At 68.6% G+C, this 225,232-nt stretch carries 164 protein-coding genes (1 of these 164 cut by a window edge); 88 read left to right on the top strand and 76 right to left on the bottom strand.

Going from position 1 to position 225,232, the window contains the following annotated elements; all coding sequences use genetic code 11:
• Positions 1 to 257: 257 nt before the first annotated feature.
• On the bottom strand, positions 258 to 1,304 hold the full coding sequence (locus DAT35_RS04410; RefSeq protein ID WP_108065579.1) for a hypothetical protein: 1,047 nt from the start codon (positions 1,302 to 1,304) through the stop codon (positions 258 to 260).
• A 60-nt stretch (positions 1,305 to 1,364) separates the two neighbouring features.
• Here DAT35_RS04410 and DAT35_RS04405 point away from each other — a divergent pair, with 60 nt between their 5' ends.
• On the top strand, positions 1,365 to 1,919 hold the full coding sequence (locus tag DAT35_RS04405; RefSeq protein ID WP_108065578.1) for a PhzF family phenazine biosynthesis isomerase: 555 nt from the start codon (positions 1,365 to 1,367) through the stop codon (positions 1,917 to 1,919).
• On the opposite strand, the gene DAT35_RS04400 is transcribed toward DAT35_RS04405, so the two are convergent.
• Genes DAT35_RS04400 through DAT35_RS04390 form a run of 3 tightly spaced genes read right to left on the bottom strand, consistent with a single transcriptional unit; the run spans position 1,894 to position 3,345 of the window.
• A complete protein-coding gene (locus tag DAT35_RS04400) occupies positions 1,894 to 2,343 on the bottom strand; it encodes a glycoside hydrolase domain-containing protein (RefSeq protein WP_108065577.1) in 450 nt (149 codons plus the stop codon). The genes DAT35_RS04405 and DAT35_RS04400 overlap by 26 nt on opposite strands.
• The gene (locus tag DAT35_RS04395) at positions 2,343 to 2,930 is read right to left on the bottom strand and encodes a YdeI family protein (protein ID WP_108065576.1); all 588 of its coding nucleotides are present in this window, start codon (positions 2,928 to 2,930) and stop codon (positions 2,343 to 2,345) included. Before DAT35_RS04395 ends, DAT35_RS04400 begins: the two co-directional genes overlap by 1 nt.
• The gene (locus tag DAT35_RS04390) at positions 2,917 to 3,345 is read right to left on the bottom strand and encodes a VOC family protein (RefSeq protein ID WP_108065575.1); all 429 of its coding nucleotides are present in this window, start codon (positions 3,343 to 3,345) and stop codon (positions 2,917 to 2,919) included. The genes DAT35_RS04395 and DAT35_RS04390 overlap by 14 nt, the downstream gene beginning before the upstream one ends.
• Before the next feature lie 79 nt (positions 3,346 to 3,424).
• Here DAT35_RS04390 and DAT35_RS04385 point away from each other — a divergent pair, with 79 nt between their 5' ends.
• Positions 3,425 to 4,141 (top strand): YafY family protein, encoded by a 717-nt coding sequence (locus DAT35_RS04385; protein WP_233261288.1) that lies wholly within the window; start codon positions 3,425 to 3,427, stop codon positions 4,139 to 4,141.
• Between the two features lie 25 nt (positions 4,142 to 4,166).
• Here DAT35_RS04385 and DAT35_RS04380 read toward each other — a convergent pair whose 3' ends face one another.
• Both DAT35_RS04380 and DAT35_RS04375 read right to left on the bottom strand, forming a co-directional pair.
• A complete protein-coding gene (locus tag DAT35_RS04380; protein WP_233261287.1) occupies positions 4,167 to 6,029 on the bottom strand; it encodes a PEP/pyruvate-binding domain-containing protein in 1,863 nt (620 codons plus the stop codon).
• A gap of 349 nt (positions 6,030 to 6,378) precedes the next feature.
• Positions 6,379 to 7,659 (bottom strand): amidohydrolase family protein, encoded by a 1,281-nt coding sequence (locus DAT35_RS04375; protein ID WP_233261286.1) that lies wholly within the window; start codon positions 7,657 to 7,659, stop codon positions 6,379 to 6,381.
• Positions 7,660 to 7,956: 297 nt separating this feature from the next.
• Here DAT35_RS04375 and DAT35_RS04370 point away from each other — a divergent pair, with 297 nt between their 5' ends.
• Together DAT35_RS04370 and DAT35_RS62055 are read left to right on the top strand one after the other, a co-directional pair.
• A complete protein-coding gene (locus tag DAT35_RS04370; protein WP_158501545.1) occupies positions 7,957 to 11,019 on the top strand; it encodes a HEAT repeat domain-containing protein in 3,063 nt (1,020 codons plus the stop codon).
• A complete protein-coding gene (locus DAT35_RS62055; protein WP_108065571.1) occupies positions 11,001 to 14,582 on the top strand; it encodes a HEAT repeat domain-containing protein in 3,582 nt (1,193 codons plus the stop codon). Before DAT35_RS04370 ends, DAT35_RS62055 begins: the two co-directional genes overlap by 19 nt.
• Before the next feature lie 34 nt (positions 14,583 to 14,616).
• Here DAT35_RS62055 and DAT35_RS04360 read toward each other — a convergent pair whose 3' ends face one another.
• A complete protein-coding gene (locus DAT35_RS04360; RefSeq protein ID WP_108065570.1) occupies positions 14,617 to 15,597 on the bottom strand; it encodes an AraC family transcriptional regulator in 981 nt (326 codons plus the stop codon).
• Positions 15,598 to 15,655: 58 nt separating this feature from the next.
• Here DAT35_RS04360 and DAT35_RS04355 point away from each other — a divergent pair, with 58 nt between their 5' ends.
• Positions 15,656 to 16,744 (top strand): alkene reductase, encoded by a 1,089-nt coding sequence (locus DAT35_RS04355; RefSeq protein ID WP_108065569.1) that lies wholly within the window; start codon positions 15,656 to 15,658, stop codon positions 16,742 to 16,744.
• Between the two features lie 6 nt (positions 16,745 to 16,750).
• Here DAT35_RS04355 and DAT35_RS04350 read toward each other — a convergent pair whose 3' ends face one another.
• Both DAT35_RS04350 and DAT35_RS04345 read right to left on the bottom strand, forming a co-directional pair.
• Complete coding sequence (locus tag DAT35_RS04350; RefSeq protein ID WP_108065568.1) at positions 16,751 to 17,872, bottom strand: CFI-box-CTERM domain-containing protein; 1,122 nt, start codon at positions 17,870 to 17,872, stop codon at positions 16,751 to 16,753.
• Between the two features lie 84 nt (positions 17,873 to 17,956).
• Positions 17,957 to 19,210, bottom strand: a complete 1,254-nt coding sequence (locus tag DAT35_RS04345) for an amidohydrolase family protein (RefSeq protein WP_158501544.1) — start codon at positions 19,208 to 19,210, stop codon at positions 17,957 to 17,959.
• Between the two features lie 358 nt (positions 19,211 to 19,568).
• Between DAT35_RS04345 and DAT35_RS04340 the strand changes: the two genes are divergently transcribed.
• From DAT35_RS04340 to DAT35_RS04330, 3 genes are all read left to right on the top strand, one after another.
• Positions 19,569 to 25,259 (top strand): discoidin domain-containing protein, encoded by a 5,691-nt coding sequence (locus tag DAT35_RS04340; protein ID WP_108065566.1) that lies wholly within the window; start codon positions 19,569 to 19,571, stop codon positions 25,257 to 25,259.
• Between the two features lie 142 nt (positions 25,260 to 25,401).
• The gene (locus DAT35_RS04335; protein WP_108065565.1) at positions 25,402 to 25,827 is read left to right on the top strand and encodes a hypothetical protein; all 426 of its coding nucleotides are present in this window, start codon (positions 25,402 to 25,404) and stop codon (positions 25,825 to 25,827) included.
• A gap of 158 nt (positions 25,828 to 25,985) precedes the next feature.
• Entirely contained in the window at positions 25,986 to 26,234 is a 249-nt protein-coding gene (locus DAT35_RS04330; RefSeq protein WP_146209562.1) for a hypothetical protein, read from the top strand.
• A gap of 236 nt (positions 26,235 to 26,470) precedes the next feature.
• Here the strand turns inward: DAT35_RS04330 and DAT35_RS04325 are convergent, their stop codons facing one another.
• Complete coding sequence (locus tag DAT35_RS04325) at positions 26,471 to 28,465, bottom strand: VCBS repeat-containing protein (RefSeq protein WP_158501543.1); 1,995 nt, start codon at positions 28,463 to 28,465, stop codon at positions 26,471 to 26,473.
• A 471-nt stretch (positions 28,466 to 28,936) separates the two neighbouring features.
• Between DAT35_RS04325 and DAT35_RS04320 the strand changes: the two genes are divergently transcribed.
• Genes DAT35_RS04320 through DAT35_RS04310 form a run of 3 tightly spaced genes read left to right on the top strand, consistent with a single transcriptional unit; the run spans position 28,937 to position 31,522 of the window.
• A complete protein-coding gene (locus DAT35_RS04320) occupies positions 28,937 to 29,635 on the top strand; it encodes a hypothetical protein (RefSeq protein WP_146209561.1) in 699 nt (232 codons plus the stop codon).
• 47 nt (positions 29,636 to 29,682) lie between these two features.
• Positions 29,683 to 30,699, top strand: a complete 1,017-nt coding sequence (locus DAT35_RS04315) for an Rpn family recombination-promoting nuclease/putative transposase (RefSeq protein ID WP_108065561.1) — start codon at positions 29,683 to 29,685, stop codon at positions 30,697 to 30,699.
• Positions 30,700 to 30,754: 55 nt separating this feature from the next.
• Positions 30,755 to 31,522, top strand: coding sequence for a hypothetical protein (locus DAT35_RS04310; protein ID WP_146209560.1), 768 nt, complete (start codon positions 30,755 to 30,757; stop codon positions 31,520 to 31,522).
• Between the two features lie 38 nt (positions 31,523 to 31,560).
• Here the strand turns inward: DAT35_RS04310 and DAT35_RS04305 are convergent, their stop codons facing one another.
• The 6 genes from DAT35_RS04305 to DAT35_RS04275 all read right to left on the bottom strand — a co-directional run bounded on the left by DAT35_RS04305 (position 31,561) and on the right by DAT35_RS04275 (position 38,443).
• Positions 31,561 to 33,837 (bottom strand): xanthine dehydrogenase family protein molybdopterin-binding subunit, encoded by a 2,277-nt coding sequence (locus DAT35_RS04305; protein WP_108065559.1) that lies wholly within the window; start codon positions 33,835 to 33,837, stop codon positions 31,561 to 31,563.
• On the bottom strand, positions 33,830 to 34,291 hold the full coding sequence (locus tag DAT35_RS04300) for a (2Fe-2S)-binding protein (protein ID WP_108065558.1): 462 nt from the start codon (positions 34,289 to 34,291) through the stop codon (positions 33,830 to 33,832). The genes DAT35_RS04305 and DAT35_RS04300 overlap by 8 nt, the downstream gene beginning before the upstream one ends.
• Positions 34,288 to 34,905, bottom strand: coding sequence for an Isoquinoline 1-oxidoreductase subunit (locus tag DAT35_RS04295; protein WP_108065654.1), 618 nt, complete (start codon positions 34,903 to 34,905; stop codon positions 34,288 to 34,290). The genes DAT35_RS04300 and DAT35_RS04295 overlap by 4 nt, the downstream gene beginning before the upstream one ends.
• A 235-nt stretch (positions 34,906 to 35,140) precedes the next feature.
• Entirely contained in the window at positions 35,141 to 36,850 is a 1,710-nt protein-coding gene (locus DAT35_RS04290; protein WP_108065557.1) for an RICIN domain-containing protein, read from the bottom strand.
• Positions 36,851 to 37,150: 300 nt separating this feature from the next.
• Positions 37,151 to 37,885, bottom strand: coding sequence for a copper homeostasis protein CutC (locus DAT35_RS60470; protein ID WP_108065556.1), 735 nt, complete (start codon positions 37,883 to 37,885; stop codon positions 37,151 to 37,153).
• A 48-nt stretch (positions 37,886 to 37,933) separates the two neighbouring features.
• The gene (locus DAT35_RS04275) at positions 37,934 to 38,443 is read right to left on the bottom strand and encodes a hypothetical protein (RefSeq protein WP_108065555.1); all 510 of its coding nucleotides are present in this window, start codon (positions 38,441 to 38,443) and stop codon (positions 37,934 to 37,936) included.
• Between the two features lie 198 nt (positions 38,444 to 38,641).
• Between DAT35_RS04275 and DAT35_RS04270 the strand changes: the two genes are divergently transcribed.
• The 4 genes from DAT35_RS04270 (at position 38,642) to DAT35_RS04255 (ending at position 42,783) form a co-directional block, all read left to right on the top strand.
• A complete protein-coding gene (locus DAT35_RS04270) occupies positions 38,642 to 39,427 on the top strand; it encodes a hypothetical protein (protein ID WP_108065554.1) in 786 nt (261 codons plus the stop codon).
• A gap of 10 nt (positions 39,428 to 39,437) precedes the next feature.
• Positions 39,438 to 39,896: a nucleoside 2-deoxyribosyltransferase domain-containing protein gene (locus DAT35_RS04265; RefSeq protein WP_108065553.1), complete on the top strand. Its 459-nt coding sequence runs from the start codon at positions 39,438 to 39,440 to the stop codon at positions 39,894 to 39,896.
• 66 nt (positions 39,897 to 39,962) lie between these two features.
• A complete protein-coding gene (locus tag DAT35_RS04260; RefSeq protein ID WP_108065552.1) occupies positions 39,963 to 41,996 on the top strand; it encodes a hypothetical protein in 2,034 nt (677 codons plus the stop codon).
• 202 nt (positions 41,997 to 42,198) lie between these two features.
• A complete protein-coding gene (locus DAT35_RS04255) occupies positions 42,199 to 42,783 on the top strand; it encodes a hypothetical protein (RefSeq protein ID WP_108065551.1) in 585 nt (194 codons plus the stop codon).
• 33 nt (positions 42,784 to 42,816) lie between these two features.
• Here the strand turns inward: DAT35_RS04255 and DAT35_RS04250 are convergent, their stop codons facing one another.
• The gene (locus DAT35_RS04250) at positions 42,817 to 44,796 is read right to left on the bottom strand and encodes a TIM44-like domain-containing protein (RefSeq protein ID WP_108065550.1); all 1,980 of its coding nucleotides are present in this window, start codon (positions 44,794 to 44,796) and stop codon (positions 42,817 to 42,819) included.
• Positions 44,797 to 44,898: 102 nt separating this feature from the next.
• Between DAT35_RS04250 and DAT35_RS04245 the strand changes: the two genes are divergently transcribed.
• Positions 44,899 to 45,675: an enoyl-CoA hydratase-related protein gene (locus tag DAT35_RS04245; protein ID WP_108065549.1), complete on the top strand. Its 777-nt coding sequence runs from the start codon at positions 44,899 to 44,901 to the stop codon at positions 45,673 to 45,675.
• A 97-nt stretch (positions 45,676 to 45,772) separates the two neighbouring features.
• Positions 45,773 to 46,318 (top strand): GNAT family N-acetyltransferase, encoded by a 546-nt coding sequence (locus tag DAT35_RS04240; protein WP_108065548.1) that lies wholly within the window; start codon positions 45,773 to 45,775, stop codon positions 46,316 to 46,318.
• On the opposite strand, the gene DAT35_RS04235 is transcribed toward DAT35_RS04240, so the two are convergent.
• Entirely contained in the window at positions 46,315 to 47,364 is a 1,050-nt protein-coding gene (locus DAT35_RS04235) for a leucine-rich repeat domain-containing protein (protein ID WP_233261285.1), read from the bottom strand. The genes DAT35_RS04240 and DAT35_RS04235 overlap by 4 nt on opposite strands.
• 139 nt (positions 47,365 to 47,503) lie before the next feature.
• Here DAT35_RS04235 and trxA point away from each other — a divergent pair, with 139 nt between their 5' ends.
• Both trxA and DAT35_RS04225 read left to right on the top strand, forming a co-directional pair.
• Positions 47,504 to 49,813, top strand: coding sequence for a thioredoxin (trxA, locus tag DAT35_RS04230; RefSeq protein WP_108065547.1), 2,310 nt, complete (start codon positions 47,504 to 47,506; stop codon positions 49,811 to 49,813).
• A gap of 2 nt (positions 49,814 to 49,815) precedes the next feature.
• Positions 49,816 to 51,108, top strand: a complete 1,293-nt coding sequence (locus DAT35_RS04225; RefSeq protein WP_108065546.1) for an FHA domain-containing protein — start codon at positions 49,816 to 49,818, stop codon at positions 51,106 to 51,108.
• 52 nt (positions 51,109 to 51,160) lie between these two features.
• Here DAT35_RS04225 and DAT35_RS04220 read toward each other — a convergent pair whose 3' ends face one another.
• Positions 51,161 to 53,611: a ribonuclease H-like domain-containing protein gene (locus DAT35_RS04220; RefSeq protein WP_108065545.1), complete on the bottom strand. Its 2,451-nt coding sequence runs from the start codon at positions 53,609 to 53,611 to the stop codon at positions 51,161 to 51,163.
• 138 nt (positions 53,612 to 53,749) lie between these two features.
• On the opposite strand from DAT35_RS04220, the gene DAT35_RS04215 reads away from it, so the two are divergent.
• From DAT35_RS04215 to DAT35_RS04180, 9 genes are all read left to right on the top strand, one after another.
• Positions 53,750 to 54,418 (top strand): YafY family protein, encoded by a 669-nt coding sequence (locus tag DAT35_RS04215; protein ID WP_108065544.1) that lies wholly within the window; start codon positions 53,750 to 53,752, stop codon positions 54,416 to 54,418.
• Positions 54,415 to 55,167 carry an ABC transporter ATP-binding protein gene (locus tag DAT35_RS04210; protein WP_108065543.1) on the top strand — a complete coding sequence of 251 codons (753 nt, stop codon included), beginning with the start codon at positions 54,415 to 54,417 and terminating at the stop codon, positions 55,165 to 55,167. The genes DAT35_RS04215 and DAT35_RS04210 overlap by 4 nt, the downstream gene beginning before the upstream one ends.
• A gap of 5 nt (positions 55,168 to 55,172) precedes the next feature.
• Positions 55,173 to 55,976 (top strand): ABC transporter permease, encoded by an 804-nt coding sequence (locus DAT35_RS04205; protein ID WP_108065542.1) that lies wholly within the window; start codon positions 55,173 to 55,175, stop codon positions 55,974 to 55,976.
• Positions 55,977 to 56,187: 211 nt separating this feature from the next.
• Positions 56,188 to 56,967 (top strand): DNA/RNA non-specific endonuclease, encoded by a 780-nt coding sequence (locus DAT35_RS04200; protein WP_108065541.1) that lies wholly within the window; start codon positions 56,188 to 56,190, stop codon positions 56,965 to 56,967.
• Between the two features lie 91 nt (positions 56,968 to 57,058).
• Positions 57,059 to 58,075 (top strand): protocatechuate 3,4-dioxygenase, encoded by a 1,017-nt coding sequence (locus DAT35_RS04195; protein WP_108065652.1) that lies wholly within the window; start codon positions 57,059 to 57,061, stop codon positions 58,073 to 58,075.
• Positions 58,076 to 58,261: 186 nt separating this feature from the next.
• A complete protein-coding gene (locus DAT35_RS04190) occupies positions 58,262 to 58,858 on the top strand; it encodes a TetR/AcrR family transcriptional regulator (RefSeq protein ID WP_158501542.1) in 597 nt (198 codons plus the stop codon).
• 37 nt (positions 58,859 to 58,895) lie between these two features.
• Positions 58,896 to 60,101 carry a cytochrome P450 gene (locus DAT35_RS04185; RefSeq protein ID WP_108065539.1) on the top strand — a complete coding sequence of 402 codons (1,206 nt, stop codon included), beginning with the start codon at positions 58,896 to 58,898 and terminating at the stop codon, positions 60,099 to 60,101.
• 3 nt (positions 60,102 to 60,104) lie between these two features.
• On the top strand, positions 60,105 to 60,533 hold the full coding sequence (locus tag DAT35_RS58765; RefSeq protein WP_158501541.1) for a hypothetical protein: 429 nt from the start codon (positions 60,105 to 60,107) through the stop codon (positions 60,531 to 60,533).
• Positions 60,530 to 62,020, top strand: a complete 1,491-nt coding sequence (locus tag DAT35_RS04180) for a DUF3943 domain-containing protein (RefSeq protein WP_158501540.1) — start codon at positions 60,530 to 60,532, stop codon at positions 62,018 to 62,020. Before DAT35_RS58765 ends, DAT35_RS04180 begins: the two co-directional genes overlap by 4 nt.
• Positions 62,021 to 62,049: 29 nt before the next feature.
• Here the strand turns inward: DAT35_RS04180 and DAT35_RS04175 are convergent, their stop codons facing one another.
• The 6 genes from DAT35_RS04175 to DAT35_RS04150 form a co-directional block, all read right to left on the bottom strand.
• Positions 62,050 to 64,404, bottom strand: coding sequence for a hypothetical protein (locus DAT35_RS04175; RefSeq protein ID WP_108065537.1), 2,355 nt, complete (start codon positions 64,402 to 64,404; stop codon positions 62,050 to 62,052).
• Positions 64,405 to 64,417: 13 nt separating this feature from the next.
• The gene (locus DAT35_RS04170) at positions 64,418 to 65,080 is read right to left on the bottom strand and encodes a trypsin-like peptidase domain-containing protein (RefSeq protein WP_108065536.1); all 663 of its coding nucleotides are present in this window, start codon (positions 65,078 to 65,080) and stop codon (positions 64,418 to 64,420) included.
• A complete protein-coding gene (locus DAT35_RS04165) occupies positions 65,077 to 65,847 on the bottom strand; it encodes a hypothetical protein (protein WP_108065535.1) in 771 nt (256 codons plus the stop codon). The genes DAT35_RS04170 and DAT35_RS04165 overlap by 4 nt, the downstream gene beginning before the upstream one ends.
• Positions 65,848 to 65,927: 80 nt before the next feature.
• Positions 65,928 to 66,410, bottom strand: coding sequence for an SRPBCC family protein (locus DAT35_RS04160; RefSeq protein ID WP_199242794.1), 483 nt, complete (start codon positions 66,408 to 66,410; stop codon positions 65,928 to 65,930).
• Positions 66,407 to 66,724, bottom strand: a complete 318-nt coding sequence (locus tag DAT35_RS04155) for a helix-turn-helix transcriptional regulator (protein ID WP_108065534.1) — start codon at positions 66,722 to 66,724, stop codon at positions 66,407 to 66,409. Before DAT35_RS04155 ends, DAT35_RS04160 begins: the two co-directional genes overlap by 4 nt.
• A 133-nt stretch (positions 66,725 to 66,857) precedes the next feature.
• A complete protein-coding gene (locus DAT35_RS04150; RefSeq protein ID WP_108065533.1) occupies positions 66,858 to 67,094 on the bottom strand; it encodes a mersacidin/lichenicidin family type 2 lantibiotic in 237 nt (78 codons plus the stop codon).
• 113 nt (positions 67,095 to 67,207) lie between these two features.
• Between DAT35_RS04150 and DAT35_RS04145 the strand changes: the two genes are divergently transcribed.
• Positions 67,208 to 68,014 carry a hypothetical protein gene (locus DAT35_RS04145; RefSeq protein ID WP_108065532.1) on the top strand — a complete coding sequence of 269 codons (807 nt, stop codon included), beginning with the start codon at positions 67,208 to 67,210 and terminating at the stop codon, positions 68,012 to 68,014.
• A gap of 15 nt (positions 68,015 to 68,029) precedes the next feature.
• Here the strand turns inward: DAT35_RS04145 and DAT35_RS04140 are convergent, their stop codons facing one another.
• Positions 68,030 to 68,641, bottom strand: coding sequence for a hypothetical protein (locus DAT35_RS04140; RefSeq protein WP_108065531.1), 612 nt, complete (start codon positions 68,639 to 68,641; stop codon positions 68,030 to 68,032).
• Between the two features lie 118 nt (positions 68,642 to 68,759).
• Between DAT35_RS04140 and DAT35_RS04135 the strand changes: the two genes are divergently transcribed.
• Positions 68,760 to 69,893 carry a dipeptidase gene (locus tag DAT35_RS04135; RefSeq protein ID WP_158501539.1) on the top strand — a complete coding sequence of 378 codons (1,134 nt, stop codon included), beginning with the start codon at positions 68,760 to 68,762 and terminating at the stop codon, positions 69,891 to 69,893.
• Positions 69,894 to 70,006: 113 nt separating this feature from the next.
• The gene (locus DAT35_RS04130) at positions 70,007 to 71,275 is read left to right on the top strand and encodes a TonB C-terminal domain-containing protein (protein ID WP_108065529.1); all 1,269 of its coding nucleotides are present in this window, start codon (positions 70,007 to 70,009) and stop codon (positions 71,273 to 71,275) included.
• Positions 71,276 to 71,373: 98 nt separating this feature from the next.
• Here DAT35_RS04130 and DAT35_RS04125 read toward each other — a convergent pair whose 3' ends face one another.
• Positions 71,374 to 71,721 carry a YtxH domain-containing protein gene (locus DAT35_RS04125; protein ID WP_108065528.1) on the bottom strand — a complete coding sequence of 116 codons (348 nt, stop codon included), beginning with the start codon at positions 71,719 to 71,721 and terminating at the stop codon, positions 71,374 to 71,376.
• Between the two features lie 249 nt (positions 71,722 to 71,970).
• Between DAT35_RS04125 and DAT35_RS04120 the strand changes: the two genes are divergently transcribed.
• From DAT35_RS04120 to DAT35_RS04070, 11 genes are all read left to right on the top strand, one after another.
• The gene (locus DAT35_RS04120) at positions 71,971 to 73,500 is read left to right on the top strand and encodes an acyl-CoA carboxylase subunit beta (protein WP_108065650.1); all 1,530 of its coding nucleotides are present in this window, start codon (positions 71,971 to 71,973) and stop codon (positions 73,498 to 73,500) included.
• 35 nt (positions 73,501 to 73,535) lie between these two features.
• The gene (locus DAT35_RS04115; protein ID WP_108065527.1) at positions 73,536 to 74,681 is read left to right on the top strand and encodes an acyl-CoA dehydrogenase family protein; all 1,146 of its coding nucleotides are present in this window, start codon (positions 73,536 to 73,538) and stop codon (positions 74,679 to 74,681) included.
• Positions 74,681 to 75,553: a hypothetical protein gene (locus DAT35_RS04110; RefSeq protein WP_199242793.1), complete on the top strand. Its 873-nt coding sequence runs from the start codon at positions 74,681 to 74,683 to the stop codon at positions 75,551 to 75,553. The genes DAT35_RS04115 and DAT35_RS04110 overlap by 1 nt, the downstream gene beginning before the upstream one ends.
• Positions 75,554 to 75,558: 5 nt before the next feature.
• Positions 75,559 to 76,353, top strand: a complete 795-nt coding sequence (rnc, locus tag DAT35_RS04105; protein ID WP_108065525.1) for a ribonuclease III — start codon at positions 75,559 to 75,561, stop codon at positions 76,351 to 76,353.
• A gap of 178 nt (positions 76,354 to 76,531) precedes the next feature.
• On the top strand, positions 76,532 to 77,473 hold the full coding sequence (gene era, locus DAT35_RS04100; protein ID WP_108065524.1) for a GTPase Era: 942 nt from the start codon (positions 76,532 to 76,534) through the stop codon (positions 77,471 to 77,473).
• A 10-nt stretch (positions 77,474 to 77,483) separates the two neighbouring features.
• Positions 77,484 to 78,932, top strand: a complete 1,449-nt coding sequence (der, locus tag DAT35_RS04095) for a ribosome biogenesis GTPase Der (RefSeq protein WP_108065523.1) — start codon at positions 77,484 to 77,486, stop codon at positions 78,930 to 78,932.
• Positions 78,933 to 79,011: 79 nt separating this feature from the next.
• Positions 79,012 to 79,821 (top strand): tol-pal system YbgF family protein, encoded by an 810-nt coding sequence (locus DAT35_RS04090; protein WP_369945051.1) that lies wholly within the window; start codon positions 79,012 to 79,014, stop codon positions 79,819 to 79,821.
• Between the two features lie 10 nt (positions 79,822 to 79,831).
• Complete coding sequence (locus DAT35_RS04085) at positions 79,832 to 80,992, top strand: PQQ-binding-like beta-propeller repeat protein (protein WP_108065522.1); 1,161 nt, start codon at positions 79,832 to 79,834, stop codon at positions 80,990 to 80,992.
• A complete protein-coding gene (locus DAT35_RS04080; RefSeq protein WP_108065521.1) occupies positions 80,989 to 81,420 on the top strand; it encodes a (deoxy)nucleoside triphosphate pyrophosphohydrolase in 432 nt (143 codons plus the stop codon). The genes DAT35_RS04085 and DAT35_RS04080 overlap by 4 nt, the downstream gene beginning before the upstream one ends.
• Positions 81,420 to 82,304 (top strand): ribonuclease H-like domain-containing protein, encoded by an 885-nt coding sequence (locus tag DAT35_RS04075; protein WP_108065520.1) that lies wholly within the window; start codon positions 81,420 to 81,422, stop codon positions 82,302 to 82,304. The genes DAT35_RS04080 and DAT35_RS04075 overlap by 1 nt, the downstream gene beginning before the upstream one ends.
• A gap of 141 nt (positions 82,305 to 82,445) precedes the next feature.
• Positions 82,446 to 83,564: a serine/threonine-protein kinase gene (locus DAT35_RS04070; RefSeq protein ID WP_108065519.1), complete on the top strand. Its 1,119-nt coding sequence runs from the start codon at positions 82,446 to 82,448 to the stop codon at positions 83,562 to 83,564.
• A 10-nt stretch (positions 83,565 to 83,574) separates the two neighbouring features.
• Here the strand turns inward: DAT35_RS04070 and DAT35_RS04065 are convergent, their stop codons facing one another.
• Positions 83,575 to 84,135, bottom strand: coding sequence for a hypothetical protein (locus DAT35_RS04065; RefSeq protein WP_108065518.1), 561 nt, complete (start codon positions 84,133 to 84,135; stop codon positions 83,575 to 83,577).
• A 469-nt stretch (positions 84,136 to 84,604) separates the two neighbouring features.
• Here DAT35_RS04065 and DAT35_RS04060 point away from each other — a divergent pair, with 469 nt between their 5' ends.
• Positions 84,605 to 86,686 (top strand): S46 family peptidase, encoded by a 2,082-nt coding sequence (locus tag DAT35_RS04060; RefSeq protein ID WP_108065517.1) that lies wholly within the window; start codon positions 84,605 to 84,607, stop codon positions 86,684 to 86,686.
• A gap of 134 nt (positions 86,687 to 86,820) precedes the next feature.
• Here DAT35_RS04060 and guaA read toward each other — a convergent pair whose 3' ends face one another.
• Positions 86,821 to 88,386: a glutamine-hydrolyzing GMP synthase gene (gene guaA / locus DAT35_RS04055; protein ID WP_233261284.1), complete on the bottom strand. Its 1,566-nt coding sequence runs from the start codon at positions 88,384 to 88,386 to the stop codon at positions 86,821 to 86,823.
• 84 nt (positions 88,387 to 88,470) lie between these two features.
• Between guaA and DAT35_RS04050 the strand changes: the two genes are divergently transcribed.
• Positions 88,471 to 89,088, top strand: a complete 618-nt coding sequence (locus DAT35_RS04050; protein WP_108065515.1) for a hypothetical protein — start codon at positions 88,471 to 88,473, stop codon at positions 89,086 to 89,088.
• Between the two features lie 25 nt (positions 89,089 to 89,113).
• On the opposite strand, the gene guaB is transcribed toward DAT35_RS04050, so the two are convergent.
• Positions 89,114 to 90,571, bottom strand: a complete 1,458-nt coding sequence (gene guaB, locus DAT35_RS04045) for an IMP dehydrogenase (RefSeq protein WP_108065514.1) — start codon at positions 90,569 to 90,571, stop codon at positions 89,114 to 89,116.
• 172 nt (positions 90,572 to 90,743) lie between these two features.
• Here guaB and DAT35_RS60465 point away from each other — a divergent pair, with 172 nt between their 5' ends.
• Positions 90,744 to 93,497 (top strand): TIGR02266 family protein, encoded by a 2,754-nt coding sequence (locus DAT35_RS60465; protein WP_233261283.1) that lies wholly within the window; start codon positions 90,744 to 90,746, stop codon positions 93,495 to 93,497.
• A gap of 68 nt (positions 93,498 to 93,565) precedes the next feature.
• On the opposite strand, the gene DAT35_RS04030 is transcribed toward DAT35_RS60465, so the two are convergent.
• From DAT35_RS04030 to DAT35_RS04000, 6 genes are all read right to left on the bottom strand, one after another.
• A complete protein-coding gene (locus DAT35_RS04030) occupies positions 93,566 to 94,312 on the bottom strand; it encodes a DedA family protein (RefSeq protein WP_108065513.1) in 747 nt (248 codons plus the stop codon).
• 405 nt (positions 94,313 to 94,717) lie between these two features.
• A complete protein-coding gene (locus DAT35_RS04020) occupies positions 94,718 to 95,173 on the bottom strand; it encodes a Crp/Fnr family transcriptional regulator (RefSeq protein WP_108065511.1) in 456 nt (151 codons plus the stop codon).
• A 37-nt stretch (positions 95,174 to 95,210) separates the two neighbouring features.
• Positions 95,211 to 95,726 carry a gamma carbonic anhydrase family protein gene (locus DAT35_RS04015; RefSeq protein WP_108065510.1) on the bottom strand — a complete coding sequence of 172 codons (516 nt, stop codon included), beginning with the start codon at positions 95,724 to 95,726 and terminating at the stop codon, positions 95,211 to 95,213.
• 30 nt (positions 95,727 to 95,756) lie between these two features.
• Positions 95,757 to 97,139: a tRNA (N6-isopentenyl adenosine(37)-C2)-methylthiotransferase MiaB gene (gene miaB / locus DAT35_RS04010; protein ID WP_108065509.1), complete on the bottom strand. Its 1,383-nt coding sequence runs from the start codon at positions 97,137 to 97,139 to the stop codon at positions 95,757 to 95,759.
• Between the two features lie 92 nt (positions 97,140 to 97,231).
• A complete protein-coding gene (locus tag DAT35_RS04005; RefSeq protein ID WP_146209559.1) occupies positions 97,232 to 97,735 on the bottom strand; it encodes a hypothetical protein in 504 nt (167 codons plus the stop codon).
• A gap of 15 nt (positions 97,736 to 97,750) precedes the next feature.
• The gene (locus DAT35_RS04000; RefSeq protein ID WP_108065507.1) at positions 97,751 to 99,148 is read right to left on the bottom strand and encodes a VWA domain-containing protein; all 1,398 of its coding nucleotides are present in this window, start codon (positions 99,146 to 99,148) and stop codon (positions 97,751 to 97,753) included.
• 216 nt (positions 99,149 to 99,364) lie between these two features.
• Between DAT35_RS04000 and DAT35_RS03995 the strand changes: the two genes are divergently transcribed.
• From DAT35_RS03995 to DAT35_RS03985, 3 genes are read left to right on the top strand one after another with little or no spacing between them, the layout of a single operon-like run.
• Positions 99,365 to 100,090: an SDR family NAD(P)-dependent oxidoreductase gene (locus DAT35_RS03995; protein WP_108065506.1), complete on the top strand. Its 726-nt coding sequence runs from the start codon at positions 99,365 to 99,367 to the stop codon at positions 100,088 to 100,090.
• Positions 100,087 to 100,917, top strand: a complete 831-nt coding sequence (locus DAT35_RS03990; RefSeq protein ID WP_108065505.1) for a dihydroneopterin aldolase — start codon at positions 100,087 to 100,089, stop codon at positions 100,915 to 100,917. The genes DAT35_RS03995 and DAT35_RS03990 overlap by 4 nt, the downstream gene beginning before the upstream one ends.
• Positions 100,911 to 101,699: an SDR family NAD(P)-dependent oxidoreductase gene (locus DAT35_RS03985; RefSeq protein WP_108065504.1), complete on the top strand. Its 789-nt coding sequence runs from the start codon at positions 100,911 to 100,913 to the stop codon at positions 101,697 to 101,699. Before DAT35_RS03990 ends, DAT35_RS03985 begins: the two co-directional genes overlap by 7 nt.
• Before the next feature lie 3 nt (positions 101,700 to 101,702).
• Here the strand turns inward: DAT35_RS03985 and queD are convergent, their stop codons facing one another.
• The 6 genes from queD to DAT35_RS03955 all read right to left on the bottom strand — a co-directional run bounded on the left by queD (position 101,703) and on the right by DAT35_RS03955 (position 108,135).
• Positions 101,703 to 102,065, bottom strand: coding sequence for a 6-carboxytetrahydropterin synthase QueD (gene queD, locus DAT35_RS03980; RefSeq protein ID WP_108065503.1), 363 nt, complete (start codon positions 102,063 to 102,065; stop codon positions 101,703 to 101,705).
• A 33-nt stretch (positions 102,066 to 102,098) separates the two neighbouring features.
• A complete protein-coding gene (locus DAT35_RS03975; RefSeq protein ID WP_108065502.1) occupies positions 102,099 to 103,388 on the bottom strand; it encodes a class I SAM-dependent RNA methyltransferase in 1,290 nt (429 codons plus the stop codon).
• Positions 103,389 to 103,517: 129 nt separating this feature from the next.
• The gene (locus DAT35_RS03970; RefSeq protein ID WP_108065501.1) at positions 103,518 to 104,174 is read right to left on the bottom strand and encodes a CoA transferase subunit B; all 657 of its coding nucleotides are present in this window, start codon (positions 104,172 to 104,174) and stop codon (positions 103,518 to 103,520) included.
• 9 nt (positions 104,175 to 104,183) lie between these two features.
• Positions 104,184 to 104,882, bottom strand: coding sequence for a CoA transferase subunit A (locus DAT35_RS03965; protein WP_108065500.1), 699 nt, complete (start codon positions 104,880 to 104,882; stop codon positions 104,184 to 104,186).
• Positions 104,883 to 104,973: 91 nt separating this feature from the next.
• Entirely contained in the window at positions 104,974 to 106,152 is a 1,179-nt protein-coding gene (locus DAT35_RS03960) for an acetyl-CoA C-acetyltransferase (RefSeq protein WP_108065499.1), read from the bottom strand.
• Between the two features lie 273 nt (positions 106,153 to 106,425).
• Positions 106,426 to 108,135: a 30S ribosomal protein S1 gene (locus DAT35_RS03955; protein ID WP_108065498.1), complete on the bottom strand. Its 1,710-nt coding sequence runs from the start codon at positions 108,133 to 108,135 to the stop codon at positions 106,426 to 106,428.
• A 585-nt stretch (positions 108,136 to 108,720) separates the two neighbouring features.
• Here DAT35_RS03955 and DAT35_RS03950 point away from each other — a divergent pair.
• Positions 108,721 to 110,079 (top strand): hypothetical protein, encoded by a 1,359-nt coding sequence (locus DAT35_RS03950; RefSeq protein WP_108065497.1) that lies wholly within the window; start codon positions 108,721 to 108,723, stop codon positions 110,077 to 110,079.
• A 3-nt stretch (positions 110,080 to 110,082) separates the two neighbouring features.
• Here the strand turns inward: DAT35_RS03950 and DAT35_RS03945 are convergent, their stop codons facing one another.
• The 13 genes from DAT35_RS03945 to sppA all read right to left on the bottom strand — a co-directional run bounded on the left by DAT35_RS03945 (position 110,083) and on the right by sppA (position 125,804).
• Positions 110,083 to 111,741, bottom strand: coding sequence for a glycoside hydrolase family 88 protein (locus DAT35_RS03945; protein ID WP_108065496.1), 1,659 nt, complete (start codon positions 111,739 to 111,741; stop codon positions 110,083 to 110,085).
• Positions 111,738 to 115,946, bottom strand: coding sequence for a TIR domain-containing protein (locus DAT35_RS03940; protein ID WP_108065495.1), 4,209 nt, complete (start codon positions 115,944 to 115,946; stop codon positions 111,738 to 111,740). Before DAT35_RS03940 ends, DAT35_RS03945 begins: the two co-directional genes overlap by 4 nt.
• A 186-nt stretch (positions 115,947 to 116,132) precedes the next feature.
• Positions 116,133 to 117,278: an acyl-CoA dehydrogenase family protein gene (locus DAT35_RS03935; RefSeq protein ID WP_108065494.1), complete on the bottom strand. Its 1,146-nt coding sequence runs from the start codon at positions 117,276 to 117,278 to the stop codon at positions 116,133 to 116,135.
• Between the two features lie 10 nt (positions 117,279 to 117,288).
• Positions 117,289 to 117,774, bottom strand: coding sequence for an AgmX/PglI C-terminal domain-containing protein (locus tag DAT35_RS03930; RefSeq protein ID WP_108065493.1), 486 nt, complete (start codon positions 117,772 to 117,774; stop codon positions 117,289 to 117,291).
• Between the two features lie 15 nt (positions 117,775 to 117,789).
• A complete protein-coding gene (locus DAT35_RS03925; RefSeq protein ID WP_108065492.1) occupies positions 117,790 to 118,932 on the bottom strand; it encodes an acyl-CoA dehydrogenase in 1,143 nt (380 codons plus the stop codon).
• Between the two features lie 139 nt (positions 118,933 to 119,071).
• Positions 119,072 to 119,848 carry an enoyl-CoA hydratase/isomerase family protein gene (locus tag DAT35_RS03920; RefSeq protein WP_108065491.1) on the bottom strand — a complete coding sequence of 259 codons (777 nt, stop codon included), beginning with the start codon at positions 119,846 to 119,848 and terminating at the stop codon, positions 119,072 to 119,074.
• A 27-nt stretch (positions 119,849 to 119,875) separates the two neighbouring features.
• Positions 119,876 to 120,724, bottom strand: coding sequence for a 3-hydroxyacyl-CoA dehydrogenase family protein (locus tag DAT35_RS03915; RefSeq protein ID WP_108065490.1), 849 nt, complete (start codon positions 120,722 to 120,724; stop codon positions 119,876 to 119,878).
• A gap of 75 nt (positions 120,725 to 120,799) precedes the next feature.
• Complete coding sequence (locus tag DAT35_RS03910; protein WP_108065489.1) at positions 120,800 to 121,204, bottom strand: hypothetical protein; 405 nt, start codon at positions 121,202 to 121,204, stop codon at positions 120,800 to 120,802.
• Positions 121,205 to 121,208: 4 nt separating this feature from the next.
• Entirely contained in the window at positions 121,209 to 121,688 is a 480-nt protein-coding gene (locus DAT35_RS03905; protein WP_199242791.1) for a hypothetical protein, read from the bottom strand.
• A gap of 28 nt (positions 121,689 to 121,716) precedes the next feature.
• Entirely contained in the window at positions 121,717 to 122,805 is a 1,089-nt protein-coding gene (locus DAT35_RS03900) for an Mrp/NBP35 family ATP-binding protein (protein ID WP_108065488.1), read from the bottom strand.
• Between the two features lie 131 nt (positions 122,806 to 122,936).
• Positions 122,937 to 123,563, bottom strand: a complete 627-nt coding sequence (locus tag DAT35_RS03895) for a hypothetical protein (protein ID WP_108065487.1) — start codon at positions 123,561 to 123,563, stop codon at positions 122,937 to 122,939.
• 14 nt (positions 123,564 to 123,577) lie between these two features.
• On the bottom strand, positions 123,578 to 124,117 hold the full coding sequence (locus DAT35_RS03890) for a zf-TFIIB domain-containing protein (protein WP_158501538.1): 540 nt from the start codon (positions 124,115 to 124,117) through the stop codon (positions 123,578 to 123,580).
• Between the two features lie 13 nt (positions 124,118 to 124,130).
• Positions 124,131 to 125,804 (bottom strand): signal peptide peptidase SppA, encoded by a 1,674-nt coding sequence (gene sppA / locus DAT35_RS03885; protein WP_108065647.1) that lies wholly within the window; start codon positions 125,802 to 125,804, stop codon positions 124,131 to 124,133.
• A gap of 123 nt (positions 125,805 to 125,927) precedes the next feature.
• On the opposite strand from sppA, the gene DAT35_RS03880 reads away from it, so the two are divergent.
• Together DAT35_RS03880 and DAT35_RS03875 are read left to right on the top strand one after the other, a co-directional pair.
• A complete protein-coding gene (locus tag DAT35_RS03880; RefSeq protein ID WP_199242790.1) occupies positions 125,928 to 126,284 on the top strand; it encodes a hypothetical protein in 357 nt (118 codons plus the stop codon).
• A 134-nt stretch (positions 126,285 to 126,418) separates the two neighbouring features.
• Positions 126,419 to 126,718: a hypothetical protein gene (locus DAT35_RS03875; RefSeq protein WP_108065485.1), complete on the top strand. Its 300-nt coding sequence runs from the start codon at positions 126,419 to 126,421 to the stop codon at positions 126,716 to 126,718.
• A 22-nt stretch (positions 126,719 to 126,740) separates the two neighbouring features.
• Here the strand turns inward: DAT35_RS03875 and DAT35_RS03870 are convergent, their stop codons facing one another.
• Together DAT35_RS03870 and DAT35_RS03865 are read right to left on the bottom strand one after the other, a co-directional pair.
• Positions 126,741 to 128,474 carry a putative ABC exporter domain-containing protein gene (locus DAT35_RS03870; protein WP_108065484.1) on the bottom strand — a complete coding sequence of 578 codons (1,734 nt, stop codon included), beginning with the start codon at positions 128,472 to 128,474 and terminating at the stop codon, positions 126,741 to 126,743.
• Positions 128,471 to 129,241 carry an ABC transporter ATP-binding protein gene (locus tag DAT35_RS03865; protein WP_233261282.1) on the bottom strand — a complete coding sequence of 257 codons (771 nt, stop codon included), beginning with the start codon at positions 129,239 to 129,241 and terminating at the stop codon, positions 128,471 to 128,473. Before DAT35_RS03865 ends, DAT35_RS03870 begins: the two co-directional genes overlap by 4 nt.
• Before the next feature lie 128 nt (positions 129,242 to 129,369).
• On the opposite strand from DAT35_RS03865, the gene DAT35_RS03860 reads away from it, so the two are divergent.
• The 13 genes from DAT35_RS03860 (at position 129,370) to nth (ending at position 142,999) form a co-directional block, all read left to right on the top strand.
• On the top strand, positions 129,370 to 130,806 hold the full coding sequence (locus DAT35_RS03860) for a GuaB1 family IMP dehydrogenase-related protein (protein ID WP_108065482.1): 1,437 nt from the start codon (positions 129,370 to 129,372) through the stop codon (positions 130,804 to 130,806).
• Positions 130,807 to 130,948: 142 nt separating this feature from the next.
• A complete protein-coding gene (locus DAT35_RS03855) occupies positions 130,949 to 131,734 on the top strand; it encodes a TadE/TadG family type IV pilus assembly protein (protein ID WP_108065481.1) in 786 nt (261 codons plus the stop codon).
• Positions 131,716 to 133,263, top strand: coding sequence for a TadE/TadG family type IV pilus assembly protein (locus tag DAT35_RS03850; RefSeq protein WP_108065480.1), 1,548 nt, complete (start codon positions 131,716 to 131,718; stop codon positions 133,261 to 133,263). Before DAT35_RS03855 ends, DAT35_RS03850 begins: the two co-directional genes overlap by 19 nt.
• Positions 133,260 to 134,396 (top strand): hypothetical protein, encoded by a 1,137-nt coding sequence (locus tag DAT35_RS03845; protein ID WP_108065479.1) that lies wholly within the window; start codon positions 133,260 to 133,262, stop codon positions 134,394 to 134,396. Before DAT35_RS03850 ends, DAT35_RS03845 begins: the two co-directional genes overlap by 4 nt.
• Before the next feature lie 141 nt (positions 134,397 to 134,537).
• On the top strand, positions 134,538 to 135,266 hold the full coding sequence (locus tag DAT35_RS03840) for a hypothetical protein (RefSeq protein ID WP_233261281.1): 729 nt from the start codon (positions 134,538 to 134,540) through the stop codon (positions 135,264 to 135,266).
• Positions 135,263 to 135,505 (top strand): hypothetical protein, encoded by a 243-nt coding sequence (locus DAT35_RS03835; RefSeq protein ID WP_108065478.1) that lies wholly within the window; start codon positions 135,263 to 135,265, stop codon positions 135,503 to 135,505. Before DAT35_RS03840 ends, DAT35_RS03835 begins: the two co-directional genes overlap by 4 nt.
• A complete protein-coding gene (locus tag DAT35_RS03830; RefSeq protein ID WP_233261280.1) occupies positions 135,486 to 135,674 on the top strand; it encodes a hypothetical protein in 189 nt (62 codons plus the stop codon). Before DAT35_RS03835 ends, DAT35_RS03830 begins: the two co-directional genes overlap by 20 nt.
• Before the next feature lie 7 nt (positions 135,675 to 135,681).
• The gene (locus DAT35_RS03825; protein ID WP_108065476.1) at positions 135,682 to 136,599 is read left to right on the top strand and encodes a hypothetical protein; all 918 of its coding nucleotides are present in this window, start codon (positions 135,682 to 135,684) and stop codon (positions 136,597 to 136,599) included.
• Positions 136,600 to 136,703: 104 nt separating this feature from the next.
• Positions 136,704 to 137,327 carry a hypothetical protein gene (locus DAT35_RS03820; RefSeq protein WP_108065475.1) on the top strand — a complete coding sequence of 208 codons (624 nt, stop codon included), beginning with the start codon at positions 136,704 to 136,706 and terminating at the stop codon, positions 137,325 to 137,327.
• Positions 137,324 to 138,148: a nucleotidyl transferase AbiEii/AbiGii toxin family protein gene (locus tag DAT35_RS03815; protein ID WP_158501537.1), complete on the top strand. Its 825-nt coding sequence runs from the start codon at positions 137,324 to 137,326 to the stop codon at positions 138,146 to 138,148. The genes DAT35_RS03820 and DAT35_RS03815 overlap by 4 nt, the downstream gene beginning before the upstream one ends.
• 52 nt (positions 138,149 to 138,200) lie before the next feature.
• A complete protein-coding gene (locus DAT35_RS03810) occupies positions 138,201 to 139,250 on the top strand; it encodes an isopenicillin N synthase family oxygenase (protein ID WP_108065473.1) in 1,050 nt (349 codons plus the stop codon).
• Between the two features lie 184 nt (positions 139,251 to 139,434).
• Positions 139,435 to 142,290 carry a PAS domain-containing protein gene (locus DAT35_RS03805; protein WP_108065472.1) on the top strand — a complete coding sequence of 952 codons (2,856 nt, stop codon included), beginning with the start codon at positions 139,435 to 139,437 and terminating at the stop codon, positions 142,288 to 142,290.
• Between the two features lie 73 nt (positions 142,291 to 142,363).
• Entirely contained in the window at positions 142,364 to 142,999 is a 636-nt protein-coding gene (gene nth, locus DAT35_RS03800) for an endonuclease III (protein ID WP_108065644.1), read from the top strand.
• A 37-nt stretch (positions 143,000 to 143,036) separates the two neighbouring features.
• Here the strand turns inward: nth and DAT35_RS03795 are convergent, their stop codons facing one another.
• The 3 genes from DAT35_RS03795 to DAT35_RS03790 all read right to left on the bottom strand — a co-directional run bounded on the left by DAT35_RS03795 (position 143,037) and on the right by DAT35_RS03790 (position 145,666).
• Complete coding sequence (locus DAT35_RS03795) at positions 143,037 to 143,744, bottom strand: gamma-glutamyl-gamma-aminobutyrate hydrolase family protein (protein ID WP_108065471.1); 708 nt, start codon at positions 143,742 to 143,744, stop codon at positions 143,037 to 143,039.
• A 90-nt stretch (positions 143,745 to 143,834) separates the two neighbouring features.
• Positions 143,835 to 143,981, bottom strand: a complete 147-nt coding sequence (locus DAT35_RS59795; protein WP_199242789.1) for a hypothetical protein — start codon at positions 143,979 to 143,981, stop codon at positions 143,835 to 143,837.
• 98 nt (positions 143,982 to 144,079) lie between these two features.
• Positions 144,080 to 145,666, bottom strand: a complete 1,587-nt coding sequence (locus DAT35_RS03790) for a PLP-dependent aminotransferase family protein (protein ID WP_369945040.1) — start codon at positions 145,664 to 145,666, stop codon at positions 144,080 to 144,082.
• Between DAT35_RS03790 and DAT35_RS03785 the strand changes: the two genes are divergently transcribed.
• From DAT35_RS03785 to DAT35_RS03775, 3 genes are all read left to right on the top strand, one after another.
• Positions 145,665 to 146,345: a pyridoxamine 5'-phosphate oxidase family protein gene (locus DAT35_RS03785; protein WP_108065470.1), complete on the top strand. Its 681-nt coding sequence runs from the start codon at positions 145,665 to 145,667 to the stop codon at positions 146,343 to 146,345. The genes DAT35_RS03790 and DAT35_RS03785 overlap by 2 nt on opposite strands.
• A gap of 105 nt (positions 146,346 to 146,450) precedes the next feature.
• Positions 146,451 to 147,755 carry a hypothetical protein gene (locus DAT35_RS03780; protein WP_108065469.1) on the top strand — a complete coding sequence of 435 codons (1,305 nt, stop codon included), beginning with the start codon at positions 146,451 to 146,453 and terminating at the stop codon, positions 147,753 to 147,755.
• A gap of 3 nt (positions 147,756 to 147,758) precedes the next feature.
• Positions 147,759 to 148,943 (top strand): hypothetical protein, encoded by a 1,185-nt coding sequence (locus tag DAT35_RS03775; RefSeq protein WP_108065468.1) that lies wholly within the window; start codon positions 147,759 to 147,761, stop codon positions 148,941 to 148,943.
• Between the two features lie 124 nt (positions 148,944 to 149,067).
• Here DAT35_RS03775 and DAT35_RS03770 read toward each other — a convergent pair whose 3' ends face one another.
• Positions 149,068 to 155,313, bottom strand: coding sequence for a non-ribosomal peptide synthetase (locus DAT35_RS03770; RefSeq protein ID WP_108065467.1), 6,246 nt, complete (start codon positions 155,311 to 155,313; stop codon positions 149,068 to 149,070).
• Between the two features lie 180 nt (positions 155,314 to 155,493).
• Between DAT35_RS03770 and DAT35_RS03765 the strand changes: the two genes are divergently transcribed.
• The 7 genes from DAT35_RS03765 to DAT35_RS03730 all read left to right on the top strand — a co-directional run bounded on the left by DAT35_RS03765 (position 155,494) and on the right by DAT35_RS03730 (position 176,066).
• On the top strand, positions 155,494 to 156,804 hold the full coding sequence (locus tag DAT35_RS03765; protein WP_108065642.1) for a hypothetical protein: 1,311 nt from the start codon (positions 155,494 to 155,496) through the stop codon (positions 156,802 to 156,804).
• A gap of 5 nt (positions 156,805 to 156,809) precedes the next feature.
• Positions 156,810 to 157,820, top strand: coding sequence for a GNAT family N-acetyltransferase (locus DAT35_RS03760; protein WP_108065466.1), 1,011 nt, complete (start codon positions 156,810 to 156,812; stop codon positions 157,818 to 157,820).
• Between the two features lie 29 nt (positions 157,821 to 157,849).
• A complete protein-coding gene (locus DAT35_RS03755) occupies positions 157,850 to 161,149 on the top strand; it encodes a non-ribosomal peptide synthetase (protein WP_108065465.1) in 3,300 nt (1,099 codons plus the stop codon).
• Positions 161,146 to 167,256 (top strand): non-ribosomal peptide synthetase, encoded by a 6,111-nt coding sequence (locus DAT35_RS03750; RefSeq protein WP_108065464.1) that lies wholly within the window; start codon positions 161,146 to 161,148, stop codon positions 167,254 to 167,256. The genes DAT35_RS03755 and DAT35_RS03750 overlap by 4 nt, the downstream gene beginning before the upstream one ends.
• Before the next feature lie 170 nt (positions 167,257 to 167,426).
• On the top strand, positions 167,427 to 169,106 hold the full coding sequence (locus DAT35_RS03745; RefSeq protein WP_108065463.1) for a PhpK family radical SAM P-methyltransferase: 1,680 nt from the start codon (positions 167,427 to 167,429) through the stop codon (positions 169,104 to 169,106).
• A 67-nt stretch (positions 169,107 to 169,173) separates the two neighbouring features.
• On the top strand, positions 169,174 to 173,718 hold the full coding sequence (locus DAT35_RS03740; protein WP_158501536.1) for a non-ribosomal peptide synthetase: 4,545 nt from the start codon (positions 169,174 to 169,176) through the stop codon (positions 173,716 to 173,718).
• Between the two features lie 11 nt (positions 173,719 to 173,729).
• On the top strand, positions 173,730 to 176,066 hold the full coding sequence (locus DAT35_RS03730; protein WP_158501535.1) for a M28 family metallopeptidase: 2,337 nt from the start codon (positions 173,730 to 173,732) through the stop codon (positions 176,064 to 176,066).
• A gap of 29 nt (positions 176,067 to 176,095) precedes the next feature.
• On the opposite strand, the gene DAT35_RS03725 is transcribed toward DAT35_RS03730, so the two are convergent.
• The gene (locus DAT35_RS03725; RefSeq protein WP_108065459.1) at positions 176,096 to 178,126 is read right to left on the bottom strand and encodes a RiPP maturation radical SAM C-methyltransferase; all 2,031 of its coding nucleotides are present in this window, start codon (positions 178,124 to 178,126) and stop codon (positions 176,096 to 176,098) included.
• A gap of 198 nt (positions 178,127 to 178,324) precedes the next feature.
• Here DAT35_RS03725 and DAT35_RS03720 point away from each other — a divergent pair, with 198 nt between their 5' ends.
• The 5 genes from DAT35_RS03720 to DAT35_RS03700 all read left to right on the top strand — a co-directional run bounded on the left by DAT35_RS03720 (position 178,325) and on the right by DAT35_RS03700 (position 193,336).
• Complete coding sequence (locus tag DAT35_RS03720; RefSeq protein WP_108065458.1) at positions 178,325 to 188,206, top strand: non-ribosomal peptide synthetase; 9,882 nt, start codon at positions 178,325 to 178,327, stop codon at positions 188,204 to 188,206.
• A 97-nt stretch (positions 188,207 to 188,303) separates the two neighbouring features.
• A complete protein-coding gene (locus tag DAT35_RS03715) occupies positions 188,304 to 189,281 on the top strand; it encodes a hypothetical protein (protein WP_108065457.1) in 978 nt (325 codons plus the stop codon).
• A gap of 22 nt (positions 189,282 to 189,303) precedes the next feature.
• A complete protein-coding gene (locus DAT35_RS03710; protein WP_108065456.1) occupies positions 189,304 to 191,088 on the top strand; it encodes a radical SAM protein in 1,785 nt (594 codons plus the stop codon).
• Between the two features lie 22 nt (positions 191,089 to 191,110).
• Complete coding sequence (locus DAT35_RS03705) at positions 191,111 to 192,004, top strand: cupin-like domain-containing protein (RefSeq protein ID WP_108065455.1); 894 nt, start codon at positions 191,111 to 191,113, stop codon at positions 192,002 to 192,004.
• A 12-nt stretch (positions 192,005 to 192,016) separates the two neighbouring features.
• The gene (locus DAT35_RS03700; protein ID WP_108065454.1) at positions 192,017 to 193,336 is read left to right on the top strand and encodes an MFS transporter; all 1,320 of its coding nucleotides are present in this window, start codon (positions 192,017 to 192,019) and stop codon (positions 193,334 to 193,336) included.
• A gap of 15 nt (positions 193,337 to 193,351) precedes the next feature.
• Here the strand turns inward: DAT35_RS03700 and DAT35_RS03695 are convergent, their stop codons facing one another.
• From DAT35_RS03695 to DAT35_RS03675, 5 genes are all read right to left on the bottom strand, one after another.
• Positions 193,352 to 194,623 carry an imm11 family protein gene (locus DAT35_RS03695; protein ID WP_108065453.1) on the bottom strand — a complete coding sequence of 424 codons (1,272 nt, stop codon included), beginning with the start codon at positions 194,621 to 194,623 and terminating at the stop codon, positions 193,352 to 193,354.
• A gap of 15 nt (positions 194,624 to 194,638) precedes the next feature.
• Positions 194,639 to 195,985, bottom strand: coding sequence for an AHH domain-containing protein (locus tag DAT35_RS03690; protein ID WP_108065452.1), 1,347 nt, complete (start codon positions 195,983 to 195,985; stop codon positions 194,639 to 194,641).
• 177 nt (positions 195,986 to 196,162) lie between these two features.
• Positions 196,163 to 196,936, bottom strand: a complete 774-nt coding sequence (locus tag DAT35_RS03685) for a hypothetical protein (RefSeq protein ID WP_108065451.1) — start codon at positions 196,934 to 196,936, stop codon at positions 196,163 to 196,165.
• Positions 196,937 to 197,042: 106 nt separating this feature from the next.
• Positions 197,043 to 198,671 (bottom strand): ATP-binding protein, encoded by a 1,629-nt coding sequence (locus DAT35_RS03680; protein ID WP_108065450.1) that lies wholly within the window; start codon positions 198,669 to 198,671, stop codon positions 197,043 to 197,045.
• Positions 198,640 to 199,341: a response regulator transcription factor gene (locus tag DAT35_RS03675; protein ID WP_108065449.1), complete on the bottom strand. Its 702-nt coding sequence runs from the start codon at positions 199,339 to 199,341 to the stop codon at positions 198,640 to 198,642. The genes DAT35_RS03680 and DAT35_RS03675 overlap by 32 nt, the downstream gene beginning before the upstream one ends.
• Before the next feature lie 139 nt (positions 199,342 to 199,480).
• Here DAT35_RS03675 and DAT35_RS03670 point away from each other — a divergent pair, with 139 nt between their 5' ends.
• Positions 199,481 to 200,890 carry an SPFH domain-containing protein gene (locus tag DAT35_RS03670; protein ID WP_233261278.1) on the top strand — a complete coding sequence of 470 codons (1,410 nt, stop codon included), beginning with the start codon at positions 199,481 to 199,483 and terminating at the stop codon, positions 200,888 to 200,890.
• A gap of 40 nt (positions 200,891 to 200,930) precedes the next feature.
• On the opposite strand, the gene DAT35_RS03665 is transcribed toward DAT35_RS03670, so the two are convergent.
• The 4 genes from DAT35_RS03665 to DAT35_RS03650 form a co-directional block, all read right to left on the bottom strand.
• On the bottom strand, positions 200,931 to 201,803 hold the full coding sequence (locus tag DAT35_RS03665; RefSeq protein ID WP_108065447.1) for a serine hydrolase: 873 nt from the start codon (positions 201,801 to 201,803) through the stop codon (positions 200,931 to 200,933).
• Between the two features lie 69 nt (positions 201,804 to 201,872).
• A complete protein-coding gene (locus tag DAT35_RS03660; RefSeq protein ID WP_233261277.1) occupies positions 201,873 to 204,173 on the bottom strand; it encodes an AAA family ATPase in 2,301 nt (766 codons plus the stop codon).
• The gene (locus DAT35_RS03655; protein WP_108065446.1) at positions 204,166 to 207,645 is read right to left on the bottom strand and encodes an AAA family ATPase; all 3,480 of its coding nucleotides are present in this window, start codon (positions 207,643 to 207,645) and stop codon (positions 204,166 to 204,168) included. The genes DAT35_RS03660 and DAT35_RS03655 overlap by 8 nt, the downstream gene beginning before the upstream one ends.
• Positions 207,642 to 210,995: an AAA family ATPase gene (locus tag DAT35_RS03650; protein WP_108065445.1), complete on the bottom strand. Its 3,354-nt coding sequence runs from the start codon at positions 210,993 to 210,995 to the stop codon at positions 207,642 to 207,644. The genes DAT35_RS03655 and DAT35_RS03650 overlap by 4 nt, the downstream gene beginning before the upstream one ends.
• 98 nt (positions 210,996 to 211,093) lie before the next feature.
• Here DAT35_RS03650 and DAT35_RS03645 point away from each other — a divergent pair, with 98 nt between their 5' ends.
• From DAT35_RS03645 to DAT35_RS03625, 5 genes are all read left to right on the top strand, one after another.
• Positions 211,094 to 212,194: a M48 family metallopeptidase gene (locus DAT35_RS03645; protein ID WP_158501534.1), complete on the top strand. Its 1,101-nt coding sequence runs from the start codon at positions 211,094 to 211,096 to the stop codon at positions 212,192 to 212,194.
• A gap of 660 nt (positions 212,195 to 212,854) precedes the next feature.
• The gene (locus DAT35_RS03640; RefSeq protein WP_108065443.1) at positions 212,855 to 213,850 is read left to right on the top strand and encodes an SDR family NAD(P)-dependent oxidoreductase; all 996 of its coding nucleotides are present in this window, start codon (positions 212,855 to 212,857) and stop codon (positions 213,848 to 213,850) included.
• 270 nt (positions 213,851 to 214,120) lie between these two features.
• Positions 214,121 to 215,587: a hypothetical protein gene (locus DAT35_RS03635; protein ID WP_199242810.1), complete on the top strand. Its 1,467-nt coding sequence runs from the start codon at positions 214,121 to 214,123 to the stop codon at positions 215,585 to 215,587.
• Positions 215,588 to 215,662: 75 nt separating this feature from the next.
• Entirely contained in the window at positions 215,663 to 216,067 is a 405-nt protein-coding gene (locus DAT35_RS03630; protein WP_108065442.1) for a hypothetical protein, read from the top strand.
• Between the two features lie 293 nt (positions 216,068 to 216,360).
• Complete coding sequence (locus DAT35_RS03625; protein ID WP_108065640.1) at positions 216,361 to 216,555, top strand: hypothetical protein; 195 nt, start codon at positions 216,361 to 216,363, stop codon at positions 216,553 to 216,555.
• 18 nt (positions 216,556 to 216,573) lie between these two features.
• Here DAT35_RS03625 and DAT35_RS03620 read toward each other — a convergent pair whose 3' ends face one another.
• Positions 216,574 to 217,569: a hypothetical protein gene (locus DAT35_RS03620; RefSeq protein WP_108065441.1), complete on the bottom strand. Its 996-nt coding sequence runs from the start codon at positions 217,567 to 217,569 to the stop codon at positions 216,574 to 216,576.
• A 289-nt stretch (positions 217,570 to 217,858) separates the two neighbouring features.
• Between DAT35_RS03620 and DAT35_RS57980 the strand changes: the two genes are divergently transcribed.
• Together DAT35_RS57980 and DAT35_RS03610 are read left to right on the top strand one after the other, a co-directional pair.
• A complete protein-coding gene (locus DAT35_RS57980) occupies positions 217,859 to 219,433 on the top strand; it encodes a hypothetical protein (RefSeq protein ID WP_146209557.1) in 1,575 nt (524 codons plus the stop codon).
• A gap of 89 nt (positions 219,434 to 219,522) precedes the next feature.
• Positions 219,523 to 219,888, top strand: coding sequence for a cupin domain-containing protein (locus DAT35_RS03610; protein ID WP_108065439.1), 366 nt, complete (start codon positions 219,523 to 219,525; stop codon positions 219,886 to 219,888).
• On the opposite strand, the gene rtcA is transcribed toward DAT35_RS03610, so the two are convergent.
• Positions 219,889 to 220,962 (bottom strand): RNA 3'-terminal phosphate cyclase, encoded by a 1,074-nt coding sequence (rtcA, locus tag DAT35_RS03605; RefSeq protein WP_108065438.1) that lies wholly within the window; start codon positions 220,960 to 220,962, stop codon positions 219,889 to 219,891. It abuts the gene before it with no gap.
• Positions 220,963 to 221,030: 68 nt separating this feature from the next.
• On the opposite strand from rtcA, the gene DAT35_RS03600 reads away from it, so the two are divergent.
• Positions 221,031 to 222,278, top strand: coding sequence for an SLC13 family permease (locus tag DAT35_RS03600; RefSeq protein ID WP_108065437.1), 1,248 nt, complete (start codon positions 221,031 to 221,033; stop codon positions 222,276 to 222,278).
• Positions 222,279 to 222,281: 3 nt separating this feature from the next.
• Here DAT35_RS03600 and DAT35_RS03595 read toward each other — a convergent pair whose 3' ends face one another.
• From DAT35_RS03595 to DAT35_RS03585, 3 genes are all read right to left on the bottom strand, one after another.
• Positions 222,282 to 223,112: a hypothetical protein gene (locus DAT35_RS03595; protein WP_199242788.1), complete on the bottom strand. Its 831-nt coding sequence runs from the start codon at positions 223,110 to 223,112 to the stop codon at positions 222,282 to 222,284.
• Between the two features lie 82 nt (positions 223,113 to 223,194).
• Positions 223,195 to 225,093 carry a cyclic nucleotide-binding domain-containing protein gene (locus tag DAT35_RS03590; protein WP_108065436.1) on the bottom strand — a complete coding sequence of 633 codons (1,899 nt, stop codon included), beginning with the start codon at positions 225,091 to 225,093 and terminating at the stop codon, positions 223,195 to 223,197.
• A gap of 1 nt (position 225,094) precedes the next feature.
• Positions 225,095 to 225,232, bottom strand: the end of a protein-coding gene (locus DAT35_RS03585; protein ID WP_108065435.1) for a HEAT repeat domain-containing protein. 1,986 nt of this gene lie beyond the right edge of the window; the window shows 138 of its 2,124 coding nt (coding positions 1,987-2,124); its start codon lies beyond the right edge, outside the window — the gene reads right to left on this strand; it ends in the stop codon at positions 225,095 to 225,097.

Below are 225,232 nucleotides of genomic sequence, written 5' to 3'. Positions count from 1 at the left end.
AGGCGCTGTGGAAGCGCCAGCACGCGGTCCTGTTCGCCGGTTTCTCGCGCGGCACCCACCAGTACTACGCCACGGGCCACAACATCCATCGCGAGAATCCGAAGGCGGTAGCCGACGCGATCCGGTTCGTCGCAGCGTCGCAACCCGCAAAGTAAGCAGCGAATCCATAGGGCGCTTAAAGCGCCTAACAAAAGTAAGGGCTGAGCCCTCTCTCTAGAGAGGGCGCGCCCCTCAAACAGGGCTTTTGTTAGGCGCTTTTACTCCGCGCTGACCGTGCCCGAAAGCGGGTAGACGCGGTAAATGCGGTTGTTGGCGTTGGAGCGGACCCGGATCTCGTCACCGGCCACGCCATCAAGATTGACGTAGTCGACGAGCGTCCACGAACTGCCGAAGGTGCCGGCGCCGTTGATGGTCTGCAGGTAGCCGGCGCGTGGACGCAGGATCAGCAGATTGCCGTTGCCGCCCTGGGCCATCGCGATTTCGTTGCCGGCGACGCCGTCGAAGTCGCGCACGCCGTCGCGCAGCGTCGCATACTGGCTGCCGATCCAATAGCTGTTGATCGTCCCCGATTGCAGCGACACGATCCGCACTTCGCTCGGCAGCGCGATCAGCAGTTCGGCGCCGGTCACGCCGTTCATGTCGCTGGCGCAGTTCGCGATTTCGGTGCAGACCTTCCAGTTGGTGCCGCCGATGTAGAAGCTACGCAGTCCGGCACTCCGGCCGTAGATCATCAGGTTGCTGCCCGCCTCCAACGGGATTTCCTTGCCTGCGTTGCTGTCCATGTCCGAGACCGCGCCGGTGGCCACCCGGAAAGCCGTGCCTACGTAATGATCAGTGATGGTTCCGGTCCGCGCGTACACGATGCGGAGCTGGGTCGGAGTGGTGACGGCGATCTCGTTGCCAGCGATGCCGTCCACGTCGGCGAATGCGCCGATCTCCCACGTGGCGCCGATGTTGAAGTAGGACGTGGTTCGCGAGTAATGCTTGATGATTGTGAGCTGGTTGCCCTGCTTCAGCACGACTTCCGCACCTGGCGATCCGTCCACATCGATGACGGAGGCCAGCGTCCAGTAGGTGTTGCTCAGCGGGTAGCGGGTCGCGGTCGTGCCGCTGACCACGTTGATCTCGCTGTAGGCGTTGCAGACGGCTTCGTTGGTGCCGTTGCCGTCGAGGTCCGCGACCTGCAGCAGCTCGCCGTAATAGGCGGTCGAAGTGGAGCACGATTGGGCGAAGGCCTTGGAAGGCATGGCCGCGGCAGCGGCCATGAGCAATGTGAAGCCTATCTTTCCGATCAGACGGTGCATGGGAAACTCCTTGTAGGTGAGGTGCGACGGGACGGACTATATAATCCGAGGAATCCACTTATGCCCACGACCGACTACGTCACTGTCGATGTCTTGCGCCTCGGGAACGAAGTGGAGGTCGATCTTGTCGCCCGCTGCGCCTCGCTCGATCCCGCTGTTATCCGGACTGCCACGCACCTCCCGGTCTTTGCCTCGGTGGGCCTGCCCTTCGCGCTAGCCGAAGTCGAGGGTCTTGACGCGCTCGCCGCCGCCCGTCCGAACCTCGCGGTCTTCCACGAGGCCGCCGCGCGCCACCACCAGGAGATGGATTTCTCCCTCTTTCTTTATGTGCGCGAACGCCAGAACCCTTGGCGGCTCCGCGCCCGGATGTTCGCGCCGCTCGACAACGTCATGGAGGATCCCGCGACCGGCAGCGCCTCTGGCGCGCTGGCAGCCTATCTGGCGAGCCTCGCAAGCGAGGCGGACAGCCAGGTCCATGTGACGATCGAACAGGGCGTAGAGATGCGCCGCAGGAGCATCATCGAGGTCGATGTCGTGAAGGTCGGCGGCGCCGTCCGCGACGTCCGCATCACCGGCCGCTGCGTGCCCGTCATGCGGGGCAGCATCGACTGCTGAAGTTTGCAATAAAGTCATCCGCTCGGGGTAGTTCAGTTTCGCGGCGCGGATGTAGCGCTTGTCGGAGCCATTGCCCGGCACGTTGATGCTTATTTTCTTGCCGTTCTCTAGGTGCACAGTGGCCGGGCAGCACCTTGCCGTTGTACGGGCTCCAGTGTACCGGCTGGCCGGCGGCATCCACTTCATCCATTTTGTTCGGGAACTGCACCATGCGGTACAGGCTGGAATAGACGGTGCGCACCTGGTCGATACTGCCGCCCTCCACTTCCACCTTCGACAGTACGTGGTTCCAGGCTGCTTTGGCGCGGGCGCGCGTGGTGTCGAAGTCGTCGTTCGCCAGCTCGCGCTGCAGGTTCAATTCGGCCTGCTCGGGGCTGATGAAGGAGGAGGCTACCCCCGGGACAGGGGCCTTCCCCGGATGCATCAAGACCTCCCTGACTCGAGCGAGGCGACGAGGCGGCGCAGTTGGCTCGCGCGCCCCTTCCCGGTGCGCGCCGTCACGACCTTGAGGACGAGTGCATACCGCCGCGTCCTGCCGAGCCCCTCGAAGGCCAGCGCGGCCCGTGGGCTCGCCGACAGCGCGGACGCGACATCGCTCGGGACCGTGGCGTTTCGCTGCGACTCGTAGGCGGAGGCCCAGCGCCCATCGGCCTTGGCAGCCTCGACCTCGGCGAGACCGGCGGGCCGCATCCTGCCCGCGGCGAGCAACGCCTCGACCTTCCTCACGTTCACACGAGACCAGCGACTGCGCGGCCGGCGCGGGACGTACTTCTGGAGATAGAAGCGCTCGTCGAGTGACCTCCGCTGACCGGATATCCATCCGAAGCACAGCCCCACGTCGACCGCCTCGTCGTCCGTCAGCGAGGGAACGTCCGAGCCCTTCCTGGCGAGCTTCAGCCAGACCCCGGCGCGGGCATCGACGTGCGCCTGGAGCCACGCCTCGAACTCCGCCGCGTCGCGGAACAACCTCACCGGGGCTTCGTCGACGCCGCGCCGCTCAGCGCGAGCCATGGCGGGCCCCCAGGACGTCGAGGTAGTGACGATTGAACATGATGCCCAGCACGTTGCCGAAGGGGTCGATGACCGACGCCGTGACGAAGCCGGGGCCACGCTCGGTGACGCCCTCGAGGGGCTCGGCCCCCAGCGCGAGCAGCCGCGCGAGCGCTCCAGCCACGTCGTCGACGTGCCAGTAAAGGATGGCTCCACCTCGGTTCGTGGCGAGCCCCGGAGGCGCGAACCGCCGGTCGATGATGCCCAACTCCTGCTGGGAGTCGCCGAGACGGAACTCGACGTAGCCGGGACCACGCCCGGCGGCCTCGCTGCTGAAGTAGGGCTCGACACCCAGCAACTCCGCGTACCAACGGGTCGCGGCCCGCAGGTCGTCCGCCCAGAGGTTGATGGTGCTCATTCCGCGCAAAAGGGTCATGGGTCTCTCGTGCTCTGGCCGCGTTCGTTCGCGACCCGGTGAATCTGTACCCAAAAGGTGACAGAATGAGTCACGTTTGATGCGCGAACCCGTCACCGACCGCCTGGACCGCGTCCTCGGCCTCCTCGCCTCCCGGCCTTCCTGGACGGCTCCCGAGCTGGCGGCCGAGTTGGGCGTCTGCGTGCGGACCGTCCGCAGAGACCTGTCCCGGCTCGCGGCGCGTGGCGTCTCCATCGAGTCGGACGCGGGTCGCGGCGGCGGCGTGCGCGTGCCGGCGCGAACGGGGCTGGGGCGCGTTCAACTCGACGCACGGGAAACGCTCGACCTCCTGCTCGCGCTGGCACTCGCGGAGCGGCTGGGCTCCCCCCTCCTGCTCTCGACGGTCAAAGGCTTGCGGCAAAAGCTCTCCGCCACGTTTCCGCCGGAGGAGCGCGCACGGGTGAGCGGGCTGCGCCGGAGGATTCTCGTCGGTCCCACCTCGAGGAACATCGCCGGGTCGTGGAAGGCGCCCAGTGCCGCCGTGCTCCGTCCCATCCAGGAGTCGTTCTTCGAGCAGCGCGCGCTCGAGCTGACGTACCGCGCGAACGAGGTGCGCACGGTGCGCGTCGTGGAGCCGCACTACCTCCTGCTCAGCTGGCCCGCCTGGTACCTGCTCGTCTGGGACCACCTGCGCGGGGCGGTGCGCGTGCTCCGCGTCGACCGCATCGAGTCGGCGCGCCTCACCGGGTCGACGTTCCGCGTGCGGAGCTCGGAGTCAATGCTCGCCACGCTCGGTGACGTCTTCGCCACGCTCTGAGCCGTGGCCTGAGACGGTGCTGGGTTCAGACCCCGCCGTCGATGAACGGGCGAGCTTGGACGATCCAGACCTTCTCGCCTTCCAGCACCCACTCGATGTCGAGGGGACCACCGTCGGGGAAGACCTTCAGCAGTTTCGCCGCCGCCAGTGAGAGGTCCCTCGCGCGCACCTCCGAGAGCACGGGCGCTGCGCTGGCGATGGAGAGCTCCTTGATGCCGCCCTGCTCATCGAACACGAGCATCGTCGCGTCGGCCGAGCGCGAGAGCACCCGGGCGCCCGGGTAGCGGATGTCATAGAGGACCTGCTCGGGGACGGTGGTTCCGGACACCACGCTGAGCCCCAGCCCGTGCTTGGCGTTGATGGTGAAGGTGTGATCGTCGCTCGGGTCGTAGAGGTTCTTCGTCACCAGCACTCCGGCCGCGGTCGCGTTGACGCCCACCTGCACCAGCACCGCTGAAAACACGGAGCGCGGCTCGATGCCGAAGCGCTTGCGCTCCTCCACCGCGTGGAAGTTCCACAGTGAGGCCCAGACCTGCTTGATGGCCTCGCCCAGCGCCTCGCGCCCCACCACGTTCGGCACCGTGTCGTACAGGCCGGCGCCGTTGAACCCCTTCAAGTCCTCGGCGTTCGTGGACGAGCGCACGAAGACGCCCTTGCCGCCCAGTTGCTCGCGCACCTGGGCCTCCGCCTGCGTGAGCAGCACCTCATCGATAGGGGCTGCGAGGATACGAGCACGGAAGGACGCCAGGTGCTCCTTGCGCCACGCGGCGTCCTGCTGGAAGCGCGGCTCGGCCAGCATCACCTCCAACTCGGTGTCGAGGCCATGGCGCTTCAGGTGCTCGACGTAGAAGACGAACGGGATGCCGAACCCGTCGGGGACCTGGACGCCCTTGGGGCGGGCTTGGAGGATCTCCCCAAGATTCGACGCCTTCGTGCCGAAGATACGGGCATCCAGGGCGCTCATCCTCTTCAGCGGGCGGAGCTCACGGACCTCCAGCTCGGCGTCAGGGATGATCACCGTCCGCGCGGACTCGCGGGCCTGCCTCCAGGCAGCGATTTCGCGCACGGTGGCCGGGCGCAGCACGTGGGACTGGCCCCGGACCTCCAGCCGGACGAGCTGACCGTCCAGTGCGGCATAGCGCGTGGCGGCGTCCTTGAGCGTGGCGTTGGGGATGCCCCAGGCCCGGGCACGCAGGTTCACGTGGGACAGCGGTGTGGAGAACTGCGTCGAGAGCACACCGGCCACGGGTGGCAGGTCCGGGTAGGACTCCTGCAGGACGACGATGTCCTCGGGCTCGAAGAGGAGCGACGCGTAGGCGGTGCCCGGCGGGACAATGCGCAGGCGGCCCATGGCCTTGCCCAGGTTGAAGGGCCGGTAGTCGGCCTGCTTGTAGAGCGCATCGCTGGTGACGGTGGGGATGTCGGTCAGCTCGGCGAGCAGTGCCTCCTGCATCGTCGACTCGGGGCGATAGGCGAGGTCCTTGACGAAGAACGTCTGGAGCAATCGCTCGCGGGTGCGGCGCACGTCGGCCGCGCGGATCCGATCACTCTCCCAGAAGCTGAAGGTCCACCGCTTCGCGCTCTGGTGATACGTGATGTAGCCGAGGATGTAGTTCGGCTTCTCCTCCCGATAGTTCAGGAAGTACGCCGCCCGCTCCTCCGGGGTCATCGGGTGCTGGAGGATGAACTTGGAGACGAAGTCGTAGTGCAGCCGGTAGAGATTGACGTCGAAGTAGTAGATGCGGTCCGATTTCAGATCGATGAGGAACTTGCCGACCTTGTCGGTCTCGATCGGGTGGGCGTAGGCGGAGAAGGTGGCCGCATCGCGAATCTCGGGAACGCACGGAGGACGCTGCTGCAAGGCGCCGCTCGCCGGCATCTGGGCCATGGCCCCAGCTCCAATGGCCAGGATTCCCAGGATGATGACCGCTTGGATGGAACGTCGCGTGTACATGGATGGTTGTTGAGCAGGATGCATGCCGAATGCTTCTGCTCCACGGGAGTGACCAGGGCGTGGGCCTGCAACCACATCCAGCGGCCCGATGACGACAGTTCGCAACGGTCGGCGTGTCATCCCGTGTCTCCTGGGAGACGGGGCGACTCCTTACTCGCATGAGTGTGAGTCACTTGAGTCAGCTTCTCGCGACAACTACGTTGACACTCACCGGGCCGGGCCCGTGGAGTTGGAGGTGGCGCCCCTGCCGTGCCGGGCTACCGCTCGCTATCACCAGCGCCGCTCAGCGTGTCGATTCATCCACTCGCTCTTTCTGACTCCGGGCGTCCAGGACCACCTGTCCGTCTTTCATCACGAACCGCACTTGCTTCAGCGCCCCGATGTCCTTCAGCGGGTCGCCCTCCACCGCGAGCAGGTCCGCGAGCTTGTTCGGCTCGAGCGAGCCAATCTGGTCCTGCATGCGGAGTAGCTCCGCCGCGTTCACTGTCGCCGCGCGCAGGACGTCCACGGGCTTGAGGCCGGCCTCGGCATAGGCGCTGAACGACTTCACGCTGGCCTGTCCTCGCGTCAGCCCTGGCATCACGACGTACATGTCCGAGCCCGCGGCAAGCCGAACGCCCGCCGTCACCGCGCGACGGAGGTGATCATGGGCCTTGGCGATGAGCTTCCTGCAGCGCTCCACGTTGCCCGTCTTGGCGTCAAACGAGTCGCACGCGTCCATCGGGCCCTCGGTAGGCACCATGAAGATGCGCTTGCGGGCCATGGGCGCCAGCACGTCATCGGGGAGGGAGTACGCGTGCTCGACGGAGTCGACGCCCGCCTGGACCGCGATGCGAATGCTCTCGTCGGTAGTGGTGTGCGCCGCCACCGGGCGCTTCTTGCGGTGGGCCTCCTCGACGATGACCTTCAGCTCCTCCAGCGAGAGGAGGTTGTGCCCGTTGTCGACGATGACCTTGATGCAGTCCGCGCCGTCGGAGATGGCCTGCCGTACGGCGCGCCGGGCCGCTTCCACGCCGGAGATGGTGACGTACTCCTGCTCGATGAGGGCCTGAGCTGGCGGTTGGAGCGTGGGGAACTGCCCGCCATGTGGAGCGAGCGCGCGGGTGCAGGCGGAGATGCGCGGGCCCTGCACCCAGCCACGCTGGATGGCGTCGCGCAGCGCCACGTCCCCGTTGAGCCCGGAGTTGCCCAGGTCGCGCACCGTGGTGACGCCAGCCTCGAGCATTTCGCGGCCCAGCTTCGCTCCCAGGAGCGCGCGCTCGGCGGTACTTCTCTGGGCGACGGTGGCGATCAAGCTGTCGCCGCCGCTCTCCGTGTCGACCTCCAGCAGCAGGTGCGAGTGCGCGTCGATCAGCCCAGGCAGCAGGGTGACGTCGCCCAGGTCGATGACCCGTGCCCCCGAGGGGATGGAGAGGCCGGTGCCCACGGCCTGGATGCGCGAGCCTTCGATGAGCATGACCGCATCCGCCAGGACCCTGTCACTCTTCCCATCGAAGAGCCGCGCGGCGCGCAGGGCGATGCGCGTGGGCTCCGGGGAGGCGGGAGCCTGGGCCCATGACGGCATGGGAAGGCTCCACAGCAGGACGGTGCCAATGACAGTCGTGAAGAGTCGCCGGGAAGGGGAGGGCAAGGAGTGGCTCCTGGGCACGAGGTGCTGAGCCACCGCACGGTTGCCGTCCTGTCTCAGGAAGGCAAGCGCCAGAGGAGGCTGCTCCCCCAAGCGTGCCTGGAGTGTGCTCGTTCGCCGGGCGTGGAGACGTACCCGCCGTGAATCACATCGGGCGCGCGCTGACTCCAACTCGAAGGCCCCATGCGTGTGTCCAGGGGGGGAGGGGGCGGCAACCACTCGACGGGAGTCCCCATGCACAGAAGAAACGTGGGAGTGCTGGTGCTCTTGATCTCCCTGTTGTTCTTTGGGCGGGCGCAGGTAGAGAAGGATCGCATCTCCCTCGAATCGGAACTCGACAGCGACATGTGGGCGGAGCTGACCCGGGAGGACGATTCCTATGCCTGGGGACTCTTCGCGGCCCTGGAGGACGCCGACGACGAGGTGGTGGCCCAGGCCCTGCTGTCGCTGACCGAGGTCGTGGACGTCGTGCCACGGGTGCGCGAGCGGCTCAAGCCCTTCGCCCGGGGGCCCCGCGTGCAGCGGGCCCTGCGCGCCGGAGAGGGACCTCTCTGGCAGGCCTCCCTCATCACCCTGGGCACCCTGGGAATGGCCTCCCCGGACATGACTCCGCACCTCCTCGGAATGCTCCAGGGGCAGGACATGCGGCTCAAGAAGGCCACGGCGGCGGCGCGGCTGGAGGGTCCGGGCGTCCTCGGAATGCTCCAGGTGGAGGACACGCGGCTCAAGGAGGCCGCAGCGGTGGCGCTGCTGGAGGATCCGGACCCGGAGGTCAGGCAGCGCGCGGCGCGGTTCCTGGGGAGCATGGGCGTGGCCGCCCGGACGAAGGCCGGCCGCCTCCGCGCGTTGCTGGATGACCCCCATGAGGCCGTCCGCACCACGGCGAAGGAGGCCTTGGAGTCGGTGGAAGGGGAGGGCCGGTGGAAGCCGGACTGGTGGCAGGAGCCGATCTGGTGGGGCCTGGAGGCATTCGGGTGGGGCCTGGAGATGCCCTTCAAGTGGATACGGGCCATCAGGCAGGGGCCCGGTTTGCTGGACCCGGACCCGCAGGTCCGGGAGAGGACGCTCTTCGAGCTCGCCAGCGCGGGCAAGGCGGCCTGGATGTACGCTCCCCAGATCACCGAGCTGCTGGAGGACTCGGATCCCGGCGTCCGTAACATGGCGGTGATTGCACTGATGCAGGTGGGCTCCCGGAAGGAGCGCTCCCGTATCGCCGAGTTGGTGGATGACCCGGACAGGATGGTTCGCTACCAGGCGATGGATGCGCTGAGCCAGTGGGGCGCCCGGGAGTACGCCTCCCGCCTCATCCTCCGCCTGAACGAGGACGGGATGTCCTTGGCGAAGGCGTCCAACGAGTCGAAGCCCTGGCGGGCCCTCGTCGACATGACCCCGCTGGCGTTGGAGGACGTGGCGCAGCTGCTCGCGCTGGAGGCGGAGGATCCCGAAGGGCACAGCACGTGGCTGGCGCGGGCGCATGGCCTGGGCGGAGACAATCCCCAGGTGGAGCGGGTGCTGCGGTGGTTGGGGTGGCGGCCGGACTCGCAGCTCCCCCGGGAGCTCCCCATCCGGGAGGCGCGAGAGACGCTGCGGGACTTCGCCGCGCTCTGGCCGCACACCGGGAAGTACCCCGCGCTTCGAGAAGACCTCGCGCAGCAGATCTCCCGGGTGGTCCTGCTCGGCCGTGGCGGGTGGGCACAGGAGGATATCCCCCTGCTCCGGGTCCATCAGGAGAACCTGGGGAGCAGCAGCAAGCCGTCCCGGGCGGAGAGCGTGGCGGTGGTCATCGACTCCATTCCCCCGCGCGAGTCCTCCCTCCTGCAGTGGGCGGCCTGGGGCTGGGCGGCGCACGCGGGCTTCTGGCTCCTGTTCCTCTTCGTCTACCCGCGCTCGGCGAAGGTGCAGGCGGTGTTCTTCTGGAATCCGTGGGTGCGCAGGCTCCTGGGCCTCGGGTACGTGGGCCTGTTGCTGACATGGGTGCCCTTCCTGCGGCGCCGGTTGCTGAAGCCCTTCCGCCCCATGCTGCTGGCAGAGGCCGGTCTGGAGCACTTCTCCCCCCAGGGCTACTTCGGCCGCACCGAGGTGCGTGACGTCTCCACGGGGAATCGGGAGCCGCTGCTGGAAGCCATTCCACGCCTGAGAGGCCAGGTGGTGTTGGAGGGAGCCTCGGGCATGGGCAAGTCGATGTTCATCCAGTACCTGCTGTGCCACTCGAAGGCGCTGGCGGTGTACCTGCCGGCCAAGGACTGCAAGCAGGGGGTCCTCGAGGCCATCCAGGCCAAGCTGGAGGGCCTCGCGAGGGACACCGGCTTCCTGCAGAGCCTCATCTACAGCGGGGCGCTGGACATCTACATCGACGGGCTCAACGAGGTGGCGGCGGACACGAGGGCGCGGGTGGTGCGGTTCGTGGAGCCGAAGTTCCACGGAAACATCCTGCTGGCGACGCAGGGGATGGATTGGACGCCGCCAGTCGCGGCACGGCGGTACGAGTTGCAGCCGCTCACAGAGGGGCAGGTGACGGAATTCCTGCGCGGCCGCGAGCCGCTGCTGGGGAAGGAGGCAAAGCGGAGAGGGGCGGCATACCGGGAGGCGTGTGACCATTTCCTGGCGCAGGCGCTGTGGCCCGGGCGGACGGAGGAGGTGCGGCGGGGAATGCTGGAGGTGCTCTCCAACCCGATGGACCTCACGGTGGTGGCGCAGATGCTGGCGGCGGGGCACACGCCGGACCTCTTCCACCTGCAGGAGCAGCAGTACGAGCTGATGGCACGGGAGTACCGGGCGGTGAGCCTGGGGGAGTTCCCCCTGGAGAAGTTCTCGGAGGAGGCCTACCAGATGAGGCTGGAGGACCGGGGCGCCATTCCGGAGGAGCGGTTCCGCAAGGAATTGCTGATTCTGGAGGACTTCAAGATGGTGGTGCGCCGGGAGTGGTGGGGTGCCGAGGGGCTGGAGGGGCGCGAGTGGCACTTCCGCCACGACAAGTTGCAGGACTTCTTCATCGTCCAGACGTTCCTGGGAGAGTCCAACCCCCGCGTCGCGGAGCACCTGGATGCGCCCCGCTTCCGGGGGGTGTACCTCCAACTGGCGAGGCTACTGGCGCCGCGGCAGGCCCAGGCGTTGCGGGACCAACTGGTGGAGCATGCGGCCGAGACGCATGACCATTCGGTGAGCGACGACGTCATCACCCTGCTCGAGGCGAGGTGGCAGACGGAGCAGCCGCGAGCCCAGCCCCCAGACAGCGGCCGGGGAGACGGAGCTGAGCCCGGCTCCCGGTGGGAGGGCCCATGTCCGGACGGGGCGTGAGGGTGCTGGTGCTCGTGGCCGCGGTGGCGCTCGGTGGACTGGCGCGGGCGTCCCCGGCTCCCTTGCGGAGCACGGACGCGCTGGCCGCTCGCGAGAACGAGGCCTATGCCCGGGGGCTGCTCGCGGCGCTGGAGGACGCCGACGACGAGGTGGTGGCCCATGCCCTGCTGTCGCTGGCTGGAGCGGTGGACGTCGTGCCAGGGGTGCGCGAGCGGCTCCAGGCCTTCGTCCGGGAGCCCCGCGTGCAGCAGGCCCTGAGCGCTGGAAAGGAACGTCTCTGGCAGGCCTCCCTCGTCACCCTGGGCACCCTGGGAACGGCCACCCCGGACATGGCTCCGCACCTGATGGACCTGCTGGAGGAGTCGGATCCGGACCGCACGGGGATTGCGTTGACGAACCTGCAGGGCAGGCGCGAGGCGCTCCGTGAGCGGGAGCTTGCGCGGGATGCGGCGATGGTGGCCCTGGGGAACATGGGCGAGGCGGCTCGGGAGCAGCTCCCCCGGCTCGTCGACCTGGCGCTGAAGGGGGATTGGGCGGGTGAGGCCGCGCTGAGCGTCCTGGAACACATGGGCGAGGCGGCCCGGGCGCAGTGCCCCCGCCTGGGGCAGTTGTTGAAGGAGAAGGATCCGAAAGTCCGCGAGCGTGCGGCGGAGATCCTGGGAACGTTGGGCGCGGCTGCCCGGGAGCAGGCGCCCCTCCTCATCGAGGTGTTGCTGACGGACCCGAACGAGAAGGTGCGTGAGAAGGCGGCGTGGGCCCTGGGAGCGCAGGGCGAGGCCGCGAAGGAGCACGTGCCCCGCCTGGCCGCCCTGCTGAAGGACCCGCACTGGCATGTCCGTGAAAGGGCGGCGCGGGCCCTGGGAGAGTTGGGCGAGGTCGCGAAGGAGCACGTCCCCCGGCTCGCCAGCAGGTTGAAGGATCCGGACGCGCGTGTTCGTGCGCAGGCGGCGCGGGCCCTGGGAGAGATGGGCGAGGCCGCGAAGGAGTACGTGCCCCGCCTGGCCGGGCTGCTGAAGGACCCGGACCTGCGCGTCCGGAAGGCGGCGATGATCAGCCTGGGGCTCCTGGGGGAGGCCGACAGGAAGGATGTCTCCCGCCTCATCGGACAGATGCTGGGGTCCCCGGTTCCGGTGGTCCGACTGCTGGCGGTGGATGCCCTCGGGCAGATGGGCAGGGCCGCCGAGAGCTACGTTCCTCGTCTCGCCGACATGCTGTTGAGGGAGCAGGACCTGGTCATCAGCATGACGCTGGAGCAGGCCCTGGGGAACATCGATGCGGCCAACCCGGAGCAACTCCCCCGGATCGTGCGCCTGCTGGAGGCGCACGATCCCATCACCCGCGCGGCGGCGGCGCTCAGCCTGGGTTCCATGGGAGAGGCGGCCCGGGAGCAGGCCCCGCGCCTCGCCGGCTTGCTGAAGGACTCGGACCCGGAGGTCCGCAAGGCGGCGGCGAAGGCGCTGGGGCAGGTGGGAGCCCGCGAGTGGGCCCCGCAGCTCGCCGGGATGCTGGAGGACCCGGATCTGAAGGTCCGCCTGGAGGTGCTCAAGGCGCTGGGCCAGTTGGGCGCCCGGGAGCAGGCCTCCCGCGCCATCCTCACCATCGAGGATGCGAACAGGAGTTCCAAGAGCTGGGAGGAGTTTCAGCTCGGTGCGGAGTGGCAGGCCCTCGCCGGCATGACCCCGCTGGCGTTGGAGGACGTGGCGCTGCTGCTCGCGCTGAAGGTGGATGAGCCCGAAGAGCACGGCAAGTGGCTGGCGCGGGCACATGGCCTGGGCGGAGGCGAGCCCCAGGTGGAGCGGGTGCTGCGGTGGTTGGGGTGGCGGCCGGACTCGCAGCTCCCCCGGGAGCTCCCCATCCAGGAGGCGCGAGAGACGCTGCGGGACTTCGCCGCGCTCTGGCCTCACACCGGGAAGTACCCCGCGCTTCGAGAAGACCTGGCACAGCGGATCTCCCAGGTGGTCCTGCTCGGCCGTAGCGGGTGGACGCAGGAGGATGTCCCCCTGCTCCGGGTCCATCAGGAGAACCTGGGGAGCGAACATGCGCTCCAGGCGGCGAATGTGCTCGCGGTCATCGACTCCCTCGGTATCGCCCGGGAACCCGCCCGGAAGCGTAAGTCCGTCGTCCCGGAGCTGGTGGCCTGGAGCGTCGCGGGGCACGTGGGCTTCTGGCTCTTGCTCCTCTTCTTCTACCCGCGCTCGGCGAAGGTGCAGGCGGTGTTCTTCTGGAATCCATGGGTGCGCAAGCTCCTGGGCTTCGGCTACGTGGGCCTGCTGCTCACGTGGGTGCCCTTCCTGCGGCGTCGGCTGCTGGCGCCCTTCCGCTCCCTGCTGCTGGCGGAGGCGGGCCTGAAGCATTTCTCCCCCCAGGGCTACTTCGGCCGCACCGAGGTGCGTGACGTCTCCACGGGGAAGCGGGACCCGCTGCTGGAAGCCATCCCACGCCTGAAGGGGCAGGTGGTGTTGGAGGGGGCCTCGGGGCTGGGCAAGTCGATATTCATCCAGTACCTGCTGTGCCGCTCGAAGGCGCTGGCGGTGTACCTGCCGGCCAAGGACTGCAAGCAGGGGGTCCTCGAGGCCATCCAGGCCAAGCTGGAGGGACTGGCGAGGGACACCGGCTTCCTGCAGAGCCTCATCTACAGCGGAGCGCTGGACATCTACATCGACGGGCTCAACGAGGTGGCGGCGGACACGAGGGCGCGGGTGGTGCAGTTCGTGGAGCCGAAGTTCCACGGAAACATCCTGCTGGCGACGCAGAGGATGGAGTGGACGCCGCCAGCCACGGCACGGCGGTACGAGTTGCAGCCACTCACGGAGCAGCAGGTGGCGGAGTTCCTGCGCGGCCGCGAGCCGCAGCCGGGGGAGGAGGCGAAGAGGAGAGGGGAGGCGTACCGGGAGACGTGCGAGCGGTTCCTGGAGCAGGCGCTGGGGCCGCCCGGGCAGACGAAGGAGGAGCGGCGGGCCATGCTGGAGGTGCTCTCCAACCCGATGGACCTCACGGTGGTGGCGCAGATGCTGGCGGCGGGACACACGCCGGATCTCTTCCGGCTGCTGCAGCAGCAGTACGAGCTGATGGCAGGGGCCTACCGGGGGGAATTCCGGGAGGCGTTCCCGCTGGAGAAGCTCTCGGAGGAGGCCTACCAGATGAGGCTGGAGGACCGGCGCGCCATTCCGGAGGAGGAGTTCCGCAAGGAATTGCCGATGATGGAGAAGGAGGACTTCAAGATGGTGGTGCGCCAGGAGTGGCAGGGCGCCGGGGGAAGCGGATGGCGCGAGTGGCACTTCCGCCACGAGAAGCTGCAGGACTTCTTCATCGTCCAGACGTTCCTGGGAGAGACCAACCCCCGCGTCGCGGAGCACCTGGATGATCCCCGCTTCCGGGGGGTGTACGCACAGCTCGCGAAGGTGCTGGAGCCGTGGCGGGCTCAGGAGCTGCGGGAGCATCTGGTGGCGCACGCGGCCAGGACCCACGACCATACGGTGAGCGACGAGTTCGTCACCCTGCTCAAGGAGAGGCGGCTCCGGGAAGAGCCGCCTTCACACGGGGACCACCCGGGAGGTCCGTAACCCCCCGAGCATCCAAAAGCAGACAGGGTGCCGTTCACCCCCGACGATGGTCGCGCCGGTATGCGCCTGGAGTCACCCCTCCCCAGCGCTTGAAAGCCCGGTTGAACGACGCCTCGCTCTGGTAACCGATGCTCTCCGCGACTTCGCTCAGCGCAAGCTCGCTCTCACGAAGGAACTGGGCGGCCTTCGTCATCCGCCACCGCGCGAGGTACTCCAAGGGGGGCTCTCCGACGATCGTGCTGAAGCGCGCGGCGAAACTGGACCTCGAGAGGGCAACGGCCGTCGCGAGACTCTCCACGGTCCAGGGCTCGGAGGGTCTCTCGTGGATGAGGGAGAGGGCCTTGCGGAGCTGCGGATCCGCGAGCGCGCACAGCCCGTGCTCGTGGCACTGGCTCGCCGCGATGTGCGTCCGGAGTGCCTGCACGAACAGGATGTCCGCGAGCCGGCTCATGATGACGGTCGCGCCCGGGCTGGACGAGGCACTCTCCGTGATGAGGAGTTGCACGATGGGCGCCAGCGAGGGGGACGTCGCGGCATCGTCCGCGGTGACGTGGATGACGCGCGGAAGCCCCTCGAACAGCGGCGTGCGAGGCGCGGCCCCGAGCCGGAAGGACCCCGAGACCAGGGTGGTGCGGACCCCCTCACCGCCGAGCCGGATCGGCCCCACCCCGCGGGCCCTCTGGCATTCGCCATGCCCGAGGGTGTGGAGCGGGCTGCCTTCCGCATCGCGCAGCGTGTGCCCACCACCGTGCGGAAACAGCGCCAGATCGCCGGCGGAGAGGACGATCGCTCCCTCGACTCCCTCGACCTCCAGGCGGGCGCTCCCACGCGCGACGATGACGATGTGCGCGCCGGGGCACTCCGGGAACCGGATTCCCCAGGGAGCACCCAGCTCGAAGCGGCCGTGCATGAGGGTGGCCAGGCGCATCGCGTCCAGCACATCCGCGAGAACGTCGGTTACCGGCTCGTCCGGCAGGCCTGGACGATCGGTCAATTTATTTGGACGGGATGCCATGGCGCGTCCATAGCGGCCCGGGCATTTTCTGTCCACCAGACCTCCTCAAGGAAGATCCATGGCAAACCCCTCGAAGCTCCTGTCCCCGTTCCGCCTGGGCCGCCTCGAACTGAAGAACCGGTTGGTGATGGCGCCGATGACGCGCAGTCGGGCGCTGGTGGATGGCAATGTGCCCAACCCCCTGGCGGCGACCTACTACCAGCAGCGCGCCTCGGCCGGGCTCCTCATCACCGAGGCCACCCAGGTCAGCCCCCAGGGCGTGGGGTACATCCGCACGCCCGGCATGCACTCGCCCCAGCAGGTGGCGGGCTGGAGGAAGGTGACGGACTCCGTCCATGCGGTGGGTGGAGTCATCTTCGCCCAGCTCTGGCATGTCGGGCGCGTCTCGCACCCGGACTTCCATGACGGCCAGCTGCCCGTGGCGCCCTCGGCGCTCTCCTACGAAGGAGAGGTCTTCACGTTCAAGGGCAAGACGCGCATCGTGACGCCGCGAGCGCTCGAGACCGGGGAGATTCCCGGCATTGTCGAGCAATTCCGGCGCGCGGCGGAGAACGCCCGGGAGGCGGGCTTCGATGGCGTCGAGCTGCACGGCAGCAACGGCTACCTGCTGGACCAGTTCCTACGGGATGGCTCCAACCAGCGCACGGACGCCTACGGCGGCAGCATCGAGAACCGGGCGCGCTTCCCGCTGGAGGTGGCCCGGGCGGTCGTGGGCATCTGGGGCGCGGAGCGAGTGGGCTACCGGCTCTCGCCCCAATCGTTCCCCTACGCGGGCATGACGGACTCCACCCCGGCCGAGACGTTCACCTACATGGCCCGGGAGCTGAGCCGGTTGGGGCTGGGCTACCTACATGTGACCGAGGCCGTGTCGGGCAACGCGGTGCCAAGCACGGAGCAGCGCATCACCCCGCTGCTGCGCAAGGCCTTCCAGGGCACCTTGATCGTCAACGGCGGCTACGATGCACGAGCCGGAGAGGAGGCACTGGCCCGGGGCGAAGCCGATCTCGTCGCCTACGGCGTGCCATTCCTCGCCAATCCGGACCTGCCGGAGCGTTTCCGGCGCGAGGCCCCGCTCAACCCGCCGGATGCCGCCACCTTCTTCACGGGCGAGGAGAAGGGCTACACGGACTACCCGGCGCTGCGCTGACCGCTTCTATGGAAGTTCGAAGAGGACGCGTGACTTCAGCGAGGTGACCATCTCCTGGTAGGCGGTCACCGCTCCGAGGTAGTCCTCGCGGACGATGAGGCTCACGCAGTATCGGACCTGCCGGAGCAACTCGCTCAACAAGGCTGGCGCCTCCGGGTGTGCGTAGAGGGCATCCACGAGGGCAGGCGCGATCCGGTAGTACTCCGCGATTAGTGCCTTCCCGTCTGGGTGGACGCACGAGAGATAGCCATCGCGAAAGCGCCGGAGGATGACCAACTCATCACAGGTGTCCGCGAGCCCCGCGGCGGCCGTGCAGGCGGTCGTGATGAAACACTTCTTCCCGACGAGTGGATGATCGGAACGCAAGGGATGTGCGTCCGTCCAGTCCGGGTATCTGCCGCTGGGAGTCGCCTCCTGGTAGTTCTCGTCGTAGTAGTAGCGGAGATGGTGCCTCAAGCTCTCCCTCTTCAGGGACTGGAGCTTCTCGTAGAGCTCATCCGCCTTCTTCGCATCGGCGCGAAAGTCTTTCAGGATCCGCTCGCGCACGACTCCATCCGAGAGCGGATTGACTCCGATGATGATCTTGGGAGACGTGTCTTTGTAGAACCAGTCATTCCACGCAACGCAGAATGGATTGGTGGGCCAGGCATCCACGACCACGGCGGTCTTGCACCTGGTGGTGTCCGTGGGTGTCCATTGCTTGTCCGCCAGCACGGCCACGGAGTGACCGGTGACGCTGACCCGGAAGACCGTGCCCACGCTGGGGCTGGCATGCTCGAGGAGATAGAAGAAGGAGACGGCCGCGAAGTGATCGCAGTTGCCTGCTCCCAGTTTGCGAGCCACGATCGCCTGGGAGGCGAGACGATTCAACGTCTGGCTCTTGCTCGTGGTGATTGACTTGTTCAGCTCGTCGCCCAGCTCATAGGCTTGTATCGTATAGAGCGTACTGTATTTCTTCGACTTCTTCACCTGCTCCGTGATGTTGCCGGCACCATGGCGCAGCTTCTGGCGGGTGAACTGAATCGCGGCCTGTCCGACAGTCAGCCGGTCCGTGAGGATCGTCCGGTGGATGAAGGCTTCTCCTTGCTTGAAAAGCCATTCCTTGTAGCTATCGAAATCAATAGGCATCAGGACGGAGAGGATACACCCGGAGGGGCGCGAGGCTGAAGGGGAGGGCGGCTACGGTTTCGCGGCACGCACGTCCGGGTCCGGTCACCGCTCCTGGCGGAAGACGACCTTCCCCTGCCTCAGCACCAGGCGCACGTTGGCGAGCGCCTCGATGTCCCGGGACGGGTCACCCTCAACGACCACAACGTCCGCGTCCAGGCCCGGGGCGAGCCGGCCGGCCCGCGACTCCTGGCCGAACTGCGCCGCGGGGCTCGTCGTCAGGCTCGCCAGGATGTCTCGCACAGAGAGCCCCGCCCGCTGCATCAGGACGTACTCGCGCCGCGGATCGTCGTCGGGCATGTAGCCCACGTCCGTGCCGAAGAGGACCCGGCCCCCGAGCCGGGCGTGGCGGCGGACCTGATCGGCGCACACCTGAGTGAAGTGTTCGAGCTCCTCGGGCCCCGCGTTGGAGCGCTTCACCTCCCACTCGAAGAGGGAGAGCGTTGGAACCAGCGCCACCTTCCGGCGCACCATGGCTTCGTGGAACGCGTCCGGCAACGAGCCGGCCATCGGAGCCGTATGCACCACCACGTCGACGCCGCCCTCCACGGCCGCGGTCAGTCCCTCGGCATTCGTCGGGTGGGCGAAGACGGGCTTCCCCTGGGCATGAGCCTCGTCGGTCACCGCCTGGACGATGGCGAGCGGCATCACCGGAAAGGGATTCCTGGCCGTGAGGGAAGCGGTAAACAGCTTGATGCCGTCCGAGCCGCCCGCGAGCTGCTCCTTCACCATGGCCCGGGCCTGCTCCGGCGTCTGGAGCTCCGGCAGCTTCATCGGGACGTACCGGGGCGTGCCATCCACCGGCACCAGCGGGGTACCCGCGGTGAGGATGCCAGGGCCAGCCAACTCGCCCGCCTCGATGCGCCGCCGCAGGGCCAGCGTGTCCTCCGGGGCCGAGCCGGTGTCGACGACGTGGACGAAGCCGTGGCGCAGCAGCATGTCCCGCAGGTGTTGCTCGAGCACGGCCGCGGGTTGGTGGGCCGCGTCCTGCACCCAGGGCTCGGTGAAATGGACATGGCTGTTCCAGAACCCAGCCAGCAACGTCTGGCCCGAGGTGTCGATGACAGTCGCTCCCTCCGGAATCTCCACTTGCGACCGTGGCCCCACGGCGGAGATCCGCCCCGCGGAGATCAACACGACACCCTCCGGGATGGGGGCCGCCTCCGGAGACGCATGGATGGTGCCCCCGACGAGCGCGAGGGTGGAACCTCCCCGCTCCACGGTTGCTCCAGAACGAGCCGGCGTCCGGCATCCCGCGAGTCCCACCACTCCCGCGACGAACAAAACCTTCCAGTTCATGCGCTCCTCCCACCAAGGTGAACAAGCTTCCACCCTACGGGCTCGGGTGTGCGCCATTTCCCTGGGGACGTGGGTTGGTCCGAAGCGGAGGTGCAATCATGACGCATACAGTCATCAATCAGCCGGATATGACGCATTGAGCCGTGACCGTATAGAGGAGGATTTCAGACTCAAAGCGTTTCATTGAGGCTGAAAATCCCCCTCTGAAGAACGCTCCGCTCCTCTGACATAGGCAGCCGTCAATTTTTGGTAGCGCTTTCATTTGAAAGCGCTACCATGCAATTCGGGCCTAAGCCCGATGTCCCGCTTTCACGCGATAACAGGTACCGCCACGCGGTCCCTCGCAGGAGTGTGCCCCATGGAAAAGATGATGTGGATCGTGGCGGCAGCACGCCGCATGGTGCTGGCATTAGAGAAGGGCGCCCTGGCTTGGCCCGGCGCCAGGCCATCACGCCTCCTCCTAGCGGCGGGGCTCCTGCCGCTCCTCTTCTTCGCGTGCAGCGGACCCGAGGACAGCTCGGAGGCGACGGCCGTGTCGGCCCAGGCGCTCGCGCCGCCGACGTCGGAGCGGGTCACCATCGATCTATCGGCCGGAATGCCCGGCCAGAGCCACTGGCGCTACCTGAAGGGCCAGGACTCCACGACGTTCGCGGCGACGTCCTTCGATGACTCGGCCTGGAGCCAGGTCGGCATCCCGCACGGCGCGAACTACCTGACCACCTTCCTCAACACCGTGTCGGGCGGAGGCGACGGGTACCTGGACGGCGGCACCCAGTGGTATCGCCTGCGCTTCACCCTCGGCACGCAGTACGCCGCCAGCAAGGTCCTGGTGGAGTTCGAGGGCGCGCATACCGGTGTGCAGGTCTACATCAACGGCACGCTCCTCCCGGGGATCAGCGCGGTCGCCGGCAACGCCCAGGCCTCGCACGTGATTGGCTTCCTCCCCTTCATCGTCGACCTGACCCCGTACCTCACGGCGGACGGCGCGACGCAGAACGTGCTCGCGGTCCGGGTCTCGCGCAACGCCGCCTGGTTCAAGAATCCCGGCTTCTCTGGCGCCTTCCGCTTCGGCCAGGCCGAGGCGGGCCTCTTCCGCCCGGCCAAGATGTTCATCACCAACAAGGTGCACATCCCGCGCAACGTCTATTCCAACCTGAAGACCTGGGGCACCCACGCCACCACGGTCTCGATCGTTCCGTCCACGACCACCACCGCGAAGGCTGAATCGGCGGTCGTCGCGGTGCAGACCAACGTTCTCAACGAGACCACGTCGACACAGCAGGTGACGCTGACCACGCAGATCGTGGACGCCAATGGCAACGTCGTGGTCGCCGCGCCGCCCGTCACCCAGGCCGTCCCAGCGATGACGCCGAGCACGTTCCCCTCGTCGGCGACCCCGATGTTCGATCAGCGCATCACCGTCCCCAACCCGACGCTGTGGTACCCGAACAACAGCACTTTCGGGAAGCCCTACCTCTACAAGGTCTTCCACGTCGTCAGCGTCAACGGCGTGGTGGTCGACTCGACCCAGACCACCCTCGGCATCCGGACCATCACCTGGGACAAGAACCTGCCCTACTTCAACGGGCACGCGATGTACCTGTGGGGCGGCTCGGGCCGCTACGACTATCCCGCCCTGGGCTCGTCGGTCCCCGATGAGCAGCAGTGGCGCGAGCTCGAGCTCTTCGCCGCCGGCGGCGGGAACCTCTGGCGCCCGGGCCACTCGTCCAGCAGCGAGGAGTTCGTCGATGCGGCCGACGCCTACGGCGTCATGATCGTCCAGCCGAGCGGAGACGGAGAGAACGGGTTCAACACCCCGACCGCTGACGACGTCACGCTCAAGAAGGAGCTGCATCGCGACATGATCATCCGCGACCGCAGCCACCCCTCCATCCTTGCCTGGGAGTCGGACAACGGCGTGACCAACCAGTCCGTCGGCACCGCGCTCATCGCCATCAACCAGACGTGGGATCCCATCAATACGCGGGCCGCGGCGGACCGCACGCCGGATCCGGTGAACGGGTTGCTCCTCGGCTGCACGCTCCAGGGCTGCGAGGTGGGCGTCAAGAACCAGTTCCCCAACAACCCGGCCTGGGGCTCGGAGTACTGGGGCAACGGCCATGCTCGCGGGCTCGCCTGGGACCACGAGATTGCCTTCCTGGCGCCGTTCCTCAACGACTGGCGCAAGTCGAAGCAGGCGAACGCCTTCGGCATGGTGCAGTGGTACTTCGCGGACACGCCCGGCGAGAACGGCCTCTTCGCCGAGTACCAGCAGTACCGGGGCACCCCGCAGCAGTCGACCTACGAGAACAGCGTCCGCTCCATCGGCTCGTCGTCCGTCGACGCGAACCGGTTCCCGAAGCTGCTCTACTACGCCTACCAGGCCGCCTGGACGCCCTTCTCGCTGAAGCCCGTCGTCCGGCTGGGGCACCACTGGAACCGCTCCGGTCAGGTGACCGTCAACGCCTTCAGCAACTGCCCCTCCGTCCGCCTGCGCATCAACGGCGCCGACCAGGGCACGAAGACCCCGAACCCGTGGAACTCTGACTCGAACTCGAACCTCACGCAGACGACCACGCTGCTGCCGTTCCAGGCGTCCTGGAACGTGACCTTCGCGGCCGGCACGCTCCTGGCCGAGTGTCTCGACCAATTCGGAAGCGTGGTCGCGACCGACAGCAAGGTGACCGCTGGTGCGGCGGCCAAGGTCGTCCTCAAGGTCGTGTCCAACGTGGTGAGGCCGGACGGGACGGCCTTCGCGGTGACCGCCAACGGCTCCGACGCGGCGTTCGTGGTGGCCGAGGTGCAGGACGCGAACGGCAACGTCGTCCCGACTGCCGCGAACCTGCTGACCTTCTCCGTCAGCGGTCCCGCCACGTACCTGGGCGGCACCCAGCAGTACGTCTCCACCGGCTCGAATGCCTACTCCACCTCCGGCGGCCGCAGCTCGGTCAACTACCACGCGCCGGGCGATCCCGAACTGCAGGCCGAGGGCGGCCTCGCCAAGATCGCCATCCTGAGCCAGTTCACCACGGGCACCGTGACGGTGACCGCGACCTCGCCTGGCCTCGCCACGGGGACCGCGACCTACACCATCCAGCAGGTTCCCTCCTACCAACCCCCGGCGTCGGCGCCGACGATCATCCTCCAGCCGGCGAGCATCGCGGTCACCTCCGGCCAGCCGGCCACGTTCACCGTCACGGCGACCGGCACGGCGCCAATGACCTTCCAGTGGTTCCGCAACGGCGCGTCGATCGCCGGCGCCACCGCGGCGAGCTACACCACGCCGGCCACCACCTCCGCCGACAACAACGCCCAGTTCACCGTGAAGATCACCAACAGCCTGGGCTCGGCTACCTCGAGCGCCGCCACGCTCACGGTGGTTGCCCCCGCCGCGGTCGCGATCACCACACAGCCCGCCAACCAGACGGCCTACGTGGGCCAGACCGCGACGCTCTCGGTCACGGCAACCGGGTCGCCGACGCTCACGTACCAGTGGCGCAAGAACGGGACGGCCATCGCCGGCGCCACCGCCGCCACCTACACCACCCCGGTGCTCGCCGCGGGCGACAACGGGGCGAGCTACACGGTGGTGGTGACGAACCCCGTCAACTCGGTGACCTCGGCCGCGGCCGTCCTCACGGTCAATCCCGCGGTCGCGCCGACCATCGCGCAGCAGCCGGCCAGCGTCTCCGTCCGGGGCAATGATCCGGTGAGCTTCTCCGTCACGGTCTCCGGGACGTCGCCGTTCACCTACCAGTGGCAGTTCAACGGCGTGAACATCATGGGCGCGAACGGCTCCACGTACACCATCGCGCAGGCCCAGAACGGCGACGCGGGCAAGTACACGGTCATCGTGAGCAACGCCGCGGGGAGCGTGACGAGCGCGGCGGCGACGCTCACCATCGCCCCGCCCGGCACCAACCTGGCGCTGCACCAGCCGGCCACGGGCAGCACCACCCAGGGCGGGGGACTCGAGGCGACCCTTGCGACCGACGGTGACCTCACCACGCGGTGGGCCTCCGCTGGCGCGACCGATCCCTCCTGGCTCCAGGTCGACCTCGGCGCCGTGAAGGCCTTCAACACCGTCGTGCTCTACTGGGAAGCGGCCTACGCCACGCAGTACCAGATCCAGTACTCCACCGACGGGCAGGCCTGGAACGTCGCCGCCAGCAACACGAGCGGGCAGGGCGGCGTCGAGACGGTGAGCTTCGCCACCGTCCAGGGGCGGTACGTGCGCATGTACGGCCAGGCGCGCGCCACGGCGTACGGCTACTCGCTGTTCGAGCTGCAGGCCTACAACGTGCCCCAGTGCGGCGGCGCGGGCGAGCGCTTCACGGTCCTCTCGAGCACGCTCGTGAAGGACAACCAGAGCGGCCTCACGTGGCAGCGTGCCATGACGACCTACGCGGATCAGGGCGCGCAGTACACGCAGGCCATCGCCCAGTCGTACTGCGCCTCGCAGAGCATGCGCCTGCCCACCCAGGCCGAGGCGCTCGGCATCGGCGGCACGAGCTCGGCCGCGTGTGCGTTCCCACTCCCGTGGAGCACCTGGACCTCCACCGCCGACCCGTCCGACGCGACGCGCGCAGCCTTTGTCAGCTACACCGGCTCGTCGACCTGGCAGGTCGCGAACAACTACCCCGGCGGCGTGGTGTGCACCTCCGGCTCGACGGTCGGCGCGCCCACGATCACCACCCAGCCGGCCTCGCAGACGGTGGCGGTGGGCCAGACCGCCACGTTCAGCGTGGTGGCGAGCGGTTCCGGGACGCTGAGCTACCAGTGGCGCAAGAACGGCACCGCCATCTCTGGGGCGACCGCGGCCACCTACACCACGCCGGCGGCCACGGCGGCCGACACCGGCGCCCAGTTCACCGTCGCCGTCACCAACGCGGGCGGGACGGTGGTCAGCAACACCGCCACCCTCACCGTGAGCGGCGCATCCTGCACCACGGTCCCCTCGGTGCCGGGAACGCTCTCCGCGACGGCCAGCTCCTCCACCCAGCTCTCGCTGACGTGGGGCGAGAGCACGGCCGGCTCGGGCTGCGCCGTCACCTACGACGTCTTCCGGGCGACGACCTCCGGCTTCACGCCTGGCACCGCCAACCGGATCGCCACCGGGCTGACCGGCACGACGTACCAGGACGGCACGGTCGCCGCCTCGACCACGTACTACTACGTCGTCAAGGCGGTGGACGCGGCAGGGTCCTCGGCCGCCTCGAACCAGGCGAGCGCGACCACGCCGGGCGGCTCCACGGGGACGCTCCTCTCGCTGGGGAAGCCGACGACGGCGTCGTCAGCCGAGGCGGGCCTCGAGGCGGCCTACGCGGTGGACGGCAACGCCGGCACGCGCTGGGGGAGCAGCTTCACCAACACCGAGTGGATCTACGTCGATCTCGGCGCGAGCGCGACCATCACCCGCGTGGTCCTGAACTGGGAGGCGGCCTACGCGACTGGCTACCAGATCCAGACCGCGACCAGCCCGTCCGGCCCGTGGACGAACATCTACTCCACCACCACCGGCGACGGTGGCACCGACGACCTCAGCGTGTCCGGCACCGGCCGCTACGTGCGCATGAACGGCACACAACGCGCGCTCGCCGGCTACGGCTACTCGCTGTGGGAGTTCCAGGTCTACGGCACGTCGTCGAGCGCCGCCATCCTGCTCTCGCAGGGGAAGACGGCGACGGCGTCGTCGGCCGAGGGGGGCCTTGGTGCGGCCTACGTGGTGGACGGCAACGCCGGCACGCGGTGGGGGAGTGGCTTCACCAACAGCGAGTGGATCTACGTTGATCTCGGCGCGAGCGCGACTATCAGCCGCGTGGTCCTGAACTGGGAGGCGGCCTATGCGACCGGCTACCAGATCCAGACCGCGACCGACCCGTCCGGCCCGTGGACGAACATCTACTCCACCACCACCGGCGACGGTGGCACCGACGACCTCAGCGTGTCCGGCACCGGCCGCTACGTGCGCATGAACGGCACGCAGCGCGCGATGACCGACTACGGCTACTCGCTGTGGGAGTTCCAGGTCTACGGCTCTCAGCCGTGATGACGGGTCCGCTCCCCGCGCCATCGCGCGCGGGGAGCGTGTGGGCCTGACCCTCCGCGGAGTATCGGAAGGATGGAATACAGACGTTGCAATCGGGAGCACCCCCGCACGTTAATGCCGTGTTCCTCCTCCGAAACCCGCCATGCAAAAGCACCTCTTGTCCGCGACGCTGGGGTTTGACGCGCTGATCGCCATCACCTTCGGCGTGCTGTCGGGGCTCCGGCCCGTCGAGATCTACGGAAGCATCGTGAACCTCGAGCCGCTCGCGCTCCACGAGGGCACCGTCGCCACGCTCACCAGCCTCTCGCTCTTCTATGCGTTGATCGGCGGCATCTGCCTCACCACCATCTGGGTGCAGGGGCCGCAGCGCCTCGCGCTCGCGGGGCTGATGCTCCTTCGCCATCTGCTGAGCGGCCTCAAGGGCGCCTTCGAAGCCGGTGCCTCGTGGCAGGTCGGCAGCCCGGTGCCCGACCTGGTCATCCACTCGCTCTTCGTCGTCCTCTACACCGTGCTCCTCGCGGCCGGTTGGCGCGCCATGCGCCTCGAGCTCAGTCGCAGTACTCCGTGAAGTGCTCGATGTTCGGCTTGAACGGTTTGAGTCCGCTACCCCGGGGCGTGAGCTCGGGAGGGTGGAGCCGGGAGAGGAAGGAAACTTCGCTTGCCCTACCGCCGTTGGCGAGGATACCCTGGAAAGGCAGAAAACGCTGTAAAAACCAGGAGATACACATGCGAGCGACAATCATTGCAGGACTGATGGCAGCGGGACTGCTGGCAGGCTGTGGAGGCACGTCCGACGGACAGGAGGACATCTCGTGCGCCAGCGGCGCCACGTGTGAGGAGGCGGCTGAGCCGGGCAGCCGCACCGAGCTCAACTTTCCCACGTTCATTTGTTGCGATGGCACCGAATGCACCAACACGGCTGGCTTCTGTGCCCGCTACTGCAGCCAAAACGAGCGCGGCGGCATCTGCTCCTGATCGCGCGACCGCACCTGCGCGGTGAGCGAGCCCTCGCCCCGTGCCACTGTCATGCTGGCCGACATCAACAACGACGGCAGCGCGGATGTCTGCGGGCGTGGAGTCTATGGCGTGATGTGCACACGCGCCGTGAGCCCCGACTGATGGGGGAGGGCCGCTGACGGGTGCCGCCTGAGCGCACGGGAGGGCCGATGAATACACGAATCATCAGTCCTCCCGTTGGATTGAAGACTCCGCTAGTACTTCTTCATCAGCAGCTCGCTGGCGCCATCACCATCGAAGTCGCCCATCGCCTGGACACCATTGGGGGAGATGATCCAGCTCGACACGAGCCCGTTGTAGGGCACCGTCAGCTCGGACCACAGGCCATAGCCGCTGTAGTACTGGAGCGCGCCGATGCCCCAGGGGCTGCTGAGCACCAGCTCCGCGCGGCCATTGCCCGTGAGGTCTCGCGCGCCGAGCACGGTGTTGTCGTTGCTGATGTGCCAGTAGCCGGCCCAGCTTCCGTGCTGCAGCATGGCCAGGTCGTACAGGCTGCCCGTCGAGGAGCGAGAGATGATGCCCCAACCCCACGGGCTGCGGAGCACCATGTCCGTGCGGCCATCTCCGTTGAAGTCCGCGAAGGCGGGCGCGGTGTTGTCGCTGCCGAAGTTCCAGTTGCCCAGCCACGTGCCGAACGGGAATTGGTGCATCGGATAGAGAGCGCCGGTGCTGTCGCGGGTGAGGAGGCCCAGGCCCGAGGTGCTGCGCAGCACGAGCTCCGCGCGGCCATTGCCGTCGAAGTCACCCACGCCCCACACCGCGTCCGTGGAGGCCAGCACCCAGCCACCCAGTGACGTGCCGTACGCCGACATGTTCACCGTCTCCAACTGCCCGGTGCTGTTGTTGCGCCGCAGGATGGCCATGCCCCAGGCGCTGCGCAGCAGCAGATCCTCCCGCCCATCTCCGTCGAAGTCACCCTTGACCTTGAGCTCATCCCCACTGCCCAGCAGCCAGCCACCCGTCAGTCGCGTGCCGTAGTTGACGACGTGCATCGTCGTCACGCTGCCGCTGGTGTTGAGGTACAGCACCCCCAGCCCGTTGGCATTGCGCAGCACCAGCTCATCGCGGCCGTCACCATTGAGGTCCACCACGGCCTCGATGCGATCCGCCGAGCCGAGCTGCCAGCTCCCCAGCCACGTGCCGTACGAGTACCCGGCGAGCATGCTCATGCCGGAGCCATCGTGCGCCACCAGGCCCAGGCCCCAGGGGCTGCGGATGACGAAGTCGTCGCGGTTATCGCCGTTGAAGTCGCCCACCCAGCCCGTCTGGTTGTCATTGGCGTAGAGCCAACCCACCGGGATGCGCTCGCCCTCCACCATCTTCGCGTCCACATGGCCCTCGCCGCGGATGTCCACCATGCCGAGCGCGGTCGGGCGCGGATCGTACTGGCAGGAGCAGGTGGTGGAGTCGAAGCCGTCGACGATGCGCAGCGCGTTGGCGCCGCAGGAGTCCACGTTGCCGCAGCGCTGGCCAGAGCGATCGATGACCTCTCCCAGGCAGTCTCCGATGATGTACGGCATGGTGTTGTACTGGAAGTGCCACTGACTGTCGGAGAGCGTGCCGTAGCCGCACGCCACCTTCGCATTCGCCTGATCATTGGCACCATGGGTGTAGCCATGCGTGTGCATCACTTCGTGCCAACTGATGCCAGCGGCCTGGGAGTAAGGCCACGGCGCGGCGGCGAAGCGGCAGTTGGGACCGTTGGTGCCGTTACACACCGGCCACCCGAGCGAGTTGTAGACGCTGGTCAGCCAGCCGCCCCACCAGAACTCCTCGTTGTCCGTGTGGCCGTACGAGCCGATGCCCGTGGACGCGTTGCCGCCGCCGCCCGTGCAGTTCATCTTCACCGCGTTGGCGCTGCGGGCTACCCAGAGCACCTGCGCCTTCTGCGTGTCGAGCGTGTCGGAGTAGAACGGGTCGCCGTTGCACTTCTTGTAGCGCTCGGTCAGGCGCTGATCCACGCACTGCTCGAATGCGGTGGAGGCCGCCGCCACGCGGCCATAGCGCATCACGTCTCCCAGGAAGGACTGCATGCCGGTGGAGCAGTCGGTTCCGTAGACGATGTTGCCCATCAGGTCCTGCTGCGACTGACCCAGGTCAGTGGGCGTGGTCACCGGCGTCTCGGGAGCGGGCGTGGGCTCCACGCCACACCCCATCACCCCCACCAGGGCGGACGCCAGGCCCGCCATCCAATGTTTCCGGCTCGGAAGGAAATCGACATCGTGCATAGGTTGCTGTCCTCATACGCGGGACCCCTGGAATGGGGCCGAGGCGGGCGCACGCGGAGCAGCAGTCGTGCCAGATGGGCCGTGACGGGGACGCGCGAGGGAATCGGCACGTTCTTGTGAACCCACAGGCTACTCGGGAGGGTCCGTCGTGGGGCGCGAGGCTACAAGGGGAGGGCGGCTCCGGGGCCTTGCGTCCGTTTTTCACCAACTGCTCCGCGTAGCCCTGGGTGTCGAAGACCTCGAAGACGGGGCAGACTCAAGGGGCCGCCAAGGCCGCTAGGGCTTGTCGCGGAAGGGCCGCAATGACCTAGGCTGGGCGACATGCCCATCCGAGCTCGACGCAGTCATCCCCTCCGCACAACCCCGATCGCCTGGCTGATGGTGGCGGGCTCTCTGGTCAGCAGTTTCAAGCCTTCGGAGGCGCCAGCCGCCGTGGAAGCAGAGGCACTTCCTGACGGGGGGGCGCCTCCCTCGGTGCTTGCCGACGCGGGGGCGCGTCCGGAGGCAGTCGCTCCCAGTGCGAAACCCTGGTGGGCCTCGAGCGGCTTCGCCTCCGAGGAAGAGGCCCGGGCCCAGTGGGTAGACGTCGTGAAGGCACAAGAGCGTTACCTCTCCGCGCTTCCCGCCGACGTGAAGGCCTCGCTCCGCAAGGCCGCCCCCGACTTCACCCCGCTCGGTATCCTGGATCCATCCGCGACAGGACCGGAGGTAATCAAGGGCGACTTCAATTGCGACGGCACCGTGGACTATGCGCTACCGGGCCTGCGCTCCCAGTCGGAGCTCGCCCGGGGGTTGACCTCCGAACCCAATCCTTCCGGCCCTCGATTGGAGACGCTGTCGCGCGAGCTCCGTCGGTTCAGGTACGACGATGCGGCCGAGGTCCGAGTGGGGCTGAGCAGTCGGTCCGGTCTGAAGTGGCAATCATTTCCGGGCAGCCAGCCGAGCAACCGCGGACCGTTGCCCGCGGACCGCACGCTGGGCTGCACCCAGGTGACGCCCCAGGATGTCGATGTGAAATGGGCGCAGAAGCACCGCTGTGATGTCCTCTACATCGGGTGCTGCGAGAAGGACGGGAGCTTTCTGCTCTGGGATCAGCGGTCTCGTCAGTTGGACAGCGTTGGCGGTTGCTGAGGTCATTCTGGCCCCCTTGGCCCGCCGCATGCTTGAGGCGGCTCGCCATGCCAGGACCTCATGACCTCTTCGCCCGCTACACCTTCGGCCACCCCGAGCGGGCCGCCGCCGAGCTGCGAGCCGTCCTGCCCGCACATGTCGTTTCCGAGGTGGACTGGGCGTCCCTGCGGCGGGAGCCCGGCAGCGTGGTGGATCCTGAGCTGCGGGAGACCGAGAGCGATCTGCTCTTCACGGCTCGGTTGCGCACAGGCCACCCGCTGCTGCTGTACGTGCTGCTCGAGCATCAGTCCACGGTGGACAGGTGGATGGCGCTGCGCATGCTGCGCTACGTGGTGCGCCAGGTGGAGCGCTGGCGCCAGGAGCACCCGGAGAGTGAGCTGCTGCCCATCATCATCCCGCTCGTCATGTACCACGGGCCCGAGGGGGCCTGGACGGCGCCGCACCGGGTGGAGGCTCTCTTCGATCTACCGGGACGAGAGGAGGAGAAGGCGCGCTGGCGAGCACTGGTGCCGCGCTTCGAGTACTTGCTGGATGACCTGACGGCCGAGCGGGAAGAAGCGCTGAGAGGACGCCCCGGTCCGCCGCTGGCGCGGTTGGCATGGCTGGTCCTGTGCTACGGACGTACCGAGGCGCTGGCCCGGAAGTTGCCGGACTGGACGGCACTCTTCGCGCAGGTGCAGGCAGATGCCGAGGGGGCCGAGCATCTGGTGGTGGTCATCCGTTATCTACTGTGGATAGGCGACGAGGCCGTCCATGCAGCTGCCCGACGGGTGTTACATTCGGTGCTGGGTGGACAACGAACGGAGGAGCTGATGCGCAGCTATGGCGAGCAACTCATCGAGCGAGGACTCCAGCAAGGCCTGGCCAAGGGCCGGGAGGAGGGGCTGACCCGAGGGCGTGCCGAGGACGTCCTGCGGATTCTCACCGCGCGCGGCGTGCAGGTCGACGAGGCGGCCCGCCAGCGCATCCTTTCCTGCACCGACCTGGCGACCCTCGACCGCTGGTTCGATCGGGCCCTGAACGCCACCCGCCTCTCCGATGTGCTGGACGACATCGCACAGTAGAACGGGCCGTCCAGCTCCGGTGCACCTCATGCCGGGCCGGTGACGAAAGGGAGCCATGCTCAAGAGGGGTCGTCCGTCGTTGTTGGTGACGAGAGTTGCCGCACTGCTGACGGTGTGCACGGGCCTCTTGCACACCACCGCCGCCGCCCAATCCGCTTCCGACAGCCCGGTGTCGGGCAGCCACTTCGAGCACCCGGCCGACTGCTCACAAAGCTCGGCGTGGGAATCCGCGATACGCAAGGCCACCGAAGCGCTGATAGGCAGAGAGGGTTTGACCGTCACCTGCCTGCCCACGGCGGGTGAATCCCTCCGTTATGACTCTCCCGATGAGCGCCGGGCCCTGGTCGTCAAAGCGGGACCCCATTCCTACCGGTATGAGGTCCGCTATCAAGGCATGGAGAAACAGCGAGAGTCATTCACCATCGGAGCGAAAGTCTTTCGCGTGGCGGCGGGCGACGATCCGTTCGGAGGTTGGCTCGAGGAAGGACACGAAGCGTTCGAGCTCAAGTGGGGCAATGAACGTTATCTCGTCCTGGCCAATGGGCTGGGCGCGGTCTCTGGCTCCGCCTCGAGACTTCGCTTCTTCTATGTCTTCCCGCTCGATGCGAAAGGCAGGATCAGTCGCGGTCCGCTCAAGACCTGGGCAACAGACTTCACCCATTCGCTCTTCGGCGTCCTGGGCGAGCGTGGCGGCGTTGGTTTCCTGGCGCTGAGGCGCGATTCCGGCCCGGACAATTACCACTTCAAAGCGGAGGTCTTCAAACTCACGCCGCAAGGTCTTCAGACGACGGGGACGAAGAAGGAATTCGATCTCCCGCCCTGAGGATTCCAGCCGTGCCCCCGGCCGCCGTCGCGTCCAACTCAGACGCGGACCGAGCGCACGAATGGCAACTCGCGCACGCGGGTGCCGGTGAGCGCGAAGATGGCGTTGGCGAGCGCGGGGGCCACGGGCGGCACCCCGGGCTCTCCGACTCCGCACGGCGGGCCCTCGCTGGGAATTACGTCGACATGGATGCGCCGGGGGGCCTCCGCGATGCGCACGAGGCGGTAGTCGCGGAAGTTGCTCTGCTCGGTGGCTCCGTCCTTCATGGTGATCGCGCCATAGAGCCCCAGGCTCATGCCGAAGACGACCGCGCCCTCGAACTGCGCGCGTACCCGCTCCATGTTGATGACGGTGCCCGCGTCCGCGACGATCCACGCCTCGTCCACGCGGATGCGGCCGTCCGGATCCTTCACCACGGACATCACCACCGCCACGTACGACAAGAAGCTGCGGTGCGCCGCGAGCCCCAATGCGCGCCCCTCCTGCTTCCGGGTGTCCCAGCGCGACAGCTCCGTCACGCGCTCGATGACGCGGCGCAGGCGCCCGGTGTCGATCGGGTGCTCCTCCAGGGACTGACCATAGTTGCGCACGTTCTCCACGCCCAGCTCCATGGGCGTCACGATGCGCGGAGGGCCGATGACCTCGAGCAGCGTGTCGCGAGGATCCGTCCCACGCGCGTGGGCGAGCTCGTCGATGAAGCTCTGCACGGAGAACGCGTGGTAGATGTTGGCGACCGAGCGCAGCCAGCCGATGCGGGTGTGCGCGCGGGCCTCGCAGTTCTCCGCGCGCACGTGGGGAATGGAGAGCGGCAGATCCAGGATGCCCTGGTTCAGCTCGTTCACGCCCGCGAACGTGGCGCCCGAGAAGGTGGAGCCGATGGACGGAAACGCGATGCGGTGGTGCCAGGCCACGATCTTGCCCGAGTCGTCGAGCGCTGCCGTCAGCCGCTGCGCACTCGTCGAGTGGTAGTAGTCATGGCGCACGTCATCCTCGCGCGTCCACTGCACCCGTACGGGGGCTCCCACGGCGCGCGACACCAGGGCGGCCTCCACCACGTAGTCCGGCTTCGACTTGCGGCCGAAGCCACCGCCGAGCAGCGTCACGTGGAGGGTGACCTGGCTCTCGTCGATGCCGAGCGCTCGAGCCACCTCGGTGCGGGCGGTCTGCGGATCCTGGGTGGAGGCCCAGACCTCGCACCGGCCTCCTTCCACCCTCGCCACCGCCACGGGCGGCTCCATGGGCGCATGGGACAGGTGTGGCGTGTGGTAGTCGGCCTCGATCCTCCGCTTCGCGCTCGCGAGCGCCGCGTCGGCATCGCCCACGTTGCGCACGACCTTGCCCGCCGAGCCGATGACCTTCGTGAGCTCCTGCCGGTACCCGGCCGAGTCGTAGCCCGCGTTGTCCCCGTGCTCCCACGTGACATCGAGCACCGAGCGTCCGCGCATCGCCGCCCACGTGTTCTCCGCCACGACGGCGATCCCTCCGAGCGGCTGGAAGACGAAGGGCAGCTTGGGCGCGGGCAGCTCCACCACGTGTTTGACGCCTGGCACGGCGAGCGTGCGCGTCGCGTCATGTCGCGCGGCCCTGCCTCCCGCGACGGGGGGCCGAACGATCATCGCGGTGAGCATTCCGGGCAGCACCACGTCCGCGCCGAAGACGGCCTTGCCGGTGACGATGTCCGGCCCATCGAGCAACGGCAGTTCCTTGCCCAGGTGGCGCAGCTCGGAGCGGGGCCGGAGCGTGACGTCCTTCCGCTCGGGGACCGGGAGCTTCGCGGCGTCGTTCGCCAGCGCTCCGAAGCCGAGCGAGCGCTTGCTGGCCGGGTGGAACACGGCATGGTCCCGGGCCACGCAGGTGTTCGCGGGCACGCCCCAACGTCTGGCCGCGACGGTGATGAGCATGGTGCGCGCCGTAGCGCCCACGTAGCGCAGATCCGTGAAGAACATGCGCACGCTGCTCGAGCCGTCGGTGTTCTGGTCTCCGTAGGCCGAGTCCCCATCGCCCTGGGTGACCTTCACCCGCGCCAGGTCGGCGCCGAGCTCATCCGCGATGAGCACGGGCAGGGAACTGCGCACGCCCTGTCCCATCTCCGAGCGATGGCAGACGATGGTCATCACGCCGTCGGGTGCCACGTGCACGAAGACGGTGGGCCGGAAGCCCTGAGCGGGCAGGGGAGGGTACACGGCGGGCATGGCGGCCCGCGCGTTCGTGGGCAGCAGCTCGAGTGCCAGACCCGCGGTGAGCAGTCCGGCCCCCTCGAGGAAGGACCGGCGCGACAGGCGGATGGGGTTGCCGTCCATGGCGTGCTCACTCATGGGGAATCCCCGCCGCCTTCTTGATGGCGCAGCGAATGCGCGTGTACGTGCCACACCGGCAGAGGTTGCCGCTCATCGACTGGTCGATCTCGACATCGCTGGGCCGGGGCTTCTTCGCGAGCAGGGCCGCCGCGGTCATGATCTGCCCGGACTGGCAGAAGCCGCACTGGGGCACCGCGAGCTCCACCCATGCCTTCTGCAGCGGGTGCGAGCCATCAGCGGACAGGCCCTCGATGGTGGTGACGTGGCGCCCCTCGGCTCGGCGCACCGGGGTGACGCACGCGCGCACGGCCTCTCCGTCCAGGTGCACGACGCACGCGCCGCAGAGCGCCTGGCCGCATCCATACTTGGTGCCCGTCAGGCCGAGCACGTCCCGCAGGGCCCAGAGCAAGGGCATCTCCGGGTCGACCTCGAGCTCGCGCTCGGTTCCGTTCAGCTTCAGATGGATGCTCATGGCCGTCGTGCCTCCTCGTCCGGACACTCGGCGCCGTCCTTCGCCCACGCGGCGATCAGCGCCCCGAATTGTTCCTGGGTCCCGGGAGCGGGGACCCGATCCCACCCCGGTGACCACGCCCACCCGACGAGCGCATCGTGCGCGGAGTGCTCGATGAGCTCCTCCAGGCTCTTGCCGCCATTGCGCTGGCGATCCTTGAGCTGCTCGCACAGCGCCCGGGGCGTCACGCCCGCCCAGGCCATCGAGCGCGGTGCGAGGTGCCACTGAGGGGCGCCCGGCACCCGCGCGTTCGCGAGGTTCCTGTCCTGATGGCAGGACGTACACTCCAGTCCGGGCACGCCTCGATCCTTGTCGCCGCGCAAGACGGGCGGGTCGTGCGCGAGCCCATGATCCCCCTGGGCGGGCGTGTCTCCGGCGGGATGGCAGTTGGTGCAACGCGGATGGAGCATCACGCGGCTGGCCTCCAGGAAGAGAGCCCGCGAGCGCTCCGGACGGGACGTGATGCGCGCGAACATGTCCGGCGTGCGCAACTGTTGAGCCGTCACGGGGGGCAGCTGCGTGACGGGGGCCTCGGTCACGCCGCCGCGGCCTGAGCTACACGCCAGCACGAGCATGGCGCACAGGGCGCCCGTTCCCAGCGAGGCGGTGCGAATGTCCGGGCGATGAGCAGTCAAGGAGAGGAAACCTCCGGGCGGGGGAGGGGCATCGTGCGCCCGGAACCGATTCCACGAAACCCATGTGTTGTGAATACGCCATGAAGGGAAACTTCATGATCATGGGGAGGGCGACTCCCAGAGACCGCCCGTCACGAGCCCCGTTGGGTCCGGGGCCCGTGCGAGCATCACCGTATCACTGCGCGAAGCGGAAGCTCTCGTTCGCCGTCCAGCTGCACGGCCACTGGATCAGGAAACCGCCGTCGTCCATGGAGCCGCCTGCGATGTCCAGGCACTGGTTGCTGTGCTTCGCCTGGATCGCGAAGTACCCGTTCCCGTACGGGAGCAGGCGGAAGCGCTGATTGTCGCCGCCGTTGCAGGTGTACTGGACCACGTTCGTGCCGGCCGTCGTGGAAGAGCCGGACACGTCCATGCACTTTCCGCTGTGGCGTGCGCGCAACGTGAAGTACCCGTCTCCCGTCGACTCGAGCAGCCATCGCTCGTTGTCCACGCCCCAGTTCGAGAACTGATCGAGCTTCACGCCATCGCTGGTGCTCGCCCCGGGGACATCGATCACCCTGCCACTGTGCTGGACGTAGACGGCCGTGTGATCCGCCCCCGTCGGGTCGTTCTGGAAGGGCATGTTCTCACCGAGGGAAGACCGGCCGCAGCCGTCCTTCGCGCAGCCGCGCATCGTCCGCAGGTCCCCCGTCTGCTCAATCGGATGCCCGATGCCATCGAAGCAGCCCGAGCCCGTGCAGTTCATCCACGCGGGCGAATTGCCGCCCCGGGTGAGAGGCACGAGGTTGTTCCAGGTATCCATGCGGTAGTCGTTGCCGCCGGGATTGCGGAAGTCCTCGAAGTAGAGGCAGCCGCCCGAGCCGCCGGAGTCGTGGTAGGTGCCGTGGGCGTTCTTCCCGACGTAGCCAACCGGGTGCGTGCCGTCCACGGTCTCGAACGCGCCAGGTTCCCGGCTGTACCATCCGCCGTGCTGGTAGTACGCGACCCGGCTCAGCTGCCCATTGACGACCAGGACCGCCATCGACTCCCAGTCCGCGGCGTGCGAGCCCTCGTTGGCGAAGCACGTGCTCTGCCACGCATAGAAGTACCAATAGCGGATGAGCACCGTGTTCGTCCCGACCTGGTTCGCGATGTAGTAGGCGGGCACCCGGTTGTTCCGGATCGTCGAATAATCTTTGTTGCAGAGCGAAACGGGGGTGGCGCCTTGCGCGCGCTGCGCGAAGTACGTGGCCGCGTCGCCCGGGAAGCACTTGCTCTGCTCGCCGGAGCCCGTGGTGGTCTCCTGATCGAAGCGCAGGCGAGGTGCGTACCGGGTCGCCAGCGCGCTCAGATCGAAAGAGGGCCCGCCGTTGTCCGCCTGGCAGAGATAGAGCTGCTTGTTGTCACAGTACCTGTCCCAGCACCGGACGCCCGCGAGGTACATGGACTCCGGGGCCACGAACTTCCCGCCGCTCTCTTCCGAGATGGACTCCGTCCAGTAGCAGTTCGAGCGCACGCCGCCGTTGTCGATCTGCGAGCACCGCAGGGCGATGCTGTCGCAGTAGTCGCCGGCACAGCCGAGGCCCGTCACGAAGCCGTTGTTGCCGCACACCTGCTCGTGGGTGCCCTCTTCGGAGAAGTAGTCCGTCCACCAGCTGTTCGTCTGCGTGTATCCGGACTCCACGCTGAGCAGGCTCACGTTGTCGCAGTAGCGGCCGCTGCAGCGCAGGCCGTGCGTCAGGAACGCCGGGCCGCTCTCGATCGCGGATGCGCCATCGGTGGTCCACGGCAGCCAGTGCGGCGGATGGATCTCGGTATGGAAGTACGTGCTGCGCGCGTCGGCGCTGAGCGCGGCGAACGTGAGCAGAGTGGCGCCGACAACGACGCCCATGTTTTTGATCTTCATGGCTCTCAGGGGTTGAGGGTGAACAGCGACGGGGCCGAGTTCCGGTCGCAGTCGGGCCATGACCGGTCTCGCAACCAGCAAAAGCTGGTTAACGGAGATATACCGGATTCACCGCTTCGGCGGCATCGCTGATGAAGGGGAGGGGAGCGCCCTCGAGCCATGGAGACCGGGCGCTCTCGTTGTCCTTCAGCCAGCCGCAGGACCCTTCCGAACCACCGGCGGAGAGCGTGCGCCACAACTCATCGACCTCTTCCTGGCCGTCGAGCTCGAAGTTCACGGTCGGGGTGGGGCCGCGCCTGCTCAGAGGGCAGAGAGCCCGTTCAGCCTGTGCCGCAGGGCCTCCACGGTGGCCCGGTCGGTGCGCCGGGCGAGGGGAGAGCCCCAGCCGAGCGCCGCCACGCGCGGATCCGCCGACTCGTGCGATACCGAACACGACGCGTGCACCTCGCGCGCACCGGTCTTCGCCAGGAGCTCCGACACCGTGTCGAGCCGCACGCCACTGCCCGGCATGATGACAATCCGGCCCCTGGAGGCCCGCGTCACCGCGGCGATTGTCTCCGCCCCCGCGAGCGCCGTCGCGCATCCCCCCGAGGTGAGGATCCGCACGAACCCCAGCGACACGGCCGTCTCCAGCGCCTCCAGCGGATCGGGCACCAGATCAAACGCCCTGTGGAGCGCCACCTCGAGCCCCGCCGCATGCGCGGTGAGCGCCGCGAGCGCACCCTCATCGAGCCGCCCATCCGGCCGGCTCGCGCCCAGCACCACGCCGGCAAGACCCGCCTGGCGCGCTGTGTCGATGTCGGCCCGCATCACGTCCAGCGTCGCCGCGTCGTAGACGAAGTCGCCCGCCCGCGGCCGGATCATCGCCAGCACCGGGATGCCGAGTGCCGCGGCCCGCGCCATCAACCCACGCGACGGAGTGAGGCCACCCACCTCCAGTCCGGCGCACAGCTCAATCCGGTCGGCTCCTCCTTCGGCCGCCGCGCAGAGGCCGGCCACGTCGTCCACGCATACTTCCAGGGTGATCCGCTGCATTCGAAATTGCTCCCAACCTCCTCGAGCGCAACGTCTCCGCGGACAGCCTCAGTGCTTCTCCATGGAGAGCTCGACAATGACACCGCGAATGGTCTCGGACTCTTCGCGTCCCGTCATCTCGGGCGGAGTGCCGAGTCCCCGGATGTTCCCTTCGCACGTGAAGAACGTGCCGTCATCATGGTCCGTGCAGACCTCGCGGCCCCTGTAGGTCGGCTTGCCAAACAACGACAGCTGGGTGCCTCCCTCCGGGCGAGGCTGGACGTGCACGTAATAGGCCGAACCGATCTCCGCGCTGCCGTACTTGCCCTCCTGTGTGACCATCCGCGTGCCCTTGAACTTGAGCAGCACCTTGCCTGGCTCGAGCTCTTTTCGATCGATCAGGTGGATGCCTCGCCGGGAGAGCACGTCCATGAGCCGCTGGGTGGCTTCATCCACCGGCGAGGAGGTGGAGAACTGGGAGTCGTTTTCAGAGAGGAAATCCCGGCTGCTCGTGCGGATGCTGACGCACGCGGGGACGAGCAACAGGAGCGAGAGCGAGAGGGCAAGAGTCCGGAGCATGGGTAGGGTGGGGTGAGAAGAGGACGCGCGGAGGCTAGCACCGGCAGGCCCTGTCCGCCGCCCGAACAGCCCCTCCAGGAATGAACGGCTGGCACGCCCTGGCCCGGGTCCCCGGGTCTGGCGGCTGACACTCGCGACTCTCGGACGGTGCTCGTCCTCCCGGGATGCTGCACCATCCGGGGACGAACCGAGCCCGTCATGGAAAAGGCAATCCAGACATTCGAGGGGCTGATCCGCAGGAGCCTCGCTCCCTCCGTGACCTTCTTCGTCATCCTCGCCCTGGGCGATCTCATCCGCGCCGTGCTGAACGGGGAATCGGCGCAGACCCAGGTCATGTGCTACTTCGGCTTCCTCAAGTCACTCGAGTCGTCGCCGGGGCTCTTCGTTCCCATCGCCATTCTGGTGGTCATCGGCATCAGCAACGGGCTTTACGCCACCCAGCAGATGCTCTTCGACAACTGTCTGAAGAAGAACTTCGATCCTCCGAAGTGGCCCCGGTTCAGCGACTCCGTGAAGAGCGAGGCGCGGGCCCTGACGGACCTTCGGACCCGTGTCACCCAGCGGCTCAACACCGAGCCGGACCTCGTCAGGCTGTGGAGCCTGGACGAGCCCACGGACTACATCCTCTACGAGATCCTCGGAGGCATCGACCCGACGGACACGCGCTCCTTTGTCGACTCCGCCAAGATGATGGGGATCGTCTTCGTCTCCATCATCCTGGTCCTGCTGGGCCATGCCGTGACCCTGGTGGCCCATGCGGTGCTCGCCTGGGACTGGCCCCACTGGTGCACCTGGGTGGCGATCCTGCTGCTCCTGCTGGCGGCGCGGCTCTTCTACTGGTGGGGAAGGGAAGCCACCCGCAGCCAATACCGGGCACGGGCCTTCCGACTCTACGTCAACTTCCTCGCCATGCCGCTGGAGCGCATCCGTCGCCGCCTGTTGCGGCCGGCTGAAGACACGCCGCCTGCACCCCAGGGCAAGTAAAGAAGGGCTCATGACCCGTCCCGCACATCCGGCCGGTACGTACGTGGCGCTCTACGGCAGTGTCGGGGAGGACTGGCGCCGCCGGGCCAGAGCCCTTCTCGATGCGGCGAACATTCCCTGTCACGATCCCACGGATCCGCGCTGGCGGGGCATCACCCACGAGAACGGCGATCAGCACCAGGAGCTCATCGACCAGCTCGTGGCCGAGGAACATGACGGCCTCCTCGGAGCGGGCTGCGTGATCTTCCACCTCGTCGGAGGCCCGGAGGCTCCGCCCTCCCTGGCGGCTCGCTTCGAGCTCGGACTGCTCGCCGGCCGGGGCATCGCCACCTTCGTCCACGTCGATCCGGATGCACCGGGCCGCAACTACATCTGGGCGGCGATCAAGCGCCACCCGCACCTCGTTCGCTGCGACTCGGTGGAGGACGCGGCGCGACAGGCGATTTCCCATATCACCAGAAATGTTTGATTTGCTTGATTTCACCACCAGTATTGGTGGAATATTCCGCACCGAACCGCTCCTGACGGAGGATTCATGCGGAATTCGATTGACAAGCTCGCCTTACACACACTGGCGGTGCTGCTGCTCGCGATGGGAGCACAGCCGGCCTGGGCCCAGCAGAAGCAGGTGAAGACGGTGTCGCCGTCGGCCAGCATCCCCGGTGAGACCTACTGGCAATACACGCTCGAGGAGGGCTCCAGCTGGCAGCTCGTCCAGTCCAGTGGCTACGCCGTGGACGATGACGGCCGGTACTTCAGCGAGCGGATGTACATGATCCAGGACGTGAACGGCCTCTACAACGCGCCGCTGCCCGCCGGCGTGAGGGAGGACCTGCTCAGCTCCGTGGATGCCACCAGCACGGCCTTCGTCCTCAGCGAGACCATCGTCAACGAGATCGCCATCTCCGAGCAGCAGGGCTGGCTCACCCCCGCGCTGCAAGCCATTGCCGAGCCCGATGACATCGGGGAGCCCCTGCCCATCGCTCCTTCCTCGGGCATGTCCCGTCTGGGGCTCTTCGGGAAGTGCAGCGACAAGGTGGTGAGCAAGAACAAGTCCTTCAACTACAGCACGCCCCTCAACACCAACTTCAACATTGGCGGAGGCTTCTCGGGCAACCTGTCGCTGACGGGCGACGCGCAGACGTCGGCGTCGGGTGAGGTCCAGGTCAATCTGAAGCGCTACAAGATCTTCGGCATCTGCATCCCCTATGGCGTCAAGTTCGACCACGCGCGCGCCTATGGCACCGTGATGGTGAACACGGGCACCACGCTCAGCGGCACGGTCAACTACGCCAGCCCCGGCAATTGGGAGTGGCAGATCGCCAAGCCGCACCTCTTCGGCTTCACCTTCTTCATCGGCCCCATCCCGGTCTACGTCGGCTTCAACCTGCCCATCACCGCGGGCCTGGAGCTCAAGGCGTCCGTGACCGGCTCCGTCACCTACAGCGCCTCGGAGGCCGCCTCGGGCTACTTCGACTACTCCTGCACGCTCGACAGCTGCGGCGGCTACGCCAACATCAGCACGAGCAGCTCTCCCCAGACGTTCACCGGAAGTGTGTCCGGGCGGATCCAACCCACGGTGTACGCGCAGGTCGGGTTCCGGGGATACCTCTACAGTGACAGCTTCGCCTATGCGCAGGTGGGCGTGCGCCCCTACCTGTACGGCGACCTGTGGGGCTACTACGGCAACAACTGCGGCGACGCGAACGGCGACGGGTACTACGAGACGGTGGACGCGCTGACGTTCGATCTGGACTGGCAGATCTACATCACCGCGCAGGCGGACACCTTCCTCACCAGCGAGAAGCGGTGGAACCTGTGGAACACCGCGCGCTGGCACATCAACTACTGGGATCTGATCGGCTCCGACGCGCTCCAGCCCATGCTGGTCGGCGCCGGGAGCGTGCCGGTCAACTTCTCGCAGGGTTACACCGCCCGGATGCGCCCGTGCTGGCCGTATACGGACAACGTCAACTACCAGCTCGCCTGGGGCGATGGGACCACGTCGTACCCGAGCGGTGCGGCGACCGGAACGGCGGTGTCCCACTCCTGGTCGTCCACGGGAACGAAGGGCCTCACCCTGACCGCGGTGAGCGACGCCCATGGCCGCGTGTTCAACGCGTCGACGGCGCGCAACATCCAGGTGACCCAGGGCGGCGCCACGCACCTCGGCCTGACCTGGAAGGTGCTCGGGACGAACGGCTCGTACGTGCACGTGGGCAACGACAGCCTGTCGAACGTCTACTCGGGCGACACGAGCCCCAGCGTGTCCCTGCCCATCCTGTGCCTCAAGAAGGACAACCGGACGGCTCCCTCGTACATCACGTTCGACTTTTACAACGGCTGGGCGGGCGGTGAGGTCCGGCTCACGGGCCCCGTTGCCGGCACGTCGCTCACCTCGAGGAGCGCCGCGGACGCCATCTGCGCCGGAACCTTCGGCACGGGCTTCCGGATGGCGGAGTTCCACGACGGCAATGGCGGCTGGACCTGGTGGGCCCAGGGGGTAATCAGCTCCGCCAGCCGGTTCTGGGTGGCGATCAATGATCAGCCCGCCAATCCCTGGAACTGAGGGCTGATGCGAGCCGCCGGGGTCTCGAACAGACCTCGGCGGCCGCACCGTGCGGCCAGGCGAGCCGAACCCTGGCCGCTCTGATCATCGACCTTCAGGCGGGAGCCCGTCCGCCTGGAACCAGGGGGGAGTCACAACGGAGCCTTCGTGCATTCCATTCCGAGGATGAGGAGATGTCCTCTCCGACGGAGGAACGCACGCCATGATGGACACGCACATCGATCAGCGCTTCAAGCGGACCTGGGACTTCTTTCTAGCCAACGTGGGGGGCTTGCTCCTCGGAGGGTTGGTGGTCCTCGCCGGCTGGCTCGTCATCATCCCCGGGCCCTGGTTCTCGCTCAACCTGCTCCAGGAAACGCTCGAGTGTGCCCGCTCCGGACGGCCCGTCCGCTGGCAGGCCACCTTCGAGCGGCAGGGCAACTTCGTGAAGAGCTGGGGGCTCACCCTGGCCATGGGGATCCCCCTCGCCATCGGCTACGCGCTCCTCATCGTGCCGGGGGTGCTCCTCTCGCTGTATTGGTTCCACGCCCCCATGCTCGCCGCCGATGGCCGGAAGACACTCGACGCGCTCTCCGAGAGCGGCCGCATCTTCCGGCGCAGGAACGACTGGGCGGCCTACTTCCTCAACTGGCTCGTCCTGGCGGTACTCTCGGCCCTGGGGGGCGTCACCGCCTTCGCCCTCCTCCTCACGGTGCCGCTCTCCCTGGCCTACCTGGCCTTCTGCTACACCGACGAGGTCGGGACGGTGCCGACGGTCGCGCTGCCGAGGCGGGAAGTCGTGGTGTGAGTCCCGCGAGCAAGCCGCGCGGCCGGGCAACCCCTACCGGTCGCGCAGGAACTCCGTCAGTTTGTCCGTGAGTCCCAGGTGGCCAGCGGCGAACTCGAGCATCCGCCGCTCCTTCCGGTCGATCCGCCCGTCCACGAGGGCCATCTCGACCAGGTTGCGCAGGAAGACCTCGGCCTCGGGCGTGCCGCGCTGGACGAGCCGCGTGAAGAGCTGGGGACCCGCGTTGATGGCCATCTCCACGTTGCTCCAGGGCACGCTCCAGCGGCGTGCGCACAGCTCGAGCAACTTGCGCTCCGCGCTCGCCACCTCGCCATCCGACGCCGCGAGCGCGGCCATCATGTAGAGCAGGCGCTGGCGCTCCTGGGGATCGGCGATGACGTCATCCACCACTCCCTGGACGGGCGCCGGCTCGTCCACCGTGGGCGGGCGCGCGGGCGCAGGTGCGCGCACCGCGTTCCGGCGCTGGTTCGCGGCGGCATCGAAGCGCCGCTGCTCGCGGGCATCCCACGACTCGAAGGGATCCGCCGAGGCCAGCACCCAGTCCCGTTCGCCACTGCCCAGCGCGGCGCCGCAGTAATCACAGGTGATTGCGGCCGAGTCCGTGAGGGGCGCGTTGCACTGAGGGCACCGGTTGGTGGACATGCCGTTGTCCGTGTTGGTCTGGGCTCCGTGTTTGCGAACCAGCGTGAAGACCCATCGCTGAGGCATCGTCGGCAGGGAGGAGGGCGGGTGCTCATTCGCCGGACCGATCCCCATGCGAGCGCTCCAGCGCACCTCGATGTCGGCTCGATCGAAGCCCTCCGGATTCAACGTGAAGCCCCGGGTGATGACGCCACCCACGGCACACTCCAGGAACACCTTCCGGCGGCCCCGCTCGCGCAGACCGCCGAGTTCCTCGTCCAACCGGCTGAGGGTCTGGGGCGCAGCCACCTTGTGCAGGCGCTCCGTGGTGCCGCGGCTCTGGGCGTCGATCCACTTCCAGAACAGCAGCGACGCCCGGTCCTCGAGGATCTCCAGGTTGAGGGCCGGATCGGCCTGGCGCGCCTCGCGCAGGTTGTCCACCTGGGCGTAGTGGCGCACATGCTCGATGCCCTGGGTGATCTCCGAGAGCGTCCAGTCGTAGTTGCCCGAGTTGACGATGGCGCCACAGTACTCGCAGCGGTTGGCCGCGCCGCCCTTGTACGGGGCTCCGCACTGGGGGCACTTGCCCTGGAAGAGATCCTCACCGATGCGCGTCTGGACTCCGGGCTTGCGGACGAAGGACCAGACCTCGGTGAAGGCCTCGAGGGAGGCACGCTTCGCCGCGGCGATGGCCTCGGACTCGGAGGCGGAGGCGGCCACGTCGGTATCGCGCATCCGGGCACGCACGCGCATGTGGACGGTGTCGAACCACTGGCTCTGGTCCAGCCCGATGAGCTGCACGTCCAGCACCTCGATGTCGGTGATGGCGTCGCGCACGCCCTGAGCCGCCATGAGCTGGAGCTGCACGTCGAAGCGCTGGTACGTGGCGTCCGACAGGAAGGGCCTCACGGGGGACATGTCCCGCTTGAACCACGCGTCCTGCAGCGACAGGAAAAGCTGGCGCGTCCGGTCGATCAGCGGCTGGAGCTCGAACTGGGGATCCTTGAGGCGCAGGGCGTTGACCCAGCCCTGGACGTCCCGAGTGGAGACCTGGGTGCGCTGCTCGGCCTCGCGCTGCTGGAAGGCCCGCTGGGTGGCACCCGTGGGGTGGAGGTTGCGCTGGTAGAAGTACCAGACGGCCACACCCACCCCGATCAGCGGGAGCATGATGTGGGGATAGCGGAAGGTGAGCCGCACCAGCCAGTAGAGGAGCTCGATGGGAATGCTGCCATCGCCGCCCCCGCCGCCGGAATCCCGGTCCCGGGAAGGCGCGGAGTAGTGCTCGCCACCTCCGCCGCGGGCCAGGGCCTCGAGGGGGACGAGCAGAACGAGCGCGAGGCCAGGGAGCCAGGGCGCCCAACGAGCGAGGGAGCGTTCAACGGCGGTGCGCATCGTCGGAAAGAGTAACCGTTTCCGCCTTGTCAGGCCCGAAGACTCGCCGCAGGCTGGGGGTTCGAGTGGTGGCCCGGTGTAGGGCCCGGTAAGGGAGGGAACATGGCGGAATTCAAGGTCGACGCACGAGGACCCATCGAGATCTGGACCATTGACGGCGAGGGGCGGCGCAATGCCATCAGCCGGTCGATGCTGAAGGAGTTTGAGGAGATGGTGACCCGCGTCTCCCGCGGCCACGACACGCGGGCGGTGGTGATCACCGGGGCGGGGGACAAGGCGTTCTGCGCGGGGGCGGACCTGAAGGAGCGCAGCACGATGAGCGAGCCAGAGGTGCGGGCCTTCCTGGACGGGCTGCGGCGCACCTTGAGGGCCCTCGAGAAGAGCGACTGCGTGTTCATCGCGGCGATCAACGGGGCGGCATTTGGCGGAGGGACGGAGCTGGCGCTCTCGTGCGACCTGCGGGTGGCGGCGCCGGCGGCCGAGCTGGGGCTGACCGAGGTGAAGCTGGGCATCATCCCCGGCGGAGGCGGGACGCAGCGGCTGACGCGGCTGGTGGGGCCGGGCAGGGCAAAGGATCTGATCCTCACCGGGCGGCGCCTCAACGCGGCCGAGGCCTTCAGCATCGGGCTGGTGAACCGGCTGGCGCCGGAGGGACACCTGCTGGACACGGCGTACTCGATGGCGGAGAGCATCGTGGAGAACGCGCCGATCGCGGTGGCGACGGCGAAGCACGCCATCGACGAGGGCCTGTCGCTGGAGATGGACGAGGCGCTCGCGCTGGAGCTGCGCCACTACGAGAAGGTGCTCGCCACCGAGGACCGGCTGGAGGGCCTCAAGGCCTTCGCCGAGAAGCGCAAGCCCGTCTACAAGGGCCGCTGAGGCAGGCAGGGGAGACGGGCTCGACACCTGTCTCCCTTGCCCCAGGGGTATCCCGGTGCGACCCTGGCCCCTTCACTCCCTGCTTTGGAGACCGAAGGTGATTGCTCCTGGACCGACCCTCGAAACCGCGCGCCTCATCCTGCGCCCCACGGCACTGGAGGATCTGGATGGCTTCGCGACCCTCATCGGCGACCCGGAGTCCGCGCGCTTCCTGGGCGGAGTGCAGCCGCGCTCGGTGGCCTGGCGAGCCATGAGCGCCATGGCAGGCTCGTGGGCGCTCCAGGGCTTCTCCATGTTCTCCGTGATTGAAAAGGCGACGGGCCGCTGGATGGGGCGCGTCGGTCCCTGGATGCCGGAGGGCTGGCCGGGGCCGGAGGTCGGCTGGGGCCTGATCCGCGAGTCCTGGGGTCGCGGCTACGCCACCGAGGCCGCGGTGGCGACCATCGACTGGGCCTTCGATCACCTCGGGTGGACCCGGGTGATTCACTCCATCGCGCCGGACAACACGCCGTCTCAACAGGTGGCCATCCGTCTGGGCTCGCGCCTGCTGGGCCCGGGGAAGCTGCCGCCGCCCTATGAGAGCTCTCCGGTGGAGATCTGGGGCCAGGACCGCGACACCTGGAGGGCACGGCGCCGCGCTTAGAGGGTTCCCACCTTGCAGTCCGGGAGCGCCCTCCGCAGCTTCTCAATCTCTTCTGGAGGAATGGGGGTCCAGTAGAGGTCCAGCGTCTTGAGGCTCGTCATCAGGAAGAGGCAGGCCGGGAGCGATTTCAGCTCCGTGGCTTGCAAGTCGAGGAACCTCAGTTGCTTGAGCTGGCCCAGCTCCTCGGGGAGCGAGGTGAGCCCCGTATTCTTCAGATTGAGCGACTCGAGGCTCTGGAGCTGACCCACCTCCGGAGGCAGGGATTTCAGCTCGCGATTGAAGGAGAGATCCAGCTTCGTCAGCTCGGAGAATTCTCCAATCACCGCGGGCAGCTCCCCCAGCTTCCTCCCGTTCAGCGTGAGCTCCTTCTCCGTCCTGGGAAACGCGGACAGCAGCCCCTCCGCGCCGCCCTTCTTGGGAGCCTTCACCGCCAGAGGGAGGGAGTCGCTCTCCAGCGAGAGAGGATCTCCCAGCTCCTGCTCGTCCTCGTCCGCCTCTTCCTCGTCCAGCTCCGAGAGCGCTTCGCTCAGCGCTCCCAGCTTCTGCTCGAGCCAGGTGGAGAACGGCCCCAGCTCGCGCTCAGGCAGACTGTCCTCCACATTCCAGACCACCAGCTCGTCGCCGTCCTCGCTCTTGCCGAAGCAGTACCCGTTGACGTCGTTGATGTCGCCGGAAGCGAACATCACGAAACGGTAGGCGTGCGTGCCGGCCTCTCGCTCCTTGCGAACCTCCACCCATTTGCGGCCCGGTTCACCCATCTGCTGGGAGAGCGACAGCATCCAGCGGGGAGGAAGAAAGGCCAGCGCCGCATCACCGCTGGAGACCCACCGGTAGCCAAGTTCCTTCACGAACTGGAGGTACTCCGGGGGAAGGAAGGGCGAGAGGTCGAACCCGTGCGGAAAGGCCATGGCGCGCGGCTCGAGTTCCGCCGGATAGCTACCGGCGGCGTCCTTGCCCAGCTTCTTGAGGAACTGATTCTCCAGGCGCTTCCACTCTTTCGCGGGCGATGTGTCACCAGGCTTTCTCGTCTTCTTCGCCGCCATCATTTCCTCGAGTCATGCAGCCGGACACCCCTCGCATCCGGCTGGAACCCTCTACTCTCCGCGCATGAGCCCGAGCAGTGCAATCTGGTTGACGAAAGGCCCATGGCCTCCTCTTATCCGGCCTCCCTGAACAGGAGTTGACGTGGCGGGAAAGACGGTCGAGCTGACCCAAGAGAACTTCGAGACAATCACCCAGGGCCCTGGGTTGTGCTTGGTGGACTTCTGGGCCGAGTGGTGTGGCCCCTGCCGCGCCTTCGCCCCGGTCTTCGAGGCCGCTGCCCAGCGGTTCTCCGAGGTCACCTTTGGCAAGGTCGACACCGAGGCCCAGGAGGAGTTGGCCGGGCAGTTCGAGATCCGCTCCATTCCCACGCTCATGGCGTTCAAGGACGGCGTCGAGGTCCACCGCGCCTCCGGTGCGTTGTCCGCCGCCGCGCTGGAGAGCCTGGTGCGCAAGCTGAGCGCCCTCGACGTGGCCGTGGAGAAGCAGCGGGCCGCGAACCGGAAGCTGACGGCGGAGGGGACGCCGCCTCCCGGTGTTCCCCCCGAGGCGGAGTGGGACGACGGAGACCAGGAGTGGGCCCACGGCGCCACCGACGAGAAGGGCCGCAAGCACGGTCCCTGGAAGTTCTGGCGGGCCGACGGCACCCTCTGCAACGAGTGCATCATGCGGCAGGGCCAGCCGCATGGGCCGTTCAAGCGCTTCCACGAGAGCGGCGAGGTGTCCCAGGATGGCACCTTCGAGAAGGGCGAGTTGCACGGCCCTCGCACCTGGTATGCGTCGGACCACTTCACCACCGAGCGCATGCATGAGAACGGCGTCAGCGAGAAGGTGCGCAAGACGGTGATGGTCTACGAGCATGGCCGGGTGGTGCAGGTGCTGCACTTCAATGGGACCGGCCAGCGCGTGATTCCGTCCACCGGCGAGCCCTACCCGACACGCCCGGCGCATCTGCCCGAGCAGGCCGAGTTCCGTGAGGACCTGGACCAGTGGACGGCCGTCTCCCTCAACTCGGAGGGGGAGCGCCACGGTCTGTGCCGGTTCTGGGACCGGGACGGTAAGCTCATCTGGGAGGCCGAGTACGACGACGGCACGCGCCACGGGCGGTATGCCTCGAGCGCCGAGGACGAGTACGCGGACTCCCGCGTGCGGTTCGACGAAGGCTCCGTGGAGCACGACTATGCCTGCGGGACCTGGTCGCTCCTGGATGCTCAGCGGCAGGTCGTGCTCACCCGGGACCTGGGCGTGGCCCAGGATGACGATGCGCTCGAAGGCTCGCCCGTGTTCTCCAACGTCCCGCGGGAGGCGGAGGCCTGGCGCGAGCTCGCGCAGCAGGCCCTCTCCGAGCGGCGCCACCGGGAGGCCCTCGTCGCCATGGCGCGAGCCAGCGCGACGGCGCTGGACGTCCAAGGCTTGAGAGAATGGCTGGAGCGGCTCACCCTGCCTCGGACGGAGCAGAGCGCGCTCTCCACCGCCGCCCAGGTGGTAGAGGAAGCGGGGAGCAGCTGGGCCCCCATGGCGGATGCCCTCGTGAGAGGAGGAGACGCCGCCACCGTGTTCCGCGGCTACGCGGTGCTCCTCGATCAGTCGGAGCGGCCTCGTGCCGCGCTGGACTTCATCCACGCCGCGATGTTGCTCGCTCCGAAACGCACGGAGTACCTGTTCACCCGCGGCCTCATCCTGGTCAACCTGGGACTGGGGGAGCAGGTGAAGAAGGATGCCGAGGCGCTCGCGGCGGTGGATCCGGACACTGCCCGGTTCCTCGCCACCTATGCGCGAGCCCTCTTCCCACGCTTCGACTTCTGGGCGGGGCAGGAGGCCCCACGCTGCACCTACAATGGGCTGCCCGAACGGCCCGAGCAGGAGATCGAGGCCATTCAGGGCGTGGTTCGCAAGTACGCCACTCGGCTCCAGTTGCTGCGCGCGGAGATCCTCCAGCGCTTCAAGCCCGGAGCCCAGGTGCCATGGCTGCCACCCGATCTCTCCACGCTGCTGGCCGGCGGCCCGGTCGAGCTGGAGCAGACCGAGGTGGAGCTCGAGGATGGCGACACGGTGGAGGTCGACGAAACGCTGAGTGTGAAGGGGCTTGGGCTGCCGGACCTGGCACGCATGGCCCGCGCCGACTGGAGCGCGCTGACCTGGCTGCTGTGGGCCTGCGGTGAGCGGACGATCCGGATGCCAGAGCAGATCGCTCCGCCCGCCGACTTCGGACTGGCGGCAGGGCAGGCCGCCCAGCGGCTGTGGCAGTGCCGGGACCGGAGGATTCGCGGTGGACGCGGCGCCCAGGAGTCGGGGTCGCCGACCTTCGCCTTCGAGGGAGTCGAGCTCCCGGAGCTCCACCCGAACCTGGTGGGCATTCCCGAACAGCAGTACGCCGAGACCCAAGCGATGTTCTATTGGCTCACCAACACGGCCCACGTGTCGCCGTGGCAGAACAACCTCAGGGGCAGCTAGTCATGAACCGGATTCGCCAAACCATCGAGGTCTCCGAGCCCCTGTGGCGGGCACTGGAGATGATGAGCCGCGACATGGGAGTGGACCGGGATGCCCTGGTGGCCCAGGCCCTCTTCCAGCTCGCACGGCAGAATGGCTACGTGGCACCGACCGTCGTGCCGCTCAGCGAGAATCCCGCCCCGGAGACGGCTCCCACCCAGGCACCGCCGCCTGCCGTTGTTGTTGTGACGCGGCCGACCGTCGAGGAAAAACCCTCGCAGGTTGCCGTGCCCACCGACTCCGCGGCGATCACCCCAGCCGCTGCCGTTGCTCCGCCCAGCGTTGAGACAGTCCAGGACGCACCTGCCTCGGTTGATTCCGCCGCCCTCGTGCTGGCCCGGATGCAGGAGGTCCTCGCGGAGGTCGACGCTGTCGTGCAGCCGCAGGCGGATGCGGCGGAAGAGGATGACGAGGACTCGGCCGACGACGAAGACTCCGCCGACGACGAGCACTCGGCTGACGACGAAGACTCCGCCGATGACGAAGACTCGGCTGACGACGAGGACTCGGCCGACGGCGAAGGCTCATCCGACGACGAGCACTCGGCTGACGACGAGAACTCGGCCGACGACGAAGACTCATCCGACGACGAGGACTTGGCCGACGATGCGGACTCGGCCGACGATGCGGACTCGGCCGACGACGCGGGCTCGACTGATGACGAAGACTCGACTGATGACGAGGACTCGACTGATGACGAGGACTCGGCCGATGACGAAGACTTGGCTGACGACGAGAACTCGGACGACGACAGCGCTGACGCTGCTTTCGCCGAAGAGGGCTCCTCGGAGGAGGACGCCTTCACCGCGCCCCCGCCCAGGATCGACTCCCGCCCGGCGGCACAGCCTCCCCAGCGGCCTGCGGCAACCCGTCCTGTTGCGCGGCTGACCCCCTCTGGTAGCGCGGCTGCATCCGCGAAGGCCCGCCCGGACGAACCCACCAACGTCGTCCAGGCGCCTGCGGCCTTGGAGGTGTTCGTCCGGCTGGCGCAGGGCGCCCCCGTCCCGGTCAACTCGGAGCGATTCACTCTCGGCCGCGGCCCCAAGTGCAGCCTCGTCGTGAAGTCCGAGCGGGTCTCGCGCGAGCACGCCGTCATCGTCCGCGAGGGGAACGAGGTGTTCATCGAGGACCTCAACTCCTCGAACGGCACCTGGTTCAACAACCAGCGCATCAAGCGTCAGAAGGTCTCGGACGGCGACGAGTTCATGCTCGGCAGCGAGTCCGTGTTCTTCGTCATGCGAACCCGGGCGCGCTGACCCGCGCTCAGTCTCGGCCTCCCCGAGCCATCCAGGGCAGTCCAGGACACGCTCACTCGAGCGTGTCCCGGGAGAGCTCGCTGTGGGGCTCGGGCAACACGGTCAGGATCGGCCGTGCCTGCGCGAGCGATGGAGCGAAGAGGGAAGGCTGTTCGGGATCAGCGAACACCGCCGCGAAGTCCTCGGGAGTCAGCGCTCGTACGAGCCGGGCCGCGAACGTCTCGCGCAGCAGCCGGACATAGAACTCGGCGTCGTAGTCCCGCGGATCGTTCTCGGCGCCGCCCTTGTGATCATCGTGCGATCGGGCGCTGCCGGTGTCTTCGGCATCCGGGTCTGGCAACAGCCCCGCACGTCCCCTCACGGCCCGATAGACCCGGACGTGCTCGCCGGGAGCCCAGTGTGTCCGACCGCTCGCCAGCACGGCCTCGTAGGACAACTCGCGCCGGCTCGCACGCGTGGCGAGGTACTGTTGCGGGGCCTTCGTCAACCGCACTCGTGCGGCCACGTCGAGCGTCGGAACCTCCCGCCGGCGCAGCGCGAGCACGGTCGAGACATAAGCATCCCGCACGCCCGGAATGTCACCCGCCAGGAGGCAGTGCAGCGCCCGGCGCAGGAAGTCCTCGCCGAAGGGCTCCGCCCGACTGGAGCGGAACGCCACGCCTCGCAGGAGGAGGGGACCCTCATAAGGCTGGAGCGCGTAGTTCTTCGGTTCGTGCGAGAGCATCGCGGCGTAGCGCCCATCGAACTCGAGCTGGACGCGGGGTGGCAACAAAGCCGCCACCTCGGAGACCACCCGGCGCTCGTCGGCCTCGCGCCAGCCGTCCGGCACGGAGAAGTACACGCCGTCCGTATCCGCCTCCAGCAGCGTGACGCCGCGCCGTGCCAATTCGCGGCAGAGAAGCCCCAGCACCTCGCGTCCGCGCCGCGTCACCTCGTTGGCGGCGTGCACATCCGAGAAACGCGTGAGCCCGACCGCGCCCAGGTAGCCATAGGCCGAGTTGACCACGATCTTCATCGCCGCGGAGAGGGCCTCGTTCGTGTACCGCTCCGGTGAGCCGGGCGCCGCCGCACGCGCACGCGCCTTGGCCGCCAGCCGTTGATCCACGAGCCGGTCGACCAGGGCGAGCAGCACGTTGAGCCGATCCCTCTTCGGACCGATCCGGTACTCGCGCATCAGCGAGGGATACAGGCTCGCGACATCCGCCTTCACGATGCGCCGCGCCACGCCCGTGGCGAACAAGTGGAGCGCCGCACCACTGTGGGGCGTGCCATCGCCGCCTTCATGAGCGGGCAGGGCGGCCCCCGCGCGGAGGTACGCGCGCACGAGGAGCGGATCGAGCACTCCCGTCGCCGGACCCGCATCCGCGAGGCGCTCATACCGGCGCGGTGCCATGCGGGCGAGCGCGAAGGCGGCCCCTCCGAGCATGCGCGCGACCCCCGCGGCCTCCGTCACGTCGTCGCGGGCGTAGCGCCGCACGCGCTCGGGATCGCTGCCGAAGACCTCGTACACCCGAGCCCCTGGAATCAGCTCCCGATCCGGGCCCGAGAGGCCGAGGTGCCGCGCGACCGCCTTGAGCCCATGGCCCGGCAGATCGCGAGCCGAGAAATCGTGCCGGCGCACGGCATCCAGGGTGTCGATCAGCTCGCGCCCGGGCATCGTGTAGCGTGAGCGGCGCATCAGCTCGGGAGCGCGCCCCGTCGCGTCCCGTCCGAGTGCCGCCCCCCTCGCCGCGGGGCGCTGCCGCAGACCCGGCGCGCCGGCACGCCCCAGCGCGAGCGGCACACCCAGCAACTGCGCACGGCGGGCAAGGAACGGCAGATCGAAGCCGTGCAGGTTGTGGTTCTCGATGATGTCGGGATCCAGGACACGGACACATGCGACGAACCGGCGAAGCAGATCGGCCTCGGCAGCCTTGTCGTAACCGTGGGCTTCGAGGGTCTCGGCCCTGCCATCGGGGGCTCGCACGGCCACGAGGAAGATCCGGTCGCGGTCGGGGTCCAGCCCGGTCGTCTCGAGATCGAACTGCATGCGGCGCAGCTCGTCGAAGCCGAGCTCGCGAAAGTACGTGCGCCCCGACATGACGAGGTACTGCTCTTCCGGAGGCAGCGCGAGCACCGTCCCGGCCCCCAGCTCACGCAGGTTCGCGAACGAACGGCCAAGACGCTGCGTGGCACCGCGAAGCACGGCCGCGGCCAGCGCCCGCCCATCGTCCGCACGGACCACGTAACGAAGCGCGCCAGGCCCCTCGAGCTCCTGGTACGTCACCCGCTGCGGCGCGGGTCCCTCACTCTCGGGCCGAAGCCTCGCCCCCAGGTGCGCCAGATCCTCCAGAGAGGAGAGCAGCAGCCAGGGACGAAAGCGCACATCCTCGCGTACGAGCTCGCCGGTCCCGGGGATCCGCCGCCAGAGGAAGGCACGGCCGTCGGGCTCCGCCCACACCGAGACGATGCCCGGAGTGGGATCCCAACCCCAGAGCCATTCGTCCTCCATCGTGTCGGCCATTGCGCTCCGCGGCCTCATAGACAGGCAGCCCGTGCGTTCGCAAGACCCCGGCAGCATCACCGCCACCCGCTGAAATTCTTCATGCCATCACTCACCTTGAGGCATGGCCGTGACAGCGGTATGTCAGTTGATGACGCCATGCAGCGAACCGAACGCCTCTTCGCCCTCGCCGAGTACCTGCGGGGCCGCCGCACCGGAGTCACCGCCGAGACCCTCGCCGAGCGTTTCGGGGTGACCATCCGCACCATCTACCGGGACCTCGATGCGCTGCGTGCCGCGTCGATGCCGCTCGCCGCCGAGCGCGGGCGAGGAGGTGGCTACGCGCTCGACCGGAGCTACAGCCTGCCGCCCGTGAACTTCACCGCGCGCGAAGCAGCGCTCCTGGTGGCGCTCGGGCGCTTCGCGATCAACATGCGCCTGCTCCCGTTCACTGACACGCTCGAGTCGGCGCTCGACAAGGTGCGCTCCGCGCTCTCGACGTCCGCGCAGCGCGAATTGCTCGCGCGCCTGGATGAGCTCTCGTTCCTCGGGGTGCCGTCACTCCCGAGCAAGAAGTCCGTCCGCGAGGCCATCGAGCGCGCGTGGTTCGAGCAACAGCCGCTCCGCATCACCTACGTCGACGGAAACTTCATCCAGACGACGCGCGAGGTGCGCATCCAGTCGGTCATCATGGACCGGCACGAGACCCGCATCGACGCCATCGACCTCGGCAAGGGCGAGCGCCGCCATTTCCGGCTCGACCGCATCGCGCACGCCGAGGTGCTCATGCCAGGAGACACGCCATCGGAGTCAGGGGGCCGGGAGTGACGACTCCATCGAAGGTGCTCTCGGTTCTGGACCTGCGCAAACAGTACGGCTCCACCGTCGCCGTCGACGGCATCTCGTTCGACGTGAACCGCAACGAGATCGTCGGGCTCCTGGGGCCCAACGGCGCCGGGAAGACCACGACCATCAACATGGTCCTCGGCGTCCTCGAGCCGAGCTCGGGGAGCATCCGCATCGAGGGGGTGGAGCTCGCGAAGCGCCGCGCCCAGGCGCTCGCACGCACCAACTTCGCGGCCGTCTACGCGCCCCTGCCTGGAAACCTGACCGTGCAGCAGAACCTGCGCGTCTTCGGTCTCATCTACGGCGTGAAGGAGCTCGCGGAGCGGATCGAGACACTGCTCACGCAGTTCGATCTCGTGAGATTCCGCGACGTGAAGTGTGGCGTGCTCTCCTCGGGAGAGCAGACGCGGGTGGCCCTGGCCAAGGCCATGATCAACCATCCGCAGTTGCTGCTGCTCGACGAGCCGACGGCCTCGCTCGATCCCGCGACGGCACGGGACATCCGCGCCCGGATCCGCGAGTTCGCCAGGCAGGGCACCGCGGGTGTGCTCTGGACCTCGCACAACATGTATGAGGTCGAGGAGGTCTGCGATCGCGTGCTCTTCGTCTCGCACGGGAAGATCCTGCTGGAAGGCGACCCCAGGACCCTGCCGCGCGAGCACGGAAAGGCAACGCTCGAGGAACTGTTCATCACCGTGGCGCGCGAGCCGCTCGCGATGGAGAGGCACTGAGCCCCATGTCCTTCAACCGCTCCGCCGCCATCGTTCTGCGCCAGTTCTATCTCCTCCGAGGAAGCCCCTCGCGCGTGTTCCCGCTCTTCGTGTGGGTGGCCATCGACATCGTCCTGTGGGGCTTCATCACGCGCTATCTCAATAGCGTCACCGCGAAGGGGCTCGACTTCGTTCCCTCGCTGCTGGGCGCGGTGCTCCTCTGGGACTTCCTGACCCGGGTCATGCAGGGCGTGACGATGGCGTTCTTCGAGGACGTCTGGTCGCGCAACTTCCTCAACATCTTCGCGACGCCGCTGTCGATCTCGGAGTACCTCGGCGGTCTCGTGCTCTCCAGCATCGCGACGAGCTCGGTCGGGCTCCTGGTGATGATGGTCGTGGCGAGCGCGGTGTTCGGCCTCTCCCTGTTCTCCTACGGCCTGCTGCTCGTGCCGTTCTTGCTCGTGCTCTTCCTTTTCGGGATCGCGCTCGGCATCTTCGGCAGCGCCGTGGTGCTTCGGCTGGGGCCCTCCGCGGAATGGTTCGTCTGGCCCATTCCCGCCGTGGTCTCGCCGTTCGCCGGCGTCTTCTACCCGCTCTCGACGCTCCCCACGTGGATGCAGGCCATTTCGCACCTGCTACCGCCGTCCTATGTGTTCGAGGGCATGCGGACCCTCGTCTCGGGTGGAGCCTTCTCAGCGGCTTCGCTGCTCTGGGGCGCGGGACTCGCCGTGCTCGACATCCTGCTGGCGTGCTGGTTCTTCACGCGCGTCTACCGGCATGCCGTGCGCACCGGCCTCATCGCCCGCTACAGCGCTGAAAGTGTGAGCTAGGGGAGGGTCCCTTGCCGCCAGTGTGTGAAATGCGGCTCGGGTCGTCCGCCGCCTTCACGCAGCGTGTACCCGGATGCACTTCCCGGCCTGGTTTTCGCTAAAATACGCTCTAGCAGAGTTTTCACAGAATCTTTGCTATACGTTTCTTGCTTTCTTGGCATTTGAGGTCTCGAAGTCAGCGAACCCCCCCGTTGAGGAAGGACCCGGAAGAATGCGCACCTTGAACAAGCTCTCTGTCGCGGCGGTGATGGGACTGTTGCTCGGCGGTTGCGGAGTCACGAGCACGGACCTGGGCGGAGAAGGCGTCGCCAGTCAGATGGAGCAGGACTTCGGAGGCCCGGGCGGCCTCATGGATTTCTTCCAGAGTCACTCGGAGGAGGAGATCCGGGAGGCGATGAAGGTCTACGGCGTCGGGTACCGCGTCCACGGGAACGTCACCGCGGAGTTGATCAGCGACTGCCCGAAGTTCTTCCCGTCGAGCGACCGGAGCGTCTGGCACAACTTCGACGGCGAGTACTACTACATCGACAGTGCGGGCCGGCCGAACCGGGCGTACAAGTACCTGCCGCCGATCGTCGCCGCGCCGCGCATCGACTCCTGCCAGACGAGCATCGGGCAATGGGGCGACGCGGAAAACCCCAGCAACGACTATGACGGGGGACACCTCATCGGCTCGCAGCTCGGGGGCTGGGGAGGCCGGGCGAACATCGTGCCGCAGGACGCCAACTTCAACCGCGGCAACTGGGCGCAGCTCGAGAACAAGATGGCCCTGTGTGGGAGCCTGCCGAGCAGCCGGTTGCGCTATTACATCGGTGCGAACTACCCGAACTCCACCACGCTCATCCCCAACAACATGACGATGGAGATCACCAATCAGTCCACGGGGAGCTCCGTGTCCATGTCGTTCTCGAACGTGGACTACGGCGGCACGAATGGCACGACCGATCGCACTCGTGGCGTGAATTGGCTGTCGAGCCAGGGTTGCAACTGAACCCGGGGAGCAGGCGGGCATCCGTCAGCCCCGATTAAGGGAATCTTTAGAACCCGCTTCTACCGTGACGCTCCATGACCTGGAGCTCACGATGACGAAGAAGACGGACAGCCTCGCAACGCAACAGTCCTCCAACGTCCTGCCCAGCCGGAGACAGGCACTCGGCGTCATTGGCGCCTTCAGCGCCTTTGGCGCCATGGTGATGTTGAGCTGTGGCGACGACGACTCGCCTGGCTCCTCGAATCCGGGCTCGGGCACGACCACGGACGCGGGAAGCGACCCTGGATTCTGGGCCACCGGCGGCACCGCCGCGATGACCGCCGCCGCCAGCTATCCCAACCCGTTCGCCTCGGGCATTGGCTCCGTGTGCAAGCTGGCGTGTGAAGCCACCCTGGGTCCCTGCTACGCGAACACCCTGGTCCGCAAGGACATCAGCGAGGGCCACAACGGACTGCCCGTGCGCCTGGCGTTCCTCGTGGTGGACGAGTCCTGCAAGCCCATTGAAGGCGCGAGCGTCGACATCTGGCATGCGGCACCGGAGGGGCTCTACTCGGGCGACGACGCCAGCACGTTCTGCACCGCGGACGACCCGTCCGCCACCTCCGCGCGGTGGTTCCGCGGCGTCCAGACCACGGACGCGAACGGCCGGGCGGACTTCGACACCTGCTTCCCCGGTTGGTACAGCAGCCGGACCATCCACATCCACTTCACGATCCGCGTCAACGGCAGTGAGTACGTGACGTCCCAGCTCGTCTTCGACGACGCGCTGAACGACGACGTCATCAACACCCAGCCGCTCTACAAGGATCGCGGCCCGCGCGACACGACGAACGCCACCGACAACGTCGTCTCGGCCGAGAGCGCCCCCGATTACATGTTCCAGACCCAGCGCATGGCGGACGGCGCCATGCTCGCCTGGAAGACCCTGGTGATCCGCTCCTCGCTGTCGGACCCGTCGTGCCAGATGCCGGGAGGAGGCGGTGGCGGTGGCGGCCCGCCCCCCGGTGGGGACGGTGGCATGGGCCCCCCTCCCGGTGATGGTGGCATCCGCCCCCCGCGCGGAGATGGTGGCATGGGCCCCCCTCCTGGCTCGGATGCCGGCGTGTGAGCCTCTCCCAAAAGGGAAGGGGAGGGATGTGAACCAGTAGTCCACCTTGTTGATCCCGCCACCGGGAATGGTGGCGGTTTGCCTTAGAGCGGGTTGCGCCCGAAATTCTGGGCTCCTATATCGGGGCTCAGAATAATGAATCCGCGTTCAACCTCTCGAACCAGGCCTCAATCACTCCGGGTACGGATGAAGGAGGAGGCTCGCGCCGCCATCCTCGACGCGGCGGAGCAGGTGCTGGTCAAGCAGGGCTTCCGTGCCACCCGCATGGACGACATCGCCGTCCATGTGGGGGTCTCGGTCGGAACGCTCTACAACTACTTCGAGGACAAGCAGCAGCTCCTGCAGGCGCTCCTGGAGGTGCGCGCCCGAGAGCTGCTGGCCACGATCGACGCGGAGCTGGAGCGAAGTCAGGGCGCACCGTACCGCGCCCGGCTGCACGGATTCCTCCGCTGCATCCTCGAGCACTCCCGGTCCCACTTCCGGCTGTTCAGCGAACTCCTGGAGGAGGGAGTGCGCCACGGCCGCACCGACAGCGACCGGGAGCGGCGCCGCCAACAGGAGATGTCGCAAGAGCTCTCCCGCCGCGTCGAGCTCCTCAACCAGGAAGGCGTGAAGCAGGGCGCCTTGCGGCCCGAGGACGCCCGGCACTACCCCACGTTGCTGCTGGGCATGGTCTGGAGCGTCCTCGTCCAGCAGTTCGTCGTGAAGCAGCCCCTCGCGGTCGATGAGGCCATCGCCCCGCTGATGCGCTGCTTCCTCGAGGGGGCCACCCCCCGTCCGTGAAGAGAACCGTCACCCGCATCCACCCAGGAGACAGTCCATGAGTCTGCTCGAGAGGTTCGACTTCTTCAGTCCCGAGGTGAAGAACAACCCCTATCCCTTCTTCGCCGAGATGCGGGAGAAGGCGCCGGTGCTCTGGGTCGAGCGCTTCCAGGCCTACGCCATCACCCGCTACGAGGACGTGGCGTACGCCCTGAAGAACCCGGCGCTGTTCTCGTCCGAGGACATCCTCCTGGCCGGCCGGAATCGAGAGGAGCGCAGCCCGCTCAAGCTCGGTTCGGTGAGCAGCCTCGTCACCTCGGATCCGCCCCTCCACACGAGGCTGCGCGGCCTGGTGAGCCGCGCCTTCACGCCCAAGCGCATCTCCGACCTGGAGCCCCGCGTCCGCGAGCTGTCTCGAGGGTTCGTCGCCGAGATGACCGCCCGGGAGGACTTCGATCTCATGGATGGGTTGGCAACCCCGCTGCCCGTGACCATCATCGCGGAGATGCTCGGCATCGAGCCCTCGCGCTACCGCGACTTCAAGCGCTGGTCGGACATGATCGCGGCCTCGACCTCGAACCTGAGCGGCGAGCACTCGGAGGAGGCCCTCCGGAGCGCGCAGGAGATGCTCGCCTACATGACCGAGGTCGCCGAGGCACGCCGCCGCGAGCCCCGGGGAGACCTCATCTCCGTGCTCGTCCAGGGCGGTGAAGGAGCGAGTGCGCTGACGCCCCAGGAGGTGAACTCCTTCGCGATCCTGCTGCTGATCGCCGGCAACGAGACCACCACCAACCTGCTCGGCAACGCGCTCAATGCCCTGGTGCGGCACCCGGAGCAGCTCGAGTGGCTCTCGCAGAATCCCTCCGCCTGCGCCGCGACGGTCGAGGAGACGCTGCGGTACGACTCGCCGGTGGTGACGCTGCTCCGCCGGACCACCCAGGAGATCGAACTCAGCGGCGGAAAGATTCCCGCGCAGTCGTCGGTGCTGGTGGTGGTGGCGTCCGCAAACCATGACCCGCGCAAGTTCCCGGATCCGGATCGTTTCGACATCCGGCGTGAGCCGCAGGGCGTGATGTCCTTCGGCCACGGCATCCATTTCTGTCTCGGCGCGCCCCTGTCGCGGCTCGAGGCGCCGGTGGCCCTGCAGGAGCTGTTGGCGCGGACGCCACGGCTCGCCTTCGCCCCCCGTCAGCCTGAACGCGTCGAGTATGGGCCTTCCTTCACCCTGCGCGGGCCCCGCTCTCTCTGGCTTCGGAAGAACTGACCCATGCTGACCACGCTTTTGTACGCGACCCTGTTGGGCACGGCCCCGCTCCCCGCTCCCTCGCAGGAGTCCCCACCCACTCCGGTGGTCGAGACCACCCCGGAGCCCTCCATGCGGAGCCGGGCACCGATCATGGCCGGAGTCGGCGCGACGCTCGCGCTCTCTGGCACGGTGATGTGGATCATCGGCAACTTCCAGCAGGGTGAGACGGCCTCGCTCCCTTCGAACACCGCCGAGCCCCATCCGGCGGTGAGGACGGCCCAGCAGAACCTGCTGGGGGGCGTGGCCTTGACGCTCGTCGGAGCGTGCGTCGTGGGCGTGTCGGCGGTGATGTGGAGTTGGACTCCGGAGGAGCGGCCTCGCAAGGTGTCCGCGTCTGTCATGGTCGCTCCGGGTGGGGGTGGATTCTCCCTGTCGGGCACGTTCCCGTGACCTGGCGTGGGCTGCTCGCGGCGCTGTGCCTATGTGGAACGCTCGCGCGCGCCGAGGATCCCCTCGCGCCCGAGCCCGAGCCGGGTTCGCCAGCCCCCGAGTCCGGCTCCCCCTCGCTGGAGCTCGGCGCTCCGCGGCCCGTTCTGCCCGCGGATGCGCCCCTGCGCAGGAACTACCTGGTCCCGGCCATCGAAGTGGCGGCGGTGGACCTCGGGCTCTTCGCCTTCCACAACCTCGTCTCTCGTGAGCCGTTCGCGCTGATCTCGTGGGACACGGTGCGCGGCCACCTCGATGGCTCGGATGGCTGGACCTTCGATGTCGATCAGTTCGTCACGAACCAGTTCGCCCACCCGTACCACGGCTCGTTCATCTTCGCCGGAGCGCGCTCGTCGGGCGTGCCCTTCTGGCAGTCCGGGCTCTACACCTTCTTCTCCAGTCTGGCGTGGGAGTACTTCGCCGAGAACGAGCCCCCCTCCATCAACGATCAGATCACCACGACCCTCGGAGGCGTCTTCCTGGGCGAGGTCCTCCACCGCACGTACCGCGTCCTGGTGCCCGAGGGTGGGGGAGCGGTGGGCCTGACCCGGAGGCTGGCGGGAGTGGTCGTCAGCCCCGCGTCGGCCCTGAACGACTGGATCTTCGGCGGCCAGATGTCACCGGGCGACATCGATGGGCTTCCGCCGCTCTATGCCGAGCTCACCCCGGGCTTGAGCTTGATGACGCGCCTGGTGGACAGGACCGGAGCCGATGCCTTCTTGATCCTGCGCCAGGGGCCCCAGATCTCCCTGTCGGGGGAGCTCACCTATGGAGCACCGGGCAATCCCCAGTGGCGCTACCGCCACCCCTTCTCCTATTTCGACGCGACCGCCAGTGCGACCTTCCCCGGGGTGTCGACGGCGAATCTCAACATCCGGGGGCTCATGGTGGGCGCCCAGTACGGCGGCGAGCAGAGCTCGATACGCGGCCTCTGGGGAGTGTTCGGTCTCTATGACTTCGGAGCGAACGACATCGTGCGGGTGTCGTCCGTGGGCGTGGGCTTCGGGACGACGCTGCAGGCGCGCCTCGGAGAGCAGTCGTTCCTGCAAAGCACCGCCATCCTGGGAGGACTGGGCTTCGCCGCGGCGGGAAGTCTCGATCTCGGCCCCGACTCACCGCTGGTCCGCGACTACCACATCGGTCCCGGAGTGCAGGCCATCCTGGAGGCGAAGCTCGTTCGCCGGGGCCTCGGAATGCTCCGGGTACGGGCGAAGAACTGGTGGGTGAGTGGTGCGTATACGGAGCCCCACGAGGGCTACGAGTCCATCACCTACATCACGTGGGATGGTCGTGTCCGGGTGGCGCCCCACGTCGCGGTGGGATTCGAGGTGCCCCTGGCCTGGCGCATCTACGACTTCGGCCCGACCGCACAGCAGGCCATCCGTGGGTCGGGGCTGCGCCTGACCCTGACCTATATGTCCGATGATGCCTTCGGGACGGCGGGCCCCTGAGCCGCCGTCCCGTCCCGGGCAGGCACGCCTCAGTTCCGATACAGGAGGAACAGCGGCGTATCGATGGAGACGCTCGCGCTGAATCGCCAGGAGGGGCCCGGTGTCACTCCGCCCGCGTCGATGTCGTACGCCGCGCCCACCGAGAGCGCGACCGGCGTCTTCGGAATCAATCCCTTGAGCCACACGCCGGGGCTGACCGCCTCCATCACCCGGGGGGCCTTGCGATCCTCCACGCCGACGAAGTGGGTGTAGCCCGCCAGATCGATCACCTGGAAGAACGTGCTCCAGGTGAGCCCGGCCCTGCCGATCTGGTAGTCAAGCCCCACGGGCACCAGCAACCGGGGGATGACGCGATCCTCGTGGGGGCCGGAGAGCGAATACGTGCCGCCAAACCCCACCATGCCGCCCAGGGAGACGAAGTGGTGCACGTCCGGATCACTCCGCCACTTCCAGCTCCCCACCGGTGAGGCCGAAGCGAGGATGACCGCCTTCACCTCCTGCGGGCTCTTGGCGTCGGCGAGCGACACCAGCAGGCCGCCATATTTGGCGAACCCGGACGGCAGGCAGATGCAGGGCTTGCGATCACACCGCCACTCGGAGCGCTCCGCCGCCGGGTCCGTCGCCGCCGGGGCCTTCCAGACGTCCGCCTTCTGGCACTGGATCGCGACATCGTCACCGTACCGGTCCGCCTTGCTGGAGAGCGCCTGGTGCTCGAGCAGCAGCTGATACACGGTGGAGATGTCCCGCGCGATCGCCGCCACCACCATGCGGAGCACGTCCCGAGCGGAGGAGAGGAGCGTCCTCGTTTCGAGCAGCGCCTTGTGGTTCTCCGCCACCTGGGGAGCGGCGGCCGGCATCCATCCCCCCAGCAGCCCGTTGAACCGGGTCAGCCCATCCAGCGCCACGTCCGCGGCGTCGAGCGCCGACACGCCCTCCTGCGCCAGCAGCCGGGTGGCCTCGGCGATCTGCTCGGCCGACCCGTCGCGCGACACCTCCCCGAGCCGCCGCGCCTGCTCCACCACCCGCTGCAGATCCGCGGACACCGTGGCGACTCCCTCCGCGGACTCGGAGAGGGGAGTGGCGAGCGCCGTCCACACCCTCAACCGCGACTGCGTGGCGACCGGCTCGTACACCCAGCCGCAGCTCTCCCGCTGGAGCGCGATCAGCATCACGGCCAGCCCCCGGGCCCGCGACTCCATCTGGGGGACGAGGCCCCGGTTCGCATCGTCCACCAGCGCGGAGTAGCGCGTGAAGGAGGCGGGCATGGCGCTGACGCACGCCAGCCGCGTGTAGAGCTTCGAGACCGTGGCGGACTCGCCCGGCTCCAGGGGAAGTGCCTCGAGCCGCCGCGACAGCGTGTCCAGCGCGCGCACCGGGTGCACGCCGCTCACCATCGCGTCGACCAGCTCCCGGACAGGCGGCGCGGCACGTGCGTACTTGCGCCCATCCGCCTGGGAGACGACCTCGAAGGCCAGGTGCGACGGGATGGCCCGGAGGTCCTCCTCCACCGTCTTGCGCAGCAGCGCCAGCGAGGCCGAGCCTCCCGCCCCGAGTGAGGACGCGAACGCGTTGTTGTGCGCCGCGGTGCAGGTGCTCGGCAACCAGTCCCGGATGTGCCCCTGCATCTGGCCCCAGGTGTCCTTCACCTCTTGTGCGCAGATCCGCTGATCGAACTCGAGGAGCACGTACAGCACGGCCTCGGCCTCGGCACGCTCCTGGAGCGCCAGGGCCAGCCCCTTGAAGAGTTGATCCAGGAACGCGCTCAGCTCGATCCCCGGCAGCAGGCCCGACAGGCTGGTGGCGGTCTCCACTCCCGCGTTCAGGGCGAGCCGGGATCTCGCCAGGCCCAACGCCCCCCGGGTGGCGGCCAGCGCGTCCTGTTGTACCAGGGTGGCGGTCTTCGGCAGCCGCACCGCGCTCACCGCCAGCTCCAGTGCATCCAACGCCTGGAGGAGCGGCTCGCGCGCACTGAAGTACGCGGTCAGCACCAGCGCGTCCGAGCGCAGCAGTGCCTCCACGTCGAACTCGGTCGCCTTGGGGCCCCGGTACCGCGTGCACCAGTTCGCGACCTCGGCAGTGTCCTGGAAGTCGGTGCATACCCCGCGGATGCGCTCGGGAAGCGTGCCCCGGAGCGGACTCCACCACTGGGCGAAGGCGCTGATCGTGCCGTCCGCGGGAGACACGGCGCCCGGCGGGGAAGGGGAGCCCTCCGGAGGGGTACTGGTTCCCATGCCAGCGGTGGGAAGGGGCGCGGTGCCACTGCCCATCGGGGCGCCGGGACGGGGTCCCGTCCCCCCCTGGGGAATCTGCTGGGGGGCCGCGAGCGCGACGGTGGAGAGCAGCAGCACGGCCAGGGCCGCGCCAGTTCGTGACTGCGGATGCATCCAGACGTCCTTTCTAGACTTCGAAACCCAGCGCGCGCATGGCCTCGACCACGTCAGCGCTGGAGAACGCAATGGCCTCGCCCTGCTGGGTGTCGGAATGGAATGCGCGGTGCAGGCCGATGACCTCTTCTGGCTGCTGCGGACCCATGCTCCGCAACAGCGGGCCTCCGCTGAAGGCCGGGAGGTTGGTCGCGGGGTAGTGCAGCAGGCCCTGCTCATCGACGGAGACGGTGACGGGCATGGACATCTGGGAGCGTGGCCGCACCAGCGTCCAGCCCCACAGCGCGGCGCTGCCTTCCTTCGCCGTGTCGGCGACCAGGGGCGGCTGCAGGGGGCCGCAGACCGCCCAGGGCATGCGCAGCACCGCCAGGTCCGTGGAGGGCACGAAGCCGGCGCTCTGCACGAATCGCGAGGGAATCACGACGGCATCGGCCCAGGCCCGGACGTTTCCCAGTTCCACCTTCACCTGGGCCGCCGCGAAGAGCCGGGCTCCCGCGCGGAACATCACGGCGTGGGCCACCGTCAACACCAGGCGCGGGTGCACCAGGAGACCGCTCGCCGCCTGGGAGCGATCCCAGGCGATGGCTTCGAGGCAGGCCACCGGAGTGAAGCTTCCCGTGAGCGGCTGGTTCGGAAAGAAGCGTGCGAGCTTCGCCGCCGACCAGCCTCCGATCATGTCGTCACCGGGATGGAGTGATCGAGCCCATCGACGCTGACCTTGATCTCACCTGGCAGCGCCGGAGCCCCGGGTGCCTGCTCCACCCGGAACTCCAGGCAGGGGTGGGTCGGCCACCTGCGGGGCGCATCCACCAGTCGGACCTGCTTCACCCCTTCGAGCCTCTGGAGCTCGGGCAGTTTCCGCAGCGCGGCGGCGCGCAGTTGGTCGAACGGACCCGGGGCGGACTCCTCTGAGGAGGGGAGGGGGGCCACCACAGGGCTGCCGGGAAGAAGCGGGGACAGGTTCGCGGGCACCTGGCTCGCCAGGGCCGAGCGGGCGCGCCGCGACTCGGTCATCCAGTTCAGCAGCTCGTACCAGAAGGAGGCGCCGACAGCGGAGGCCGCGCCGGTGAGCAGCACCTGCGCCACGAAGGCGAAACGGAGCTCGGAGACGTCCGGCCAGCCGCTCGAGCCCGTGAAGGCGTTCGCCCCCGTCAGGAGCGCCAGTATCAGCCCGATGAACAGGGTGTTCTCGGAGTGGGCGGCCCGCGTCAGCCGATCCACCTCGTTGCTGCCGAGCGCGACCGGCGACACCGGTTTTGAATCGACGTAGGCCTCGCCGGTTCGCAAGTCGATCTGGATGTTCCCCGACTTCTTCTTCCGCTTGCCGAACGCCAGTCTCGGCCGGAGGGGCTGCCAGTCCCGCCGCTTGAACACGGCCGCGAGGCGCTCGGCTCCCAGGGAGAGCACGAACAACACCAGGACGCCTCGCAGCAGGGATTCCATCGCCTCTTCCCGTGTCGGTTTTCTCCAGCGACTATAGCTTCCGGCACGGGGCAAGACACGGAAGCCATGACAGACGCCGTTCAGCTCCCGGCAGCGAGCTTCTGGTACTCGGCGAGGATGCCGGCCCAGCCGCCCCCCGACTCGAAGGCCTTGCGGATCGTCTCCTGCTGGTCGCCGAAGCGCTCGAGATCCCGGTGCTCCAGCTCGACGCGCGTGCGCTTGGGACCCTCGGGGGAGAAGAGCACCTCCACCTCGGTGGAGAACGTCTCGTCATACTGCCACTGGGCGTTGATCTGCCATGCCAACACCACCCGCCGCGGCGGCTCGTAGACCAGCACCTTGCCCCAAAGACACTCACTGCCATCCACCCCCCGCTCGAACCAGCGCCCGCCCACGCGCGGCTCCAGCACCACCTCCTTCAGCTCCGCCTTGCCAATGTGGTGCTCCCTCGGCCACCACCGGCCGATGCCCTCGGTGAAGACGCGGAACGCGCGCTCCTGCGGCGCCTCCACGACGATCTCCTTCTTCACCGACACCGGCTCCCCAGCGCGCCTCGTCATCATGCGTCCTGCTCCTCCTCGACCGCGGTCTTGAATGCGTCCAATGCCCGATCCCAGAACCGGTCCAGGTAGCGCCGCATCGCCTCCACCCCCCGCTGATCCACCCGGTACACGCGGCGAGTCCCCTCCTGCCGATCCACCACCAGCCCCGCCTCCTTGAGCACCTTGAGGTGCTGCGAGACCGCGGGCCGTGAGACCGGAAGCTGCTCCGCCAGTTCCCCCACCGCGAGGGGCCTCTTCGCCAACCGCTCGAAGATCTCCCTCCGGGTCGGATCCGCGAGCGCCGCAAAGCCGTCCGTTCCAGTTCCGTTAGTCATTGCTTACGGTAAGTTGATACTTACCAATGCCACGGAAGTCAAGGGCATGGGGGAAAGGGCTCGCCGCCGCGGAGAAGCGGACCGGGCGGGGATCCGAAGGGGGTCGAGAGCGCCGCCAGGCCCGGGACGGACGTTAGAGGAGAACGGGAGTGGCCGGCCGGATGCACGGGTTCGAGAGGGACCAGCGGATGGTGGTGATGGACGTCGTGGGGGGAGCACGGCCTCCCACGGCGTCCGTCAGCTCGTCATCGCCGAGCTCGGTCATGGGCTTGCCGGAGGGGTTCTCGGGGAGCGCCCGCAGCTGGTCCGAGGTGAGGCTTGCTCGGAACGATGGATCCTTCCACGCACGGATGAGTGTCTCTGTGTTCATGCTCTTCCTCCTGGGAAGGGGCTCTCTCAGAGTAGAGAGTCCCTTCAGGTGGAGTCGCCACGAGGGGAATGTGATGTCCAGCCCGTCTGGACACGACGGGGTAGACTCTCCCCATGGGACGGCCCCCTCTCGAGTTCGTCGCGTTGCTGCTGCTCATCACCGCGGGCTGTGCCACCACCTCGGCGGCCTACCATCCCCAGAAGGACTGCGAGGCGGGCAGCGCGGGTGCATGTGTCGACTGGGGTGAGGAGCTGGCCGCTCGGGAAGAGAAGCAGCAGGCCGAGGCCGCCCATGGAAAGGCATGCCAGGGCGGCATCGCCACGAGCTGCATCACGCAGGGCCGGCTCTTGATGGAGCGGGGCGAGCTGGAAGCCGCCGAGATTCCACTCCGCAAGGCGTACCTGGAGGAGTTCCCGGAGGCGTATGAGGCCCTGGCGGACCTCTACCAGGCCCGGGGAAGCCCCGCGGATCTGCGGGTCGCCAAGGGCCTGCGTTTCGAGGCGCCCGCCATCGACAAGCCGGCCGCGGAGGTCGTCTACCACTACCGGATGGATTTCCGGGGAGGCCTCGGAGGCGCGCTGACGCTGAACCTCCAGCCGATGGCCTTCCTGTCACGCCGGTTGGACATCGGGCTCCATGCCGCGTTCGGCGCGAGCCCCGTGGAGCTCAATGGCTTCATCGGCTACCAGCACTTCGTGTCCACCTGGGTCGTGCCCTATGCGCGGGTGATGCTGGGCGGGCTTCCGGATGCACCTCCCGGCATGGGGTTCAACTACGGCGGCGAGCTCGGGCTGAAGCTGTGTCTGGGGCCGCTCGGACACCTGGAGTTCGCCGCCGGCTCCTCGAGGGGCAGTCCCCTCCATGCCTCGGTGGGACTGGGCCTGAACGCGATCGTCCTGCTCCTCCTCGCGGCCCATTGAGAGGGGAGGGGGCCCTCAGCCCTTGGCGGGAGGAAGGTACTTCGCCGGCAGCGGCTGCTCGGGCGTCTCCGGCGTCCAGGCGACCGTCAGCACCCACCACCGCTTGCCATCGTTGACGAGCTGGATGCTGTTGATGCCTCGCATGAAGGGCTTCGAGTCTCCCTCGCGGAATGCCTCGTAGGTGGTGAAGACGTGCACGAGCGCACCGAAGCGCTCCTCCACCCGGTGGATCTCCCGCTCGCGGAACCCCTCCTCGACGACCATCTTCCCGGACGAGGTGATGTACTCCTCGGGGGTGATCATCCGGTAGCCGATGGTGCCGCCCTTGCGCTTGCCGGAGGGGATCATCCGCGCGCCGGGCGCGAAGAGTGAACGGAAGCGATCCCAGTCACGCGCCTGGCCCTTCGGCCCGGAGATGACGTCGTAGAGCGCCGCGACGATGGCCTCGGGAGTGACCACGTCCTCCGGCTTCGCCGCCGGAGTGCTGGCAGCCTGAGCGGGCGCAGCCGGAGCGGGCGTTGTAGGGGAGGCGGGTGGAGTGGGCTTCGTCGGCTCGGCGGCGAGCGCACCGGAGGAGAGCAGCGCCGCGACGAGCGGCCACACGCGAGGCTTGAGAGCAGAGTGCATCGAGCATCCTCTGGACTACGGGGGCGAGCATCATGGCGCATGCTCCCATACAGTCGCGAGCGCCGTGCCCATGCCGGGCACCGGGGAACCGCCCCTGAACCCGACAGGAACCCCACCCATGAGCTCCGACTCCTCCCGATCCGCCCGTCCCTCGCGCCGTGACGTCCTCCAGGGCGCCGCCGCGCTGCTCTCCACCGCGGCCCTCCCGGCCCTGGCCGCCCCCACCTCGAACGTAGCGGACGTGTATCGCCGGGCCCTGGTCATCGATGGGCTCACCAATGACAGCCCCCAGCTCAAGGCGGACGAGGCCATCGAGGCGGGGATGACCGCGGCCATCGTCGACATCCAGATCTACCCGCGCAACTTCCCGAACGCGCTCCAGGCGCTGGCGGAGTGGCAGCCCGTCTTCCGTCGGCCCGGCGGCAAGATGCTCCCAGTGCTGCGCGCCGAGGACCTGCGGCGAGCCAAAGCGGAGCGCAAGCTGGGCATCATCCTGGCCTGCCAGGACGCACAGATCCTCGACGCGGCCATGTACTCGGTAAGCGACCAGAACCTGGACAACCTCGAGCTGTTCCACGCCCAGGGGCTGCGGGTGCTTCAGCTCACCCACAACGATCGCAATGCCCTGGGCGACTCCTACCGCGAGCCGGGCAACGCGGGGCTGAGCGTCCTGGGCCAGCACGTGGTGGACCGGATGAACGAGCTGGGGATGCTCGTGGACCTGTCGCACTGTGGAGATCGCACCACCGCCGAGGCCATCGAGCGCTCGAAGAAGCCCTGTGCCATCACCCATGCGGGCTGCCGGGCCGTGTACGCCACCGGGCGCAACAAGCCGGACGAACTGCTGAAGGCCCTGGCGGGCAAGGGGGGCGTCTTCGGCGTCTTCAACATGTCGGTGTGGCTGACGGACAAGCCCACAGTGGGGCTCGAGGATCTGCTGACGCACGTGGACCACGCGGTGAAGGTGGCCGGAGTGGAGCACGTGGGCTTCGGCAGCGACGGGTACGTGGTGCGCACGGGCGAGGGGGATCCCCAGAAGGAGATCGCGGGCTTCAAGCGCTTCGTCGAGCGCAACAAGGGCCTGCCCGGCTCGGAGCAACTGCCCCAGCACCTGCACGTGGCCGAGCTGAATGGACCGGATCGGCTGTTGCGGCTCGCCGAGGGGCTGGATCGCCGGGGCTACAAGCCCGCCGACATCGAGAAGATCCTCGGCGGCAATTTCGCGCGGCTGCTCCGCGACACGCTGGGCTGAGAGACCGGGGGAGGGGAGGACAGGCCCCCCGCTCGGTTCCGTCCACGAATCCACGCATGGCGCATCATCATGGTTTGTATGGAGGGCGCATCTCTGACAGCGTGGCTCCTTCAATGCGGCGCTCCCGCAAGCTCCTCCTGGCCCTGCTGCTCTCGCTGGCCCTCCACCTGGGCCTGGGGCTCTTGCTGTATCTCGCGCCGCCCGTGAAGATCGGACCCCCAGACCGCTCGTCGGAGCCGCTCCAGTTCGAGGTGGTCGAGCGCACGCCGCCTCCGAGCGCGGAGCCTCCTCGTCCCACGCCTCCTCCGACCCCGGAGCCCCCTCGGCCGCCGCGTGCCACCCCTCGGCCGCCTCGAGCCACTGCCACCCCTCCGCCCCCGAGTGCCACGGCCGCCGCACCACCACCTCCGGCCTCCACGCCTCCGGCCACGCCTCCGGCGGGGGCCGAGCCCGAGGGAGCGGATGCACCCCGCGCGGTGCGGTTGTATCCCGGCGCTGGGGGAATCCCCGTGGGCCCCTCCACCGCCACCACTCCGGGATTCTCCACGGGACGCACGTTGAAGCCGGGCGACGGGCCCTCACCTGAGCAGCTTCTCGCCGAGGAACGCGAGCGGGTCCATGGCCGAGTGCAGGGCTTCCTCGACGATGGCATGGCGACGCTGCGCGTGGAGAACGGCCTCGTCGACAGCTTCTTTGGCGACATGGACCATGCGATGGAGAAGGGGCTCTCGGGCGCGCCGCTCTTCTCGTACGAGGGAGTGCTCAAGCACTTCTTCAAGGCGACGCCCGGGAGGACCCAGGGCCTGCGCGATCTGATAGCGAGCGCCGGGCGCTATGGCGCGACGGGAAGCCCGGATTCAGTGGGTGAGCCGTCGGGAACGGATCGCCTGGAGGACGTCGCGCGCGCGGGGACGGCGGGCACGCGAGCCCGCTCGAGGCCCTCGAACGTCGAGATGCTCGAGACGTACAACAAGGGCAGCGCGCTGCACGCGGAGGTCGACATCGAGCAGTCGCCCACGGGGCAGGTGCTGTCGGTGAAGCTGAGCAGGAGCTCCGGCAATCCCCTCTTCGATGCCTACGTCGTCGAGCACGTGCCCGAGTCGCTGGCGAAGCTGGGACCCGCGCCCGAGCACTTCGCCGGAAGGTCGAAGGGGACGACGGTGCGCAGCGTGTGGAGCATCGACGGGCACGTGAGCTTCTCGCGCACGCTCAAGTTCTCGAAGCTCGACGAGCTCAACGCCGGAGATGCGGCCTATCTGGCGGCGCTGAGTCCACTGGGGATACTGTCGGGCAACTTCGAGGAGACGCGTGGCGAGGTGATCGTCCCGGACCTGCGCAGGCCGCACTTCGACATCCGGACGAAGCTGCTGCGCGTGTACTGACCCCAGTCATTCCAAGCACTTGCCAGGCGCCAACCCAGGAGGGCAGGGGGAGCCAACTTCGCCCACGCCTGCCCGCCTGGAGGATCTGCGGACAACCGCTAGGCGCTGGCGGTCTTCTCCTGGCCCACGCTGATGCCCTGCTTGCCGAGGTAGCCCATGGCCTTGTCCTTCACATTGTTGCGCAGCTCGGGACCGGTCTTGGGCGTGAGCATGAGGGCGGCGATGCCACCCACGGCGCAACCAATGATGAACGCCCCGATCCCTGCGAACGAGCTGCGGACAGGCTTGTAGGTGGTGAGACCCACGTAGCGTAGCACGTCATCGGGGTCGAAGTCCTCCCACTGCGCCTTGGCGAACTTCGGCACGTCCCTGAGGATCTTCTTGGCGAGGAACTTCCGGTACAGGTCACTCTTCGCCGCCAACCTGGCCTTCTTCGCGAACAACATTCCGTCCTCCTCCTGTGGCCACACAGCCATACGAGAGGTGGACTTCCCCCACGGCCGCCCACCCCTACAGGACGAAAATGTAGGGAGGGGCATGCGGGGTGGCACCCCCTGGGCCACGGGCCTGTGACTTCGGGGTGGGGGCTGGCGTCGGCTGTCTATCAGAGGGTGGGCTTGACGCGGCGTGCCCAGGCCTGGAGTCAACGGAGACAGCAGCCAGGCGAGCACCTTTCTGCTATGCCCCCCGGCGCCATGTCATTCGATCAGAAACTGCTCGAGAAGATCGCCCAGGTGGAGAAGGGCGGGGCCGAGAAGTACCACGCCAAGAACCGCGAGACGGGCAAGCTGTTCGCCCGCGAGCGCATCCGGCTGCTGGTGGACGAGGGCTCCTTCGTCGAGGACGCGAAGCTCGCCAACAACCTGGACGCGGAGCTGCCCTCGGACGGTGTCATCATCGGCGTGGGGAAGGTGGCGGGGCGTGCCGTGGCGATCATGGCCAATGACTCCACGGTGAAGGCGGGCAGCTGGGGCGCGCGCACGGTGGAGAAGATCCTCCGCATCCAGGAGACGGCCAAGCAGCTGCGCTGCCCGCTGATGTACCTGGTGGACTCGGCGGGAGCGCGCATCACGGACCAGGTGGAGATGTTCCCCGGCCGCCGGGGCGCGGGCCGCATCTTCTACAACGAGGTGCACATGTCCGGCGAAGTGCCGCAGGTGTGCCTGCTCTTCGGGCCCTCGGCGGCCGGTGGCGCGTACATCCCCGCGTTCTGCGATCTGGTCATCATGGTGGATGGCAACGCCTCCATGTACCTGGGCAGCCCTCGCATGGCCGAGATGGTCATCGGCGAGAAGGTGACGCTCGAGGAGATGGGCGGCGCGAAGATGCACTGCTCGGTGTCCGGCGTGGGCGACGTGCTGGTGAAGACGGAGCAGGAGGCCATCGAGGCGGCGAAGAAGTACATCTCCTTCTTCCCGGAGAACTTCACCCAGGTGCCGCCCCGCGCCGACCCCAAAGCCCCCAAGAGCAGCGGCAAGCGGGTGGACGAGATCATCCCCGCGGATCAGAACAAGCCCTTCGACATGTATGCGCTCATCCACGAGCTCATCGACGAGGGGAGCTGGTTCGAGGTGAAGAAGCTCTTTGCCCAGGAGCTGATCACGGGCCTCGCGCGCATCGACGGCCGGCCGGTGGGGATTGTCGCCAACCAGCCCAAGTACAAGGGCGGCGTGCTGTTCGTGGACTCGGCGGACAAGGCGGCGCGATTCATCTGGCTGTGTGATGCCTTCAACATCCCGTTGCTGTACCTGGCGGACGTTCCGGGCTTCATGATCGGCACCAAGGTGGAGCGCGCGGGCATCATCCGCGCTGGAGCGAAGATGATCTCCGCGGTGTCCGAGGCCAGCGTGCCGAAGATCTGCGTGGTGGTGCGCAAGGCGTACGGCGCGGGCCTGTACGCCATGAGCGGCCCGGGCTTCGCGCCGGACGCCACGCTGGCGCTACCCCAGGCGATGATCGCCGTGATGGGCCCCGAGGCCGCGGTGAACGCCGTCTACTTCAACAAGATCCAGGAGAAGCCCGAGGCCGAGCGGGCGGCCTACGTCCAGCAGCTGCGCGACGAGTACCGTCAGGACGTGGACATCTACAAGCTGGCGAGCGAGCTGGTGGTGGACGAGATCGTCCCCGGGGACAGGCTGCGCAACGAATTGCAGCAGCGTTATGAGCTGTATTCCCGGCGCTTCCAGCCCCGGGAGACGAAGAAGCATGGCGTCTACCCCGTTTGATGGTCCCCCCTCCACCCTCTGCTATACATCCCGACATGGACTTCGAACTTCCCGAAAGCCATCGAGCCCTCCAGTCCTCCCTCCGCGATTTCTGCGAGCGCAAGGTGAAGCCCTACGCCCGCGAATGGGACAAGGAGGAGAAGTTCCCCATGGAGGTGGTGCGGGAGCTCGGTGAGCTGGGCGTGCTGGGCATGCTGGTGTCCGAGGAGTACGGCGGCGCCGCCATGGACTCGCTCGCCGTGGCGGTGGCGGTCGAGGAGATCGCCCGCTACGACGGCTCGCTGGCCCTGACCGTGGCCTCCCACAACGGGCTGGGCACCAGCCACCTGCGTGTCTTTGGCAACGACGCCCAGCGGCGCAAGTACCTGCCCAAGCTCGCCACGGGCGAGTACCTGGGCGCCTGGGGCCTCACCGAGCCCGGCAGCGGCTCGGACGCCGCGGGCATGAAGACCACGGCCGTCCGCAAGGGTGACAAGTGGGTGCTCAACGGCGCGAAGATGTTCATCACCCAGGGCACCGTGGGCAGCGTCTTCGTGGTGCTGGCGGTGACCTCGCCGGAGAAGAAGCAGAAGGGCGTCACCGCCTTCATCCTCGAGAAGGGGCTGCCCGGCTTCAGCCAGCGCTCCATCCACGGCAAGCTGGGCATGCGCTCCTCGGACACGGCGGAGCTGGTGCTGGAGAACGTGGAGGTCCCGGACTCGCAGCGGCTGGGCGAGGTGGACCATGGCTTCATCGACACGATGAAGATCCTCGACAAGGGCCGCATCACCATCGGCGCGCTGGCGGTGGGCCTGGCCCGCGGGGCGCTGGAGGAGTCGGTGCGCTACGCCCAGGAGCGGACGGCGTTCGGCCAGCCCATCGCCGAGTTCCAGGGCCTGCGCTGGATGTTCGCGGACATGAAGACGGAGACGGACGCGGCGCGGCTGCTGGTGCACCGCGCGGCGTTCCTGGCCGACGCGGGCCAGCCGTACAGCCAGGAGGCCTCCATGGCGAAGCTGTTCGCCTCCGAGGTGGCCACGCGGGCCTGCGGCAAGGCAGTGCAGATCCACGGGGGCTACGGCTACACCCGCGAGTTCCCCGTGGAGCGTTACCTGCGCGACGCCAAGCTGTGTGAGATCGGCGAGGGCACGAGCGAGATCCAGCGCACCATCATCGCGCGCGAGGTCTTCAAGAAGGCGTGATGGACACGGCCCGGCTGCGACAGCTCGGACTGGAGGTACGGGGCGAGGGGCAGAGCCTGTCGGCGACCCTCGTCCTGACCGAGCCCCTGGAGAACCCGGTGGGCGCCCGGAAGGTGGAGCGGGTGACGTTCCATATCCAGGGAGAGCGGCTGGTGCCCGTGGACCCGCCGGAGGTGGTGGGCCTGCGCTCCATCGCGCTGGCGTCGGTGCAGGGGGCTCGGGAGATGGAGGCGGAAGTGGCGGACGCCTTCAACGAGCACCTCTTCCATGTGCAGCGACGCTCCGCGGAGCTGCGGGCGCTGGGACTGAGCCCCGAGGTGGACCCGGTATCGCTGGGGCTGTCCACGCACCTGGCCGATCACGGGCTGGCGCTGACGCTGGTGGCGGATCGCCAGGGCAACTTCCAGGTATCAGGGGCGAAGAGGGACGGGCACCCGCTGACCGTGCCGCCCGGACACACCTTCGAGCTGTCCGAGTTCCGCGAGCGGGGCGCGCTGGTGGGCTACCTGGCCGCGCTGTTCGGCGAGCATGGGCCCGCGGAGGCTGCCCGGACGAAGCCCGGGGTGGCGGGGAAGGGCGTGGTGCGCTTCTCGGAGGTCGTCCAGGCCTTCGGGGAGGGAGCAATCGTGCCCCCGCGCAGTGGGCTGGAGCTGCTGGTGCTGCTCGAAGTGGAGGGCCGACCCTACCGTTTCGCGGCGGCGCGCGTGGCCGGCCGGACCTTCCGGGGTCTGCTGGCGGGGGCTCAGGGCAAGGTGTGGGCGGAACGTTTCGAACTGGATGATTTCCCCGGAGTCGTCCCGCTGGTGGCGGATCTGCTGAAGGTCCCCGCCGAGGCCGTGAAGTTGATCGGCTCGGGCGAATCACAGGAGTAACGGATTTGGCGACCCTGCAACCCTCCGAGCGCGTGAAGGCCCTGGAGGAACGACTCGGGACGACGTTCCCCCGCCCCGAGCTGGCCCTCACCGCGCTGACGCACAAGAGCTGGGTGAACGAACACCGGGGCGAAGGCTTCCAGGACAACGAGCGGCTGGAGTTCCTCGGAGACGCGGTGCTGAACCTGGCCGTGGGCCACCGGCTGATGGAGCGCTTTCCCCAGATGAAGGAGGGAGAGCTCACGCCGCTGCGCGCCCGGATCGTCAACGAGGACGGCCTGTCGCGCATCGCCCGGCGGCTGGGGCTGGGCGAGTTGCTCCAGCTGGGCCGGGGCGAAGAGCTGAGCGGCGGCCGGGAGAAGAGCTCGCTTCTGGCCAACGCGCTGGAGGCCGTGTTCGCCGCCATCTACCTGGGCGCGGGGCTGGAGCCGGTGATGGCGCTGGTGGACCGGCACTTCGCCGAGGCGCTGGACGGGGTGGCACAGGCGCTCAGCCGGCAGGACTACAAGACGAAGCTGCAGGAGGCGGCGCAGGATCGCCTCAAGCTGACGCCCCGCTACCAGCTCGTCTCCGAGACGGGCCCCGACCACGAGAAGATCTTCGAGGTGGAGGTGGTCCTGGGTCCGGAGGTGTACGCACGGGCCTCCGGCCGCAGCAAGAAGGACGCCGAGCAGACCGCCGCCCACGCCGCCCTGGAGCTGCTGGGCCGGGGGGAGAAGCCGGGGCAGGCCGCCTCCGCGGGGGCTTCCGACCCGGCTCCGTCACCCCCTTCAGGTCCGAAGGACGACACCCCGGCCTGAAAACTGCTTGGCCGCCCTGGGGACGGAGAATAAGGTCCCGCATCCGCCATGCCTGCCGTCATGGAGGCGGCTGTCCGCCTGCCCGTCGGAATTCACGGCGGACCAGACGTTCTATGTAGTCCATGGGGCGCTCCCGAGAAGGGGGCTCCCTGATCACCTTCGACCTTCGAAGCATTAGATGGCTCCTCAGACACACCGCAGCGGGTTCGCCGCGCTCATTGGTCGTCCCAACGTGGGCAAGAGCACGCTGCTCAATCAACTCACAGGCGAGAAGCTCGCCATCGTCTCCCCCAAGCCGCAGACCACCCGGAACCGGATTCTGGGCGTGGTGACGCGGCCGGAGGGGCAGGTGGCCTTCCTCGACACCCCCGGCATCCACCAGGCCAAGGGGGAACTCAACCGCTACATGGTGGACGTGGCCCTGCAGGCGGCCGACGAGGTGGACCTGGTCCTCTTCGTCATCGAGCCGACGGGCGGGGAGAAACCCGAGGTGAGTCCGGGCAACCGGTTCATCCTCGAGCGGTTGCAGAAGGCGGGCAAGCCCACCTTCCTGGTCATCAACAAGATCGACACGGTGCCCAAGCCGGTGCTGCTGCCGCTCATCGACCTGTACCGCAGGGAGTTCCCCTTCGCCGAGGTAGTGCCCATCTCCGCGAAGGAGGACGACGGGGTGGAGAATCTCTTCCAGGCGGTGCTCCAGCACCTGCCCGAGGGAGAGCCGCTCTTCCCCGAGGACGTGCTCACGGACCAGGCGGAGAAGACGCTGGTGGCGGAGTACATCCGCGAGCAGGTGCTCCGGCACTGCCGCCAGGAGATTCCGTACTCCACGGCGGTGCTGGTGGACTTCTTCGACGAGTCCGAGCGTGAGCCGCCCCCTGGAACGCCCCCCGGGAAGCTGGCGGGCCTCATCCGGGTTGCCGCCTCCATCTACGTGGAGCGCGACAGCCAGAAGGCCATCATCATCGGGAAACAGGGGCAGATGCTGAAGACGATCGGGACGGACGCGCGCAAATCCATCCAGCGGTTGCTGGGGGCGCACGTGTACCTCTCGCTACGGGTCCGGGTGGAGCCTCGCTGGAGCGAGCGTCCCGAGGGCCTCAAGAAGCTGGGTTACGAGTAGGAAGTACGCCATGAAGCCTCTGGTCGCCATCGTGGGTCGCCCGAACGTGGGCAAGTCCACGCTCTTCAATCGCCTCGCCAGGCGCCGCATCGCCCTGGTGGAGGACATCCCCGGAGTCACCCGCGACCGGCAGTACTGGGACGTGGAGTACGAGGGCCGGGATCTCACCATCATCGACACGGGCGGATTCGTGCCCGGGGAGAAGGACTCCCTGCTGCAGCAGGTGCGCGAGCAGGCGCAGCTGGCGGTGGAGGAGTGTGACGCCATCATCTTCGTGACGGACGCCCGGGCCGGGCTGACCGCGGCGGACCAGGAGGTGGCCACCTACCTGCGCCAGAGCGGCAAGCCGGTGGTGGTGGCCGCCAACAAGCTGGACAGCGAGTCCCAGACCGTCCAGGCGCACGCCTCCGAGTTCTTCAAGCTGGGCCTGGGCGACGTGTTCCCCATCTCCGCCGAGCACGGCCTGGGCGTGGGCTCGATGATGGAGACGGTGGTGGGCAAGCTGCCGCCCCTGTCCGAGGAGGAGCTCGAGGCCCGGAAGAAGGCCGCCGAGGCCGAGGAGCGCGCCGAGCGGGGGGAGGAGGGCGAGGAGGAGGCGCCCGCCGAGGAGGAGGAGGAGCGTCCCATCCGGGTGGCCATCATTGGCCGGCCGAACGTGGGCAAGAGCACCCTGGTCAACGCGCTGCTGAAGGAGAAGCGGGTGGTGGCCAGCGAGGTGCCGGGCACGACGCGGGATCCGATCGACTCGGAGCTGACGTACAAGGAGCGGCAGGTGATCCTCACGGACACCGCCGGCATCCGGCGCAAGAAGACGATCGCCCACCGGGTGGAGAAGTTCTCGGTGGTGGCGGCGCTCAAGGCGATGGAGCGCAGCGACGTGGCGGTGCTGTTGATGGACGCCACGGAGCCGGCGGTGGACCAGGACGCGAAGCTGGCCGGCATCGCCGAGGAGAAGGGCCGCGCGCTGGTCATCGTGGTGAACAAGTGGGATCTCATCAGCACGGATCAGCGCAAGCAGGAGATCTTCCGCGAGGAGCTCAAGCACTCGCTCAAGTTCGTGGGGTATGCGCCCATCGTGTTCACCTCGGCGCTGACCGGGGCGAAGGTGGAGAAGGTGCTGGAGCTGGCGGTGGAGCTGGCGGTCCAGTTCCGCTACCGGGCGCCCACGCCCCAGCTCAACCGGTTGCTGGAGCACATCTCGGAGAACCACCCGGCGCCCATTGTGGGACGGGGGCCGCTCCGGGTGTACTACATAGCCCAGGTAGGCACGGCGCCTCCCGCGTTCGCGCTCACCTGCAACCGGCCGGACGGTGTACCGGACATGTACAAGCGGTACATCACCAACCAGTTGCGCAAGACGTTTGACTTGAGAGTGCCCATCCGGCTGTTCTTCCGGGAGCGGCCGGGCAAGGCCAAGCGCGAGGCGCGCAGGCGGCCCAAGCTGGCCGGGAAGCATTGAGGGTTGTCCGCGTTGACACTGCCGGTGCGCGCTCTTTAGATTGCGCGCCCTTCGACCCCCGAGAGAGGTACGAACCACCGTGGCTGAGAAGTCCGAGAAGATGACGAAACAGGAGCTTCGTGCTCCGGATGCCTTCCAGCTGTACGGCGCCGAGGCCAGCGACTGGCTGATGAAGCGGAGCCAGATCATCGGCGCCGCGGTGGCCGTGGTCATCGTGGGCGGCCTGGTTGCCGCCCTGGTGCACTACTTCTCCAACCGGGGCGAGGAGCAGGCCTCCAAGCAGCTCGGCAGCGCGCTGGGGGTGCTGGGTCGCCCGGTGGTGGTGACCTCGGAGCAGCTGCAGGCGGCTCCGGGCGAAGAGCCGCCCTTCAAGTCCGACAAGGAGAAGGACGAGGGCATCGTCAAGTCGCTCAGCGACTTCCGTGCGGCCCACAAGGGCACGGACGCCGCGGTGACGGCGGCGCTGCCGCTGGGCAAGGCCCAGTACCGGCTGGGCGACTATGACGGGGCGCTGGCCTCCTTTGGTGAGTACACCAAGGAAGCCAACAAGAAGGATCCGCTGATGGCCTCGGCCTACGAGGGTCAGGGCTACGCCCACGAGGCCAAGGGCCAGCTGGATCAGGCGCTCGCGTCCTTCCAGGAGATGGCGAAGGTGGACTCGGGCGAGTTCCTGCAGGGGATGGGGCAGTACCACCAGGCGCGCATCCTCGTGGCGCAGGGCAAGAAGGACGAGGCGGCGCAGATCCTGGCGGATCTGAAGGCCTCGCAGGCGAACACGGCGGCGGGACGGATGGCCACCGAGCGGCTGGCGGTGCTGGCGGCGCAGGGCGTGAAAGTGCCCGAGCCGAAGACGGCTCCGGCGGCCGCCCAGGCGCAGGACGCGGGGTAGACGCAGACCTATGAGGATCGCGAGCCGGTGGAAGCGTTGGGTGGGTGGGCTCGCGGCGGCGGGTCTGCTCGGCGGATGCAGCACGGTGCCGGTGTATGGCAACCCGGTCACCGGCGCCCCGGTGCAGCCGCCACACCATTTCTTCTCGGTGGATTGGTGGTCGCAGCTCGTCGCACCCTCACTGCTCGAGTACGCCCCGCGCGAGCAGGCGCGGCCGGCCTATGACTCGAAGAACGAGCGCATCATCACGCTCACCCGGGACGGCTACGTCCGGAGCTTCACCACCGAGGGCCGGGAAGCCTGGCGCTTCCAGGTGGGCACCCGTTTCTACGCGGGCGCCACGGTGGAGGACGGCATCGTCTACGTGCCGGGCACGGACGGCGTGCTGTACGCGCTGGACGGGAAGACGGGCGAGCCCAAGTGGAAGTACGCCTCGGGCGAGGCGCTGGCGACGGAGCCGGTGCTCGCGGGCGAGCTGGTGCTGGTGGCCTCGCAGAGTGACACCCTGTTCGCGGTGAAGCGGGACTCGGGAGCGCTGGCGTGGCTGTACCGGAGGGATCCGCCCACGGGCTTCACCATCCACCGGGCGTCCACGCCGGCGGTGCGTGGGCAGACGGCCTGGGTGGGCTTCTCCGACGGCACCCTGGTCTCGTTGGATCTGACGGACGGCAGCGCGCGGTGGGAAAAGGCGCTGGCGCCTGGTGGCGCCACCCAGTTCCTGGACGTGGACACCACGCCCGCGCTCGACGAGTCCGGCCACGTCTTCGCCGCGTCATACGCGGGCGGCCTCTACTCGCTCGATGCCGAGACGGGTGACGTGGTGTGGAACTCGGTGGCGCAGGGCATCACCTCGGTGATTGTGCACGCGGGCGTGGTGGTGGCCACGGGGGATGACCGCATGGATGCCTATCTGGCGGACAGCGGACGGCAACTCTGGTCGCAGACCCTCCAGGAACGGGCGGCGCTCGAGCCGGTGTTGGTCAAGGGGATGATTCTGGTACCGGCACAGCGCTCGTTGCTCTTCGTGGACCCGCGCACGGGCCGGTCGCACATGGCGTGGAACCCGGGAGAAGGGGTCTCGGCCCCGCCACGGGTGGTGGGCGCGAAGGCGTACGTCCTGTCCAACAACGGCTACCTGTACGCCCTCCGGCTGAACGGGAGGAGCGGTTGACGCAGGGGGCGGCGAAGAGGGCGGTCCGCGTGGTGGCCGCCCTCATCCCCCAGCCCGGGGATGACTCACGATTCCTGGTGCAGCAGCGGTTGCCGGGCGGGAGCCGGGGACTCCTCTGGGAGTTCCCGGGAGGGAAGGTGGAGCCCGGGGAGTCCGAGCCGGCGGCACTGGCTCGGGAGTGCCGGGAGGAGCTGGACGTGCAGCTCCATGTGGGGAGGCGGCTATGGGTGGGGACACACGAGTATTCGGACCTGACGGTGGAGCTGGCGCTATACGCGGCGCGGCTGGAGTCGGGGGAACCGAAGACGCTGGGAGCGAACGCCCTGGCGTTCCTGACGCCGGCGGAGATGCAGGCGCTGCCGTTCTGCGAGGCGGACATTCCGCCCCTGGAGGACCTGGTGGCGGGCAGGCTGGGCCCGTTGGGCTGATGCTGCGGCGCACGTTCCAGCTGATTTCAGGTGTGGGTCCCTGGAAGGAAAAGGATCTGTGGGCCCGGGGCATCCAGACCTGGGACGACTTTCCTGGGAACGGGGTGGTGCTCGGCCAGAAGCTGGACGAGGCGGCGCGTCGACGGTTGGCACTCGCCCGCGAGGCCCTGGAGCAGCGCAATCTGAAGGGCCTGGCGGCCATGGTGCCCCAACGAGAGCACTGGCGCCTGTACCCCGAGTTCGCGCACGACGCGGTCTACTTCGATATCGAGACGGACGGCGCCCAGGAGCAGGTGCCCACGGTGGTGGGACTGTTCGACGAGGGCGGCCTGCGCGTCTTCATCCAGGGCCGCAACATGGACGAACTGCCGGAGGCCATGGCGGAGCGGCGGCTGTGGGTGACGTTCAACGGCTCGTGCTTCGACGTGCCGGTGCTGCGCCAGTACTTTGGCAAACGCTTCCCGACGCCGGACGCGCACATCGACCTGCGCTTCGTGTGCCGGCGGCTGGGCATGGGCGGCGGACTGAAGGAGATCGAGGACAAGCTGGGGCTGGGGCGGCCGCCGCACATGAAGGGCGTGAACGGATGGGACGCGGTGTTGCTGTGGCGGGCCTACCGCGAGCGCGGGGACGTGGAGGCACTGCGCTTCCTGGTGGAATACAACCTCTATGACTCCTTCCAGCTCCGGTCGCTGATGGACAAGGCGTACAACCGGGCCCTGGACGAGCTGAACATGGACTCCGAGCCCCGGGTGCCCGTGTTCGAACGGGGCGAGGTCCTCTACGACGTGAGCCGGCTCATCCTGGAGCTGGGACCCACGGAGAGGGATCTGCGGGTGCTCGAGCGGGTGCGCGCCCAGGATCGCGATCTGCGGCAGGACTGACGCCCTCTCCAATCCGAGGGGAGAGGTCGGGCGGCCGTGTCAGCCCGGTCTGGTAGGGTGGCTGACGCTGGAGGTTCGGCGTCTGGGCCCTACCTCCGGTATTCACTGGCGCGGCGTTGGCGTCGCGAAGGAGAGCCCGTAATGTCCGTCGACAGGCCCGAGTCCTCGAACCACCCCCGGCTTCTATTCTCCGTGGATGGGACCCGTTACGAGCTCGTCCGCAAATTGGGACGGAAGAACAATGGCGAGCTGCTGCTCGCCCAGCGTCGCTACGCGAAGGGGCCCGCGGGCTCCGTGATCATCAAACGGCTGTCGCGGCCGGTCAGCGAAAAGCAGCAGCAGCGGCTGAAGGAAGAGGTCCAACTGGCATACCGGCTCGACCATCCGGGCATCGCGAAGGTGTACCAGTTGGTGCTGCATGGGGGCCTGCCTTACGTGGTGATGGAGTACGTGGAGGGCCGCTCGCTGGAGACGGTGTTGAGCATCGCGGCCATGCGACAGCGGCTCATGTCCGAGGCCTTCGTGTGCCATGTGGTGTCCGAGGTCGCGGATGCGCTCCACCATGCGCACACGCGAACGGACGAGCACGGTCGGCCCCTGGGCATCGTCCACCGGGACATCAGCCCGGAAAACATCCGGGTGGGCTCCAACGGTGAAGTGAAACTGGTGGACTTCGGCGTGGCGTACTCGCTGTTGCCCGGGCGGGAGGCCACCACGGCTTCCGTGCTGCGCGGGGACATCGCGTATGCAGCCCCCGAGCGCATGCGCTTGGAGAAGGTGGACCACCGCTCGGATCTGTTCTCGCTGGGACTGGTGATGCTGGAGCTCCTCACGGGCAAGCACCTGTTCGACCTGGACGGCGTGGAGCAGGCGGCGCGAGCGGCGGGGCCTGCATCCGCGGCACTGGCCCAGGTGCGCTGCGAGGAGCCGAGCTGGGTCCCGATCGCGGAGATGGCGGCACGCATCGAGCGGTTCGGACCGGAGGACGTGGAGCGGGCCACCCAGGGAATCTCCGAGCCGCTGCGAGCCGTGGCACACCGGGCGCTCCGGCGGAATCCAGCCGAGCGCTACCAGTCCGGACTGGAGCTGAGGGACGCGCTCCGGGAGTTCCTCGTGGTGCAGGGGCGCTCGTACGGGAGACCGGAGGCCGCGCGGGAGGTGCTCGTCGCCGTGAAGGAGGCGGAACTGCTACGCGAGTCCGCGGACGTGATTGAACCGGATGTCTTCCCGGAGGAACCGGCTCGGAAGACTGAGCATTGAGCAGGTGCGCTCAGTGCCGGCGCTTTTTTTGTTTCTTCGCGGGCTGCGGCGGCGATGGCTTTTCTTTTTCGCCGGAGACCTGGAAGGGAATCCGGACGTCTGGAACCTCGCGGCCCTGGGAATCGGTCATCGACGTGCCGGTCTGCGCGTCGATGACCAGCGTGTATTTGTGGCCGGTCTTGAGCGGCGTGGGCAGGGAGACCCGGTACAGCAGCCCGTTGGGCGAGTCGTCCGCGGAGTCGTCCGAAACCATGGCGCGCTCGGCCTCGTCGAACAGGCGCACGCGGTAGTTGCGGAGGCCCAGCGTACTGCGCAGCTCGAGCGTTGATGTGGGATCGATGAGCGGACGTCCTTCTTCCTCGCCAGCGAGGGGAATGGATTCCATCCCGGCATCCGCGAGCGCGTACTGGAGCGTGAAGGACGCGGGGCCAGGGCCCGCATCGACGACACCCGTGTCCGGTTCGGTCTCGGCGGTGACGCCCGCGTCGTTGGTGGGGGCAGAGGGCTTGGGACATCCGGCCACGACAAGCGAGGCCGCACAGATCGCGAAGCTCAAACGGAGGAGTCGCATAGGGGCTGCAGACCCTATGTCTCAACGCCCAGACGGAGAAGCGCGAAAGCCGGCAACCTGGTGGACGGAGAAGCGCGAAAGCCGGCAACCTGGTGCTGGAAGACGCCATCCCGGAGGGGGTCCGGATTCGCATTCCCGGGGCCTGAAAACAGCTCCGGGAACGGGCCGACGACACCCCGTCTCCCTCTGACATAGAGTCGGATAAGATGCGTTATGTAAACTAAGCCCGCGCGGTCTCTCTGGGGTCTCCGGCCCTGGCTTCGCGGCCGGCCCTGGCCCGTTCCCCCATCCCCTCCACATGACCACTGGCGCGCGACGGGCCGCGTCATCGCCGCACTCCCCGGACTTCGGAAATCAAAGTGCCCCTCAGACGTTCAGGCGCCGGGAATTTTCTCCCCGCTTGACCGGGACTGGCGGTTCCCAGGACAAACCCGCCGCACCTCCGGATCCCGGAAAGGAATCTCTCTCCATGAAGCGTCTGCTCATCGTCGCATCCCTGATCGGCGCCACCCCCGCGCTCGCCGATGAGGGCATGTGGACGTACAACAACTTCCCCTCCGCCAAGCTCAAGGAGAAGTACGGCTTCGAGCCCTCCCAGGACTGGCTCAACAAGGTCCGTCTGTCCTCGGCCAAGTTCGGCTACGGGTGCTCGTCGAGCTTCGTCTCCCCGGAGGGCCTGGTGATGACGAACCACCACTGTGCCCGCGGCTGCATCCAGCAGCTCTCCACCGCCGAAAAGGACTTCATCGCCAACGGGTTCTACGCCAAGACCCAGGCCGAGGAGCTCCAGTGCCCGGCCATGGAGGTCAGCCAGCTCGTCGAGATCTCCGACGTCACCGCGCAGCTCAACACCGCCACCAAGGGCCTCACCGGCAAGCAGTACGCCGACACCCTCAAGGCCGAGATGGCCAAGCTGGAGAAGGCCTGCACCACCGGCACCGACGTCCGGTGTGAAGTGGTCACGCTCTACCAGGGCGGCAAGTACAACCTCTACAAGTACCAGCGCTACCAGGACGTCCGGCTCGTCTTCGCCCCCGAGCATGCCATCGCCTTCTTCGGCGGCGACCCGGACAACTTCGAGTTCCCCCGGTACGACCTGGATGTGACCTTCGTGCGCGTCTACAAGGACGGCAAGCCCGCGAAGATCGACAACTACTTCAAGTGGTCCGACAAGGGCGCCAAGGAAGGCGAGCTCACCTTCGTCTCCGGGCACCCGGGCAGGACGTCGCGCGGCCTGACCGTGGCGCAGCTCGAGTACCTGCGGGACGTGGCCCTGCCCAAGCAGCTCTTCAAGATGTCTGAAATCCGCGGGATGATCACCGAGTTCCAGAACCGCGGCCCCGAGCAGAAGCGAATCTCCAGCAACATGCTCTTCGGCGTGGAGAACGGCCTCAAGTCCACCAAGGGCAAGCACGAGCAGCTGGTCGACAAGAACTTCTTCGCCCAGAAGGTCGCCGCCGAGCAGGAGCTGCGCAAGAAGATCGACGCGGATCCGAAGATGAAGGCGAAGTACGGCGCCGCCTGGGACGAGATCGCCCGCGCCCAGGACACCCAGCGCAACATCCGCAAGGAATACGAGGCCATGGAGGCCGGCGGCATCAACTCGCAGCTCTTCGGAATCGCCCGTACCCTGGTGCGCTCCGCCGAGGAACGCACCAAGCCGGACACGGAGCGTCTGCGCGGGTTCAACGACGCCAACGAAGTCACCCTCAAGAACCAGCTGCTGAGCAAGGCGCCCATCTACCCGGAGCTGGAGATCGCCCAGCTGACGTTCTCGTTCACCAAGCTGCGTGAGGAGCTGGGGCCGGATCACCCGTTCGTGAAGAAGGTGCTCGGCAAGGAGTCCCCTGCATCGCTGGCCGCCCGCGTGGTCAAGGGCTCCACCCTGGCCGATCTGAAGATCCGCGAGGAGCTCTACAAGGGCGGCAAGCAGGCCATCCAGGCCTCCAAGGATCCGATGATCCAGCTGGCGGCGCTCGTGGACCCGGATGCCCGCACCATCCGCAAGACGTACGAGGAGCAGGTCGAGGCCGTCGTGCGCAAGAACAGCGAGCTGATCGCCCAGGCCAAGTTCGAGGTCTACGGCACCGGCATCTACCCGGACGCCACGGGCACCCTGCGCCTGTCCTTCGGCGCCGTGAAGGGCTACATGGAGGATGGCAAGAAGGTGGAGCCCATCACCGTCATGGGCGGGACCTTCGACCGGCACACCGGTGAGGATCCCTTCGCCCTGCCCAAGACCTGGCTCGCCGCGCAGAAGGACCTGACGGCCTCCACCCCGATGAACTTCGTTACCACCAACGACATCATCGGCGGCAACTCGGGCTCGCCCGTCATCAACAAGGACGCGAAGATCGTCGGCCTGGTGTTCGACGGCAACATCCAGTCGCTCGGCGGTGACTATGGCTTCGACGAGAGCGTCAACCGCACCGTCGCCGTCCACAGCGAGGCCCTCATCGAGGCGCTCAAGAAGGTCTACAAGGCCGACCGCGTCATCGAGGAGCTGCGCCCCGGTTCCACGCCCACCGTGAAGGCCAGCCCGGGCCTGTAGTCCCCTCCTGTTTCAACCTGTAGCACCCTTCTGACATCACCCTGAAAAGACGAAGGGGCTGCCTGGATTTCCCGGGCAGCCCCTTTGTTCTTCCCGCTCACCACCCTCGCCGAGCGACTACTCCCAATCGGCGGTTACTCCCACTCGATCGTCGCGGGCGGCTTGGAGGAGACGTCGTAGACGACGCGGTTGATGCCTCGCACCTCGTTGGTGATGCGCGTGGAGATGCGCTCGAGCACCGGGTACGGCAGCCGCGCCCAGTCCGCCGTCATGCCGTCCACGCTCGTCACCGCGCGCAGCACGCAGGTGGACTCGTAGGTGCGCTCGTCTCCCATCACGCCCACGCTCTGCACCGGCAGCAACACCGCGAAGGCCTGCCACAGCTCCTTGTACAGCCCCGCGTCCCGGATCTCCTGCTGGACGATCGCGTCCGCGCGGCGCACCAGCTCCAGCCGCTCCTCGGTGATGTCCCCCAGCACCCGGATGGCCAGACCCGGCCCCGGGAACGGCTGCCGGGAGACCATCTCGTCCGGCAACCCCAGCTCGCGGCCCAACGCTCGGACCTCGTCCTTGAAGAGCTCGCGCAGCGGCTCCACCAGCTTGAGGTTCATCTTCTCTGGCAGCCCGCCCACGTTGTGGTGGCTCTTGATGGTGACGGACGGGCCCTTGTACGACACGGACTCGATCACGTCCGGGTACAGCGTGCCCTGCGCCAGGAACTCCGCGCCCTGCACCTCTCGCGCGGCTTCCTCGAACACCCCGATGAACTCGCGGCCGATGATCTTCCGCTTCTTCTCCGGATCCGTCACGCCGGCGAGCTTCTCCAGGAAGCGCGCTCGCGCATCCACCGTCTTCAGCGGCACGTGGAAGCGGTCCACGAAGAGCGCCTCCACCTGCGCACGCTCGCCCTGCCGCAACAGGCCGTTGTCCACGAAGATGCACTGCAGCCGCGCGCCAATCGCCCGGTGCAGCAGCAGCGCCGCCACCGAGCTGTCCACGCCACCCGACAGCCCGCAGATGACCCGGCCGTGCTCACCCACCTGGCGGCGGATGGCCTCCTCCGCCTCCTGGATGAAGCCCTTCATCGTCCAGTTTCCGCTCACCTTGCAGTCGGAGAACAGGAAGGCGCGCAGCATCTCCTTGCCCTGGGGGGTGTGCACCACCTCGGGGTGGAACTGCAGGCCGTAGATGGGCTTGCTCTTGTGCGCCGCCGCCGCGAAGGGCGAGTTGCCGCTGCGGCCAATGGACTCGAAGTCCGGCGGTAGCGCGTCCACCCGGTCTCCGTGGCTCATCCACACCTTCACCCGCTCCCCCTGCTGGAACGCAGCCAGGGGGCCTCGTGCCGACAGCACCTCCACCTCGGCCGCTCCGAACTCGCGGTGCGCCGTCCGGTCCAACTTCCCCCCCAGCAACTTGGAGAGCAGTTGGAGCCCGTAGCAGATGCCCAGCACCGGCAGCCCCGCGTCGAAGACGTAGGGATCGCACCGCGGTGAGCCCGGCGCCTCCACCGAGGCCGGCCCTCCGGACAGGATGATGCCGCGCGGAGCGAAGCGGCGGATGTCCTCCGCGGGCAGGTCGGGACGGTGGATCTCACAGTACACGCCCAGCTCTCGCACCCGGCGGGCGATGAGCTGCGTGTACTGGCTCCCGAAATCGAGGATCAGGACCTTCTCAGCGTGAATATCCACCACACTCTCCATAGGGGGCGCGCGTTGACGGATGCGGCCCTTACCGCTACAAACTTTCGGAAATCAACCATTAAGTCCCGCTCGACGAGGTCCTGGATGCGCCTGCCCGCCGTTGCAACCGTCTTGTTGTTGACCACCACCGGTTGCGTGAAGGAGATGTCCTCGGAGGAGCGCCTGGATCGCGAGTCGCCCTCGCTCTCGGCCGGAGGCGGAACCCCGGATGCCGCCGCGCTGAGCAAGGTGCACTGCGACGATACTGGCGACGCCCTCACCCAGGCCCGAAACGTCAACCGTCCGGAGGCGGACCGGGTGATGAGCTACATCGACCTCTACACCTCGTTGATGAAGCGCAATGCGACCTTCGAGCAGGCGATGAACCGCAACCCGGACCTGAACTACACCGAGGGCAGCGAGAAGCTGGTGGCGGCCCGGGAGGCCTGCATCCAGCAGACCGCGGACGTGAAGGTGGAGTTCGAGACCTACGTGCGCGAGCTGGTGGAGGTGCCCACCGTGCAGGAGGTCAAGGGTGGCAACAACATCACGGTGGCCCGGCTGGACTTCACCACCCTGCGCCAGGCCATCGAAACGCTGAGCCCGGATGACAAGGAGGCGCTGCTGGGCCGCGTGCTCAACGCGGAGAAGCGCGTGGCTCCCGCCAAGGAGGACGAGCCCGCCGCCGCCCCGGCCACCACCGGCCGCAAGCGCGGCAAGTAGGCCGGAAGCGGACCTCCCAGGCGCCCTACTCCACTCGATAGTTGGGCGCCTCCTCGGTGATGATCACATCGTGCACGTGGCTCTCCTTGAGCCCGGCCGAGGTGATGCGCACGAACTGGGCCTTGGCGCGCAGCTCGTCGATGGTGGCGCAGCCCACGTAGCCCATGCCGCTGCGCAGCCCGCCCATCATCTGGTGGATGTTCATGGCCAGGCTGCCCTTGTAGGGGACGCGGCCTTCAATGCCCTCGGGGACGAGCTTCACCGCCTCCACGTCCGACTGGAAGTAGCGATCCTTGGCGCCCTGCTTCATCGCCCCCATCGAGCCCATGCCGCGGTAGCTCTTGTAGCTGCGGCCCTGGTAGAGGATGACCTCGCCCGGCGCCTCCTCGGTGCCCGCGAAGAGCGAGCCGATCATCACCGTGCTCGCCCCGGCGGCGAGCGCCTTGACGATGTCGCCGGAGTACTTGACGCCTCCGTCTGCGATGACGGGCACCCCGTGCTTGTCCGCCTCGCGCGAGCAGTCGTCGATGGCGGTGAGCTGGGGCACGCCCACGCCGGCCACCACGCGCGTGGTGCAGATGGAGCCGGGACCGATGCCCACCTTCACCGCGTCCACGCCCGCCTCGATGAGCGCCCGGGTGGCCGCCGCGGTGGCCACGTTGCCGGCGATCAGCTCGAAGCCCCGGAAGTTCTTGCGCGTGTCTCGCACGGCGTCGATCACCCCCCGGGAGTGGCCGTGGGCGGTGTCGATGACGATCACGTCCACGCCAGCCCTCACCAGCGCGTCAATCCGGGCCTCGCGGTCCGCGGAGGCGCCCACGGCCGCGGCGCACAACAGCCGGCCCTTGGCGTCCTTGGCCGCGTTGGGCCGGGCCCGGCGCTTCTCGATGTCCTTGATGGTGATGAGCCCCTTGAGCTCGAACTGCTCGTCCACGATGAGCAGCTTCTCGATGCGGTGCTCGTGCAGGAGCTGCTGGGCCTCGAGTTGGCTGAGGCCCTCGCGGCCGGTGACGAGCTTGCGCGTCATCACCGCCTCCACCTTCTGGCCCAGGTCCGTGATGAAGCGCACGTCGCGGCTGGTGATGATGCCCACCAGCTTGCGGCCCTGCACCACGGGGATGCCGGAGATGTTGTGCTGCCGCATCAACTCCAGGACCCGGGCCAGCGGCGCCTGCGGCTCGACGGTGATGGGATCCACCACCATCCCGCTCTCGAACTTCTTCACCTTCAGGACCTCGAGCGCCTGCTGCTCGGGGGTCATGTTCTTGTGGATGACACCGATGCCCCCCTCCTGCGCCATGGCGATGGCGGTCCGGGACTCGGTGACGGTGTCCATCGCCGCGGACAGCAGCGGCATGTTCAGCCGCAGGTTGCGCGTCAGCCGGGTCGAAAGGTTGGCATCTCGAGGCAGCACGTCGCTCTCGGCCGGCAGGAGGAGCACGTCATCGAAGGTCAGTGCGAGCCGGACGTCGGAGGTCAGCATGGGGGCTCCCGGGAGCAGCGGGTCATGCCCGCGGTAAAAACCGCTTCCATAAAAAGTGAAGAACAGGGGTGCAACGCCTCAATACCGCCTTTTCACGGCCCGTCCGCCTGCCGTGCAGTCGAATGGTGCTAGGATCGACAACCACCCCCTCGGTCTCGCCATAGGACATCCTTTGACGCAGCCACACACCCCCGCCGCGGGAGAAGCCATCGGGTTGGTCGTCAGGTTCCCCTTCGCAACTCCCGAGGAGTTCCTGGCGAAGTACGGAGCCAACATCACCCGGGGCGGCATCTATCTCCGGTCGAAGACCGTGAAGCCTCCGGGTTCGGCTGTCACCCTGGACCTCAAGCTGGCCGATGGCTCGCGCATCATCCACGCCCTGGCGGTCGTCCACTTCGTCACCGGCCAGGCGGGCCTGGGCATCTCCGGCATGGGGTTCCGCTTCCTCACCGTGGACCCTGCGACCCAGCAGTTCCTCGACTCCGCGGTGGCCGTCCTGCCACACGCCCAGTCAGCCCTGCCTCCACTCCCTGCAGGCGTTGGACCGGCCGATGATACGGTCCCTCCAGGTGTTCAACCCGTGGCGGTGGCGGAGGCTCCGACGGTGGCCCCCGCACTCACGCCCGCGCCCGGGCAGGAGTTCCTGATCCCCGCCCACACGCCGTGGCCCGGAACCATCCCCGTGGTCACGCAGCGCCCCGCACATACGCCCCACCCGGGAGCGCTCCCCGTCACCCAGGCCGCCCCCGCGCATACGCCCCACCCCGGGACCCTTCCCACGGAGCCCTCCGTTCCGGCGCAGACGCCTCATCCCGGAGCGCTCCCCGCCGCCCAGCGCCCCGCGCAGACGCCCCATCCCGAAGCCAGTGCACACGTCTCGCAGCAACCCGCGCAAACGCCTCATCCCGAGGTCAGCGCTCACGTCTCGCAGCAACCCACGCACACTCCTCACGCCGAAACGGCTCCCGCCACACAGCCTCCCGCGCCCACTCCTCCCGAAACGACTCCCGCCGCACAGCCTCCCGCGCACACCCCCGTGGAGGTCCCGGTGGCGGTGGTGCCCCGAGCCCCAGCAGTGGCCTCTGGCCGCCCGGCGCCGCCTCCCGAGCCCACCCCGACGCTCACCGCGACCCCCACGCCCCTGGTCCCGAGCGCCCCGCCCTTCGAGCCCCCCGCCGAGGAGCCCAAGCGGACCGGTCCCATCATCGGAATCGACCTGGGGACGAGCAACTCCTGCGCCGCCTACGTGCGCAACACCAAGCCGAGCGTCCTCCCGAGCCGCGAGGGGCACAACACCGTGCCCTCCATCATCGCCCTCAACACCCGGGGCAGGCTCGTGGTGGGCCACCCGGCCAAGGGGCAGATGCTCACCAACCCCCGGCAGACGGTGTACGGCGCCAAGCGTCTGGTCGGCCGCCCCTACGAGTCCCCCATCGTCCGGCAGATCAAGGACCGCTTCGTCTACGAGATCGCCCCCGGCGAGAACGGCGAGGCGGCGGTGCGGCTCGGCGATCGCATCTACACCCTGCAGCAGCTCTCCGCGCTCATCCTCCGCGAGGTGAAGGAGGTGGCCCAGAACCAGCTCGGCCAGTCCGTCTCGCGTGCGGTCATCACCGTCCCCGCCTACTACAACGACAACCAGCGCCAGGCGGTGCGCGAGGCCGGACGGCTCGCCGGGCTCCACGTGGAGCGCATCCTCAACGAGCCCACCGCCGCCGCGCTCGCCTACGGCTTCGGCCGCAAGCTCAAGCAACGCGTGCTCGTCTATGACCTCGGCGGCGGCACCTTCGACGCCTCCGTGCTGGAGCTCAACGACACCGTCTACGAGGTGGTCTCCACCGGCGGCGACACGTTCCTCGGCGGCATCGACTTCGACAACGCCATCGTCGAGTACCTGCTCGAGCAGTTCCACCAGCAGACCGGCCACACCTTTCAGGGCGACCGGGTGGCCATGCAGCGCATCCACGATGCGGCCGAGCGCGCCAAGTGCGCCCTCTCCGAGCGCTCGCAGGTGCGCGTCCACGTGGCCTTCCTCACGATGATCGCCGGCAAGCCGGTGGATCTCGACGTGAACCTCACCCGCGAGAAGCTCATCGAGCTCACCGAGAAGCTCGTCAACCGCACCCTCGAGGTCTGCGCCGACGTGCTCGACGCCAAGGGGCTCACGCCCAAGGACATCGACGAGATCATCCTCGTGGGAGGCCAGAGCCGCTTCCCGCTCGTGCACGAGAAGATCTCCTGGTTCTTCGGCAAGGCGCCCACCAAGAACGTGCACCCGGACGAGGCCGTGGCGCTCGGCGCGGCGCTGCTGGCGCACAGCCTGGGGGAGAACGACGGTGTGGTGCTCATCGACGTGCTGCCCATGGCTATTGGCGTGGGCCTGCCCGGCGGGCGCTTCAAGCCCGTGCTCGAGCGCAACGCACCCCTGCCCGCCAACAAGAGCTACCAGATCGCCACCAGCCGCGATGATCAGCAGGAGCTCGATCTGATCATCCTCCAGGGAGACTCGGAGCGGGCGGTGGAGAACGAGTACCTCGGGACACTGAAGGTCTCCGGGTTGCCCTCGGGGCCCCGGGGTTCCATCAAGGTATCCGTCACCTTCGAGGTGAACAACGAGTGCATCCTCAAGGTGACCGCGCGCGAGCAGACCAGCGGCCTCGAGGTGATGAGCATCTTCAGCACTCGCGACACTCCGGAAGAGGTGAAGTCGAAGCTCGGACTCAACCACCCCCACCTGGAGCTTCCGGCCGCGCGTCCCCTTCAACCACCGGCTCCGGCGCGGCCACAACTGGGAGGTCCGGGCGCGCCCCTGACGCAGAAGCCCACGGCGACTCCGCCGGTCCCCCTCCCCATCGCCATGACCGCCCGGGACGTGGCGCCCGGTGGGCTGGTCGGCTGGTTGAAGCGGATCCTCGGACGCACGTGAGCCGGAAGAGTGGACCCGAATCAGGGCCCTTCCCTTCCGGCTCATGAGGGGTGAGACGGGAGCGGCGATCAGTCGCGCGCGTGCAGACGCTCGGGGCCGCCGGCATTGTCGAAGACGGGCGCCGCGGCCGGCTCGGAGGGAGCTCCGGTCAGCAGGTGGGCGGGCACCGGCGAGGCCTTCACAGCGGCCTTGAGCGCCGCGCCGCGCAGGGCAGCGAGCCGCTTGCGCCACAGGAAGGCGCCAAGGCCCACCACCGCGAGCACCCCCACCACCACCAACTGGCCCTCCTTCATCCGGTCGATGGCGTAGTCCAGCTTGTCGCCGAAGTGGAAGCCGAGCCACACGAAGAACGGCGCGGACAGGAGCGCTGCCAGGCCGTCCCAGAAGATGAAGCGCCAATAGGACATGCCCGCGGAGCCGGCGGTGAAGTACGTCACCGCGCGCACCCCGGGCAGGAAGCGGGCGATCATCACGATCTTCTGCCCGTGCAGGGTGAACAGCCCCTCCACCCGGGCGCGCTTCTCCGGGGTGACGACGCGGGCCAGGAAGCCTTTGGGCGAGCGGCCCACCTGCGAGCCCAACCGCCGGCCGGCGAGGAAGATGAGGCTGTCACCCGCCAGGATGCCCGCGAAGCCCACCAGCATCATCACCGGCAGGCTGGCCGCTCCCTTGTGGGCGAGGAAGCCCCCCAGGATGAGCGAGATGTCCTCGGGCAGCGGCACTCCCACCCCACAGGCCACCAGGATTCCGAAAACGGTGATGTAGGCGAGAAAGCCGTTGGTGTTGCCCAGCACATTGGTGAGGAATTCTTGCACGCTCGTCTCGTCTCTTTCACTTCCGTGGAGGCCAGGCGGGTGTCACTCGGGCCGTGGCTTCCAGCGCCCTCGCATCAACCGGGCGCACATCGTCAAAACTCCGAGCCAGGAGCCGTAGGCCAGTGTACCCCCCACGGCTGGCTGCCCCATCATCTCCGTTCGGCGCATGCACCGCTTGGAGTACGAGCGACCGAGCGTCCCCGCCACATCTCCTGCCTCCCCGTCCAGCGCCTCCGTGGCCGCCTGGTCTCCGCCCAACAACAAATGTGGCGCCGCCGCGCCTTCCCCGGAAGTCTGCCCGGGAGGCGGGTACGAATGGGTAGGAGTGGGTAGGTGCCAACGGGCTCGCGGACATCCCTCGCATCCATCACGGGGAGGCTAGCACGAGGAGCAAGCGGGGAAGCGTCAAGTCTTGCCGACGAGCGACTTCATGGCCTCGCGGTTGTCGCGGACCTTCTGGCCGAAGTAGGTGACGATGCCCATCAGCAGCTTCATGCAGGCCTGGGGCTTCTGGGCGGTGAGCTTCTGGAAGTCCGCGTGACGGATCTCCACGGCGGTCACATCCGTCATGGCCGTGGCGGTGCACAGCCGCTCGCCCTTCTGGATGAGGGCCAGCTCGCCCAGGGGCTCACCCGCGCTCACATCCCCGAGCGTCACGTCCTCGCCCGCGGTGTTGCGCGCACTCAGCCGCACGGTCCCATCTCCCACGATGAAGAGGGACTCGCCCGGACGGTTCTCCACGAAGAGCGCCGAGCCCTTGGGAAAGGCCCGAGCCACACCGATAGCGGCGAAGATCTGGATGCCGACGTCGGTGAAATCCTTGAAGAGCGGGCTCGCCTTGAGTGCGGCTGAGACCTCCATGAAGGGGGTCCTAACACGCACGCTGGCGGGCGTCACGTTAACGGCTGGCGCGGTGCTCGGCGGCGGTGCGGACGTAGTGCTTCGCGGACTCGAGGAGGAAGGCGCGCTCCTCGTCGGTGATGGGCCGCTTCACCTTGCCCGGAGAGCCCACCACCAGCGAGCCCGGAGGAATCTTCGTCCCCGGGGTGAGCAGCGTACCGGCGCCGATGATGGAGTCGTCGCCGATCTCCACGTCGTCCATGACGATGGCGCCCATGCCCACCAGCACCCGGTTGCCCACCACGCACCCGTGCAGCACCACGTGGTGCCCCACCGTCACGTCGTCCCCGATCGTGGTCCCGTACCGGTTGCTGGTGACATGGATCATCGTCAGGTCCTGGATGTTGGTCCTCCGACCGATGCGGATGGCGTTCACGTCGCCGCGCAGCACCGAGTTGAACCACACCGAGGAGTCCTCCCCCAGCTCCACGTCCCCGATGACCTGGGCCGAGTCCTCGATGAAGCAGCTCGGGTGGACGCGCGGGGACTGATCACGGAAGCGGCGCAGGGCCATGGGTTCTCCAGAAGGAAGGGAGGAGACGGCTCAGGCAACCACGCACGAGAGCTCGGGCTGGGGGAGCTCGGCGGGAGGCATCACCGTCGGCAGGCTCACCACCGCCGTCTGCTTTCCGGAGAGCTGGTTCGGCGTGGCGCTCTCCACCAGCACCTTCACGAAGGCCCCCGCCGGCGCGTCGCCGTCGAAGTTCACCGTGCGGTTCTCCGGCGTGCGCCCGAAGCGCTTGAGCGGGTTGTAGCGCGAGGGCCCCTCCACCAGCACCTCCACCTCCTGCCCCACCTGCGCCGCTGTGATCTCCCCGCTGATGCGCCGCTGGATCTTCTGCAGGCGCTCCAGCCGCTCGATCTTCACCTCGTGCGGCACCGGACCCCACTCGTCCTCCTTCAGCGCCGCGCCCGTCTTCGGCCGGGGGCTGTAGATGAACGAGAACTGGTTGTCGTAGCGGACCTGCTCCGTGAGCTCGAGCGTGAGGGCGAAGTCCTCCTCGGTCTCACTCGGGAAGCCCACGATGATGTCCGTGGTCACCGCGATGCCAGGACGCGCCTCGCGCAGCTTCGCCAGCCGCTCCAGGTACTGGACCACCGTGTAGTCGCGCCGCATCCGCTTGAGCACCGGATTGGAGCCGCTCTGCACCGGCAGGTGGAAGTGCGGCATGATCTTCGGCTGCACCCGGAAGGCCTCGATGAGCTCGTCCGACAGATCATGCGGGTGGCTCGTGGTGAAGCGCACGCGCTCGATGCCCGGCACCTCCGCGGTGCGCAGCAGCAACTGCGCGAAGCTGATGCCACCCCGGTACGAGTTCACGTTCTGGCCGATCAGCGTCACCTCGCGCACGCCCACCTTGGCCAGGTCCGCCACCTCGGCGAGCACGTCCGGGAAGGGCCGGCTCACCTCGCGGCCGCGCGTGTGCGGCACCACGCAGAAGGAGCAGACGTTGTCGCAGCCCTTCATCACCGTGACGAACTCGGTCACCTTGCCGCGGCTCGTCTCCGGGTCGGCGCGCGGGAAGACGTACTCCTCCGAGTCCACCCAGGCCGTCTCCACCACCCGCTCGCGCTCGCCCTGCACGCGGCCGATGATCTCCGGCAGCTTGACGATGGAGTCCGGGCCGAAGACGAAGTCCAGGTAGGGCACCTTCTTGAGGAGCTTGTCCTTCTCCTGCTGCGCCACGCACCCACCCACGCCGAGCAGCGTGCCGCGGGCGAGCTTCACCGTGCGGTAGCGGCCCAGGGCGGAGAGCATCTTGTCCTCGGCCTTCTCCCGGATGGAGCAGGTGTTGAGGATGATGAGATCCGCCTCCTCCGGTACCGGCGTGGGCCGGTATTCCAGCTTGCCGAGCACCTCGCTCATGCGGAGCGAGTCGTTGACGTTCATCTGGCAGCCGAAGGTGTGGATGAAGTAGCGCTTCATGGGTCTTTCCGTACGGAGTACGGGCCCTTATGCGATGGGCCCTGGCGGATTGCAACGGTCGCGGCGAACCAGCGGGCAGGCAGGCGAGCCCCTCACGCCCGGGTCAAGGCCTTCTGCATCCGGGTGTGGAGGGCGACCAGACGGTCCTCGTGCTGGTTCAGGAGATCAATCGCCTCCTGCCCGTAGCGCCGGGCCAGGGGCTCCAGGTCCTCGATACGACGCAGCTCGTCACGGGCCTTGCTGACCTTCTCGACCGAGGCGTCATCGGTCAGCTTCTCCAGCTCCGCCACCCGGCTGCGGAGCTTCCGCGCCGTCCAGCGCTGGCCACAGAAGGCGCGCAGCAGCGCATTGCCCAGCTCCACCACCTTCACTCCCAGTCCGGATGCCTCCAGGCCGAGCCGGTGCGCCGTGGCGAAGGCGTCATGCGCCACCGAGGCCTGCTCCATGTGGGCGAGGAAGGCCTCCTGGTAGCGGACGAGGCCCTCCAGCTCGGCCGCGGTGAGGGGGTGGGCGGAGAGCCGCAGCGTCCGGGAGTCGGCCGCCTCCATGAGGCCGGAGGGCGCGACATCGAGGTCATCGAACATGGATCGGGACATGGGTGTGTGTCTCTCTCAGGCGGGCACGAGCTGCTCCGCGATGCGGGACAGATCGGCCACGGAATTCACCACCACGGTCTGGTGGCACTGCTTCGAGTAGGTGAGCATCTCGCTGTCCCCGAAGCCCCAGTTGGAGCGGTCCTCGGGGCAGATCCACACGAGCCGCTTGCACTTCTGCTTCAGGTCCTTGAGCGCCCAGGCGTTGTTGGCGTTGTAGTTGTTGCGGCCGTCCCCGATGATCATCACCGTGGTCCGGCGCGTGATGCTGCCAATCTGATCGCGCGTGAACATGGCCAGCGCCCGGCCATAGTTGGAGTTGGCGGTGAGCGAGACGGCCTGCCCCATGGTGGCCAGATCGATCGCCCGGTCCACGTCCTGCTCCTTGAAGTGCTGGGTCACCTCGCCCACGTCCGACACGAAAACGAACGACCGTACGCGAACGAAGAGGGACTGAAGCGTATAGGTGAAGAGCAGCATCATCCGCGAGGCGTTGTGCACCGAGTCCGACACGTCACAGAGGACGACGACCTCGGGGCGCTCGGGGCGGCGGGCGCGGAACACCGGCACCATGGGCACCCCACCCCACGGCAGGTTGCGGCGCAGCGTGCGGCGGACATTGAGCGTCCCCTTGCGCTTCGAGCGCTGCTTGCGGATGAGCCGCGCCTTCAGCTTCTCCGCCAGCGTCTTCACCGCCGCCTCCATTTGGTTGACCTCGGCCTGGCTGAGCTGGTGCAGCGGCTTGTCCACCACCCCGCCCGTGGGCTTGCGGATGCGCGCCTCGGCCTGGCGCTTCACCTCGCGCCGTGCCGCTTCCTCCACCTTGCGCATCGCCTCCGCCACGTGGCGCGAGACGATCTCCACCCCCTCCGCCGGCAGGCCTCGCTTGCGCAGCTCGTCCTCGAATGCCTTGAGCTCCGAGCGCGCCCGATCAATCCCCGCCGCCACCATCAGCCTCCGCGAGAAGAAGCCCGTCTGCATCGAGCTGCGCAGCTGCGACAAGTCGAGTTGCAGCGTGGCCGAGCGGAAGATCTGCGCCAGCCGCGCCCGGTCTCCCATGAGCGCCGCCTGGGCCAGCGGGGACAGCTCGGGGAAGAGCTGGTTCATCTGGAACAGGAGCATCGTCAGGTTGTCGCCCTCGATGAGCCCCTGCTCCTGGATCTGCTGCGCGAGCGACTTGTCGAGCGCCTCGAACGTCTTCGCCGCCCCCGAGAAGTAGAAGTCGAAAGCCCGGTTGAAGACATCCACGTCCTGATGGCGCTTGACCATCGTCGTCCGCAGAACCGAGCGGAAGACGGACTTGTCCTGGAGCCCCACCTCGGCGGTGGCCCGGGAGGCGTCCGACACCTCGGACGTGCTCACCCGCACCCCGTTCTGGCGGAGGACCTCGGCGAACTCGACGATGCGTGCATCCATGTGGTCGTAAGCCCTTCGTCCAGACCTTCTACCAGTCCTCGAGCAACCCTCGAGCCCCATCCTTCCAACCCGTCCTGGGGCCCACAATCCTCTACAGGGTCCACCCTCCTCCCGCCGCACCCGGCTCCGGGCTCGGGAGGTGAGCCCTCGTTCCCCCTGCGGGCAACCTCGGCGTCCTGTATACCCGGGCACACGGCAAATCCGAGGGAGACCTTCATGCCAACAGCAGTCGTCACCGGGGCCGGTATCCGGATCGGCAAGGCCATCGCCTTGGCGCTGGCCGATGCGGGCTACGACCTGGCCCTGCATGTCCACCGTTCGACCGAGGGGGTCGAGGAGGTCGCGCACAAGGCCCGGGCCCTGGGGCGCACCGTTACGGTGTACCGCGCCGACCTGGGGACGCCTCAGGGGGTGGAGTCGCTGGCGGCCGCCGTGCGCGAGGCCCACCCGGCCGTCGACGTGCTCGTGAACAACGCGGGCATCTACGAGCGGGTCGCCTTCGAGGACATCACCCGTGAGCGCTACCACCGGATGATGGGAATCAACCTGGAGGCGCCCTTCTTCCTCACCCAGGCGCTGCTCCCGGCCTTGCGAGCCGCCCCCAACCCCCTCGTCGTGAACCTCACCGACATTGCCGCCGAGCGCGCGGAGAGCCATTACGCCCACTACTCGGCCAGCAAGGCGGGCCTGCTCATGCTCACCCGAGCGCTGGCCGTGGAGCTCGCTCCCAAGGTGCGGGTGAACGCCATCTCTCCCGGGGCGGTCATCTTCCCGGAGGACTTCGACGAGGCCTCCCAGAAGGCCATCCTCGCCCGCATCCCCCTCGGACGGGTGGGCACCGCCGAGGACGTGGCCCGCGTGGTGGTCTTCCTGGCCCGCGAGGCCCCTTATATCTCCGGACAGGTGATCGCCGTGGATGGAGCCCGGAGCGCGCAGCTATGAGCACTGTGTTCGACACCTTCGCGACCGCCCCGCATGACGCGCAGGGCCGCCCGCTGGATGTCATCGAGCTGCGACAGCTCGCCGTCCGGTGCATCGTCGGGGTGTATCCCGCCGAGCGCGGCACGCCTCAGCCGCTCGAGCTCGATGTGGCCCTATACCTGGACACCCGGAAGGCCGCGGCGGGCAGGCTCCGGGACACGGTGGACTACGCGCGGCTGTCCGGGGAGCTGCGCTTCCTACTGGAGACGGCCGACTTCCGGATACTGGAGACGGCCGCCGAGGCCCTCTGCCGCTACATCCTGGCCCCGCCCACCGCGGACACGGCACGAGCCCCGGTGCGAGCCGTCACCCTGCGGCTGTCCAAGCCGGAAGCCCTGGGCCGAGTCGGCCGCGCCACGCTGCAGGTGCACCGCACCGCGGACGAGTACCAGTTCGAAGTGGAGGAGAAGCCCTTCGGGCGGGTGGACATCCTCTTCCAGGACGAGCACGTCGGCATCTACCGGCTGCGCGTCGCGCCGGGCCGCACCATCCCCACTCATGAGCACCGGGTGATGGATGAGGCCGAGTTGGTGCTGGGCCACGGGCTGCTGCTCCAAGGCCAGCCGGTGCCTGCGGGAACGGGCATCCGGTGGCCGAAGCACTTCCCGCACCGCTACGACAACCCGAGGGCGACCGAGCAGACGGTGCTGTGCGTGGATCGCCCGGCCTTCCTGTCCAACGACGAGGTGGAGGTGCCCGAGCCTCCAGGTGGACTGGAGCCGGTGGAGGGCCGCGCCTACTACCCGGCGGCGGCGAGCGCGCCGGAGGCGGAGGGCGAGAGATGGTGAGCACCCGGCCCCTGGGCACGCGGAAGGTGCTGGTCACCGGAGGGGGAAGCGGCATGGGCCTCGCGGTGGCCGAGGCACTGCTGCGAGCGGGAGGCCGGGTGGCGGTGAGTGGACGCCGGGCGGATCGGCTGGAGGCAGTGGTGCGCGCCTGGCCCGGCCGGGCAGTGGCCCTCCCGTGCGACCTCTCCTCCCCTTCCGAGCGAGCGGGGCTACTGACGCGGGCCCAGGAGGCACTGGGTGGACTGGATGGACTGGTCCACTCCGCGGGGGTGGTGGAGCACCAACTGCCGGGCCACATCTCCGAGGAGGCCCTGCGGGCGCAGCTCGAGGTCAACCTGGTGGCCCCGTTGCGGCTGGGCGAGGAGGCGCTGTCGGTGCTCGAGTCCGGTGGAGGGATGGTGTTCATCGCCTCGACCCTGGCGCTGAGGCCACTGCCCACCAGCGCGGTCTACAGCGCGGCCAAGGCGGGGCTGCTGGCGGCCATGCGCTCGCTGGCCCTCGCGGGTGCCGCGCGACGAGTCCGAGCCAACGCCGTCTGCCCGGGAGTGGTGGACACGGAGATGGTCCGAGCCCCGCGCCTGAGCCCCGGTGAAACGCCTCCCACGGGCGAGGAGCTCGAGCGGAGGATCTCCGCCCAGCTGTCCACGCTGGGGGCGCTGCATCCGCTGGGAAGGCTCGGGAAGGCCGAGGAGGTGGCCGAGGCGGTGGTGCACCTGCTGGCGGCACCCTGGACGACCGGCAGTGAGCTGGTCATCGACGGAGGCCTGCTGCTGCGGGAGTAAGGCTCAGTCGGCCTCGCCGCGGTAGATGCAGCCCGAGGTGCAGGTCTCCCGCACCATCACCTGGGTGAGCTGCGGGAGGCGAGGCCGGACCCGCTGCCAGATCCACCGCGCCAGGTTCTCGCTGGTGGGGTTGGACAACCCCTCGATCTCGTTGAGGTAGTAGTGATCGAGCTGGGCCTGGAGCGGCTTGAAGGCCTCGGTGATCTCGGAGAAGTCCATCACCCACCCCGAGTCCGCCCCCACCGAGCCCTCGACGTGCAGGGTGACCCGGTAGGAGTGGCCGTGCAGCCGGGCGCACTTGTGCCCCGGGGGAACGTTGGGGAGGCGATGGGCCGCCTCGAAGGTGAACTCCTTGAAGATCTCCAAAACAGACTCCTGTGTGCCGCAGCCCCGGAGGACCTACGCGGGCACCTCGAATGACATGACCGATTCCACGTGGTGCGTCTGGGGGAACATGTCCACCACCTGGAGCGCCAGGGCCTTGTAACCGGCCTCCACCAACCCCGCCGCGTCGCGAGCCAGCGAACCCGGATCGCAGGCCACGTACACCACGCGCTTCACCCCCAGAGCCTTGAGCCACCGGGCGAGCCCCGGAGCCCCCGTCCGCGGAGGGTCCGCGAGCGCCAGGTCGAACCGCTTGCCCTCGCGGATCAGCCCCTCACACACCTTCCGTGCGTCCCCCTGGACGAAGCGCACGTTGGCCACCCCACCCTCGCGAGCGCTGCGCTGCGCCAGTTCCACCGACGCGGGGGAAGACTCCACCCCCAGGACCGAAGCCGCGCTCGCCGCCAACGGAAACGTGAAGTTGCCGTTGCCCGAGTACAACTCCAATACCGCATCCGTCTCGCGCGGGGCCAGCTCGTAGAGCGCCGACGTCACCAGCCCCACATTGGCCTCGGCGTGCGCCTGGGCGAAGGCGTCCGGCCGCAGGTACAGGGGCACCTCGGGCCGCAGCGGCGACACCGAGCGCAATACCGGCTTGCCGATGACGCGCGGCGAGCCCTCCTTGGGCACCAGCACCGCGCCCTCGAGCCGCAGCGTGCGCACCGCCGCCTCACACGCCTCCACGTGACGGGGCGCCACCTGGCCCTTGAGCAGCACCGCGAAGGCCCCCTTGGAGCCCTCGGCCAGCAGGTGCACCTCCTCTGCGTCCCGGGAGACCGGCTTGAGCAGCGGCGCCAGCTTCCCCGGCAGTCCGGACAGCACGGGCACCAGCGCGGGGCACTCGCTCACCGCCACCCGGTCATGGCTCCGCCGTCCGAAGTACGCCAACTCCTCCTTGAGGAAGTGCAGCACCGAGCGCCGCCGATAACCGAAGTCCCTCGGAGCCATCAGCATGGGCCGAACCGTGAAGGAGTCCCGCTTGAGCCGGCCCAGGTGCTCAAGGGCGGACAGGACGATCTCCTGCTTCGCGGCGCGCTGGGCGGGCTCGGCGAGCTCCAACCAATCACACCCGCCACATCGGGCGCTCAGGACGCAGGGCGAGGACCGGCGGTCGGGGCTCGGCGTGAGCACATCGCCGATCAGGTGCCCGCGCACCACCTTGCCCTCCTGCTCCAGACGGACGCGGACCCGCTCGCCGGGGAAGGCACCGGGCACGAAGACGGTACGGCCCTCGTGGGAGGCCACGCCCTCTCCGAGCTGCCCGAGGCGCTCGATGGTCAATTCAATGGGGGTATCCGGCAGCATGGGGGAACCGGGGAGTGGGCGACCGGTGGGCGGCGCCTCCCTGTTCGACCTCCGCTCCGGACCAGGTATTCCGCCGCGGCCCCAGGGAACGGGACCGCGGCGGTACGACGAAAGAACCGGGGGACCGGCTCAGATCTTCATCTCACGGATGCCCGGGGCGACCTTCAGCTTGGGCTCGGTGATGGACTGCACATGCTCCACCGTCACGCCGGGGGCCAGCTCGCGCAGCACGAGGCCCTCGGGAGTCACGTCGATGAGGGCGTACTCGGTGACGATGTGGTTGATGCACTTGAGGCCGGTGATGGGCAGGGAGCACTTCTTGAGGATCTTCGGCTTCCCCTCCTTGTTGACGTGCTCCATGGTCACGAAGACGCGCTTGGCGCCCACCGCGAGGTCCATGGCGCCACCGGGCCCCTTCACCATCTTGCCGGGGATCATCCAGTTGGCCAGGTCACCCTGCTCACTCACCTCCATAGCGCCGAGCACGGCCAGGTCCACATGGCCGCCGCGGATCATCCCGAAGGACAGCGCCGAGTCGAAGAAGGCGGCGCCCTTCACCACCGTCACCGTCTCCTTGCCGGCGTTGATGAGATCCGGATCCTCCTCGCCCTCCACGGGCCAGGGTCCCATGCCGAGGATGCCGTTCTCGGACTGGAACATGATGTCGATGCCCTTCGGAATGTAGTTGGCAACCAGGGTGGGGATGCCGATTCCGAGGTTCACGTAATAGCCGTCGCGCAGCTCCTGGGCGATGCGCTGGGCAATCTGCTCACGGGTCAGGGGCATGGCGTCCTCTCAGGCCTTCTTCTGCACGGTACGGCGCTCGATCCACTTCTGGAGATTCTTCGACTGGACGATCCGGTGCACGAAGATGCCGGGCAGGTGCACCTGATCCGGGTCAAGCTCACCGGCGGCCACGATGTGCTCGGCCTCGACGATGGTGACCTTTCCCGCCATGCACATCATCGGCGAGAAGTTGCGGGCCGTCTTGCGGAACACCAGGTTGCCCCAGGTGTCGGCCTTCCAAGCGCGAACGATGGTGAAGTCCGCCTTGAGCGGCGTCTCGAGCACGTGCAGCCGCCCGTCGATCATCCGCGTCTCCTTGCCCTTGGAGAGCTCGGTGCCCGCGCCGGACGGGGTGAAGAAGCCGCCGATGCCGCAGCCACCGGCGCGGATGCGCTCGGCCAGGGTGCCCTGCGGGTTGAGCTCGACCTCCAGCTTCCCGGAGAGCATCTGCTCCTCGAAGACCTTGTTCTCGCCCACATAGCTGGCGACGATCTTCTTCACCTGGTTGGCCTTGAGCAGGATGCCGAGGCCCAGCTCGGTGGTGCCGCAGTTGTTGGAGATGATGGTCAGCCCCTTGGTCCCCTTGCGGTGCAGTGCCGCGATGAGGTTCTCGGGGTTGCCGCAAAGCCCGAAGCCGCCGCTCATCAGCGTGGCGCCATCCGGGATGTCGCGGACGGCCTCGTCCGCGCTCTCGACGATCTTGTTCATGGACCCCTCCTACGAGAACGGGGCAAGGGTCTTCAAGAGACCCTCACCCCGCCCCTCTCCCCGAAGGAAGAGGGAGTGTGCCCCACGTGAACTAGCGCTCCACCATCAGCGCGATGCCCTCGCCGCCGCCGATGCACAGCGACGCCACGCCGCGCTTCTTGTTCTGATCCTTGAGGGTCTGCAGCAGCGTCACCAGCACGCGCGCACCCGAGGCGCCGATCGGGTGGCCGAGCACCACCGCGCCACCGCGCACGTTCACCTTCGAGGGATCCAGGCCGAGCAGCTTGTTGTTGGCGATGGCCACCACCGCGAACGCCTCGTTGATCTCCCACAGGTCCACGTCGCTGACCTTGTGGCCCGTGCGCTTGAGCAGGTTGTTGATGGAGTCCGCCGGAGCGATGGTGAACTCCACCGGCTTGCGGGCGGCCCCGGCGTAGCCGGTGATGCGGCCCAGGATGGTGCGGCCCTCGGCCTTGGCGCGCTCGGCGCTCATCAGCACCAGCGCCGCGGCGCCGTCGTTGATGGAGGACGCGTTGGCCGCCGTCACCGTGCCGTCCTTCTTGAACACGGGCTTGAGCGTCGGAATCTTCTCCGGCTTGGCGTTCTTGGGGCCCTCGTCCTCGCTCACCACCACGTCACCGCCCTTGCCGCCGGGCACGGTGACCGGGACGATCTCCTTGGTGAAGAGACCGGCCTTCTGCGCCTCGATGGCGCGCTTGGTGGACTCGAGCGCGAACTCGTCCTGCGCGGAGCGGCTGATGCCCTGGCTGACGGCGCACTCCTCGGCGCAGTTGCCCATGTGGACGTTGCCGTAGGGATCCCAGAGGCCGTCGAGGATCATCGCGTCCTTGAACTCCACGTTGCCCATGCGGGCGCCGCCGCGCATGGCGTGGCTGACGTAGGGCGCGTTGCTCATGGACTCCATGCCGCCGACCACCACCACCTCGGCATCACCGAGCGCGACGGCCTGGGCCCCGGCGATGACCGCCTTGAGGCCGGAACCACACACCTTGTTGATCGTGACGGCCGGGACGGTGTCGGGGATGCCGGCGTAGATGGAGGCCTGACGAGCCGGGGCCTGGCCCACGCCCGCCTGCAGCACGCAGCCCATGATGGTCTCGCTGACCTGATCCGGGGAGACACCCGCTCGCTCGAGTGCCGCCTTGATGGCGACCGCGCCGAGCTGCGGCGCCGTCAGCTTGGACAGGGCGCCCTGAAAGGCCCCGATGGGGGTACGAGCCGCGCCCACGATGACCACTTCACGAGCCATGAACTGCCTCCTTGGGGGTGCTGGGATGACTTTGAATAACCGTCGGGAGGGCCCTTATCACTGTGCCTTGTAAAAGCGTCAAGCCTCCTTGCCCGCCCCGGAACCAGAGCGTCCACTGGCCCGAGAGATGCGCTTCTCGCTTCGAGGACTCCTCGGAATCGCCTGGAATTGACGCACCCCGTCATCGTTCACGGGCGTCCAGAAAACGAAACGGCCGGGCCCCCTCTCGGGAACCCGGCCGCCGTATGTCCCTCTGCGTGAGGGGCGAACCGACTACTTCTTCAGCTTGCTCGCCATCACGTCGCCGAGGCGGGCCTTGGAGCCCTCGGCCTGGCGGCGGAGGTACTCGCGGTAGTCCTCGCCTTCGCCGATCAGGGCCTTCATGGACAGGGCCACCTTCCGGTCCTGGGTGTTGATGTCGATGATCTTGACCTCAACCTCCTGGCCCTCGTTCACCACGTCACGCGGGTTCTCGACGCGCTCCTCCTTCAGCTCGGAGACGTGCACGAGGCCCTCGATGCCGGGCTCGATCTCCACGAAGGCGCCGAAGTCCGTCACCTTGGTGACCTTGCCCTTCACGCGGCTGCCCACCGGGGTGCGCTCGGACAGGGTGTCCCAGGGATCCGGCTGGAGCTGCTTGATGCCCAGGCTGAAGCGCTCGTTCTCGACGTCGATGTTGAGCACCACCGCCTCGACCTCGTCGCCCTTCTTGAACATCTCGCCCGGGTGCTTGATGCGCTGGGTCCACGAGATGTCGGACACGTGCACCAGGCCGTCCACGCCCTCCTCGACGCCGACGAACACGCCGAAGTCGGTGACGTTGCGGATCTGACCCTTGATGACGGAGCCGATCGGGTACTTGTCCTCGAGCAGCGTCCAGGGGTTCTGCTCGATCTGCTTCATGCCCAGCGCGATGCGCTTGGCCTTCGGATCGATGTCGAGCACCACCGCCTCGACCTCCTGGCCAACCTCCAGCATCTTGCTCGGGTGCTTGAGGCGCTTGGTCCAGGACATCTCGGACACGTGCACCAGACCCTCGACGCCCTGCTCGATCTCGATGAAGGCGCCGTAGTCGGTGATGGAGACGACCTTGCCGCGCACGCGGGTGCCGACCGGGTACTTCTCGTCGGCGCGGTGCCACGGATCCTCCTGGATCTGCTTGAGACCGAGGCTGACGCGCTCCTGAGCGGGGTCGAACTTGAGGACGACGACGCGGACCTCATCACCCACGTTGAACATCTCGGAGGGGTGACCGATGCGGCCCCACGACATGTCGGTGATGTGCAGCAGGCCGTCGATACCGCCGAGGTCGATGAAGGCGCCGTAGTCGGTGAGGTTCTTGACCACGCCCTTGAGGACCGCACCCTCCTTGAGATTCTTGAGGGTCTCCTTCTTCATCTCCTCGCGCTGCTTCTCGAGCAGCACGCGGCGGGAGAGCACGATGTTGCCGCGCTTCTTGTTGAACTTGATGACCTTGAACTCGAATTCCTTCGAGATGTACTGGTCGAGGTTGCGCACCGGGCGGATGTCCACCTGGCTGCCGGGGAGGAACGCCTTCACGCCGATGTCGACGGAGAGGCCACCCTTCACACGGCCCACGATGGTGCCCTTGACGATCTCATCGCGCTCACAGGCGGCGCTGATCTCGTCCCAGATGCGCATCTTGTCGGCCTTCTCCTTGGAGAGGACGACCATGCCGGTATCGTTCTCGCGGCTCTCCAGGAGGACCTCAACGGGGTCGCCCGCCTTGACGGTGACCTCGCCGCGAGGGCTGGTGAACTCGGAGATCGGAACCTGGCCCTCGGACTTGTAGCCGATGTCGACGATGGCATAGTCCTTGGTCACCTGAACGACGGTGCCCTTGACGATCTCGCCTTCCTTCAGGATGCCTTCGCCGCCGCGCTCCTTGAGCGAGGCCTCGAACATCGCGGCAAAATCCTCGTCGCCGACATCTCCGATCTGCTGGTTCACATTCTGCTGCATGAGATTGGGAATCCTTGGAAACGGTACTGCTGCCCCCGGTTGTTGACGGCAGCCACTTGCGGGGAGCTACGAGTGGCCCGCGAGCCCACCCCACAATGGGGTTGACTCGAAGCCGCGCACCCTAGACACCGGTTACACCGGCAGTCAAGCGAGCGCGCGGTACTTGTTCACAGTCCTGATAATGCGGCTCCGGGAAGACGGGCACCCCCGCGCCCCCGGAAACCTTGTTCCTTGGGGCAGGTCGCCAGGCCCTCTGGCGCCTGTCTCGGAGGAAAAGCTGCTCCCTCATGGCTAGTTGTGCCATCGCCCTCGCGCACGAGCCGGGCGCAGGGTCCGTGGCCCTTCGGCCGGGCATACGGGCCGGAAGGCTGCCCGCGCCGTCTCCCAGGTCCCGGGCGGATCAGGCGCTCGGGAGGGGGGCTGGCGGCCCCGAGAGCCGCTCCTGGCTGCCGCCCCTCACCTTTCGACGAGGTTGGAGGCGATAAGCCCACGCTCCGTCCCCGGAGGTGTACGCATGGCTACACCCTCCCCGCTCCTGGCTGTTCGCGACAGAGGTCGTGCCACAGGTTCGGCGGCTGGAACGCCATGGCTGGAATCGTCGCGAACACCGTCCCTTGCCTCGCCCTGGCGCTGGGCCTGCTGGTGCTGGCTCCCGTGAGCTCCCACGCGGAGGAGCCCTCCGCGGCCCACGAGGCACCTCCGGCGGAGAAGGAGAAGGAGAAGGAGCGAAACCTGTTCTTCTGGGAGGGAAGGGTTGACTGGCGACTGTCGCATACCGTGTTCCTGATCGCGGATTCCGACGCCAACCCCGGCAACAGGTATCTCCTCCTGCCGCAGCACTCCTCCCTCACCTCCCTGCGCGCCGAGATCCATGCGGGGATCGGCTCCCAGTGGAGGTTCGTCCTCAAGCCCCGGCTCGCGGTGCGGGTCACCCAGACCTCCGTGGATGGGGTCTGGCAGACCGAGAAAACCTCCTTCGCGACCGAGTTCCTCGAGGCCTACGCCGTCTGGCGCATCACGGACTTCCTGTCGGCCTCCTACGGGCTGCGGCATGTCTGGTGGAGCCCGGCCGAGGCGTTGAGCCCCACCAACCGGCTCTTCCACGAGACGCACCTGGTGAAGTCGCCGACGACGTTGTATCGGGGCAGATGGTTGGCACACGTGACGACGTCCCTGAGGCGCAACCTCACCGCGGAGTTCATGCTGGAGACGCGACCCAACGGCAACATCGACACCTACGCGGCCGGCGAGTCGTTCGAGCAGACGGGACTGGTGCTGCTGCGGTACGGCTTTGGAGCCGGCTCCGGCTCCAGCCATGTGGGGTTCGTGGCGGGGCGCGGCGAACGCTCGCGACCCTGGGTAGGTGAGTATGTCTTGTGGTCCCTCACCGATGCGTTCTCGGTCTATGCCGATGTGAGCCACACGCGGGGTTCGCGAGCCTGGTACCCGTTCGAGCGGGAGGGGATGCTCGGGTTCGAGCAGGGCCGGCGCCATTCGCAGGAGGTCGTCACGTTCGCCGTGGCGGGGATGCGCCATGAGGTGAAGGACGTCGTGGATGCGCGGCTGGAGTACATCTTCAATCAGGCGGGCTACACGCACGAGGAGTTCCAACTCGCGGTCCGCACCGTCCACGAGGTCGCACCGGAAGATCCCTCGGTGGTGGACCCCTACGAATCCCCGGGCCTCGATGTCACCGGTCGCGCCTATCTCTTCCTGTCGCTCCGGATTCGAGGCCTTGGCCCTCCAGGGAAGCTGCTGCTCCATCCCCGCTACGTCCTCTCGCTGACCGACTCCTCCGGCCTGGCGCTGCTCGGCTTCGAATGGCAGGTCACCCCTACCTGGACGCTGTTCCTCTTCTCCGGCGCCGCCGTGGGTGCCAGGGACCAGGACCTGACCCGTGGCTCGCGCGCCCATCTCCAGGTGGTGACCAAGTTCTCGTGGTGACGGTCACCGTGGCGCCGGATGGACCTCGAGGTCCTCGACGATGGCGTCCAGGGGAGCCAGGGCAGCGGAGCGTGGTGGGCCGGAGGCCGGAGAGGACAGCACCACCCTGCTGGAGACGAACGGGCATTCGAAGTCCTCCCCCTCTCTCGCCAGGTAGGCCTCCAGGATCGTGTAGGGCCCGCTGTCCTTCTTCTGGCGCAGGAGGATCCGGTAGGCCTGTCCCACCTTCAGGGGGATGGATCTCGCACCGATCTCGATCTCTCCGTTGCTCAGCGCGAGCTCGCCACTCGGGCGCACGAGGAGGTGGCCCATCAGGTCACCCTCGTGGGACGGAAGGCCCGCGTCCTCGGAAGGCAGGCTCATCAGACGGAGCGAGAACGACAGGGAGACGTCATCCGTGCCCATGGAGGGATCCTCTCCCCTTCTGGAGAGCGGGGCCTCGGCCTCACCCGGTGGAGTCCACGCCGCCCTCGCCGGAGGCCGTGCCGAGGAGTAGCGCAGCAGTGCCTCGATGAAGAAGTAGTCACCCTGGATGAGGCCGGTGTCGTACTTGTCATGAGGCTTGTAGGCCGTGCCATGCCGCAAGATGGAGCGGCTCTGCTTGTGCCGGGTCAGGTACGCCGGCGAGGAGAGCGAGATCAGGATGTCCCTGGCTGCGTACCAGTAGCGCGCGGCACGCCGGGGCTGGTTCTCCAACTGGCTCAGCTCGACCAGCGCCGACGCGACGATCGCGGCCGCCGAGCTATCACGCGGCTCCTGGGAACGGTGCGGCACCTCGAGGTCCCAGTAGGGCACCTTGTCGGCCGGGAGATGCTGGAGGAAGTAGTCCGCGGTCCGGCGGGCCGCCTGGAGGAGTCGGGGGTCGTGCGTCTCGCGATAGGCCATGGTGAAGCCGTAGACCGCCCAGGCCTGTCCGCGCGCCCAGGTCGTGTTCCACCGGCAGCCCTGCTCCTTGCTTTGCTCCTGGATGGTGCCGGTCCGCGGATCGATGCTGACCGTCTGCAGGGTGCTTCCATCCTCGCGCACATGGGTTTCCAGGACGTGCAGCGCATGTTGATGGGCCATGTCGTACCACTCGCGCCCGCCACCGTTCCTGGCTCCCCAGAACAGCAGCTCGCTGTTCATCAGGGTATCGATGATGACCCGGAAGTCCTCCGTGTCGGAGAGGTCCCCTCGCGAGCGGATGTACCCCAGGTTCGGGTCGAAACGCTGGGCGAGGGATTCGGCCGCGGTCAGGACGACCTGGCGATAGGTGTCATTCCCGGTCTGGCGGTATCCGTGGCCGTAGCTGTCCAGGATCATGAATCCCAGATCTTGATCATCGGTGCGGAACTTCTGGCTCTCGAGACCGGTCTGCCATTGCTCGGCCTGGAGCCGCCAGAACGGATTCCGGGTGTACTGGTACATGTACCAGAAGGTTCCGGAGAGGAATCCACTCGTCCAGCTCCCGGAGCCGGTGGTGTCCCAGCTCCCGTCCAGTGCGGTGGAGGACGGATAGGCCGAAAGAGGAAGCGCGTTCGCGGTCGCACGAAGCTGCTTCTCGGCGAACTGGAGGGTGTCCGGGATGGTGGCGCGGAAGGGATCCGCGGACGAGGCCTGGGCTCGCGGCCAGGAGAGGACCGAGAGCACGAGCAGCAGCGAGGCGACGAGCGGCTTCTTCATTTCCAGAAACCCAGGAGGTGGAAGTTCTTTCGTCTCACCTCGGGCGTCAGCTCCCGGCCCACATCCAGCTCGGCGAGCTTGAGCGCGTCGGGTGCCCAGAGCAGATCGGGCCAGAGGCGTACCGCTCCATCGTTGCCGACGGTGACGACCATCCGACCATCCGGGCTGAAGCCAGCGGAGTTCACCGCCCCCTCGTGCCCGGAGAAGGTGACGCTGAGCTGGCCGGAGGCCACGTCCCACACGCGCGCCGTCCCATCATCTCCGGCGGTGACGAGCTTCGTGCCATCCGGGCTGAACCCAGCGAACCTCACCGGCCCCTGGTGCCCGGAGAGGATGCGGGCCCTTCCCGTTGCCACGTCCCATAGGCGTGCCGTTCCGTCGTCACTGGCGGTGACGAGCTTCGTGCCATCCGGGCTGAACTCGGCGGACCAGACCGGCTGGGTGTGACCGGAGAGGACACGGGACTCCCCGGAGGCCACGTCCCACACGCGCGCCGTCCCATCATTGTCAGCCGTGACGATCTTCGTGCCATCCGGGCTGAATCGGGCGGACCAGAGCGGTACGGGCCAGATCGAATGGGCGTGACCGGAGAAGACGCGGGACGCCCCGGAGGCCACGTCCCACAGGCGTGCCGTTCCGTCCTCACTGGTGGTGACGACCTTCGTGCCATCCGGGCTGAACTCGGCGGACCAGACCGGCCGGGTGTGACCGGAGAGGACGCGGGACTCCCCGGAGGCCACGTCCCACACGCGCGCTGTCTCGTCATCACTGACGGTGACGAGCTTCGTGCCATCCGGGCTGAATCGGGCGGCCCTCACCGGCGCCGCGTGTCCGGAGAGGACGCGGGACTCCCCGGAGGCCACGTCCCACAGGCGTGCCGTTCCGTCCTCACTGGTGGTGGCGACCTTCGTGCCATCCGGGCTGAACTCGGCGGACCAGACGGGCCCCTGGTGCCCGGAGAGGACGCGGGACGCTCCGGAGTGCAGGTCCCACAGGCGCACCGTTCCATCGAAGCTGGCGGTGACGAGCTTCGTGCCATCCGGACTGAACTCGGCGGACTTCACCGACGCCGCGTGTCCGGAGAGCACGATGGCGAACTTGCTCGAGGCCACGTCCCACAGACGCGCCGTTCCATCGAGACTGGCGGTGATGACCTTCGTGCCATCCGGGCTGAACTCGGCGGAGACGACCGGGGCCGAATGCCCCGAGAGCACGGTGCAGGAGCGGCTGGTGAACGGATTCCACAGGCACGCAGTCCCATCCTCGCTGGTGGTGATGAGCTTCGTGCCATCCGGGCTGAAGCCAGCGGACAGGACCGGGGCCGAGTGCCCGGAGAGGACAACGGGGGACGCATGGGTGGACAGCTCCCAGAAGCGTGCCGTTCCGTCCTCACTGGTGGTGACGATCTTCGTGCCATCCGGGCTGAACCGGGCGGACCAGACCGGGCCCACGTGCCCGGAGAGAACGAGGGACCGGCCGGTGTCCAGGTCCCAGACGCGCGCCGTTCCATCGGAGCTGGCGGTGACGACCTTCGTGCCATCCGGGCTGAACCGGGCGGACCAGACCGGGCCCCCGTGCCCGGAGAGGACGCGGGACCGGCCGGTGTCCAGGTCCCAGACGCGCGCCGTTTGATCGAATCCGGCGCTGACGATCCTCCTGCCATCCCGACTGAAGTCGATGAACAGGATCGGCCCCAGGAGATGGAAGAGGACGCGGGACTTCCGGGACGCGACGTTGGTCAGGCGCACCTCTCCCCCATTGTCGGCGGTGGCGATCTGGGTGCCATCCGGACTGACCGCGATGGACAGCACGGGTGCCTCGTGCCGGGTGAGGACGAGGGACTGGCCGGTGGTCACGCTCCACAGGCGCGCCGTCCCATCCTCGCTGGCGGTGACGACCCGGGTGCCATCCGGGCTGAAGGTGGCGGACAGGACCGGTGCCTCGTGCCGGATGCTGACGAGAGACCGGCCGGTGTCCAGGTCCCAGACGCGCGCCGTCCCATCCTCGCTGGCGGTGACGGCCCGGGTGCCATCCGGGCTGAAGGTGGCCGCGTTCACGGCTTTTTCATGCTCTCGCAGGATCATCCAGCTCGGCTCGCGGCGCCAGGCGTCCAGGGACTCCTTGACCTGGTCGGTCATGGCGACGAGCCCCGCTTCCTGGATGAGGGCGAGGCTGCGCTGGGGATCGCTCTTGAGGTTCAGGAGGGCGGTCGCCGTCAGCTCACGCGAGAGCGCCACGTCGTGCTGGTGCCGGGCCGCCGTCCAGGACCCGAGGATGCCCGTGCAGCCCAGGATGAGCACCAGGGCCAGCCCGCGCAGCCGCCGCGCCGCCCGCCGCTCCGCCCGGGCTTCTTCCGCCTCAGCCCTCGCGAGCCGCCGTGCGCGCCTCAGCTCTTCGCGATGCCTCTGCATCGCCTCCCGCGTCTGCGCGTCGCGATGCGCCAGGCTCGTGGTCAGGAAGTCCAGCTCCCGCTGGTTGAGCCCTCCAGGTGCCTGGGCGCCGGGCTCCTGGCTGAAGAAGGCCTCGGCCTCCAACAGCCGGGAGCCGGTGTACAGGTAGCTGCCGTCCCGCTGGTTTGCCGTCCATTCGTTGGCGGCGTTCGTCAGCCGCCGGTGGACCTGCAGCTCCCGGCGGTTCGTGTTCACCCAGTTGCGAAGGGTGTCCCATTCCTGGATGAGCACCTCGTGCGTCACCTCCACCCAGTCCCCGTCGGCCACGATCAACCGGGCCTCGGGCCCGGATAGCACCCGTAGCACGTGCTCCACCTGCTCGGGACGGGCTCCTGGGAAGACCAGCTCGCCGCGCGACACGCGCCGCCTCGTGTCCGGCGCTCCATCCCCCAGCGTCGTCAGCCGCAGGAAGAGCCCGCGAGCGATCTCCTGCTCCTCGGGGGCGAGCTCCTCGTAGGTGCTCTGCGCACGCCGCTGGAGCGCTCCGGCTACGCCGCCGGTCGCCTCATAGGCGGAGAGCGTCAGCCAGGCCCCATTGCGAGCCCGCCACAGCTCGTACAGGGCATGCTCGAGCAACGGCAGGGCCCCGGGCTCGTTCGACACGTCCTTGAGGATGGTGCCGACCAACCCCTTCTCCAGAAAGGCCCCCACCTCCCGGGCGGGGCGGACGATGGCATCCCGCAGGGCCTCCTTGCCCAGACTCCCCAGCAGCACCTGGTTCTCCTGCAGGAGCTCCCGGAGCACGGGCAGCTCCAGGCACCGCCCGAAGAAGTCCGCGCGCAAGGTGACCAGCACCCGGATCGAGCCCCCGGCTCCTTCCACCGCCTCCCGCAGGTTGGCGATGAAGGGCACCGCCTCCGACGAAACGTTGTCGCAGTCGATCAGGAGCTCCTCGAACTGGTCCACCACGAGCACGAAGGGCCCGGGCTCCTCGGCGGTGAGCGTCGCCAGGGCCGTCCGAAACCCATCCTCGGAGGCCGCGAATCGCCGGGCGAGCGCATCGGCGGTGGTCAACCGGGCCTCGGGAGGAACCAGGGTGGCGAGCTGATTCGCCAGGGCCCTGAGCGGCCGGCACCCCGGCGTCATCACCCGGATGCGGAGCTGGGGGCCGAACCCCGAGGCCGGGCGCTCCAGCCGCGGCAGGACACCACTGAGCACGAGCGAGGATTTACCCACCCCCGAGGCGCCCACCAGGGCGAGGAACGGGTGCTTCTTCAGCTTGTCCAACACCGTTTGGATCTCGCGCTCCCGGCCGAAGAAGAAGCGGGCCTGGGACTGCGTGAAGGGCAGCAGTCCCCGGTAGGGCGCCGGCTCGTCCGGGAGCCGATAGGTGTCATGCTCGGGCGCCTGGCCCTTGATGCCGGCCACCAGGCGATTGAAGGCCAGGGCATCGTCCAACCCATTCCGGAAGTCGACCCAGGTGCGCTGCGCCAGGAAGCCGGTGAGCGACTCGGCGCGGGCTCCGGGCAGCAGCACGGGAATGACGCGGTATTCGTCCCGAGTCCGCGCGGCGGCGTCGAGGGCCAGGTACAACTCCTCGCTGGACCAGGAGCTGAAGCCATGCGGCCCGAGGAAGACGGCCACGGACTGGCTCTGCGCCAGGGCCGCCTCCAGAGCGGGCTGCCACGCACTTCCCGGGACCAGGTTCCACTGGTCCAGGAAGGGGTTCAGCTTCGCTTCATTCAGCAGGCGCTGAGCGAGCGCCGCAACGGCCGGCTTGTCCTGGCCGTTGTGGGAAAGAAAGACATCGAACATCACCCCTTCCCCCCGCCCTCCTCCGGCGGCAATGCCGAAGGCCGAGCACACATCTCCCTCGGGAAGATGGAGGCGGGGAAGGTCAGGTGTGAGCCAGTGGGAGCGGGGTGGGAAGAAGAACCGTGCCTCGCCCGCCCCCGTGTCTGGAGGCGGATCGCTCCGTGGCCCCGCCGCCGCGCGCGCGCGTCAGTCCAGCAGCTTGAACGTCTCGCGGGCGATCACCAGCCGCTGCACCTCGCTGGTGCCCTCGTAGATGGTCTGCACCCGGGCGTCGCGGAAGTAACGCTCCACGGGGAACTCGTCGATGTAGCCGTAGCCGCCGTGGATCTGCACCGCCTTGTCCACCGCGCGGTTGGACATCTCGCTGGCATACAGCTTCGCCATCGAGGCCTCGCGGGTGAACGGCTTGCCCTCCTCCTTGAGGTACGCCGCCCGGAACGTGAGCAGCTCGGCCGCCTGCAGCTCGGTGGCCATGTTGGCCATCATGAAGCGCAGTCCCTGGAACTCGCCGATGGGCTGACCGAAGGCCTTGCGGTCCTTCGAGTACTGGACGGAGGCCTCCAGCGCCGCCCGCGCCACGCCGCACGCCTGCGAGGCGATGCCGATGCGCCCACCATCCAGCGCGATCATCGCCAGCTTGAAGCCGTCGCCCTCCTTGCCCAGGAGGTTCTCCGCGGGGATCTCCATGTCCTCGAAGGTGAGGCCCACGGTGTTGGACCCGCGCAGGCCCATCTTGTCCTCGTGCTTGCCGATGAGGAGGCCCTTCGTCCCGCCCTCCACGATGAACGCGGAGATGCCCTTGTTCCCCTGCCCGCCCGTGAGCGCCCACACCACCATCACCCCGGCGTAGGCCCCGGAGGTGATCCACTGCTTGCTGCCGTTGAGGACCCACTTGTCCCCGCGGCGCACCGCCGTGGTGCGCATGGCGCGCGGATCCGAGCCCGCGTGCGGCTCGGAGAGCGCGAACGAGCCCACCACCGCCTCACCGGAGGTCAGCCGCGTGACGTACTTCTCGCGCTGGGCCTCCGTGCCGAACTTGCAGATGAGCTCGGCGCACATGTTGGTGACGGCCATGGCCACCGAGGTGGAGGCACACGCGGCGGCCATCTCCATCATCGCTAGCGAGTAGGAGACGACTCCCGCCTCGGCGCCGCCGTACTGCGCGGGGATGTTCACGCCCATCAGCCCCAGGGAGGCCAGCTCCTTGAAGAGCTCGGGAGCGAAGAGCTCCTCCCTGTCGAATCTGCGCGCCTGGGGCGCCACCCTCTCCCGGGCGAACTTGCGCGCGGTGTCGCGGATGAGCGTCTGCGTCTCGGTGAGCTCGAGGTTCACGGAAGGTGTCCTACTTGATGGCCTTGAGGTTGAACGGATACTCGATGGGGTACTCGCGCCCGTCCGGCGGCTGAGGGAACGTGATGCTGGAGAGCACGTTCACCACGCACTCGTTCAGGCGCGGGTTCTTCAGGGTCGTGCCCGCCTTGGCCACCTTGGCGTTGCGCACGAAACCCTCCGGCGAGATGGTGAAGGTCGTCAGGATGCGCCCCTCCTCCACCTTGCTGCCCTTCGTCGCGAGGATCTCCTCGTAGCACTCCTGGATGTCGCGCGAGTAGTACTCCATCACCGTGCGGATGGAGTCCGGGGTGAAGGGCATCCGGCTGACGTCCGGCGGCTGGGGCCGGGCCGGCTCCGCCTTCTTCTTCTCCTGCGCGGGGGCGGCTGCCTCGGGCGCGGACTCCTTCTGGGCCGAGCCCTTCTTCCCGGCCGAGCCTTGCGCGAACGCCAGGCCCGAACCGAGCAGCACCGCCACCGCGATCAGGGAACGCTTCATAAACAGCTCGCCTCCTCAGTCCTTCAACAGGTTTGTCGAGATGACGATGCGCTGGATCTCGCTCGTCCCCTCGTAGATCTCCGTGATGCGCGCGTCGCGCACGTGGCGCTCGACGTCCATCTCCTTGGAGTAGCCCATGCCGCCGTGCACCTGCAGGGCCTTGTTGGTCACGCGGCTGGCCATCTCGCTGGCGTACAGCTTGGCCATGGAGCTCTCCACCGAGTGGCGCACGCCCTTGTCCTTGAGCAGCGCCGCGCGCAGCACCAGCAGCCGGGCCGCGTCGATCTCCGTGGCCATGTCGGCGATCATGAACTGGATGGCCTGGTGCTCGCGGATGGGCTTGCCGAACGTCTTGCGCTCGCCCGAGTAGCGCACCGCCTCCTCGAAAGCCGCGCGGGCGATGCCCAGCGCCTGCGAGGCGATGCCGATGCGCCCGCCGTCCAGCGTGCTCATGGCGACCTTGAAGCCGTCGCCCTCCTTGCCCAGGAGGTTCTTGGCGGGCACGCGCATGTCCTCGAAGAACATGCTGCACGAGTGCGCCGCGCTGATGCCCATCTTCTTGTCCGGCTCGGCGCGGATGAAGCCCGGCGTATTGGTGGGCACCAGGAAGGCGGAGATGCCCCTATTGCCCGCCTCCTTGTTCGTCATCGTGAACAGCACGATGGCGTCCGCCTTGGGGCCGTTGGTGATCCAGTTCTTCGAGCCGTTGATGATGTACTCATCACCCTTGCGCACGGCCGTGGTCTTCTGGGAGGCCGCGTCGCTGCCGGCCTCGGGCTCGGTGAGGCCGAAGCAACCCAGCTTCTCGCCCCGGGCGAAGGGCGTGAGGAACTGCTCCTTCTGCGCCTCGGTGCCGAACTTCATCACCGGATCGCAGTAGAGCGAGTTGTTCACGCTCATGATGACGCCGGTGGAGGCGCAGCCGCGGCTGATCTCCTCCATGGCCAGCGCGTAGCAGACGTTATCCAGCCCCGCGCCGCCGTACTGCTCCGGGACCGCCACGCCGAGCAGCGACAGCTCAGCCAGCTTCTTCACCGCGTCGGTGGGCCACTGGTGCGTCTCGTCCCACTTCCGGGCGTTGGGGGTCAGCTCTCGCGAGGCGAACTCGCGGCACATCCGCTGGATCTCGCGCTGGATGTCGCTCAGCTCGAAGTTCATGGCACTCCTGGTCGGGTAAGGGCGCTTCTGTAAATAGTACGAGCACGGGCCCGCGGTTCAGGCTTTGCAAGACGGGCGGGCAAGCGCCGGTTGCCGCGCCCATTAGCCATCCCGGGGCTCCCGGGTGTCGAGGGGTTGCCTACTTGCCAGAGAAGGCAGCGGGACGCTTCTCCAGGAAGGCCTTCATGCCCTCCTTCTGGTCCTCCGAGCCGAAGAGCACCGCGAAGCCCTGGCGCTCCAGCTCGTTGGCCGCCCGGAGATCCTGGTCGGCGCCGAACTCGACGATGCGCTTGGCCTGGGCCACCGCCAGCGGGCCGTTCTTGAGGAGCTTCCCCGCCACCGTCTTGCAGTGAGCCAGGAGCTGATCGGCCGGGAGGACCTCGAGCACGAGGCCGATCTCCTTCGCCTTCGCCGCGTCCACGCGCTCACCCGTGAAGAGGAGCTCCTTCGCGCGCATCTTGCCGACGAGGCGGGCGAGGCGCTGCGTGCCACCGAAGCCGGGGATGACGCCGAGGGTCACCTCGGGCACGCCCAGCTTCGCCTTCTCCGAGGCGTAGATGAGATCGCACGCGAGGGCGAGCTCACAGCCGCCGCCGAGCGCGAAGCCATTCACCGCGGCGATGGTGGGGATGGAGAGCTGCTCGAGCTGCTGCATGACGCGATGGCCGAGCGCCGAGAACTCGCGCGCCTGGGCCGCGCCGATGGAGACCATCTCCGCGATGTCCGCTCCCGCCACGAACGCCTTGTCGCCACCGCCGGTGACGATGAGGGCGCGGACCGTGGGGGGAAGGGAGTTGAGCGCGGACTCGATCTCGTGGAACGTCTTGCTGTTGAGGGCGTTGAGCGCCTTGGGACGGTCGATGGTGAGGACGGCGATCGCGTCCTCGATCTCCAGCCGGATGTTCTCGTAGGCCATGGGGTTCCTCGGGGGTATGGGGGGTGACTAGTACTTGTAGAAACCGCGGCCGCTCTTCTTGCCGTACCAGCCGGCGTCCACGTACTGCCGCAGCAGCGGGCTCGGGCGGTACTTGTCGTCACCCAGACCCTTGTGGAGCACCTCCGCGATGTAGAGGACGGTGTCCAGGCCGATGAAGTCCGCGAGCTGCAGCGGGCCCATGGGCTGGTTGGTCCCCAGCTTCATCGCCGTGTCGATGTCCTCCGCCGTCCCCAGGCCCTCCTGCAGCGCGAAGCAGGCCTCGTTCAGCATCGGGATGAGGATGCGGTTCACGATGAAGCCCGGGAAGTCCTTGGACACCACCGTGGTCTTCCCCATCTTCTCCGACAGGGCCTTGGTCGTCTGGTACGTCGCGTCCGACGTCGCCGCGCCCCGGATCAGCTCCACCAACTGCATCAGCGGCACCGGGTTCATGAAGTGCATGCCGATGACGTTCTCGGGGCGCTTCGTCGCCGCGGCGATGCGGGTGATGGGAATGGACGAGGTGTTCGTCGCCAGGATGCCGCCCGGCTTCACCACGCCATCCAGCTCCACGAAGATGCGGCGCTTGAGGTCCTCGTTCTCCGTCACGGCCTCGATGGCGAAGTCCACGTCCTTCACCTCGGTGGCGCTGGTGGCGGTGGCCAGGTTCGCGTTCGCCGCCTCGAGCTTCGCCGCGTCCAGCTTGCCCTTCTCCACCAGCTTCTTCAGGCCGGCCTTGATGCGCTCGGCGCCCTTGGCGAGACCCTCCTTCGAGACGTCCACCAGCGTGACCCGCAGGCCCGCCTGCAGCGCCACCTGGGCAATGCCCGACCCCATCTGCCCTGCCCCGACGACGACGATGTGCTCCGTTGCCATGGCGTTCGCGACCCCTTGCTCGGTAAATCAGTAAAAGAGGAACCGGGCGCGCTATAGCCCTGGCCTCCCCACCGGTCAACGGCTCGCAGGTACGCGCAGTTCATGCTCGACGCGCGCGTCCTCGTCTCCGAGTGTCAGGCGATCCACAAGCGGCGGGCGCGAGGGTCCGCTTTCACCCCGAGCGAACACCCACACCTCGTAGGACCCCGAGGGGAGATCCGCCTTCAGCACCACAGAGCCCGGTGGGCCTTCCGGGAAAGCGTCAGTCTCGCGCTTCACCAGCTCGCCGTCCGCGTTCTTCACCTGGAAGTCGAGGGAGCGGATCTCCGTCCAGCCCGGGCCCTCCAGCCGCCACACCAGCTCGCGCTCGGGCGGGACCGAGGTCTTCCACAGCCACAGGCCCAGCACCACCAACAGCAGCAGCGGCAGCCGTTTCAGCAGCGGGTGCTGACGCCAGTTCCGCTGCCCCTCGCCCTCCACGCCGTCACTCCTTCTTCGACGCGGCCTTCTTGCCGCCGCGCCGCGTGTTCAGCTCGGTGACGACCACCTTGGTGCGCGGAGGCGGCTCGGCCTGCTCCCCCTCCTCGCGCTCCTGAGGCACCAGGCGGATCTGCGCCTTCACCTCGATGGTCATCCCCGACACCAGCTTGAGGAGTTCGTCACGCAGCTTCTCCGACTGGAGGAAGCGCCGCAGCTCCTCGGAAACGACCCGGCCCACCTCGTCCTTCGTCTTCTCCGCCTGCCCGAGGATGTAGCCGAGCACCTCCTTGGGCAGCTTGAGCTGGCCGGCCAGCGAGCGGATTCCCTCCTCCGTCATGAAGAGGGCGCCCAGTCCCGCCACCGCCACCTTGCGCACGAACTCGGGCACGAACCCCGGGCGAGAACCCCCCTCCCGCTCCGGCTCGTCTCCGAGCAGAGGATCCGGGTAGAGGTCTTCGTCTTTGGTGTCCTTGCCGGTCGACATGCGGGGCCTCGGAGTTCGCGGAGAATCCTCAGCTTACCACCGGGAGCTTCACCGCCACGCGCATGTTCTCGGCGGATACGCGGCCCGCGATGTTGCGCGCCATCGTCCGGAAGGCCTGGGCCTCGGGGCTGTCCGGCGCGCTCAGCACCACCGGCACGCCCGCGTCACCCGACTCGCGGATCTTCAGATCCAGGGGAATCTCCCCGAGGAAGGGAATGGCGAACATCTCCGCCGCCTTGTGGCCACCACCCCGGTTGAAGATGGGCGTGGCCTGCGAGCAGTGCGGACACACGAACTGGCTCATGTTCTCCACGATGCCCAGCACCGGGATGTGCACCTTGTCGAACATCTGCTTGGCGCGCACCACGTCCGCCAGCGCCACGTCCTGCGGCGTCGTCACCAGCACCGCGCCCGCCGCCCTCACCGACTGCGACAGCGACAGCGCCACGTCACCCGTCCCCGGCGGCAGGTCGAGGATCAGGTAGTCCAGCTCGCCCCAGCGCACGTCCCGCACCAGTTGCATCAGAGCCCCGTGCAGCATGGGCCCACGCCAGATGAGCGCCTGATCCGCCTCCACCAGGAAGCCGATCGACATCACCTTCAGCCCGTGCTTCTCCAGCGGGAGCAGCGACTTGCCATCCGGGCTCACCGGCCGCTCGGTGATGCCCGTCATCAGGGGCACCGAGGGGCCGTAGAAGTCCGCGTCCAGCAGACCCACCTTCGCGCCCTCGCGAGCCAGCGCCGCCGCCAGGTTCACCGACACCGTGCTCTTGCCCACGCCTCCCTTGCCCGCGCCCACCAGGATCACGTTCTTCACCTGCGGAAGGATCGCCTGGCCCTGCTGTCCGGCCCGGGCACCGGGCGCCCCGCGCACCTGCGCGCCCCACTCGATGTCGAACGTCTTCAGCCCCGGCACCTGCTTGAGCGCCGCCTCGGCGTCCGCCTGGATCTTCCCCTTCATCGGGCAGGCCGGCGTGGTCAGCTCGATCTTGAGCTTCGCCTTGTCGCCCTCCACACGGATGTCCTTCACCATCCCGGCCTTCACCAGATCGATGTGAAGTTCGGGATCCATCACCTTCGACATCGCCGTGAGGATGTCGCGCTCGGAAACGCTCATCGGAGTACCTGAATCCTTTGCAACCCGGGGGGTTGGGGTCGTCCCCTCGGAAGGGCGCGGAGATAGCCAGCGGCCTTGGTGGTGTCAACCTCCTCTAATCCTCCGCTCCCCCGGCCGCATGTCTTCTCATCTCATTCGATCGCCGCCACCCGGTACTCGCCTGCCTCCCGGACCAGGCGCACCGTTCGATCTTTACCGATCCGGAACTCCGCTTCCGCGGCCGTCACCCGCACGGGGCCCTTGAGCGCGAGCCGCGCCCGGCGTACCCGCTCGGCCGCCAGGGGCTCCCGCTTGAAGTCCTCGCGCAGACGCTCGGGGGTGTAGCGGGCACGCAGTGGGTCGCTCAACAGGGACCAGGCCGTGGCCCAATCGCTCGCCTGCACCGCGTCCAGGAAGCGCGTCAGCACGGCCCGGGGCGCGTCCTCCGGCTCCTCCTCGACGATCCGCCAGCCCTCCTTCGCCTGGAGCAGCGAGAGGGCGGGGGCTCGTGCCTGGAGCTGCGGAATGGCCGCGCGGACCTCCACCGCCCGGGCCTGGCGGACCGAGGCATCCGCATAGTGCTCGAGGAAGGACGGCCGGGCCTCCGGTGGCGCGTTCGTCAGCGCGTAGGCGTCGGTCAGCCGGTTCTCCTCCAGCGCTTGCGCATAGGCCGAGGCCACCTCCCTGGGTCCGGGAGCGTGGGCACAGCCCATGGCCGACAGGGCGGCCGCGAGTGACAGGGTGGACAACGAGAGCCGCGAAGGGACGGTGGAGGACATGGAAGCGCGGGCCTTCAGGGAATGTGCAACTGGACGGCGCCCGGTGGCCGGCATCTGGCGCAGTAGACGTCGCCCTCATACGCGAAGGCGTCCCGCAACTGGAGCCCCACCTTGCACGCCGAGCACTTCTGGGTCACGGCCGCCACCCCCGCCCCCGCTGGCCTTGCCTGGGGATTGGTCACCCCCTCGAGCAGCTCGAACTCGCCCGCGTCCAGCCAGACCCCCTCACAGCGCGGGCATACGTCGATCGCACACGCGCTCGTCACCACCAGCGCCAGCCGCGAGCCACAACCCGGACAGGCTACAGGCTCGCTCCGGCACGTGGAGCACACGGCCTGCCCACCCGCCACCAGATGACCTCGCTTCCGGCACCGCGAGGGCGCCTGCCGCGCCGCCGCCAGGAACGCCCGCACCGGAGGCCGATCCGGAAAGCGCTCCAGCTCGCCCCGGTCGAACCACAACCCGTGACAGCGGGGACAAGTGTCCACTTCCACGTTGGAGACGCGCAGGGGCCGCAGGGACTCGTTCTCGCAGAGGGGACAGTGGCGCACCATGCGAGGGCGCAGGTTACTCGAAACGCTCTCCTTCCCCGAAGCCCTGGAGGTTCCAGGCCGTCGGGCAGAAGGCATATGTCCCCGCGTGCGAGCCCCCCAGCAGCAGCTTCAACAGCGAGAAGCGCCGGTCCTCGCCCCCATACACCTGGAGATCGAAGCGCCCCGGCACCTTCGCCAGCTCCATCGCGCGCCGGCACGCCTCCTCGAAGCCCTCCGTCCGATCCACCAGCCCCACCGCCAGCGCACGGGTGCCGCTGTACACCCTCCCCTCTCCCAGCGCGTGAATCTCCTCCTTCGTCCGGCCCCGTGCCTTCGCCACGTGCTCGAGGAACGCCTGGTACGTCTCCTCCACCTCGGCCTCCATCAAGGCCCGCTCGTGCTCGGTGAAGCCCCGCGTGGACGAGAAGATGCCCGCGTTCTGCCCCCGGGTGATGAGCGTCTGGTGCACCCCCAGCTTCTCCATCAGCCCCGAGGTATCGAACTTCCCCGCGAACACGCCGATGGAGCCCACGATGGCATGCTGCGTGGCCCAGATCTCCTTGGCGCCCAGCGCCGCCATGTAGCCACCGCTCGCCGCCACCCGGTCCACGAAGGCGATGACCGGCTTCTTCTTCGCTACCCGCTGCACCGCCTCCAGGATGATCTCCGAGGCCACCGCCGAGCCGCCCGAGCTCGACACGTACAGCACCACCGCCTTCACCCGCCGGTTCCTCCCCGCCGAGCGCAGCGCCCTCACCACCGTGTCCGAGCCCGCGAGCTGTGGACCCGCCACCCCCGCTCCGCCCTTCCCCGGGACGATCATCCCCGACACCGGCACCACCGCCAGCCGGGGCCTCGGCCGCAGCGGACGCCAGCGCACCGGAGGCCAGGGCAGCCGCGCCAGGTACATCGGCATGGGCTCCAGGCCCTCGTCCTCGTCCTCTGCCTTCTCCTCCGCGCCCTTCCCGGCCAGCCGCGCGGGCAGGTCCGCCTCGTCACACACCCCATCGATGAGCCCCACCCCCAGCGCGCGCTTCGCGCTGTAGGGGCCCTCGTCGATCCACGCCCGCGCCTGCTCCACCGTGCGCCGCCGCCCCTTCGCCACCATGTCCAGCAGCTCCATGTACCGCTCGTCCAGGAAGGACTCCAACACCTGCCTCTGGATGTTCGACACGTCCGGGAGCGTGAAGAGCTCGGGCATCGTCTTGTACTCGCCCCGCCGGAAGAAATGCGCCTGGATGCCCAGCCGTCCGAGTCCCTCGCCCAGCGCCACGGCCTCCGCGGCGTAGCCCATCAGCTCCAACCGGCCCGCCGGGGACAGCAACGCCTCGTCCGCCGCGCACATCACCTGGTACCCCAGGTTGTCCGTGCTCACCGCCCACGTCACCACCCGCTTGCCCGCCGCCCGGAAGTCCCCGAGCAGCTTCACCAGCACGTCCCGCTTCGCCGGAGGCACCGCCAGGTCCTCCAGTTCCACCAGGATGCCCTTCACCTTCGGATCCTTCGCCAGGAGCTCCAGGGCCTTGCGGAAGCCCTCCAGCGAGGTCACCGTGGCGGGCTCGGGCCGACCCTGGCCCCCCAGCAGGCCCAGGCTCCGCCGGCGGGGACGCTCCCGGTAGGGAGGCTCTCCCGACAACCGGAACCGGACGTACGCGGGCCGGCCACGAGCCGCCAGCAGACGGAACGGCAGGCCCAGGAGGTACCGCATCAGCAACAGCAGGTTGATCAGGGGGATGAGGAGGAGGCGCACGGAGTCCGCGCCTAATGGAGCCCTGGAAATGACGCAAGCCTTGTTCTTCGCACCTGTACGGTCGTGGTAGGCTGCGCGCCCATGCGCTTCCCCTCCTACTCGCGTCTGCTGGTCGTCCTCGTGCTCGTCACTGGTGGCGCCGCCCTCGCACAGCGGCGGCAGCTCCAGGATTTCCAGGGCGAGGAGATGACCCAGCAGGAGCGCAATGCCGCCCGCGCCCGTCCGAAGTACAACATCAACTCCTACGGCAAGGACATCCAGATCAAGGAAGAGCCCATTCCGTGGAAGGCCATCGGCCTGGCCGTCATCGCGTTCGCGATCACCGGCCCCTTCGCCTGGCGCATCTACAAGGGCACCACCAAGGAGATCGCCGAGGCCAATGTGTTTGGCGTCGCCAGCTCCCGCGTCTCCGAGGGCGAGGACGAGCAGCAGCCGTAGCAGGAGGGCCGCGCAGAGGGGCGCGTCATGAGCTCGGGCTCACGGCCCTGGGCCTGTCCCCGTAGGCTGGCGGAGCCCTCCGCGCATCGGGTGCGCTGGAGCCAGGGCCGGCTCTGCGACTACGCTCAGCGTTCGTGTCCGGCCCTCGACCCAAGACGTGCGACTCCTGCGGGCGCGGTATCGCCCCGAGCGAGGTGTACTACCGCTTCACCCTCGTGCTCGAAGGTGAGCAGGACGTGCTCGGCTCCTCCGCCGGAGAAGGCTCGACGGACGAGCTCGCCGCGCTCCTGAAGCAACTCGAGCAGGGACCGGAGTCCCCCCAGGAATGGGAGGATCAGGTGCACTGGGAGCGCAGCGGGGTCGTGTGCACGGCCTGCCGCTCGGTGGTGGTGCGCACGCTGTCGGCGCCACCGGACCCGGCCGGACCCCACTGAACCACCGGCCAGGAGTCCTGACTCACGAGGCCATCCCGGTGCCTTCCCTCGATACGTCGAGCCGGTCGAAGGCATGGCCCAGGCCCACCACCCCGAGCGCCACCTCGGCGACGAGCACCGCCGCCGCGACGAGCCCCGCGAAGGGAATCGCCCACACCCCGAGCTCCAAGAGACGGTCCAGGGCGAAACCCACCAGGGCCCCCAGGAGCGCCGCGGGCAGCATCCCCACCAGCAACACCACCAGCGTGCCCGCCAACGTCAGCAACCGCTGACCGAGCGCCTCGAGTCCACGCACCCGCTCGCCCTCCGGTGGCAACCACGCCGGGAAGAGCACCACCGCCGCGTTCTGGACGAAGAGCCCACCGAGCGTCACCGCCGGCAGCACCCAGACGGCGCCCAGGCCCCCCGCCACCCACAGCCCGGTCCGCGAGCCGCCCTGCCATACCGAAAGCACTCCCGCCAGCAGGAGGAGCCCCACCTGCGTGACCCCGAGCAGCAGCGCGGGCGCGGCGAGCTCCGCCATCACCACCTGGCGCCCGGTGAGCGGCAGGGCCCGAAGCTGTTCGAGCCGGGGCAGGTCCATCCGCAGGTCCATGCGCATGGCGGACGGCCCGAAGAAGCACAGCAACACCGCGAGCCCTCCGCACAGGGGCGTCATGAACATGCGCATGTTGTCGAGGACCTCCGGCAGGCTCTCCGCCGAGGCCGCCGACGCCACCAGGCCTCCCACCAGTCCGGCGATGATGAGCCGGCCCGCCCCTCCCAGCCGCTGCCCGGCGATGAGGTTCTTCCAGAGGATGGCCACCTCCGGCCGGCCCGTGGGCGCGAGCCGGAGGAACGTGGGGCTCGCGCGAATGCGGGTGGGGCGGCCTCCCTGCCGCGAGAGCTGTTCCCGGAGGCGGGATCGCTCCTCGGCCCGACTCACCGCGGCATCCTCGAAGGGCACCGCCGCCTTCATCACCCACAGGTAATGGGCGGCGAGCAGCCCGAGCCCGAGCGGCAGGGCCTTCAGGAATGCCCACCCATCCGGCGCGAGCGGCAGGGCCACCAGCCACCGGCCCAGCGCCATCACCGGTGAGTCCATCAACGCGACGATCCACTCCTGGAGCTGCCGGGGATCCTTCAACTGCTGGGGGAAGGGATGCTCACGCAGCGCGGCCATCCCCGCGCCGATCATCAAGGCGCTCACGGCGGACAGCAGCACCCAGCGCAGCATCGTGCCTGGCCCGCCGAGCCGGGCGAGCCGGGTACGCACGAAGGAGGCCGCCATCACATGCAGGTTCACCGTGGCCAGCGTCACGGTGGAACCGATGAAGAAGAAGACGGGATGAGGACGCACCACGCGGCTCACGAAGAGGGTGGTGAAGGCGGCCCCCACGGCGGCGCCGAGAAGGGAGCGCGCGAGCTTGTAGTGCAGCAGCCCCCGTCTCGACACGGGCGCGGAGAAGAGCTGCTGCACCTCCGTTTCGGTGAAGGACAGCGAGGGCCGATCCGGCCCCAGCGCCCAGGCGGAGAGGAGCGTTCCCAGCATCGCCGCCGTGAACATGAACTGGCTGATGAGCTGAGCCGCCGCCGGAGCCGAGCCCACCTGCCCTCCTGGAAAGCCCAGCCGCCGGAGGAAGACGGAGTACAGGTACAACCCGCCCACCACCGCGCCCACGAGGTACTTCGGCTGCCGCAGGCGCTGGAGCTGACGGAGCACCCGGTTGCGAGCCGAGGCCACCCAGAGGAACGCCACCGCGCGAGGAAAACTCACGGGGCCTCCCGCTCCGGCCGGGACTCGGGGACCGCGCTGGTGATGCGGATGAAGAGATCCTCCAGGGATGCGCCCGTGCCCTCGGGCCCACTCAGCTGCGCGCGGATGTCCGCGAGCGTGCCCAGCGCCACCGCGCGCCCTCCAGCGATGACGAGAATGCGGTGGCACAGCTCCTCCACCAGCGGCAGCAGGTGCGAGGACAGCACCAACGCCGTCCCCGCCTCGGCGCGCTGGCGCAGCGAGGCCTTCATGCGGCGGATGGCCAGTGGATCCAACCCCGTGAGCGGCTCGTCCAGGATGATGAGCCGTGGCGAGTGCAGGAAGCCGCACGCGATGGACAGCTTCTGCTTCATCCCGCGCGACAGCTCCCCGGGCAGGGCCTTCTCCTTGCCGGTCAGCTCCATCTCGTCGAGCAGGGCCCTCCCCCGCTCCTCCCAGTCCGCCACCCCGTACAGCCGGGCCACGAAGTTCAGGTGCTCCCAGACGGTGAGGTACTCGAAGAGGCGCGGCTCGTCCGGGAGGAACGCCAGGGCGCGCTTGGCCTGCACCGGGGCGCTCGCCAGATCGTGCCCGGCCACCCCCACGCGTCCGGTGGAGGGCGGCAGGATGCCCGCCAGGCAGCGCAGCGTGGTCGTCTTCCCAGCCCCGTTGGGCCCCACCAGCCCGAGCACCTCTCCCGGGGCGACCTGGAACGTCAGCCCCTGCACGGCCCGCACCTCACCGTAGGTCTTCTCCAGCCCCTCCACCTCCAGGATCGGCGCCGTCATCCCCACTTCGCTCATGTGCGACAAAATACGCGCCCGCCGCGACGGATTCCAATGAAGGGGCCCCTTCCCGCGAGGGCGGAGCGGGGCCCACTCGAAAGCGTTAGGGTAGGCCCCTCCTGGAGGGTGTGATGCGGTTCATCGATGATCAGAAGCCTCCCCACGATCTGACGTACAGCGACGTCTTCATGGTGCCCGGCCGCTCGGAGGTCGGCTCGCGGCTCGAGGTGGACCTGACCCCGGCCGATCACCTGGGCACCACCATCCCCATCGTGGTGTCCAACATGACGGCCGTCTCGGGCAAGCGCATGGCCGAGACGGTGGCGCGCCGCGGAGCCATCGCCGTGCTGCCCCAGGACATCCCGCTCGACATCGTCGCGAGCAACATCACCTACGTGAAGTCGCGCCACCCCATCTACGAGACGCCCATCACGCTGCGGCCCGGCGACACCATCCAGGAGGCGCTCAACCTCATCCACAAGCGCGCCCACGGCGCCGTCATCGTCGTCAACGAGCGCGAGGAGCCCGTTGGCATCTTCACCGAGAACGATGCCGCCGGCTTCGATCGCTTCACCCAACTGCAGCGGGTGATGTCCACCGAGCTCGTCACCTTCGAAGAGGGCACACCGCTCGAGTCCATCTACGAGCGCCTGGCCAGCAAGCGGCTGTCCTGCGCGCCGGTGGTGCGCGACCGGAGGCTCGTGGGCGTGGTGACGCGCAAGGGAGCGCTGCGCTCGACGCTCTACAAGCCGGCGCTCGACGCCCGGGGCCAACTGCTGATCGGCACGGCCATTGGCATCAACGGCGACGTGAAGGGCAAGGCCGAGGCCCTGCTGCGCGCGGGGACGGATCTGCTCGTCATCGACGCGGCGCACGGCCACCAGCGCAAGATGCTCGAGACGGTGGAGCTCGTCCGCGCCCTCTCCCCCACCGTGCCCATCATGGCGGGCAACGTCGTCACCCGGGAGGGAACGCGGGATCTCATCTCGGCGGGCGTGGACCTGGTGAAGGTCGGCGTGGGACCCGGAGCCATGTGCACCACGCGCATGATGACCGGGGTGGGCCGGCCGCAGTTCTCCGCGGTGCTGGACTGCGCGGAGGAGGCCCGGAAGCTGGGCAGACAGGCCTGTGCCGATGGCGGAGTCCGGCACCCGCGCGACGTGGCGCTCGCGCTCGCGGCCGGCGCGGCCAACGTGATGATCGGCTCCTGGTTCGCCGGCACCTACGAGAGCCCGGCGGACGCCATGCGCGACAGCGACGGCCGGCTCTACAAGGAGAACTTCGGCATGGCCTCCCAGCGCGCCGTCAAGGCCCGCACGCGCGGCGAGTCGCTCTTCGAGCGCGCCCGCAAGGAGCTCTTCGAGGAGGGCATCAGCACCTCGCGCATGTACCTGGATCCAGAGCGTCCGGGCGTCGAGGACATCCTCGACACCATCATCGCGGGCGTCCGCAGCGCGTGCACCTACGCCGGCGCGCGCACGCTCGAGGACTTCCACCGCAACGCCGTGGTGGGCGTGCAGAGCCAGGCGGGCTACGAGGAAGGCCGCCCGGTGCGCACCAGCTGGTGATTTTCCTCAGCTTTTAATAAAGTAACGGAGCGTATGGATGTTGCGGGGGTAGCGCAGGCCCCCTGAAGCCCCGGACGCACCGGGAGGCTCCGTCCACTTGACGTATGGCCGAGCACCGAAACATTCGCCACATTCACGGATTATGTGTGCGCAGAGTGCAAATCCGCACCCAAGGTGTGAGTCCGGACAAGCCGCGGTCGAGTCGGCCATCGTCCTTCCCCTGTTCGTGTTCCTGATCCTGGGAATCCTGCAACTGGGGCTGATGCACCAGGCGCGGCTGCTGACGAAGTACGCCGCGTACAAGGCGGTGCGAGCGGGTTCGCTGAACAACGCGGACGTGCAGAAGATGGAGCGCGCGGCGCTCGCGGTGATGCTGCCCCTGGTGAGCCAGGATCGCGGCGGCGGCGAGTACATCGCGTCCATCAACAACGCCTCGGACTTCTCGAAGAAGTGGACGTGGCCGGGGGTGATGAGCAACCAGATGCCGGATGCGAACCTGAAGTACGCGAAGGTGACCGTCTGCGGCCCCCTGAGCAGCGAGTTCAAAGGCGGCATGAAGGAGGTGGACTTCGATGATCCGCAGTGGTCCACCGGCGGCTACGACGACTGGCAGAAGGGCCAGCGCACCAAGCTGCGCATCCAGGTGACGTTCAACTACCGGATGCCCATCCCCTTCGCCAACTGGGTCATCCACGCGGCGGCGCGCAACAAGGAAGTGCCCGAGTTGATGCGCATGGGGAAGGCCTCCTCGGGCGGGCTCAAGTCGCTCGACCGGGGCGGCAGCGGCTCGGATCCCTACGCCGCGGCGGCGTCCCGGCGCCTCTACATCCTCCCCATCCGCGCCACCTACACCATGCGGATGCAGTCCAATCTCTACCTGACCAAGAACAAACTGCCCTCGAGCAACAAATGCCTCTTCGCCTTCTGAGGAAGTCTCCCCGGCGCCAGCGTGGCCAGGCCCTGGTGCTCGGCGCGCTCTCCTTCCTGGTCCTGGCGCTCATGGTGGCGCTCAGCTTCAACCTCAGCCACGCGCTGCGCGAGAAGGTGAGCCTCCAGCAGCACAGCGACTCCATGGCCTACTCCATGGCTGTCGTGGAGGCTCGCGCCCTCAACTACTACGCCGTCAGCAACCGCGCGATCGCCGCCACCTACGTGGCCATGAACAGCATGCACGCGTACATGGCGGCCGCCAGCGTCACCGGCGAGATGATGCGCAAGTCGCAGACGAACTACTACATCATCATGGCCATGGAGTTCGCCCAGTGCGGCTGCTGGAGCTGCTTCAAGCACTGCATCCACGGCCTGCAGGCGCTGAAGATCGCCGGCAAGTACGGCAAGGCCGGCAACAAGTACGACAAGCGGGTGAAGAACCTGGAGAACAGCTTCAACCAGACCATCCAGGGGTTGGATCGGATGGTGGACTTCATGCACGCCTCGCAGGCGCAGGTGCACCTGCGCACGGTGGACGCGGTACGCAATGGAGGCTCCTACGGACTGGAGAAGCTGACGTCCTACAACGCGCCCGGGGCCAGCACCGTCACGGCGGCGGTGGGCGCCATGAACATGAATGAGTTCAACTGCGCCGTGGACGGCATGCCCTGCACCGGCAGCGTGGCCAGCTCGGATCCGAAGGCCCGCTCCAAGGTGATGACCGAGGTGGCCAACGCCAGCCGTCCCGCCTGGCCCGCCAACCGGGGCCTGCCCGGCGGGATTGATTACCCCCTGCACCTGCACCCCCAATTCCTCCAGGAGATCCGCGACATCCCCGGCGAGGGCATCAACTCCCCCGTGCCCTTCACCCACAAGGGCACGGCCAAGACGGTGCAGTCCACCGGAAGCCTGCATAGCGGGTCCGCTGGCCCCGAGGGCAAGGCCATCGCCGCCGAGGAGCAGGGCATGATGTACAACCAGTGGAAGCACGGCACCGGCATCCCGCTGAAGTACTCGGCGCTCGTGGCCAGCGACAGCGGCAGCGGCAAGCACACCCCGGGCGGCGCCCACTCCGGCTCCCACAAGTTCGAGGGCGTCAACGCCAAGGCGCTCACCGCGTGCACCCTGGGCGGCAACTGCTTCATGAAGTTCCGCGCCAACGAGGACAAGGACCGCGACTACGGCCAGCCTCGCTCCTTCAGCTACGTCACCAAGACGCTTCGGGGGGCGAGCAAGACCAAGGCCCCCTGGCAGCTCAACAGCTCCGCCACCCTCAACTTCCAGAACGGCAAGACGTCCGCCTCCCTCACCCTCGCCGCGGACGAGGGCGCCGCGCTCTCCAAGGCGATCGTCTACTACCACCGCTTCGGCGACAACGGCTGGCGTGAGGCCCCCAACCTCTTCAGTCCCTACTGGCGTGCCAAGCTCCATCCCTTCACGCAGCAGCAGGCGGCCGAGGTCCTCACCGCCGCCAGCAACACGGATGCGGCCCAGCTCGTCAGCTCTTCCACGGGGTTGTCGCTATGAGACAGCTGCGCTCCTTCCCCCGCCGCGGGCACTCGCCCCGCGGTGCCGCCTCCGTGGAGATGGCCATCTGCATGCTGGTCATCATCCCCGTCTTCCTCTACTCGCTCTTCCTGGATGACCTGCTGCGCTACTCGCTGGATGTGCAGGAGGCCGCCATCTCCACGGTGTGGGATCTCACCGTGCAGGACTACGGCTCTCAGGGCGACCCGGGCGCGGTGCAGCACCACGCCCGCCTGATGTTCTGCGATCACGAGTCCGGCAAGGATCGCTACGACGCGATGACCTCGGGCACGGACGAGAACGGCAACAGCGTCTCCAAGTACTCGGACTGCGAGGACACGGATCACCACAAGGCGCTGTCGGCGCACGTGTGCTGGATCAACGACAATGCCGAGCAGGTGACGTGCGAGGGCCCGGACAAGTCGGCGGGCAACGTCGGCGGGGGCGGCATCTACGACGGCTACTACAACCAGTTCACCAACGGTGGGCTCTACAGGTGCCGCGCCAAGGCGATCGTGGAGAACTACCTGCTGCCCAAGAACTTCCTCCCCGAGTTCTCCGGCAAGGAGAACACCCTCACCAAGAAGCGCTGGCAGGGCAACGTCCACGACAACTCGAAGGTCGGCAAGGGAGGCTGGGAGGGCGACTCCTACTTCATCAAGGAGCAGCACCTGGCCGTCCTCACGGACTCCTGGGCCCTGACGGAGCAGGCGAACATCGCTCCGGGCCAGAAGGGCTCCAACGCGATGTACGATCGCGTGGCCAACATCTACCAGAACCGCCAGAACATCGGGTTCGACCAGATGGACGCGGCGGCCTCCACCTTCTTCTCCAACGCCATGAGCAACCAACTGCTCAGCCCGGACCTGGTCGCGGGGCTCGCGCTTCCCTTCCCCGGCAGCCAGGAGCAGTCCATGATGCTCAAGCCGGATGATCCGCGCCGGCCCAACATCTCCATCAAGCCGCAGCCCAAGGGCAACACCACGCCCTCGCAGACGATCGACCAGGGGCCGGACGGCAGCAAGAGCTACTTCAACAACGAGTGGCGGGACTGGGACAAGGACCGCAACCGCGCGACCTACAACAACCGGGGCGAGTTCTACATGGGTTGCAAGAACCCGGAGGGGTGCTGAGTGAGTGAGCCGCGGCCAGCGGTGCGCGCCGTGGCACTGCTGTTCTCGATGGCGATCGTCGGTGGCCTGATCGGGTTCAGCTGGGAGCGGTTGACGTACGAGGAGCCGGCGGATCCGCTGGAGCGGATAACTCCGGAGGACATGCTCAGCCAGCCCGCGCGCGCGTCACGCTCGCCCTGGGAGGAGTCCGTCCTGCAGCGGGCGCTGTCACACTTCCCGCCCTACCCTCACGGGAGCCGGCCGGAGGTGCTGGCGGCGGACTACCTGGGCGACAAGGCCCCTATGGCCGTGGCGTGGTTCACCACCCAGGATCCGCCGGACCAGGTGCTCTCGCACTACGCCGGCACGCTGCTGGACGCGGGGCTGCCGGCCCTGGGGCTGCGCTACAACGACAACGCGGGCTACGTGGGCTACTGGAGCCCGGCCAGTGAAGAGGTGCACCTGGTGTCGGCGCTCGCGCAGGGCGGGGAGACGCTGGTCTTCATCTCGTCCGGACGGATGGCGCCCCTGCTGGACGGTCAGCCCCAGGTGCCGGAGTGGATTCCCCTGCCCGTGGATGCCGAGGACGCCTCGGCCCTCAGCTTCCAGCTCGAGGGCGCCACGCAGCACACGGTGTCCGCGCGCGTGCCGGAGAGCACCGTCACGGAGGTGGAGACGTTCTTCCGCGAGGCGCTCGAGAAGAAGGGCTGGGGCGTGCGCGAGCTGCACGCTCCCGACGACGTGGGCACGGAGCTGGAAGTCAACCGCGGCACCGTGTTCGGGATGGTGATGCTGCGCCGCCAGGCGCCGGCCTCGGATGTGCTGATCCACATATCGCTCACCGAGCGACTGTCCGCTCCCCGGGAAGGGAGCGCGGAGGAAACGAAATGACGAGGACTTCCTGGAAGCTGGGACGCTGGGCGCTGCTGGCCACCACCCTGCTCCTCGCTCTGCCGGCGGCGGCTCGCCCCGGGGACTGTGAGAAGCAGTGCAAGAAGGACGCGAAGGCCTGTGAGGACGTCTGCAAGAAGTACGCGGGCTCTGGCGTGGCGAAGTGCACCCAGGCCTGTCTGGACGAGGAAAAGACCTGCACGAAGGAGTGCAATCCCAATGCGAAGCTTGAGAAATAGCCTCCAGGCGAAGGCCCAGCGGGGACAGGCGATGGTGGAATACGTCGTGGTGACTGCCGGCTTCCTCGGCTTCACGCTGATCGGCTGGCCCTTCCTCACCCAGCTCATCAACGCGCTGCACCGCTACTTCCAGTCGATCTACTACATCATCCAGTCCCCCGTGCCCTAGGAACCCCATGCGTTCGACACGTGCAGCCTTCTTCCGGCGCGTCGCATGGACCACGCTCGTGTGCGTGGCCACCTCGCTGCCCGCCGCCGCGCGAGATCCCGACGATCTGCCCGGCATCACCTACCCGACCGCGCCGGTGGTCCGGAAGAAGGCGCCCGAGATGCAACGCAAGTTGCAGGGCGTGCTGGAGGGACTGCAACACACGCCGCAGCTGGCGGATCCGCGAGGCGTCAGTGTGCACTCGGGCCTCTCGCTCGTGCCCGAGCCCGATCTGCGGGTGACGAAGGCCGAGGCGACGGTGCTGCTCAAGCCCATCTTCAAGGACAGCAAAGAGACGCATGTCGACAAGAAGACGGGGCGCTACCAGGGCGTGGGTGAAGGCAACACGATCGAGATCAAGGTGAACGATCTGGAGCGGCTCCGGATCGATCCCTCGAACCCGGATGCCATCCTCTACGAGCCCCCCCAGGTCGGCTCGCTCCAAGGGTTCCCCCTCTACCAGGTGGGGAGCGCCACCCCCATCCTGCTGCTCACCGCCAAGGACCGGCAGCTCTGGCGCCGGCTCACCGCCAAGGAGTACCTGGAGCGGGTGATCCGCGAGGGCGGGCCGGATGGTGAGGCGGCCAAACGCCAGCTCGCCCAGGGCGGCAACCTGGATCGCCCCGCGTGCGTGCCCGTGAAGCGGGGAGAGAGCGTGGGCTCGTGCGATGGCACCAACGCCACGTATCTCGTCACCTGGAATCCCGGCTACTTCAACGCCAAGAAGCCGGACGCCATCCAGTTGGTCACCATCCGTATCGGGGCCGCCTCGCACACGAAGCCCACCGAGAACTACTTCAAGCAGCACCCGTTGGATCCGCTGACCCAGGCGGTGAAGGCCTACGAGCAGTACGACTGGAGTCAGCTGGCCAAGCTCATCGAGTGAGCCGTCAGCGCGATGGTATCGGGGCCGGAGACCCGGCCCCGCCCCCCTGAAGGTGTCAGCCCGCCGGAAGATGGTGCGTCGTCTGCCAGGACTGGAGACCGACCATGACTGCCCCGGCTTTCGAGCTTCACATCACCGTGCGCGCCGAGGACGATGCCGCCCTCGCCCGCTTCCGTGCCTTCTGCGCGGAGAGCGGGATCGGCTGCACGGTGATCGAGCTGGCTCGGGGTGAGGCACGCCGCCAACCCATGACGTCCTCGCGTTACGCGGGCTCGCTGGAGGACGTGCGCGCGGAGGCCGTGGTGCTGTCGGGCGTGCTGGAGGCCGCTGGTTTCCCGGTGCTGCGGGTGAAGGTGGAGGCGCATCCAGAGAACCCCTGCGCACCCGCCACCAATGAGGAGGCGCGGCTGCAGCCCGAGGGCCGCTACTTCGAGCACCATGTGAAGGTGGTGCTCCCCGCGGAGGCCAGCCTGGAGCGGCTGGTGGCCACGTGCGTGCCGCATGGTGCCCACGTCTCGTCCACCACGCGCCGGGTGCGCGCCGACGGGAGCCACGAGCACTTCGTCACCACGCGTCACTACGGCGTGGGCTTCTCCACTGCGTTGGAGCGGCGCCAGGCGCTGGTGGAGGCGTTGGTGGCGGCGGACTTCCACTGGGTGAGCGTCAAATCGGAGTACGCGGTGGTGGACACCCACGCCGGTCTGGATCGCGGATGGCTGCCGTCATGAACACGCCGACTGATTCCCTGCTGCCATTCCTGGAGGGCGCGCTGTGCCGGGTGGCCGGCGCGCCCGCGCTGCGGGAGGCGGTCGTGCTGCGCGGCGGGTTGCTGGTGCGTCAGTGGAGTGGGCCGGTGCACCGCCCGGTGGATGATCTCGACTTCCTCTGGACAGAGCCTTTCGCGCCCGAGCTCATCGCCTCCGGACTGCGCACCGCACTGGCCTCGGAGGTGGGTGACGGCGTGGTGTTCGACGCGGCCAGCGCGAGCGAGGAGCTCATCTGGGCCGAGACGGCCAACCCGGGCGTGCGCCTGCGCGTGCCGGCTCGAGCCATGGGGGTGACGGCCGAGCTGCAGATCGACGTGGGCTGCAACGATCCGTTGGATCCACCCGCCAGCTGGTGCGAGGTGCCCACGGCGTCCGGCCCGGTCCAGGTGCGCGCGGTGCGGCCGGAGACGATGCTCGCCTGGAAGGTCCATGGGCTGTTCGAGCGTGGGCGGGGCCGCTGGCGAGCCAAGGATCTCTGGGACGTGGACGTGCTGTCGCGCCATGCCCCGCGCGAGGATGCGGCCTTCCAGCGGGCACTGCGGCTGGCTTTCGAGAGCCGTGGCATGACGCTGTCGGAGCTGGATCGGCTGCTCGAGGGCCAGTTCGGCACCAGCCGCGGCAGCCGCCGCAGGTGGGAGCGCTTCCGGAAGGAGCGCGGCGCCCCGGAACTGCCCGAGCAATTGCCAGAGCTGATTGCCCGGGTGGCGGCGTTCCTGCGTCCGCACGTCCTGGCGAACCGGAGCAACCCCATGCTCACGAGAGGCTCCCCGGCCGGGGTTTGATTCCCCTAAGCTCCCGCCGCTGAACCTTCGGGCCACCCGAGGAGCCTCCCCCATGAATGCCGAGCCCGCTGCCGATGGATTCGACCAGGTCCCCGTCCTGGATGTCCGCGCGCTGGTCGATTCCTCATCGTCCCTGGCTGCCCGCCGCGCCGTCGCTTCGCGGATGGGTGCCGCCTGTCGGGAGAGCGGCTTCTTCTACGTCGTCGGCCACGGCGTCGACGAAGGACTCCAGGTCCGCCTCGAGGAACTCAGCCGCCGCTTCTTCTCGCTCCCGCTCGAACAGAAGATGGCCGTCCGCATGGCTCGGGGTGGGCGCGCCTGGCGCGGCTACTTCCCCGTGGGCGGCGAGCTGACCTCCGGACGTCCCGATCGCAAGGAGGGGCTCTACTTCGGCGCCGAGCTCGGCTCCAACCATCCACTCGTCCGCGCCGGCACGCCCCTTCACGGTCCCAACCTGTTCCCGAGCGACCCGGCGGACCTGCGCGACGCCGTCCTCGACTACATGGCCGCGCTGACCCGGCTCGGACATGCGCTCATGCGAGGCATCGCGCTCAGCCTCGAGCTCGACGAGGACCACTTCGCCGCGCGCCAGATGGCCGATCCGCTCGTGCTCTTCCGCATCTTCAACTACCCGCCAGGCCCGGACACCGCCGAGGACGGACAGCCCATCTGGGGTGTCGGCGAACACACGGACTACGGTGTGCTCACCATCCTCAAGCAGGACGACGCCGGCGGCCTCCAGGTGAAGTCGCGCGCGGGCGGCGAGGTGCGCTGGGTCGAGGCTCCACCCATCCCGGGCTCGTTCGTGTGCAATATCGGCGACATGCTCGACCGGATGACCCGGGGCGTGTATCGCTCGACGCCGCACCGGGTGCGGAACCGAGCCGGGCGCGACCGCCTGTCCCTCCCCTTCTTCTTCGATCCGGGTTGGACCGCGGAGGTCCGGCCGCTCGATGCTCCGGCACTCCCGCGCATCGCCAACGATGACCAGGCCGAGCGGTGGGACGGCCAGAGCGTCCACGCCTTTCGTGGCACCTATGGCGACTACCTGCTCGGCAAGGTAGGCAAGGTCTTCCCGGACCTGCGCACCGAGGTGCTGTGACCTGAAGCAGCCCGGCCGGATGCCAGCCCAGCCAGGTGCACGCGGAGCGCTCGCTCCCCATGGACGTGGCCCTCATGAGCCAACCGGAGAGGGCCTCTGCACCGACGTGGGGACTCCTCTCCACCACGGCTGTTGTCTCTGCTGAGTGGTGCGATTGCGTTCCGCCACTGGGGGAGGATTCGCCGTGAACCTCGAGACGCATCAGGCCGCGAGCCCACCTGAGTCCCTGGCAGAGATGTTGGAGTCCCGGCGGGTGAACCTCACCCACCAATGGCTCGAGCGGTTGCATGCAGGCATGGAGCCCGGCCGCTGGGCCCGGTTCGCGCTGAAGGACCACATCGATGACTACCTCCAGGAACTGACCACGGTGCTGCACCGGGCCCGGGACGGAGGAACCGCCCCGGTGCCCGACTGGAGCAACGAGGCCCGGAAGCATGGAGAGCAGCGTTTCCGCCTCGGCTTCGATCTGCCGATGCTGGTGCATGAGTATGGCGTGCTGCACGAGTGCATCCTCGACGAGGTGGCGGGGGCAAACGTCCCGCTCTCGCAGGCGGACGTCCGGACCCTGGTCTCCTTCATCGTCACCGGCATCGCCGAGGCGGTGGACGAGTACTCCCGCCAGCGCGACGAGGCGCAGCGCCTGAACGAAGCCAGGCTCCAGACCCTGCTGGATCACGCCCCCGCGGCCATCTACGCCAAGGATGCCGAGGGGCGCCTTCTCTTCACCAATCGCTACTTCCAGGAGCTCGTGGGGCGTTCGCGTGGGGAGACGCTGGGCCAGGACGACCATGCCCTCTTCCCGAGCGCACTGGCCGATGGGTTCCGTGCCAGTGATGCCCAGGTCCTGGCCGGCCACACCTGCAGCCTCGAGGAGGAGGTGCGAATCTCCGCGGAGCCGCGCACCTACCTGACCGTCAAGTTCCCCCTGCCGGGGGCCGAGAGCCATCCCGCGGCGATCGGCGGCATCTCCACGGACATCACCGTGCACAAGGAGGCCGAGCTCGCACGCTCCCGGCTGCTGCACGAGCTCGAGGCCCAACGTGAGCGCATGGTCTCGCTCTTCCAGGAGGTCCCCGCGCTCATCTTCGTGCTGCAGGGGCCCGAGCACATCCTCACCCAGGCCAATCCCTACCTCTTCCAGGTCATCGGGAAGCGGGACGCGGTGGGCAAGCCCATCCGCGAGGCGCTGCCAGAGCTCGAGGAGCAGGGCTACCGCGTGCTGCTCGACAACGTCTACCGCACGGGCGAACCCACCGTGGGCCACGAGATGCGGCTGTCGGTGAACCGGAACGAGGGCGGGCCCGTGGAGTGCTTCTTCAACTTCGTCTACGCGCCCATGCGGGGGCAGGAGGGGCAGGTCGACGGCGTCTTCGTCCACGCGGTGGAAGTGACGGAACTGGTGCGCGAGCGCCAGAAGACAGAGGAGGCGCTGACGCTGCTGGACACCCTGCTCACCACCGCCCCGGTGGGCCTGGCCTTCATGGACCGCGATCTGCGCTACGTGCGCATCAACCAGATGCTGGCCGACACTCTTCAGCTCCCCATCGATCAGGTCGTGGGCCACACCCTCCGCGAGGTCGCGCCCATACTGGCGCCCCAGCTCGAGCCCATGCGCCGCCAGGTCCTGGAAACGGGGAAGCCGATCCTCGGCCAGGAGGTGTCGGGCGTCACCCGCACGACGAACGGCGAGCTCCGCTACTGGCTCACCAACCAATCCCCCGTGCGCAACCGGGCCGGCGAGGTCATCCTCGTGGCCAGCGCGGTGCTGGACATCACGGAGCGCAAGCGCGCCGAGAGCGCCATGGAGGAGCGCTTCCGCCTGCTGGTGGAAGGTGTGGGGACGCTGCTCTCCCAATCACTCGACGTCCCCACCACCCTGAAGAGCCTCGCCTCCCTCGTGGTCTCCCACCTGGCGGACTACTGCATGGTGGACCTGCTGGGAGAGGACGGGCGGCTCCACCGGCTGGAGCTGGCGGCCCGGGATCCGGAGCGGCAGGCGCTCATCCACCGCACGATGACCGCCCCCCTGGTCGTGGAAAACGCCGGTCTGCTGCGCCAGGCCCTGGACAGTGGAATGCCCCAGCCAGAGCCGGACGTCACCCCCGCATGGCTGGATGCCGTCGCCCGCGACGCCGAGCACCGCGCGCTCCTGGAGACGCTCGGCCTGAAGTCCGCGGTCCTCGCCCCCCTGGTGGCCCGGGGCCGCAAGCTCGGCGTCATCTCCTTCGGCTGGAACCAGTCGCGCCCCACCTGCACCTCGACGGACCTGGAGATGGCCCGGGGCGTGGCCGATCGCGCGGCCATGGCGCTCGACAACGCGCGTCTCTACCAGGAAGCCCAGGACGCCATCCGGGTCCGCGAGGACGTGGTGGCCATCGTCAGCCATGACCTGCGCACCCCCCTCAACGCCATCGCCCTGGCCGCCACCGTCCTGAGCAAGAGCGAGGACTCGGACGAGCTCACCCTGAAAACAGCCAGCCGCATCCACGCCGCGGCACAGCGGGCCAGCCGGATGATCCATGACCTGCTCGACTTCAATCAGGCCAGCAGACGGGGCATCCCCGTCCACCGCGAGCGCCTGGATCTGAATGAGCATGTCCAGCGGGTGCTCAATGAGATACGGCTCGCCTGGCCCGAGCGGCACATCCTGTTCCAGGCCAGCGGAGACGGCTGGGGCGAGTGGGATGGGGACCGGCTGGCCCAGGTCGTCACCAACCTGGTGGGCAACGCGCTCCAACACGGCTGCGCGAACGCGCCCGTGCGGGTGTCCACCCGGAGCGAGGACTCGGGCGTCCTGCTCGAGGTGCACAACGAGGGACGCCCCATTCCCCCCGAAGTGATGGCGAACCTCTTCGAGCCCTACCGGCGGGGGCCCGGAGCCGAAGCGCGCCAGGGCAGCCTCGGCCTGGGCCTCTTCATCACCCGGCAGATCGTCCTCGGCCATGGCGGCACCATCCACGTACGCTCCACCCCGGAGGAGGGCACTACCTTTACCGTGCGCCTGCCGCGCCACCCTTGCGAGCCAAAGACTTCGGAGTGAAGGAGAACCTCTTTCGTTGTCAGCCTCGCCCGGTACACTCGGACCCACAGCCTTCGCCTTCCAGACCCTCACCATGACCGCCGCCCAGACCACCAAGACCACCCTGTCCCGCCTGCACGAGGCCCATCCGGATGCCCGCTACGAGCTCAACTGGACGACGCCCTTCGAGCTGCTCGTCGCCACCATCCTGGCCGCGCAGTGCACGGACGAGCGCGTCAACCGGGTGACCGCGACGCTCTTCCAGAAGTACCAGGGCCCCCGCGCCTTCGCCGACGCCGACACCGCCGGGCTCGAGGAGGACCTCAAGCCCACGGGCTTCTTCAAGCAGAAGACGAAGTCGGTGCAGGCCATGAGCCGCGAGCTGCTCGCGAAGTTCGGCGGCGAGGTCCCCAAGACGATCGACGAGTTGATCACCCTGCCCGGCGTGGCCCGCAAGACGGCGAATGTCGTGCTCAACACCGCCTTCAACCTCCCCTCGGGCATCATCGTGGACACCCACGTGGCCCGGGTCAGCCAGCGCCTGGGCCTCTCCAAGAAGGAGAAGCCCGAGGAGATCGAGAAGGACTTGATGAAGCTCGTCCCCCAGGACGAGTGGACCTTCTTCGGGCCTGCGGTCGTGCTGCACGGCCGCTACACCTGCACGGCCCGCAAGCCCAAGTGCGACGCCTGCCCCCTGAACGACATCTGCCCGAAGATCGGGGTGGAGTAGACACCGCACGCCCGAGGCCCGGACGTGGGCCTCGCCGTCACCTGGAGGCGCGAGCTACCCGGGCGAAGTGGTGGGCGAGCCGTTCGAGCAGCTCCCGGTTCTCCTGCTCGGCCGAGCGCAGCTTGGGCAACTGGGAGCGCAGCTCGTCGAGGTTCTTCTCGTACAGCTCGACCAGCTCCTCGGCGCCGTCGGTGAACCAGCGCTCGAGCTCGTCCGCGGTGAGCTCCAGGTGGAACTGGAACCCGTACGAGTCGCCGAGCCGGAAGGCCTGCTGCGTGTAGCGATCCGTCGAGGCCAGGAGCGTCGCCCCCGCCACGGGCTTGAAGGTGTCCTGGTGCCAGTGCGCCACGACACTCTTCGGGCGCACGCCGCCGATGACGGGATCGGCCAGGCCCTCCTTCGTCCAGCGAACGGGGGACACGCCCACCTCGAGACCGTTCTTTCCGACGAAGACCTCCGAGCCGGCCGCGGCCGCCAGGAGCTGCGCGCCCAGGCAGACGCCCAGCACCGGCCGCTCGAGCGCGAGCCGTTCGGTCAGCAGCGCCAGCTCCTCGCCGAGAAAGGGATGGCGATCCGCCTCGTAGACGCCCATGGGGCCACCCAGCACCACCACCAGCTCCGCGTCCACGTCCTCGCGCTTCACGCCGCGGAAGCGCTTCACCAACGTGAAGCCCGCTGCCTCCAGGGCTGGTCCGAGCAGCCCCGGTCCCTCGTGTTCCTCGTGCTGCATCACCACCGCGCGCATGGGCTCGCAGCCTACCCCATGAACGCCAAGGGCCCCACCCGGGAAACCCGGATGAGGCCCTCGTGCCACGTGGGCAGCGCTCCGAATCCGTTACGGGCAGGGATAGGAGCAGATCAGCTCGCCGGTGATCGGGTGCTTGTAGCAGGTCGGCTGGCAGTCCCCGGCCTGCACGGGGGCGGAGGTAAAGCTCATGCCCAGGGCGATCGCGGCGGCAGCAACGAAGAGAATGCGCTTCATCGTGTTCTCCTTTGAGGGGTAAGGGTAAGGCGCGCGGACCATAGAGGATCGACTCACGGAGGCGTGGGCTTTTCGTCGCCTTCAAATCAACCGCAACTTTACGCTCGGACGCGCTTCACCCGGGGTGTGGCGGAGAGAGCACGCGCCATGCGGCGCACGGCCTCGGTCAGCTCGGATTCCTTCGAGGCGGCGAAGGCCAGCCTCACTGCGGGTACGGGGCGGCCATCGAAGCTGTAGTCGCCTCCCGAGGTGAAGGCCACGCCCGCCTCCAGCCCCGCGCGAACCCACGCGCCAGCGTCCACGCCCGGTGCACAGTGCGCCCACACGGCCATGCCTCCCGCGGGAGGAGTGAAGGTGAGCGAGCCCGCCAGCTCCCGCTCCAGCGCTCGGACCAGGGCATCGCGCCGGGCGTGATAGACGCCACGCATCTTGCGGACATGGCGCTGCACCTCGCCCTCCTCCAACAGCTCGGCCACGGCGGCCTCCAGGGCGGTGTCCCCTTGCCTGTCCATGGCTTCGCGCACCCCGAGGGCGTGCTCCAGGAAGGGGCGCGGCGCGACGAGGAAACCCAGACGCAGCGCCGGCGCCAGCACCTTGGACAACGTGCCCACGTACAGCACCAGCCCGTCCCGATCCGCGCTCGCCAGCGGCAGGATGGGGCGGCCCTCGTAGTGGAACTCGTGATCGTAGTCGTCTTCGATGAGGGCCACGCGGTGCTTCCGCGCCCACGCCAGCAGCGCGAGCCTGCGCGCTGGTGAGAGCGTCACGGTGGTGGGGTAATGGTGGTGGGGAGTGAGGTACACCGCGCGCACCGACGTGCGCCGGGAGAGCGCCTCGAGCGCGTCCACCCGCAGGCCCTCGCCGTCCACCTCGATGGGCACGAGGTGGGCTCCGGCGAGCTGGAGCGCGTGCCAGGCGGGACGGTAGCCGATCGCCTCCACCGCCACGGTGTCCCCGGGCTTCAGCAGGGTGCGCGCCACCAGATCCAGCGCGCCCTGGCTGCCCCGGGTGACCATCACATCGTCCGCGCGAACGGCGAGCCCTCGTAGGGAGGAGAGCATCCCGGCGAGCGCGGCGCGGAGCCGTGGGTGGCCACTCGGCTCGCCGTAGTCGAGCAGGCGTCTGCCACTCAGCTTCAAGGCCCGGCGGTAGGCACGCGCCAGGATGGGGGCGGGCAGGAGCCGGACATCGGGGACGGCGCTCGCAAGGCTGAGCACACCGCGAGGAGGCTCAGGGCGCTCGCGGCGCAGGGGCACGACCGGGAGTGGGAAGCCCACCTGCGAAGGCATGGACGCGCGAGGGGCTCCGGCGGAGGGACGGGCGGGCACGTCCGGGAGCGAGGGAGAGACGTAGGTGGCCCGCGCCGCCGAGGTGGTGATCCACCCCTGCGTCTCCAGTTCCCGGTAGGCAGCGAGCACCGTATTGCGGTGCACGCCCAGGGACTCCGCCAGGGTGCGGCTCCCCGGCAGTGGAGCACCGGGCGGGAGCCGGCCGCGACGGATGTCCTCCTCCAGGGCGCGGGCGATGCGCACGAAGAGAGGCGTGGGTGAGGGAGTACGGAGGTCGAGCGTCAGATCCCAGCCCTTCATGGCGGAGAGCATGCCTCGGACCAGGGAACTGGTCCATCCGATTTGTCGGAACTGGGCCTGTTGAATGGACCAGTCCGGAGCGATGAAGAGACGCATGAACACACCGGCCACGCCCCCTCCCAGTGAACGCGGCACCGTCCGCCGCCTCCCGCAACGCGCCTCGTACGAGGAGCCCGTCATCCACGCCATCCTCGATGAGGGGCTGGTGGCACACGTGGGAGTGACGGTGGAGGGCCAGCCCTACGTCCTTCCCATGGTGTACGGACGCATCGGACGGAACCTGTACCTCCACGGCGCCTCGGTGAGCCGGCTCGCCCGGCAGCTCGCCCAGGGAGTGCCGGTGTGCCTCACGGTGACGCTGCTGGACGGGCTCGTCCTGGCGCGCTCCGCGTTCCACCACAGCGCGAACTACCGCTCGGTGGTGGCGCTGGGCACGGCCGTGCTGGTGACGGACGAGGGGGAGAAGCTCCGAGCGCTGGAGGCCATCACGGACCACGCACTGCGCGGCCGCTGGGCCGAGGTTCGCGCGCCCAATGCCCAGGAGCTGAAGGCGACGTCCGTGCTCCGGCTCCCCCTGGAGGAGGCCTCGGCGAAGATCCGCACCGGACCGCCCCGTGACGACGAGGAGGATCTGCCGCTGGACTGCTGGGCGGGCGTGCTCCCGCTGCGGCTCATGGCACTGCCACCCGTGCCCGCTCCGGAGCTGCGTGAGGGCATCCGTCCCCCCGCCTCTCTCTTTGAGAACAAGTCACCTTGGAATCCAGGAAACGTGTGAGCCGGCCCTCGCGAGCCAGCCTCTCCACAATTCCTGCACGAACATTCCTGGGGAAGTGCACGGGGCATCCATTCGCGTTGCACCCCCCTGCCCCACTCTGGGCCCATGAGCCCAGACACCCTCCACCCCACGCCTCCTCCACCGCGCCCGCATGCCTCGCCGGTCCGGCGGGCGTTCGCGTGGCTCGTCCGCCACCACGTCTTCGGCAGCCTCTTCATCGTCGTCTTCGCCACCGCGGTCATCGCCAGCCAGGTGACGGATCGCACCGACTTCGCCAACTCGGAGCTCGCCCACGACGTCGAGGAGCGCTGGGGCGCCCCCGTCGTGCAGCCAGCGCCCTCGCTGCGCTACGTGCAGAGCGGCACCATCTTCACCGAGCTCAAGCCCCTGCCCTTCGACAAGCAGCACGTGCAGGTGCAGGCCCGGATGAACTACCGCAAGCGCGGCCTGCGCTACTTCTCCGGCTTCGACTTCACCCTCTCCGCCGACTACGCCGTCGTCAACCGCGAGGGCCACGACATCGACGTGGCCTTCATCTTCCCCATCGAGGTGGACAAGTCCCAGGTGCTCCTCTCGGAGCTGCAGTTCCTCGTCAATGGCGCCGAGTCGGACCTGGACCTCGGCGAGTCCGGCAACCGCCTCGTCTGGACGGGCCGCATCCCCCAGGGCGCCACGCACAACTTCTCCATCCGCTACCGCGCTCGGGGCCTCGAGTCCTTCCTCTACAAGCTGGATCCGGCACTGCCGGCCCGTGACGTGCGGCTGCACCTCGCCGTCGAGGGCGGCGAGAACTACGACTACCCACCCCAGGTGCTCGCGGCCAGCACCGTGGAGCCCGGACGCGACACGGTGGCGCTCGACTGGGCCTTCCAGTCGCTCGAGTCCGGCGTGAACCTCGGCGTCATCCTCCCCTCGGAGGAGGCCTACGACAACGTCGTCTCCACCATGGCGCGCCGGGCCTGGGTGCCCTTCCTCGGACTGATGGCCCTGCTGGCCGCCTTCAGCATCCGCCATCGCAGGCCGCTCGCCTTCCATGAGTCGTACCTGCTCGCCGCCACCTACGGCTTCTTCTTCGTGCTGCTCGCCTACCTGGCGGCCTTCATGAACTTCTACGTGGCCTATGTGCTGGCCACCCTGGGCCTCGGCGCCGCGATGGTCGTCTACGCCAGGCGCCTCTTCCCCGGCGAGCGGCCCTCCCGGCTCGCGGGCGTCTGGGGCGCCACCCTCGTGGTGCCCACCACCGCCGTCATCCTCCAGGGCTACACCGGCCTCATCTACACCCTGGAGATCCTCGCGGCCCTGCTCGGCCTGATGGCCCTCTCCACCCGCGCCAGCGTGCGCGCCCTGCTCTCGGATCTCCCACCCGGCGGCGAACCGCCGCATTCCCCCTCCCCCCAGGAAGCGAGGTGAACCATGTGGACCTCTTCTCTCATGCTCGGACTGCTGTTGACCGCCTCGGCTGGAACGCCCGGCACCTCGGAGACACCCTCGGGCTCGGCGACGGTGCCGCTCCAGGAGCTGCTCCCGCTGTACGCGAAGCACACGGAGCAGACGCCCCCCGCGCCCCCCACGGATGCGCTGGTGGTGAAGAGCCAGCTCAAGGGACGCCTCACCGCGGATGCCCTGGTGGTGGATGCCCACTTCGAGGTGCAGGTCCTCGCCAGCGGGCGCTGGACGCAGGTGCGGCTGCTGCAGCTCGACGCGGGTACGTACCTGACCGAGCTGCCCACGCTGGACAACGCCACGGTGGGCGCGCTGGAGGATCAGTTGAGCCTGGTGACGCGTGAGCCCGGCCGCTACGCCTTCGACGTCAGCCTCGTGCTGCGGTCCACGGGAAGCGGCCCCGAGCGCCAGGTGCAGCTGCGCTTCGGCTCCCACGTCGCGCCGGTGCCGCTCCGGTTGGAAGCGGACGCCGCGGCCTTCACCCTGACCGAACCGCCCGCCTCTGGAGGCGGGGACTCCGAGGTGTACCCCCGGCAGGGCGTGCTGCGGATCGGCTGGCGCACGGCCGTCGCGCCGACGCTGGCCCGCCAGGTGGTGCGCCCACCCATGGAGCCGAGCATCCCCGAGGCCCAGGCCTCCTGGGTCTCCACGTTGGAAGGCAAGGCCACGGTGCGCGTGCGCTACGCGCTGCGGTTGGATCGCGAACAGGAGCTCGAGCTGGAGCTTCCCGAGGGCCACCGCCTGGAGCGGGTGCTCCTCGACTCGGTCCCGCTCGTCCCGAGCGAGAAGGACGGCCGGTTGAAGCTGAAGGTGGCCCCCACGCGGTTCGGGGAGACACAGGCCTCGCTGGAGGTGGTGCTCGCGCGGGAGCTCGGAGTCTTCCACCTGTCCGGCCGGCTGAAGCTGGCACTGCCCCGCGTGTCCTGGCCGGTGGCCACGGTCCAGGCCCGAGCGCACTTCCCGGCCGTCTTCAACTACCGGCGCGAGGGCGGCAGCATGGAGGAGTACGAAACGGCGGAGGCGAATGACACGCTGGAGGGCCAGACGCCACTGCCAGGCAAGGTGCTCCACTTCCGCCAGTACCTCGTGGCGGCCTCCGCGCCCACGCTGGAACTGGGGTACTCGGTGGACATCTCCAAGAGCTACTTCCGGTGAAGTGCCGGACGTGGCACGCGTACGAGCCGCGGCCGTGGGCACGCTACGGCCGTGGTGCTCTTGTCGGCGACTGGTGGCGCACGCGGCGATGAACCACCAGGTGAGATGCGTCCGGCACGTTCAGCTACCGCCCGGGCGCACTGAGGAAGCCGCTCTCGACGAAGTACTGGATGTAGGTACGCAAGAGGGACGAGTCCACCGGCACGCATTCGATGCCACTGCCCTCCAGTCCCTCCCGCGTGTTCCGGTGATCCACGTGTCCCCAAGACGAGAACAGCTTCAGAGGCCCCCCTTCGCCCGGCACATCGAGCAGAGGCGCGAGCGCGAAGAGGGCGTTGTGATCCCGACGTTCGGTATCCCGCCGCAGCTCGTCGAGCCACTCGGCTTGGGACACGCTGCGCAGCCGATAGCCCAGGGACGCCAGCCAGTCGCGCAGGTGCCAGGCCGGCACCGGTCGCGGATGGCTCAAGTGGAACGTCCGCCCAAGTGACCGGGGCTCGCGCGACAGGTGCGTGATCGCCTTCGCCACGAAGTCCACCGGTAGCAGATCCAGCGTCCCATCCAGCACCGGCGTGCTCCCGAGCTGGATGAAACTCTTCAGGGTCCGGGAGACGAAGTCCGTGGTGTTCCAGGCACCCGTCCGGCTGTGGCCAGCCACGTTGCCCAGGCGGTAGATGGCCACCTGCGCACCCCGGTCGCGCGCCTGCGCCACCAACCTCTCCGCCACCCACTTGCTCTGCGCGTAGCCCGTGCGGAAGCCTGTCGCCCCCTCGAGCCCATCCTCCTCCGCGAGCAGCCCCCCTCCCCAGCGCAGGTGAGGAGGGAAGACGGACAGCGTGGACACGTGGTGGAGCGGCTTCAGCCGTCCCCGACACGCGAGTTCCAGAAGTGCCTGCGTCGCATGCACGTTGGCTGCTCTCATCTCCCGGTACGGCAGGAGGAAGCTCACCACCGCGCCGCAGTGATAGATGGCGTCGATCCGCTCGGCGAGCGCTCCAAGCTGCGTGGGAGAGAGCCCCAGCCCGGGCTTAGACAGATCGCCAGGAATGGGTTCGATCCGATCCCGGAAGCGATCCTCCCAGAGGCCGTAGGCGCGGAGCCGCCGTTCCAGCTTGACCCCCGCCTCCTCCCTCCCCGCGGCGCGGATGAGACAGTGGACACGCGCGGGCTGCCCGTCCAAGAGCTCCTTCAGCAGGAAGGCTCCGACGAAGCCGGTCGCGCCGGTGAGGAGAAGGTGCCGAGGAGGACGCAACCTCATGGGAGCCGCGCCGCGAGGATCAATCTCCGATGGCAGCACCGCCTCGGCCATCAGATCCACCTCCGCCTCGCCTCTCGACACTGGCGACCGCGCGAGCGCCGCGTCGATGACCGCCGCCATCCCAGCAACGGTCGGATCCTCGAGCAGCGCCTGGAGCGACAGCGCGACCCCGAAGGTGGCTCGCGCCCGCACGGCAAACCGGACCGCCAGCAGCGAGTGCCCCCCCAGCGCGAAGAAGCTGTCGAAGGCGCCGGGCGTCTCCCCCCCGCCTAGAAGCTCGAGCCAAAGCGCCGCCACGGCGCGCTCGGTGGCGCTCCGAGGCGGAGCGTGCGCGGCTGTGCCTCCCAGGGAGGCTCCCCAGACCGGCGCCGGCAGCGCGCGGCGATCGATCTTACCGTTCGGCGTCAGCGGGAAGCTGGCCAAGGGGACGAACATCGAAGGCACCATCGGCCCGGGCAGCCGCGCCGAGACCCATTGGCGCAGCGCCTCCACGCCCTCCACCTGCTGCTCCACCCTCGGGATGAAGTACGCCACCAGCCGCACATCCTCGGCGGCGTGCGTCCGGGCGACGACCACCACCTGCTCCACCGAGGGATGCCCCACGAGCGTCGCCTCGATCTCGGCCAGCTCGATGCGGTGGCCGCGCACCTTCACCTGATGATCGATGCGCCCGAGGAACTCGAGCCCCCCACCCTCCCGCCAGCGCACGAGATCGCCGGTGCGGTACAGGCGCGCGCCCGGCGTGGCGGAGAAGGGATCGGGAACGAAGCGCTCCGCTGTGAGCGCCGGCTGGCCGAGGTACCCCCGAGCCACCCCCGCGCCGCCGATGAACAGCTCACCCGAGACACCTACCGGAACCGGGTGCCCAGCCGCGTCGAGGATGTAGAGCTCGGTGTTGTCGATGGCGTGTCCAAGCGAGGGTTCAGAGTCCCCGCCCCGGAGGCGCTCCACCGTGGACCAGATGGTCGTCTCGGTGGGGCCGTATAGATTCCAGGCGCTCACGGCCCGCTCCTCGAGCGCGCGGGCGAGCGAACGGGACATGGCCTCCCCACCACAGAAGGCGCGCAGCCGTTGGCCCACCTCGGGCCCGGACTGCAACAGCATCTGCCAGGTGGTCGGCGTGGCCTGCACCACCGTCGCGCCGCACCTGGCCAGCCCCGCGGCCAGGAGCGCTCCGTCACGTTGCCACTCCTGCGGCGCGATCACCACGCAAGCCCCCACGACCAGCGGCAGGAAGAGCTCCAGCCCCGCGATGTCGAAGGAGAGCGAGGTCAGCGCGACCACCACATCCTCCGGCAACAGCTCCGGCTCACGCCGCATCGACCGAAGGAAGTTGAGCAGGTTCCGGTGCGTCACCATCACGCCCTTGGGGCGTCCGGTGGAGCCGGAGGTGTAGAGGACGTACACCAACCGGGCCGTGAGCGCCGTCCGCGGAGGCGGCGTGGTGGGCAACGCGGCCAGCTCGGCGCGAACCTGCTCGAGGAGAATCACCCGCGCCTCCCCCGGGGGGAGTCGGTCGTGCACCGCGGTCTGCGCCAACAGCACGGTGACTCCCGAGTCCGCCATCATGTAGGCCGTCCGCTCGGCCGGGTAGTCCGGATCCAGCGGGACATACGCTCCGCCCGCCTTCAGCACGCCCAGCACCGCGACCAGCATCTCCAGCGAGCGCGAGAGACAGAGCCCCACCCGCGCCTCCGGACCAATGCCATGGCGCCGCAGCAGGTGGGCGAGCTGGTTCGCGCGCGCGTCCAATTCCCGGTACGTCACCCGCTCGTCCCGGAAGATCGCCGCCACCGCCTCCGGGGTGCGCGCCACCTGGGCTTCGAAGAGCGCGGGGAGATCGGCATCGTCCGGCGGCGCCACCCTCGGCCCCCTGCCTCGCTCCAGCAACCCAGACTGCTCCTCCCCGGCCAGCATCTCCAAAGAGGCCAGCGCCTTGGAGCCTCCCTCCGTCAGCGTGTGGAGTAACTGCTCCAGGTGTCCCAACAAGCGCTGGATCGCCTCGTCGCTGAACCGGGCGCGCTCGTAGGCGGCCCACAGCTCGAGCGACTCACCCGGACGCGCCGTGATCGTCAGCGGATAGGGAGAGCGCGCTGCTCCGAAGCGCCGCTCCACGACGAGCCCCGTGTCCGGTGGGCTCCAGCATGCCGCCTCCGCGGAGTAGTTCTCGAAGACGAGCAGGCTCTCGAACAGCGCCTCACCGGGCTTGCCGCCGCACCACCGCTGGACCTCGGTGAGCGGCGTCTGCTCGTGCGCGAGGAGTCCGGTGAGTCGAGCCTGGAGCGCTCGGAGCCAGTCCACGACAGAGGCCTGGGAGGGCACCTCCACCCTTACGGCCAACGTGTTGAGCAGCAACCCGACGATGCCCTCCACGCCATCCATCTCGATGGAACGCCCGGACACCGCCAGTCCGAACGTCACTTCGCGCTGGCCGCTGTAGCGCCCCAGGAGCACCGCCCACGCTCCCGCCAGCAGCGTGTTCAATGTGAGCCGGTGGCGCCCCGCGAGGGCCTTGAGCCGAGCAGTTCGCTCTGGAGCGATCCGCAGCGACAGCGCCGCGTCCGGCTCCGACACGCGGCTGGTGGGACGGCGATCCACGCTCAATGGTGTCGGGGTGGAGCCAGGGCCCAGAGTTCCCCGCCAGAACGAGGATTCCGAAGAGAAGTCACGCGAGCGGATCCAGCGCACGAAGTCCCGGTATGGCCGGACCGGGGGCGGCTCATGGCGCATCCCGGCCCGGAGCGCCGCGTAGGTGGCGAAGAGCTCACCCAGCACGAGCGCCGCGCTCCAGCCGTCGAAGACGAGGTGATGCAGGCTCCAGACGACCCAGTACCGTGCCTCGGCCAGCCGGACCACCGTCAGCCGCACCGGCGGCGCGTCCGTGAGTGTGAACCCGCGCGCCCGATCCTCCGCGAGGAAGCGCTGGCGTCGTTCCTCGAACGGGAGCGGCTCCTGAGCGCGCCAATCCCACCACTCGACCGGCGGGAGCTCCCGCGCCTCGACCTGGCGCGGAGCGGAGAGCCCCTCCCACTGAAAGCACGTCCGCAAGCCCGGATGACGAGCCCCCACCTCGCGCCAAGAACGCTCGAAAAGCTCTGGCACGAGCGGCCCACGGAGTTCGAACTCCAACTGCTCGTGGTACACGCGAGACCCGGGCGTGAGCAGCGTGTGGAAGAGCATCCCCTCCTGCATGGGCGACAGTGGATAGGGCTCCGTCTCCACCTCGGACGCGCGCCCCCGCGTCCCCGCGTCCTCCAAGGGCCCCTGAGCAGCCGCGCGCAGCACCCTGGCCAGCTCCGCGATGCTGGGATGACTGAAGAGCTGCGAGGGGCGGCACCAGTAGCCGGCCTCGCGAAGGCGCGCGGCGATCCGGATCGCGAGGATGGAGTCCCCTCCCAGCTCCAGGAAGTGCTCGTCACGCCCCGGGAGCGAGATGCGCAGCACCTCGCCCCAGAGTCGGGACAGGCTCGCCTCCAGCTCGTCCCGCGGCGCCTCATGGGGGCGGGCCGGCGCCAGACGGTTGAGCTCCGATAGCGCTGGCAACGCGCGGCGATCCACCTTCCCTGTCGGGGTGAGCGGAAGCGCGTCCAGCCGGACGAAGAACGCCGGGATCATGTAGTCCGGCAGGGAGCGCTCGAGGAACGCCCGCACCGCCGAGGGCTCGAGCGGCTCGGGCGCATCCCTCGCGGGGACGACATAGGCCACCAGGCGGCTCTCGCCCTCCTCTCCGTCGCGCGCCACCACCACCGCCTCGCGGAGCCCGGGGTGGCCAGCCAGAGCTGCCTCGATCTCGCCCAACTCGATGCGGAAGCCGCGGACCTTGACCTGATGATCGCGGCGGCCGAGGAACTGCAACGTCCCATCCGGCATCCGGCGCACGAGATCTCCCGTGCGGTACAGACGCGCACCCGGCTCCGCACTGAATGGATCCGGAACGAAGGCGGCGGCAGTGAGGTCCGGGCGCCGGAGGTATCCCCGAGCCAGGCCCACGCCCCCGATGAGGAGCTCCCCTGCCTCCCCCGGCCCGGCGACGTGGCCCCGCTCGTCCAGCACGTAGAGCCGCGTCTCCGCCACGGGCTCTCCCAGCGGTACGTAAGGGCGCGTCTCCCCCGGGAGGCAGTCCCAGCAGGACGCGTCGATGGTCACCTCGGTGGGCCCGTACTGGTGGTGAAGCCGCGCCGGCACCCGCGCCAGCAGCCGCTCGCACAGGGAGACCGGGACCACCTCGCCGCCGCAGAAGATGTGCCGCAGCGACACGCAGCGCTCCAGGTCCGGCTCCTCCAACACCCACCGCAGCAGCGTGGGGCCGAAGTGCGCGACGGAGACGCCCTGCCGTGCGATCAGATCGACCAGGTAGCCGCAGTCGCGTTGTCCGCCCGGCCGGGCCAGCACCAGACGCGCTCCAGCGATCAGCGGCGCGAAGATCTCCCAGACCGAGATGTCGAAGCTCAGGGAGGCCTTCTGCAGGAACGCGTCTCCTGCCCCGAGGGGATAGGTCTCCTGGCGCCAGCGCAGGTGGTTGGCCACCGCCCGGTGCGACACCATCACGCCCTTCGGGCTCCCCGTGGAGCCTGACGTGTAGATGACGTAGGCCAGATGATCGGCGGTGAGCTCGCTGGAGGGCGGAGAGTCGGGTTCGGAAGAGAGCCGAGCCGCCTCCTTCCCGAGATCGACAACGCGGTGGGCACCCCACTCCCACCGAGTGGCCTCGGAGCCAGAGGTCACCAGCACATCCGCGCGCGCGTCCAAGAGGAAGCGCGTCAGGCGCTCCGCCGGATACTCCGGATCGAGCGGCAGATAGGCGCCCGCCGCCTTCCAGATCCCGAGCACACCGATGATCATGTCAATGGAGCGCGGGACGTGCAGCCCCACGATGGACTCGGGCCCCACCCCAAGCCGCCGCAGGTGGTGGGCGAGCCGGTTGGCGCGAGCATCCAGCTCCCCATAGGACACCTCGCCCTCTTCGGACCAGATCGCGATGGCGTCCGGCGTGTGCCGGGCCTGCGCCTCGACCTGCTCGTGCAGCAGGAGGGAGGTACGGCGGTCCTCTGCCCTGTCCAGGGTGGGAGCATCCCCGAGCGGGAGTCCTCCCCGCAGTGTCGATTCAGCCATTCATCACCACCTCGAATACCTCCACACGCTGTCGTCCACGCGCGGGCCGTGCAAATACCGATCCCACTCGCGCCGCGCCCAGGCAACTCCGATCCCTTCGACGCGGCGCAGCCAGCGCGAGAGCGAGCCGGAGCCCACCGCCCGGCACATGAAGCTAGGATTGCACAGTGGAGGTTGTTCGTGGACTTGCAACAAATCTCGGAGATCCTGACGCGTCTCGAGCAGCACGAGCTGCGCGCCGCGCGCATCCTGAACATGGTGCCGAGCGAGAACAGCATGTCGGCGCTGGCCAAGCTGCCGATGCTGCTCGATCCGTACCACCGCTACTTCTTCAACGACGGGGCGGCGGAGGAGCCCTGGGAGTTCCGAGGCGTGGAGGAGCTGGCGTCGCTGGAGACCGAGCTGGCCAGGCCGCTGCTTCGCGAGCTGGCGGGCGCCGAGTTCGTCAACGTGCGCGCGCTGTCCGGGTTGAACCTGATGACCCTGACGCTGTCGGCCCTGGGCGGCCCTCCTGGCTCGGAGGTGATGCTGCTGTCACGAGCCCAGGGCGGGCACTACGCGACCGCGAGCGTCGCCGCCCGGCTGGGATTGAAGGTCTGCTACGCGACCGGCCCCGACGCACATACCATCGATGAGACACAGCTCGCCGAGACGCTGCGAGCACGCCAGCCAGGGCTCGTCTACATCGACCAGTCCAACGCGCTGTTCCCCCTGGACGTCGAGCGGCTCGCCCGCATCGTCCGGCACGAGGCCCCGAGCACCCTCCTCCACATCGACGCGAGCCACTGGATGGGCCTGGTGCTCGGCCGCCAGCTCCTCAACCCGCTCGCGGCGGGTGCCGACTCGTTCGGCGGCTCCACCCACAAGACGTTCCCGGGGCCACAGAAGGCCCTCTTCGCCACCAACCGACGGGAGCTCTTCGAGCGCTTCCGGGCGACCCAGCAGTACATGGTGAGCAGCCACCACTTCGGCGCGACCATCAGCCTGGCGTTGGCGCTGCTCGAGTTCAAGCACTGCCACGGTGAGCAGTACGCCGCCCAGGTGGTGGTGAACACCCGGCGCTTCGGCGCCGCGCTCGATCGCCTCGGGCTGGAGCTCGAGGGCAAGGAGCGCGGCTTCTCGGCCGGCCATCAGCTCTGGATCCGGACGCGAACGTCCGGGGTGGACGCGTTCTCCGCGAGCCAGCGGCTGTTCGACGCGGGCATCCGCACCAATGCCTATCCGTCGCTGCCCGGGATCTCGGAGCCGGTGCTCCGGGCAGGCCTGAATGAGCCCACGTACCACGGGCTCGTCGCCGACGACATGGAGGAGCTCGCCGAGCTCTTCGTGGCGGCGATCCGCCAGACGCAGCCCGCAGAGCAGATCTCCAGCCGCGTGGCGGCGATGCGCGCGCGCTATCGCTTCCCCTACCGCTTCCCGTCGGACGATCCGAAGCTGCTCGAGCAGGCGATGCGCCTGGTGCGTGTGGCGCTGACGCAGCCCATGGAGTGAGCGCCATGGAATTGGTCCCCTTCATGAACGAGCACCTGGACGAGGCCTCCTCGCTGCTCGCCCTGCGGCACCGCGCCCATCGGGCCGCGCACCCCCTGCTACCCGCCGCGCCCGAGGAGCCCGCCGAGGCGCGGCGGATCCTGGAAGCACTCCGAAAGCGGCCGCGCACGAGCGGCTTCGCCGCGCTCCAGGGTGGGCGACTCATCGGCTTCGCGCTCGGGACGCTGCGGATCGACACCACATGGGGGCGCTCCGCCTGGCTGTTCGCCCCCGGCCACGCGCTCGCGCCCGGAGCGAGCCCCGAGGTGTACCGCGAGCTGTACGCGACCCTCGCCAGGCAGTGGGTCCAGGCCGGCTGCTTCGCCCATGTCGCCCTCCTCCCGGCCAGTGATCGCCCCGCGATCGAGGCCTGGAGCAACCTCGGCTTCGGGCACGAGCAGGTCCACGCGCTCCGGTCCCTGGACGCAGTGGAGTCCCCATCTGGCGCCCCGGAGCAGGGCATGCGGCTCCGCCGCGCGGGAATGGAGGATCTGGGCCGACTCCTGGAAGTGGCGGGGCTCGTCTCGGAGCACCAGCGCGAGTCACCGGTCTTCGCGCCGTACCTGCCCGAGTTCTCCGAGGACTGGCCGCAGGACTACACGGAGCTGCTCCAGGGGGAGGCCGATCGCATCTGGCTCGCGGAGCAAGCCGGTCGGCTGCTCGGGTTCGCCATCTTCAGCCCGGCCGAACGGACCGCCGACGATCTGCTGACTCCTCCGGAGAGCGTCAGCTTCACCGTGGGCGTCACCCGCGAGGAGTTCCGCCGCCGCGGGATCGGCCGTGCGCTGTTCGCTTGCGGCCTGGAAGAGGCCCGACACATGGGGTTCCGCTCCTGCATCACCGACTGGCGTTCGACGAACCTGACCGCCTCCCGAGCGTGGCCCCGCCTGGGCTTCATTCCAGCGCTCTACCGGATGACGCGCCGGCTCGACGAGCGCGTGGCCTGGGCGCGCGGCCACTTCGGCACCATCGATTGAACTGCCCATAAAAGAACGGTACCTCTCGCATGCCCGCTCCTGTGACACAGCACGCCATCGAAGACCTCTATCCTCTCTCGCCCCTGCAACAGGGGATGCTCTTCCACAGCCTGTACGCCCCCGAGGCCGGGCAGCACCTCCTCCAGATCACCTGCACGCTCGAGGGTGCCGTGGAGCTGGCGCATTTCGAGGCGGCGTGGCAGCACGTCCTCGACAGACAACCCGCGCTGCGCACCTCGTTCACCTGGGAGGAACTGGAGGAGCCGCTGCAGGTCGTCCACCGCTCCGTCTCCGTGCCGCTCACCCGGCGGGACTGGAGCCACCTCACACCGGAGGCACAACGCCGTGAGGTGGCGAGCCTGCTCGAGGAGGATCGCCGGCGCGGGTTCGCGCTCGGCCAAACGCCGCTCATGCGGCTGCTGCTCGCGCGTACCGGCCCTCGGACACACACGTTCGTCTGGAGCTGCCACCACCTGCTGCTGGACGGCTGGTCGCTCGGGCTGCTGCTGAAGGAGTGCCTCGACGCGTATCACGCGCTCGTCCGGGGCGAGCCCCCTGCGCGCACCGTCACGCGCCCCTACCGCGACTACATCGCCTGGATCAAACAACAATCGGTCGAGCAGGCAGAGGACTTCTGGCGCAAGCAGCTGGCCGGGTTCTCCGCGCCCACGCCCCTGCCGGTCGCACGGGCCGCGACGGGCGAGGGGCCTTCTCACGGGCGCTCCTCCCTCGCGCTGTCCGAGGAGACCTCGGAGCGACTCCGCGCGCTTGCCCGCACGCACGCGCTGACGCCCAATACCCTCTTCCAAGGGGCCTGGGCGCTCCTCCTCAGCCGCTACAGCGGCCAATCGGACGTCGTCTTCGGCACCACGGTGGCCGGACGTCCCGCCAGCCTGGAGGGCTCGCACTCCATGGTGGGGATGTTCATCAATACCCAGCCGGTGCGGACGCGGGTCGATCCGGATGCCCTCGCGCTGTCGTACCTCCAACAACTCCAGCGGGAACAGGCCGAGGCGCGCCAGTACGAGTACAGCTCGCTCGTGCAGATCCACGGCTGGAGCGAGGTACCGCGCGGCCAGAACCTCTTCGAGACGCTGCTCGTCTTCGAGAGCTTCCCCTTCTCCCGCGCCGAGCCGCCGCCGGACGGAGGCGCCACCGTCACGGACGTCGAGACCCACGACTTCACCAACTACATCCTCGACATCGACGTCGTCCCCGGCCCCGCCTTCACCTTCGTGGCGAGCTATGATCGCCAGAGGCTCGACGACGCGACGCTCGAGCGACTGCTGGAGCACTACGCCCGACTGCTCGAGGCGCTGGCCCACGACCCCGAGCGGCGCCTGGGAGAGCTCTCCATGCTCTCGGACGCCGAGCTCCATCGGGTCCTGATCGACTGGAACCGGCAACGGGCGGACCATCCCTTCGACAAATCCATTCAGGAGCTGATCCAGGAGCAGGTCGCGCGGACCCCGGACACGATCGCCGTGACCCACCGCGCCGACCAGCTCACCTACCGCGAGCTCAACGCCCGGGCGAACCAGCTGGCGCATCCACTCATCACCGAGGGCGTGGGCCCGGATACCGTCGTCGCGCTGCTCGGCGACCGAGGCGTGGACTTCCTCGCCGCAATCGTCGGAATCCTCAAGGCGGGCGGTGCGTACCTCCCGCTGGATCCAGGCCACCCCGCCGAGCGACTGGCGCAGATCCTGGGGCAGAGCCGGGCTCCGGTGGTGGTGGTGTCCCGAGAGCGTCGCGCGCTGCTCGACGCGGCGCTCGCGCTCCTGCCCGCTGAAGCCCGACCGCGCGCACTGGAGATCCCAGAGCTGCTGGAGCGCCGGGCCCCAGCTGACGATCCGCCGCGCCGCAGCCACGGGCGGGACCTGGCGTACGTCATCTATACCTCCGGTTCCACTGGCACTCCCAAGGGCGCCATGCTGGAGCACGCCGGGAAGATCAACCACCTGCGCGGAATGATCGACTTCCTGCGGATGACACCGTCGGACGTCATGGCGCAGACGGCCACGCAGTGCTTCGACATCTCGGTCTGGCAGTTCCTCGCGCCGCTGTTGGTGGGAGCGCGGGTCCAGATCCTCGACACCGAGCTGGCGCGGGATCCCGCGAGCTTCCTCTCGGAGCTGGACCGGACGGGAATCACCGTCCTCGAGGTGGTCCCCTCACTGCTGACGGCGATGGTCGAGCAGCTCGAGTTGATGGATCCGGCGCGGCTGCCGATGCCGTCGCTCCGCTGGATCATGCCCACCGGAGAGGTGCTCCCGCCCGCGCTCTGCAGGCGGTGGCTGAAGCTGTACCCGCGCGTGCCGCTGCTCAACGCCTACGGCCCCACGGAGACCTCGGACGATACGAACCTCTACACGGTGTCCCAGCCACCACCGGAGCACGAAGAGCGCGTTCCGGTGGGCTACTCGCTCCCGAACCTGACGATGTACATCCTGGATCCGGGGCTGCGTCCGGTGCCCATCGGGCTCGCGGGGGAGCTGTACATCGGCGGCGTCGGAGTGGGCCGCGGATACCTGAACGATCCCGTGCGCACGGCGGCGGCGTTCCTGCCGGATCCGTTCTCCGCCGTCAGCGGCGCGCGCTTCTACAAGACGGGCGACATCTGCCGCTACCGCCCGGATGGGAGCATCGAGTTCCTCGACCGGGCGGACTTCCAGGTGAAGATCCGCGGCTACCGCGTGGAGCCCGGCGAGGTGGAGGCGGTGCTCACACGCCACTCGGCGGTGAAACAGGCCGTGGTGGTGGCGCGAGAGCTTCCCGCCCACGGCAAGCAGCTCGTTGCCTACGTGGTGCCACACGAGGGGGCTTGGCCCGGCGCGCCAGGAGGCGACACACACGCCCACCGCGAGGGCCTCACCCTCCTGCGTGAGTTCCTCCAGGAGCACCTGCCGCACTACATGATGCCGTCCGCCTTCGTCGTGCTGTCCACGTTGCCGCTGAACGCCAACGGGAAGGTGGACCGCAGGGCGCTGCCCATGCCGGACGCTGCCTCCTCCCAGGAGCCTCGCGCGCTCACGCCGCCCCGCACCGACGTGGAGGAGCGGCTCGTGGCGCTCTGGCAGGAGGTGCTGTCTCGCGAACCGATCGGTGTCGAGGATGACTTCTTCGAGCTCGGAGGGCACTCGCTACTGGCGGTTCGCGCCCACTCCAGCCTGCGCGAGCTCTTCGGCATCGAGCTGCCGCTCCGGTCCCTGTTCGAGCTGACCACCGTGGCCCGTCTGGCCGAGAAGATCGAGGCCATCCGCTGGGCGAACTCGGCTCCCTCCGGGGATGAGCCGGAGGATGCCGAGCGCGAAGAGGTGGAGCTGTGAGAGTCCTCGAGCTGGTCACGGGGCTGCGCCAACGCGGTGTGAGGCTGTGGCTGGAGCAGGAGCAGCTCCGGTGCAGCGCCCCCAAGGGAGTGCTCACCGAGGAGCTGCGCGCCTCCTTGAGCGCCCGCAAGGCGGAGCTGATCGACTTCCTTCGGGAGGCGCGGATGGCCTCCGCCACCGGCTCCATCATCCCGAGGGCGTCGCGTCCCCCGAGGCTTCCCCTCTCATTCGCGCAGCAGCGGCTGTGGTTCCTCGATCAGCTCGAGCCGAACAGCCCCCTGTACAACATGGCGGCGCCGCTCAGGTTGCGCGGCCCGCTCGACGTGGAGGCGTTCCGGCGCGCCTGCACCGAAGTGGTGCGCCGCCACGAGTCGCTGCGCACCACCTTCCAGAAGGTCGAGGACCAGCCCTTCCAGGTCATCGCCGCCCCCGCGCCCCACCCCGTCCCGCTGGTGTCGCTCGAGGCGCACCCGCCCGCCGAACTCGAGACGATCATCTCCAGGATGGCGCGGGAGGAGGCCTCGCAGCCATTCGATCTAGCGCGAGCTCCGCTCGTACGGACCACCCTGCTGCGGCTGGCCCCGGACGATCACGTGCTGCTGCTCACCCTCCATCACATCATCTCCGATGGCTGGTCCGAGACCGTGCTCGTGCGGGAGATGGCCGCGCTCTACACCGCAGCGGTGGCCGGCACCGAGCCCTCGCTGCCGGAACTGCCCATCCAGTACGCGGACTTCGCGATCTGGCAGCGGAGCTGGCTCCAGGGCGAGGTGCGTGAAGGCCAGCTCTCGTACTGGCGGCGACAGCTCGCGGGCGCGCCGCAGGTCCTGGAGCTGCCCTCGGATCGGCCGCGCCCGGCAACGCACACCGGCGAGGGCGCCAGCCTGTGGTCCCTCATCCCAGCGGAGCTGGCGGAGGCTCTCCGGGCGCTGGCCCGGCGCGAGGGCGCGACGCTGTTCATGATGATGATGGCGGCGTTCCAAGCGCTCCTGCACCGGTACACCGGCCAGGACGACATCGTCGTAGGCACGGACGTGGCGAACCGCAGCCGCGCCGAGACCCAGGGGTTGATCGGCTTCTTCGTCAACCAGCTCGCGCTGCGCGCCCGCTTCGGGGGGGACCCCTCCTTCCGGGAGCTGCTCGGGCAGGTGCGCGCCACGGCGCTGGATGCGTACGCCCACCAGGACCTGCCCTTCGAGGAGCTGGTCAAGGCGATCAACCCCGAGCGGAGCCGCAGCCACGCGTCCATCTTCCAGGTGAAGCTGCTGCTCCAGGACGTGGCGCTCTCGGAGCTGTCGCTGCCCGGGCTCACGATCCAACCGGTGGAGGTGGAGCAGTCCTCCGCGAAGCTGGACCTCACCGTCTTCGTGGCGGAGACGCCACGGGGTTTGGAGTGCAAGTGGGAGTACAGCACGGAGCTGTTCGAGGAGGGCTCCATCCGCCGGATGATCGCGCACTACGAGCGGCTCCTGGCCGGCGCGGTGACGGCCCCTGGCTGCCGTGTCTCCGCGCTTCCGCTCCTGTCCCCGGACGAGGAGCGCCAGCTCGTCGTCGAGTGGAACGCCACCCGGACCGAGCCCCCGCGCGCCACCTCCGTCCATGCGCTCTTCGAGGAGCAGGTCCGGCGGACGCCCGAGTCCCTTGCGATCCTCCACGAGGGCACCGCGCTCCACTACCGCGAGCTGAACGAGCGGGCGAACCAGCTCGCAAGGCGCCTGCGGGTGATGGGCGTCGGCCCCGAAACGGTGGTCGGCCTGTGCCTCGAACGCGGCCCGGAACTGGTGGTAGGCCTGCTCGGCATCCTCAAGGCGGGCGGCGCCTACCTCCCGCTCGATTCCACCTACCCCGCCGAGCGGCTCGCCTTCATGCTCCAGGACGCCCGCGTCCCGGTGCTGGTGACCCGCGAGCGGATCGCCGATGAACTCCCCTCGCAAGGCGAGCAACTGCTATGCCTGGACACGGACCAGGAGGCGCTGGAGCACGAGGACACGTCGGATCCGGAGTTCCCCATCTCCGCGGGGAACCTGGCGTACGTCCTCTACACCTCGGGTTCCACCGGCAGACCGAAGGGGGCGATGATCGAGCACCGAGGGGTGGTGAACTACCTGGGCTGGTGCTCCAGTGCGTACCGCGTGGCGGAGGGTTCGGGAGCGCCGGTGCACTCATCCATCTCCTTCGACCTGACGGTGACAAGCCTCCTCGCACCGTTGGTGACGGGGCGCGCGGTGACACTGGTGTCGGAGGACGACCGGCTGGAGGGACTGGCGAAGGCGCTCCGCTCGCAGGCGGACTTCAGCCTGGTCAAGCTGACTCCGACGCACCTGAGACTGCTCGGGCGGCAGCTCGACGCGACCGCGCTCGCCGGGCAGACGCGCGCGCTCGTCATTGGCGGGGAGGCGTTGACCGCCGAAATGCTGGAGCCCTGGAGGACACACGCTCCCGGGACGCGCCTCATCAATGAGTACGGCCCGACCGAGACGGTGGTGGGCTGCTGCATCCACGAGGTCGAGCCGGGGAGCACCCACGCGGGTTCGATCCCTATCGGTCGGCCGATCGCGAACACGCGGCTCTACGTGCTCGACGATCACCTGCGCCTCGTCCCGGTGGGCGTGCCCGGGGAGCTCTACATCGGAGGGGACGGCGTGGCCCGCGGCTACCTCGATCGGCCCGAGCTGACCGCGGAGCGCTTCGTACCCGATCCGTTTGGAGACCTCCCCGGCGCCCGGCTCTACCGGACCGGGGACCGGGTGCGCCGCCTCCCGGATGGAGTCCTGGACTTCCTCGGCCGCAGGGATGAGCAGGTGAAGGTGCGCGGGTACCGGATCGAGCTGGGAGAGCTCGAGGCCGTGCTCGGCCAGAATCCCAACGTCCGCGAGGTGGTGGCGGTCGCTCGCGAGGACATCGAAGGCAGCAAGCGGCTAGTGGCCTATGTGGTGCCGGACGAGAACGTGGCCGTGGACCCCGAAGCGCTGCGCCAGCTCGCCCGCGCGAAACTCCCGGAGCACATGGTCCCCTCGGCGGTGGTGCAACTCGACGCGCTGCCCCTGTCACCGAACGGAAAGGTGGATCGCGCGGCGCTCCCCGCGCCGGAGACAGTCGTGCGGGAGAAGCGCGACACCTACGTCGCGCCGCGGAGCGATGCGGAGGCCCTGCTGTGCTCCCTCGGGGCCGAGGTCCTGCGCCTGGAGCGGGTCGGCATCCGCGACAACTTCTTCGACCTCGGCGGCGACTCGATCCTGGCCGTGCAGCTCATCGGCCGGGCGAACCGGGCCGGCCTGCACCTGACTCCGAAGCAACTCTTCGATCACCAGACGTTCGAGGAGCTCGCGGCGGTGGCAGGCACCGGCGGGGCCATCACCGCGGAGCAGGGGTTGGTCACGGGCGACGTCCCGCTCACCCCGATCCAGCGATGGTTCTTCCGTCAGCCCCAACCCGCGCCCCACCACTTCAACCAGGCCGTGCTGCTGGAGACGCGCGAGCCCTTCCGTCCGGCGCTCCTCGAGCCGGCGATCCGGGCGCTCCTTGCCCACCATGACGCGCTCCGGCTGCGCTTCGAGTCCACCGAGCACGGCTGGACCCAGCGCTGCGTCGAACCGGATCCCGCCCTGGTCGTAAGCACGTTCGAGCTCTCGGGACTGCCGCCAGAGCGGCAGCGCCGCGAGCTGGAGGCCACCGCGGCACGGCTGCAGGAGAGCCTCGATCTCCAGCAGGGTCCGTTGCTACGGGCCGCATGGTTCGACCTCGGCCACGGGGCGGGACGCCTGCTGCTCCTCGCCCACCACCTGGCCGTGGACGGCTTCTCCTGGCGCGTCCTGCTAGAGGATCTCCAGACGGCGCACCGGGAACTTCTACAGGGCCGCGAGCTCGTCCTCCCCGCGAAGACCACTTCGTACCAGCACTGGGCCAGGCGGCTGCACGAGTACGCGGCCACACCCGCTCCCGCCTTCGACTACTGGAGCCGGCTGGATCGCTCCAACGTGACGCGGCTCCCGGAGGAGGTACCCGGGGCCTCGACCACCCGTGACACCGTCGCGGACGCCCGGACCCACTCCGTGGAGCTCGGCGCGGAGGAGACGTCGGCGCTCCTCCGCGAAGTGCTCGAGACGTTCCACTGCGGGATGAACGATGTCCTGCTCACGGCGCTCGCGTCCGCGCTGGCGCACTGGACGAACGACCGCAAGTGGCTCGTGGATCTCGAGGGCCATGGTCGGGAGCCACTGTTCGATGACGTGGACCTCTCGCGGACGGTGGGGTGGTTCACCTCGATCTTCCCCGTCGTGCTCGAAGCGCCCGCGGGCGGTGATCTGCTGGAGGTGCTGGAGTCCGTGAAGGATCGACTCCAGGGCATCCCGAACCAGGGCATCGACTTCGGCATCCTGCGCTACCTGCGCCAGGAGGACGAGGATGCGGCGCCCACGAGCGAAGCGCAGGTGGTGTTCAACTACCTGGGGCAGTTCGATCAGGTGTTCGCGGGTGACGACCTTTTCCGGCCCGCGGAGGAGTCGCCGGGCCCGACCGTCAGCCCGATGGCTCCGCGCACTCACGCGCTCGAGGTCAGCGGGCTGATCCACTGTGGCCGGCTGAAGGTGGGCTGGACGTACAGCGAGACCCGCCACCGCGCCGAGACGATCGCGCGGCTCGCGGAGCGCTTCCTCCAGACGCTGCGGGAACTCGTCGCACTCGCACGCGAGGGCGGGCTCCGGGGCCGTGCGGCCAGCTTCCCGCTCGCGCGTCTGGCGCCGAGAGCTCTCGAACTCCTACTGAAGGACGCGCCCGATGCGGAGGATGTGTACCCGCTCGTGCTCGGCCAGCGCGAGATGTTCGAGCACACGCGAGCGCATCCTGGAGCGTGGGCCTACTTCACCCAGCTCTCCTGCCGGCTGGTGGGGCGCTTCTCGCCGGACGCCTTCGTCGCGGCATGCCAGCGGGTGATGGAGCGGCACCCGGCGCTCCGAAGCTCGGTGGCGCTGGAGGGGCTGGCCGAGCCCCACCAGCTCGTTCACCGCAAGCTCGTGCTCCCCGTCGAGTGGCTCGACTGGACGGGACGGACGGAGGACGAGGCGCGCGCCGCATTGGAGCAGTTGCTCGAGGCGGACCGAGGGACAGGCTTCGTCGCGAACCGCCCGCCGATGTTGCGGCTCACGTTCGTCCAGCTCGCCCCCGAGGCGGTCCACCTCGTGTGGAGCAGCCACCACGGCATGCTCGATGGCTGGAGCATGTCCCTGCTGCTGGAAGAGGTGTTCACGGTGTATGGAGCCCTCTCGCGCGGGGCCCCCGTGGAGTTGCCTCCGCAACCGCCCTTCCGGGAGCTCGTCGCCTGGCTGCAGCGCCAGCAGTCCTGGCGCGCCGAGGCGTACTGGAGGCGCGTATTGGCGGACGTGAAAGAACCGTCAGCGATCTCCCGTCCTCCGAATGACCGACCGCTCCTGCCGGAGCATGCGCGATATGCCGAGCACACGATCGAGCTCGAGCCAGCCACCACGGAAGCGCTCCAGGAGCTGGCGCGGGCGCACCGGCTCACGGTGAACACCCTGGTCCAGGGGGCGTGGGCGCTGGTGCTGGCCAGTCACCACCGCACCCAGGAAGTCGTCTTCGGAGTGACTGCGGCCACACGCCCCGTGAACATCCCGGGGGTGGAGGAGATGGTCGGGCACCTGATCAACACGCTCCCAACCCGGGTGCGGCTGGCACCGGACGCCTCCGCCCTCGAATGGCTGGCGGAGTTGCAGGCCCAGCAGGTGGAGCAACGTCAGTTCGAGCATGTCCCGCTCTCGGCGGTGCGGCGCTGGGCCGGATTGCCGGACGACAGCCCCGTGTTCGACAGCATCCTGCGCTTCGAGAACTACCCCAACCGCTTCGTCCTCGAGCGCGCTGCGCCGGGCTTCTCGGTCGAGGCGCTGCGCATCATCGATCGCTGGCCCTACCCGCTATCGCTGGTGGCCATCCCAGGCCCCCCGTTGAGGCTCGAGCTCGGCTGGCAGCGCGACCGGATCGACGAGGCCACGGCCACGCGCACGCTGGAGCAACTTCGGCACGTGCTCAAGCGTCTCCTCGTGGAACCTTGGCAGACGCTGTCCGTGCTAATGGGGGCTCCGAGATGCTCTTGAGCGCTCGTGGTGCTGGTTGAACCATTGGGCGACGTCTGCAAGTATCCGCCAAAACCGCGCATTCGTACGCAGCGGCCGAGGTGAGCGTTTCTCTCTCATCCTGGAAGCAGCTTCACCTCACCGTGGCGAGGCGGATCCGGCGGCGGCGAGCCGAACCACAGGGAGCAGTCATGGAGGAGTCGACGCGTCGCGATTGCATCATCATTGGATACAACGAGACCCCGTTCGACGAGTACGAGGCCGGGCTCAGGCGCTACGGCGAGGACTCCGAGGCGTACCGGGATCTGAAGTTCAGCTTCGTCGAACTCGAAGGCCGACGCCTCAACTACGTGGACCTGCTGAACCACGTCTATCGCAGGGCCCTGCCTTCGGGGATGCATCACCCGGAGTTCCGCTCCGGAGACATCCCGAGCCTCGCGGCCGTCTACCTCTCCAGTTTCCTGCGCCGCCGCGGCCATGACGTGACGTACCTCAACCTCTTCCAGCACGAGAAGGAGCGGCTGGCCGAGTTGCTCGCGCAGAACCCCCGCGCGGTGGCCATCACCACCACCTTCTACGTTCTCAATGATCCCGTCATCGAGATGGTGCAGTTCATTCGCCGGCACAACCCCGAGGTCCGGATCATCGTCGGCGGTCCGCTCATCTCCAACCATCACCGGCGGTACGAGGGGAACGAGCTCGCGGTGGTGCTCGACGATCTCGGCGCGGACATCTACGTCGTCGAGAGCCAGGGCGAGCTCACGCTCTCGCGGGTGCTCGAGCGGCTGAGGGCGGGCCAGGATCTGGAGGACGTCCCCAACATCATCTATCCCGCCAGCGGCGGCCCCGTTCGCGCGGGGCGCTACCGGCTCAACCCACCGCAGGCGGAGAGCAACTCGCTCGACGAGAACTTCATCGACTGGCGCGGTGTGGCGGAGGGTGCCCTGGGGCCCACGCTCCAGACCCGCACCGCCCGGAGTTGCGCGTACAGCTGTTCGTTCTGCGCCTACCCAATGCGCGCCGGCAATCTCACCCTCGCGGGCATGGATGCGGTGGCGCGCGAGCTGGAGGCCATGGCCGAGCTGGGCACCCGGAACGTCGTCTTCATCGACGATACGTTCAACGTGCCGCTAAAGCGCTTCAAGGAGCTGTGCCGGTTGCTGATCGAGCGCCAGTACGACTTCAACTGGTTCTCCTACTTCCGCTGCAGCAACTCGGACGACGAGGCCGTGGATCTGGCGGCGCAGAGCGGGTGCCGCGGCGTCTTCCTGGGGATCGAGTCCGGCTCGCCGCGGATCCTGAGCAACATGAACAAGGCCGCCACGGTCGACAAGTACGTGAACGGCATGAAGCGGCTGCATGCCAACGGCATTCTCACCTTCGCCTCGTTCATCCTGGGCTTCCCCGGCGAGACGGAGGAGACCGTCGATGAGACGCTCGCATTCCTCCAGGAGACCCGGCCGGACTATTACCGCACGCAGCTCTGGTACTGCGAGCCCGGCACCCCCGTGGACGCGAAGCGACAGCAGTACGGGATCTCCGGCCAGGGCTTCATCTGGCGACACGCCACCATGGAGAGCCTCGAGGCGATGGATCACATCGACCGGCTGTTCCTCACGGTGAAGGACTCCGCCTGGTTGCCGCAGTGGTCGTTCGACTTCTGGATCATCCCCTACCTGCTCGGGCGGGGGCTCCAGATGGATCAGTTCAAGGCGCTCATGCGGCTGGCCCACCAGCTCCTGGCCCTGGAGATCGCCTCCGTCCCTCCGGAGGAGAAGCGCGTCCGGCAGCGGGACTACGTGGGGCAGATGGAGTCGCTGGTGCGCCAGTGGAACAAAACCTCCCCGCAGGCGGCGTCCATCGGGCGATGATGGAACAGGCGGGGCGTGTGGCCAGTCGGAGGTCGGCGCTCCCCGCGTGACGTTCGGGAGATCGCAAGTGAGCATCGAAAGGTATCGGCTCTCGCCCCAGCAGCTTCGCCTGTGGCGGTTGCACGGCAGGAACCAGCCGCTCCGGGCCCAAGCCCTGATGCGCATCGAGGGGGCGCCCCGCCTGGACGCGCTCGAGCGCGCGGTGGCCCGGCTCGTCGCGCGCCACGAGGTGCTCCGAACCCGCTTCCCGACGCTACCCGGGCTCGACGCCCCGGCGCAGGAGATCGCCGCGAGCGGTGAGGTGGAGTGGGACCGGGTGGATCTCCGCGCCTTTCCCGCCGCCACGCGCGAGGAGCGCGCCCGCGCCCACTTCGAGCGGGTGGGCCAGCGAGCCTTCGCGCTCGACACCGGCCCCGTGCTGCGCGTGGTCCTGATGACGCTGGACACCGGGCAGCACCTGCTCGGACTGGTGGCCCCGGCGCTGTGTGCCGACGCCGCCACCCTGCGGCGGATCTACTCGGAGCTGCAGCGGGACCATGCGGGGCAGGCGCAAAGCCCGGCGGACGAGGAGCCGGCCTCGCACCTCTCCTTCTCCGAGTGGCAGAACGAGCTGCACGAGGAGCTGGCGGACCGCGCCCACCCCGCCGCCATCTTCTGGGAGAAGCACGGGAGCACCACGGGCGCGGCGGTGACGCTGCCCTTCGAGTCCCCCACGAGCGTGGCGCGGGCGTTCGACCCGGCCTCGCTGGAGCTGACGCTGAGCGGCGGGCGGCTGGAGCGGCTCGACGCGGCGGCGCGCGAGCTGGGGTGCACGCTCGACGGGTTGGTGCTCGCCATCTGGAGCGCGGAGATCTGGAAGCTGACCGGCCAGGCGGACCTGGTGCTGGGACTCCAGAGCGACGGGCGCGAGCACGCGGATCTGGCGGAGCTGGCCGGCCCCCTCGCGCGATGGGTGCCGCTGCGCGCCCGCCTCGACGCGGCCCAACCTCTGGGCGAGCTGGCCCTGCAGCTCCAGCAGGCACAGCGCGAGGTGCTGGAGTGGCAGCGCTACTACAGCTGGCCCACCGCGGACGGCGAGCGTGTGCCCGGCCGCGATTTCCCCGCCATCGGCTTCCGCTGGGAGGACCACTCGGAGGCAGCGCTCGAGGGCGCTGGGGAGCTCCGGCTCGAGCAGACGCGCGCCTACGTTGATCAGTCCAAGCTGTGCCTCTGCTGCACGCGGACGCCCTCCACGCTGGTGCTCGAACTCCAGTCCGATCGCGCCCTCTTCCCGCCCGCCGCCGCCGAACAGGTGCTCGGGCAACTCGAGGCGCTCCTGGAACAGATCTCCCACGCGCCCCGCGCACGGCTGGAGGAGCTGGATCCCGTGAGCCCCCGCGAGCGGGCGCGGTTGCTGGTGGACTTCAACGCCACGGCCCGGGAGCACCCCGCGCGCTGCGTCCACACCTGGATCGAGGAGCAGGCCGCGCGCCATCCGAATCGGGTGGCGCTCGTGTACGAGGAGAGCACGCTCACCTATGCGCAGCTCGACGCGTGGGCCAACAAGGTAGCGCACGGGCTCCGCCGCCGGGGTGTGGGCCCGGAGACACGCGTGGGGCTGTGCCTCAACCGCTCGCTCGAGATCATGGTCGGCATCCTGGCCGTCCTGAAGTCAGGCGGGGCCTACGTCCCGCTCGATCCGGCCCAGCCCCGGCAGAGACTCACCGGGCTGATCGACGACATCCAGGCGAAGGTGCTCCTCACCCAGAAGCGGCTGCGCGAGATGGTGCCAGCGACCGAGGGGCACGAGGTGCTGTGCCTCGATGAGGAGTCCACCTTCGCCGAGGAGCCCTCGGACGCTCCGAGCGGCGGCGCCCGCCTGGAGCACCCCGCGTACGTCCTCTTCACGTCCGGCTCCACTGGCCGCCCCAAGGGCGTCGTCGTCGAGCACCGGCAGCTCTACAACTACGTGGCGAGCGTGATGGAGCGGCTGGAGCTGCCCGAGGGCGCGGCCTACGCCACCGTCTCCACCTTCTCGGCGGACCTCGGCAACACCGTCATCTTCCCCGCGCTCTGCAATGGGGGAACCCTGCACGTCATCTCCGCCGAGCGCGCGTCGGATCCGGCGGCCTTCGTGGAGTACGTCCGGCGCAACCCGATCGACGTGCTCAAGATCGTCCCCAGCCACCTGCGCGCGCTCGCGAGCGCTGGCGCAACCGAGGCCCTCCTCCCGCGGCAGCGGCTCGTGCTGGGCGGCGAGGTGACGCCCCGCGCGTGGGCCGAGCAGCTGCAAACCCAGGCGCCGGGGTGCCGGATCTACAACCACTACGGGCCCACCGAGACGACGGTGGGTGTCATGACGTTCCGGCTGGATCCATCGCGGCCCTTCGTCGCGGCCAGCACCCTTCCCCTCGAGCGCCCCATCGACAACACCCAGGTCTACGTGCTCGACGCGAGGCTGCGCCCTGTGGCGGTGGGCATGGCCGGCGAGCTCTACATCGGCGGCGCGGCGCTCGCCCGCGGGTACCTGAACCGCCCGGACCTGACCGCGCAGGCGTTCCTCCCCGATCCGTTCAGCGCCATGCCCGGGGCGCGGATGTACCGGACGGGGGATCTCGCCCGCCACCTGCCCGACGGCACCCTCGAGCACCTCGGCCGGGCGGACAACCAGGTGAAGTACCACGGCTACCGCATCGAGCTGAGCGAGCTGCGCCACGCCCTCAACCAGCACCCGCAGGTGCGTGACAGCGTGGTGATGCTCAAGCGGGACACGAACGGCAACGAGGTGCTCGTCGCCTACTACGTCTCGCGCCAGGAGCAGGATCGCGATCAGCTCCGGGCCTTCCTCGCTGAGCGGCTCATCGAGGAGGTGCTCCCGAACACCTACGTGCACCTGAAGAAGCTGCCGCTCACGCTGAACGGGAAGATCAACTACGACGCCCTCCCCTCGCTGGAGGAGGCGCGGCGGCGGCAGCGGAGCAACCTCGTCGCCCCCCGCACTCCCATGGAGGCCACGCTGGCGCGCGTCTGGTGCCAGGTCCTGAACCTGAAGGAGGTGTCCGTCACCGACAACTTCTTCAGCGTGGGCGGCGACTCGATCCTGGGGATCCTGGTCGTCTCGAAGGCCAACCAGGCGGGGCTGAAGCTGACCCCGCGGCAGCTCTTCCAGCACCAGACCATCGCCGAACTGGCGAGCGTCGCCACCCAGGCGCCCGCCGCGCCGACCGACGAAGGGCCGCTCACCGGGCCGCTCCCGCTCACCCAGATCCAGCGGTGGTTCCTCGAGCAGGAGGTGCCAGAGCTCGACAGCTGGGGCATCGTCGTGCCGCTCGAGGCGCGGCAGCCGCTGGACGCGTCCAGGCTCCAGCAGGCTTTGACCGTGCTGCTGCACCACCATGACGCGCTCCGACTCCGAGTGACGCGGAGCGGGTCCGACTGGGAGGCCCTGATCGCCCCGCCCGACGCGCCGATGCCCTTCACGCGGATCGATCTCTCCTCGGTGCCCGACGCCCAGCTCGAGGAGCACTTCCAGGGGCTCGGACGTGAGCTCCAGGCGGGGCTCAGGCTCGCTGGGGGGCCCATGGTGGCGACGGCCCTGCTCGAGCTGGGGCCCCACCGCCCGAGCCGGCTGCTGATCGCCGCGCACCGGCTCGTGGTGGACGGAGTCTCCTGGCGCGTCCTCTTCGAGCAACTCCAGATCGCCTACGAGCAGCTCGGGGAAGGCCGCGCGTGCCAGCTGCCTCCCAGGACCACCTCGGTGCGCTCCTGGCTCGAGCGCCTCCAGGGCTACGCGGACTCGCCCCGGCTGAGGGAGGAGCTGGCTCACTGGACCGCCCAGGGGCAGGAGCCGCCCCGACTGCTGCCGGTGGATCACCCAGGGGCCACTCTGCCCGCGAGTCTGGAGCGGGAGCTCACGCACTCCCTGTCCCTCGATGAGAGCCGGCAGCTGCTCAAGGAGCTGCCCGAGGCCTACCGGTGTGAGATCGGCGAGCTGCTGATCGCCACGCTGGCCTGGGCTCTGAGGGAGTGGACCGGCCATCCGGAACTCCTGCTGGACGTCGAGGGCCACGGGCGCGAGGACGTCTTCGAGGACGTGGATCTCTCCCGAACGGTGGGATGGCTCACCTCGCTGTACCCGGTGCGGCTCACGCCGGAGCAGGCGGGGCCCGGCGCCACCGTGCGGACGGTGAAGGAGCAGCTCCGCTCAGTGCCGAACCGAGGCCTGGGCTACGGAGTGCTGCGCTACCTCTCGACGAACGCGGAGCTCCGTGCCCGGCTGGCCGGTGCTCCCCAGGCCGAGGTGCTGTTCCGGTACGTCGGGCAGTACCACCTCTCGGGCCCATGGTTCACCGTGCTGGACCACCCGGAGCAGCGGGCCCCCACGCGTCGGCACAAGCTGGCGGTGATCGCGCGCATGGCGGACGCTCAGCTCCACGTCACCTGGTACTTCAGTGCCGCCCTGTACGAGGTCGCCACCGTGGAGCGGCTCTCGGCCCGGTACCTGGAGGCGCTCCGGACGCTGCTCGCGGAGCGCGGCGCCCCGGATCGTCAGGTGTTCGCGCCCTCGGACTTCCCGCTGGCCGGGTTGGATCAGGCGAAGCTGGACAAGCTCCTGGGCAAGCTCAAGAAGTAGCACCGGACGACGTGGACCCGACACGCCCCCCCTCACGTGATGAAGCGCTCCGCCCATGGCTGCTTGGCCTGGGTCTCGTCCTCGCGGTCGTCGCGATCCAGGGCGGCGCGAGCCAGACGCCACGCCCCCTCGCCGCGGACGCGCCCTCCTCCGAGTTCTCCGAGGAGCGCGCTCAGCGCGTCATGCGCCACCTCGCGGAGGACATCGGCCGACGCATCCCCGGCACCCCCGCCCACCGGGAGGCCGCCACCTACCTGGTCGGCGTGCTGAGCGAACTCCCGCGCGTCGAGGTGGAGCTCCAGGAGGTGGAGGGGGTCTACCTCGATGACGACACCCTGATCGCCTACAGCACCCAGAACGTGGTGGCCCGCCTGCCGGGACGCAGACCGGACGCGGTGCTCCTCTCGGCCCACTACGACTCAGCCCCCGAGGGGAGCGGAGCCGCTGATGATGCGCTCGGCATCGCCGCGATGGTCGAGGTGGCGCGGGCGCTCGCGAACGAGCCGGAGCTCGAGAACAGCGTCATCTTCAACTTCAACGGGGCCGAGGAGTATGGCCTGCTCGGCGCGGCTGGATTCATGAAGCACCGGTGGGCGAGCCAGGTCCGTGCCTTCGTGAACCTCGAGGCCACCGGCCTGGGTGGACGGGCGATCCTCTTCCAGGCCGGGCCGGACGCCTCCTGGCTCCTGGATGCCTATGCCCGCGCCGTGCCCGACCCCTTCGGCGATGTGCTCGGACAGGACCTCTTCCAGAACCACCTGATCCCGGCGGACACAGACAGCCACGTGTACCGGACCGCGCGGATCCCCGGGCTGGATCTCGCCCTGTTCCAGGATGGCTACGCGGTGCACTCCCCATTGGATCGACCCGATCGGGTGGAGCCCGGCAGCCTCCAGCACATGGGCGACAGCGCGCTGGCGGTCACGCGCGAGCTCACCTCGCGGCCATTCCCGTCCGAGGGCGCCTCGGGCCCGTCCATCTACTATGACGTGCTGGGGCTCTGGATGATCCGTTACGGCCTCCAGGGGGCCTGGGCCTGGGCCGCGGTCGCCGCGCTGCTCGCGGCCGGTGCCACCGTCCTCGCCGCGCGGCGGAGGGTCATCCGGCTGTTCGTGGCCCTCGAGGGACTCGGGTTCCTCGTGGTCTCGCTCGTGATGGCGCTGGTGCTCCCGGTGGCCCTCGCCTTCCTGCCCTACTACGTCTTCAACCGCCCGCACGGCTGGTACTCCTCTCCGTGGCTGGCCGTCGCGGCCTTCGGCGGGCTCTCCGTCACTGGAGCGCTGCTCCCCCGCGCGTTATGGGCCCGAAGGCTGACCTCCCGGGGAGTGCCCTCACAGGAGCGGATGTGCTCGGCGTGGCTTGCCGGGATCTGGCTGTGGGTGCTGACGCTCGGGGCCATGCAGCTGCTGGGGCTCGGCACCGCCTACCTTCCGCTGTGGTGGACGGTGGGCGGCGCGCTCGGGCTGATCGCCGCTTCCGCCTCCGCCTCGCCTCGGGCCCGGCTAGCGGCCCTGTACGGAGGGTGGTTGCCAGGCCTGGTGCTGACCGTGCAGTTGGGACGTTCCCTGTTGGAGCTCTTCATCCCAGTGGCGGGCCACCTCCGGCTGGGGGTGCCGCTCGAACCGTTGGTGGCGCTGCTGGTCGCTCTGCCGGTGGCCTCGGCGTCCGTGCTCGGGCTCGCCCCTCAACAGGAGAGCGCCCGCTTCGGCCCCTCGATCGCCGCGTTCGCCACGGTGGGCGTGGCCTTCCTGGTCGCGCTGATCCTCCACTTCCCGTACACGCCCGAGCGTCCCAAACGGCTCTGGCTGGAGCACCGCCAGCAAGAGGGCCAGAGCAAGCTGCTGTTCTCGAGCTGGGACTTTCCCGATCCACTCGCGGCGCTCTCCGGACAGCCCGAACAACTCCATGCGACCGCGCGGATGCCGGGCTTTCGCGGTGGCTACGAGGCTCCGACGCCGCCCGCGGCTCTGCCCGCCCCCCGGCTCGAGGTGCTCGAGTCGCATTACGATGAGACCACGGCGCTCCGCACCGTGCGGTTGCGCCTCGAGTCGGGAAAGGCGTACCTCGTCCGGCTGAGGATCCCGAAGACCACCCTCGCGGGCTGGTCGCTCCCGGCTCCCCTCCCTCCACTGGATCCGGACGACACGGACTACGTCCTCGACGTGCTCCCCTCCTCAGAGGGGAGCCGCGAGCTCACGCTCCTCCTGAAGGAGCGTGAGGAGGTGCCGGTGGACGTGCAGGCCTTCTTCGCGGAATGGCCGCCGCCGCTCGAGGAGGCACGCTCGCGGCTGCCGGCGTGGACGACGGCGAACCTGCGCGTGTCCACGTACACCACGCTCCGGCTCTGAGCACCGGAGGGCCGTGGCGGCTCGTCGCCCTACGCCTTCACCTGGACGGGCTGCGAGACCGCGTCACCCACCTGCTGGAGCGGATGAAGGGGGCCCGGCTCCGAGGCCCCGGCACCGCGCCGTTGCAGCTCCGCCACGTGGGCCGCGCGGATGCGCCGCACAGCCATCTCGGGCGTGAAGGCGGGCGCCAGCGAGAGGAACCTCCCTCCCTCCAGGCGCGTCCCCTCCCGGTAGAGCAGGCCTTGCTGGTTCCACGTCTCGATCAGCTCCGCGAGCTGCCCCGCGTCGGCCCGGCCCGGCTCGATGAACTCGCGGCGGAGCTCCTCCCAGCGGCGGATCTCCGCGCAGAACATGTAGACATCGCGGGCGAGGCCCTTGAGGACGAGGTTCCGGAGCACCCCGGTCCGCGCGTCGAAGATGCGCATGGACTGCCCGCTGTCGAGGTACGTCAGCAGGTGCCGGTACTCGGTGGCGCGGGCGGCGGCGTAGGCGGCCCCCCACTGCTTGCAGAGCACGCGGACGCTGCTCCAGTCAGCGGCGGGTGTGTCCTGATCGTACGAGAGATCGAGCAGGCTCAGGCGCTCATAGAGCGGCTCGGGCAGCCCGACGCGGTAGAAGTCGGCGTTGCGCAGGTTGCGGATCCCGTACTCGTCGTTCAGCACCTGGACGGTGGCCCCGCGCCCGAGCCAGAAGCGGTTGGCCGAGAGCGGCTCGTAGGCGAGCGCGAACCGCTGGATGGTTGCGAAGGTCTCCTCCACCTCCTCCTGCCGCCCGCCGGGGAAGTCGGTGAGGAGGTTCGCGCCGTTGACGATCCCCAGCTCATGGCAGATCTTCATCACCTGCAGGTTGGTGATCACCGACGTGCCCTTGCCGATCCGCTTCAGGTATGACTCGGAGAGGCTCTCGATCCCGAACTGGACGAAGCGAACACCGGCCTCCCACAGCAGCAGCAGCTCGTGGGGACGGATGTTGGCGCGCATCTCGTAGAAGATGACGAAGTCCTTGCCCGTGTCGATGAGCCGCCGCGCGAAGTCGTCCACTCCCTTGAGGCGGATGATGTTGTCGAGGAAGAAGAGGACGTTGTTGTGGTAGCGCTCGTTGAGGGCCACCACCTCCGAGACGAGCCGCTCGGCCCCCTTCTCGCGGTAGCCGTTCCACTGCACGTTCAGGTTGCAGAAGTGGCACGTCGCCTTGGGGTTGCCGGTCCGCTTGGCCCGATCCCACCAGCATCCCCGAGAGCCCTCCACCGTCATCAGCCAGAGGATGTTGAGCGCCTCCGCCTTGACGGCGTACTCGCTGTAGTCGGAGATGGGCAGGCTGTTGACGTCGGAGACCTCCCAGAAGGGCGCGCCACGCGGGAGCGCGCTGGCGGTCTCTCGCGAGATGAGCCCCTTCAGGTCGCTGACATCGGAGGATCCCGAGGCCAGCCGGCGCGCCAACGCCAGCAGCGGCTGCTCGCCCTCCCCCTGGATGACGTAGTCGAAGCTGTCGAGCTCCTGGAGCAGCGACGGGCCGACGCGCTCGGAGACCGTCGAGCCCCCGAGCACGATCCGCGTCCCGGGGGAGCGCCGCTTGAGCCGCATGCTGAGCGCCAGGTTCGCGAAGAGCTGGCCGAAGCAGGTCGTCAATCCGACGAGCTCGTAGCGCCCGGCCACCTCCTCGGCGACGCGCTCCAGGTGCGCCTCGAGGCGGGAGTGGATGACGTCGAACGCGCTCGCCCAGGTCGGGCTCTCGCCGTGGATCGCCGGATCGAGGAAGCTGCCCGGCCCCACGAGCGGCGCACCGGACTCCTCCATCCGCGAGATGAAGAAGTCGCGCACCTGCTCCTTCCGCTCCGGGAAGCACAGCGCCGCGTACAGCATCTCCCCGACGTCGTACGAGGACTGAGAGATCTTGTCGTAGCAGCCGAAGCCAAGCGCCACCGCCGCGTCGAGGAAGTCCGAGCGGCAGATCACCTCGAAGCCGGGCTCCTGCTGCTTCAGAAAGGCGCTCAACGCGCCCAAGGCGGCCGACGGGTGGCGATACAGCGACCAGGGAAGTGCGATGAGACAGATCCTCAAGAAAAACCCACGCGGTGACAGGAGAGGAGATGAGGTTACCGCAGCGCGAAGCTCCTCTCCAGAAGCTCCCGGCGGGCCCGCCGCCGTTGCTTGCACCGGGAGGCGACGGGCTCCAGACTGGGCGCAGAATCTCCAATGCAATCGGGTGACCCGCCAGCGAGCAGAAGCCTGGGAACCCCGCCGCCGAGACCGACCTCAATGAGCCATCACAGCGATCCCCACGCCCGCGCGTCCACGCTGGTGGAGTTGCTGCGCGAGCGGGCGCAGCAGGAGCCTGACTTCGGCCTCTACACCTTCCTGGTGGACGGCGAGGAGCAGGAGGAGCGACTGACGTACGCCGCGCTGGATCGTCGCGCCCGATCCATCGCCTCGCGGCTGGCGGAGCTGCCGCCGGGCACCCGCATCCTGCTGCTCTACGCGCCGGGGCTCGAGTACATCGCCGCGTTCTTCGGCTGTCTCTACGCCGGGATGGTGGCCGTCCCCGTGTACCCGCCGCGGCACGACCGCTCGCTGATGCGGCTCCAGGCGATCGCCGTCGACGCCCAGGCGGCCGTCGGCCTCACGCGGACGGAGCACTTGGAGCTGCTGCGCCAGTTCTCTTCGCTCGCGCCCGGGCTGGCACGGCTGAGATGGATCGCCTCGGATGAGATCGACGATGGCGCCGCGGAGGACTGGAAGCCGCCGAGGCTCTCCAGCGCCTCGCTGGCCTTCTTCCAGTACACCTCCGGCTCGACGAGCCTGCCCAAGGGCGTGACGCTCACCCACCGCAACCTGCTGCACAACCTGGATGCGATCCGGCGGTGCTTCCAGCAGGACCGGACGAGCCGGGCCATCATCTGGCTGCCGCCGTACCACGACATGGGGCTCATCGGCGGCATCCTCCAGCCGCTCTACACCGGCTACCCGGCCGTGCTCATGTCGCCGATGGACTTCCTCCAGCAGCCGCTGCGCTGGCTGCAGGCGATCTCCCGCCACCGCGGCACGACCAGCGGTGGTCCGGACTTCGCGTACGCGCTGTGCACGCGCAAGATCCGCCCGGAGCAGTGCGAGGGCCTGGATTTGAGCTGCTGGCGCGTGGCCTTCAACGGGGCCGAGCCCATCCGCCCCGACACCCTCGAGCGCTTCACCCGAGCGTTCGGCCCGGTCGGGTTCCGCCGAGAAGCGTTCTATCCCTGCTACGGGCTGGCCGAGGCGACGCTGATTGTCTCGGGCTCCGAGGTCGGGCAGGCGCCCCGGGTGGAGTCCTTCGACGGGCTGGCGCTCCAACGCGGCCAGGCCGTCCCCGCGGAGGCCGGGCACGCCGAGGCAAAGCACTTCGTGAGCTCCGGTCGGAACGTGCTCGAGGGCCAGTTGGTCGTCGTGGATCCGGATACCTCCGCGCTCCGGCGCGATGGGGAGATCGGCGAGATCTGGGTTTCGAGCGAGAGCGTGGCCGGAGGCTACTGGGGCCAGCCGGAGACCACGGAGCGGACCTTCCAGGCCCGGCTGCGCGACTCGGGCGAGGGCCCCTTCCTGCGCACGGGCGATCTCGGGTTCCTTCGTGACGGCGAGCTCTTCGTCACCGGACGCGCCAAGGACCTCATCATCATCCGCGGGCTGAACCACTACCCGCAGGACATCGAGCGCACCGTCGAGCAGAGCCATCCCGCGGTGCGCCCCGGCTCCGGCGCGGCGTTCTCCGTGGAGGCCGACGGCGCCGAGCAGCTCGTGGTCGTGTACGAGGTCGCCGCGCAGCGCGCGGAGAGCGGCCTCGACGAGGTCATCGACGCGATCCGCCGTGCGGTGACCGAGCAGCACGAACTGGCGCTCCACGCGGTGGTACTGCTCGAGCCGGGCACCGTGCCCAAGACGTCGAGCGGGAAGATCCAGCGGCACGCATGCCGCGCGGCGTTCCTCTCGGGCGAGTTGCAGTCCCTGGCAAGCGCCACGCTGAGCACGGCAAGCGCCGGGGCGGCTGCCGCCATGGAGGATGCGCCCACCAGGTCCGGGGCTTCACCGCTGTGGCGCGAGGTGGCGGAGGAGGTCTCCCAGGTCCTGTCTCTGCCCGTCCCTGTCACGGCGGGTCAGGAGGTGCTGGGCCTGGACTCACTGTCGAGCGTGGAGCTCCAGCATCGGCTCCAGCTGCGCCTGGGAGTGAGCGTGCCGCTGGCGCGCCTGCTGGGCAGCCGCACGCTCGCGGAGATCGTCGCCGAAGTCGAAGCGGCCCGTGCAGCCGACGCGCGCCAGTGGCGGCCGGAGAGCCCGGTGGGCACGGCGTCGGGCGACTTCCCGCTCTCGCACGGCCAGCGCGCGCTGTGGTTCCTGCACCAGCTCGCGCCCGACAGCGCCGCCTACCACATCGCCGCGGCGCTCCGTGTCCTGGAGCCGCTCGACGAGGCGCTGCTCCGGCGCGCGGTGCACCGGCTCGTCGATCGTCACCCTGGCCTGCGCACCACCTTCCACGCGCAAGACGGGAAGCCCTTCCAGCGGCTCCACGACCATGGCGAGGTCGACCTCCGCACCGAGGACGCCTCCGGCTGGAGCGAGGACGCCCTGCGCACCCGCCTGCGCGAGGAGGCGTCGCTCCCGTTCGAGCTCCAGCGAGGTCCCCTGCTCCGGCTCCGGCTGTACCGGCGAAGCGGCTCCGAGCAGGTGCTGCTGGTGGTGGTGCACCACCTGATCGCGGACTTCTGGTCGCTCGGGCAGCTCGCCCGGGAGCTCTCAGCGATCTACCCGGCGGAGCGCGATGGCACCGCCGCGGTGCTCCCCTCCCCCGCGGCCTCCTATGCGGACGCCGTGCGCTGGGAGCAGGAGCAGCTCGAAGGTGCCCACGGTCAGCGGCTCTGGGAGTACTGGCAGCGTCGGCTGTCGGGTTCGCCGCCGGTCCTCGAGCACCTGGCGGATCACCCCCGCCCACCAGTGCAGACGTACCGCGGCGGCAGGCGGGAGCGCGTGCTGGATGCCTCGCTCACGGCGCGGTTGAAGGAGCTCTTCCGCCGAGAGGCGACCACCCCCTTCGCGCCCCTGCTGGCGGCGTACGCCACGCTGTTGCATCGGCACAACGGCCAGCGGGAGCTCTGGGTGGGAGCGCCGTCGGCGGGCCGCGCGCGCGCCGAGCTGGCCGAGACGGTCGGATACTTCGTCAACCCCCTGGTGCTGCGGTTGGAGCTGGACGGTGGGCTCCCGTTCCGCGCGTTGATGGCCGAGGTGGGCCGGACCGTCCACGAGGCGCTCGATCACGCGGCCATGCCCTTCAGCCTCCTCGTCGAGCGGCTGGCACCGCTGCGCCAGGCGAGCCGCTCGCCCCTGTTCCAGACCATGTTCTCGTTCCAGCAGCCTCCGCCTCGGAGCGAGAAGGGGCTCGCCGCGCTGGCCCAGGGCACTGGCGGCGCGCGGCTCTCGCTCGCGGGCGCGGCCATGGAGTCCCTGGAGCTGGAGCTCGGGACGGCCCAGCTCGACCTCGCCCTCTCCATCGCCGAGCTCGATGGGCGCTTCCATGCGGTGTTCGAGTACAACGCGGATCTCTTCGAGCCCGGAACGATCGAGCTGCTGTTGCGTCGGTACGAGTCCCTGCTGCGAAGCGCTGTCGATCGGCCCGACGCGCTGCTGGCTGTGCTGCAACTCGACTCCGAGGAGGACCGGGCGCGGTGGCTCGCGTTGGGGCGCGCTCTGGAGGCTCCACGGCCCGCCTGCGTCCACACCTGGATCGAGGAGCGCGCGCGGCTTGCCCCGGAGGCGACGGCCCTCGTGTCAGGAGAGGACGCGCTGACCTATGGAGTTCTGGACGCCCGGGCGAACGCGCTGGCCTGGCGGTTGCGCGAGCTGGGCGTCGGCCCCGACACCCTGGTGGTCATCTACCTCGAGCGCTCGATCGAGCAGATCGTCGCGGTGCTCGGGATCCTCAAGGCGGGCGGCGCCTACGTGCCGCTGGATCCCGAGTTCAGCAACGCGCGGCGCGCGGACGTCCTCGCGGACTCGGTAGCTCGGATCGCAGTGACGCACCCTTCCCACGCGGCCTTCTTCGCGGAACAGGGCGTCACCGTGGTGACGGTGGAGGCCGGGGAGACACGCCGCGAGCCGCCGCCCCCCTCCGTGACGCCGGAGCACCTCGCATACGTCATCTACACGTCCGGCTCCACCGGGCGCCCCAAGGGCGTCATGGTGACCCACCACGCCCTCGCCAGCCTCGTCCAGGCCGAGCGGGTGCACTTCGGTGTCGTCCCCGAGGATCGCGTCCTCCAGTTCAACTCCCTCAGCTTCGACTCCAGCGTGGAGGAGATCTTCCTCGCGCTCTGCACCGGCGCCACGCTCGTCCTCCGAGATGCGGCCATGCTCGCCACCGTGGAAGGCTTCCTGGCGGGGTGCGAGCAGCGCGCGGTGACGCTGCTGGATCTCCCCACCGCCTTCTTCCACACGGTGGCCGCCGCGCTCGCCGAGCGGGAGCTCTCCCTGCCCACCTCGCTGCGATTCGTGATCGTCGCCGGGGAGCGCGTGCAGGCCGATCGGGTGACGCAGTGGCACCGCCACGCACCGCCTTCCATCCACCTGATCAACGTGTACGGGCCGACGGAAGCGACGGTGTCCGCCACCTGCCACGACCTGCCGGCGGCGACGACGACGGGGCTCGACGACATCCCGATCGGCCGACCGCTCCGGACGATGGGAGCCTACGTCCTCGACGGTCGGCTCGCGCCCGTGCCGACCGGCGGCGTGGGGGAACTGTGGCTGACAGGCGAGGGCCTCGCCCGAGGCTACTTCCGAGATCCCGCGCTGACCGCCGAGCGTTTCCTGGCGGATCCGCACTCCACCACCCCGGGCAGCCGCATGTACCGCACCGGAGATCTGGCCCGCCTGCGCACGGACGGCGTGCTGGAGTACCTGGGCCGCGCCGACGAACAGGTGAAGATCCGCGGCTTCCGCGTGGAGTTGGGCGAGATCGAATCCGCGCTTCGCGCCTGCGAGGGAGTCCGCGACGCGCTCGTGCTGCTCCAGGGAGCGGGCGCGGGCAGGGAGGCGCGGCTCGTCGCGTACGCCGTCGCCGCCCCCGAGGTGGTTCCATCGGCCCTGCGCGCGCAGCTCGCCGCGCGATTGCCGCCCTACATGGTTCCGGCCGCCATCGTCCGGCTCGACGCGTTCCCTTACGGCTCCTCCGGGAAGGTGAATCGGCGCGCCCTACCGCCACCGCCGTCCGCGAGCGAGGGGGAACCGCCGAGCACCCCGACCGAGGCAGCGCTCGCCGGGATCTGGGCGGACGTCCTGAAGCTCGAGCGTGTGGGCGTCGACCAGGGCTTCTTCGAGCTGGGTGGCCACTCACTGCTGGCCATGCAGGTCATCTCGCGGATCCGAGGCATGCTCGGCGTGGAGCTGCCGCTCCGGGCCCTGTTCGAGGAGGGGACCATCGTGGCGCTGGCGGCACGGATCGACCAGGCCGGCAGTGCTCCCTCGCCCGGCGCTGCCCCGCCGCTCGCCCGCGTCGACCACGGCGCCCCGCTTCCTCTGTCCTTCGCGCAGCAACGGCTGTGGCTGCTGGCCCGGCTCGAGCCCGAAAGCGCCGCCTACAACATGCCTGGGACGCTGCACCTCGTCGGGCGGCTCGACGTCGGTGCGCTCGAGTTCTCCCTGAGCGAGCTGATGCGGCGACACGAGATCCTGCGGACCCGCCTGCTCGAACAGGACGATGAGCCGGTCCAGCTCGTCGAGCCCGCCGTGAAGGTGCCCTTTCAAGCGGACGATCTTCGCGCGCTGCCGCCCGAGCAACGCAAGGCTCGCGCGGAGGAGCTCGTCCGAGCAGAGGCAGCCCTCCCCTTCGACCTCTCGCGGCCTCCGCTGATGCGCGCGCGCCTGATCCGCCTGGGCGAAGAGGAGCACCGCCTGGTCGTGGTGTTGCATCACATCGTGTGCGACGCGTGGTCGCTGAACATCCTCTTCCAGGATCTGGCGGAGCTCTACAACGCGCGGAGCACCAGCCGCACGGCGGCGCTCCCGGAGCTGGAGGTGCAGTACGCCGACTTCGCGGTGTGGCAGCGCCGGTGGCTCCAGGGCGAGGTGCTGAAGAAACAGCTCGCGCACTGGCGCAGGATGCTGGAGGGCGCACCAGCGGAGCTCGAGCTCCCTCTCGCCCACGCGGCCCGCTCCACCGCCCCCGGCCCGGTGGGCGTCGTCCGGCGCTCCCTGCCCGCGCCACTGATGGCCTCGCTCCAGGCGCTCTGCCACTCCGAGGGCGCCACCCCGTTCATGGCGCTGCTCGCCGCCTTCGAGGCGCTGCTGCACCGGCACACCGGGCAGCGGGATCTCGTGGTCGGGACGCCCGTGGCACACCGGACCCACGGCGCGCTCGAGGGACTCGTCGGGTTCTTCGTGAACACGCTGGTACTCCGGACCCATGTCCCCGAGAGGGCCTCGTTCCGGGAGCTCGTGGCAAGGGTGCGCGAGGTGACCCTGACCGCCCTCGCGCACCAGGACCTGCCCTTCGAAAAGCTCGTGGAGGCTGTCCGTCCGGCGCGCACGTCCAGCCGGCCGCCCTTCCTGCAGCTCATGTTCCTCCTTCAGGACGATCCAGGCGGAGGACCCACCCTGACAGGCCTGAGGACCTCCTTCGAGGAGGTGCTGCCCGATCAGGCCAAGTTCGACCTCCTGCTCGAGGTCGGACAGCGGAGCGGCGGCTGGGCGGCGAGCTGGCAGTTCGACACGGCCCTGCTCCCCACCGAGGCGGTGGCCCGCATGGCCGAGCACTTCGAGCGGCTGCTCCGGGGCGCGGTGGAGCACCCCGACGCGCCGCTCGCGCGGCTTCCGCTGCTCACCGAGGCGGAGGTGGCGGTGATCGCCCGGGCCAACGACACCCGGCGCGGATACCCGCGCGATGCCACCCTCCACCAGCGCTTCGCGGAGCAGGCCGCCCAGACTCCTGACGCCATCGCCCTCGAATGGGCGGACCGAAGCCTGACGTATGGGGAGATGGAGCGGCGCAGCAACCAGCTCGCGCATCACCTCCGGCGCCGAGGCGTCACGCCCGACGCTCGGGTGGGGCTGTATGTGCACCGCTCGTTCGAGCGGGTGATCGGCATGCTGGGTATCCTGAAGGCCGGGGGCGCGTACCTGCCGCTTGAGCCCGGCCACCCGCGGGAGCGCCTGACGCTCATGCTCGCGGACTCGGACGCGAGGCTGGTCCTCACCGAGGCGGCCCTGCTGCCAACGCTCGAGGGCATCACCCCGGACCGGCTCTGCCTGGACGCCGACTGGCCGGCCATTGCTGGCGAGCCCACCGAGGCCCTGCCGGACATGGCGCGAGCCGAGACCCTTGCCTACGTCATGTACACGTCGGGCTCCACCGGCCAGCCGAAGGGAGTCTGCGTCCCCCACCGGGCCGTGATCCGCCTCGTCACCGCGCCCAACTATGCGAAGCTGTCCGCCGAGGACGCCTTCCTCCACCTCGCGCCCTTCTCGTTCGATGCCGCGACGCTGGAGATCTGGGGGCCCCTGTTGAACGGTGGCCGGCTCGTGCTGTTCCCCGGCGACGGGACACCGCTCGAGCGACTCGAGGACACCCTGGCGCGGCATCGGGTGACGGCCCTATGGCTGACCGCCGGACTCTTCCACAACCTGGTGGAGCAGCACCCGGAGGCGCTCGCGGGCGTGCGACAGCTCCTCGCGGGAGGAGACGTGCTCTCCCCTTCCCACGTGCTCCGCGCGCTCGAGCACCACCCCGGGCTCCGGCTCATCAACGGCTATGGCCCCACCGAGAACACCACGTTCACCTGCTGCCACCCCATGGCGGCGCCGGGCGAGGTCGAGGCGCCGGTGCCCATAGGCACGCCCATCACAGGCACGCGGGTCTACATCCTCGACGCAGGGCTGGAGCCCGTGCCGCTCGGAGTGCCCGGTGAGCTGTACTGCGCGGGTGACGGTCTGGCGCGCGGGTACCTCGGGCGCGCGGGGCTGACTGCGGAGCGATTCCTGCCGGATCCGTTCAGCAGCGAGCCGGGCAGCCGCATGTACCGGACGGGAGACTTGGCCTGTTGGAGGGCTGACGGGCGCATCAAGTTCCTCGGCCGGGTAGACAACCAGGTGAAGGTCCGCGGGTTCCGCATCGAGCCGGGCGAGGTGGAGGCCGCGCTGCTCGGGCACCCGGCGGTGCGCGAGGTCGCCGTGGTGGCCGCCGGGGAGCGCGCCGACACCCGGCGGCTGGTGGCGCACGTCGTCCTCCGGGAGGCCTCCGCCGTCACGGCCAGCGAGCTGCGCGGCTACCTGGAGCCTCTGCTCCCAGAGCACCTGATCCCGACCTCCGTGGCATTCCACCCCGCCCTGCCCCTGACCCCGAACGGCAAGGTCGACCGGCGGGTGCTCGCCCGAGAGATCCTCGACGGCGCACAGGTCGGGAGCGCCCTCAGCGCGCCCCGCACCGCAACCGAGCGGACCCTCGTGTCGATCTGGAGCGAGCTGCTCGGGCTGACCCGCGTGGGGATCCACGACGACTTCTTCGAGCTGGGCGGGCACTCGCTGCTGGCGACGCGGCTCGTGTCGCGGGTGCGCGAGGCCACCGGCGTCGAGCTGCCATTGAAGGCACTCTTCGAGGGCGGCACTGTGGCCGTGCTGGCGGAGCTGATCGAGGCGGCGCACCGTTCCCGCCAGGCCGCCTCGCGACCGCTCTCTCCGGTGGCGAGGGAGGGCCTCCTCCCGTTGTCCTACTCGCAGCAGCGGCTCTGGTTCCTCGCCCAGCTCGAGCCGAACGCCTCCACGTACAACATCCCGGGCGCGCTGCGGCTCACCGGCGCGCTCGACGTGGCGGTGCTCGAACGGTGCCTGCGGACGCTGTTGGAGCGCCACGAGGTGCTCCGCACCGCGTTCGAGTCCCAGGAGGGACGCCCGGTCCAGCGCATCGTCCCAACGCTGAAGCTGGAGGTCCCGGTCGAGGATCTCCGCGGGCTGCCCGCCGGAAAGCGCGAGGCCCGCGCCCGGGAGATCGAGAAGAGGGAGGCGGAGCGGCCATTCGAACTCGCCCAGCCCCCGCTGCTGCGCGTCCGACTGCTGCGGCTGGACGAGCAGGAGCACGCGTTGCTGGTGACGCTCCACCACATCGTCTCGGACGGTTGGTCGCTGGGAGTGCTCTTCCGAGAGATGACCGCGCTCTACGAGGCGTTCAGCGCGGGCCGGCAGGACCCACTGCCGCCGCTGCCGATCCAGTACGCCGACTTCGCGTACTGGCAGCGGCACTGGCTCCAGGGCGAGCTGCTAGAGCGCCAGCTCCGCTACTGGCGCCAACGGCTGGCCGGCGCCCCCACGCGGCTCACGCTGCCCTCCGCGCTCCCTCGGCCCGAGGTCCCGAGCCACCGAGGCAAGCTCGTCGTCGGGAGGCTCGGCCCGAAGGACACCGAGGCGCTCCAGACGCTCAGCCGGAAGGGGGGCGCGACGCTCTTCATGACCGCGCTGGCGGCCTTCTATGCGCTGCTCCATCGACTGACGGGCACCGAGGACATCGTGGTCGGCGTCCCCATCGCCAACCGGTCCCACCCGCTCACGGAGGACCTGATCGGGTTCTTCGTCAACACGCTCGCGCTCAGGTGCCAGGTCCAGGGCACCCTCTCCTTCCAGGAGCTCTTGCAGCGCGTCAGGGCGTTGACGCTGGAGGCCTATGAGCACCAGGACGTGCCGTTCGAGCGCGTCGTGGACGAGCTCGGGATCAATCGTTCACTGGGACACAACCCGCTCTTCCAGGTGCTCTTCGTGCTGCAGAACGCGCCGCTGCCAGCGCTCCGGCTCGGGGACCTGAGCATGAGCCAGATCGCGCCCAACTTCGACGCGGTGAAGTTCGACCTCGTCGTCATCCTCGAGGAGCGCGACGGAGGGCTCGAGGCCTCCTGGAGCTACGACGTCGACATCTTCGATGAGGCGACCATCGCGCGGATGCACCGACAGTATGAGTGGCTGCTCCAACAGATCGCCGGTGGGGCCGACAGGAGCCTGGCCCGGCTGGAGCTCCAGACCGAGACCGAGCGCAAGCAGGAGGATGTCCTCAAGGGAGAGCGCCGCGCCTCGGACTTCGAGCGACTTCGCCGCATCAAGCCAAAACCTGTCACCCCACAGCGACCCGACGGAGAACGGTGAGGCCCATCCATGGGTGGATTTGACGTGTGTGGACAGCGATGGACAGTTATATTTCGTGCCTCCGTGAACAGCCCACCGTCAGTGTGGTGGAGGAAGCTTGCGTAAGCGAATCGTCGAGTACGTCCTCTCAACCCAGGAGGAACAGGAGCTCCTCACGCGGCTCGAGCAGGACCTGCGCTGGTACCACAGTACGCCCTACGCGCACCTGACGGCCTTCCTCGTGGCGCCCCACGACAACGAGCAGGTGCGCGCGCAGCTGGAGCGGATCATTGGTGTGTTCCGGGAGCGCAAGGACTCTCAGAAGTCCGACCCGAACTTCAAGATTCTGAGCTCGGCCAGACCAGACGCGTCGTTCGTCGATCTCCTCACCCGCCTGGACTGCCGGCTGCCGAGGCTCACGCTGCTGCCACACCTCACGGACCGGGAGGACTTCTCCACCCTGGCGGACACCCTCCGGTCCACGGCCTCGCTCCTGCGCAGCTACATCATCGACTTCCGGTTCTGCATCACCGCCGAGCGTCTGCCTCAGACGCTCCCGGCGCTGCTGACCGAGCTGAGCAAGCTCTCCGAGCGTCCGGAGGATCGGGCCCTGCTGACGCGCTTCCCCGTGATCGAGGTCCCCTTCACGGTGGGCGGCGACGACCCGGCGCTGCTGGCGAGTTCCCTCGCCGAGCTCTGGTCCCGCTGGCCGCAGCTGAACGACTCGGTGAACCTGAGCCGCAGCGGCTACGTGAAGCACTTCTACGCACTCAAGGAGCTGTGGCACCTCGCGCGGATCATGCACCAGGAGCAGTCCATCGAGGCCGACATTGCGAAGCTGCGCGCGAGCTACGGCGTCGAGGCCGCGGTGGAGGCCCGGATCGCCGCGTTCGACCGGGCATTCCTCGAGCGGTATGCCTCGCTCGGCCGGTACAACGAGTGGCGGCACAGCAGCAACAGCGTGGTCCTGGAGTTCGATCTGGATTCGATCGCCGACACCTACGAGTGCCAGTCCCCTGTCTTCGTGGACAACAGGTGGATCCTCGAGCGCAACTCGTTGGAGCTCGAGAGCGACAAGGAAGAAAGCAAGCGCTGAACCTTCAACACCGGGTGACCCCATGGCAGACAATCCGTCCGGAGTCGACGACAACGCCGCCCAGCCCGAGAAGAACACCCCCGGCACCCCGACCGCTCGCGTGCGGGGCACGGACGTGGTCCTCCTCAAGATGCCGAACCACAACATGGACTACCCGCATCTGGCGGTGCCCACGTTGACGGCTGCGCTGAGGAAGAACTTTCTCAAGGTAAAGCAGCAGGACGTCAACGTCCTGCTCCGGGACTTCCTCCTCACCGAGGCGCAGCTCAAGGATCTCGCCTACCGCTTCCTCCCCGCGCTCGCCAAGGCGCACGTCGACATGCCGGCGGACTTCGATCGCATCCGCAACGCGCTCGTCTACCTGCACTACATCGACAACCAGATCGGCTTCGCGCGGGTCGAGCAGGTGAAGCAAAAGCTCCAGGCCCGCCGCTATGAGGAGGTCTTCTGCGACGAGCAGGAGAGCAGCCTCGCCTCGCTCATCTTCGTGCTGACCGGGATGCTTCACATCGTCATCGATCTGGCGTTGACCTATGACGAGGCCGGCGGAGAGATCGACAACCCGGTGACGAACTTCCTGCACCAGAAGGTGCTGGAAGTGGCGGCCCTGCAGCCTCGGGTGGTGGGCTTCTCCGTCATCCAGATCCAGCGCAAGGCCACCCTGTGGTTCGCCCGGCGCCTCAAGCCGCTCATCACCGGGAAGATCGTCGTCGGGGGCCCGGACGCCTCCACCTTCAAGGAAGAGTACCTGAAGAACAACGACTGCATCGACTACGCCTTCCTCAAGGAGGCGGAGACGACCTTCCTCGAGTTCCTCCGCGGCAAGCCTGTCGAGCAGCTCGACGGCATCGTCTATCGGAACGCGGAGGGCGCCATCCAGGTCAACGAGCCGCGCCACGACATCCAGCTGTCGATCTTCCGCCCGGACTTCGACGGCTACGATCTCGACAAGTTCCTGCTGCCGACGCTGCCCCTGTCCACCTCGCGCGGCTGCGCCTTCGCCAAGTGCACGTTCTGCAACCACTACAAGACGTACTCGGGCTACTACAGCAATGACGCCGTGAAGACGGTGGACAACATCGAACTGCTGGTGAAGCGCTACAACACTCGCTTCTTCCACTTCGTGGACGACATGCTGGAGGTGCACGAGGGCACGGCCATCGCCGAGGAGCTGATCCGGCGCAACCTCGACGTGAACATCCTCACCTACGCCCGCTTCGAGCCCCAGTTCACCGACGAGAAGATCCTGGAGCGCTGGCAGCAGGCTGGCATCCGCGTCATCGAGTGGGGCCTGGAGTCCGCCTCGCAGGAGGTCCTCAAGAAGATGATCAAGGGGGTCTCCATCCGGCAGGTGCAGAACATCCTCGACATCAGCAGCCAGAAGGGGATCGTGAACAAGCTGATGCTGTTCCACAACTACCCCGGCGAGACGGTGGATCAGCTCAAGATGACCGTGGACTTCCTGCGCAAGAACGTGCTCGACAAGAAGGTACGCCCCTTCTTCACGGTCCGCGGGAAGCTGGAACTGCGCCTGTTCACGCCGCTGGAGATCACCTCCCGCGACTACGCGAAGTCCCCCTTCCGCAAGCGCTACGAGCGCTCCAGCTCGTTCGACTCGCTGCTGGGCTACGCGGACGAGGACGACTACCCGCGCAAGGTCGAGTACATCGAGAGCTTCATCAATGAGATGTCCGAGTACCTCAACAAGAACCGGATCTTCTCGACGAACGACGAGAACATGTCGCTGGATCTGCTGATCCTGGACATGAAGCGGCGTGGCCTCGAGACAGCGGTGACCGTGCAGTAGCACGGAGGGTGAGGAGCACACCGTGACGTCACAGGCCATTCCCCGGGTCCCGCTCGTCTCCCGCGAGGAGTTCCTCGCGTCGTGGGAGAAGGCGGAGCGGCCGGTCATCTTCACCGGCGCCACCCGGGACTGGCCTGCCTCCTCGAAGTGGACGCTCGAGTGGTTCCGAGCCATGCACGGAGGCGCCGAGATCACCGTGCGGTCGGCGCTGTACACCTGGGGCGCCATCCCCGGCGCCTCGGCGCCGCTGGGCGGCGCGCGGAGGATGAAGCTGGCCGCCTACCTGGACGAGGTGGAGGCCTCCTCCGCGCGGCCGCTCGAAAGCAACCTGGACGCGATCGCGGACGAGATGCTCGGGAAGCGGCCCGAGGAGATCAACCACCTGGTGGGGCCCTCGCTGCTCAAGGCGGTGCCCTCGTTGCGAGCGGACGTCCGCTTCCCGGACTATGCGCCCCGGTGGCTGGAGCGCCTCACCGAGTCCTCCGTCTGGATCGCTCCGCGCGGCACCTTCGCTCAGCTCCACCGGGATCGCGCCCACAACCTCTACGCCCAGCTCTCCGGCCAGAAGCGCTGGCAGCTCTACGCGCCCACCAAGGCCAAGCTCCTCCAGCCGGCCCGGCTCGACTGGGCCGCCGACCTGAGCGCGGTGGATCTCGACGTGGGGGTGGCCCAGCGGATGAGCGCGCGCGGGCTCCAGCCGGACCATGACTTCATCCTCGAGCCGGGCGAGATGCTCTTCCTGCCGGTGAACTGGTGGCATCGCGTCCACACCGTCTCCCCCTCCATCGCGGTCAACCTCTGGTGGTGGGACATCCCGACGACGTTGCGCGTGGGGCCGGTGGCGGCACGCATCGCCCTGCGGATGAAGCTGCACGAGGCCTATGCCTCCCTGAACCGCAGTGCTCCCCGGGGCTGAGGCCGCCCGGCCATGAGCACCCCTGAGAGCGGAACGCTGCGCTTCGTCATCATCTGGGGCGGTCAGACGGTGTCGATGCTCGGCAGCGCCCTCACCGGCTTCGCCCTGGGGCTCTGGGTGTATCGCCTCACCGGCTCGGTGATGGACTACGCGCTGATCTTCGCCCTCACCGTCCTGCCCGGGATGCTCGTGGCGCCGATCGCTGGCGTGCTGGTGGATCGGTGGGAGCTGCGCAACGCGATCAGGCTGGGCGATCTCGGCGCGGGGCTGGTCAGCCTCGCCTATGCCGTGCTGCTCTCGTTGGATCGGCTCACGCCCTGGCATGTCTACGTGGGCACCGCCATCGCTTCGGTGAGCTGCGCGTTCCAGCGGCCGGCGTACACCGCGCTGACACCAGCGCTCGTCCCCGCGCGGCACCTGGGCCGGGCCAACGGCCTGACACAGGCGAGCGACGCCGCCGTGCCCCTGATCGCCCCCCCGCTGGCGGGGTTCCTGATGAGCGTCACCCACCTGGAGATGGTGGTATTCATCGACTTCATCAGCTTCCTGGTCGCCATCACCACTGTGTCGCTCATCCGGCTCCCGCGCTCTGGGAGCCCGGCCTCCCCGAAGGCGAGCACCTCGACACTGCACCAAGCGCTCGAAGGGTGGAACTACCTGAAGGAGCGCCGGGGCCTGCTCGGCCTGCTCGCGTTCGCCGTCGTCACCAACGCGGCGCTCTCCGCCATGCAGGTGCTGCTGCCTCCGCTGGTGCTGGAACTCGCGGGCCCGGCCGTGCTCTCGGGCCTGCTGAGCAAGGGTGGCATGGGGCTCGTGGTGGGGAGCATCGTCATGGCCGCGTGGGGCGGGCCGCGGAACCGCATCCACGGCGTGCTCGCGGTGGGGAGCGGGCTGGGGCTAATCCTGGCCCTCGCCGGGCTGTTCCCCAGCCTGACGATGCTTGGCTATTGCACCTTCCTGGCGGGGCTCTGCATCCCCATCATGGATGGGAGCAGCCAGGCCATCTGGCAAGGACAGGTGGCAGCTGCGCTCCGGGGCCGCGTCTTCGCCATGCGCGGGATGATTGCCTGGTCCGTCCAGCCGCTGGCGTACCTGCTCGCGGGCGTCATGGCGGACCATATGGACGGCGTCTCCCTCTCCGTCCCGGCGTTCTCCGAGCCGCTGGCCCTGCTCGACTCGCGCGGCCGGGGCATCGCGCTGTGCTTCATCGTCGCCGGCCTCCTGACGCTCGTCGCGGCGGTGCGGGGATACGCCTCCCGCCACGTCCGCGAGGTCGAGAAGTTCCCGCCAGACGGAGTCTCCGACGGAGCCATGTCCTCGCCGTCGGGGTGACATCCCTAGCCGGGATCACTCCAGGAGCACCGACACGACTGCTCGCCGCTGGGCGCGCGAGACGTGCTCCTCCCCGTTTTCCGAGAAGCGCCGCGCCAGCTCGACCGGGCCCTCCTCGCCACGCGTCAACACATACTCCAGTTCCGCGGGCAGCAGGGCTTTGACGGTGACGAGCCGCACCTCGCCAAAGGGCGTGGGGAACTGCCTTGGCAGCGTGCGTGACTCCAGACCCAGCAGCACGCCCACGCTGCCCTCTTTGGTGACGAGGGACGTGGGCATGTCGTTCCCCTCCACCTCCAGCGCGAGGAGGCCCGCCTTCGCCTTCTCGCGCACGTGCTCGTGGGCCACCACCTCTCTTGAGACTCGCTCCAGCAGCAGGTAGGGCCAGCTTCGACCGATGGCGTCGAGAGGAAGCTCCGTCGGCTCCGTCTCCAGGGCGAGCTCCAGTCCAAAGCCCACCGAGGGCTCCATTCGGGCGATGAAGGGGTCCGAGAGCCCCTCGGAGACAAGAAGAAGACGCCCTGCCTCCCGATGGATGACGGCCCAATTCTGCCGGTAGCCCGGCCATTCGTAGCAGATGGCCCTGGGAGCAACAGCCAGCTTGTCCAGCGTGCCGAGCGAGCTCCACGCTGCGCGCCTGGCGGCGGGAGGGGGGTCCAGAAGCTCGTTGCACTTGCGCTTGTAGGCGCGCTCCTCGTCGCTGATGGGGCTGGGGCCGGTGACTTCCGTGAACTTCAGCCCCGTGGCACCGGTGCGCTCCAGGGCCACTTTCACTTCCTCGGCGACGAGAAGGGCTGCTGGATAGCCCCAAGGCCGGAACACCTTGGCATCGCCCACCTTGGAGGGGTCTATCCGCATGCCGTAAACGGACCGATAGTATCCAAGCCTGTCGGGCCAATTGTCTTCCGGTTCCCCGTACCGCACCTCCTCGGAGGTTGCCTCATCAATGCACTTCACCAGGCGCGCGACATTGACGAGGAAGTAGGGCTCCGGCCGCGAGTCCACCTCTGCGAGGTAGAGCTGAACGTCGCCAGGAGCCAATTCGGCGAGGGTGCTGGCGACCTTTTCGGTGACCACGGGAAAATCCCCCGCGTCCGCCAATGAGTAATCGAGCGAGCTGCCAGGATGGAGGATGGGAACTCGGAGGCGGCCATCGAAACGAATGGGCACCTCGTTCAGGTACAACCGCGCGCCCACCTTCTTTCCCTGGGTGTCCAGGGTGTCGTCGAGCACCCAACGCTCCGGGCTGCTCATGTCCTCGTTCAGCCTGAAGTACCTCTTCGTCATATCGTTCTCCTAACCCTATTGGGTCCGGGTGACGAGCTTGTTGAGCCTGGAGCCTACGTCCGTAAGTTCTTTGGCCAGCCGCTCCAATTCCTGGGTGAGCGCCTCCCGACATTGCGCGGTGGTCTCGCAGCGCTTGACTGCCTTCCCGAGCCGCTCAAAGACCTCCTGATGGTACTCCTCAGGGTGAGGGCCCTTGTGGCCCGGGATGCGGACCTTGTTGGCTGGGTCCTCCATCGACATGCCGGCCTTGTCGAAGAACTTCTTGAGCGTCGGCGTCCAAGGACCGCCACGTGCTGGGGACTTTTCGTTCTCCACGGTGGCGATGTGATGGATATCGCCTTCCCCACTCTTCGCCTGATTCTGCATGGCGAGGATGGCACCCGAGCCCGCGGGAAGCATGAGCGAGAGCCGGCCCTCCACCACGGACACGGACGTCGCCTCGGACGCGGCAGCGGGCAAGCGGAAGCCGCCCGCGACGGCAGCGTTGTGCACGGCCTGGGGTAGACCCGGCAGGTCGCCTCCCTCCGAGGCACTGGCGCCCGCCTTCCACGTCGCCAGGAGGATGAGGATGCGCAGGGTGTTGGGCCCGAGCACCAGGGCGTACCGCTCGCTCGCGTCGCGCAGCTCGTGGAACGTGCTGACGGCCTCGGCGTCGTCCCAGAGTTGCTTCGTGGCGGAAATCAGCCCCCAGAGCTCGTTGCCCAGGTAGCCCCAGAGGAAAAGAGTCATCGCAATGGCGAGGCTCTTGCTCACTGGCTCCGGTGCCATGAGCACCACGAGATAGAGGGACAAACCAATGAGCAGCGTCGTCATGGCATTGGCGGAGATGTCCCGGAGGACTCCCGTGGCCGCTTCCACTGCTGGCGTGAGTGCAAGGCTGAGTGCCAGCGCGAACCTGTCGTGGTGGCTGAGAGTGGTGTCGCTCAGGCCATCTCCCATCAGCCACAAACAGTCCCCCGGAGAGCCGCGCCTTTCGCACAGGAGCCCATAGCCCTCTTCGACACTGGCGCCGCCCGTGCTCCCGGGCGGCCAGGAGGCCAATGCCAGGCGGCCGGTCAACGGCCTGGAGGGACGGGTGGCTACCCTCAGGGGCACCTCGAGGACGAGTTGGGTGAAGGCCTCGCGAAACTCCGCCTCCGAGACCTGGACGGGCGTGAAGTCGCTGCTCGGCGCGAGGGTGACGTACTCCCTCGGGGCCGGTGGAGGCACAGGCGACCTGTAGCGGTAGCCCGCCATGAGGCTGCCCCGAGGGACACCCGTGGCGCACGCGGACTGGAGGAAAAGGATGATGAGGAACCAGCCGCCCAGCAGGGGGCGCGGCCGCGCGCCAGGTGGGCGCGGGCCAAGAAGACGGGTGGGCACGGCGCACCTCCGGAAGTCACGGCGGAAAAAACCGTTTCTCCGGAACTACACGGAAATGCGGGCGTGCCCGTCAAGCCACCAGGTTGGCCAAATACGGAGGGACGCAGCGGGTAGGCTGTGAACTGAACAGAACTCCTCGAAGGGCGGCACCTATGGCGCGGGCCTGGAGGTGACGCGTCAGCGGAGCTCGAAACCTTCGCCGCCGTCCACGCTGGTGCCTTGAGGGCGCGGCACCGCCACGGGCAGAAGACACTGGCTCTGGTAGGCCACGGTCTGCGACGGGCAGGGGCTTTTCGCAATCGGCAGCCAGCATGCGCCGGATACCTCCACCTCGAGGCCCGCCGTGCAGGGTGCCCGCTTCTGGTTGCGCAGCGGGCGCGGCGCTTCTCCTGGCCGAAGCGGCGCGGGGTCCACGTTGAGGTCCGTGGCCCAGACATCCCCCGTCTCCTCCTGAACCGGCTGCACCTCGGCGACAGGTGCCAGCGCCGCTGGCAGCAACGCCAGCACGAGCGCGGCAGCAACCGCCAGCACTCCTCTCAGACGACGCCGGGGGGGCGGCTCGTCGGCGACGGGGAATGCCTGAGCCATGCGCTCCACTCCGTTGTGCAGATCCTCGAACGTGCACACCAGCGTCTCCGCCGATTGCCGGTCGGGAGCAACGGACCAGGACGAGTGCTCCACCTCCACGGCCATGAAGTCGGGGGAGGTCGAGGAGACAAAGCGCACCCGCAAGTCGGTCAACGGCGCTTTTCCATCCTCGTCCTCGGCGGGCTTGAGCACCAGGGCCGTCGCCCCACTCTTAATGTGCGTGGCCCGGTAGAGCGCTCCCCGGCGATGATCGTCCTGCGACACCTGTTCATGGAGCTGGTACGGACCCAACTGCTCGGATTCCTCCCAGCCCGACTCCGACTCCGACTCCGACTCCGACTCCGACTCCTTCTCCGCCTCCATGCGTGCTCCTCGCTGGCCACCCTGTCTGCTCAAGGCCTGACGCCCTTGTTTGCATCAGGCCCGAAGCCCAATCCAGGAGGTGCACGGTGGCGCGAGGGAGTCCCTACTACCGAGGGTGGTCCGCCTCCACGGCGAAGGCCGCCCCCTTCTGATCCGCGGGCAACAGCTCCAGGCTGGCCCCGAAGGCGCGCAGCATCGACTGGGCGATCGTCAACCCGAGCCCCGTCCCTCCCCGCTCCCGCGCCGTCGTGAAGAAGGCATCGAAGACGCGCGCCCGGTTGGACTCGGAGATGCCCTTCCCATCGTCCCGCACCACCACCCGTCCCCTCCCCTCGCCCGGCACCCCGTCCGCCTCCAACCACACGCGCACGCCCTCGCCCCCGTGCTGCGAGGCGTTGGTGATGAGCTGCCAGACGATGTCCTCCAGCACCTCCGCGGGCAGGCCCAGGGAGAGCCCTGGCGAGACCGCACCCACCTCCACCGCGAGCCCCTGTGCCCGGGCTCTCTCCGCGAGCGACGCCAACAGCGGACCCACCTCCGTCCGCGCGGGACGAGCCACCAGCGAGTCCGCGCGTGCGAGCTCCAGCAACCGCTGCACCAGCCGCGTGAGACGCCGCGCGTCCGCATCGACGTTGGACAGGAAGCGCTCGCGCTGCTCGGGGGACATGCTGTCGGCACTGTCTCGCAGCAGTTCCACCGCGCCCTGGATGGAGGCCAGCGGTGTCTTGAACTCGTGCGACACGTTTGCCGCGAACGAGCGGATGTACTGGTTGCGATCCCTCAACGCGGTGGCCATGCCGGCCAGGGACTCGGAGAGCTCGGCGAGCTCCTGCACCACCGGGCGCGAGATGGGCTCGAAGCCCTCGGGTGCGCTGGCGGCGATGAACCGCGTCTGCCGCACCAGGGCCCGCACCGGGCGGACCACCAGCGTCGCCGCGGCCAGCGACATCAGCGAGACCACTCCCAACAGCACCAGCCCGGTGGCCGTGAGGTTCCACCGGTCCGCATAGACGGCCTTGACGAACGTCATGGGCGTGCGGGAGAGCACCACCGCGCCCCAGACCCGATCCTCCTCGAGGACCGGCAGGACCACCGTCACCCGCACACCCGTATCACGGCTCAACGACGCGAGCGGGGCGTCCTCGGGATCGGCGAGGCGTCGGCGCAGCACGCTCCGCAGCTCCCCTCGCAGGGCGCGCTGGACCTCCTCGCGTGCAATCAGCGAAGTCCCGAGGCCCGAGGAGCTGCTGGCCACCACCACGCCCTGGGTGTCCACCACCCGGATGCCGGCCAGGGTGGAGCGGCCCACGTGAACCAGCAACGGGGTGAGCCGATCTCCCATCCGCTGTGCGAGAGGCTCGGCGGGAATGGCGGAGCGCGGTGGCTCCTCCGCGGCGGGCAGCACCTCGTCCGAGGCCCGGAGCGAGGGAAGAATGGGCCGCAACTGCGAGCCCTCGGCCGCCGGGAAGGGCCAGGGAGCGATCCGGGTCAGGCCATAGTCCCCTGCTCCCACTTGCTCGTGCAGCAACTCGCGGTACACGCCGGACACCACGACGCCCTGGGCAATGAGCTCGCTCTCCGTCTGGCGGATGAGCTGGTTGTCGTAGACGCGGACGAACGCCATGCCGAGCAACGCGAGCACGAGGGCACCCAGCCCCACCGCGGCGAAGACCATCCACAGGCGCGGGCGGGCGCGCTCGAGTTCAGGGGATCGCGAGCCGGTAGCCAAGACCATGCACCGTCTGGATGACTTCGCCCCCGGCCGAGGCGAACTTCTGCCGGATGTGCCGCACGTGGCTGTCGATGGTGCGGTCACTCACCACCACGTCCTCGTAGACGCGCGTCATCAGCTCGTCCCGGGTGAAGGCCTTGCCGGGTGCGCGCAGGAGCGCGGCGAGCAGGTGGAACTCGGTGACCGTCAGCACCACCTCCTGGCCATTCCAGTAGGCGCGCCACAGGTCGAGGTCCAACCGCAAGTGCCCGCGCTGCAACACCTGGGAGGGCGAGGGAGCGGGCGCCGGGGGGCTCGCGGTGGCACGGGCCCGGCGCAGCACGGCCTTGATGCGCGCCACCAGCTCGCGAGGGCTGAAGGGCTTGGTGATGTAGTCATCGCCGCCCATCTCCAGCCCGAGAATCCGGTCCACCTCGTCGTCCCTCGAGGAGAGGAACACGATGGGAATCTCGTGGGCGCGGCGGACCTCGCGGCACATCTCCAGCCCATCCATCTCGGGCATCATGATGTCCAGGACGATGAGCGCGGGCACGGAGCGGCGCACCTGCTCCAGGCCGGCGCGTCCATGGGAGGCCTGCTCGACGTGGAAGCCCGCCTGCGTGAGGGCGAACGCCACCACCTCGCGCAGGTGCGGATCATCATCGACCACCAGGATGGAAGGACGTTCGGTCACGGCGGCTGGAACCCTATCACGAGGCCTGCTTCGCCTCGGCCCCCCCCTCCGTTCACGGCAACAGTCTGATTAGATGCGCCAAACGCCTCCGGGTACGGCGAGCCGATGACCGGCGTCCCTCCGGAGCATGGGGGCCTCGATGTCGTCGAACGAACCGGTGAGGAACGAGTACCTGGATCAGGTCCGCGAGCAGCAGCAGCGTGTCGAGGTGGACCTGAAGGCACGCAAGGTGATGGTTCCGGCCCAGAACCAGATGGCGCCTCGAGCCGCCCGGGCGGCCTTCGCCATGGCCCCTCGCGAGACTCCGGGCAACGCCGTGGACGTGCGCATCACCGGCTACTGGAGGTGGAAGACGGTCGTGGTCCCGCCCAACGCCTACGTCGTACACACCCGCCGCGGCCACACCCAGCCCCTGCACATCGGCCTGGGCGTCTCCTTCCGCTTTGATCCGGCAACGGACTCGTTCCTGGTGGTACCGGGGGCGATGCAGACCATCCTCATCAACGCGCACTGCATCTGCCGCGAGCTGCAGGGGCTGCTGGTCCAAGGCTACGTGCAGTGGATCATCGAGGACTTCGGCACCGCGTACAAGAAGCTCGACTTCACGGACGCCGAGGACCCGATGCGGGTGGTGAACGTGCAGTTGCGCGAGCAGGCCGAGGCCGCCATCAAGGACAAGGTGGCCACGATGAGCATCGACGCGGTGCTCTCGGACAAGCAGCCCATCATCGAGGAGCTGACCGCGCGTCTGCGCCACGTCGCCGAGGGCGTGGGCGGCAGCGACAAGGGCCTGGGCCTGCGCATCGTCACGGTGCAGATCAAGGAGGCGGTGGTGAGCTCGGCGCGGCTCTGGGAGAGCCTCCAGAAGCCCTTCCGGGCCGAGCGCGAGCGGGTGGCACGGCTGGCCACGCTCGAGGCGGAGGAGGCCATCTCCCACCGGGAGCTGGAAGTGGAACAGGAGCGCCAGCGGACCCGGCTGGAGAGCGACAGCGAGCTGGCGACCCTGCGTGCTCGCAAGGACGCGGAGGCCTACGACCGCGACCAGTCCGAGCGCCTGCGGCGCCAGCAGCGCGAGGAAGAGGACACCCGGAAGCTGGCCGTCGAACAGCAGCAGTCCGCGCTCCAGGCCGTCGAGCTGCAGAAGGCACGGCTGGCGGTGGAGGCGGAGCTGACGAAGCTGAAGCAGGAGCTGGAGGCGGCGCAGCGCAAGCGCGAGGCCCTGACCACCGTCGAAGTGCTGGACACGGAGCGGGCGGCGACCAACCGTCAGGCGAAGGCGGAGCTGGAGCTATTGGAGAACCGTCAGCGCATCCTCAACGGGCTCAGCACGGCCAACCTCCAGGCGAGGCTGGTGGAGCTGCTGCCGTCCATCGCCGAGAAGCTGCCGCAGCCCCAGGAACTGCGCTCGGTCACCATCGGTGGAGGCGCGGGCGTGCAGGAAGGCCAGGCGCTGACCACGCTGGTGGCGCAGATGATGGCGCTGGTGGGCGCGATGCGGCCCGAGGGCGAGCCGACCTCGAGCGGTCAGGTGGAACGCCGGGCGGAATAGGAACGAGTCGCCGGGAGTCGGTCCGCTTGTCCTCGGACCCTCAACGTGTCACGTGCGAGTAGACGCGCCGGGAGAGATCCACGATGAGGGAGCGGGCCACCTTCTCGTCCGGGATGCCGCTCGTGAGCACCACGAGGATGTAGGGAGGCCGGCCAGAGGGATAGATGATGGCGGCATCGTGGAGGACGCCGGAGATCTGCCCCGTCTTGTGCGCCACTGGCGTGCCCGGAGGCAGCCCCGCGGGAATCTCCTGGTTCAGCTCCTGGGCCAGGAGGATGGAACGCATGGCCTTCGTCGAGTCGGGTGAAGCCACCTGCCCCCGCTCGATGGCGGCCATGAGGGTGGCGAGGTCCCGAGCTGTCGTCGTGTTGTTGAGGCCCTTCTCGTATGCCTTTCCGTCCTCCACACCGCGCAGCACGGTCATCGTGGTAGCGCCCAGCGAGCGCAGGGTCTTCGTGACGCGCTTCGGGTCCACCAGGGCGATGACCGTGTTGGTGGCCAGGTTGCTCGACCGGGTGATCATCCGCTCGACGAGTTCACGCACCGGCACCGGTTTGCCGAGCCGCTCATAGAGGGCAGCGTCCTCGTCGTCCTTCGCGTTCAGGGCGTACGGTGAACCATCCACGATGGACGCGAATTGGTTGACCAGGGGCACCTGCTGGTCCAGCGCCAGCTTGCCGGCATCGGCCTGGCGGAAGAGCTCGATCATCACCGGCACCTTCATGGTGCTGGCCGCATGGAAGGAGCGATCAGCCTCCAGGTAGAGCGAGTCCTTCGCATCGCCGAGCTGCTGATAGGCGACCGCCACGGAGGCACCTTTCACCTGGGCGATGCGTGCCTGAAGGTCAGCGCGGAGGGAATCGGTGCCAGTCGGTGTCGCGGCGAGGAGGAAGAGGAGCGCGGTGGAGAACATGATGGAGCCGATGATGTCCGAACAGCGCGCCTGACCGAAAGAGCGACGTCAAGGCGCTGCGGATCGCACTCAGGCCTCGAGCACCGTCGCGAGCGCGCGGTACTCCGCTCCCAACATCCGTTCGGCGTCGCTGCCGGCCACGACCACCGGGAGCATCGCTCCCTCCAGTCCGGCCTCCGCCGAGAGCCTCACGGCGATGGGCGCCATCACCTTCGCCTCGATGAGCCGCTTCAACGGCCGGGCGCCCAGCTTCGGATCGTACCCGTGCCGGGCCAGCCAGGCCCGGGCGTCCGGCTCCACCACCAGCCGCAGCCTGCGCCGCAGCAGTCCCGCTCGGGAGGCCGCCTTCTCCAACTCCAGGTCCACGATGCGCAGCACGTCCGCCTCCGACAGACGGCGGAACGGGATGACGTGGTCGATGCGGTTGAACAGCTCCGGCCGGAACGCCTGACGGATCGCCCGGAGGAAGTCCTCGGCGCCCCGCTCGGCCCCGAAGCCCGCGGGCTCCGACTGCTCGACGCCGAGGTTGCTCGTCATGCAGACCACCGTCATCCGGAAGTCCACCAGCCGCCCGAGGCTGTCGGTGAGTCTCCCCTCCCCCAGGATGCCGAGCAGCAGATCAAACACGTCCGGATGTGCCTTCTCGATTTCATCGAAGAGCACGAGCGACATCGGTTGCTGGCGCACCCGCTCGGCGAGGCTGGTGATTCCGGGCCCCACCTCCATGAGCCGCTGGGCCGAGCCGGGCATCATGTACTCGGACATATCGAGCCGGATCATCCGATCCTCATTGCCAAAGAGCGTGCGCGCGAGCTGCTTGGACAGCTCGGTCTTTCCCACGCCCGTGGGCCCTGCGAAGAGCAGCGTGCCCACTGGCTTCTCCGGATCATTGAGCCCCGCCTTGAAGCGCGCGAGCACTCCCGCTGCCAGCTCACAGGCCCGCTCCTGGCCGATCACGCCCTGTCTCAATTGCGCCGCGAGCGTGGTCTGCTCGGCCGGGATCTCATCACTGATGAGCTGGAGCGGCAGGCCCGTATAGCGGGCGTAGGACTCGGAGACATCGCGCGGATAGATCGTGCGGACCTTGCCGCGCTCGCCCTGCTGCTCGAGCCAGTCGAGGAAGCGGAAGGCCTTGCCCGGAAACAGGCTGTCCCGCTGGAAGGTCTCGAGGTGCCCGACGAGTTGCCGCAGCCCCAGGGGGTGGATGTTCACGCGGCTGCGCTTTGCCGCCTGGTAGCGCTGCATCCACTCCGGGACCTGAGAGGCCGGTGGAGGCTCGATGCGGACGATGCGGAAGGGCCGCAGCGCCTCCGGGAAGCGCCGCTGGCAGCGCTCGAGCTCGGCTTCGGTGCACTCGGCGATGAGGGAGATCTCCCCGCTCATCGCGGCGGGAAGGAGCAGATCTCCGATCGACGATCCATCCGGCTGGGGCGCGAGGATCGACGTGATCCGGTCCACGTAGAGGTAGTCATTCTCGTACGAGAGCGCGTCGACGATCTTCAGGCAGCGCTCCTGCCACATGCCCAGGTACACCATGCCGGCGACGATGCGCTCGGCGCTGGTGCGCCAGATCTTCGGCAGACGCGCCTCCTTGTCCTCGCGCCGCATCTCCGCGATCAACCGCGCGAGCATCAGCACCCTGCTCGTCTTGCCAGCGCCCGGGCCTCCGACGAGCAACAGGGACTGGGGCGGCTGACGCTGCGCATGGGTGAGCCATTCCCGCATCAACTCGCCGTCGTACACCAGCGCCGGTTGCCTTCCGCCCAGGGCGCGCGAGGTCAGCTCCTCGCCGATCTGCTCGAGCACTTCCGGCGGACGCTCCTCACGCGCGCCGCGCCGCGAATCCCGCTGCAGCCCGCCCGGATCCCAACTGCACACGTACTCCTTGCCCTCGTGGCGGAAGTCGTAGAGGCCCTTGGGCTTCTCTCCGAGCAGCGCGGTGGTGAGCGCGTTCTGCAACACCTCGCGAGCAATGGAGAGTTCCTCGACCACGAAGGACCAGCCGAAGCGCGGCACCCTCACGCGCCAGGCCCCGCTCTCCATCTTCCCGTACACGTATGTCAGCTTCAGCGGGACCAGCGCCTTGGCGATCACCGGCCGCTTCTTGTGCACCGTCTGTGGGTGGATCTCCACGGAGATCGTCCGGGCCTCCAGCGTCTCCTCCCACAGGAACCGATCGAGCGCCGAGATGTCCTCGAGCAGCATCTGCCGCACCTGTATCTCGAGCAGCGCATAGACCTCGGCCTCGCTGGTGCCGTAGGCGGAAGGCGGAGGGGCATCGAAGAGGCTCTCCCAGACCGGCAGGATCTGGCCGGTGAGCCGCCCATCGTGATGGGTCGTGAAGTAGACGCGAAGGCTCTTGTCACTCATGACGTCCCCCGGGAATCGAACGACCGTTCGACGGATTCTGACTCATCCGCAACCGCCACAGGGCCGGCAGGGCGTCCTCCGGAGCTCTCACCCGATGGCTGCCGCTGTGGGTGAGCAGGTAGTCATCGAGCTCCAGCACCGAGACCGTGCCTGGCCGGGCTGGGGGATCGAAGCGATAGGCGCGAACGACGGGAGCGCCCGACTCGGGATCCTCCGGGAGTGGACTCACACCTTCCTGGCGCGCCTTGTGGAAGGCCTGGAGCTTCGCCCCATGCATCGCGAGCAACTCCGCGGGCTCGGGTGCGCTTGCCTCGTGGACGCGGACCTTCACGATCTCCGGGAGACGCCCCGAGGACTGCCAGACGTGCAGTCCCGCCTCCCCCTCGAAGAAGGGCCGCACGCCGGGGCCCACCAGTTTGATCGCGGCGTGCACCGGCTCCGTCATCGACGAGCCCAGGAACTCCCGGAGCTGCCGGACGCCGCCCCTCACGACGGCTCCGCCGGGCAGATGCACCGCGAAGGACTCGATGGCGCCTCGCGAGTGGGCATAGGCCGAGCAGAGCCACCGGGTGAGCAGGGAACCGGAGGGCGCACCCTGACGCCACTGCCCGAGCGGGAGCAACTCCAGCGTGATGACATGCTGGTCGGGGCTGGAGAGTTCCCGGAGGATGCGCTGGAGGAAGTAGACCTCGGACAGCGCGTCGAGCATCTGCTCGCGGGAGACGACCTTCACCGGCGCGAGCGCTCGCCGATCGAAGAGCCGGACGCGCGTGTCCTCCTGGGGCAGGTCCAGGGTGCCGAAGCGCTCGACCTCGATCATCTCGCGCGCATCCTCCTCGGGGGCGCGGGCGAGCAGCTCGAGCTGGTTCGCGAACTCCTCCAGGTACATCCGCATCGCATCGAGCGTGTACAGCGACTCGGCATGTTCGTGATCGCCCGCGTGCAGGCGCTCAAGGTGGAAGCGGACCTGCTCGGACAGCGCACCGAGGGCGGCGCTCTCCCGCATTCCCTGCACCACCTCGCGCGCCTCGAGCATCTTCTCGCGCAGCCGGGCGACGGGAAGCGCCAGGAGCGGCTCCAGCGCGAAGCCCTCGGCCACGGGCTCCCGGGGAACCAGCGCATCGGCCTGGACCTCGAAACGGCCATCGCGGATGTAGAGCTGGAACAGCCGCATCAGGGACTGGGGCCCCCGGATGATGGCCTCGGAGAGGACCTGTCCGACCTTCTCCTCCAGGTAGCGCTTGAGGGGCCGCGCGCCCAGGTGTGGATCGAAGGACTCCTCGACGATGCGCCGCTTCACCGCGTCATCGGCGGACACGAAGATGTTGCGCGACGTCAACCCGTGACGAGACAGCAGCCGCGCGAGCTCCTTCTCGACGACCTTCTCCCCCACGGCCCGCGAGAGCGGAGAGAAGTGCACGATGCGATCGATGCGGTTGAAGAGCTCGGGGGGGAAGAACTCGCGCACGGCCCGGTCGGCGTCCAGCTCCAGGGAGCGCGCATCCGGCTCCCCGATTCCCACCGCGGGCTTGCGCCGGGCACCGAGGTTGCTCGTCATCACGATGACGGTGTGCGTGAAGTCCGCCGTCTCGCCCGAGGCATCCGTCAGCCGGCCCTCGTCGAACGTCTGCAGGAGCAGGTTGAGCAGCGAGGGGTGCGCCTTCTCGATCTCGTCGAACAGCACGAGCGAGAACGGTTGCTCGCGGATCAAGCGGGTCAGACGGCCCTCGGGCTGCCAGGCGTCACCGGTGAGCCGCGCGACGGCATCGGGCGTCTGGAACTCGGCCATGTCGAGCCGCACCATGCGCGAGGCATCGCCATACAGGTAGCCGGCCAGGGCCCGCGCGAGCTCCGTCTTCCCCGTGCCCGTGGGGCCGGTGAACAGGTAGACGCCGTAGGGCCTCCGGGGATCCGTGAGTCCGGAGTGGATGCGCGCGACGAGATCGCACGCCACCCGCACCGCCTCCGGCTGCCCCATCACCTTGCGAGACAGCGCCTCATGGACCTCCTCCGGCTCCAGCTTCTCCTGGGGACCGATCAGGAAGTCCGGCAGTCCCGTCCTGCGCGAGAGGTACGCGAAGAGATCCTCGAGCTCGATGCTCTTGCCCGGGTGCCCCACCTCGGTGGCCAGCGAGCGCAGCAGATCGATCGCCTTGCCCGGCAGCGCGGCCCCGGTGAAGAGCGAGCCCGCCTGTTCGAGCAGCGCCGGGAAGAGCGTCACCTCCCAGAAGACCTGGTGTTTGGCCTCCAGCTCGCGCGACTCGTGCAGCAGCATGCGGAGCGTCTCGTCGGTGCTGGTGGGCCGCACGTGGAGCTGGGTGAAGAGCGCGGCGAAGGAGGGCGCATCGGATTCGAGCCGCTGGAGCTGCTCCGAAGTCACCGCGCCCACCAGGGTGATCTCCCCGCGAGCAAGCGCCCCCTGGAAGAAGAGCGCCAGGTGGGTGTCGCTGTCTCGCGAGCGGCCGATGCGGCCGAAGGCGTGCAGGTCCTCGACGAAGAGGATGCGCCGCCCACCCTTCGCGTCCTCGAGCAGTTTGAGGCAGCGCTGCTCCCAGTCGCCAACGTACTTCATGCCGGCGATGATCCGCTTGCCGGCGACCGTCCAGACCTCGGTCACCTTGTCCAGGTTGCGGTGCGTCTGGAAACCCTCGGCCTCCAGCTGCTCCGCGACGAAGCGCTTGAGCAGGGTCCGCTTGCCGCAGCCGGGAGGACCGACGAGCAGCACCGGCGTGCGCCGTTCCCCTCCGAGCAGGAGTTGCAACTGCTCGCGGTAGGGGCTGCGCGGCATGCCGGTCTCGAGCGAGCCCTCCGCCGCCTGGAGGGTCAGGTTCGTCCCCAGGTTGTTCAGCACCCGGGTGCCGCCGCCCGACTTCTTCTTCTTCTCCTTGCCGGGCCGATCCTCCAGCTCCAGGTCGTCCCAGGGGCCCTTCTTCCCGCCGAGCGTGTCGAGCAATGACTTCGGACTGGCCACGAACGCGAGCGCCTTGAGGCTGTCCTTGCGGTTGGAGCGCAGGGCCTCGAGCTCGTAGAACTCCAGCCCAGCCCAGGCGCGGGTGAAGAAGACCTTCGCCTGCTCCTCGAGGCTCTCACCCGTATCGACCGGAAACCACTCGTCCTGGCGCTCGGGGTGGTAGGCAATGGTCATGAGCTCGTCGCGCGTGCGCCAGCGCGGCTCGAGGATCAGCGGGAAGAGACCCGAGAACCGCGGTGTCTCGGTACCCGCGCGCACACGCTTGAAGTCGAGCTCGAGCTGCACCCGCTCCAAGCGGATGCCGCGGGGAAGCTGGAAGTACGACAGCTCCCGGATCGGCAACTCTCCGATGATGCTCCGGAGGTCCTCCACGAGCTTCTGCTGGAGCTTCACCGTGCTCCGGCCCTCGCGAGCGCGGGTATGCGGGCCGAGCGCGAGCGTGGTCCACTGGTAGCCACCGGAAGCATCCCGGCGCTGGTAGACGGCGATGGAGAGGTTCATCGGTTCGACCCCCTGACCACGTCGAGCACGAAGGAGAAGCCAGTCTCCGGCTCGAAAGCGCTGCCCCTCTCGAGGTGGAGGATGTGCTCGAGAAGGATCAACTCCAGCTCCTGGAAGTAGCCGCGGCCGTCGAGCCACATCTCGCACGCGCCATCGCACAACGCGAGCTTCCCATCGGGAAGGTGCTCACGCCCGGCCGGCATCAACCGGATCTCCTTGAGGTGCGGCTGGGTTTTTGGAGCGATGGCGGGCAGCTCGAGCTCTTTTTCAGACAGGTGGGCGGACATCGTCACGGGCGTGAGGGTGAACAGGACGGGCTCGTCCTTCTCCGTGTTCGGGAAGCGATGAAGTCCGGCCTCGAGCGCCAGGAAGGCCCCGGCGTAGGGCCCGGTGACCGACAGCAGCACGTCCCGGAAGGTGCGCCCGGGGTCGACGAGCGCCTTGCGCAGCTTCTCGGAGTCGAGGACCGTATGGTCCCACTTGCGCGTGCGGTCGCTGCTCTTGCTGGTGACCGACACACGGCCTCCGGCCGACCAGCCGCGCCGGGGCGCGTCCGCGAGCAACGGCAGGAGCCAGCGCTCCATGGCCCGTGTCTCTCCCGCCTCCTGGAGGATGAACGTGATCGCATCCCGCCGGGGCTGCAGCGCGAACAACACCGAGGGCATCAACCGGCGGATTGCCTGGCTCTGCGCGTGACCCTCGTCCACGAAAGGGGTGACGTCCTGCTGCTCGAACAGCGCCATCAGCGCCAGCTCCTCGGCGGCCAACAGCGCCGAGCGCAGCTTCCGGGCCTGGGACGCGAGCTCCTCGAGCCGGCTGTGGTCGTGATGCAGCTTTCCCATCGAGGCGGCCTCGGACCCTCGTGTGTTCCGTGGGTCGCCCTGGGCGAGCTGGGCCACCAGGAAGCGGATCTGCTCCTCGAGGTGCTCCACCGCATCCATCTGAAAGATCCCGTCGAGCTCCCGCCGCGCCTTCCGCAGTTCGTACACCTGGCGGAGCTGGTTCCGCTCCGACTTCGGGCTTCCCCTGGACAGCTCCACCGCGATCCCGCCCGGGTGCTGGGCGATCACCACGCGTCCCCCCTGGGCCTCGGCGCCGGCCGAGGAGAGCGCGCGGGCCAGGGGAACGACGAGCTGTTGATCCAGGTGCCTCCGCATGGCGCGGGCGCCATAGGCCTCCTGGTACCCCGACGCGGCGAGCGCGGTGATGATGTCGGGTGGAACGTGGAGCGAGATGCCGCGCTGGAACAGCCCGCGCCGCTGCCCCAGCCTGTCCACGCCGAGCCGGGCCACCTCCGCCGCCTGCGCGGGCGTGAGCGGATGGAAGGGAATGAGCTGATCGATGCGGTTGACGAACTCGGGCCGGAAGTGCCGGTGCACCTCGCGCAGGTAGTAGGAGGTGTCGTCCACCGCGGTGGCGCCGATGCCCAGCGGAGCGCGACGGTGCGCCACCCCGAGGTTGCTCGTCATGATGATGATGGCGTTGTGGAACCAGGCGGTCTGCCCCCGAGCGTCGGTGAGCCGCCCTTCCCCACACACCTGCAGGAGCAGATCGAAGACGGCCGGGTGGGCCTTCTCGATCTCATCGAGCAGCAGCACGCAGAAGGGCTGCTGGCGCACGCGCCGCGTGAGCAACCCCTCGCCCTGGCTGTCGCCCCGGATGAGCCGCTCGGCGGCATAGGCATCCATGAACTCGCTCATGTCGAAGCGGAACATCCGCTCCGGCGAGCCGAAGAGGAACGTGGCCAACAGCCGCGCGAGCTCCGTCTTCCCGACCCCTGTGGGGCCCACGAAGAGGAAGGTGGCCAGGGGCTTTCCCTGGGGCTGAAGCCCGGCCTTGACCATGCACAGCGTCTCCACGACGCGGCGCACCGCGAGCTCCTGGCCGACGAGCTGGCGGCGGAATTGAGCCTCCACCTCTCCGGCGAGCAGCGCGCGATCCTCGCGCAGCAGGAACTCGGGGACCCCGGTCTTGAGACTGAAGAGCGAATACACCCGCTCCCGGGAGAGCACCGGCACCCGGCCATCCCCCGTACGCTCCTGCTGAAGGCCCGCGCGCATCTCCTCGTACAGGCGCACGGCCTTGCCCGGCAGCGCGCGGCTCGGCAGGTAGCGCTCGGCCAGGTCCACGAGCGGCTCCACCGCGTCATCGGCCAACGAGGACCGGGAGGACTCCGCCTGCCGCTGCCAGGCCGCCCGGGTGCGGAGCGCCTCGCGGGTGTGCCGCGTCCCCAGGGGCTCCAGGCGCACCCGCGCGAGCACCGCGAAGAGCCCCGGATGCCGGTTCTCCATCAGGTCGAGCGCATCGGGCGTGAGCTCGCCGAGGAACCGCACATGGCCCTCCTCCAGGAAGGGCTTCATCGCGCCGGGGATGTCGACGGACTCCGTGGAGTGCTGCGCGAGCAGCTCTCCGAGGTTCTCGAAATAGAGGACGGCATCGAGGTCCTGCGCGGCGCGCATCACGCGCAGCACGCGTTCCTGCCACTGGCCGAAGCCAGACATGCCGGCGATCAGCCGCGAGCCGCTCGTCGCGTACACCCTGCGCTGGCGGCCGGCCTTGCGCTCGGCCCGGAGCCACGCGTGGAGCAGCTCCGTCTTGCCCACCAGCTCCGGCCCGACGAGCAGCACGCCCTGCCGCTTCTCACCCCCCATCAGACCCGATAGCAGCGCGAGCTCGGTGTCCCGGCCGACGAGCGGCGGCCCATGCCGGGCCTCGTCGCGATCATGCAGGGGCGTGGAGACGGAGAGGAGCACCTCGTGCGCCCGGTCGCGCTTGAGCTTCTCCTCCAGCTTCTTCTTCGCCTGCCGGGCCTTGTCGCCCGCGTCCAGGCGGCGCAGCGTGAGCGAGATGGCCTCGAGCGTCACCGTCCTGGGAGGCAGCAACCGCAGGTACTCCTGGGCGGTCGGCTCGCGCGCGGCGAGCAACCGCTCCACATCCGCGCGGACCGTCTCCCGGACGTCCTGCTTCGCGCCCACGTAGACCGTGTGATCCAGCGCGGGGACGAAGACCCAGGTCTCCTCCGCGAGCGGTATGACGACCGAGGCCAGCTCGACGGTGGTGGGCTTGATGAGGCGCTTGGGCAGATCGGCGCGCGGCGCCAGGATCTCCAGCATCTCGAGCCGCACCTGCGCGGGAAGGGAGAAGCGGGCGAGCTCCTCGGGCTCCACCCGGGACAGGTGCTCCTCGAGGAACAGGCGCTGCTCCGACAGACACGCCTCGAGGCTGGACGCGTGGCTCGTCAGGGCCGGCGCGGCCACGGGGAACACCTGGTAGTCGCCGTTCCAGAGCTGCTGGCAGAGAAGCGGAGTGGAGAAGTCGAGGGTCCCGGGCGAGGCATCGGAGGGGGCCATGTGCCCGGCATCCTATGCCGCCCGCCCCCGTGAAAGGGATAGGGCACAGCGGAGGACCCGGGATGGGATACGCTGCCGGGAGGAGGAGTACCTCAGGCATGGCGCACGAGAATCCGAGCTTCTTCCAGTCCACGACCGAGCGGCGTCTGCGCGACGGGTTGCGCGCCGACAAGGGCATTCAGCGAGGACCGAGGCGCACGGACGAGCTGCCGGGTGGACCCGGCGCCGTCACGAGGCGGAGGCGGTTGTTGTCGGATGCGTTCCGGCTGACGCGCTCGACAGCCCCGGCGGTGGTGGATGCGCTCGCCACCTGTCAGGCGGTTCTCGGCCACGAGGGGCCCGTGGAGGTGTTCGTCCATCCGGAGCCGGGGATTCGGGCCGCGGCGGTGCATGGCCCGCCGGAGACGCCCGCCATCGTCCTTTCCTCGAGGCTCATCGAGGCGTTCTCCGAGGCCGAGTTGCGCTTCATCCTCGGGCACGAGCTCGGCCATGTCGCCCTGGGGCACTTCCTGGAGCACCTCGGGCAGCCATCCGAGGGGCCCGCTCCTCACGCCACGGTCCTCGAGCATTACCTCTGGAGCCGGGCCGCGGAGGTGAGCGCGGACCGAGCGGGACTGCTGTGCGCCAGGGACCTCGAGGCCGCCGCGAGCGCCCTGTTCAAGCTGACGAGCGGCCTGTCTTCCGCGTCCGTGAAGTCCGAGCTGCAGGTCCACACGCGGCAGGTCGACGCGATCCTCTCCGACCCATCGGCTCGCGAGAGACCCCGCGACGACAACGACACGCTCAGCTATTTCAGCACCCACGCATTCAGTCCGCCGCGGTTGCGAGCCCTCGTGGCGTTCTCCAAGACAAGCACCTTCCGCAGGATCGCGGGCCGCTACGCGAGCGACGAGGGACTCTCGGACGAAGAGGCCGACTCCGTGCTGGAGCGCGACCTCTTGGAGCTCGCGCCCTCGCGCCTGGAGGAGAAGTCCGATCGTGCCGACCTGGTGCGGCAGGTGCTCGCACAGAGGGAGCTCGTGGAGGCCCCCCTCTCCCAGCGGGCCCGGCTGGTGCAGCACCTCACCCTGGTAACGGCTCCGGACGGGAACGTGAGCGACGAGCGGTTCCTGGAGCTGCGGCGTGTGGCTGAAACGCTATCAGTGCCCGCGTGGCTCATCGACGAGGCAATCCGTGGCGCATCCCATCCATTGGATTGATTTGGATTCAAGACCAATAAAAGACAAACAAAAAATACAGCCACCACAAACACAGACACCCCACGCAATACTTGTCTTGATTGCATTTGATTGCGTTTGCCTTTCACAAAACAAACACAAACAGCCATACACGCCCAACGGCAAAGCAAAAACACTTTAAAATCAAATACAATGTGTTTGGCTTTAGCTGTCACATCACTCACAAATGCCGCAAATGTAGGCATGGCATGTTCGGTTGCCTCGGCATGAACGCGTCGCGAAGGACAGGCATGACGGGTTCACATCGAACGTTGAGGGGGGCGGGCCTCAATCGTTGAGGGGTTCACATCGACCGCTGAGGGGTGCGGACCTCAAACGCTGAGGGATGTGGACATCGAACGTTGAGGGGTGCGGTCATCGAACGCTGAGGCGTTCACATCGAACGTTGAGGGTGCAGGCCTCAAACGCTGAGGGGTGCGGGCCTCAAACGCTGAGGGGTGCGGGCCTCAAACGCTGAGGGGTGCGATCATCGAACGTTGAGGCGTTCACATCGAACGCTGAGGGGTGCGATCATCGAACGTTGAGGCGTTCACATCGAACGCTGAGGGGTACGGACAAGAACATCCGAGCGGGTTCACCGGACGAGAAGTAGAAGGCGGCCCTACAAGACGGGGGAGTGACATGAACGTGTTGGTGACGGGGGCCACGGGCCTCATCGGGAACGCCATCGCCCACAGGCTGGTGGCACGGGGAAACCGGGTGCGCGCGCTGGTGCGCGATCCCGAGCGGGCCAGGCGCATCCTGCCCGCAGAAGTGGAGCTCGTACGCGGAGACGTCACGGAGCCCGAGTCCCTGCCCTCCGCGGTGCGCGGCACCGACTGGCTCTTCCACGCCGCGGGCATGCCCGAGCAGTGGCAGCCGGACGCGACCATCTTCGACCGGGTGAACCGCCAGGGCACGGTGAACGTGCTTCGGGCCGCGCTCGCCGCGGGGGTGAAGCGCGTGGTGTACACCTCGACGATGGATGTCTTCGCCGCACCGCGCGGAGGCACGCTGGTCGAGACGAACATCGATCCCCACCCCAAGCCCACCGCCTATGAGCGCTCGAAGCAGGCCGCGGAACGGGAGGCGGAGGCCATCCGCCAGCAGGGGCTCGACGTGGTGTACGTGAACCCCTCGGCCGTGTACGGACCGAGTCCCGTGCACGTGAGCCTCAATACCTTCTTCCTCCAGGTCCTCAACGGCAAGGTGCCCGCGCTGCCGCCCGGGGGCGTGCCCGTGGTGTACGTGGACGGCGTGACGGACGTGCACCTCGCCGCGGCCGAGCGAGGCGCCTCGGGCGAGCGCTTCCTCGTTTCCGACACCCATGTGAGCAACCGGGAGCTGGCCGCGGAGATCCTCCGGGCCGCCGGTGGAGGGAAGGTGCCCCCCACGGCGCCCGCCCCGCTGATGAAGCTGCTCGCCGGGCTGTCCGCACCGCTCGCGAGAACGTTCGGCTTCACGCCGCTCATCGCGCCCGGTCAGCTCTCGTTCCTGCTGTGGGACGTCCGCGTGGACGCGAGCAAGGCGGAGCGCGAGCTGGGTTTCCGGCCCACGCCGTTGGCCGAGGGCGTCGCGCGGACCGTCGCGTTCCTGCGCGAGCAGGGGCTCGTGCCGCGAGCGCCGGACGCCCGCTGACGCACGAGCTTGGAATGTCCACGAATGGCCAGTCTTGTCCGGGCTCCGGGCCAGACGCTGGGTACGCGTCCCCTGTGACGCTCCGGCGAAGATTCCAGTGAAAATCTTCACCCATACCGGAGCACCCAGAATGCCTTCGCAAACTTCTATCCGCATCGGAATCACAGACAGAAAAATGGAGGCAAGAGACGGATTGCCCGTGGCCGTTCTCGTGGCTCGTCAGTCTGGTTTTACGTCAAAGACTCGAGCACGAAATCCACGAGGTGCCGCATGTCCTCCAGCGCACGTTGGCTGTTGCTGTTGGTCCCCGGTCTGATGTTTTTCTACACGCTCGGTGGCTCACCGATTGCGGCCGAGGCGGCTCCGAGAGGCGGCGGGCAGTGCAGAAAGTGCCCACCGCCCGATGGCGGCACGGACGGGGGCACCGGCTCCGATGGTGGCACGAGCCCTGACGCCGGGACGGGTTACGACGCCGGAACGCCAGACGCGGGTTACGACGCGGGGACGCCCGACGCGGGGACGCCCGACGCGGGCTCCGGCTCCGACGCCGGGACGCCTCCGCCCACGGGCTGCCTCGGCCAGCCGCTGCTCGACTCGCTCGGGAAGGACCATGTGCTCGTCGGGGCGAAGACGAACGACGATGTGGTCGGGCTGGCGCCGTTCGACATCCGTTACATCTACCTCGCGGGCGGCCTGTTCGACAGCCAGCAGGTCTGCTCCTCGTGCATGAGCTGCTCCACCGCCGGGCAATCGTGCTCCAGCTCGAATCCCAGTGGCTGCGGTTGGTGGGGTTGCTGGCAGTGGGACCAGGTTGCCCCGGGGCAGTTCCTGCGCGACTTCCTCACACAGACCCGCAATCTGGGGCAGCTCCCGATGCTCACCTATTACGAGATCCTCCACACCAGCCGCGTGGCGGAGGGGGCCCAGGAGGTCGCCAAGGCGCAGGACGCCGCCATGATGCAGCGCTACTACAATGACTGGCGTTTCGTGCTGCAGCAGGTGGGCACTTCCACTGTCCTGCTCCACATCGAGCCCGATTTCTGGGCCTATGCCCAGCATGTGAACACAAACCCTCACATGATTCCGGCGGCGGTGGCCTCGGCCAATCCCACGGACTGCTCGGGCTTCGAGAACTCCATCGCCGGCATGGGCCGCTGCATGATCGCCATGGCTCGCAAGTACGCGCCCAACGCCAAGGTGAGCCTGCATGCCTCGGCGTGGGCCACGAAGATCGACGCCATGATGAATCAGGATCCCTCCCTCAACGTGGAGGCCGAGGCCGTCAAGGTGGCCGACTTCCTCCGCGAGTGTGGCGGGGGCTCGGCGGACTTCGTGGTGGTGGAGACGAGCGACCGGGACGCCCAGTACTACCAGGTGCGCTTGGGGCGTAACAGCTGGTGGGACCCGACCAACACCACGCTGCCCCACTTCCGCCAGGCCTTCCGGTTCGCCAAGGCACTCTCGGAGCGGATGGGGCTGCCCAACATGTGGTGGCAGATCCCCGTGGGCAACATGTCGATGCCCGGCTACGACCAGCACTGGAAGGACAACCGTCTGGACTATTTCTTCGACCACCCCCAGGAGGTGGCCGCCGCCCATGGCATCGGCATGATCTTCGGCGCGGGCGAGCAGGCCCAGACGAACCCTTCCACGGACAACGGGCACGCCCTGCAGCGGGCGAACGCCTACTTCTTCAATGGGGGGCAGCCCGCCTGTCTCAACATGAGCCTGCCCTGAGTTCGAGGGCGCGCAGGCTGGAGGAACGCGGGCGCTTGAGGGACAATCGGGTGCCTTTCTCCTGGAGGAGCCCGCATGTCGACGAAGCCGACCGATGACTCGCTTCCCCCACCGCCCAGGCCGGCCCACATGCCGGCTGCGCCTCGGGACTCGTCGCGGGACGCCCGGATTCCCCCGGGCAGCGCGGACTACTCCTCGGCGCTGGCCGATGCGACGCTGTACCGGCGCGGCGACATCTCCTTCGAGGAGCTCGAGCGGCGGGTGCTGGCACGGGCGCTCCCACCGCATCGGCTCGGGGACGGCTACCTGATGATGTCGCCCCCGCCTCCGCCGCCCGGCGTGCACTACGACCCGCGGGTGATGCCATACGACTGGGTGGGGACGTGGGGGGAAATCGCCATGACGCACTTCGCGGGGGAGCTCACCCGGGACGAGTACGAGCGCCTCCACGTGGTGGCCCATCCGGGCTGCAAGCGCTGAGGTGGGACGGCGCGGGGCTCGGCGTCACTCGGGATAGGTCGACTTCACGCTCTCCTTGGGCTCCAGGGAGCGTCGGTACTCCTCCGCGCTGCGATGGAACTCCGCCTCACCCTCGAGGGCCTCGCTCAGCTTGCCCGGGTACTGCGCGGCGATGATGGGCGCGAGGTCGCTTCATGCATGAGAAAGGGCATGGAACCAAGAGCCTCCGGCGCCCCGGCAGCGACCCCCTTGACCCCACCAGGGGGAGCGATGCCTTGATCGCTCCTCCCACCCGACGACGTCCCCGTGTGACCATGGACGAGACCCCGCCGTCTCCGCTGCCCTTCCCGACGAGCCTCTGCCACCGCTGCGCCGCGCCGCCCAAGTACGTGAGGACGAAGACGTCCACGTTCATCCTCTGCCCGCTGCTGCCTCGGAAGTATCCGCCCCAGCCGGTGCTCAGCTGCCCGCTCTTCCGCCCCAAGGCTCCGGACCCGGAGAAGCCATAGGGGGACCTGGACCGCGGCTCAGCCGAGTCGCTGCAACTCGCGCGAGAGCATCACCTCCAGCTCGCGGATGCTGCGATAGACGAGGCAGCGGTGACCCGCCACGTCGAACTTGAGCTCGTTGACATCTCGCACGAGCAGAATCGCCGGCCGCCCCCGGCCCCACGCGTAGCCGACCTCCAGGTACACGTTCGGGTTGGACATGGAGAGGTCCGCGATGACGACCTTCGCGGTGTCGATGCGCTCCTTGATGCGCTGGATGATCGCCCCCTCGAACATGGCCTGATCCACGCGCTCGCACAGGAGCCCCGCGGCCCTCACGGGCCCCTGGATGCCATAGTGGTAGACATCCTCCATCTCGGGAGCGAAGGGCATCGCGACGAAGGCGTGGGGCTTGTCCAGGGACTGCACACCGGCCGTGGCCAGTGAGGGAGCCTGGACGACCTGGGCCATGCGCTTGACGCGGAAGCCCCAGCCGCTCGGCAGGGGCTCCACCCCGGGGCTCTTGCCGAGCCCCCGCTCCAGGGCCCTGCGCAGCCGTTCCACGCGCCGCTGGTTCAGCTCCACCACGGTGATGCGCTCCAGGCCGCTCGGCCCGGCACCACGCATGAAGGACTCGACGAGACCTCCCACGAGCGCGAGCACCGCCTCGTCCTCGTCCAGCCCGTAGTTCGGACCATGCACCGTGCAGGCGATGTGGCGGACGTCCGGGCGGGACTCGAGCGCCTGGAACGCCCGGGCGGCGAACTGACGGATCTCGTGGTAGCCGAAGTTCCCCAGCTTCACGGTCCCGAGGAAGAGGGCCACGGGCGCGCCGATACTGCCCCGCGTCTCCACGAAGAGGTATTCGCCGATCGGCACCGAGAGCTGTGCGGGAGGGATACCCGCCTCTTCGAGCCGCCGGGCCACCGCCGAATCCGCGCCGTAGAACTTCTGCGCGTGCTTGAGAAGCACCACGTCCGCACGCGTGTCGACAATGTCTCCGGCTTCCAGGACCACATCGAGGGCAGAGCTCATCAAGAGAGCACTGTCTCATGGAGAGGTCTGGCCCGCCACAGGGGACGGGGTGCTCGCGATTGGACAGCATGAAGGGGGATGAGTCACACTGAGAGTGCGTCAAAAAAGGGGGAGTATTTTCGTCATGTCGAGCCGAATCGAAGGCAATTCCTTGCGTCCGGTATGGACCGCGCCGCGCTCCACGCCCAAGCCCGCTCCGAGGGAACCCACGCTTCCAGCGAACCCGGCAACAGCCGGTTCTGGGTTCGCCACTGCCCAGAGCAACGCACTGAGAGAGAAAGCACTGCGGGTGACAGGCGCCACCCCGAGCACCGCCACCACGCTGCGCACCGAGGTGCTCGGAGATGGAAACGCCAACTGCCTCGAGCGGGCGCTGTCCCTCACCCAGCCGGGTGACAGCGTCATGCTCCTGCGCGACAAGCGCGACGGTGTCGGACATGCGCTCGTCCTGCACCCGGATGGGTCCGTCGTCGACCCGAACCTGTCCTGGAAGCGCTATGGGTCTCTCGAGGAGTACCTCTCGTTGAACCCGCGCTACACCCAGGGCCCGGCGCTCGACGCGGGGGTCCTCCGCCAGGTGCTCTCGCAGCCTCCGGGGCCCCGCCGCGACGCCATCCTGTCGGCGCTCGGCCTGGGCAACGTGGCCAACCAGCGCGTGGCGGACCCTCCTCCTCAGCGGTGGGTCAGCATCAATTCGGGCGTCAACGTGCGCGATATCCAGGGAAACGTCCTCACGAAGGCCTCCGGCGTGAACGAGGTTCAGGTGCTGGATACCCTCTCCGCCGAGCAGGACGACGCCCTGAATAAGAAGACCCAAGGCAACTACACGTGGATCCAGGTCCGGATGCCGGATGGCACCACGGGCTATGTGGCGGAGTCGCTCACCCATGACGTCCCCACCCCGCCCCCTCCACGCTTCCCGGAGTGGGTGAACAACCCGTCGATGCGCCCCGACTCCGTGCCCCAGGAGCTCTGGAACCACCTGCCACCCGAGGACCGGGCCGCGGTGAACGCGAGCGCCAGGCGAGCCGTGCTGGAGCAGGCCGTGCTCGAAACCCACCCCGAGCTCGCCACGCCAGGCACCCAGCGCCCCTCGGACATCCCGGAGTCAGCGTGGCTCCACATCCCGCCCGAGGCTCAACACAACATCCTCGCCCAACGGCAGCGCGCCGCCATCGATGAGCAGGTGGCGCTCCTCAGCGGCCCCATCCCCGCGGGGGGCCAGCCCGTCCAGAACCCACTCCTGGGGGTCGACTCTTCCTTCGGGCTCGGCACGGTGGGGGACTGGAGCACGTACTCGGCCCATGGCAACGCCGTCCAGTACCTCAACCTCCGGGAGATGCTGGGCAAGGACAAGGGCTACGTCAGCGTCCACAACAACCTCTGTGGGCCGCTCTCGGTGGCGGCGGCGCTGGGCAAGGAACCCGCCGAGGCGCTCCGGCTGCTGGCGGACAAGACGAACTACGCGGGAGTGCTCAAGGTGAATGAGCCCATGAACTCCGCGCCGCTCGCGGCGATGTTCAAGGCCGCCGGGTGGGACTCCAGCTGGGACACCAGCCCCGATGCGCCACGCCCGCAGGAGATCGCGCAACTGCTCGCCGAGGGCAAGGAGCTCATCGCACTGGTCGGCATCAGCTCGAAGGCGGACGGCATGCTGCGCGAGGATGGTCTCATCGCGCACTTCATCAACGTCCGCGCGGTGGAGCAGCAGGCCAACGGGCAGTGGATGGTGCGTGTGTACAATCCCTTCCAGAATCGGGAGGAGGTCTACTCCTGGGCGGACTTCACGGCCGCCTGGCACAACACGAACGGCAACGAAAGCACGTACGCCATGCTCGTGGCCACGCCTCCCGCGCAACAGTAGGCCGAGGCCTCGTTCACCCCGCGGGACGCGGCAAGGAGCGGTAATCTCCCTCCGGCCTGGGTATATGAGTCGTCCGGAGGAGTCCCACCATGCCGCTCCAGAAGGTCAATCTCGCCGAGAAGCTCTCCCTCTTTTCCGATCACTGGAACCCGCGAGTCGTCGGGGAGTTGAACGGCCAGCAGGTGAAGCTGGTGAAGCTCAAGGGGCCCTTCGATTGGCACCACCATGACCACGAGGATGAGCTGTTCCTCGTGGTGCGAGGCAGCTTCCGGATGGAGCTCCGGGATGGGGACATCGACATCCGGGAAGGAGAGTTCATCGTGGTGCCGCGCGGGGTGGAGCACCGGCCCGTGGCCGAGGAGGAGGTGCACGTGCTGCTCTTCGAGCCGGCCTCCACCCTCAACACGGGCAACGTGCGGACGGAGCGCACCCGGGACTCCCTGGAGCGGCTCTGATCACGCGGGGGCGACCTCGACGGCGCCCCCCGGCTCCACCGTCACCCGCACCGGCAGGAAGCGCTCGATGAGGCGGGCGTGCGTGGTGAGATGCTCCGTCACCCGCTCCGTCGTGTAGCGCGTCGTCCCCGGTGAGGCCGGGCCCAACTTCCCCGCCGCCAGCAGCGCCGCGGGCAGGAGGATCTGGTCTCCGAGGTGCTCGTCCAGCGCTCCCCCGCGCTCCATGAAGCGCGCCAGCGCCTCGGCCGCCTCGCGCCCCACCTCCTCCGCCGGACGCCCCCGCTCCCCCAGCGCCGTGAAGCCAGCGAGGGTGTTCTCGAACTGCGCCAGGATGAACGTCACCGTGCCCACCGAGCGCGTCGTCGGCAGCGGCCGGTTCTCCGCGTGGCTGTAGATGCCCCGCTCGCGCAGCGCCGCCACCGCCGCCTTCGACTGCCGCTCCGCGATGGTGAACGGCAGCCCGCCCACGAACGAGCCCACGGAGATCTCCCGCAGCGTCCCGCGCGCCGGCAATTCCACCCGCCGGGGAGGCTCGCGCACCGGCTCCACCTCGGCGAGGAACTCCCCCGCCCCCTCCGGATAGAAGCCCGCGTGCACCAGGCGCAGCGAGGCGTTCAGCCCGTAGGCCCGCGCCACCGGCAGCCACACCCCCGCGAGGTAGTGGTAGCTGGGGCTGTGGGGCAGGTGCGTCCCCCCGCGCAGCGTGAGCGAGCCGCCCCCCGCCAGCGCCAGCGGGTAGAAGAGGCACTGGAAGAGCAGCGGCGTGCTGCCCGCGGTACCCACCTCCAGCAGGTAGTTGCCCGGACGCACCGGCCCCGGCTCGAAGCGCAGCTCCGAGGCTCCCACCGCGGCGCCCTCGCTCCGCCCTCCACTGAGGGCCTCGGCGCCCCGGACACAGGCGAGGTGCTGGGGCCTCAACCCCGGCGGCTGGCGGTTGGCCCGCACGCGCGTCATGTGGAAGGGCCGTCCGGTGATGAGCGACAGCGACAGCGCCGAGCGGAGGATCTGCCCTCCTCCCTCGCCCTCGCTTCCATCGAGCTCCACCGGTCCGTCGTGGCCGTCGGCGCCTGCCATGCCCTTCCCCGTCCGAAGAAAAAGTCGGCGCAGCGTAGCAGAAGGCTTTCGGTTACTGTCCGCCCGCCTTGGCCCTCGCCATCTTCCTGTTCACCTACGTCTTCATCGCGGGCATCCGCCTCCCCTTCCCCAAGCTGGACCGCCCGGGCGGCGCGCTCGTGGGCGCCGTCCTCATGGTGGTGGCCGGCATCGTCGCCCCCGCCGAGGTCTTCAACTACAGCGCCGACCACTCCCGGCACGCCGTGGACATGGACACGCTCGTGCTGCTGTTGGGGATGATGCTGCTGGCGGACTATCTGTCGCAGGCCGCCTTCTTCCGCGCGGCTGGAGCCTGGGCGCTCCGCAAGGCCCACACCCCCCGGCTGCTCCTGGTGGCCGTGGCCTGCACCAGCGCCTTCCTGTCCGCCTTCCTCGTCAATGACACCATCTGCCTGATGCTCACCCCGCTCGTGCTGGTGGTGGTCGAGGACACGCGCCTGCCTCCCATCCCCTACCTGCTGGCCGTGTGCATGGCCTCCAACACGGGCTCGGTGGCCACCTTCACCGGCAACCCCCAGAACATGCTCATCCAGGGCGCCTCGGGCCTGCCCTATGCGCAGTTCGTCGCCTACATGGCGCTGCCCGCCGTGGTCTCCACCGCCGTCGTCGTCGCGGGGCTCCTCTACGTCTTCCGCAAGGAGCTCTCCCACCAGCGCTTCGACACCCACCCGCCCCCGCCTCCCGTGGACCGGCCGCTGCTGGGGCTCACGCTCGTGACGCTCCTGGGCGTGGTGGCCGCCTTCTTCGCCGGCCTGCCCATGAGCTGGAGCGCCCTCACCGGCGCCGCGGTGGTGATGACCCTGGCCCGCCGCCCTCCGCGCCAGGCCATCGAGCGCGTGGACTACGTCCTGCTCCTCTTCTTCGCCTGCCTCTTCGTCGTCGTCTACGGCGTGAACAAGGCCGGCTGGGCGGATGACATCTACCGCGTCTTCTCGCCCTTCATGTCCGGGCCGCCCTGGCGCGAGACGCTCGGCTTCGCGGGGCTGACGCTGGTGGCCTCCAACCTCTTCAGCAACGTGCCCTTCGTCATGCTCGCCCGCGCCTGGGTGCCCACGCTGCACGAGCCGGTGCTCGGCTGGCACGTGCTGGCGCTCGGCTCCACGTTGGCCGGCAACCTCACGCTCGTGGGCAGCGTCGCCAACCTCATCGTCTTCGAGGCCGCTCGCGGCAGGGCGGAGATCAGCTTCCTCGGCTACCTGCGCGTGGGCCTGCCCATCACCCTCGTGAGTTTCGTGCTGGGGCTCGCGGTGCTCCTCGCCGAGCACGCCATTTTCTAGCGGCTACGGATCCGGATCCGGCAGCTCGCCGGGCTTCAGCTCGGGCTCGGCGGGCTTCTCGGGGACGGGCAGCTCGCGGCCCACGCGGTTCACGCTGTCCGGCTCGCCCCCCTCGGCGCCTCCGGGAAGCGCGCTCGCACGGCGATCCTTCGGGCGCAGGTCCTCGGCGAACTGATCGGCGAGCACGTCCAGCATCGCCGTGAGCTCCTGGCGGAACAGCGACGGATCCTTCCCCACCTTGAAGGGGTCCAGGTGCTCGGCACCCTCGGACAGGCGATCCACCTGGAACGGATGGCGCCAGATCTCCGAGCGCCCGTTGATCTTGAACATCCGCGCGTAGCCCCGCATGAACGCGCCCGCGCGCCCGCGCTCGCTGCGCATGCCATAGTCCTGGATGACGAACTCCACCACCGTGTCCGCTCCCAGGCGCGTCAGCAGATCGTAGTCCGGAGCGTTCGCCGGCACCTCCTCCACCAGGAAGCTCTCCAGCATCGTCGCCACCCGCGCCGGATCCAACGCGTCCACCCACGGCCGCTCCCGAGGGAGCAGCCGGAACGTGTTCACCCGGAGGCGCTCGGAGACCTCGAAGCGCGTCACCGCCGAGGTCAGCTTCGCCTGCAGACGGCGATCCGCCTCCTTCGGCTCGAGCTTCTTCAGCTTGTCCTTGTAGGCACTGTCCTCGCGGAACACGAGGCTCCGCGGGCCTGCATCGATCTCGATGCGGGAGATGAAGGCGGGCCGCGCTACCCGATCCAGGTCCGCGCCGGCCAGCCGTTGCGAGGCACATCCCGCGGTGAAAAGTGCCAGGACTGCGAGGAATGAACTCCGCACCATTCCTCACACATACCGCAGTTTTTCGCGGGCCCCCAACGCGTGGAAGTTCGCCGAGGACACTCCCTCTCCAAGGAAGCGGGCTTCAGAACAGCAACAGCTCCTCGTGAGGCTCCACCGTCTCCCTTTCGACTTCGGATTGCCCTCCGAGGAGGGCCGCGTTGCTGCGCTGGCGGGACTCGGTGAGCTCGGAGACCAGGGCGAGGATCTGCGGGTGGGTGAGGATGAGGGTGTCGAAGACCTCGCGGGGCAGCCGCAGCAGCGAGGTGTTGCGCGCGGCCGTCACGGTGGCGGTGGCCGGCGTCTTCTGGAGCAGGGACATCTCGCCGAACAGCTCGCCCTCGTGCAGCTGCGCCAGCGATTGGCCCCCCTTGCTCACGGCCACCTCGCCGGAGAGCACCACGTAGAGGCCGTCCACCTGCGCGCCCTCGTGGATGATGGTGTCACCCCGGCGTACCTCCCGGGCCCGGAAGCGCTCCACCAGCTCGCGCCGATCCTTGCGGCCGAAGGGCTGGAAGAGCGCCGAGGTGTTCACCACGTCCGACAGCAGCCGCTGCCGGCAGAAGCGCCGGAGCGCCTTGGCCACCTGAGGGAAGCGGCGCGACAGGGCCGCGAGCACGGGCGCGGAGATCTCCAGCAGCTGCGTCTCCTCGGAGGCGCTCACCACCGAGGCCGAGCGCGGCGCACCGGACAGCAGCGCCATCTCACCGAAGAAAGCGCCCTCGCCCAGCACGGCCAGGTTGCGCTGCTCGGCGCCGGACTGGCGCACGATGCGCACGCGGCCCGCGCAGATGACGTAGAAGGCATCGCCCCGAGTGCCCTGCTCGATGATGAGCGCGCCCTCGGGGAAGCGGCGAAGCGGGCAGCGCTCGAAGAGCGCGATGAAGGCGTCCCGAGGCAGATCCGAGAAGAGGGGGATCTTCGGCAGCCCCCCGTCGTCCTGCGAAGGGGCCTCGGAGACGGGCTCCTCGCTGCCCGCCGAGCCCTGGTCGTCGGCCGCGTGCCCGGATGGAACCGGCTCCTGCTCCGGCTGCGACTCCGCGCCCGCGCCCGCGAGCGCCGCCAGCTCCACCGCGTGCAGGAGCGAGTCCGCCTGGACCGCGAGCTCCGTGAAGGGCGTGCTGCCCGGCACGGGGGGCTGGAAGTCCACACCGTCCTGGGGCGTGAAGCGCTCGACGCGCGAGGACGGAGCCTGCACAGCAGCCACCCGGAGGGGCTGGGGAGCAGGCTCCGAAACAGAAGGCGCCGGAGCCTCTGGCTTTTCCGGCTCGGGGGGCCGGGCATCGCTCGAACGGCGGCGCAGGCCCGGAGGCGCGGCCTTCGCCACGGTGGGCTGGGACGGCGCGGCCTCGCCGCTCCCCTTCTCCGCGTCGGAGAGATCCAGCTCCACCTCGATGTCCGCCGCGGGCCCGGTGGGCGGAGCGTCGCCCGCGTCCTCGAGGTCCAGCTCCACCTCGATGCCTGGGGCGGATGCTGGCGCTTCGGCCTCCCCGTCGGGAGCGGAAGCCTCGGCGGCTGGTTCCTCGGCCAGGGCCTCGTCGATCTCCGGCGGCAGCTCGATGAACAGCGCGGACCGGGTCTCCGGAGCCGGAGCCGGAGGCTCGGTGGCCACGGCCTGCTTCACGGGGGTGGGCGCGGGCGTTATCGCGCGGGAGGCACCGCCCGCTCCACCACGGCGGGCGTAGAGGCCGGCGAGCATCTGCTGGACACCCTGGTGCGACGGGTCCAGCTCCAGGATGAGCTTGCTGGCGGCGATGGCGCGGGGGAGGAACCCCTCGCGGGCGAAACCCTCGGCGGCGGCCTGGTAGGCGGTGATGGCGCGGGCGTTGTTGCCCACCTTCACCCAGGCGTCCCCCAGGCGTACGCGGGCCTGGTAGTCCTTCGGGTCCTGCTGACAGTATTCCTCGAAGAGCTCGGCGGCTCGGGAGAAGCGCCCCTTGGTGAGGGCCTCGTTGGCTTTGTCCCTGAGCTGCCGTGGCTCCATGTCAGCGTGCCCCCTCCGCCGCGGTCGTTGTCTTCGCCAACGCCGTCACGGCGGCTTCCCGGACACGACGGTAGTAGTCACTCTTGAGCGCGTCCAGTGCGTCGGCCTGGGCGCCCGTGCCCATCCTCGCGAGCGCGCC

It is taken from the genome of Vitiosangium sp. GDMCC 1.1324 (genome assembly GCF_003044305.1).
In the GTDB taxonomy this organism is placed as follows: domain Bacteria; phylum Myxococcota; class Myxococcia; order Myxococcales; family Myxococcaceae; genus Archangium.
The sequence above is the reverse complement of the archived record's forward strand: the minus strand, read 5'-3'. Positions and strand labels throughout refer to the sequence as shown.

Coding starts and splice junctions, on each gene's coding strand:
- DAT35_RS03745 (WP_108065463.1), top strand. CDS start 167,427: ATGGAGGAGTCGACGCGTCGCGATTGCATCATCATTGGATACAACGAG.
- DAT35_RS04115 (WP_108065527.1), top strand. CDS start 73,536: ATGGACTTCGAACTTCCCGAAAGCCATCGAGCCCTCCAGTCCTCCCTC.
- DAT35_RS04390 (WP_108065575.1), bottom strand. CDS start 3,345: ATGACCCTTTTGCGCGGAATGAGCACCATCAACCTCTGGGCGGACGAC.
- DAT35_RS04125 (WP_108065528.1), bottom strand. CDS start 71,721: ATGTTGTTCGCGAAGAAGGCCAGGTTGGCGGCGAAGAGTGACCTGTAC.
- DAT35_RS60470 (WP_108065556.1), bottom strand. CDS start 37,885: ATGCAGCGGATCACCCTGGAAGTATGCGTGGACGACGTGGCCGGCCTC.
- DAT35_RS03880 (WP_199242790.1), top strand. CDS start 125,928: ATGCGCTTCCCCTCCTACTCGCGTCTGCTGGTCGTCCTCGTGCTCGTC.
- der (WP_108065523.1), top strand. CDS start 77,484: ATGAAGCCTCTGGTCGCCATCGTGGGTCGCCCGAACGTGGGCAAGTCC.
- nth (WP_108065644.1), top strand. CDS start 142,364: ATGACCGCCGCCCAGACCACCAAGACCACCCTGTCCCGCCTGCACGAG.
- DAT35_RS04185 (WP_108065539.1), top strand. CDS start 58,896: ATGAGTCTGCTCGAGAGGTTCGACTTCTTCAGTCCCGAGGTGAAGAAC.
- DAT35_RS04065 (WP_108065518.1), bottom strand. CDS start 84,135: ATGCGACTCCTCCGTTTGAGCTTCGCGATCTGTGCGGCCTCGCTTGTC.
- DAT35_RS04340 (WP_108065566.1), top strand. CDS start 19,569: ATGGAAAAGATGATGTGGATCGTGGCGGCAGCACGCCGCATGGTGCTG.
- DAT35_RS59795 (WP_199242789.1), bottom strand. CDS start 143,981: ATGAAGCGCATTCTCTTCGTTGCTGCCGCCGCGATCGCCCTGGGCATG.
- guaA (WP_233261284.1), bottom strand. CDS start 88,386: ATGGAGAGTGTGGTGGATATTCACGCTGAGAAGGTCCTGATCCTCGAT.
- DAT35_RS04290 (WP_108065557.1), bottom strand. CDS start 36,850: ATGAAGATCAAAAACATGGGCGTCGTTGTCGGCGCCACTCTGCTCACG.
- guaB (WP_108065514.1), bottom strand. CDS start 90,571: ATGCTGACCTCCGACGTCCGGCTCGCACTGACCTTCGATGACGTGCTC.
- DAT35_RS03845 (WP_108065479.1), top strand. CDS start 133,260: ATGAGACAGCTGCGCTCCTTCCCCCGCCGCGGGCACTCGCCCCGCGGT.
- DAT35_RS03665 (WP_108065447.1), bottom strand. CDS start 201,803: ATGTTCTCCACCGCGCTCCTCTTCCTCCTCGCCGCGACACCGACTGGC.
- DAT35_RS04225 (WP_108065546.1), top strand. CDS start 49,816: ATGAACCGGATTCGCCAAACCATCGAGGTCTCCGAGCCCCTGTGGCGG.
- DAT35_RS03635 (WP_199242810.1), top strand. CDS start 214,121: ATGTCCTCCAGCGCACGTTGGCTGTTGCTGTTGGTCCCCGGTCTGATG.
- DAT35_RS04345 (WP_158501544.1), bottom strand. CDS start 19,210: ATGAACTGGAAGGTTTTGTTCGTCGCGGGAGTGGTGGGACTCGCGGGA.
- DAT35_RS03780 (WP_108065469.1), top strand. CDS start 146,451: ATGAGCCCAGACACCCTCCACCCCACGCCTCCTCCACCGCGCCCGCAT.
- DAT35_RS04305 (WP_108065559.1), bottom strand. CDS start 33,837: ATGAGTGAGCACGCCATGGACGGCAACCCCATCCGCCTGTCGCGCCGG.
- DAT35_RS03650 (WP_108065445.1), bottom strand. CDS start 210,995: ATGGCCCCCTCCGATGCCTCGCCCGGGACCCTCGACTTCTCCACTCCG.
- DAT35_RS04060 (WP_108065517.1), top strand. CDS start 84,605: ATGAAGCGTCTGCTCATCGTCGCATCCCTGATCGGCGCCACCCCCGCG.
- DAT35_RS03785 (WP_108065470.1), top strand. CDS start 145,665: ATGAACACACCGGCCACGCCCCCTCCCAGTGAACGCGGCACCGTCCGC.
- DAT35_RS03825 (WP_108065476.1), top strand. CDS start 135,682: ATGCGTTCGACACGTGCAGCCTTCTTCCGGCGCGTCGCATGGACCACG.
- DAT35_RS03695 (WP_108065453.1), bottom strand. CDS start 194,623: ATGACGAAGAGGTACTTCAGGCTGAACGAGGACATGAGCAGCCCGGAG.
- DAT35_RS03820 (WP_108065475.1), top strand. CDS start 136,704: ATGACTGCCCCGGCTTTCGAGCTTCACATCACCGTGCGCGCCGAGGAC.
- DAT35_RS04360 (WP_108065570.1), bottom strand. CDS start 15,597: ATGGCATCCCGTCCAAATAAATTGACCGATCGTCCAGGCCTGCCGGAC.
- DAT35_RS04380 (WP_233261287.1), bottom strand. CDS start 6,029: ATGGCCCAGATGCCGGCGAGCGGCGCCTTGCAGCAGCGTCCTCCGTGC.
- DAT35_RS04295 (WP_108065654.1), bottom strand. CDS start 34,905: ATGCTCGTGCTGGCGTGTAGCTCAGGCCGCGGCGGCGTGACCGAGGCC.
- DAT35_RS03990 (WP_108065505.1), top strand. CDS start 100,087: ATGAGCACTGTGTTCGACACCTTCGCGACCGCCCCGCATGACGCGCAG.
- DAT35_RS04020 (WP_108065511.1), bottom strand. CDS start 95,173: ATGGAGGTCTCAGCCGCACTCAAGGCGAGCCCGCTCTTCAAGGATTTC.
- DAT35_RS04215 (WP_108065544.1), top strand. CDS start 53,750: ATGCAGCGAACCGAACGCCTCTTCGCCCTCGCCGAGTACCTGCGGGGC.
- DAT35_RS03915 (WP_108065490.1), bottom strand. CDS start 120,724: ATGGCAACGGAGCACATCGTCGTCGTCGGGGCAGGGCAGATGGGGTCG.
- DAT35_RS03940 (WP_108065495.1), bottom strand. CDS start 115,946: ATGTTCGATGTCTTTCTTTCCCACAACGGCCAGGACAAGCCGGCCGTT.
- DAT35_RS03840 (WP_233261281.1), top strand. CDS start 134,538: ATGCTCAGCCAGCCCGCGCGCGCGTCACGCTCGCCCTGGGAGGAGTCC.
- DAT35_RS04395 (WP_108065576.1), bottom strand. CDS start 2,930: ATGGCTCGCGCTGAGCGGCGCGGCGTCGACGAAGCCCCGGTGAGGTTG.
- rtcA (WP_108065438.1), bottom strand. CDS start 220,962: ATGGCAGGCGCCGACGGCCACGACGGACCGGTGGAGCTCGATGGAAGC.
- DAT35_RS04245 (WP_108065549.1), top strand. CDS start 44,899: ATGGCGGAATTCAAGGTCGACGCACGAGGACCCATCGAGATCTGGACC.
- DAT35_RS04130 (WP_108065529.1), top strand. CDS start 70,007: ATGCGGCGCTCCCGCAAGCTCCTCCTGGCCCTGCTGCTCTCGCTGGCC.
- DAT35_RS04400 (WP_108065577.1), bottom strand. CDS start 2,343: ATGCATCCGGGGAAGGCCCCTGTCCCGGGGGTAGCCTCCTCCTTCATC.
- DAT35_RS04410 (WP_108065579.1), bottom strand. CDS start 1,304: ATGCACCGTCTGATCGGAAAGATAGGCTTCACATTGCTCATGGCCGCT.
- DAT35_RS03925 (WP_108065492.1), bottom strand. CDS start 118,932: ATGAACTTCGAGCTGAGCGACATCCAGCGCGAGATCCAGCGGATGTGC.
- DAT35_RS04015 (WP_108065510.1), bottom strand. CDS start 95,726: ATGGCCCTGCGCCGCTTCCGTGATCAGTCCCCGCGCGTCCACCCGAGC.
- DAT35_RS03755 (WP_108065465.1), top strand. CDS start 157,850: ATGCCCGCTCCTGTGACACAGCACGCCATCGAAGACCTCTATCCTCTC.
- DAT35_RS03610 (WP_108065439.1), top strand. CDS start 219,523: ATGCCGCTCCAGAAGGTCAATCTCGCCGAGAAGCTCTCCCTCTTTTCC.
- DAT35_RS03795 (WP_108065471.1), bottom strand. CDS start 143,744: ATGCGCGCGGTGGTGATGCAGCACGAGGAACACGAGGGACCGGGGCTG.
- DAT35_RS04330 (WP_146209562.1), top strand. CDS start 25,986: ATGCGAGCGACAATCATTGCAGGACTGATGGCAGCGGGACTGCTGGCA.
- DAT35_RS04250 (WP_108065550.1), bottom strand. CDS start 44,796: ATGCGCACCGCCGTTGAACGCTCCCTCGCTCGTTGGGCGCCCTGGCTC.
- DAT35_RS03905 (WP_199242791.1), bottom strand. CDS start 121,688: ATGTCGACCGGCAAGGACACCAAAGACGAAGACCTCTACCCGGATCCT.
- DAT35_RS04145 (WP_108065532.1), top strand. CDS start 67,208: ATGGGACGGCCCCCTCTCGAGTTCGTCGCGTTGCTGCTGCTCATCACC.
- DAT35_RS04190 (WP_158501542.1), top strand. CDS start 58,262: ATGAAGGAGGAGGCTCGCGCCGCCATCCTCGACGCGGCGGAGCAGGTG.
- DAT35_RS03860 (WP_108065482.1), top strand. CDS start 129,370: ATGCGGTTCATCGATGATCAGAAGCCTCCCCACGATCTGACGTACAGC.
- DAT35_RS03955 (WP_108065498.1), bottom strand. CDS start 108,135: ATGCAGCAGAATGTGAACCAGCAGATCGGAGATGTCGGCGACGAGGAT.
- DAT35_RS03620 (WP_108065441.1), bottom strand. CDS start 217,569: ATGAGCTCTGCCCTCGATGTGGTCCTGGAAGCCGGAGACATTGTCGAC.
- DAT35_RS03770 (WP_108065467.1), bottom strand. CDS start 155,313: ATGGCTGAATCGACACTGCGGGGAGGACTCCCGCTCGGGGATGCTCCC.
- DAT35_RS03590 (WP_108065436.1), bottom strand. CDS start 225,093: ATGGAGCCACGGCAGCTCAGGGACAAAGCCAACGAGGCCCTCACCAAG.
- DAT35_RS04110 (WP_199242793.1), top strand. CDS start 74,681: ATGGACACGGCCCGGCTGCGACAGCTCGGACTGGAGGTACGGGGCGAG.
- DAT35_RS03625 (WP_108065640.1), top strand. CDS start 216,361: ATGGACGAGACCCCGCCGTCTCCGCTGCCCTTCCCGACGAGCCTCTGC.
- DAT35_RS04315 (WP_108065561.1), top strand. CDS start 29,683: ATGCCAGGACCTCATGACCTCTTCGCCCGCTACACCTTCGGCCACCCC.
- DAT35_RS04255 (WP_108065551.1), top strand. CDS start 42,199: ATGATGGACACGCACATCGATCAGCGCTTCAAGCGGACCTGGGACTTC.
- DAT35_RS62055 (WP_108065571.1), top strand. CDS start 11,001: ATGTCCGGACGGGGCGTGAGGGTGCTGGTGCTCGTGGCCGCGGTGGCG.
- DAT35_RS03685 (WP_108065451.1), bottom strand. CDS start 196,936: ATGGAGGCGGAGAAGGAGTCGGAGTCGGAGTCGGAGTCGGAGTCGGAG.
- DAT35_RS04370 (WP_158501545.1), top strand. CDS start 7,957: ATGCACAGAAGAAACGTGGGAGTGCTGGTGCTCTTGATCTCCCTGTTG.
- DAT35_RS04000 (WP_108065507.1), bottom strand. CDS start 99,148: ATGGATGCACGCATCGTCGAGTTCGCCGAGGTCCTCCGCCAGAACGGG.
- DAT35_RS04375 (WP_233261286.1), bottom strand. CDS start 7,659: ATGCCGTCATGGGCCCAGGCTCCCGCCTCCCCGGAGCCCACGCGCATC.
- DAT35_RS03810 (WP_108065473.1), top strand. CDS start 138,201: ATGAATGCCGAGCCCGCTGCCGATGGATTCGACCAGGTCCCCGTCCTG.
- DAT35_RS04050 (WP_108065515.1), top strand. CDS start 88,471: ATGCGCCTGCCCGCCGTTGCAACCGTCTTGTTGTTGACCACCACCGGT.
- DAT35_RS04160 (WP_199242794.1), bottom strand. CDS start 66,410: ATGATGACGAGGCGCGCTGGGGAGCCGGTGTCGGTGAAGAAGGAGATC.
- DAT35_RS04350 (WP_108065568.1), bottom strand. CDS start 17,872: ATGCCTATTGATTTCGATAGCTACAAGGAATGGCTTTTCAAGCAAGGA.
- DAT35_RS03640 (WP_108065443.1), top strand. CDS start 212,855: ATGAACGTGTTGGTGACGGGGGCCACGGGCCTCATCGGGAACGCCATC.
- DAT35_RS03900 (WP_108065488.1), bottom strand. CDS start 122,805: ATGAGCGTTTCCGAGCGCGACATCCTCACGGCGATGTCGAAGGTGATG.
- sppA (WP_108065647.1), bottom strand. CDS start 125,804: ATGCGGTACCTCCTGGGCCTGCCGTTCCGTCTGCTGGCGGCTCGTGGC.
- DAT35_RS04310 (WP_146209560.1), top strand. CDS start 30,755: ATGCTCAAGAGGGGTCGTCCGTCGTTGTTGGTGACGAGAGTTGCCGCA.
- DAT35_RS04175 (WP_108065537.1), bottom strand. CDS start 64,404: ATGCATCCGCAGTCACGAACTGGCGCGGCCCTGGCCGTGCTGCTGCTC.
- DAT35_RS58765 (WP_158501541.1), top strand. CDS start 60,105: ATGCTGACCACGCTTTTGTACGCGACCCTGTTGGGCACGGCCCCGCTC.
- DAT35_RS04220 (WP_108065545.1), bottom strand. CDS start 53,611: ATGGCCGACACGATGGAGGACGAATGGCTCTGGGGTTGGGATCCCACT.
- DAT35_RS03790 (WP_369945040.1), bottom strand. CDS start 145,666: ATGCGTCTCTTCATCGCTCCGGACTGGTCCATTCAACAGGCCCAGTTC.
- DAT35_RS04165 (WP_108065535.1), bottom strand. CDS start 65,847: ATGGAATCCCTGCTGCGAGGCGTCCTGGTGTTGTTCGTGCTCTCCCTG.
- DAT35_RS03595 (WP_199242788.1), bottom strand. CDS start 223,112: ATGGTGCGGAGTTCATTCCTCGCAGTCCTGGCACTTTTCACCGCGGGA.
- DAT35_RS03975 (WP_108065502.1), bottom strand. CDS start 103,388: ATGCTGCCGGATACCCCCATTGAATTGACCATCGAGCGCCTCGGGCAG.
- DAT35_RS04270 (WP_108065554.1), top strand. CDS start 38,642: ATGGAAAAGGCAATCCAGACATTCGAGGGGCTGATCCGCAGGAGCCTC.
- DAT35_RS04355 (WP_108065569.1), top strand. CDS start 15,656: ATGGCAAACCCCTCGAAGCTCCTGTCCCCGTTCCGCCTGGGCCGCCTC.
- DAT35_RS03670 (WP_233261278.1), top strand. CDS start 199,481: ATGTCGTCGAACGAACCGGTGAGGAACGAGTACCTGGATCAGGTCCGC.
- DAT35_RS04265 (WP_108065553.1), top strand. CDS start 39,438: ATGACCCGTCCCGCACATCCGGCCGGTACGTACGTGGCGCTCTACGGC.
- DAT35_RS03720 (WP_108065458.1), top strand. CDS start 178,325: ATGAGCCATCACAGCGATCCCCACGCCCGCGCGTCCACGCTGGTGGAG.
- DAT35_RS04070 (WP_108065519.1), top strand. CDS start 82,446: ATGTCCGTCGACAGGCCCGAGTCCTCGAACCACCCCCGGCTTCTATTC.
- DAT35_RS03930 (WP_108065493.1), bottom strand. CDS start 117,774: ATGAAGCGTTCCCTGATCGCGGTGGCGGTGCTGCTCGGTTCGGGCCTG.
- DAT35_RS03710 (WP_108065456.1), top strand. CDS start 189,304: ATGGCAGACAATCCGTCCGGAGTCGACGACAACGCCGCCCAGCCCGAG.
- DAT35_RS04405 (WP_108065578.1), top strand. CDS start 1,365: ATGCCCACGACCGACTACGTCACTGTCGATGTCTTGCGCCTCGGGAAC.
- DAT35_RS03985 (WP_108065504.1), top strand. CDS start 100,911: ATGGTGAGCACCCGGCCCCTGGGCACGCGGAAGGTGCTGGTCACCGGA.
- DAT35_RS04275 (WP_108065555.1), bottom strand. CDS start 38,443: ATGCTCCGGACTCTTGCCCTCTCGCTCTCGCTCCTGTTGCTCGTCCCC.
- DAT35_RS04335 (WP_108065565.1), top strand. CDS start 25,402: ATGCAAAAGCACCTCTTGTCCGCGACGCTGGGGTTTGACGCGCTGATC.
- DAT35_RS04085 (WP_108065522.1), top strand. CDS start 79,832: ATGAGGATCGCGAGCCGGTGGAAGCGTTGGGTGGGTGGGCTCGCGGCG.
- DAT35_RS03660 (WP_233261277.1), bottom strand. CDS start 204,173: ATGAGTGACAAGAGCCTTCGCGTCTACTTCACGACCCATCACGATGGG.
- DAT35_RS04150 (WP_108065533.1), bottom strand. CDS start 67,094: ATGAACACAGAGACACTCATCCGTGCGTGGAAGGATCCATCGTTCCGA.
- DAT35_RS03630 (WP_108065442.1), top strand. CDS start 215,663: ATGTCGACGAAGCCGACCGATGACTCGCTTCCCCCACCGCCCAGGCCG.
- DAT35_RS04385 (WP_233261288.1), top strand. CDS start 3,425: ATGCGCGAACCCGTCACCGACCGCCTGGACCGCGTCCTCGGCCTCCTC.
- DAT35_RS03865 (WP_233261282.1), bottom strand. CDS start 129,241: ATGACGGCGCCGATCCTGGAGGTGGAGGGGCTGGAGAAGACCTACGGT.
- DAT35_RS03855 (WP_108065481.1), top strand. CDS start 130,949: ATGTGTGCGCAGAGTGCAAATCCGCACCCAAGGTGTGAGTCCGGACAA.
- DAT35_RS04140 (WP_108065531.1), bottom strand. CDS start 68,641: ATGCACTCTGCTCTCAAGCCTCGCGTGTGGCCGCTCGTCGCGGCGCTG.
- miaB (WP_108065509.1), bottom strand. CDS start 97,139: ATGAAGCGCTACTTCATCCACACCTTCGGCTGCCAGATGAACGTCAAC.
- DAT35_RS04200 (WP_108065541.1), top strand. CDS start 56,188: ATGCGCACCTTGAACAAGCTCTCTGTCGCGGCGGTGATGGGACTGTTG.
- DAT35_RS04005 (WP_146209559.1), bottom strand. CDS start 97,735: ATGTCCCGATCCATGTTCGATGACCTCGATGTCGCGCCCTCCGGCCTC.
- DAT35_RS03700 (WP_108065454.1), top strand. CDS start 192,017: ATGAGCACCCCTGAGAGCGGAACGCTGCGCTTCGTCATCATCTGGGGC.
- DAT35_RS04170 (WP_108065536.1), bottom strand. CDS start 65,080: ATGATCGGAGGCTGGTCGGCGGCGAAGCTCGCACGCTTCTTTCCGAAC.
- DAT35_RS03960 (WP_108065499.1), bottom strand. CDS start 106,152: ATGGCTCGTGAAGTGGTCATCGTGGGCGCGGCTCGTACCCCCATCGGG.
- DAT35_RS03655 (WP_108065446.1), bottom strand. CDS start 207,645: ATGAACCTCTCCATCGCCGTCTACCAGCGCCGGGATGCTTCCGGTGGC.
- DAT35_RS04195 (WP_108065652.1), top strand. CDS start 57,059: ATGACGAAGAAGACGGACAGCCTCGCAACGCAACAGTCCTCCAACGTC.
- DAT35_RS04205 (WP_108065542.1), top strand. CDS start 55,173: ATGTCCTTCAACCGCTCCGCCGCCATCGTTCTGCGCCAGTTCTATCTC.
- DAT35_RS03965 (WP_108065500.1), bottom strand. CDS start 104,882: ATGAACAAGATCGTCGAGAGCGCGGACGAGGCCGTCCGCGACATCCCG.
- DAT35_RS03945 (WP_108065496.1), bottom strand. CDS start 111,741: ATGAAGAAGCCGCTCGTCGCCTCGCTGCTGCTCGTGCTCTCGGTCCTC.
- DAT35_RS03830 (WP_233261280.1), top strand. CDS start 135,486: ATGCGAAGCTTGAGAAATAGCCTCCAGGCGAAGGCCCAGCGGGGACAG.
- DAT35_RS04135 (WP_158501539.1), top strand. CDS start 68,760: ATGAGCTCCGACTCCTCCCGATCCGCCCGTCCCTCGCGCCGTGACGTC.
- DAT35_RS04325 (WP_158501543.1), bottom strand. CDS start 28,465: ATGGCGGGCCTGGCGTCCGCCCTGGTGGGGGTGATGGGGTGTGGCGTG.
- DAT35_RS03760 (WP_108065466.1), top strand. CDS start 156,810: ATGGAATTGGTCCCCTTCATGAACGAGCACCTGGACGAGGCCTCCTCG.
- DAT35_RS03775 (WP_108065468.1), top strand. CDS start 147,759: ATGTGGACCTCTTCTCTCATGCTCGGACTGCTGTTGACCGCCTCGGCT.
- DAT35_RS03950 (WP_108065497.1), top strand. CDS start 108,721: ATGGCTGGAATCGTCGCGAACACCGTCCCTTGCCTCGCCCTGGCGCTG.
- DAT35_RS03835 (WP_108065478.1), top strand. CDS start 135,263: ATGACGAGGACTTCCTGGAAGCTGGGACGCTGGGCGCTGCTGGCCACC.
- DAT35_RS03645 (WP_158501534.1), top strand. CDS start 211,094: ATGGCGCACGAGAATCCGAGCTTCTTCCAGTCCACGACCGAGCGGCGT.
- DAT35_RS03895 (WP_108065487.1), bottom strand. CDS start 123,563: ATGTCCTCCACCGTCCCTTCGCGGCTCTCGTTGTCCACCCTGTCACTC.
- DAT35_RS03995 (WP_108065506.1), top strand. CDS start 99,365: ATGCCAACAGCAGTCGTCACCGGGGCCGGTATCCGGATCGGCAAGGCC.
- DAT35_RS03815 (WP_158501537.1), top strand. CDS start 137,324: ATGAACACGCCGACTGATTCCCTGCTGCCATTCCTGGAGGGCGCGCTG.
- DAT35_RS03890 (WP_158501538.1), bottom strand. CDS start 124,117: ATGGTGCGCCACTGTCCCCTCTGCGAGAACGAGTCCCTGCGGCCCCTG.
- DAT35_RS04075 (WP_108065520.1), top strand. CDS start 81,420: ATGCTGCGGCGCACGTTCCAGCTGATTTCAGGTGTGGGTCCCTGGAAG.
- DAT35_RS04235 (WP_233261285.1), bottom strand. CDS start 47,364: ATGATGGCGGCGAAGAAGACGAGAAAGCCTGGTGACACATCGCCCGCG.
- DAT35_RS04260 (WP_108065552.1), top strand. CDS start 39,963: ATGCGGAATTCGATTGACAAGCTCGCCTTACACACACTGGCGGTGCTG.
- DAT35_RS03970 (WP_108065501.1), bottom strand. CDS start 104,174: ATGCCCCTGACCCGTGAGCAGATTGCCCAGCGCATCGCCCAGGAGCTG.
- DAT35_RS04155 (WP_108065534.1), bottom strand. CDS start 66,724: ATGACTAACGGAACTGGAACGGACGGCTTTGCGGCGCTCGCGGATCCG.
- DAT35_RS04120 (WP_108065650.1), top strand. CDS start 71,971: ATGTCATTCGATCAGAAACTGCTCGAGAAGATCGCCCAGGTGGAGAAG.
- DAT35_RS03920 (WP_108065491.1), bottom strand. CDS start 119,848: ATGGCCTACGAGAACATCCGGCTGGAGATCGAGGACGCGATCGCCGTC.
- DAT35_RS03680 (WP_108065450.1), bottom strand. CDS start 198,671: ATGGTCTTGGCTACCGGCTCGCGATCCCCTGAACTCGAGCGCGCCCGC.
- era (WP_108065524.1), top strand. CDS start 76,532: ATGGCTCCTCAGACACACCGCAGCGGGTTCGCCGCGCTCATTGGTCGT.
- DAT35_RS04300 (WP_108065558.1), bottom strand. CDS start 34,291: ATGAGCATCCATCTGAAGCTGAACGGAACCGAGCGCGAGCTCGAGGTC.
- DAT35_RS03850 (WP_108065480.1), top strand. CDS start 131,716: ATGCCTCTTCGCCTTCTGAGGAAGTCTCCCCGGCGCCAGCGTGGCCAG.